Below are 228,260 nucleotides of genomic sequence, written 5' to 3' on the forward strand. Positions count from 1 at the left end.
CAGAAGTCGCGCGCTCGGCACCGACTCCGACCTGGCACGCGCCGAGCAGTGGGCAGCCGCCTGAAGCACCGAGCGACAACGTCATCCATCCATGAGGCCATCATGACCGCCACTGTTACCGAACGCCGCACCAAGGCACCTCACAAGCCGAACAAGCAAGCCGGCGCGCCTGTGCCTGCGCAAGCCGGATGGCATCGAGCCACCGTGCTTTCAGAGCCCGGGTCCGTGCAGGGGCTGCGCCTGCGCCTGAATGGAGAGGGCGTGCAGGAGATCAGCGCCCGCCAGGCTTTCAGCTGCCTGGTGGCTGTGCAGGCGGGCGACATCGTCGCGGGGCTGCTGGATGAACAGCGGCAATGCTGGGTGATGGCGGTGCTCGAGCGCAACGGCGCGCAGGACGTGGTGCTGCAAAGCCAGGGCAAGCTCGAACTGAGCGCGCCCACCATCAGCGCCAACGCACGGGAAGTGCTGCACATGGCCGCGCCGCAGGTGCGCCTGAGTTGCGAGCAAGCCGACGCAGTGGGCGAGCGCCTGAACCTGGTGGGCGGCACGGTCAAGGCAATTGGGGCCGCGCTGTCGACGCTGTTCGACCGCGTGCACCACCACAGCAAGCAATACATGCGCAGCACCGACGGCCTGGACCGCACCCAGGCCGGGCACATGGAGTTGCAGGCGCGCCAGCTGTTGCAGATCCACGGCGAGCACACGCTCGTCGAGGGCGAGCAACTGGTCAAGGCGCGAGGCGCGCAGATCCACTTCGGGTAGGAGTCCGACATGTTCGCCAACTGCCAGATGATGGGCACCGACATGGGCTTTCCCGACGTGTGCCTCACGCCCACGCCCGCGGGGCCGGTGCCCATTCCGTACCCCAACATTGCCATGGGGCCGATGGCCATTCCGAACTGCCCGACGATTCTTTTCATGTGCATGCCCGCGCACAACCTGGGAACCACCATTCCCATGACCAACGGCGACAACTCGGGCGTGAACATGGGCGTGGCCTCGGGCACGGTCATGGGGCCGTCGCGGCACGTGACCGGCGCGTTCACCGTGTTGCTCAACGGCATGCCGGCCACGCGCATGACCAGCGTGTCGCTGCAAAACAGCACCAACTGCCCCGGAGTGCGGCTCGTGCCGAGCCAGGCGCTGGTGCTTCTGCTGGCGCCCTAGGCGCACGGCCCGCCGGAAGAACGGCGGCGAGGTTCGGGAGGGGGAACGTAAAAAGGGATGGAAGCATGGCCGATCACACGTTCAGCATCCAGGGCGACTCGCCCATCGTCGACAAGCTCATGTTCTGGCGCATCGTGGGCCATGAGGTGCTGGCGCGCCCGTCGGCCTATGAACTCACCGTGCTGACCGACAACGAAAGCATCGAGCCCGCGGACGTGCTGGGCCGCGCTTTCGATGTGGCGATCGAGTTCGAAGATGCCGACGGCGGCACGCACAAGCGGCATTGTCAGGGGCACGCCGTGCGCTTCACGCGCGCCGGGCGCAGCGGGCGTTTCATCGAATACCGCATCAGCCTGCGCTCGTGGTTCTGGCTGCTGAGCAAGCGCGTCAATGCGCGCATCCTGCAGAACAAGCCGGTGCTGGATGTGATCGACGCCGTGCTGGACGACAGCCCGGTCGGGAGCCTGAAGAAGATCAAGTCGGCCGGCGTGGTCGGCCCCCATGCGCCCCATGGCTACTGCGTGCAATACCGCGAGAGCGACTACCAGTTCCTGTCGCGCCTGCTGGAAGAAGAGGGCATCTATTACTGGTTCGACGCGCATGACGCCCCCGGCACGCTGCACCTGTCGGACACCAGCACGCTGGCCCACGAGAAGCTTCCCGCCGCCGACACGCTGCACCACGTGGAGCGCGACGCATCGGAAGCGCGTGCCAACGAGATCACGCGCTGGATCAGCTCGCGGCAGTTCGAATCGGGCAAGTTTGCATCGCGCGACCGGGACTTCAAGGTCATCAGCAAGCAGCTGTTTGCGGACAAGGGCGACCCCGACACGCACGAGCTGTCGGACCTGGAGGTGTTCGAGTTTCCGGGCGGCTATGCCTCGGGCGACGACACCGACAACCTGGCGCAATTGCGGCTGGACGAGCTCATCGCCCGTCGGCAGCGCCACTGGGCACTGACCGGCTGGCCGGACGTGACCGCCGGGCGCAGCTTTGCGTTCAAGGGCGACCCCGAGGGCAAGCACGACGGCGACTACCTGATTGCGGCCTGCACCTTCGTTGCCAGCCACCCGGGCTACGAAGGCGCCGATGTTGCCGAGAACCCGCGCCCCATAGACGCCGTGCTGCACGACGCGCTGGTCGACGACCCCGTCAACACCGGGCTGCGCGAACTGGTGGGCGACCTGATTGCAGAGACGCCGGCACTGCGCGGCGGCCAGCGCGCGAGCAGCAGCTTTTTGCTGACGGTGGTTCCGCTGAACACCCCGTGGCGGCCGCCGCGCCTCACACCGCGCGTCACCATGCCCGGGCCCCAGAGCGCCATTGTCACGGGCCGCAGCGGCGAGCAGATATGGACCGAGGAGCACGGCCGCGTGAAGGTGCAGTTTCACTGGGATCGCTACGGCAAGAACGACGAGAACAGCTCATGCTGGGTGCGCGTGTCGCACCCTTGGGCCGGCAAGGGCTGGGGTGCGGTCAGCATTCCGCGCATCGGGCAGGAAGTGGTGGTCGACTTTCTGGACGGCGACCCCGACCAGCCCATCATCGTCGGGCGCTTCTACAACGGCGAATCGATGGCGCCCTTCGGCCTTCCGGCCGGCGCCGTGGTGAGCGGCATCAAGTCGAACACGCACAAGGGCAAGGGCTACAACGAGCTGTCGATGGACGACACCGCGGGCAAGGAGAAGGTGACCATCCACGGCCAGTACGACATGAACACCACGGTGGAGCACGACCAGACCACCACCGTGCACAACAACCGCACCGACGCGGTGGATGTCGACGACTCGGAAACCGTGGGCAGCAACCAGACCCAGAGCATCGGGGCCAACCAGACGATTTCAGTCGGCGCGAACCGCGAAGAGTCGGTGGGTGGCACCGAAACCATCACCATCGGCGGCCACCGGACCGAAACCGTGAACGGCGGCGAGACCGTGACCATCAACGGCGGGCGCAGCCATACCGTGAACGGCGTGCAGACCACCACCATTTCGGTGGCCGAGATGCATACGGTAGGGGCGGGGCGCATGCACAGCGTGGGCGCGGGCGAGGCCATCAACGTGGGTGGTGTGCAGGCCGTGACAGTGGGCGGAGCGCAGATCGTGAGCGTGGGCGGCCTGCAAAAGGTGAGCGTGGGTGCGCTGCAGTCCATCACCGTGGGTGGGCCGCACAAGCTCTCGGCCGCGGTGATCTCCGAGACATCGAAGGGGCCGATCAAGATCAAGGCCGGCGCCATCTGCATGGTCGAGGCGCCCACCATCATGCTCAAGGCGGGCGGCAGCAAGATCGTCATGAACGCCAGCGGCATCACCATCAAGGGCGCCAAGATCACCATCAAGGCCGACGGCACAGCATCGTTCAAGGCCGGGGGCTCGATCAAGATCAAGGGCTCCAACCTGGGGGAGGACTGAGCCGTGGAAGACCACACCGATCTCCAGAGCGCGCGCAGCCTGCTGCACAGCGTGGCCGCCTGGTCGAAGCTGTCGGGCCAGGGCGTGGCGGTGGCCGCCTTTGCCGGCTTCGATGCCGAGGGGCGCTTTCTTGTCACGCTGGGCGAGGGCATGGCGCCGGTGCAGGCGCTCTCGACTGTCGGCCTTGCGCTCGGCGATGCCGGCGCGGCCGTCGTCGTCGCCTTCGAGAAGGGCGAGGTGCGGCACCCGGTCATCGTCGGGCGCGTACAGCCGCTGCATGTCGCGGCACCGCCAGTGGCCATTGCGGCGCAGATGGACGCCAGCGTCGACGGCGAGCGCGTGGTGCTGCAGGCGCGCGAGCGCATCGAGCTGCGCTGCGGCGACGCCAGCATCGTGCTCACGCGCGCGGGCAAGGTGCTGATCAACGGCAACTACGTGCTCTCGCGCTCGCGCGGCGCCAACCGCGTGAAGGGTGCCTACGTGGGCATCAACTGAAAAAAGGCATGCGCCATGTGGCAGCTGGACAACCGTACGCCCTACGCCGCCGAACGCACTTGGGTGCGCGACCGCGACGGCGCGGAGATCTGGCTCGTGGCGGTGAAGTGCAGCTTCGACATTTCGCCGGACGGCGAGACCAGCGTCTCGCCCGAGCAGCCGCCCGTGGCGCAGGCGCCGGTCTTCATCGACGAGGCCGCGCCCCAGCCGAGCCTGCTCTATGAGATGGACCTGGTGCGCACCAAGCTGGCGACCGACGTGGTGCTGATCGGTCACGCGCATGCGCCAGGCGGCGTGCCCGTGACGCAGCTCGACGTGGGCCTGCGCGTCGGCCCCGTCGCCAAGCGCCTGCGCGTGACCGGCGACCGCGTGTGGCTCGGCGGTGCGCCGTCGGAGCCGGAGCCTTTCACCGCCATGCCGTTGGTGTGGGAGAGGGCGTATGGCGGCATCGACCCGTGGACGCGCGATGCGCCATTGCCGCAGTTCGATGTGCGCAACCCCGTGGGCACGGGCTTTGTGACGGAGGCTGCGCATGCGGAAGGCGTACGGCTGCCGAACATCGAGTATGCGGACCAGTGCGTGCGGACGTGGAGTGACAGGCCTGAGCCCGCGGGTTTCGGGCCGCTGTGCAACCACTGGCAGCCGCGCGCGGGGTTTGCGGGGACGTATGACGAAGCGTGGCAGCGCGACCGGTTGCCATTGTTGCCGGCGGACTTTGATGACCGGCACTACCAGTGCGCGCCTGGGGATCAGCAGGCGCCGCATTTCTTGCGCGGGAGTGAGCCGGTGGTGCTGATCAACCTGTGGCCGCGCGGCGAGGTGCTGCGCTTCGAATTGCCACGGACGGTGCTGGCTCTTGAAAGCTCTTTTGCCGACGGCAGCCGGAGACCACATGAGCGGCCTAAGTTGCACACCGTGATCGTCGAGCCGGGTCAGTCCAGGATTTCAATGGTGTGGCACAGCCCACTGCCGTGCCATTCCCTGGTCAACAAGCTTCAGAAAACGCGCATTGTGGAAAAGAGGCTGGTGCGGCTCGGCGCCGGTGCGCAGCAAGAGGTGCGACAGAATGCACGCGATTCGATGATCTTGCCGGCGCAGGCTGGAGCGGAGCCCGGGTCATGAGCCGCGGCCAACCGCCGCTGTATCTTTGTGCCTTCGGCGCGAGCACGCCGATCGGGCGGGACATGTGGGCGAGCGCCGCCGCAGCGCGCGCTGGTGTTTGCGGTTTCCGCGAACATCCGTTCATGGTAGATACGGCAGGCGAGCCGATGCGCATTGCGCCCGCGCCCTGGATCGACTTCGAGGTGGAAGGGGTGGAGCGCTACGCCGAGCTTTTGCTCCCCGCAGTGGACCAGGCGGTGGCTGCGTGGCACGGCGTCCCTGCGCGCATCGGCCTCGCGCTGGCGTTGCCGCCGCCGCGCCCGGGCCGGACGGCTTCGCTCGCGGGCGACCTGTTGGCCCGGATCGCGAACCGCTATCCGGGCCGCTTCGGCGCCGCGCGGACGGTTGAAGCGGGCCATGCGGGCGGGTACGTCGCGCTGGGCGCCGCTGTCGCCGATTGCGCCGCCGGGGAGATTGATGCATGCATGGTTTGCGCCGTCGATTCCTATCTGCAGCCAGAAACGCTGGACTGGATCGAGGGGTGCGACCTGCTGCATGGCGGCGGGCCGGAGAACAACGCATGGGGTTTTGTTCCGGGCGAGGCGGCAGGCGTGATGCTGGTGGGCGGCGCCGAGTTTCTGCAGCGGCACCGCATCGAACCCATGGCTGCCATCGAGGCCGTCGGCATCGGCTACGAAGACAAGGTGCTCGGCACCGACGATCCGATCACGGGCAAAGGGCTTTCGCAGGCGCTCAGGGGGCCCTTGGCCAGCTTGGGAGCGAAGCCTTCATCGACAACGTGGTGTGCGACATGAACGGCGAAGCCTGGCGCGCGGATGAATACGGTTTTGCTGCACTGCGAACGGGCGATCGTCTTCGCGCAGCGGGCGATTTTTCCGCGCCCGCCGACTGTTGGGGCGACGTCGGTGCGGCAGGCTTGCCGTTGCACATGGCCTTGGCGGCCATCGGCCATCTCAAGCACTACGACAAAGGGCCGCTGTCGATGGTGTGGGGCAGCTCCGCGGGAGGAGAGCGCGGTGCTGTAGTGTTGCGCGCGTTACCTTGGCGCACGCAGCCGGATGAAGGGTGAGCCATGCCGGTCAGCATCCAGGTCAATGGAACGACGCTGTCGTTGGTGCACAAGTTCAGCACCGGCCTCACCACCGCCACCATTCCCGACGTGTGCAAGACGCCGAGCCCGGGTGGACCCGTGCCTGTGCCATACCCCAATATCGCGAACTCGATCACCCTCTCCAACGGCACAAGCACCGTCAAGGGGGACAAAGCCATGGCCGCAAACAAAGGGTCGAAGTTCGCGCTATCCAACGGGGATAACGCCGGCGTGGCGGGCGGGGTGAAGTCGAGCACCTTCATGAAGGAGGCGACATGGATCCTCTACTCCTTCGACGTCAAGATGGACGGAAAGAACGCCAGCCGCCTGGGCGACAAGATGTTCCACAACTCGGAAAATGCAGCCAACCTCTCGGGCTGCATCAATCCGCCGATCGCCGTGCCGGACTTCGAGAAGATACTCAAGGACTGCATGGACAAGGCCTCCGACGATTGGGAGAGTGCCAACGGGCCGACGGACTACAAGAAGTTCTGCGCATCTTCGAGCCGGCGGCAGGCGCGCGGCGAAAAGATCGGCCAGGACGCCTCCGATTGCGTGGCCGCCGCAATGGCGGCGCAAGGCCGATCGAATGAAGTGGCCCTCGACCAATCGTTCCGCAACGTGCGCGGGGGCGGGCCGGGCGCGATACAGGCAGTCGGTTCACCGGGTCAGGTGGTGGCCAATACGGTGCGGCCCGACGTCGTATTGCATGCGCCCGGGCCCTTGTCGGCTGTTTCGGCGGCCCGCGCCGTTTACGACTTCAAGGCACCTTGTCCCCGGGTTCCAACAGCCCGAGTTGGTCGGGCAACCAGGGCGCCGACTACCTGGCGACCTTCCGAGTGGTGGCAAAACTGGTGTCGCCGCACAATGCGCTGATCGCAGGCAGCGCAAGCACTGCCTTGCGCGTCGCGGCGCGATTGCTCAGTATCCGGTTGCCCTTCCGATGAGGCATGAAGTCATGACAGCCTACGACTACATCGCGATCGATCTTGCCGACGGGAATGCCAACGTGCTGTTGCGCGATGGCATCGTGGCAACCTTTTTTCTGAGCGACGCGCACGCGGCGCACGCCGCTCTCGTCAAGTACGCCATGCAGACCTTTGCTGCGCGCTTCATGTCGGGAGGAGCGGTCTACTATCCGGATGACGATGTCTTCGGCGAAGCGAAGCCCGAAGAACTCGGCGCGCTGCTCGAGGCGCGCGTTGTGCTCCCTGCGCAAGCTCCCAGGTTCGCGCTTCTCGACAGTGCGCTAGACGCGCCACGCTTCTCAGCCGCCTATTGCGGCATGGACCGCGAGCACCTTGCGCAGTTCGGCTGGCCGCATGCAGCGTGCGGGCTGCGTTTCACCTTCTCGCTGGAAGCCATGGACGAGAACGGCCTCTTCGACCTTTGCGAATTCGCCGTCCGGTGTGCGCGTGCCTTGCCGATCGCCAGCGGGTATGTGGCGCCCGCCTTCATATGGCGGGAAGGCATCGACGAGAACGTTGCAATGAATGCCGTGGCGCGCTTGTGCAGGCGCTATCGCTGCCTGGATATTCCGGCGCTGATGGTGGACTGTTTCGAGAACGGTATGGGTGTTAAAGGGGCCTATTGGTGCAATTTTTTTGGGCCGTCGGCCATCGCACTTGCCGGCGGCGAGGCACGGCTGCTCGCGGCCCTGGCCGGCACCGATGCACAGGTAGAGCGACTGGCCGAGGAACGGCTGCAAGTGACCCTTGGCTCGTTGCCGATCGCCGGGGACGTGAACCGCCGTGAGGACCTCAGCTTGTACCGGTGGGTCTTCAGTCTTCTTGAAGCCGCGGTCTATCCGCGCACCGTGCCATACATAGAGTTCGACGAAGAGTCGATGCAGGCCTGGATAGGCCGTTTTTCCGGGGCTGCACCGTGAATGGGGCGACTCCGGGGCCGACGCTGGCGCATGTGCTCGCCGAGCACGCCGACGAAGCCTCCTTCCTCTGGCTCCAGCGCGCGAGCGCGGTCCACGCGCCCAACTATTCGCCCCAGCAATTCGCCGACCTTGACGAACGCCTCGCCGCCCACGTCGATGGCCTGCGCGTTGCCGGCGAGGATGGCTGGCAGCATGCGCTCGCATTGACGGACAACGAAGGCCCGGAAGATTTCTTCGTCGCCGCAGTGCTCGCCATCGAAGCAGTCGATGGTCGCTTTGACGATCTGGTCGAGCGCGCCAAGGACTTGCCCGAGGTCGTGCCTGGCTTGATCTCCGCCATCGGCTGGACGGAGCCGGATCGTCTCGGCGGGCGCGTGAAGACTTTGCTCGAAGACGCTTCGCCGCTGCGGCAAAAGCTCGGCGTTGCGGCTTGTGCGCTGCATCGGCGCGATCCGGGGGCGTTGCTCGGGCAACTGCTCGTGGATGCGCCCGACAGCGTGCGCATCCGCGCGCTGCGGGCGGCCGGCGAGCTGGGCCGAGCCGACCTGTTGCCGCAGGCGCAGGCGCTGCTCGGCGAGGTCAAGCCAGAGCTGCGCTTCTGGGCCGCATGGGCGGCAGTGCTGCTGGGCGACCGGGCGCAGGCGCTCGATGCGCTCGCGGCTTTTGCGCTGAGGAGCGGGCCGCGTCAGCCGCGCGCCTTCCAGCTGGCGCTGCAGGCCGTGGATGTGGTGCCGGGCCACGCGCTGCTGCTCGACAGCGGCGCGTTGCCCGAAGTGCAGCGCTTGCGCGTCATCGGTTCGGGCTTCATCGGCGACGCGCGCTACGTGCCCTGGCTGATCGAGCAGATGGCGCAGCCGGCCACGGCGCGCATTGCGGCCGAAGCGTTCGTCACCATCACCGGCGTGGATTTCAACCTGGAGCAGATGGAAACCATGCCGCCCGATGGCTTCGAAGACGGGCCGACCGACGACCCCGACGACGAGAACGTCGAGCTCCCCGAAGACATTGCCTTGCCCTGGCCGAGCATCGACAAGGTTCGCGCATGGTGGGGGAAGAACGGCGCGCGCTTTGCACCCGGGGTGCGGCTCTTCATGGGGCAGCCGGTTTCCGTTGAAGGTTGCACGAACGTGCTGCGCGAGGGTTTCCAGCGGCAGCGCGTGGCGGCCGCGCTGCACCTGTGCCTGCAGGAGCCGCGCGCGCCGCTGTTCGCCACCAGCGCGCCCGCCTGGCGGCAGCGGCGCTGGCTCGAAAGCGTGGCGTGAAACGCCACTGCAATAAAGGCATACCTCTTAAGGCGAGATTGCCAAGCGGCCCCCCGGAATGAATACTCCTTCTGAGTTTTTGGGCTCGTGCATGCGCGAGCCGTGTTCGGGCGCAGCCCCGGGGGCCGATTCATGATTCATATCGCTGTCATCACCCGGCAAGGCGCCCCGGCGGGGCAGGCCATTGCCGCCGATTTCGGCCCCAACGGGGGCACCATCGGACGTGCGGACACCAACACGCTGGTGCTCGACGATCCGGACCGCACGGTGTCGCGCGTGCATGCGCAGGTGCTGTGCCGCGACGGCCAGTATTTCGTGATCGACCGGGGCAGCAATCCGATGCAGTGCAACGGCGTGCCGCTCGGGTCGGGCAAGGAAGCGCCGCTGACCGACGGCACGCAGCTTGTGGTGGGCAGCTTCGAGTTGCGTGTGCGTGCAATGGCCGGCGCGGCTGCGCCTTCGCTGGCCGTGCCCAACACGGTGATGAAAGCGCCCGTGCCCGCGTCGGCGGCAGCGGCATCGAGCGACGATCCTTTTGCCGACCTGCTGGCGGGCCTTGCACCGCCGGCGGCACCGGCCGCTGCGGCCAGGGCATCGCCGCCCGCGGCTGCGGAGTCCGCGGATTCGTTGTTGTTTGCCGACCCGATGCAGAACGGATCGCGCAATGCCCAAGCCGCGCAGATCGACCCGTTCGCCAATCTGCTGGGACCTGAGGCTTCTTCGGCGCCCGCAGGCGGACTCGGCGCGCTCGACGACTTTTCCGACCTGGGCGCCCCGCCCGCGAGCGGCAAGGCCGCAGGCATCGACGAGCTGTTCGGCGGCATGGGCGGTGGAGGTGGCATCGGCGGCGATCCGCTCTCGCTGTCGCCGTTGGCGGACCCGCTGCTGCAACCCAACACGGCGTCCGATGCCGATCCGCTGGCGGCGCTGCAGCGTGCCGCGCCGGCCACGCCGGTACCGCGCGCCGACCATTTGCCCATCGATCAGTTCGGCTTCACCCCGCCGAAGGCGATCGATGCGCCGCGGCCGCAGCTGCCGCAGTTCGACGACATCACGGGCCAGCCGATCCGCATCAGCGGGCCGGAGGTTTCTGCGGGCGGACCGGCCGAACCGCCCGGGATGCCGGCGCCGCCCCCGCCACCTCCGGCGCCTCGGCCGCAATCGGTGCAACCACAGCCGCAGCCCATGCCGGCGCCGGTCGCCAAGGCGGCACCCGCATTGCAGCGCACCGCTTCCGACGACGAGCTGCTCGCCGCCTTCCTGCGAGGCCTCGGCAGCACGCACCAGGCGCCCGAGATGCTCACGCCGGGTCTGATGGAGCGCATCGGCACCATTCTTCGCAGCGCCACCGAGGGCACGCTGCAACTGCTGCTCACGCGCCAGGAGTTCAAGCGCGAGGTACGCGCCGAGGTCACGATGATCGCGTCGCAGGCCAACAACCCGCTCAAGTTTTCGCCCACCGCCGACGTTGCACTGGCTCACCTGCTGGGCCCGGGTGTGCGCGGCTTCATGCCGCCGGAGGCGGCCATGCGGGATGCCTTCAACGATCTGCGTGCGCACCAGTTCGGCGTGATGGTGGGCATGCGCGCGGCGCTGGCGCATGTCATTGCGCGCTTCGAACCCGACGAGCTCGAGAAGAAGATCAGCGCAAAGTCGGCGCTCGACGCGCTGTTCAGCGCCAACCGCAAGGCCAAGCTCTGGGACCAGTTCGTGGCGCTGTATGGCGGCATCGCGAGCGAGGCCGAGGACGATTTCCACAACCTCTTCGGCAAGGCCTTTCTCGAGGCCTACGAAGAACAGATGGCGCGCCTTAAGTCCGACGCCTGAACGTCGCCCCTCAAGCACAACAGCAACAGCACCAGCAAACGCGAGGCATCCGCTTGGAAATCGAAATCGTCACGCTGTCCAGACAGGGCGGCCGCAGCTACAACGAGGACGTGCACGGCCACTGGCATGACGAGCGCTATGTCGCCTGCCTGGTGGCCGATGGCGCCGGCGGGCACGGCGGCGGCGACGTGGCGGCGGCCACGGTGCGCAGCAGCGCGCTGGGCGGCTTCTCGGCCGCGCCGAGCCTGGACCAGGCGAGCCTGCGCGCGCTGGTCGAACAGGCCAACCGCGACGTGGTGGCGCGCCAGGCGGAAGGCGGCAAGCTCGCGGGCATGCGCTCGACCATCGTATTTGCGGCCATCGACCTGGAGAGCGAGGCGCTCGCCTGGGTGCACAGCGGCGACAGCCGGGCCTACCTGTTTCGCGGCGGTGCCATCGTGGCGCGAACCACCGACCACAGCCTGGTGCAGCAGATGGTGGCCGGCGGCATGCTCGACGAAGAAGGCGCGCGCCTGCATCCGCAGCGCAACATGCTGCTGTCCGCGCTGGGGTCGATCGAAGAGGCGCCGGACATCGCGGTGTCCGACCGCATGCGGCTGCTGCCCGGCGACGTGCTGCTGCTGTGCAGCGACGGCGTGTGGGAGCCGCTGGGCGACGAGTGCCTGATCGACACGCTGCATGCCTCGCGCACACCCAGCCAGTGGACCGAGCTGATCGACGCGAAGGTGAGGGCCAATGCCAAGCAGGGCCACGACAACTACACGGCGCTCACGCTGTGGGTGATCGGGGACGAGGGCGACGATGTGACGCGGCTGCTGCCGGAGAACGTCGCGCAGGCCGATTCCTGATCCTTTCCTTCCGTAGCGGGGAAAAAAAAAAGGCCCGAAGCTTTCGTCCATCCGGACGATCGCTTCGGGCCTTTGTCGATTTTTTGGAGTGCGACCTAGGAGTAGGCGTACTTGCTCGCCGTCTTCTTCACCCGCTTCAGGGCGTTGCGCAGCAGCGCCGGCATGTCCTCGCGGTTGGGCAGGTTGGTGTAGTTGTCGATCCCCTGTTCCTTGCAGCAGTTGGCGCAGCCGTTGTTGAGCAGGTCGAGCGCGTAGCGGGTCTTGCTGATCGTGCTGGACGAGCCGGGCTCCCGGAACGGATCGAAGATGCCGTCCGGCAGTACTTTTTGTCCGCGCGCGATCACCTGCGTCTGGAAGTGCGTGATGTGCTTCTGCGTGACCGGCCCGTAGTAGCCGTCCACGGCAATCACCTCGGTCTGGCCCGGAGGCGGGCCCATGTCGTGGTTGAAGCCGAGCAGCTCGTAGTAGAAGATCTTGAACAGCGCCTGCACCAGCATCACGTCTTCACGTGTGTTGGAACCGATCCGGCCCGCCGACCAGTCGATGTTGTAGGTGGTGAGCAGCGCGCCGCTGCGGCCGATGAGTGGGGTGCTGAATGCCATTGCATTGCTCCGGTGAGGACGCGTGGAAACCGCATCGGGCACTGGCGCGCCCGATGCCGTGCCCTGCGGGTCCGTCGTCCGTCAGCGAGTCTCGGTGGTTGCGACGTTCCAGCCGAACTTGACTTCGCCGCCGCCCGCGCCCTTGTCGTCCTGGGCCTTGTAGGCGAACTCGATGTCCTTGAACGAGCACGACACCTGTTCCTGCACGTCGCCGCCCTGCGCGCCGCCGGGGCCCACCATGGCGATGAAGACTTCCTTGAGCGTGACCTTCAGGTACTCCTGCTGGCCTTCGCCCGCCTTGCGGCAGGTCAGCACCATGTCCTTGAAATGCTTGCCGCTCACGCAGTTCTTGGCCAGCACCGGGGAAGCCTTGTCGTAGGTGTGCGTGAAGTGGAACTCGCCCGGCGTGGCCTTGCCCTTGCCCGAGCCGCCGCCGGAGCCTGCGCCCGACGCGTTGCTCACGTTCCAGGTCCACGACGAGATCTCGATCTCGTCCTTGTGGTCCTTGTGGGACGACTCGCCCTTGACGCCGTCGAGCTTGATGTGAAAGTCAGAAGACATGTTCCTACTCCTTGGGGCCCGTTTGCATTCGGGCGGTTGATGATCGAGATGAAGACAAGGGCTGCCGGCAGGTTGCCTTTGGGAGCGATGCGCGGCAGCTACTGAGAGAACGAAACGGAATCGGGAATTTCAATGAATTTCGAAAGACTTTTCAGCCGGCTCCCTTGGCCGTGGGCAGCTTGGAAACCAGCCGCAGCGAGACCGTGAGGCCTTCGAGCTGGTAGTGCGGGCGCAGGAAGAACTTGGAGGTGTAGTAGCCCGGGTTGCCCTCGACCTCTTCCACCACCACTTCGGCGGCCGCCAGCGGCTTTTGCGACTTCGTGATCTCCGACGAATTGGCCGGATCGCCGTCGACGTAGTTCATGATCCATTTGTTGAGCCAGCGCTGCATGTCCTCGCGCTCCTTGAAGCTGCCGACCTTGTCGCGCACGATGCACTTGAGGTAATGCGCAAAGCGGTTGCAGGCAAAGAGATAGGGCAGGCGGGCCGCCAGGTTGGCATTGGCGGTGGCGTCCGGGTCGTCGTACTCGGCGGGCTTGTTCAGCGACTGCGCGCCGATGAAGGCCGCAAAGTCGGAATTCTTGCGGTGGATCATCGACAGCAGCCCGGCCTTGGAGAGCTCGGCCTCGCGCCGGTCGCTGATCGCGATCTCGGTGGGGCACTTCTGGTCCACGCCGCCGTCGTCGCTCGGGAAGGTGTGCAGCGGCAGGTTTTCCACCGCGCCGCCCGACTCGATGCCGCGGATGCGCGAACCCCAGCCGTAGAGCTTGTACGAGCGGTTGATGTTGGTCGCCATGGCATAGGCCGCATTGGCCCAGGCGTACTTGCTGTGGTCGGCGCCGGCGGTGTCTTCCTCGAAGTCGAACTCCTCCACCGGATTGGTGTTGGCGCCATAGGGCGTGCGCGCCAGGAAGCGCGGCATGCACAGCCCCAGGTACTTGGAGTCGTCCGACTCGCGCAGGCTGCGCCAGCCGGCGTATTCGGGCGTGAGAAAGATCTTGGTCAGGTCGCGCGGGTTGGCGAGCTCCTGCCACGATTCCATCTGCATCAGGTTGGGGCTCGCGCCGGTGATGAAGGGCGCATGCGCGGAGGCGGCGATCTTGGCCATCTCGCCGAGCAGTTCCACATCCGGCGGGCTCTGGTCGAAGTGGTAGTCGCCGACGATGGCACCGAAGGGCTCGCCGCCGAACTGGCCGTACTCCTGTTCGTAGATCTTCTTGAACATCGGGCTCTGGTCCCACGCCGCGCCCTTGAACTTCTTCAGGTTCTTGGCCAGATCCTGCTTGGAGATGTCCATCACGCGGATCTTGAGGTTCTCGTCGGTCTCGGTGTTGTTCACCATGTAGTGCAGGCCGCGCCAAGCACTCTCGAGCTTCTGGTAGTCGGGGTGGTGAATGATCTTGTTGACCTGGTCCGTGAGCTTGGCGTCGATCGCGGCGATCATGGCCTGGATCGACTTGGTCACGTCCTTGCCGATCACGGTGCTGTTGGAGAGCGCCTGCTGCGCGAGCGTGAGCACCGCGGCTTCGACGGCGCTCTTGGCTTCGTCGCTGCGCGGCTTGAATTCCTTCTGCAGCAGCGACGAGAAGTCGCTCCCCGCATAGGCAACGTCTTTCAGTGCGCTCTGTTGTTCGAGTGCGTCGGCCATGGTGTTTCTCCTCGGAATCCGGTGTGTCTGTCGAAAGGGGTCAGGCGGCGGGCGCGCTGTCTTCGGGCTTCTTGCTGGCGGCCAGCGTCTGCAGCAGCGCAGGATCCTCGAGCACCTTGGCGAGCAGTTCTTCCGCGCCGCCCTTGCCGTCCATATACGTCACAAGGTTCGACAGCTGCGTGCGTGCCTCGAGCAGCTTGTTGAGCGCGCCGACTTTGCGGGCGACGGCGGCGGGGGAGAAGTCCTCCATGTTCTCGAAGGTGAGCTCGACCTTCAGGTCGCCTTCGCCGGTCAGCGAGTTCTCCACGGCAAAGGCGGCGCGCGGCTTCATGGCCTTCATGCGCGAGTCGAAGTTGTCGACGTCGAACTCCAGGAACTTGCGATCGGCCACCGGGGCGAGCGGATCGGCCGGCTTGCCGGACAGATCCGCCAGCACGCCCATGACGAATGGCAGCTGGATCTTCTTCTCGGCGCCGTAGAGTTCCACGTCGTATTCGATCTGCACGCGTGGCGCCCGGTTGCGGGCGATGAATTTCTGACTGCTCTTGGCCATGGCGATGCTCCTTGCGGGAATGAATGGGATGGGTCGGTGAACTGGTTGATAGGGAGGTGGCTGGCCTATTCGGACGGGCGCTTGCCCGTCACGTTTTCGATGGTGTCCATCGCGTTGGGCGCGAGGTTGGCCATGATCTCGAGGAAGCTCACGCCGATGAGCTTCTTGGCGCGATCGATCAGGAGGGGCGCGGGATTGCCGGGCTCTGCTTGCTCCAGGTAGCGGATCACGCGGTCGAGCATCTGCAGCGCATCCTGGCGGCTCTGGATCTCGCCGCGCATGGCTGCGGGGCGAGCGGCACCGGCGCCCGCATCTTGTTGCGCGGAGCCTTCGTCCGCGGCAGACGCGCCGCCCGCGTCTGCCGCGCCGGAGGCGGCCCCGCAGGCCTTGGCCAGCACGCGGCCGATGGTGCGCAATGCGCCGAGGTTGATGGCGTCGGAGCGGCCGGTGCGATCGAGCAGCAGCGCTTGCAGCTTCTCGACCAGCGCAGGCACTTCCATCGCGGCCTGCAGCCGCTCGGGCTGGTGCGCCTGGAGCGCCTCGAGGCCGCCCTGGATCTGCGACATCGAATAGGTGGCCTCGCCGCCCACGGCGTTCAGCGCGCCATGCGCAATGGCGATGTCGCGCACGCGGATCTGCCCCACGCCAGGCGCCATGCCCACCTGCGCGTCGTACAGATCGCGCAGCACCATGTTCTCGTCCCACAGCGGTGCCAGCGCATTGAGCCGCATGGTGGGGTCGTTGTCGTCGTCGGCATCGAGCGTTGGATGTATGCCGTCCCAGAACCGGTCGAACAGGCCTGTCAGCAATTGAAGGCCCGCATTGAAGCCGGGCACGCCTTGCAGCCGCGTGGCCGCGCGCAAGAGCAGCACCGCGGCACGCACGTCCTTGCTGCGGCGCAGGATGGCATCGGCCTGCTCGGCCACATCGCGCCACTCCGGCTCCACGGCTGGGATGACGGTGTCGCCGAACTGCTGCTCTGGCTTGCGCTCTGAAGCCGCGGCCAGCGCGGTAAAGGCCGCGTCGTACTCCAGATCGTCGCCGCATGGCGATGCCTCGCCGATGGGCGTGAGCAGGGCTTCGACAAGTTCGTTGGTCAGCATGTTGCCTGTTCGAGTTGGCTGGTGATAATCAAAGATGCAGCAGAACCGGTCAATGCAACGAAGGGAATAGCATGCGCACGCTGGGTACACGCCATTCGTCCTATGGACGCTCTCTCGCTGCGGTCTCGCGGCGCCTTGCACTGGCCTCCGGGCTGGTGTTGACGGGTGTGCTGCTCGCAGGCTGCGCACCCAAGCCCGTGGTCACGACGGTGTCGATCACGCTGGTTGCGGGTGCCGATGCCAACCCCGATGCGCGCGGCCGTGCTTCGCCGCTCACGGTGCGCGTGTATGCGTTGAAGTCGCCCGGCCCGTTCGAAGGCGCCGACTTCTTCTCGCTGTTCGAGAAAGACCAGGCCACGTTGGGCGCAGAGCTCGTGCAGCGCGAAGAGATGCTGCTGCGCCCCGGCGAGACCCGCAAGCTCGATCTCACCCTCCCGCCCGATGCCAAGGCCATCGGCGTGATGGCAGCGTTCCGTGACCTGGACCGTGCGCGCTGGCGCGAAGTGCGCCCGGTGCAAACCGGCAAGGCCCAGGCCATGACGGTGACCTTCGGCGCGCGCCAGATCCGCGTCGAGAGCAAGTAGCCGTTTCATGGCGGCGTGCTCGCGTTCGACGGGCGCCCAGGCCGCACGAGCGGTTGATCGGCGGGCAGGAAGCGCCCGAACAGGTCGGCCGTGAATGCGCCGCCGGCCGCGCCCGATGCGGCGGCCGTGAAATAGAGGCCGCGCCACCGCGGCCCGCGCGAACCGCGGCCATGGCTCTCGAACAAGGCATCGGCAACCTGGCGAAGTGCGGGTTGCAGAGCACGCATTGCCTCGATGAACTCATGGATCGCGAGCCGGCCCGATGCACCCGGCTGCTCTCGCAGCAGCGCCATGCGCAGTGCATGCAGTTGCTGCGCCATCGGGTCGAACAGGGCATCCAGCCGCGCGGCGGCCATGTCGTTGGCGGCGAGCGGCTCGACCAGCCGGTGGCCGACGGCTTGCGCCAGCACCTCGGGCGGCAACGCGCCGCGCAGCGTGGCATAGCCCGTCAATCGTTCGAGCCCGGTCACGACAAGATAGACGGGCAACTGCAGGCGCAGGGTGTCGCCGGCCTCGTCGAGCAGGCGCCGCATCCTGGCTGCCAGATGCTTCATGCTTGCGGTGTCCGTGCGCAGCAACTCGCTGGCTGCAACGCACACCGCCAGGCCGTTGAGCGGCAATCGCTCGCGCCGCTCGGCCAGCGCCAGCAGCGCCTGGAGCCAGAGGCCGCGCGTGTGCGGCTCGTTGGCCTTGTCGCTCACAGCGGCCGGGTGTAGTTCGATGGCGGCCATCGAACCCGTCAGCCACCAGCGCCAGTAGGGTTCGCCGAAGGGCTCGCTGTCCGGCGGCGCAAGGCGCTCGGCACCCGCAGCCGCGAGCAGCCCCGGCAGGTCGGCGGCCGCGTCGCCCAGGAAGAGAAACCACGGCACCGGTGCGTCGCGTGGCCGCGGCGGCTGGCGAAGGGCCTGCCGGGCGCGCGACATGGCTTCCCTGATGGCCGGGACGGCGGCTTCGTCGGCCTCGGCGGCCCAGGGGCCGAGCGCGTCGATGCGCCGCTGCAGCGCACGCCGGCGCGCACCGCGGCCCGCATCGCGAACCATCCCGTACAGCAGCGCGAAGCCCACCAGGCAGAGCGCAAGCAGGAGCCAGAAGAGATGCAAGGGCGAAAGAACGGCGGTCATGGCGATGGCGTCGCGGTTCTTCGCTGCGCTTCAGCGCGGGACGGTTTCCAGAAACACGAAGTCGGCCACCAGCCGTACGCTTCCCTTGCCGGCCGCAAGCGCTTCGCGCAGCCGCAGCAGATAGGCCGACGCGAGTTCGAAGGGCGGCCGGTCGGCAATGGCGGCGAGCGGCACGGGCGACGAGACCGCCGTGACCAGCACGCGGCCGAACGGCGGGCCCACGAGCCAGCTCGAGGGAATGTCGCGGCCCAGTTCGAGCCTTTCGCCCGCGCGCAGCCGTGTGGCCGACTGGCCGGCGTTGAGATGCATGACGGAACCGTCGGCGGTGTAGTAGTCGATCCACAGGTAGCTGTCGTGGCCCGGTGCCGACACCTGCACGCGCACGTTGTCGCCTTCGCGCAGCTCGCCGTTGGTGGCGGTGGGAACGTCCATTGCCAGTCCCAGGGCCTTCTCTCGGTTGCGCAGCTGGTAGGGCTTGAGGATTGCGAACACCTCGCAATGCGGCCACGCGCGCAGTTCGATGTCGAAGGTGGGCGACCCTGCGCCGGGTATTGCGGCCACTTCGCGCTCGACCCGGTCCAGGTCCGCGGGCAGCGAGACGAAGCCGCTCACGCGCAGGCTCCCGTCCTTGCGGGCGGTGGCGGCGAGATCGGCGCATGCGTAGCTTTGCAGATGCTGTTCGATGCGCCCGGCCAGGGGCGGCTCGGCGGTGGAGGGGCCGGCGAGCCACTGCCACCACAGAAGGTAGAGCAGGGGCAGCAGCAGCGTGAGCGAAGCCGTGGCGCGCAGTAGCGCTCGGTCGCGGCGTCGCGCGTCGTAGGGTCCCGGCGGATCGGCCACGCGATAGGGCTGGGGCGTGATGTGGTCCTGCATCAGACTGCCGAGCGCCAGCGGCTGGAGCCGCAATTGCCGGCTGTGCAGCTCCTTCAGCTTGCCGAGCTCGCCCTGGTCGCCATTCTCGAAGTAATACTGGCCCTTGAAGCCGTGCACCAGCGCATGCCAGTAGACCTCGCGCACTTCGTCGTCCTGCGCGGTCAGCGCTGAGAGATGGTGGAAGAACTCGCTGGCGGCGTTGTTCGAATTGAAGAGCTGCATCTGCAGCGGCGCGGCATCGCCTCCGGTACCGGGATGGCGCGCGAGGATCTCGTCGATCCAGGCCACCATGGCAAACGCGGCGGATTCGACCTGCCCAGCAGGCGTGCCCGATGCACCGGCGGCGGCACGCGCCTCGTCGAGAAGGCGGCGGGCTTGTTGCTGTGCAGCATCATGGGAAAGCGTGGCGCGGCCGCCGGCAACCGATGCCGCAATGGATGCATCAAGGGCGAGGCCGAACGAGACGAAGGCCGAAAAACTGTCGAGCAGGCGGGCCATGAACCGTGCCCCGCTCACTGCGCCTGCGTGGTGAAGGATGCCTTGCACCGGCGTCTGCAGCAATGGCGCATGCCTATGTCCCCGGTTCCTTCGAATGGGCGTTCATTCTTCCAAACGAGGCGCGGCGGGCGCCATATCGCTTGGGGTCTATGCCGTTCGTGGGTCGATGCGGTATTGCTGTGCGGGGCAATCGCCGGTATCTTCGGCTTCCGCTGAATTCAACGCACGCTGGGACACTGGGACACGCCATGAAAATTCTGATCGCCGACGACCACCGGCTCGTCATCGAGGCGGTCAAGGCCAAGCTGTCGGAGCTCGAACCCGGCATTGAATTCGTCCTGGCCATGAGCGTCGACGAATTGCTTGCCGGCGCCAACGACGAGCTCGATCTGGCCCTGATCGACCTCAACATGCCCGGCGCGGACGGCCAGGCCCACATCGACGAGATTCGCCGCCGCCACCCGGCCGTGCCGGTGATCGTGCTGTCCGGCTACGAAGACCCCGCCATCATGCGAAGCGCCCTCGAGCGCGGCGTGCTCGGCTTCATTCCCAAGGCCTATTCGCCCGAGGTGATGCTTTCGGCGGTGCGGCTGGTGCTGGCGGGCGGCGTGTATGTGCCGCCGATGATGCTGACGGCGCTGCCGCCGGGCATCGTGGCCGGCGTGGCACCGACGCAGAACGGCGACGCGCGCGCCGCGGGCGGATCAGCGGCAACGCTGGAGCACCTGCGCAGCGTGCTCACCGAGCGCCAGGTCGAGGTGCTGCAGCTGCTGTCGCAAGGCAAGCCCAACAAGCTCATCGGGCGTAGCCTGGGCATCAGCGAGGGCACGGTCAAGATTCACCTTGCCGCCATCTTCCGTGCGCTGAATGTGCGCAACCGCACCGAAGCGGTGGTGGCCGCGCAGGCCTTGACCGAAGCGCAAGCCTGAGTCTGCTTGCGCCGGCCGCAACGGCCATGCTCAGGAACAACTGAGCTTCATCGCCTCGATTCGTCCGCCAAAACCAAGCTTGCGCATGAGGCCGCCTTCGCGGCTGTTGGCCGGAAAGTTGACCGTGCGGTCCCTGAACATCGCGTGCTCATACACCTGCAGCGTTGCGCGCGGGCCGACGCTCACGCTGTCGATGTCGCGCTTGAGCTGCCTTGCGGTGCCCCGGTCCATGCTCTGGACCTCGGCGGGGCCCACCAGCGTGAGCATGTCGCCCTGGAAGTTGCGGCCGGTATAGAACTGCGCCCAGCAGCCCGAAGCCAGCGCCGGGTCTTCGATGCGCACCGGCACCAGCAGGATGGTCGGGTCGGGCCGGTTCTCGGCGGTGGCGGTCGATGGAGGCGTCGAGGTGTTGGCGCAGGCACCGAGCGCAACGACGCCGGCAATCATCAGGTAGCGAAGGTTCTTCATGGGATGGAAATTCAAGTGGAGAGCTCAGGTGAAGAGCGGAAAGACGCAGGCTACCGGCCTCGCCCGGCCCTTGCGTAGGAGCAGGCGCCAATCTCCCGTCGCCCTTGCTCGGAGCCTCGATGGACCAGGGTACCCACTGCTGATGAGCAATCTCCGTGAATGACTGCGCTCCGGATGCGCGCATTTCCTACGCGCAGCCAAGCCGCGGCTATCCACTCTGAAGCACGCGAGGAATCAGCCTTGCGTTCATCAACGTTTTTCATGAAGTGAAGAAAGCCATGGCCACGAGCAGCATCCTGGGAGGCGACTATCCGCCCGCGGAACCGAAGGGAACGGACGTCGACAGCCTTGGACCCAGCGACACGAGCGACAGCGGAAGCGATGTGCGCACCTCGCGCGAGCGTTCCGCCATTCCCGAAGATGCCGCCGAAGGCGCGGTTCCGGTGGCGCATGAAAGCAGCAGCGACGCCGAAGGAACCGGCGAGCGCGCATCGGCCGACGCACCGCCGGTGGAGCCCGACGCGGACATCTTGCCGGACCGTGTGGGCATCGTTCCTGGCAGCGCGGCCGACGTGGCCGCATCCATCGACCAGGAAGATGCCGGCATGCCGGACGAACTGGCCGACGAGGCGGGCGAGCCCGAAGACGAAGAAGACGGCGAAGACAGAGCCGCCTGAAGCGGGGTTGGGTGGATACGGCCATGACCATGCAACGCCAACTCGACTGCGCGCTCCAGAGCCTTCAGCAGCTTGCCTACGCCCGCATTGCGCGCGAGTTCGCCCGCGCCTGGCAGGCAAGGGCACATGCCCCCGATGAGGCCGAAGCACTCCTGGGCGAGGCTCACCGCCGCGTGCTGCACTGCGAGCAGGCGCTGGCTGAATTGCGCGTCGCGATCGACGATCCGCGCCAGATTGCCGAGATCAAGGTTGCCCGGGCGCTGTACCTGCGCATGCTGCTGGAAAGCGCTCCCACGCGGCTGCAATCGTGGAGCGACTGCGAGAGCCTCGACGACATGCCGAAGTCCCACCTGTTCGAATGGATTTCCTATGATTTCGAGCGGCTCGAACTGGCGGAACTGGAAGGCTCCATGACCGAAGAAGAAGCCGCCTCGTACACCCAGGCGATCGACACGGCGGCCAGGGTGCGCGATTGAACGGAGGGGTGTTCAACCCTCCCCAGCACGATCGCACCGTCCTGGATGTAGCGATCGAACTCGATCTTCGGTATGGCGGCGGTCAGCGACTGGCCGTTCTCGGTCCATGTGATGACGACGCTGTCGTCCGCCATCAGGATCTGGCAGTTGCCTTCCGGGATCTTCAGCTGCGGGCCGTCGCCCGCGCGAAATTCCATGGGGCCGACGACGCGTGCATCGATCTGGGTAGTGGAAGTCATGTGGGGCTCGCTGTTCATCTTCATCTATTGGGGCGCGGGCCGCGCATGCCGCTTGTCGCTGCCGCGCTGCTCCTTGGAAGGGTCGCCGTCGCGCGAAGGCGCAATGCCCCCGGCGTGGCGGTCGAGGGCGGACGCGAGGTTTGCGTGCGTGCGGCGGCGGGCCCCTTGTCCGAGCCCAGCGGGCCCTGGTCGATGGAGCCGCGAGGCTGGTCTGCCGGGCGCGCGCCCTGCGGTTCGGCTGAATCGCTGATGGGGGCGCACGTGTTCCCTTGGGGTTGCCGGTGGGCTGCGCGCCCGCTGCCGCCACCGAAAGCAGCAACGCGGCGGCAAGACCGTACTTCCGCAAAGGGCGAGGCGCGGAACGCGATACGTCGTTGGCCATGAATTGAATCCTCGAAAACTGAAGCCTCTTTTTTCGCGCGCAACACCACGGTGTGCTTGTAGGCAGGAACACCGTCCTTGCGCCGGTTGCGTGCCTGCGTGCCCGATGGCCGGGCGCTTGCGCCGAAGACGCGACGCTTTCCTACGCACGGCTGCACCGGCGCGTCGCACGGTGAAGCTTTTCGAAAGGACACAGCGTGACCAGATCCACGACCACGGACCGGCCCGCCACGCCGAATGAAGCAGCGAACTCGGCCGCGTACCGCAAGCCCACACCCGCGGAGAAAAGCATGAAGCGCGAAGCCAAAACGCCCGCGGAGAACGGCGATCCCGTCGGCCCCAACAACGGCCCCTCAATCACAGGCCAGCGCAAGCCGCCGACGCCGGGTGATGCCGGCGTGGGTGAAACCGACAACCACGGCAGCTCGCCCTACAGCCAGCCTGGCCGGCCCGAAAAACCGTTTCGCGAAGAGTGAATTGAAGCGGCATCGACGCCCCGAAGAACCCCTACAGGGGACGTCGGGCGAAGCCGACACGGATCCCGATGCGCGCGACCACCATTCGTCCTGGGACCAGCGCAATGCGACCGCCTTCGGGCATGCATGCGCGGCAATTTTCAACCCGCCTCTTCACGAGGCAAACGAAGGAGTCATTCCATGGCCAACTACACGAACACTGCTGAAACCGCGAACAGCGAAGACGTTGTCGAGGTGCTGAACGATCTGCTCGAGAACACGCGCGACGGCGAATACGGTTTCCGGGCCTGCGCGGAGGAAGTGGATTCTCCGCAACTGAAGCAGGTGTTCCAGAACCGCTCGGCGGAATGCGCCAAGGCAGCCGGCGAACTGGTTCAGCTCATCCGGCGCTTCGGCGGCTCGCCCGACGACGGCGGCACCGTGAGCGGTGCCATGCACCGCGGCTGGGTGCATGTGAAGGGCTCGGTCGGCGCGAACAGCGCGCTCTCGATGCTGGAGGAATGCGAGCGCGGTGAAGACGCCGCCGTGGCGCGCTATCGCAAGGCGCTGAAGGAAGACCTGCCCGCCGACGTGCGCGCGATCATCCAGCAGCAGGCCGAAGGGGCTCAGCGCAACCACGACCAGATCAAGCAGTTGCGCGACCAGATGCGCGCCAGCAAGTAAGAAGAAGTCACCTGCCCCCGGGCCGACGGGCGGATCGGCCGCCCGGGGCAGAATGGACGCCGTTGTTTTCACTCCGGCCGTCCGTTCTTGACCTCTCTCGATCTCGACCTCACCCGCTTCGACGCTGCCATCGTCGATCTCGATGGCACCATGGTCGACACCCTCGGCGACTTCGCGGTGTCGCTGAACCACATGCTCACTGATCTTTCGCTACCGCCGGTACCTCCGGCGGCAGTCGAAAAAATGGTGGGCAAGGGTTCGGAGCACCTGATCCTTTCCGCGCTCGCCCATGTGATGGACTCCGGCGGCGATGGCGCTTCGGAGGCCGGCGCGAATGCGCTGCGCGCGCGGGCAGAGGCGCTTTTCGATCGCGCCTGGGAGCGCTACCAGCACCATTACCTGGCCATCAACGGGCAGCACTCGGCGGTGTACCCCGGTGTGCCCGAGGGGCTCAAGGCGCTGCGCGTGCGCGGGCTGCGCCTGGCGTGCCTCACCAACAAACCCACCTCGTTCGCCAAGCCGTTGCTGGCTGCAAAAGGGCTCGACGGATTCTTCGAATTCGCGTTTGGCGGCGATGCCTTCGCGCGCAAGAAGCCGGACCCGCTGCCGCTGCTGAAGACCTGCGAGGCGCTGGGCACCGATCCCGCGCGCACGCTGATGGTCGGCGACTCGAGCAACGACGCGAGGGCCGCGCGTGCCGCCGGATGCCCGGTGGTGCTGGTGACCTACGGCTACAACCATGGCGAGCCGGTGCGCGGCGTGGATGCCGATGGCTTCGTGGATTCGCTGGCCGAACTGGGCCGCGCGGCCGTCTGAAAAGCGCGCGCGGCGCGTGCTCGCTTGGTTGCCGGGCTACTGCTTTCCTAGCAGCGCGTCCTTCAGCTTCCAGTCGGCCGGCACGGGACCGAGCCAGATGCGCAGCAGCGCATTGAAGAAAGCCTGTTCCTTGATCGGATCGGGCTGAGGCACGCCGCGCACAGTAATGAGCGTGCCGGTACCGGGCAGCCAGTCGATGGTGAAGGTGTCGCCGGCCTTGAGCTGCTTTTGGTCCGCGAACATCTGGCCCATGCGCAGCAGCCCCGGAATGAGGTTGACCATTTCGGTCTTGGGCGAGTTTTCTTCCACGCCCTTGGTAAAGAGCTTGCCGAGTTCATTGGCCTCGATGTCGCGCAGCATGGTGATGGCCACGCGCTTGGGGCCGGGCGCCGCCAGCGCCTCTTCGGGCGTGGAGACTTTCTTGCCCACGTAGAAGCCGGCGGTGTACACCTTGAAGACAGCCTTGTAGCGCACGCCCGCGCCGTTGAGCTGCAGGGTGGTGCCGCGCAGGGCGAGGGTGTCGTCCAGCTTCACGCCGGCCACGTCGACCTGTGCGGCCGAGGCGGTGGTTGCGATGGCGGCTGCGCAGGCAAGCACGGCAAAGCGGGAGAACGGCAGGAATGAAAGCGAAACAGCGGGCACGTGATCTCCTCGATTTGCGAACGGTCGTTCGAATGTATCTTTTCGTTTTACTCCTGCTTCTCCGGGGAACCCTGAAGGCGGCCATTGCGCGAGCTGGCGTTTTCGTGGGCTAAACTCCACGCTCCATGTTCGTTCATCACATCATTCAAACAGGTCAAGGCAGCCGGGGAGCCTGGCCCTGGCGTAGCCATACATCGCTGACTGTTTGATTGCACGGCGCACGCCGTGCGCCCGCGGTACCGGATCGCTGCAGACTCCGGACCACCAGTGAATGACCTTGCCACCGGCCAAGAAGCGCCGCGAGGCAACTGGAGAACGAATCCGTGATCACCGAACTTGAATTCAAGAGCCTCAGCGCCCAGGGCTACAACCGTATTCCGCTGATGGCCGAGGCTTTTGCCGACCTCGAGACCCCTCTTTCCCTCTATCTCAAGCTGGCCCATTCGCAGGGTGGCGGCAAGCACAGCTTTTTGCTCGAATCGGTGGTGGGCGGCGAGCGCTTCGGTCGCTACAGCTTCATCGGGCTGCCCGCACGCACGCTGCTGCGTGCCAGCGGTTTTGGTGCCGATGCAGTGACCGAGGTGGTGACCGACGGGCAGGTGGTCGAAACCGCTGCAGGCAATCCGCTGGACTTCATTGCCGAATACCAGAAGCGCTTCAAGGTGGCGCTGCGTCCGGGGCTTCCGCGTTTTTGCGGCGGTCTTGCGGGCTACTTTGGCTACGACACGGTGCGCCACATCGAACGCAAGCTCGAAAAAAGCTGCCCGCCCGATGCGCTGGGCTGCCCCGACATCCTGCTGCTGCAGTGCGAAGAGCTCGCTGTCATCGACAACCTCTCGGGCAAGCTGTACCTGATCGTCTATGCCGATCCGAAGCAGCCCGAGGCTTATGCGGCAGGCAAGCGCCGCCTGCGCGAGCTGAAGGAAAAACTGAAGTACTCGGTGAGCGCTCCCATCGTGAAGCCCACGCAGCCGCATCCGCCGGAGCGCAGCTTCGCCAAGGCCGACTACCTTGCTGCGGTGGAGCGCGCCAAGGACATGATTGCCGCCGGCGACTTCATGCAGGTGCAGGTGGGGCAGCGCATCAGCAAGCGGTACACCGAATCGCCGCTGTCGCTGTACCGCGCGCTGCGCTCGCTCAACCCGTCGCCCTACATGTATTACTACCACCTGGGCGACTTCCACGTGGTGGGCGCTTCGCCTGAAATTCTGGTGCGCCAGGAGAACACGGGCGAGGGCGAACAGAAGATCACCATCCGCCCGCTGGCCGGCACGCGTCCGCGCGGCGCCTCGCTGGAGCTCGACAAGGCGGCCGAGGAAGAGCTCATCAACGACCCGAAGGAGCGCGCCGAGCACGTGATGCTGATCGATTTGGCGCGCAACGACATCGGCCGCATCGCCAAGACCGGCACCGTGAAGGTGACCGAGGCCTTCGCAGTGGAGCGCTACAGCCACGTGATGCACATCGTGAGCAACGTCGAAGGCACGCTGAAGGACGGCATGACGGCCATCGACGTGCTCAAGGCCACGTTCCCGGCCGGCACGCTGACCGGCGCGCCCAAGGTGCACGCGATGGAACTCATCGACCAGCTCGAGCCCACCAAGCGCGGCCTCTACGGCGGCGCCTGCGGCTACATCAGCTATGCGGGCGACATGGATGTGGCCATTGCCATTCGCACCGGCATCGTGAAGGACCAGATGCTGCACGTGCAGGCTGCGGCCGGCGTGGTCGCCGACTCGGTGCCCGAGCTGGAATGGAAAGAAACTGAAGCCAAGGCGCGCGCACTGCTGCGCGCCGCCGAACTGGTCGAGGAGGGGCTGGAATGAGCAACGTGCCTGATATTCAAAACGACTTTTCGCACGAGATCATCGGCGCCGCAGTCGAGGTTCAGCGCGTGCTCGGCACGGGGCTGAGCGAAGACGCCTACGCCGCGGCATTGGCCATTGAACTCGCCGAGCGCGAGATCGGCTTTGCGCAGGGCGTGCCGCTGTCGGCCAGCTACAAGGGCCGTTCGCTCGGCGAGGTGTACCGCGCGGGCTTCGTGGTCGAGCAGTCGGTCATCGTGGAGCTCAAGGCTGTCGACGTGCTGACCGACCTGCACCGCGCGCAGGTACTCGCCGCGCTGCGTCTCTCAGGCCTCAAGCTGGGCCTTCTGATCAACTTCAACGTGTTCCCCGTCGTCAAGGGCGTGCACCGGATTGTGAGCAAGCCATGAAACTGCTGATGATCGACAACTACGATTCGTTCACCTACAACATCGTCCAGTACTTTGGCGAGCTGGGTGCGGATGTGCAGGTGCACCGCAACGACGAGATCACCGTGGCGCAGATCGGCGAGCTGATCGCTTCGGGCGTGACGCGGCTCGTGGTGTCGCCGGGGCCTTGCTCGCCGGCGGAAGCGGGCGTGTCGGTGGCGGCCATCGAGGCCTTCGCGGGCAAGCTGCCGATTCTTGGCGTATGCCTCGGGCACCAGGCCATCGGCGCAGCCTTCGGCGGCAAGATCATTCGCGCGCAACAGCTCATGCACGGCAAGACCAGCGAGATCACGACGACCCAGGAAGGCGTGTTCGCGGGTCTGCCGGAGAAGTTCATCGTCAACCGGTATCACTCGCTTTCCATCGAGCGCGAGAGCTGCCCGAAGGAATTGGCGATTACCGCATGGACCGACGACGGCGAGATCATGGGCGTGCGGCACACCGGGTTTGCGCATGACGTGCGCATCGAAGGCGTGCAGTTCCACCCTGAATCGATCCTCACCGAGCACGGCCACGCGATGCTCAAGAACTTTTGGATTGACCGCCATGACCGACCGCTCCTCCATCGTCGACCTGCGCAGCGACACCGTCACGCAACCTACCCCGGCAATGCGCCAGGCCATGATGGCGGCGCCGCTCGGCGACGACGTCTTCGGCACCGACCCGAGCGTGAATGCGCTGCAGGAAAAGATCGCCGCGCTGCTGGGCTTCGAGGCGGCGCTGTTCGTGCCGACCGGCACGCAGAGCAACCTGTGCGCCATTCTTTCGCACTGCGGGCGGGGCGACGAATACATCGTCGGCCAGCAGGCGCACTGCTACCGCTGGGAAGGCGGCGGCGCTGCGGTGTTCGGCAGCGTGCAGCCGCAGCCGCTCGACCATGCGCCCGACGGCACGCTGCCGCTCGCGCAGATCGAAGCCGCGATCAAGCCCGACGATGCGCACTTCGCGTGTACGCGGCTGCTGGCGTTGGAGAACACGCTGGGCGGCAAGCTGCTTCCCTTCGACTACGTTCAAGCCGCGACGGATCTTGCCAAGAGCAAGGGGTTGCAGCGGCATCTGGACGGCGCGCGTCTCTTCAATGCCGCGACAGCGCAGGCTGCGCTGAACAAGCGCAACGACATCCGGGCGGAAGCCCGCCGGATTGCGCAGTGCTTCGACAGCGTGTCGGTCTGCTTCAGCAAGGGCCTGGGCGCGCCGATCGGCTCGGCGCTGGTGGGGTCGCGCGAGTTCATTGCGCGGGCGCATCGCATCCGCAAGATGGCGGGCGGCGGCATGCGGCAGGCAGGGCTGCTCGCGGCGGCGGCATCGCACGCGCTCGACCATCACATCGACCGGCTGGCCAATGACCACGCGCTCGCGCAGCGCCTGGCGCAGGGGCTCGAAGGCATCGAAGGCCTGAAGGTCGAGGCGCCGCACACCAACATCGTGTTCGTCGACCTGACGGGTGTCGCGCAGGCGCGTTCTTCGGAACTGCTCGCTCACCTCAACCAGCAGGGCATTCTTGCGACGGGCCTCTATCGGCTGCGCTTCGTGACGCATCTCGATGTCGATGCGACGGGTGTGGACCGCGCCATTGCCGCCCTCCGCGGCTTCTTCAACGCCTGACACCAGGGAACCAAGGAGCCCGCGATGCCCGATCTTCCGCATCTGCTCGCTTTCATCGCCGCAGGCTGGCTGCTGAACCTGACCCCGGGGCCTGATGTGCTCTACATCGTGACGAATTCGCTGCGCTCGGGCGTGCGCGCCGGCATCGTGGGCGGGTTTGGCGTTCTCACCGGCTGCTTCGTTCATATCTTCGCGGCGGCGGTCGGCGTCGGCACGCTGCTGGCCACCTCGGCGGCCGCCTTCACGGTGCTCAAGTACGTGGGCGCGGCTTACCTGCTGTACCTCGGCGTGCGCATGGTGCTGTCGCGCGCCAAGCCGCCAGCCGATATTCAGGCGGCTGCCGCGGGCTCCGCCGAGCGCGGGCTCAGGGAGATCTTTCTCGGCGGCTTCTGGACCAATGTGCTGAACCCCAAGGTGGCCTTGTTCTTCCTGGCCTTCGTGCCGCAGTTCATCGCACCCGACGCAGACAACAAGAGCCTTTACTTCGTCATGCTGGGCGTGCTGTTCAATCTCAACTCCATTCCCATCGTTGTGGGATGGGCCGCATTCGCCGGCTGGATGGCGCGCAGAAGCGCCGTGCAGAAGGGCATGCACTGGCTCGATCGCGCGGCAGGCGTGCTGTTCATCGGCTTCGGCCTCAAGCTTGCATTCACGGACGCGCCGGCCGGTCGCGTCGGCCCCTGAAAACACCGAGGAGACTCTTCATGATCACCCCCAGGAAGCGCTGCAGCGCACCATCGAACACCGCGAGGTGTTTCACGACGAAATGCTGCACATCGTGCGGCTCATCATGAGCGGCGAGTGCTCGCCGGTGATGATGGCGGCACTGATCACGGGCCTGCGCGTCAAGAAGGAAACCATCGGCGAGATCACGGCCGCGGCGCAGGTGATGCGCGAGGTCTCCACCAAGGTGCCGGTGAAGGACACCACGCACCTGGTCGACATCGTCGGCACCGGCGGCGACGGCTCGCACACCTTCAACATCTCGACCTGCTCGATGTTCGTGGCGGCGGCCGCGGGCGCCAAAGTGAGCAAGCATGGCGGGCGCAGCGTGTCGAGCAAGTCGGGCAGCGCCGATGTGCTCGAATCGCTGGGCGTGAACATCAACCTGCAGCCGGAGCAGATTGCGCGCTCCATCGAAGAGGTGGGCATCGGCTTCATGTTTGCGCCCAACCACCATCCGGCCATGAAGAACGTGGCACCGGTGCGCAAGGAGCTCGGCATCAAGACGATCTTCAACATCCTGGGGCCGCTGACCAACCCGGCGGGCGCACCGAACATCCTGATGGGCGTGTTCCATCCGGACCTGGTGGGCATTCAGGTGCGCGCGCTGCAGCGGCTTGGCACCGAGCACGCCCTGGTGGTGTACGGCCGCGACGGCATGGACGAGATTTCGCTCGGCGCGGCCACCATGGTGGGCGAACTCAAGGACGGCGAAATTCGCGAGTACGAACTGCATCCTGAAGACTTCGGCTTTGCCATGTCGAGCAACCGCACGCTGCGCGTGGAAACGCCCGAGCAGTCGAAGGCCATGCTGCTGGGGGTGCTCGACAATCAGGCCGGTCCGGCGCTCGACATCGTGCTGCTGAACGCAGGCGCGGCCCTGTATGCCGCCAACGTGGCCGATTCGATGGCCGCCGGCATCGACCGCGCGCGCGAAGCCGTGGCCTCCGGCGCAGCGCGGAACAAGCTGGCCGAGCTGGTCAAGGCTTCCACATCGGTTTGAACAACGGCTAAAGACGAATACAGAACATGTCCGACATCCTCGACAAGATCATTGCGGTCAAGCGGCAGGAAATCGCTGCGGCGCAGAAGAAAAGCCCGCTCGAAGCCGTGCGGTTCGACGCCGAGAGCCGCGTGCTGACGCGTGATTTCGAAGGCGCTTTGCGCGCCAAGATCGCCGCCGGGCGGGCCGCGGTGATTGCCGAGGTCAAGAAGGCGAGCCCGAGCAAGGGCGTGCTGCGCGAAGAGTTCATTCCGGCTGACATTGCGCAGAGCTATGCGGAGGGCGATGGCGAAATCAGCGCCGCGTGCCTTTCGGTGCTGACCGACAAGCAGTTTTTCCAGGGCGGCGTCGACTATCTCAAGCAGGCGCGTGCCTCTTGCGACTTGCCGGTGCTGCGCAAGGATTTCATCGTCGACCCCTATCAGGTCTATGAATCGCGCGCGATGGGCGCCGACGCCATTCTCTTGATCGCGGCCTGCCTCGACGATGCGCAGATGAAGGACTACGAAGCCATTGCGCGCGGGCTGGGCATGGCGGTGCTGGTCGAGGTGCACGATGCAGCCGAGCTCGACCGCGCGCTCAAGCTCAAGACGCCGCTCATCGGTGTGAACAACCGCAACCTGCGCAATTTCGAGGTGTCGATCCAGGCCACCATCGACCTGCTGCCGCGGTTGCCGGCGGATCGGCTGGCCGTAACGGAGTCGGGCATTGCCACGCGTGAAGACGTCGCCACCTTGCGCGCGGCCGGCGTTCACGCCTTCCTGGTCGGCGAAGCGTTCATGCGCGCCAAGGAGCCGGGCGAGGCACTCGCCGCATTGTTCAGATGAGCCGGCCCGATCAGCTGTCGAGCAGCGATCCTGCCGACTGGCCGGTGGCGCCGGGCTGGCAGCCGCTGGTCGACGGATTCTTCGGCGGCATCGTCGGGCAGAAGCTGCTGGGCTTTTTGCGTGAGCGCCTCGACGCCGGTGCCGTGATCTTTCCGCCCCAGCCGCTGCGGGCGCTGGAACTGACGCCGCCCGACGACGTGCGCGTGGTGATCCTGGGCCAGGACCCGTACCACGGGCGTGGCCAGGCGGAGGGGCTGGCCTTTTCGGTAGCGCCCGGCGTGGCGCTGCCGCCGTCGCTGCGCAACATCTTCAAGGAGCTTCAGCGCGACCTCGGAACGCCCCCGCCGCCGTTTCCCAACCCGGGCGGCAGCCTGGTGAAGTGGGCGACCCACGGGGTGCTGCTGCTCAACACCTGCCTCACGGTGGAGGAGGGGCAGCCGGCCAGCCATTCGGGGCGCGGCTGGGAAGTGCTGACCGATGCAGTCATCCGGCATGTATCAGACGGTGCCAAACCTGTTGTTTTTATGCTGTGGGGCTCGCATGCGCAAAGCAAGCGCGCGTTGATCGACATCAACCGCCACAAGGTGCTGATGTCGAACCACCCCTCGCCGCTTTCCGCGATGCGCCCGCCGTTGCCTTTCATCGGCTGCGGGCATTTCGGCGAAGCGCGTGCCTGGAGGGAGGCGCGCCAGCAGGGCGGCTGATTTCGCGGATAATTCCCGCCAGTTCGCCTCGTGCAGTTCCTGCGTCTTATTGGTGCTGGAGGTTCTGTGAAGTCACAAAACCGTGCTATATTTCGAGGTTCGCCGGAGAGGTGGCCGAGTGGTTAATGGCAGCAGACTGTAAATCTGCCCTCTTACGAGTACGCTGGTTCGAATCCAGCCCTCTCCACCAGCGATGAATTTGGTTTCTAAGAGCGATTGGATCTAGCGCTTTGGGTGCCTTTGAGTGCCCCCGATGCGGGAGTAGTTCAATGGTAGAACCCCAGCCTTCCAAGCTGATGACGCGGGTTCGATTCCCGTCTCCCGCTCCAGAGACCCGATTCGACGCCGGAAGCGATTGGTTAGACAAAGCCCTTTTGGCTCAGTGGTAGAGCACTCCCTTGGTAAGGGAGAGGTCGCGGGTCCGATTCCCGCAAAGGGCACCAGTTTTTGGGGGTTGCAACAGCAGGTTTGCAACCCATCTGCATACGTTGAAATCGTTTTTTTCGGAGTCGAAAAATGGCAAAAGGTAAATTCACCCGCACCAAGCCGCACGTGAACGTGGGCACGATCGGTCACGTTGACCACGGCAAGACCACGCTGACGGCTGCGATCGCGACGGTGCTGTCGGCCAAGTTCGGCGGCGAAGCCAAGGCCTACGACCAGATCGACGCGGCGCCCGAAGAAAAGGCCCGCGGCATCACCATCAACACCGCCCACGTCGAGTACGAAACGGCCAACCGCCACTACGCCCACGTCGACTGCCCCGGCCACGCCGACTACGTCAAGAACATGATCACCGGCGCAGCCCAGATGGACGGCGCCATTCTCGTGTGCTCGGCCGCCGACGGCCCCATGCCCCAGACCCGCGAGCACATCCTGCTGGCGCGCCAGGTGGGTGTGGGCTACATCATCGTCTTCCTGAACAAGTGCGACATGGTCGACGACGCCGAACTGCTCGAGCTCGTCGAAATGGAAGTGCGCGAACTCCTCGACAAGTACGAGTTCCCTGGCGACGACACCCCCATCATCCACGGCTCGGCCAAGCTCGCCCTCGAAGGCGACAAGGGCAAGCTCGGTGAAGAAGCCATCATGAAGCTGGCCGAAGCCCTCGACACCTACATCCCGACGCCCGAGCGCGCCGTGGACGGCACCTTCCTGATGCCCGTCGAAGACGTGTTCTCGATCTCCGGCCGCGGCACCGTCGTGACCGGCGCCGTCGAGCGCGGCGTGATCAAGGTCGGCGAGGAAATCGAGATCGTCGGCATCCGCCCGACCGTCAAGACCACCTGCACCGGCGTGGAAATGTTCCGCAAGCTGCTGGACCAAGGTCAAGCGGGCGACAACGTCGGCGTGCTGCTGCGCGGCACCAAGCGCGAAGAAGTCGAGCGCGGCCAAGTGCTGTGCAAGCCCGGCTCCATCAAGCCGCACACGCACTTCACCGCCGAGGTGTACGTGCTGTCCAAGGACGAAGGTGGCCGTCACACGCCGTTCTTCAACAACTACCGTCCGCAGTTCTACTTCCGCACGACGGACGTGACCGGCGCGATCGAGCTGCCCAAGGACAAGGAAATGGTCATGCCTGGCGACAACGTCAGCATCACCGTGAAGCTGATCAACCCGATCGCGATGGAAGAAGGCCTGCGCTTCGCCATCCGTGAGGGCGGCCGCACCGTGGGTTCGGGCGTCGTGGCAAAGATCCTCGACATCTAAGCCGAGCGCAAAGAGTACCGGAGGGGTATAGCTCAATTGGCAGAGCGTCGGTCTCCAAAACCGAAGGTTGTAGGTTCGATTCCTACTGCCCCTGCCACCTAGGTGGCACCCCGAAAAAAGCCCATCGCAACCCGATGGGCTTCGGCGTCTCAAGAAGACGCATTGAATTGAAGGCCGGAAGGCCGCAGGAAATCAGCCAAACATGGCCACTTCTCAAATCGAAACCGTGAGCACGGGCGCCGACAAGGCCAAATTGGCTGTGTCGGTGCTGCTGGCAGTGGGCGCCATCGTGGCGTTCTATCTGCTCGCGCGCCAGGGCTCGCTGGTGCAATGGGCTGCGCTGCTGGTCGGCCTGGCCGCGGCTGTGGGCGCGTTCGGCAGTTCGGAGAATGGCCGCCAGTTGTGGGCTTTTGGCCGCGACTCGTGGCGCGAGGTCAAGAAGGTCGTCTGGCCGGCCCGCAAAGAAGCAATGCAGATGACGGCCTACGTGTTTGCCTTCGTGGCAGTCATGTCCGTCTTCCTCTGGCTCACCGACAAGACGCTCGAATGGGTGTTTTTCGACCTCATTCTGGGCTGGAGAAAATAAATGACTGACGACGCTGTTGAAACCACGCCGAGCAGCCCGGAAGAAGAAAACACCTCCGTGCTGGCTCCCGCCGCCAACCCTGATTTGCGTTGGTACGTGGTGCATGCCTATTCGGGCATGGAAAAGGCCGTCGAACGCAACATCACCGAGCGCATCAACCGCGCCGGCATGCAGGACAAGTTCGGCCGTATCCTGGTTCCGACCGAAGAAGTGGTCGAAATCAAGAACGGCCAGAAGCGCACCACCGAGCGCCGCTTCTTCCCGGGCTATGTGCTGGTCGAAATGATCATGGACGACGAGAGCTGGCACCTGGTGAAGCACACCAACAAGGTGACGGGTTTTGTCGGCGGCGCCAAGAACCGCCCGGCCCCGATCTCGCAGAAGGAGGTCGAGGACATCGTCAGCCAGATGCAGCAAGGCACCGAGAAGCCGCGCCACAAGGTCGAGTTCACCGTGGGTGAGTTCGTGCGCGTCAAGGAAGGCCCGTTCACCGACTTCAACGGCACCGTTGAAGACGTGAACTACGAAAAGAGCAAGGTCAGCGTGTCGGTCATGATTTTCGGCCGCGCGACGCCTGTGGAGCTCGAATTCGGCCAGGTCGAAAAGACCTGAGTCCCGCCGGTCTTCGGATCGGAACCATTTCCGGCTGCGCGTTGTCCGACTCGGCGCGCGGCCTTGATCGAAGAGTCGTTTAACCCCGGGGAGCCGAGGCGAGAGCCAAGGCGATATCACCCGCAAGGAGCAAAACATGGCGAAAAAAATCGTCGGCTTCGTCAAGCTGCAAGTGCCAGCTGGTAAGGCCAACCCATCACCACCCATCGGTCCCGCACTGGGCCAGCGTGGTTTGAACATCATGGAGTTCTGCAAGGCGTTCAATGCGCAAACGCAGAGCTACGAGCCGGGTCTGGCGCTGCCGGTGGTCATCACCGCGTTCGCCGACAAGAGCTTCACCTTCATCATCAAGTCGCCCCCGGCTGGCGTGCTGATCAAGAAGGCGATCAAGCTGGACAAGGGCTCGGCCCGTCCGCACACCGACAAGGTCGGCAAGATCACGCGCGCTCAGCTCGAAGAAATCGCCAAGACCAAGATGAAGGACCTGACGGCCGCCGATATGGACGCCGCGGTTCGCACCATCGCCGGTACTGCCCGCTCGATGGGCGTGAATGTGGAGGGCGTGTAAATGTCCAAGATCACCAAGAAGCAAAAAGCGCTCGCAGGCAAGGTCGACAGCAACAAGCTGTACCCGCTGGCTGACGCCATCGGCCTCGTGAAGGAAGCCGCCACCGCCAAGTTCGACGAATCGATCGACGTGGCCGTGCAGCTCGGCATCGACGCGAAGAAGTCTGACCAGGTCGTGCGTGGCGCCGTCGTGCTCCCCAACGGCACCGGCAAGACCAAGCGCGTGGCTGTGTTCGCCCAAGGCGCCAAGGCTGAAGAAGCCAAGGCCGCCGGCGCCGACATCGTCGGCATGGACGACCTCGCTGCAATGGTCAAGGCTGGCGACATGCCTTTCGACGTCGTGATTGCCGCCCCCGACGCGATGCGCGTGGTCGGTACGCTCGGCCAGATCCTCGGCCCGCGCGGCCTGATGCCCAACCCCAAGGTTGGCACCGTGACGCCGGACGTCGCCACGGCCGTGAAGAACGCCAAGGCTGGCCAGGTTCAGTTCCGCGTCGACAAGGCCGGTATCGTGCACGGCACGATCGGCCGCCGTTCGTTCGACACCGACAAGCTGCAGGGCAACCTCGCCGCGCTGATCGACGCTCTGGTCAAGGCCAAGCCGGCGACCAGCAAGGGCGTGTACCTGCGCAAGGTGGCTGTTTCGTCGACCATGGGTCTGGGTGTCCGCGTGGATACGCAAACCATCTCGGCGAGCTAAAGAGATTTGCCCGGCTCTGAAAAGAGCAGGGCGAATGTGGTGGGTCGCGGCAGCTTCGGTTGCCGCGAGCCATCCAAGACCGCTGGTGTGCAGGGCGCTGCACTTAATCGCCGGATCGATCCTTCCGGTATCCAGCGCAGATGGCGACCCCACTGCAAGGAATTTGATTTTTGTTCCTGACAGTTGGTCGCTGCATGAAGCGCGATCCGAGGCCCCGGCCGAAGGTCGCATTAAAAGGAGTAGACCTTGAGTCTGAATCGCAGTGAGAAAGAAGCGGTCATCAGTGATGTGACCAGCCTCGCCGCTAAAGCTCAAACGCTCGTGATGGCGGAATACCGTGGCATCACGGTTGCCGATATGACCAAACTGCGCACCGAAGCTCGCAGCAAGGGTGTGACTCTCAGCGTGTTGAAGAACACGCTGGCACGCCGTGCTGTTGCTGGTAGCGCATTCGAAGTCGTCGGTGACCAGATGACCGGTCCGCTGATCTACGGCTTTTCCGAAGACGCAGTGGCCGCCGCCAAGGTGGTGGCCGACTTCGCGAAGACCAACGACAAGTTGGTGATTCGCGGTGGCGCGTTTGGCGGCAAGGTCCTGGACGTCGAGGGCGTGAAGCAACTGGCCAACATCCCTTCCAAGGAAGTGCTGTTGTCGCAATTGCTGGGCTTGATGCAATCCCCGATCTCTCGTACCGCCCGCGTGCTCGCGGCGCTGGCCGAGAAGCGCGGTGGTGGCGAAGCTGCACCCGCCGATGCACCGGCAGAAGCGCAGGCCGCTTGAGCCTTGCGTTTGAAATATTCAACCCAATTGTTAGGAAACAAAAATGGCATTCGATAAAGACGCATTTCTGACCGCGCTCGACAGCATGACGGTCCTGGAACTCAACGACCTGGTGAAAGCCATCGAAGAGAAGTTCGGCGTGAGCGCCGCTGCAATGGCTGCCCCCGCCGGCGCTGGTGGTGGTGCTACCGCCGCTGCTGCCGAAGAGCAGACCGAGTTCAACGTCATGCTGATGGATGCAGGCGCGAACAAGGTTTCGGCCATCAAGGCCGTGCGCGAAATCACCGGCCTGGGCCTCAAGGAAGCCAAGGACCTGGTGGAAGCCGCTCCCAAGGCCGTCAAGGAAGGCCTGTCGAAGGCTGACGCTGAAGCCGCCAAGAAGAAGCTGGAAGAAGCTGGCGCCAAGGTGGAACTGAAGTAATTCAGACCCCCTAGAGGGCTGGAGGTGCCTGAAAAGGCCCTCCAGCCTTTGCCGCTTTCAGAGCGCACCCAAAAGACGCCGTCTCCATGCGTTTTTTGAGTGTCTTCTGACCCCGACTGCAGAAGACCCCTTGGTTCGGGCGATGTGCAACGCATCGCTGTCCGCCAACGGCTGGTAGTGGCCAGCCGCCAAGCAGTAGTGCCGCTCGGCATTGCTGACAAGTCGCTGAAGATCTCAAGCTCCGGAGCTCTCATGGCCCAATCGTCCGCGTACAGTTACACCGAACGCAAGCGCATCCGAAAAAGTTTCGGTAACCGCGACAGCGTCGTCGAAATCCCCTACCTGCTGCAGATGCAGAAAGACGCGTACACCGCGTTCCTGCAAGCCGGCATTCCGCCCAAACAACGCACCGTCGAAGGCCTGCAGGCCGCGTTCGACGCAGCCTTCCCGATCGTCTCGCACAATGGTTTTGTCGAGATGAAGTTCCTCGAGTACAACCTCGCGAAGCCGGCTTTCGACGTGCGCGAATGCCAGACCCGCGGTCTGACGTTCGCCTCGGCCGTGCGCGCCAAGGTGCAGCTCATCATCTATGACCGCGAGTCGTCGACGTCGCAGTCGAAGGTGGTCAAGGAAGTGAAGGAACAAGAGGTCTACATGGGCGAAGTGCCGCTCATGACCGAAAAGGGCTCGTTCATCATCAACGGCACCGAGCGCGTGATCGTCTCGCAGCTGCACCGTTCGCCCGGCGTGTTCTTCGAACACGACAAGGGCAAGACGCACAGCTCGGGCAAGCTGCTGTTCTCGGCCCGCGTGATTCCCTACCGCGGCTCGTGGCTCGACTTCGAGTTCGACCCGAAGGACATGCTGTACTTCCGCGTCGACCGTCGCCGCAAGATGCCCGTGACGATCCTGCTGAAGGCCATCGGCCTGAACCCGGAATCGATCCTCGCGAACTTCTTCGTGAACGACAACTTCCGCCTGATGGACAGCGGTGCGCAGATGGAATTCGTTCCCGAGCGCCTGCGCGGCGAAGTCGCGCGCTTCGACATCACCGACAAGTCGGGCAAGGTCGTGGTCGCCAAGGACAAGCGCGTGACCGCGCGCCACACGCGTGAACTCGAGCAGTCGGGCACCACGCACATCAGCGTGCCGGAAGACTTCCTGGTCGGCCGCGTCATCGCGCGCAACATCGTCGACGCCGATTCCGGCGAAATCCTGGCCAAGGCCAACGACGAGCTGACCGAAGCGCTGCTGAAGAAGCTGCGCACGGCCGGCGTGCAAGACATCCAGGTGATCTACACCAACGAACTCGACCAGGGCGCGTACATCTCGCAAACCCTGCGCATCGACGAAACGGTGGACGAGTTTGCAGCGCGCGTGGCCATCTACCGCATGATGCGCCCCGGCGAGCCGCCGACGGAAGACGCCGTGCAGGCGCTGTTTCAGCGCCTGTTCTACAACCCGGACACGTACGACCTGTCGCGCGTCGGCCGCATGAAGTTCAACGCCAAGGTCGGCCGCGACGAATCGACCGGCCCGATGGTGCTGACCAACGAAGACATCCTGGCCGTGGTCAAGATCCTCGTTGACCTGCGCAACGGCAACGGCGAAGTCGACGACATCGACCACCTGGGCAACCGCCGCGTGCGCTGCGTCGGCGAGCTGGCCGAAAACCAGTACCGCACCGGCCTCGCCCGTATCGAGAAGGCCGTGAAGGAACGTCTGGGCCAGGCCGAGCAAGAGCCGCTGATGCCGCACGACCTGATCAACAGCAAGCCGATCTCGGCCGCGCTGAAGGAATTCTTCGGTGCCTCGCAGCTGTCGCAGTTCATGGACCAGACGAACCCGCTGTCCGAAATCACCCACAAGCGCCGCGTGTCGGCCCTTGGCCCGGGTGGTCTGACGCGTGAACGTGCAGGCTTCGAAGTGCGCGACGTGCACGTGACCCATTACGGCCGCGTGTGCCCGATCGAAACGCCTGAAGGCCCGAACATCGGCCTGATCAACTCGCTGGCCCTGTACGCCCGTCTGAACGAATACGGCTTCATCGAGACGCCGTACCGCCGCGTGGTGGATGGCAAGGTCACGATGGATATCGACTACCTGTCGGCCATCGAAGAAGGCAAGTACGTCATTGCCCAGGCCAATGCGGTGCTGGATAAGGACGGCAAGCTGATCGGCGACCTGGTCTCCGCGCGTGAAGCCGGCGAATCGATCCTGGTGGGCGCAGAGCGCGTCCAGTACATGGACGTGTCGCCCGCGCAGATCGTGTCGGTGGCCGCCTCGCTCGTGCCGTTCCTCGAGCACGACGATGCGAACCGCGCGCTGATGGGCGCCAACATGCAGCGCCAGGCCGTGCCTGTGCTGCGCCCTGAAAAGCCGATCGTCGGTACCGGTATCGAGCGCGTTTCCGCGGTCGACTCGGGTACCGTGGTCACGGCCACCCGTGGCGGTATCGTCGATTACGTCGACGCGACCCGCATCGTGGTGCGCGTGAACGACGCCGAAGCGGCTGCAGGTGAAGTCGGTGTGGACATCTACAACCTGATCAAGTATCAGCGTTCGAACCAGAACACCAACATCCACCAGCGTCCGATCGTCAAGCGCGGCGACAAGATCGCCAAGGGCGACGTGGTGGCCGACGGCGCATCGACCGACCTCGGCGAACTGGCTCTCGGCCAGAACATGCTGATCGCGTTCATGCCCTGGAACGGCTACAACTTCGAAGACTCGATCCTGATCTCGGAACGCGTCGTCGCGGAAGACCGCTACACCTCGATCCACATCGAGGAACTGGTGGTGATGGCTCGCGACACCAAGCTGGGTGCCGAAGAAATCACGCGCGACATTCCGAACCTGGCCGAGCAGCAGCTCAACCGCCTCGACGAATCCGGCATCATCTATGTCGGCGCCGAAGTGCAGCCGGGCGACACGCTGGTGGGCAAGGTCACGCCGAAGGGCGAGACCACGCTCACGCCTGAAGAGAAGCTGCTTCGCGCCATCTTCGGCGAGAAGGCTTCCGACGTGAAAGACACCTCGCTGCGCGTGGACCAGGGCTCGCAAGGCACCGTGATCGACGTGCAGGTGTTCACCCGCGAAGGCATCACGCGCGACAAGCGCGCCCAGCAGATCATCGACGACGAGCTCAAGCGCTTCCGCCTCGACCTGAACGACCAGCTTCGCATCGTCGAAGCCGACGCGTTCGACCGTATCGAGAAGCTGCTGACCGGCAAGGTTGCCAACGGCGGCCCGAACAAGCTGGCCAAGGGCACCAAGCTCGACAAGGCTTACCTGTCATCGGTCGAGAAGTTCCACTGGTTCGACATCCGTCCGGCGGACGACGAAGTGGCAACGCAGCTCGAGTCGATCAAGAACTCGCTGGAGCAGACGCGCCACAGCTTCGACCTCGCGTTCGAAGAAAAGCGCAAGAAGCTCACGCAGGGCGACGAGCTGCCCGCGGGCGTGCTCAAGATGGTCAAGGTCTACCTGGCCGTCAAGCGCCGCCTGCAGCCCGGCGACAAGATGGCCGGCCGCCACGGCAACAAGGGTGTGGTGTCGAAGATCGTTCCGGTCGAAGACATGCCTCACATGGCCGACGGCACGCCGTGCGACATCTGCCTGAATCCGCTGGGCGTGCCTTCGCGGATGAACGTGGGCCAGGTGCTCGAAGTGCACCTGGGCTGGGCCGGCAAGGGCATCGGCCAGCGCATCGGCGACCTGCTGCAGCAAGAGGCCAAGGTGGCCGAGCTGCGCAAGTTCATGGAGCAGCTGTACAACGGCTCGGGCCGCAAGGAAGACCTGAGCAAGCTGAGCGACACCGACGTGCTCGAAATGGCAGCCAACCTGCAGAGCGGCGCGACCTTCGCCACGCCGGTGTTCGACGGCGCCTCGGAAGAAGAAATCCGCGGCATGCTGAAGCTCGCCTACCCGGACGACATCGCCAAGCTCAAGGGCCTGACCGACACCCGTACCCAGGCGTACCTGTTCGACGGCCGCACCGGCGACCAGTTCGAGCGTCCCGTCACCGTCGGCTACATGCACTTCCTGAAGCTGCATCACCTGGTGGACGACAAGATGCACGCCCGTTCGACCGGCCCGTACTCGCTCGTCACGCAGCAACCGCTGGGCGGCAAGGCGCAATTCGGCGGCCAGCGTTTCGGTGAAATGGAAGTGTGGGCGCTGGAAGCTTACGGCGCCGCCTACGTCCTGCAGGAAATGCTGACCGTGAAGTCCGACGACGTGCAAGGCCGTACCAAGGTGTACGAAAGCATCGTCAAGGGCGAACACACGATCGAAGCCGGCATGCCGGAGTCGTTCAACGTGCTGGTCAAGGAAATCCGTTCGCTGGGTCTCGACATCGAGCTCGAGCGTTCGTAATCAGAAGAGGGAAAGAGTCACATGAAATCGCTACTCGACCTGTTCAAGCAGTTCACACCCGATGAGCATTTCGATGCCATCAAGATCGGCATGGCTTCGCCCGAGAAGATCCGTTCGTGGTCTTTCGGCGAGGTGAAGAAGCCTGAGACGATCAACTACCGCACGTTCAAGCCCGAGCGCGACGGTCTCTTCTGCGCAAAGATCTTCGGCCCCATCAAGGACTACGAGTGCCTGTGCGGCAAGTACAAGCGCCTGAAGCACCGCGGCGTGATCTGCGAGAAGTGCGGCGTTGAAGTCACGCAGACCAAGGTGCGCCGCGAGCGCATGGGCCACATCGACCTGGCCGCGCCCTGCGCGCACATCTGGTTCCTGAAGTCGCTGCCGTCGCGTCTGGGCCTCGTGCTCGACATGACCCTGCGCGACATCGAACGCGTGCTGTACTTCGAAGCCTACGTGATCACCGACCCCGGCATGACCCCGCTGAAGAAGTTCGGCATCATGTCCGAGGACGACTATGACGCGAAGCGCAAGGAATACGGCGACGAGTTCGTCGCCAAGATGGGCGCCGAGGGCATCAAGGACCTGCTCGAGGGCATCGAACTCGACAGCGAGATCGAACGCCTGCGCGGCGATCTGACCGGCTCCGAAGTCAAGGTCAAGAAGAACTCCAAGCGCCTGAAGGTGCTCGAGGCCTTCCGCAAGTCGGGCATCAAGCCCGAGTGGATGGTGCTCGACGTGCTGCCCGTGCTGCCGCCGGACCTGCGTCCGCTGGTGCCGCTGGACGGCGGCCGTTTTGCGACCTCCGACCTGAACGACCTGTACCGCCGCGTCATCAACCGCAATTCGCGCCTGCGCCGCCTGCTGGAGCTCAAGGCTCCGGAAATCATCGCGCGCAACGAAAAGCGGATGCTGCAAGAAGCGGTCGATTCGCTGCTGGACAACGGCCGCCGCGGCAAGGCCATGACGGGCGCCAACAAGCGCGCGCTCAAGTCGCTCGCCGACATGATCAAGGGCAAGAGCGGCCGCTTCCGCCAGAATCTGCTGGGCAAGCGCGTCGACTACTCGGGCCGTTCGGTCATCGTGGTGGGCCCGACGCTCAAGCTGCACCAGTGCGGCCTGCCCAAGCTGATGGCGCTCGAGCTGTTCAAGCCTTTCATCTTCTCGCGCCTCGAAGCCATGGGCATCGCGACCACGATCAAGGCTGCCAAGAAGGAAGTCGAATCCGGCACGCCGGTGGTCTGGGACATCCTGGAAGAAGTGATCAAGGAACACCCGGTCATGCTGAACCGTGCGCCTACGCTGCACCGTTTGGGCATCCAGGCGTTCGAGCCGATCCTGATCGAAGGCAAGGCCATCCAGCTGCACCCGCTGGTTTGCGCGGCGTTCAACGCCGACTTCGACGGCGACCAGATGGCCGTTCACGTGCCACTGTCCGTGGAAGCGCAAATGGAAGCCCGCACGCTGATGCTGGCCTCCAACAACGTGCTGTTCCCGGCTTCGGGCGAACCGTCGATCGTTCCTTCGCAGGACGTGGTGCTGGGTCTGTACTACACGACCCGCGACCGCATCAACGGCAAGGGCGAGGGCCTGATCTTCTCCGACATCGGTGAAGTGCAGCGCGCGCTCGACGCCAACGAAGTCGAACTGACCGCCAAGGTTGCCGTGCGCATCACGGAGTACACCAAGGACAAGGAAACGGGTGAATTCACTCCTTCCACGTCGCTGGTGGACACCACCGTGGGCCGCGCACTGCTGTCCGAGATCCTGCCAAAGGGCCTGCCGTTCTCGAACATCAACAAGGCGCTGAAGAAGAAGGAAATCTCCAAGCTCATCAACGTCTCGTTCCGCAAGTGCGGCCTGAAAGAGACCGTCGTGTTCGCCGACAAGCTGCTGCAAAACGGCTTCCGCCTGGCAACCAAGGCCGGTATCTCGATCGCGATCGACGACATGCTGGTGCCTGCTGAAAAGCACGGCATCATCGAGCGTTCCGCCAAGGAAGTGAAAGAGATCGAGCAGCAGTACGTCTCGGGTCTGGTGACCTCCGGCGAGCGCTACAACAAGGTGGTGGACATCTGGGGCAAGGCCGGCGACGAAGTGTCGAAGGTCATGATGTCCAAGCTGTCCAAGCAGAAGGTCATCGACCGCCACGGCAAGGAAGTGGAGCAGGAGTCCTTCAACTCCATCTACATGATGGCCGACTCCGGCGCCCGCGGTTCCGCAGCGCAGATTCGCCAGGTGGCCGGTATGCGTGGCCTGATGGCCAAGCCGGACGGCTCGATCATCGAGACGCCCATTACCGCGAACTTCCGCGAAGGCCTGAACGTGCTGGAGTACTTCATCTCCACCCACGGTGCCCGTAAGGGTCTGGCCGACACGGCACTGAAGACCGCGAACTCGGGTTACCTGACCCGTCGTCTGGTCGATGTGACGCAAGACCTGGTGGTGACCGAGCAGGACTGCGGCACGCACGGCGGCTACCTGATGCGCGCCATCGTCGAAGGCGGTGAAGTCATCGAATCGCTGCGCGACCGTATCCTCGGCCGCTCGGCTGCGGACGACGTGCTGCATCCGGAAAACCGTTCGGTGCTGCTCAAGGCCGGCGAGATGTTCGACGAAGACAACATCGAACTCCTCGAAGCCGAGGGTGTCGACGAAGTCAAGGTCCGCACCGCGTTGACCTGCGAAACCCGCTTCGGCATCTGCGCGACCTGCTACGGCCGCGACCTGGGCCGCGGCGGCCTGATCAACATCGGCGAAGCCGTCGGTGTGATCGCGGCGCAGTCGATCGGCGAACCCGGCACGCAGCTCACGATGCGTACGTTCCACATCGGTGGCGCGGCGTCGCGTGCGGCAGTGGCCTCGAGCGTCGAAGCCAAGTCCAACGGCACGATCGGCTTCAACGCCACGATGCGCTACGTGACCAACAGCAAGAACGAGCTGGTGGTGATTGCACGTTCGGGCGAGATCGTCATTCATGACGAACACGGCCGCGAGCGCGAGCGCCACAAGGTGCCGTACGGTGCAACCCTGGCCGTCAAGGCCGACCAGCAGATCAAGGCCGGCCATGTGCTTGCCAACTGGGATCCGCTGACGCGCCCGATCATCACCGAGTTCGCCGGCAAGACGCAGTTCGAAAACGTCGAGGAAGGCCTCACGGTTGCGAAGCAGGTGGACGAAGTGACCGGTCTGTCGACCCTGGTCGTGATCGACCCGAAGCGCCGCGGCGCTGCCAAGGTCGTTCGCCCGCAGGTGAAGCTCATCGACGCCTCCGGCGCCGAAGTGAAGATCCCGGGTACCGACCACTCGGTGACGATCGGCTTCCCGATCGGCGCCCTGGTGCAGGTGCGTGACGGCCAGGACGTGGGCCCCGGCGAAGTGCTGGCGCGCATTCCGGTCGAAGGCCAGAAGACGCGCGACATTACCGGCGGTCTGCCGCGTGTTGCCGAGCTCTTCGAAGCCCGCTCGCCGAAGGACAAGGGCATGCTGGCCGAAATGACCGGTACCGTGTCGTTCGGCAAGGAGACCAAGGGCAAGATTCGCCTGCAGATCACCGATCCGGAAGGCACGGTCTGGGAAGACCTCGTGCCGAAGGAAAAGAACATCCTGGTGCACGAAGGCCAGGTGGTGAACAAGGGCGAAAGCGTGGTCGACGGTCCGGCGGACCCGCAGGACATCCTGCGCCTGCTGGGTTCGGAAGAACTCGCGCGCTACATCGTGGACGAAGTGCAGGACGTGTACCGCTTGCAAGGTGTGAAGATCAACGACAAGCACATCGAGGTGATCGTTCGCCAGATGCTGCGCCGCGTCGTGGTCGACAACATCGGCGACACGAGCTACATCTCCGGCGAACAGGTCGAACGCAGCGAAATGCTCAACACCAACGACGCCCTGCGCGCCGAAGGCAAGATCCCCGCGACGTTCACCAACCTGCTGCTGGGTATCACGAAGGCATCGCTCTCGACCGACTCGTTCATCTCTGCCGCTTCGTTCCAGGAAACGACGCGCGTGCTGACCGAAGCCGCGATCATGGGCAAGCGCGACGAACTGCGCGGCTTGAAGGAAAACGTCATCGTCGGCCGCCTGATTCCCGCAGGCACCGGCATGGCTTACCACCAGGCCCGCAAGGTCAAGGACCAGATGGACGAGGCCGAGCGCCGCGCCATCGCCGAATCGGAAGCTGCAGAGCTGGCCGGTTCGACCAGCGATGTCGACAGCACGGCCGACGCCAGCGAAGGCGCCGCGTCCGAATAAACGGCTAGCATCACCGGTCATGACCGGTATCCGACGCCCCCCGACCGCTTCCGGTTGGGGGGCGTTTTTCTTTGAGCTTTCCATGAGACGTTTTTGTCGATGAGCGTATTGCCCGACTCGCTGGCCGGCTGGATCGCCACCGCGGTGCTGTTGTTCTGGTTCGTGGGCGCCTACAACCGGCTGGTGCGCCTGCGCGCGGCCGTGCTCCAGGCCTATGCCACGCTCGACGCGGCGCTGCGAAAGCAGCTCGACTTCGTTCAGGCCAGCATCACGGCCACGGCGCAGAAGGACGCGCCGCCGGACAGCCTGTCTTCGTCGGTGGCGCCGCTGCAGGCCGCCACCACCCAGCTTGCCTCGGTACTCGGTGCAACCCGGCTGCGTCCGCTGGACCCGGGTGCCATGGCCGCGCTGGCCACGGCGCTGCAGGTGCTGATCAACGCATGGCAGCGCCAGCATCCGGACGCAGCGGTCACCGTGTTCGATGCGGACGGCACGCTCTCGCGGCCCGCGCCGCTGCTGTCGGCCGGAATCGGTGCGCGCTGAGGTCGCACTGCCCGGTGCGGTCGAGCCCATGGCATGGCCCGAGCCTTCGGCCTCGGCGGAAATTGCGCGCAGCCAGTTCAACGTGGCGGTAGGCCAGTACAACGCCGCAATCGTCCAGTTCCCGGCCTTGCTGGTGGCATGGTTGGTGCGTTTGCGTCCTGCCGCGCCTCTGCTCTGAGGCCGGCTGCGCGAAGTCGTATTTTTTTCTTAGAGCCTGTGCGGCGCTGTGCGTCACGCGGGCCCGTTACCATCGCCCCAACTTGCCAGAACTATCTTCCGATCATCCAGGCGGCAGCGCCCCGCTGCTGCAACCGCCGTTGTGGCGCCAACTGCAATTGACAGCGGTGGCGCTCGCGTCGATTCGCGCCGGCAGCTCGGGCACCGTCGCCTTCGAATCCGTGGAGCCCGCCATGCGCCCCGGCGTGCAGGCGCTCGGCTTTCAGGTGCTGCGCTGGCTCGGCCGCGCCGAAGCCCTACGCCGCCACCTGGCCAAGCGCACGCCGCCGCCGCTGCCCGACGCCTTGCTGTGCACCGCGCTGGCGCTGGCCTGGGATGCGCAGCATGCGCCGTACGAACCCTTCACCCTGGTCGACCAGGCCGTGGAGGCCGCCAAGCGCAACCCGGCCACGCGTGCGCAGGCGAGCTTCATCAACGCCTGCCTGCGCCGCTTTCTGCGGGAGCGCGACGAGCTCGTGGCTGCGACCGACCATGAGCCGGTGGCGCAGTGGAACCATCCGCGCTGGTGGATCGAGCGGCTCAAGCGCGACCATCCGCGCGACTGGCAGCGCGTGCTCACCGCCGACAACGCACACGCGCCGATGACCCTGCGCGTGAATGTGCAGAAGACCACCGTTCCTGCCTATCAGCTGGCGCTCGAAGCGATCGGCCTGGAGTCCGTTCGCGTAGGGGCGTCCGGCCTGCAACTGGCGCGTGCCCGGCCGGTGCAGCAACTGCCCGGCTTTGCCGACGGTGATTGCTCGGTGCAGGATGCCGCTGCGCAAATGGCGGCGCCGCTGTTGCTCGAAGGCCTGCTGCCCACCGACGGCACTGCGCCGCTGCGAGTGCTCGATGCCTGCGCCGCTCCGGGCGGCAAGACGGCCCACCTGCTCGAGGTGGGCGGCCCCGGCGCCATCGAGGTCACGGCTCTTGAGGTGGACCCTGTTCGCAGCCGCCGCATCGACGAGACCCTGAGCCGGCTTGGACTGACCGCTAAAGTAGTAGTGGCCGATGCCGCGCGCCCCTCCGCGTGGTGGGACGGCAGGCCCTTCGACGCCATCCTGCTCGATGCGCCCTGCACGGCCTCGGGCATTGTCCGGCGCCACCCCGACGTGCGCTGGCTGCGCCGCGAGAGCGACACGGGCCAGCTCGCGGTGCAGCAGGCCGCGCTGTTGGCGGCGCTCTGGCCCCTGGTTCGGCCCGGCGGCCGGCTGCTCTATTGCACCTGCTCGGTGTTCCGCGAAGAGGGTTCGCAACAAATCGATGCGTTTCTTGCGCACAACACCAACGCCCGATTGAAGGCATCGCCAGGCCATTTGCTCCCCCAAAGCGGGGCGAATGCCCGCGCCGTCCCGGACAATCCCTCAGGTGATCACGACGGCTTCTTCTACGCCCTGCTTGAAAAACGTCCCGGTTAAAACTTGGGGTCGGCGCGGCTTGGCGCAGATGGCGGCGCTGCTGCTGGCGGTGGTGATGGTCACGCTGCTGGGCTGGCTGCCCCTGACCGCCGCGGCGCAAGGGCGCAGCGGCCCTTCGGTCACCCAGATGCGCCTCGAGCAAGCGGACGACGGCGTCTACCTCACGGCGGCCGTGCAATTCGAGCTGCCCTCGCTGGTCGAAGAGGTGCTCGACAAGGGCATTGCGATCTACTTCGTGGCCGAGGCCGAGGTCTTTCAGGAGCGCTGGTACTGGACCGACCGCAAGGTCGCCCAGGTCACGCGCCATATGCGGCTTGCCTACCAGCCGCTCACGCGCCGCTGGCGGCTCAACGTGTCGCCGGTGCCGATCACCGGCACGGCCGGGTTCGGCGTTTCGCTGAACCAGAACTTCGACAGCCTTTCCGACGCCATGGACGCCGTCAAGCGCGTCGGCCGGCTGCGGCTGGGCGATGTGTCCGACATCGGCGACGAAGCGCAGCACCAAGTCGTGTTCCGCTTCCGGCTCGACACCTCGCAGCTGCCGCGCCCGTTCCAGATCGGCGTGGTCGGGCAGGCGGACTGGAACATCGTCGCCGAGCGCAGCGCCAAGCTGCCGCTGGAGAAGCAGCGGTGAGCACCAAACCGCGCAGCGGCGCAGCGGCCACACCCGCCGCTCGCCGCTCGCGCGCGGTCCGCTGGGCCGTGGGCGTGGGCGCCGCGCTGGTCACCGCCATTGGCCTGGTGCTGATGTTCCTGCTGGCCCAGGCCACCAACAACCGTGCGCTGTACGAGCGTTACTACGTGCGGCTCTTCGGCATCAACGTGGTGGTGGCGGTGCTGCTGGTGCTGGTCATCGGCTGGGTCGCTTTTCGCCTGCTGCGGCGGTTGCGCCAAGGCAAGTTCGGCAGCCGCCTTCTCATCAAGCTGGCCGCCATCTTCGCGCTGGTGGGCGTGGTGCCGGGTGCGCTGGTCTATGTGGTGTCTTATCAGTTCGTCGCGCGGTCGATCGAAAGCTGGTTCGATGTCAAGGTCGAGGGCGCGCTCGATGCCGGCCTCAATCTTGGCCGAGCCACGCTCGATTCGCTTTCCGACGACCTGGCCGCCAAGACCCGCGCGGCCAGCGCGCAGCTTGCACAAGTGCCCGATGCGAGCGCCGGCCTCGCCCTCGAGCGCATTCGCGACCAGCTGCAGGCCAGCGATGTGGTGCTCTGGACGGGCACCGGGCAGCTCATTGCAGGGGCAGGCACCTCGCGCTTTCAGCTGAACCCCGAGCGGCCGACCATCCAGCAATTGCGGCAAGTGCGCGCGGATCGGGCCATCGCCCATATCGAAGGTCTCGACGAAACCGCGGCGCCGGGTGCCAGCCTGCCGCCCGCCACGGTGCGCGCCATTGCCATGGTGCAACGCCCCGGGTTCGACTTCGACACTGCGCCGCGCTTTCTCCAGGTGACGCAGCCGCTGCCGCCGGCCGTGGTGGCCAATGCGCTTGCCGTGCAAGAGGCCAACCGCGAATACCAGGAGCGTGCCCTGGCTCGCGAGGGCTTGCGGCGCATGTACATCGGCACGCTCACGCTGAGCCTGTTCCTGGCCGTGTTCGGCGCCGTGTTGCTGGCGGTGCTGTTCGGCAACCAGTTGGCGCGGCCGCTGCTTGTGCTGGCGGAAGGCGTTCGCCAGGTGGCCGCCGGCGACTTGCGGCCGACCGCCGTGCTGCAAGGCAAGGACGAGCTTGGCGGCCTGACCCGCTCCTTCGCCGTCATGACCCAGCAGCTGGCCGATGCCCGCGGCGCGGTCGAAAAGACCATGGGCCAGCTCGACGCCGCCCGTGCCAACCTGCAGACCATTCTGGACAACCTGACTTCGGGCGTGATCGTGCTCGACGCCAAGGGCACCATCCTTTCGACCAACCCCGGCGCCACCCGCGTGCTGCGCGCGCCGCTGGCCGCCTACGAAGGGCAGCCCCTCGCGCAGGTGCCCGGCCTGGCCGACTTTGGCAACAGCGTGCAACAGCAGTTCGACGAATTCCAGGTCGAGCGCCTGCAGCACGGCCTCGACCACTGGCAGCATGCCTTCGAACTGCACGCCACCGGCACCGACCTGCCGCAGCAGGGCAGTGCCATCAACATCGTCGCCCGCGGCGCCGAGCTGCCCGGCGCCGCGCGGCTGCTGGTGTTCGACGACATCTCCGAAATCGTCTCGGCCCAGCGCGCACAAGCATGGGGCGAGGTCGCGCGCCGCCTGGCCCACGAAATCAAGAACCCGCTCACGCCCATCCAACTCTCCGCCGAACGGCTGGAGATGAAGCTATCGGGCAAGGTCGCGCCGCCCGAGCAGGCCGTGCTCGTCAAGTCGGTCAAGACCATCGTCGACCAGGTTGATGCAATGAAGCGGCTGGTCAATGAGTTCCGCGACTACGCCCGCCTGCCCGCGGCCGACCTCAAGCCCGTCGACCTGAACGCGCTGCTGACCGACGTGCTCCAGCTGTACAGCGCCGAGAACACGCCCATTGCGCTGCGCTCCGAGCTGGACGAGCGCTGCCCGCCCATTCGCGGCGATGCGCAGCAGATCCGCCAGGTCATTCACAACCTGCTGCAAAACGCCCAGGACGCCGCCGAGGCCGCCGCCAGTACCAGCGGCAGGGCAGGCGAGGTCGTCATTCGCACGCGCCTGGGCGATTCGGGCCAGCGCGTGCGCCTGACCGTGCAGGACAGCGGCCCCGGTTTTGCCGAGAACATTCTCAAGCGCGCCTTCGAGCCCTACGTCACCACGAAAACAAAAGGTACTGGTTTGGGGCTGGCCGTGGTCAAGAAGATCGCGGACGAGCACGGCGCCCGCATCGAGCTTTCCAACCGCGTTGTCGATGGGGCTGTAGCGGGGGCGCAAGTCTCGCTATCATTCGCGCTGGCAGGCGAGTCGCAAACAGCGGTCGCTCACACCGAAGATTCGAAGTCTTCCGCCGCCTGAGCGCGAAAGAAATCCATTGCGCTCAGTCGATGGATCGGCTGGCGGACCATACACACCATTGCAGACACCGGCGCATACAACAAGCAGCACTCATGGCAAACATTCTCGTGGTCGATGACGAGCTGGGCATTAGGGACCTGCTCTTCGAAATTCTCAATGACGAAGGCCACAACGTGGAGCTCGCGGAAAACGCCGCCGAAGCACGCGCAGCCCGGCAGCGCGCACGGCCCGATCTCGTGCTGCTCGACATCTGGATGCCCGACACCGACGGCGTCACGCTGCTCAAGGAATGGTCCACGGCCGGCCTGCTGAGCATGCCCGTCATCATGATGAGCGGCCACGCCACCATCGACACCGCAGTGGACGCCACCCGCATCGGCGCCTTCGCGTTCCTCGAAAAGCCCATCACCCTGCAAAAGCTGCTCAAGGCCGTGGAGCAGGGCCTCGCCCGCGAAAGCGCCCGGCGCGCGGCCGCCGGCGTCGTGCCGCCGGCCACGGGTGTCAACCCGGCGGCGGCCATCACCACCACAGGCGACAGCCTGCTGCTTGCCTCGCTGGCTTCAGTGCCCGTTCCCGATGCCGGCCCGCAGTCGACCCAGAGCTTCGACCTGGACCGCCCGTTGCGCGATGCACGCGACGGTTTCGAGAAGGCCTATTTCGAATTCCATCTGGCCATGGAGAACGGCTCCATGACCCGCGTTGCCGAGAAGACCGGGCTGGAACGCACCCATCTTTATCGCAAGCTCAAACAACTTGGCGTCGATCTTTCGAGAGGCCGCAGAAGCGCTGTATAATTTAAGGCTGCACACCAAGGCCCGGTAGCTCAGTTGGTAGAGCAGCGGATTGAAAATCCGCGTGTCGGTGGTTCGATTCCGCCCCAGGCCACCAATATTCAGCGCCCAACTGTTCTCAGTTGGGCGTTTTCGCTTCAGATCCCGCAGGACACGCGGGTTCGCACGCGTTCTGCCTGTACCAAGGGCTAAGTTGGCGCCCCCGGGACTTCACGAGCGCGCTGCGGGCATGCAACGGACTCTCGTACTTCGGCTTCCCTTTGTTCGCGGCCCTCACTTTGAACAGGTTGATCGGCTTGTGTCGCTCTCCTGACCTGCGCACTTCATGATCCGATCGCCATCCGTCTCAGTGCCGTGAACGACCAGAGTGCGCTGAAGAAGGCTGCCTGACCACCCGTGCATCTGATCGGCCCGTGGGGGCAGTCGTCCCTAATCTTGCTGTGTCACAAATGACATAATTCGATCTTCTCGATTTCGTGTCGGAGGATCGATGAATGCAGCCGAGCGTTTTGAATCGCTACCTTGATCACCTGAGCGAAGGAAGCGTACTGCTGCGCCAAGTGAGCAGTTCACTGATGGTTATAGCCCGGCTTGCTCCCGAGGCGACTGCCATATACCTGCGCAGGGTGCAGTAATCGACTCTGCCCAAGTAAAACAAACCGGCGGTCAGGTCGCCAACTTACTGCAATCGGTGGGAATCTACCATTTTGCAGCTATCGGTAATTTTTGGCCGATTTCCCCGAAATTTATTTCGCTATCCATCTAAAGTCGACCTCGGGGGCATGGTCACAGAGTCACCTCTGCCAGCGGGATTAGTTGAAAAAATACTGCTGCAAGGCGCAAATTGCATATTGATGCCAACATGTTTAATTTCAGTTCAATAAAATCGATCGAGTCTTTTGGGTTTGTAGGTCTTGATGTAAGCAAGGCTCGTCGTGCAGATCGGAGGCGTATTAAATGAACATTGATGGCGTCGAGCTCGCCGCATTGTTGCGCGGATCTTCCTCGCGGGGCGAGTTGTGGAAGAGATTCCTCTGCGCCCAGCGGGCTCGAGTGATGGCCGAAGTTGGGGTCTGGAAAGGCGATTTTGCGGCAGATGTATTGAGTGCTGCATCGCACGTCGAGACTTACTACATGATCGACCCGTGGGCAAACCTGCCGGATTGGAATAAGCCCTTCAATGTCAGGCCGGAGATTTTCGATGCAATTTACCGAGAGATGGATGCAAAGACGGCCTTTGCGGCTGACAAGCGGAGAATTTTGAGAGGGCGCACCAAGGAAGTCGTTGGTGAGATACCGGATGAGTCTCTCGATTTTGCATATATCGACGGGGACCACACCCTTCGTGGAATTACGATCGACCTGATCAAGATGTGGCCCAAAATAAGGCTTGGAGGTTTTATCGGTGGCGACGATTTTACGACCACGCCCTGGCAGCATGATGTGAGCTTTGAGCCGACGATGGTTTGTCCGTTCAGCGTCTACTTCGCCGAGGCGATGAACATGCCGATCACCGCGTTGGAGCATGGGCAATTTCTCATCCACAAGGATGAAGGTGCCGGCTTCTCTTTTAGTGACTCAACAGGGCTATATGGCGACCTGTCACTGAATAAATTTCCGCCTTCGGCAGCTATCAAAAATCTGTAAGTAGGATAATTCGGTGAATATTGATGATTGGTCTGATCAAGACAAGAGGAATGTTGGCAATTACTTGCAGTGGAACAGCTACCGCTCCGAGCGCCATAAACTTCTATATGTTGCAACGCCCAAGGTGGCGTGTACCACGCTCAAATGGTGGTTTGCCGCCTTGGAGGGTTATGCTGAAGAATTACGAAAGATAACCGATAGCAGTGAGACCGATCGCGATCTCATCGTTCATGATTCCCACAGAGTTGCACCACACGTAACGGGTTTAAGGCTGCAAGATCTTCGTGACGCACTTGAGTCAGACTCGTTTTTCCAGTTTGCCATAGTACGCAACCCCTACAAACGAATATTCTCGGCTTGGCAGTCCAAGCTCTTGCTGCGTGAGCCATTGCAGGCAAGGCCGTACATCGGCACCGATTTCTTTCATCACCCGATTGCCACTCCGACAGATGTTGCGAAGGCATTTGAAGGATTTTTAGAGCATCTTGCTGAGAACGAGGCGCCGTCCTATTGGGATCATCATTGGATGCCGCAAGCTGATTTGCTGCGCCCCGACTTGATTGAGTATTCGTGTCTAATAAAGATTGAGGAAAGTGAAGGGCTCACTGAGAGGCTTCGTGAATGGATGGGTACTTATATTCCCAGTCCATTTCAGGGGCGTCGCTCTAACGAGAGTTTGATTCCCTATGCGCCAGAGTTGATCACGCCGCGTAGCGCCGAATTAATTTGCGCACTGTACCGCCGCGACTTTGATGTATTTGGTTATGAAAAGCAGATTCCCTCAAGCAAAGAAGAATTTTCGGCAGAGCAATTCGATGTCGCTATCAAGGCAGTCAAGATCATTCGTGCGCGGCATCAGCGCCTCGGCGAGCGCAATGAGCAAATCGGAGAACTTAGCCAAGCGTTAGCTGAGCGTAATGGACAAATTGCGGGCCCCAACCACGGGCTGAACGAGCGAGACGGACAGATTTCTGCACTCAACCTTGCGCTAGCTGAGCGTGATGGACAGATTGCTGGACTTAACCAAGCGCTAGCTGAGCGTGATGGAAAAATCGCTGGGCTCAACCATGGGCTGGCTGAGCGAGACGGACAGATTGCTGGATGCAACCATGCACTAGCTGGGCGCGATGGAAAAATTGCCGAGTTCAAACATGCGCTTGCAGAGCGTCACGGACAGATTGCTCGTCTCAACAATACGCTCGCTGAGCGTGATGGACAAATTGCCGGGCTCAAGCATGCACTTGCAGAGCGTGACGCACAGATTTCCGGGCTCAACCATGCACTTGCAGAGCGTAATGCACAGATTTCCGGGCTCAACCACGCGCTAGCTGAGCGTGATGGAGAGATCAATTTTCAAAATGACAGGATTCACGGGCTATTGCAGTCTCGCTCGTGGAGGTTTACCAAGCCATTGAGACTCATTTCGAGCCAGGTAAGTGCTGGCATCAGGCCGCTGCGCACGGCCTTCAACCGCATTTCTGCGCGGACTCCGCTGATACGACAAACCAAGATACGCCGCATCCGCCTTAGCCCGCTGTTCGACCCAGACTTCTATGCTGAGAGAAATCCCGACGTTGTCGCTGCGGGGGTCGACCTCGCAAAACACTACAGTCTTTCAGGATGGAAAGAACGCAGAGACCCCTCGGCAAAATTTAGCACTGGCCACTATTTAGAAATCCATTCCGATGTCGCCGCAGCTGGCATCAATCCATTGCTGCATTACATCGAACATGGGAAAGCGGAGGGACGTCAGATCCGGGGCGCGGAAATTAATTCTTGGGCGCAGCCTGAGCAGGGTGACACTCTTCCCGCTGCGAATGGTGCCCTAGATGATCTGCCTCAAAGTGGCTTACGCGAAGCCGTTGAGGGAGCGGTGGCGCCGCCGCCTGCCAGTGAGCCAAGTCCCGATCAAGAACGCACCAACGCAGAGATTGAAGCGATTCGAAATTCCGGGCTCTTTGATGCTGCCTATTACCTTGCGATGTACCCGGATATCCAGCCGCCACCAGCGGATCCGATTCGCCATTATTGCGAGCGCGGCTGGTTTGAAGGACGCAACCCCTCGGACGATTTTGATACGCGTGGCTACCTAGACGCCTATAGCGACATCAAGAATGCACGCCTGAATCCATTTTGGCACTATGTGATGCATGGTCGATCTGAATCAAGACAGGCCACCCCCGACTCCAATAGTCGTTATGAAGATGACATTTATTTCGGCAAACTGACCTGCGACATCCGGCTGATCGCGTACTACGCCACTCCAGACTGGAGCGCTGTACAGCACGCCCGAAATGCTGTCAAAGGATCCGGGCAAGCGCTCCTACCCCACGAAGACCTGCGCTCGTATGCGGTGTCCGAGCCCGGCACGCTTGCCAAACAAGCATTGATGGCTCGGCGCCATGGTGTATCTGCGTGGTGTTTCACCTCGGATGCGGCACAAAGCCCAGCGCCCGGAGATCCGCTGCGCGAGTTTCTGTCGAATCATGAAATCGATATCGGATTCATTCTGGATATCGATCTGCGCTCACCGCTGGTTGATGAGCGGATTCACATTCTCTTGGAGAGTGCGCTAGCCGATGAGCGTTACCTGCGAATAGATGGGCGCCCAGTCTTGGTGATGACTCTACCTGACGACCATCATTGCGATGAGGTGCTGAATGCGTTCGATGCCCTTCTCCACCATATACCCACCGCATACCGAATAGCCAGATTCAGTGGGCTGCGGGGGCAAGCGTTCGGTGCTGCTATCCGGTTCAAGCTTGATGCAGTCCTAGATTTTCCGGTTTCTCCAATCCCAGGGGAGACCGGAGGTTTCCCGCCAATGCATAAGAACGGCGTCGATTTCGTTCCATATAGCGTCGTCGTATCCCAAGGCATCGCGCGTATGGGGATAAACGATGACCACGCAGTTCCGTGCTATCGGGCGGTAACACTCGGCCGCGACGACTCTCCGCTTAAACCTAACGCGTCTCTGCGGTATACCCGATACCACCCGAAGGAGTACCGCCGCTGGCTTGACGCCGCTATTGTCGATGCGAGGGTCAAGCATGCAAGCGATAAGCGATTGCTGTTTATCAACGCTTGGAACGATTGGAATCGAGGCGCTGTACTCGAGCCGGATAGGTTTGCCGGCTACAGCAAACTGAATGAGACCAGCAGGGCGCTGCTCGGCCTGCCTTTGGGCTTGGCCATGCCCAAGGTGTCCGTGATTGTCCCGAATTACAACCACGCGACGTATCTACAGCGACGCCTCGAGAGCATCTATCGTCAGACCTACGCAAATATCGAGGTGCTGCTGCTGGATGACTGCTCAACCGATCAAAGCCGTGACGTGCTCTCAGAATACGCGGACCGCTATCCGGACATCACGACACGATTGTTCAATCCAAAAAACTCCGGAGGCGTATTCCGTCAATGGGCGAAAGGCATTAAAGCCGCGACCGGGGATCTGATCTGGATTGCCGAAAGCGATGACTATTGCGACCAAGATTTTCTCGAAAAACTGGTCCGCTGCTTCGATGACGAAGCTGTGATGCTTGCATACTCGAAGAACGAATTCGTCCGCGCCGACGAGACAGTCATGCCTGATGAATTCAGGCGCCACGTCCGGGATCTGGATTGCCGAGACAAGTGGGAGCACTCGTATGTGAATACGGCGCACCAAGAGGTTTCCGAAGCGCTTGGAATCATCAATACCATTCCGAATGCAAGTGGTGCCGTTTTTCGACGCCCGGTAGATATGCCTCTGCTGGAAGACGAGAAATGGCTTTCGATGCGAGTCGTCGGCGACTGGGTCTTCTATTTGCACCAGCTACGCGGCGGGAAGATCGCCTACTCAGCCGAAACAACCAACTACTTTCGAAGATACGAAGGTAGCACGGCGGCAAGTACATACAAGAAAGAGACTTTTTATCGAGAGCTAAGTGTTGCTGCGCAGGCCGTGCAGTCTTTGTATGACACACCCAGCTCTGTAGTGGAGAAGTTCTGCAGCAAAGTTAAAGAATATTACGACTTTCATGGTGGTAATAGTGACGAGGAGTTTAGACGCTGGTGCAGCGAGAAAGAAATTTTGGAGGCGCGTCATTCTCGAACTCCAAATATTGCGGTCTCCACGATGGGGTTTTATCCAGGTGGGGCTGAAATACTTCCCATACGGATGGCTAATGAATTTAAACGACAGGGCTATTCAGTCGTTCTGCTAAGCGCTGACCATGGTCAGCGCGAGGATGGAATACGCAGGCTGCTGCGAAAGGATGTCCCCGTAATCGAAACAGCGGATGTCGAATTCACTAGACATCTAATCCATGATTTCGGAATCGAGGTCCTCAACTCTCATCAGTGGCATGTCCAGAAATACCCAGTACAGGTTCCTGATGTATTCGGGGAGCTCAAGGCCCATGTCGCTTCGCTGCACGGAATGATCGAATATGGCGACGCATTCGGCGTGACTATGGAGCAACTCCGAATCGCAAATGAGAACGTAACTACTTGGATATATACGGCCGATAAAAATTTGGGCCCATTCATCGAATATGGGCTTTATCAGAGCAATTTATCCCGGTTCGCTAAGCTCCCGAATGGCATGGAGCCCCCAGTGGTCAAACCGGTAAGTCGAGTGGAAATAGGAATCCCTGAGCATGCTTTTGTATTGTGCTGCGTAAGCAGAGCCATCCCTGACAAGGGATGGGCCGAGGCGATCGAAGCAGTCGCGCAGGCACGGAAAATCACCGGAAAGGACATTCATCTGATCCTCGTCGGCAACGGGCCGGTTTACGATGGTTACATTCAGTCGGGGGTTCCATCGTTTGTTTACCTCGCCGGCTTCAGTGAGAACTCAGTGGGCTTTTACGCGGCGGCTGACATGGGGATCATGTTGACGAAGTTCAGATCTGAAAGTTTTCCTTTGACGATCGTCGACTGCCTGTTCGCAGACAGGCCATACATCGCCACGGCAGTCGGTGAGATCAGAAACATGCTTACCACCGACCGCGGCCTCGCCGGGGACGTGATCGACTTGGACAACTGGGAGATTCCTGTTGACCTCGCGGCTCAGGTCATCGCAACCTACGCGACTGACACCGATGCCCTCAGATCGGCCAAAGAGGTTGTGCCTGAAGCTGCGAACAGATACAGGATTGATGTAGTCGTCAAACAATACGCATCGATATTTGAGCGCAATATTCAGGCTCACGGTAGCGATGCAGCGACGGCTCCTTGAACTCTCGGCGGACGCGCCGCGCTATCCCAGGCGGTTGCTTGCTAGCAGGGCTCGCCGAGCTTCTCCGGCGATACTGCCGCGTTCGGCGCCGACCTTGTGTTCGCAATTGACAAAAAATCTTACCGGCTTCCCCGACTCGCTCCGGCGTTTAAAAAACCTTAGGACTCAAAACGCTTGAGCCTCGATGTTGATTGCTCCAGTGGAGCGTGATTCTCTGGACGCTCGAAATCTAAACAGGACACTCTTTAGCCATGGACTCGAAATTATCTCCGCCAGCGGGACACCTTACTCATTTTGGCGCAAGCCAAAATTCATCGTTGAAATCGGTTTCTACTGGTGAGTTGTTTTCGGAGCTGATAAGCAGAACATCTTCCGATGTGAAGGCCACAACCGAAGAGGAAGCTTATCTCGCTCATCAGCTTTGCGGCAATCTCCGCAGGTTTTCAGACGTTCATCTGAACCGGCATTCCATCACTAACCTCAAGAATGTCTGCTCTGCATTCCTTCGCCCGAACATCAATCACAGACTTCCGATAAAAGATTCAACATGGGTTGAACTAGGATGCGGTTCGGTTAACCCTTGGTCGTTTTCGTTTCTTTTATTGGCGCTGGGGGCAAAGCGGGCAATCCCGATTGACCTTGACCCAGTCGGCGATCCGGGGCAGGCATGCCGTACCTTGGCTGAGATGGTGAAGACTCTTTTGGTGGATCCAGCTCTAATAATTGGAGCTGATTTGACAGGAGTATCGCAACAGGATATTTTGAATAACCTCCATGGGTTTGGGTTGAAAGAATTGAGCGATGGTTCAATGTCCGGGATAGTGGAATCACGCCTCGACTATCGTATAGAGTCCGTATATGCATTGACGGTGCCGCGCGAATCGGCCGACGTAGTAGTATCAAACGCTTTTTTTGAGCACGTTCCCGACGTGAATAGGGCAGTTGAATCTATTGCCAGAATCACCAAGCCAGGTGGATACGGGGTGCACATCATCGATACTATCGACCACTGGTTTTATGGGGATCCAGATTCAGGCCCGCTCGATTTCTTGAAGGTTGATCCGGCAGAGCCGCTTGTTAATGGATGCAATCGAGTGCGTCCGAAGGAGTTTCCCGCGATTTTTGAAAAACACGGATTTGAAGTCCTCCATGCCTCCTATGGCAATGTGGTGCCGCTTACCGAGGACGAGCGAAGGACATTCGCTCCACGTTGGTCATCGATGCCGCTGGAGGACTTGGCCTCTACGCTAATCAATATCGTAGTTCGATTGAAATGACGTGCGAAATCAACTTCACTGGCAAGCATTACGCCTAGTCAACATGTCGCAACGCTTCGTATTAATCTTCAGGATGAGGGCATGCTAGAACTTCAATTCCCTGTCGGGGGAGGCAGGCGTTGTCTGGTCCTAGGCGGGCGCGGTTTTATCGGGTCGCACTTGATTGCAGCCCTGCTAGGTCGCGGCTTTCGCGTCCGTTGCTTTGAAAGACCTCATGTCAAGCCAATAGGGGAAAGCTTCCTCGACAATCCTAATTTCGAGTTATATGAAGGTGACTTCACCAGTGAAACAGATGTGGCGGAGGCGCTGAGCGAATGCGATTTTTGTTACCACCTAGTATCGACCACGCTACCGAAGTCATCTAATTCCGATCCAATTTTTGATGTGGAGAGCAACGTGGTGGGCACGATTCGTCTGCTGAACCATGCGAAGAACCATCTCCAAAAGATAGTTTTCGTCTCTTCTGGTGGAACCGTTTATGGTCCTCCCGTTGAGGTTCCTATCCCCGAAACTCATCCCACGAATCCTGTATGTTCTTACGGAATTACTAAGTTGATGATCGAGAAGTATTTAGGGCTTTTTTACGATTTATATAATTTGGACTATACAGTTCTGCGTCTCGCCAATCCGTTTGGAGAGGGGCAGCGAACATTGGCGAGCCAAGGAGCGGTTGCTGTTTTCCTCGGCAAGGTGCTTCGCGGCGAACCCATCGAGATATGGGGTGATGGATCTGTAGTTCGCGACTACATCCACGTATCAGACGTGGTTGATGCGCTCTTGCTATCAATTGCTCCTTCGAACGGAGGCCATGTTTTCAACATCGGATCCGGTTGTGGACATAGTTTGAATGAGGTGCTTGCTACCATTGAGGAAGTAACCCAATGCAGAGCTGCCAGGCAGTATTCGGAAGCAAGAGTATTCGACGTCCCCGTAAATGTCTTGAATATCAGCGAAGCTCAGTATTCGCTTGGGTGGTCTCCCCAAGTAAGCTTTTTTGCGGGCATCGACCGCTTTGCAAGGTGGTTGGGGGAGAACAATGAGTTTCTTAAATCGTAGTCACTTCGGCGGGCGCCTCGCCGCTCCGATCAGTGATCCAACATGATGTTCAATAATTGTTCAGCATTCGATTGCTCTGGGGTGATCACAAGTGCCGGATGTTCTGGCCGCTCATACGGGCTGCTGATGCCCGTCATGTTGGGTAGTTGCCCGCTGCGTGCTTTCTTGTAAAGGCCCTTGGGGTCGCGTCTCTCGCACTCTTCGAGGGGCGTATCCACAAACACCTCGATGAAGTTGTTCGTGCCGATTAGTTGCCGGGCCATCTCGCGCTCAGCCCGGAACGGGCTGATAAACGCCGTGATCACGATAAGGCCTGCATCCAGCATCAGCTTGGCGACTTCGGCCACACGGCGGATGTTCTCCACACGGTCGGCATCGGTGAACCCCAAGTCTTTATTCAGGCCTTGCCGGACGTTGTCGCCATCGAGGATGTAGGTGCGCCTGCCCTGGGCATGGAGTTCTTTTTCCAGTGCGTTGGCGATGGTTGATTTTCCGGAGCCCGACAGCCCCGTGAACCAGACGACCTTGCCCTTGTGGCCGTTCAGTCGTTCTCGATCTTCGCGGGTGATGCTGAGCGCCTGTCTGTGCACATTCTGAGCTCGGCGCAGGTTGTGACGGATCAGGCCGGCGGCCACCGTGGCCTGGGTGAATTTGTCTACCAGGATGAAGCCGCCTAGCGTGGTGGACTGGGCGTAAGGTTCGAACACCAGCGGCTTGCTCAGCGCCAGGTTGGCCACTGCGATGTCATTCAGGGCCAATTGCTTGCACGACTCGTGCGCCTGAGAGTTCACATTTACTCGATATTTCAGGCTGGTGATGCTGGCACTGGCCCACTGATTGGCCAGTTTTAACTCGTAAGACCGGCCCATGTGTCCGGGTTCCTCGTGTATCCACACCAACGTGGCTTCAAACTGGTCGGTCGTCCCCAGGGGTTGAGCGGCGAGTGCAATGACATCGCCGCGCGAGGCATCCACTTCCCGGTCCGGCACCAGCGTCACGGCGTCCCCGGCCTGGGCCGTATTCAGGTCCCCATCGGCGGTGACGATTCGCGCCAGGGTGGCGGTCTGGCCGGATGAGGTGATCCGCAGCGTATCGCCGACGACCAGTCGACCCGAGGCGAGAGTGCCGCTGAACCCGCGAAAGCTCGCGTTCGGGCGGTTGACCCACTGCACGGGGAACACCGCTTTGCTGTTGCTTGGACTGTCGACGCTGAGGGTCTCCAGGCACCCGATCAGGGTCGGGCCCTGGTACCACGGCGTGTGCTCGGTGCGGCCGGTGATGTTGTCGCCCTTCAGCGCCGACAGTGGAATGGGCGTGACGCTCTCGAACCCGAGCGGTTTGGCCAGAGTGTCGAAAGCGGCCACGACGGCCTCGAACACCGCTTGGTCATAGCCCACCAAGTCCATCTTGTTGACGGCCAGCACCACCTGCTTGATTCCCAACAGCGACACCAGATAGGCGTGCCGCCGGGTTTGCGTCAGCACACCCTGGCGGGCATCGATCAATAGCACCGCCACATCGGCCGTGGAAGCACCGGTGACCATGTTGCGGGTGTGCTGCTCGTGCCCCGGTGTGTCGGCCACGATGAACTTGCGTCGAGGCGTGGCAAAGAAACGGTACGCCACGTCGATGGTGATGCCTTGCTCCCGCTCGGCAGCGAGGCCGTCGACCAGCAGAGCGAAGTCGATGTCCTGCCCCTGAGTGCCGTGCCGCTTGGAGTCGGCCCGCAATGCAGTGAGTTGGTCGTCAAACACCTGCTGTGATTCCCACAGCAGGCGGCCAATGAGCGTGCTCTTGCCGTCGTCCACGCTGCCACAGGTGATGAAGCGCAGTAAATCCTTCTGGGCTTGCCGGGCCATCCACTCCTGAACGGTTGCGGCTTTGCCAACGGTGTCATCGGGCTTTTGCGGGCGGCTGGTGGCTTTTTTAGGTTGGCGCATGGTTGTGTGGCCGGGGTGTTCATGCCGAGGTTTCGGCGACGGTATGGCCCTGATGGCTGAGGAGATGGCGTGTGAGCCGCTGGGCGTGCAAGCGCAGTTCAGGTACGGCAGTGGCTTCCCACATCAGCCCTTTGAGCAGAGGGCCGACGTACCACAGACCCTCGACGCGTTGTTGGTGGGCATTCTGTAGCTGAAGGTCTGGCATTACCATCAGACCCAGGCCATGGGCATCAGGCCGGATCAGCCCGTCCGCCAGCAACTGGGTCAGAAGCGGGTTGGCGTGGCGCTGGATGTCGGCGTTGGGCCCAACGCAGTTGATGACCGCACTGGCACTCAGGTGCGCGATATGACGATCGCCCCGGGTCCGATAAGCCACTTCGATGCCATCGGATTGTTTGCGTATCGTGGTGATCCGCCCTGCGATGACTTGGGCCCGACCCTCGGCCAACAGACGATCCAGCCGCTGGGCGGCCATGTGGGCCAACCGATGCCGGTGGACATCCCATTGGGCTTGCAGATGACGCAGAAACCGCCGCTGCTCGGCCACCGGCCACGATTGCCAGAGTTGAGGCGTGTGCGGGCGCAATTCGTTCAGGGCATCGCGCCAGTCGCCCCCTGTTCGGCCAACGCCTTCAGGTTCTGGCGCAAGGCCCGGGTGCAGGCACGAACCGTGGGTGGCACGTTGCGCAGGTACTCCGGGAACGCCTGTGGTGGCTTGGGGGCATGGTCGATAGCCGGTGTCGGTGCGGCAGCAGGCCGTGGCGAGACAGCAGGTAGATAGGCCGCCCGGGCCGTGACTGGGCCAGGCAGAACAAGGCATCCACTGCCGTGTGCCCTGTGCCCACGATCACCACCGCCTGGTCACTGGGCAAACGGTGCATGGCTGCAAAATCCCAGGGCTCGATCACGCACGCCCGTGCTTCTGGCTCCAGCGGGATCGGGAGCCTGGGCGCCTGGTGGCCGACGGCGAGCACTACCTGGTCAGCGCTCAGCTGTTGACCGCTGGCCAGCGTGATGTCCCATCCTGACCCGTTTGCCGCCCTCTTCAAGTTCACCGCTTTGTCGACCTGCTTTCGAAGCATTCCAGGGTGTGCTGCTTCCGTCTCGGTCCAGAGGTCTTCCAGGTACTGTCCGTACAGACGGCGTGAAACGAAGGAGCCCGAGGAGAGGGATGGGTCGATGCGCTGGCAGTAGGCCACGAAGTGGCCGGGCTCGTCGGCCAACGCGCTCATGTTCCCGGCGGGAACGTTGAGCAGCAGGTTGTCGTCGTCGAACCGATAAGCCAAGCCCCGACCCACGTCCGGGGTGGGGTTGACCAGAGTAATCCGAAGCGCGTGGGGTCTGCTGCCCCGCGCCAGATGAATGGCGGTCACCGCGCCACTGAAGCCACCACCGAGGATGACAACTTGCACAGGTTGGCCCATCAGAAGTAGCCCTCCTGCTTTTTCTTTTCCATGGAGCCGGCGCTGTCGCTGTCGATCCTGCGGCCCTGGCGTTCTGACTTGCGGGCGTGAATGATCTCCAGCAGGATGTCTTCCAGCGTTTCTGCCTCGGACTCCATTGCGCCCGTGAGCGGATAGCAGCCGAGGGTGCGGAAGCGCACCTTTTGATTTGAACTTCCTCGCCCGGCAGCAGGCGGCAGCGCTCGTCGTCCACCATCATGATCATCTCGGGACGAACCACCACCGGCCGTGGCTTGGAGAAGTACAGCGGCACCATGGGGATGTTCTCCTGGTAGATGTAATGCCAGATGTCGAGTTCGGTCCAGTTCGACAGCGGAAACACGCGAATGCTCTCGCCGGGGCCTTTTCGCGTGTTGTAGAGGTTCCAGAGCTCCGGGCGCTGATTCTTCGGGTCCCAGCGGTGGGTGGCGGTACGGAACGAGAACACCCTCTCCTTGGCGCGGGACTTCTCTTCGTCGCGTCGTGCACCGCCAAAGACGAAGTCGAACTTATAGTGATCCAGCGCCTGTTTCAGGCCCTCGGTCTTGGTGATATCGGTGTGCAGCGCCGATCCGTGGTCGAAGGGGTTGATATTTTTTTCGATTGCCTCGGGGTTGGTATGCACCAGCAGTTCCATGCCACTTTCGCGTGCCATGAAGTCCCGAAACAGGTACATCTCCTGAAACTTCCAGCGCGTGTCGATGTGCAGCAGCGGAAACGGCGGCGGTGAGGGGTAGAAGGCCTTGCGCGCCAGGTGCAGCATGACTCCGCTGTCCTTGCCGATGGAGTACATCATCACCGGGTTCTGCGCTTCGGCCACGGCTTCGCGCAGGATGTGGATGCTCTCGGCTTCCAGGCGCTTGAGGTGCGGGGAGGGTGCCAGATCGGGTTTGATGTTGCCGCTCAAACTCAACCCCGTGGGCAAGACGGGGCGGTAGGCATGAGAACAAAATTGGATGTCTGCGGTGCTTGGGATGTGGCGTAAGTACCCCACCAGCGGGCCGTGCGGAAACACGGCGATAGGCTTGCCGACGTGGTGTTGCAGCTCGGCCAGGGCTTGCTGAATGGCTGCATCGTTCAGGTTGGCCATGGGCACCCAGAAACGGGCTCCGCGAGCGTCGTTGGCGTGCAGGCAGGGCTGGCCACCAGGCAGGGGGTGCAACTGTGCAAACAGTACCCGCTCGCGCCCTTTGCGCGCGTGCTCGATGGCCCTGTCAAGCACCAGCCGATTGGGCGAGCGCTCGCGCTCGTCGAGCAGCAACTCGGGTGTCAATTCCTGCGGCAGCATGCCGAGTGCGTTCAGGCGCCGCTCGGCCGTGCGTTTCGTGTCCGCTTCACCCAGTGCTTGCAGGTGGGCGAAGGCGAGTTCGGTGTTCCAGACTTGGGAGCGATCCAGGCCCATGAGATCTTCTGAGGGGTCTGTCGCAGATTGTGGTTTTTTCATTCAATTTCCGCGTTTTACTGGAATGATACGATCCTTCGCGGTATAAAAGAGAAAATAATACGTAATGCGACAAATCAATCGTCAGGCTCTGGTCGAGCAGCTTCTTCCAATGGCCCGAGCCGCTGGGAGCGCCATCATGTCGGTCTACGATGGAAGTGGGGCAAACGTCCAGCACAAGGATGATGCGAGCCCAGTCACAGAGGCGGATCTGGCGGCGCATCGGGTACTGGGAACGCAGTTGACCCCCTGTTGCCTGATTGCCCAGTGGTTTCGGAAGAGGACTCGGCATCGCAGGTCTACCGCCGAAACACAGGGCGATTCTGGTTGGTCGACCCTCTCGATGGCACCAAGGAGTTCATTGCCGGTAACGGCGAGTTCACCGTCAACATCGCGCTGATTGAGGACGGACACAGCGTGCTCGGCGTGGTGTACGCACCCGCCATCGATGCGCTGTACTACGGTGGCGCTGGGTTGGGTGCATTTCGGTGTATCGGCGGTCAAACGACCGCCATCAAGGTGGCCGCTGCCCAGACAGGTCGCGCATGCCGGGTTGTAGCGAGCAAAAGTCATCTGAACGACGCAACGCGTTCGTTGATCGATTGCCTGGGTGAAGTGAGCCTGGTCCAGGCCGGCAGCTCGCTCAAGTTCTGTCGGGTCGCAGAGGGCGAGGCCGACATATACCCACGGCTGGCACCCACTTGCGAATGGGACACGGCGGCAGCACAGGCGGTACTGGAGGGGGCAGGTGGCGCAGTAGTGAATCTTCACGGGCTGCCCTTGCGGTACGGCAAAGCCGAAGTGCTCAATCCTTCCTTCATCGCCACCCGCAATACAGCACTCATGCCGGCAAGATCGAAATGAGCCCCCGGGTTTACGCCTAGACCCCGCACCCTCAAGTTCCGCCGCAGCACTGCCGATATACCGGGCAACCTGGCCTCCGCACCGGCGGCCGTCACGGAAAAGCACATGCGCAATTGGAAGATCGGTGCCCAGCTGGGCATGGCATTCGGGATCGTGTTGCTGTTGATGGCGACGGGGCTTGCCATTGGCATTGCGTGTCTGCACGACATCGCGGCCGGCGGCGGCATCGCCCCGGAGCTCGCAGGCCGTATCGAGTCGACTCGCAGCTTCATGCTCGGCTTCGGGTTCGCCGCGGTGGTGGTCGGCGTCGGCGGCAGCGTCTGGCTTTCGCGCAGCATCATGCAACCGTTGGGGGAAGCGATCTTCATCGCCGAGACGGTGGCCTCGGGCGACCTCAGCAAGGAATTCGAAACCGAGCGCGGCGGCGATTTCGGCCGGCTGCTGCGCGGCATGGGCGAAATGGAAGACACCCTGACCGACGTGGTGACGCGCATCAAGGCATCGACCGACTCGATTGTGGTGGCATCGGGGCAAATCACCGCGGGCAACCATGACCTGTCATCGCGCACCGAGCAGCAGGCGAGCTCACTCGAAGAGACGGCCGCATCGATGGAGGAGCTCACCTCTACCGTCAAGCAGAACGCCGACAACGCAAAGCAGGCCAACCAACTCGCGCTCTCGGCGTCGGAGGTTGCGGTCAAGGGCGGTGGCGTGGTCAACCAGGTGGTCGACACCATGGCGTCGATCAATGCTTCGTCGAAGAAGATCGTCGACATCATCGGCGTGATCGACGGCATCGCGTTCCAGACCAACATCCTCGCGCTCAATGCGGCCGTGGAAGCCGCGCGTGCCGGCGAGCAGGGCAGGGGCTTTGCGGTGGTCGCTTCCGAGGTGCGCAACCTTGCGCAGCGTTCGTCAGCGGCGGCCAGGGAGATCAAGGGCCTCATCGAAGACTCAGTGAGCAAGGTCGATGTGGGCAGCGCGCTGGTGGGCGAAGCCGGCAAGACGATGGAAGAGATCGTGGGCAGCGTGAAGCGCGTGACGGACATCGTCGGCGAGATCACGGCGGCGAGCCACGAGCAGGCCCAGGGCATCGAGCAAGTCAATCAGGCCGTTGCGCAGATGGACCAGGTGACTCAGCAGAACGCCGCACTGATCCAAGAGGCCGCGGCTGCAGCGCAATCGCTGCAGGAGCAGGCGGGCAACCTGTCGCAGGTGGTGGCCACCTTCAAGCTCGACGACGAGGACGACAAACCCGCCGTGGCGCCACCTGTGCTGGTGCGGCCTCTTGACCTGCCGGTGCGGCTGGTTCAGCTGGCCCGGCGCACAGCCGTTTGACGCGCCGCGCGCCACTGTTTTCTTTCAAGATGCAACGCTGCACTGCGCCTACGCGAATGTGGGCATCACCCTACAGAAGAACTCAGGCAAAAAAATAAGGTGACCTGTTGCAGGGCTGACGACGTCGAGCCCTCGCACAAAGGAAACCGAATGACTGTCGAGATGTTCCGAATGCCTGCGGCTGCCGGCGCGCCTGGAACACGCCCTTCAAAAATCCCTTTCGCAGGGGCGTAGCCTTGGACTCCGCATCCAGACCCGTGGAGCGGCGCGCGCTCCGTGTTCCGCTGCGTTCTTCTTCCGCCTCCATCACGTTGGAGGCGGACCTGAGCCTGCCCGCCGCATGCAGCGGCATCGTGCTGTTTGCGCACGGCAGCGGCAGCAGCCGCTTCAGCCCGCGCAACCGCCAGGTGGCTGAAAACCTCAACGCGGCAAAGTTGGCCACGCTGCTCGTCGACCTGCTCACGCCCGACGAAGAAGCCGAGGACGAACGCACGCGCGAGCTGCGTTTCGACATCGCCATGCTGGCGGATCGGCTGGTCGGCCTGACCGATTGGCTGCGCAGCCATGAGCAGACCGCCCGCTTGCGAATCGGCTACTTCGGTGCGAGCACCGGGGCCGGTGCCGCGCTGGTGGCAGCAGCGCAGCGGCCCGATTCGGTCGATGCAGTGGTGTCTCGCGGCGGCCGGCCGGACCTGGCCGGCGCGTCATTGGAGCGCGTGCGCGCACCCACGCTGCTGATCGTCGGCGGCAACGACGGGCCGGTGATCGATATGAACTGGCAGGCCGCTGCGGCGCTGCGCTGCGAGAAGCGGCTGTCCATCGTGCCGGGCGCGACGCATCTGTTCGAGGAGCCCGACGCGCTCGGCGCCGTTTCCACATTGGCTCGCGACTGGTTCAAGAGCCATCTCAACCAACCGAGGAATAACGCGAAGGAGTAACGCGAAATGAGCGGCAAGTCACCAGGGCATCAGAAGTGGCTCGATCACAAGGTACGCGAAGAGCCGGTTGAACAATCGATGGAGGTCGAAGTCGAAGGAGCCATCGTCGCCAGCTCGAAAAACGTCATCAAGGTTGTCGAAGACAAGTCGCCGGTGCGCTACTACTTTCCGCGCGCCGACGTCCGCATGGAGAAGCTGAAGCGCTCGCAGACCACCACCGAATGCCCCTTCAAGGGCCATGCGAGCTACTACAGCTTGAACCTGGGCGAGCGGCAACTCGACGATGCCGTGTGGGCGTACGAGGATCCGTACGACGAACACCAGGCGCTGAAAGAGCGCGTGGCGTTCTACGACGACAAGTATCCGGAGATTCATGTCCGCCCGAAGAGCTGAGCCGATGGGACAACGCTCCCGCTGTAGTTCAACGGACAGAATGCGGCCCTCCGAAGGCCGAGATCCAGGTTCGATTCCTGGCGGCGGGGCCACGCGCGTGCGGCAAGATTTGCCGCACGACCCGCAGCCGCGTCGGGCCAGGCGCGGCAATGCGCGCGGCTTTGTACTAGCGGTGGTTGTCCAGCACCACCAGCTTCGAAAGGCCGAACAGGTTGACCGGCTCCACGCTCAGCACCTGCCAGTCATGAGAAAGTATCTGCTCGTCGTATTTGAAGTCGGAGCGAAACCCCACGTGCTCGGCCGCGGAGCGAACCGCGCGCTCCAGAAGCCACCACAGCTTGCTGCCGCTGAAGTGGTTGAGCACCACGATGGTTCCGCCAGGCTTGCACACGCGGCGAATCTCGCGCACCAGTTCGGCCGGGCGCGGGGTCACGGAGAGCACGTAAGGCACGGTCACGCAGTCGAAAGTGCCATCGGCAAAACGCATGCGCTCGGCATTCATGTGTTCGATGCCGATGTGGTGCTGCGGCAGCCGGGCCGCGCGCTCACGCGCACGCTCGAGCATGTCGTGCGAAAGGTCGATGCCCACGATGTTGCATTCCGCGGGATACCCTGCCAGCGCCAGTCCCGTGCCCACACCCACTTCGAGCAGCGACCCCGGCTGCAGCATGCGAACGACCTCGGCCATGCGCTTGCGCCCGGGCTCCAGTACCTGGCCGAACAAGGTGTCGTACAGCGGCGCAAGCCGGTCGTAGGTGCGGGCAACGCCGGCCTCCGACACCGGTGCTTGCGGTTGCGAGCGATCGTCGTCACGCGTCGCGCCATGGTCACCGGGTCGTGCTCTGCTTTCCGTCATCTTTTTTCAGTTCCTGGGTCGGGCGGAGGGACCGCCGGGTTGGGCATCCGAGGCACGGGGCAAGCCGGGTGCCTGGCCGAAAGAGAAGGCGTCGCAAGAAGGACCAGGAGAGTCCGATTGCACGACGAGGTTTTCTCGACGACCCAGAATATCAACAAACCCCCGCCGCCTTCCTCATCTCCCCAATCCCGCAAGGGACGCATGGGCAGTGGATGCAAACGCACGCGACCGATATTCGCGAGCACGCTCGAACATGAGCTTTCAAGGAACGACATGACTTCTTCCCCTCTTGCAACGGACATGGCGAAGGCCTTCCGCGGATGAACGAGAAGCTCGACGCTCTTACCGACGCGACCCTGCTGGGGCTGCCCGTGCCCGACCTGGCGCTGGCCGTTGCAGCCGCCCTGGCGGCTTATCTTGCAATGCGGCTGGTGCTGCGCTATGTGATCGGCCGTACGCGGCAACTCGCGCAGCGCACGAGCAATCATGTCGACGACATGGTGGTCGAGGTGCTCGGCAGTACCAACCGCGTGTTCCTGCTGCTTGCGGCGGTGCTCGTCGGCGTGGGCATGCTCGACCTGACCGAGCGCTGGAACCAGCGCGTCGGTCAGCTGTGGTTCATCGCGCTGGCGCTGCAAACCGGGCTGTGGTTCACCAAGGCCATCAGCCTGGGGCTGCGCCGCTACGAGGCGCGCCATAGTTCGTCGGGCATGACGCAGGTCAGCGCGTCCGCGGTGCTCCTTTCATGGTCGCTGCGCACGCTGCTGTGGGCCGTGGTGCTGTTGGCGATGCTCTCGAACCTGGGCGTCAACATCACCGCGTTCGTGGCCAGCCTCGGCGTCGGCGGCATTGCGATCGCGCTGGCGGTGCAGAACATTCTTGGCGACCTGTTCGCATCGCTTTCGATTGCGGTCGACAAGCCGTTCGAGGTGGGCGACGCCATCGGCATTGGCGACCTCTCGGGCACGGTGCAGCACATCGGCCTCAAGACTACGCGCCTGCGCAGCCTGACGGGCGAGCAGATCGTCATCAGCAACACCGACCTGCTGAAGCAAATCGTGAAGAACTATCGCCGCATGGAAGAGCGCCGCATTGCGTTCAAGTTCGGCATGAGCTACCGCAGCGACCCTGAGAAGCTGGAGGCCATTCCCGGCATCGTGAAGCGGCTGATCGAATCGCGGCCCAAGCTGCGGTTGGACCGCGTGCACTTCCAGGCCTTCGGTGAAAGCTCGCTCGACTTCGAAGTGGTCTATTTCGTGACCACGCCGGACTACGGGCTCTACATGGACGAACAGCAGCGCCTCAACCTGCAGATGATGCGTGAGTTCGACGCGCTGGGCGTCGAGTTCGCCATTCCGACGCGCGGCGTGTATGTGATGTCGGACGGCGGTAATCCTGCCGAAGCCGCAGAGCGGTCTGCCCGCATCGACGAAGCTCCCCGGGCGCAGCGCTCCGCAAAGCAGCACTAGCCGCCCCGGGCCTCCAGGCTTTGGGCGACGGATGCCAGCAGATCGGCCGGATGCAGCATGGCCGCGCGCGCCTTTCGCGCGGTGTCGTATTGATGCAGCGCGGAACGCAGCCGCGGCTCTGTCGTGAGCGCGTTCCATACCGGTTCGAGAGAAGCGGGCGACGGCAGTTCGCCTGCAAGGAGCTGGTGCGCGAACGCGAGGCTTGCGGGCTCCCCAAGCAGAACGGCCTTGCTTGCCGTGCTCAGCACCGGCGGATGCGCTTCGGTCGGCGCCGAGCAGCAATAGATTACGTGCGGCGGCAAAGAGTCGCCGTCGGGCTGCAGCCTTCGCAGCGACGCGCCATGGATGCGCGCGACGCCATCTGCGGATGCAAAGGCGTAGGTCGCCTCCGGGCGTGCCTCCGCAAGTCGCCGCAGCCCACGCAGCAGGCGCGAAAAGTCCGCCGTGGCAGAAGCAGGGGAGGCCTTGATCTCTGCAAGAAGAACGAGTTCGTCGCCGTCACCCGCGCTGCTGCGCACAATCGCGGCGTCCCATTCTTCCTTGGCCTTGTTCGCCTCGCCCGGAAAAGCAGCAGGGTTCCGAAGGCTTTGCACGACGCGATAGCTCGCAACACCTTTTTCACGCTGATTCAGCGCATCCGCGATCTGGCGGAACGCCTGCACGCCGGTTTCCTCGGCAGCCTCACCGCGGCGTGCCGACGCGCGCCCCTTGGCGAGGGCGGCGTGGCTGCCGGCCATCGGCCCCTGGCGTTCGCACAGTGCCTGGTAGCGCTGCACAGCATCCAGGTGCAGCAAGCGGCTGCCGCGCACCAGCCGTTTCAGCGCAGGGTTGGAACGAATGGCCTCCAACGCGGGTTGCAAGTTTTGCTGTGCGGAGAGATTCCGGCCGAGCAAATGCTCGATGGCGTGCGCAAGCTCTTCCCACGAGTCTGCCGCCGCCAAACCGTGCAACCGCGCCAGTGCGTCGCGCACTTCATCGGCCGGCATCTGCCGCAACTTGCCCGGATGCGCGATGGCATTCGTGGCGGCCCTGATGGCGCGCTGGTCGGCCTCGCGCTGCCTGGACAGCTGCGCATGTTCACGAACCTCTGCATCCTGCGCCTGCATCACCAGTGCCTGGAAAGCCGGGTCCCCGCCTTCGGGCGCCAGCGCCTTGCGGATCAGCTGTGCCAGCGCCTCGGTAAAAAGCGGCCGGGCGGAAACCGGCGGCGGCACCTCAAGCTCCTCCTGCCCGATGCGAACGGCTTCGATCGCAAAGGCCAGGGCCGCATCCGTGCCGGTTGCCGCGGCTGAGACTGCATCCGCCGGCAAGGGCGGCATGCGGTACCTGCGCGGCGCGGCGCGCAGGGCGGCCAGAAGAAGGGTGTCGGAGTGCTGCAATTCGATTCAGGCTTTTTGCCGCAAGTTCGGGTGGAGCATCGCATGCCTGCAGAAGCCACGCCGCGGGCATGCGGTTTGCCGGTGAATCCGGCATGACGAAGAACACCGAACAGTGGCACCGCAAGCTCGACGAGCGGGCGGCAGAGCTCGAGTCCGAATTGAGGACCGCCAAGGCCGATGAAGCCGAGGCACCCACGCGAACCCCCATGTGCAAGTGCCGGACACGGTCGATGCAGCAGAGGAGCGCCTCCGCGGCGCGCTGCGAAGCGCTGAAATGGACCGCGACGTTGCCGAGCTCCGCGACATCGAGGCCGCCAGGAGCGGCTGCGCAATGGTGAGTTCGGTACCTGCGTGGACTGCGGCGCGCAGATTCCGGCCGGAAGGCTCAACGCCATGCCGGCCTCCGCCCGCTGCATCGAATGCCAGCAGCGCTACGAACGCACGCATCCGATCGAAATCCGCCTGCCGCCGGCGCTTTGAATCAAGGCGAGCGCGGGGGCAGGGCAAGACAAAGCAAAGAAGCGGCGCCCCGCAAGGGACGCCGCTTCGCGCTTCAGCTAAAGGCGTGCAACCGGCTCAATAATCCATGCCGCCCGCCGGCATGGCCTGGGGCCTTCTCGGCGGGCTTGGGCAGTTCCGCCACAGTCGCGTCCGTCGTGAGGATCAGGCCCGCGATCGATGCCGCGTTCTGCAGCGCGGTGCGCGTGACCTTGGTCGGGTCGACCACGCCGATCTGCACCAGGTCGCCGTACTCGCCGGTCGACGCGTCGTAGCCGTAGTTGCCCTTGCCCTCGAGCACCTTGGAGACGACCACCGAAGGTTCCACGCCCGCATTGGCAACGATGGCGCGCAGCGGTGCCTCGAGCGCGCGCAGTGCAATGCGAATGCCCGCGTCCTGGTCGGCATTGGCACCTTTCAGCTCGGTGATGGCCGCACGCGCGCGCAGCAACGCCACGCCGCCGCCGGGCACGATGCCTTCCTCGACAGCCGCGCGCGTCGCGTGCAGCGCATCGTCGACGCGGTCCTTCTTTTCCTTCATTTCCACTTCGGTGGCGGCACCGACGCGGATCACCGCCACGCCGCCCGCGAGCTTGGCCACGCGCTCCTGCAGCTTTTCGCGGTCGTAGTCGCTGGTGGCCTGCTCGATCTGCGCCTGGATCGACTTCACGCGCGCATCGATGAGCGCCTGGTCGCCCGCGCCGTCGATGATGATGGTGTTCTCCTTTTGCACTTCGACGCGCTTGGCGCGGCCCAGGTCTTCGAGCGTCGCCTTGTCGAGCTGCTTGCCGGTTTCTTCGGAGATCACCGTCGCGCCCGTGAGTACCGCAATGTCCTCGAGCATTGCCTTGCGGCGGTCGCCGAAGCCCGGCGCCTTGACAGCCGCCACCTTCAGCACGCCGCGCATGGAGTTGACCACCAGCGTGGCAAGCGCTTCGCCCTCGACCTCTTCGGCCACGATCAGGAGCGGCTTGCCGGCCTTTGCGGCGGCTTCGAGCACCGGCAGCAGTTCGCGGATGTTCGAGATCTTCTTGTCGTGCAGCAGCACCAGCGGATCGTCGAGGTGCGCCACCTGCTTCTCGGGGTCGTTGATGAAATAGGGGCTCAGGTAGCCGCGGTCGAACTGCATGCCCTCGACCACGTCGAGCTCGTTATCGAGCGACTTGCCGTCTTCCACCGTGATCACGCCTTCCTTGCCGACCTTCTCCATTGCGTCGGCAATGATCTTGCCGATGGCTTCGTCGGAGTTGGCCGAAAGCGCGGCCACCTGCGCGATCTCCTTGCCCGTGCAGATGGGCTTGGAGAGCTTGCGCAGCTCTTCGAGCACCGCGGCGGTGGCCTTGTCGATGCCGCGCTTCAGGTCCATCGGGTTCATGCCCGAGGCCACGTGCTTCATGCCCTCTTGCACGATGGCCTGCGCGAGCACGGTGGCGGTGGTGGTGCCGTCGCCCGCCACGTCGGCCGTCTTGGAGGCCACCTGTTTCACGATCTGCGCGCCCATGTTCTCGAACTTGTCGGCAAGCTCGATCTCCTTGGCCACCGACACGCCGTCCTTGGTGATGGTGGGTGCGCCGAAGCTGCGTTCGAGCAGCACGTTGCGGCCCTTGGGACCGAGCGTGACCTTCACCGCATCGGCAAGGATGTTGACGCCCGCGACGATGCGCTGGCGGGCGTTGTCATGGAACCTGACGTCCTTGGCAGTCATTTTTTCATCACTCCTTTCACAACGGGTTTCTGGACATCATCAGGCGACGCGCTTCAGGCCGCCGCGTTCGCTGGTGTCGACAACCGCGAGCACGTCGTCCTCGCGCATCACCAGCAGTTCCTCGTCTTCGACCTTGACCGTCTGCCCCGCGTACTTGGCAAAGAGCACCTGGTCGCCCGCCTTCAGGTGCAAGGGGCGCAGGGTGCCGTCCGCAAGCAGCTTCCCTTGGCCCACCGAGAGCACCTCGCCCTGTTCGGGCTTCTCCGCGGCCGAGTCGGGAATCACGATGCCGGAAGCCGTCTTGCGCTGCTGTTCGATCCGCTTGACGATCACCCGGTCGTACAGAGGATGAAGTTTCATGTTCAATCTCCTAAGCGATACAGGTCATCAAAAAAGTTGAACCGGCACCGAGAAATGCCGGCGCGCGAGAGCTATGGGCTGGCCGCCGCCGCTTCAAGAGGTTGCGGCGCAGATTTTTTGTGACGATTTTTTTCAGCCGCCACCAAGCAGGATGCGATCCGCACGGCCCAGCCGGTAGACGGTGCGGCGCGCCGCATCGTCGCCATGCAGCGGCTGGGGCATCACGGGGCAGGGCAGCGGGCGCCCGCCGCTCTCGTCGAGCGTGTCGTCGCCATCGTCTTGCACTTCGGCCCAGATGCCGCGCTTGCGCGGGCGGAACAGCCAGCGCAGGTAGCCCCGGTGCGCGGCAAGCCGCATCAGCTCCTCGCGGTCGGGCGCATCGGCCATGACGTGGCCGTTGTCGCTGTCGTCGTCTTCGTAGTAGCCAAAGGCGCGTCGGCCGTCGCTCACTTCGGTTGCAGGCGCGCCAAGCCGCCACCATGCCGGCCGCTCCAGCCGCTCGACGTCCCAGGCGCCGAGCTGCCACGCCGCCTCGAGCAGCGATTGCTCGAGTGCGTCGAACGCATCGAGCACGCCCTGGGGCATGTCGAACTGCGCCATCGACTGCGGCACCGGCCGCGCCGGAAGTTCGAGGCCCGGCAGATGCAGGGGCGTCTGCCGGAAGAAGCCGTGCCAGTGCAGGGAGAGCAACGCAGGCGCTTCTTCGCGGGCCACGGCGGTTACGGTCACCGCATACAGCGGCAGCCGCATCGCGTCGGACTGGTCGGCAACGGTTTCGAGAATGTTCATCAAGAGACCTCCAATGCAACGCAAAAAATCTAGAACAAGCCGGCGCCGGCTGCAAGCGGCGAATGCCGCAGGGGCGCTTTTGAATGCTCTTGAAATTAAAAACAGCCGCATCAAAATTACAGCTTGGAAGCCTCGCGCCTCCGTTTCTTCGCCCTCATTCCTTGTTCATTCATTTCCTCCGAGGAGACTGTCTTGACGATGAAGATCGCGCAGATCGCACCCCTCTACGAAGCCGTTCCGCCGCGGCTCTACGGCGGCACCGAACGGGTCGTCGCCCACCTGGCCAACGCGCTGGTCGACCAGGGACACGAAGTCACGCTGTTCGCTTCGGCGGACACCCAGACCCGGGCCCAGCTGGCCCCCATGCGCGCGCAGGCCCTGCGCCTGGACCCGGCGCCGCTGAAGTCCGACCTGGCCAGCCACCTGAGCATGCTTCACGAAGTGCGGCGACGAGCGCACCAGTTCGACGTGCTGCACTTCCACGTCGACCTGATGCACTTTCCGTTCTTCGAAGACATGGCGGGCCGCACGCTCACCACGCTTCATGGCCGGCTCGACATTGCCGATCTGCCCGGCGCCTACATGCGCTGGAGCCGCTATCCGCTGGTCTCCATCTCGCGCCACCAGCGAAAGCCGCTGCCTTTTGCCAACTGGTTCGCGACCATTCCCCACGGGCTGGACGAAACGCCCTATGCCTTCCAGCCCAAGCCTGACGGATACCTGGCTTTCCTGGGGCGCATCTCGCCCGAGAAGCGGCCCGACCGCGCCATCGAGATCGCGAAGAAAGCGGGGCTCCCGCTCAAGATCGCGGCCAAGGTCGATGCAGCCGATGCAAGCTACTTTGCGCAAAAGATCAAGCCGATGCTCGACCACCCACTCGTCGAATTCATCGGCGAGATCGGCGATGCCGACAAGGCCAAATTTCTTGGCGGTGCGCGCGCGCTGCTCTTTCCCATCGACTGGCCGGAGCCCTTTGGCCTGGTGATGATCGAGGCCATGGCTTGCGGCACGCCGGTGATCGGGTGGCGCTGCGGCTCGGTGCCCGAAGTGATCGAGCACGGCGTGAGCGGGCTCATCGTCGAAGACGAGTCAGAGGCGGTGGAGGCGGTGCGCGCCATCGGCAAGCTCGACCGGCGCCGCGTGCGCGAGGCGTTCGAAAGCAGGTTCTCCGCGCATGCGATGGCAAGTGCCTACGTCGAGCAATACAAGCGGCTGATCGGTGGCGGGGTGCTGCCGCCGCAAGACCATGTCTACCACGAGGCGGCCTGAGCGATGAGCGTTGAAGTGCCTGCTGTCGATCAGGCTGAGCCGGCCACCGAACGCGCGGTGCAGCACGCGTTCGTGCTCAAGGAAGGCGATACCTATTTTGTGATGGACGGCCACGGCGACGTGGGCGGCGGTGTGGACGGGCTCTTTCACGACGACACGCGCATGCTGTCGACATTCGTGCTGCGGCTCGACGGCGCGCGTCCGTCGCTGTTGTCCAGCGGGGTCAGCCAGGACAACGTTTTCTTCACCGCCAATCTCACCAACCGCCCGCTGCCGGTGCTCGGCTCGACATCGATGCCGCAAGGCGTGATCCATCTGGAGCGCAAGCGCTTTCTGTGGGGCGCGCGGCTGTTCGAGCGCATCCGCCTCGTCAACTACAGCGACCAGCCCGCGCAAGCGCCGCTCACGCTGCAGTTCGGCGCCGACTTTCGCGACATGTTCGAAGTGCGCGGCCAGCAGCGCGCACGGCGCGGCGAGATCGGCGCGCCCGAGGTGGGAACGCACGGCGTGGTGCTGCGCTATCAGGGGCTGGACACGGTCACGCGCCTGGCCTGCATCGATTTCTCTCAAGTTCCGCAGCGCCTCGATGCGGGCACCGCCGCATTCACCGTGCCGCTTGCGGCGCACGGCGAATGGACGCTCCACATCGAGGTGGGCACGGAGCCCGGCCAACCCAACGCGGAGCGGTTCCGCGAAGCCGGCGTGCTCGCGCGGTGGCGCATGCGCGCACGCCAGCGCCGCGGCTCACGCCTGCAGGCTTCGGGCCGCTTGTTCCAGGCCTGGCTCGACCGCTCGCGCGCCGACCTTGCGCTGCTCACGACCGACCTGCCCACGGGACCGTATCCCTACGCGGGCATTCCATGGTTCTCGACACCGTTCGGGCGCGACGCCATCGTCACGGCTTTCCAGACCCTGTGGATCGACCCGAGGCTGGCGCAAGGCGTGCTCGAATTTCTTGCGGCGCGGCAGGCGCACCAGACCTCGAGCTTTCGCGATGCCGAGCCCGGAAAAATCATGCACGAGACCCGCAAGGGCGAGATGGCCGCGGTCGACGAACTGCCCTTCGGCCAGTACTACGGCGGCGTCGACACCACGCCGCTTTTCGTGGCCTTGGCAGGAGCCTATGCGCGGCGCACGGCCGACCGCGCCACCATCGCGCACATCTGGCCCGCGCTGTGCGCTGCTTGCGAGTGGATGGAGCGCAACATGGCGCGCCACCCCGATGGCCTGCTGGCTTACCAGCGCGGTGAAGCCAGCGGCCTAGCCAACCAGGGATGGAAGGACAGCCACGACTCGATCTTCCACGCCGACGGCCGCACGCCCGAAGGGCCGATTGCGCTCGTCGAGGTGCAAGGCTATGTCTATGCGGCCTTTCTCGCGATGTCGTCCATGGCCGAGTGGCAGGGCGACGCCGGCGCCGCCCGTTGGCGCCAGCGTGCGGAGGCCATGCGCGAAGCGGTCGAAAGCCGCTTCTGGCTCGACGACCTGAAGTTCTACGCGCTGGCCATCGATGGCGCCAATCAGCCTTGCCGCGTGCGTGCATCCAATGCGGGGCATCTGCTCTTCACGGGCCTGCCGGGCGAAGAGAGAGGGCCCTGTCCGTCGGCCACCAACTGCTGTCGTCGGCCTTCGCATCGGGCTGGGGCATTCGCACCTTGCCTACCGAGGCGGTACGCTTCAACCCGATGTCGTATCACAACGGATCGGTGTGGCCGCACGATGTTGCGCTGTGCGCGGCCGGGCTTGCCCACTACGGCGAGCGAGACGGCGTGGTGCGCATCCTTGACAACCTGTTCGAGACGGCCTCGCACTTCGGCATGCGCTTGCCCGAACTGTTCTGCGGCTTCGACCGCCAGCCCGGCCAGTCACCCGTTGCCTACCCCGTGGCGTGCCTGCCGCAGGCGTGGGCGGCGGGGTCTGTGTTCATGCTGCTGCAAGCCTGCCTGGGCCTGCAGGTGGACGGCGTCCGGCGCGAGGTGAAGATCGTGCAGCCGCAGTTGCCCGCGGACATTGACCAGCTGCACGTGCAAGGGCTGCAGGTGGGGAGTGCGCGTGTCGACCTGCACTTTCAGCGGCTCGAAGAACGCATCGTTGTGGTCGCGCAATCGGCGCCCGGCACGCCCAAGGTCGACGTCAACCTGCAGCTTTAGCGGTGCGGCGCAAAGCGTGACATTTATGAGCGCACCGCGCGGCGCGCGTGACACTGATTGTCATGTGCAGAGGGTTTTTGCGGGCCCTGAGGCTTTTTTGCGCAGCGATCCGCAAGCGAGGCGAATAGAAAAGGGCTCATCTGCGAATTGGGCATGCATGTTGCGGTAGCAAGGTTTAACAAAACCTCAATACAACATGCATCAACCGGCCAGCGAAGACAACAACCTCCCCGACAACACCCTCGACAACTTCCTGGACCGCCGCATGTTCTGCATGGGCGCGATGAGTCTCGCGGCCCTTGGAACCGCCGCTTGTGGCGGAGGACGAGGCGGCAGCGGAGCGGGCAGCATCGGCCTGCTTGGCGGTGCGACGCAGGGCACCGCTGGTGCGGCACCCGGGCCCGCAACGGGCTCCGGCTCCGAAGACGTGCCGGCCCCGGCCCCTTCGCCCGCGCGAGCGAAGCCGTTCGTTCACCCCGGCCTGCTGCACACCGAGGCCGACTTCGAGCGCATGCGCCTCAAGGTCGCGGCCAACGCACAGCCCTGGCTCGCCGGATGGAATGCGCTCACATCCAATGGCCGCTCGCAGCTCGGTGCCACGCCGCGGCCGCTGGCCACGGTGATTCGGGGGGACGTCCCGGGCCAGAACTTCGCGCAGTTCTACATCGACGTCGCGCGCGCCTACCAGTTGGCGCTGCGCTGGAAGGTTTCGCAGGACACGCGCTATGCCGACCTGGCGATCAGGTTCCTCAACGAGTGGTCGTCCACGTTGACGGCGATCGAGGGCAACGCCGACCGCTTTCTTGCGGCAGGCATCTACGGCCAGCAGTTCGCAAACGCGGCCGAGATCATGCGCACCTATCCGGGCTGGGCGGCAAGTGACTTCGCGCGTTTCCAGAACATGATGCTGACGGTGTTCTATCCGCTCAACCACAGCTTCCTCGTCAACCACAACGGCTCCGAGATCACCAACTACTGGGCCAACTGGGACCAGTGCACGATTGGTGCCATCCTGGCAATCGGCGTGCTGTGCGACCGGCGCGACATCTACGACGAGGCCCTGAACTACTACAGGAGCGGCGCGGGCAACGGCGCCGGCTTGCAGGCGGTCTATCACATGCATCCCGGCTATCTGGGCCAGTGGCAGGAGAGCGGCCGCGACCAGGGCCACTGCACCCTGGGCATCGGCCTCGCAGGCGCGTTCTGCGAAATGGCGTGGAACCAGGGCGACGACATCTACGGCTATGAGAACAACCGCTTTCTGGCCGGTGCCGAGTACGTCGCCAAGTCCAATCTGCGCGACGGCGCGGGCGACTTCTACACCGTGCCTTTCGTCACCAACGTGAACCGGCAGGGAACGCAGTCCGTGCTGGCGACGGGCGGGCAGGGGCATCGGCGCGGCATCTGGGAGAGCGTGCACAACCACTATGCAAACCGTCTCGGCATTGCCACGCCCTACACCGCGCTGCAGGCCGAGCAGATGCGTCCGGAAACGGACGGCAACAACGGCGACCAGCTCGGCTTCGGAACCCTGACCTTCACGCGCGATCCGCTCACGGCGCTCGTGCGGCCGAGCGGGCTCACCGCGCGGGTGCGCGCCTCGCAAGTGGAGTTGTCGTGGTGGGGCAGCACCGGCGCGCTGAGCTACGCGGTCAGGCGCGCCTCCACCGCGGGCGGGCCCTACAGCACCACCGTGGCTTCAGGCATCACCGACACGCTGACCTTCACCGACACCACCGGCGTCGCGGGAGAGGTGTATTACTACGTCGTGGTTGCCGTGAACGCAGGGGGAGAGAGCGAGCCATCCGCCGAAGCGCGGGCCGCCCTCAAGCCCGAGCTGCTGATGCACCTCAGGTTCGACGAAGCGCAAGGAAACTCCGCCGCCGATGCGACGGGCCGTTTCGCTGCCAGCGAACTTGCCGGTGGCGCGGCTTGGACTGCGGGCCGCAACTCAGCAGGGGCTGTCGCCCTGGGCGGCACGGGCGCCTACATCAACCTGCCCACGGGCTTGGTGAAAGACGCGGCCGACTTTTCGATCGCATGCTGGGTGTACGTGGACAGCCTCTCGACGTGGTCGCGCGTCTTCGACTTCGGCTCCGGCACGCGCCGCTACATGATGCTCACGCCGCGCAGCAATGCCGGCACCGTGCGCTACGCGATCTCCAGGGTTCACGGCTACAACGAGCAGGTGATCGAAGGCGCGTCGCCGCTGCCGACCGGGCGCTGGGTGCACGTGGCCGTGACCCTGGCCGGCACGCTCGGCACGCTGTATGTCGATGGCGTGGCGGTCGGCAGCAACGCGCAGATGACGCTGGCGCCCTTCGAGTTGGGAGAGACCACGCAGAACTTTCTCGGACGCTCGCAGTATCCGAACGATCCGGCGCTGCGCGCCCAGCTGGACGATTTCCGGGTGTACCAGGGCGCGCTGGGTACCGCGGAAATCGCGGCGCTGCTCTAGCCCCCGGCTTCGAAGCCGGGCGCCTGGCTCATTTCCGAAGGCTTGTAGATCTTGTGCTGCGCGGTGGGCCCGCCGGCATCGGCCACCACCAGCAGGCGCCAGAGCGGCTCGCGCGTGGAGCACGCGTTTTCTTCGGGGGTGAGGCGGAAGTTCGGCGTTGCCGTGGAGGTGCCCTTCACGGTGACCCTGAGAAGCGTTGCGCCTTTCGCATTCGACACCTCGATGTCGTAGCCCAGCTTCTGGCCGGTCACGTCCTCGGCGTTGTAGCCGTAGCCCTTGAAGTGGCCCATGACATACGCCATTGCGGCAGCCTGGACCTCTTCCGCCGAAGCCGGCTTGGCCGCCTCGGGCTCCGCTTCTACAGCCGCCGGAACGCCGCCTCGCGCCTTGGCGGCCTGCATGTCGGCTTCATCGGGAACCCAGCCGCGCGGGCCGCGCACCAGCACCGCCAGCAGCTGCTCGGGCTCCCAGCTTGCTACGTGCCATTCGGCGTCGTCGCGCACGCGGGTAGACACCTTCGCGCTCTTGTTGCTTTCGAGTTCTGCAATCGCAACCCGGTTGGTCTGCACGACCGCGCGGAAGCCCTGGCCCGCGTCGAAGGTGCGCTTGAGCAATGCAAGGCGGTCTTTCGCGCGCTGGACCTGGTTGGGCGTTCGCGCGCCGCCGCCGGGGCGGTGCTGCGTGTCGAGCGATTCGAGATAGAACCAGCGCCCGTTCGCACCCACGTGCACATACTCCGCCCAGATGGTCGCAATGACGTTGTCGCCCGTGGCCATCCAGGCGTACTCGAAGGGCTTGTCGCGCGCGTCGAACACGCCCATCTTGGCGACGATTTCAACCGGACTGAGCCGCGGTCCTGACAGGCGCATCTCATCGATGACGGCGAGTACGCGGGGGTCGACTTCCTTGTCCATTCAGCGGGCTTCTGGCGAGTTTGGGGGGTGGGAGTATGCCGCATCATCACCGCCGAACAAGTCAGCCGGTGTTACCGCGTGCGGCTGCCGGCGGACAGGCGCTGGGCCAGCTTCTGCTCGCGGAACGCCGCGGTGACGAAATCGACAAAGGCGCGCGTCTTGCCCGGCAGCAGCTTCTGGCTCGCGAAGTACAGCGAGAGCGGGCCCAGGTCGCAGTGCCAGTCGGGCAGCAGCCGCTCCAACGCGCCGCTCTGCAGGTGTGGCGCGGCGTGCGGCACGGCGACGAGGCCGATTCCCAGGCCCAGCAGCGTTGCGCGGCAGAGCGCATCGGGGTCGTTGACCACCATCACCGGCTTTTGCGTGGCGGCCATTTCGCGTCCGGCGCCGTTGCGCATGACCGGCGTGCGAACGCGGCTGTGCAGCGGCGAGCGCAGGGCCACGCCTGCAAGGTCGGCAAGGCCGCCCGGGTCCTTCGGCCGGCGCTTGCCGCGCAGGAAGCCGGGCGATGCCACCGCAATCAGGTGGATGCGCCCCAGCTCGCGCGCCACCATGCCGGGCGGCAGATCGAACCCGCCGCCCACGGCTGCGTCGAAGCCGCCGGCAATCAGGTCCAGCGGACGGTTGTCGAAGAACCAGTCCGGAACGACCGCCGGATACTTTTCGAGAAAGCCGGGCATCAGCGGCAACAGGTAGTCCATGCCGAAGCCCGGCGCCGCGCTCAGCCTGAGCACCCCAGCCGGCTGCCCGGCATTCACGGTGATGTCCGCAATGGCGCCCTGGATGCTGTCGAGGCCGCCCTGCACCGATTGCAAGAACCGTTCGCCTGCCTCGCTGAGCGTAAGGCCGCGCGTGCTGCGCTGGAACAGGCGCACGCCCAGGTTGCGCTCCAGCTGGGCGACGTTGCGGCTGACTGCTGCGGGTGTGAGCGCGAGCCGGCGTGCCGCCGACGAAAAGCTGCCCGTCTCCGCGCTGCGCACGAAGGATTCAAGGTTGGCGAGGGTTTCCATTGCAGGGCATTTCAACAAATGCTTGAAACTAATTCAAGCCAGTCATGACTATTGCTATGGGGTGCGAATGCCTAGAGTTGAACCCAGCAAGACGAACTTGCGCACTTCAACCCAAGGAAAACCAAATGAAAATCGCCATCATCGGCGCCGGCGAAATCGGCTCCGCCATCGCTCGCCAACTTGCACGCAACGGCATCGACGCCGCCATTGCCAACAGCCGCGGCCCGCAAACGCTGCAGCCATTGGTCGACGAGCTGGGGCCCCGCATCAAGGCCGTCGAGCTCAAGGAAGCGGCCCAGGCCGACCTGGTGTTTGTCGCGGTCAACTGGAACCGCCTGCACTCCGCGCTGAAAGACCTGGGGCCGTGGAATGGCCGCATCCTCGTCGATGCCAACAATGCCGTCGAAGCGCCGTCGCTGACGCCGATCGACGTAGGCGGCCGCGCTTCCAACGAAGTGGTGGCCGAACTGGCGCCGGGCGCTCGCGTGGTCAAGGCCTTCAACCACCTGGCGGCTGCCGCGCTGGAAGCCGACCCGAAGGTCGCCGGCGGCCGCCGCGTGCTGTTCCTCTCGGGCAAGGACGCCGATGCCAAGAAGACCGTGAGCGAATTGATTGCCCGCCTGGGCTTCACCCCCATCGACCTGGGCGGCGTGAACGAAGGCCGCCTGGTTCAGTTTCCGGGCGGGCCGATGGCGATCCTGAACCTGGTGAACCTCGACGAGCCGCAGCCCGAGGCGGCCACCGAGCGTTAAACCGCGCCGTGCGCTTCCACGTAGAGCGCGTAGAGCGAATGGCTGCTCGTCATGTAGAGGCGGTTGCGCTTGGGGCCGCCGAACTCGAGGTTGGCGCACCGCTCCGGAAGGCGAATGAAGCCGATCGGCTTGCCTTGAGGGTTGAAGATCTTCACGCCGTCCATCTCTTCGGACTTGCCGAGCGGCAAATGCGCCTTCATGCCGCCGCCCACATCGGTGGGCTCCGGCGAGAAGGCGCCGCTGAAGCCCCAGCCGCACCAGAGGTTGCCGTCGCGGTCGACCCGAAAGCCGTCGAGCGCGCCCGGGCCGTCGGCGTCCACCAGCTTGGTCTTGTTCGACACGCTGGTGCCGTCGGCTGAAACGTCGTAGCTCCAGATGCTGCGGTTGGGCGTGCCCTTCCACTCGACCACGTAGAGTTTTTTCTCGTCCGGCGAGAACGCGAGTCCGTTCGGGTTCACCAGGTCGGTGATGACCGCTGTGAGCTTGCCGTCCTTGGCAATGCGGTAGACGTTGGTGGTCGCCTGTTCGGGCGTTGCCCTGGAACCTTCCCACTCGCCGTTGATGCCGAAGAGGGGATCGGTGAACCACACCGTGTCGTCCGACCTGACGACCACGTCGTTGGGCGCGTTGAGCTTCTTGCCCTCGTAGCTGTCGGCCAGCACCGTCATGCGGCCGTCTTTCTCGGTGCGCACCACGCGGCGGGTGACGGAGTGTTCGCAGGTAATCAGTCGGCCCTGGCGGTCGCGCGTGTTGCCGTTGGCAAAGTTGGCGTTCTGCTTGTGCACCGTGAACTTGCCGGTCTTCTCGTCGTACTTCATGAGCCGGTTGTTCGGAATGTCGCTGCACAGCAGGTAGCCGCCTTCAGGAAAGTACACCGGCCCTTCGGCCCACCGCATGCCGGTGCCAAGCTGCTCGACCGTGCTGCTGTAGATGCGGTACCTGGCAAAGCTCGGGTCCAGTATCAGCACGGAGGGGTCGGGGTAGCGCTGGTTGGGTTTGAAGTCGAAAGACTGCGCACCGGCCAGGCCGGCCAAGGCGGCGAGTCCCGACCCCGCGGCGGTCTTGATGAAGCGGCGGCGCGGCTGAAGGGGTTCGTTCTGCATCTGCAAATCTCCTTTTGTCGTTGTGAATCCGGCAAGCCCGCAGCTGCGCCAACGGTGGCAAGGCTGCATGGGCAGTGGCCGGCGCTCATCTTACGGAGGCGCCTGTTGCGGCGATCTGCTTGTGACGTTAAGGTCGGCCGCATGGACGCCCTCCTGCTCGCCCGAATCCAGTTCGGCTTCACGATCTCGTTCCACATCATCTTTCCGGCGCTCACCATCGGGTTGGCGAGCTACCTGGCCGTGCTCGAAGGCCTGTGGCTGCGCACCGGCCGCAAGGTGTACCTCGACCTGTACCAGTTCTGGATCAAGGTGTTTGCCGTGGCCTTCGGCATGGGCGTGGTGTCCGGCCTGGTCATGGCCTACCAGTTCGGCACCAACTGGAGCAACTTCTCCCGCTTTGCCGGCGGCGTGACCGGGCCGCTGCTGGCCTACGAGGTGCTGACCGCGTTCTTCCTTGAAGCAGGTTTTCTCGGCGTGATGCTGTTCGGGCGCGAACGCGTGGGGCCCGCGCTGCACTTCGTCTCGACGATTGCGGTGGCCGTCGGAACGCTGATCTCCGCCACCTGGATTCTTGCGTCCAACAGCTGGATGCAAACGCCGCAGGGCCACGAGATCATCGACGGGCGCGTGGTGCCGGTCGACTGGTTCATGGTGATCTTCAATCCGTCGTTCCCCTACCGGCTCGCGCACACCGTCACCGCCGCCTACCTGGCCACCGCGTTGATGGTCGGCGGTGCGGCCGCCTGGCACCTGCTGCGCGGCCACGACAACACGCGCGTGCGCACCATGCTGTCGATGGCGCTGTGGATGCTGCTGGCCGCCGCGCCTCTGCAGGCGGTCATCGGCGACCAGCACGGGCTGAACACGCTCGAGCACCAGCCGGCCAAGCTCGCGGCCATCGAAGGCCACTGGGAGCGCACGCCCGAGGGCGAAGGCGTTCCGCTGAAGCTCTTCGGCTGGCCCGACATGAAGGCCGAGGTCACGCGCTACGCGGTGGAGATTCCGCGCGCCGGCAGCCTGCTGCTGGCCCACAGCTGGAGCGGGCAGATACCCGCGCTGAAAGACTTCGCACCCGAAGACAGGCCCAACTCGACCATTGTGTTCTGGACCTTCCGTGCCATGGTCGGCATGGGCGTGCTGATGATTGCACTGGCCTTCTGGGGCTTGTGGCTGCGGCGGGGAGGGCGCCTCTACGCGAGGAAGAGCTTTCTGCGCTTTGCGGTGGCGATGTCTCCGGCCGGGCTGGTGGCCATCCTGGCCGGCTGGTACACCACCGAGATCGGCCGCCAGCCGTGGATCGTCTACGGTCTCATGCGCACGGCCGATGCCGTGTCGCCGCAGCATTCGACTTCGCAAGTGGGCTTCACGCTGGCGCTGTTCGTCGTCGTGTACCTGGTCGTGTTCGGCGCGGGCACGGCCTACGGGCTGCGCCTGATCGCCAAGGGGCCGGCCGGAGACGAAGCCGAACGTCCCGCGTGGGGCGGACCCGGTGAAACGCGAACGCCGATGCGCCCGCTCTCCGCCGCGCCCGAAGACGACCAGACCGATGACGCCGGTAGCCGCGCCGAAAGAGCCAAGGAGGGCGACCGCGATGGGCATTGATCTTCCCCTCATCTGGGCCGTCATCATCCTGTTCGGCATCATGATGTACGTGGTGATGGACGGCTTCGACCTGGGCATCGGCATCCTGTTTCCGTTCGTGCCGGCCAAGGAAGACCGCGATGTGCTGATGAACACCGTGGCGCCCGTGTGGGACGGCAACGAAACCTGGCTCGTACTCGGCGGCGCCGGGCTGCTGGCGGCGTTTCCGCTGGCCTATGCGGTCATCCTCAGCGCGTTCTACCTGCCCTTGATCCTGATGCTCGTGGGGCTGGTGTTCCGCGGCGTTGCCTTCGAGTTCCGCTTCAAGGCGCGTGCGGGCAAGCGCCGCTGGTGGGACCATGCCTTCATCGGCGGCTCGGTCACCGCGGCCTTCTTCCAGGGCGTGACGCTCGGCGCCTTTCTCAACGGCATGCCGGTAGCCGATGGCAACTACGCGGGCGGGCCGTTCGACTGGATCTCGCCGTTCTCGCTCTTCACCGGCGTGGCGCTGGTGGCGGCCTATGCGCTGCTGGGCGCCACCTGGCTCGTGATGAAGACCGAAGGCCGCCTGCAGATGCGTATGCGCAGCCTGGCAAGGCCGCTGGCCTGGCTCATGCTGGCCGTGATCATCGCCATCAGCATCTGGACGCCGCTCGCGCACGAGGCCATTGCCAGGCGCTGGTTCAGCTTTCCCAACCTGCTGTGGTTTGCGCCGGTGCCCACGCTGGTGGCCCTGGTCACATGGCGCCTGCTGCGCGACCTGGGCGGCGACGGGCACGCTTCGCCCTTCGTGCTCACGCTGGCGCTGCTGTTCCTGGGCTACACCGGGCTTGGCATCAGCCTGTGGCCCAACGTCATTCCACCGGACATCAGCATCTGGCAGGCGGCGGGTCCGCCGCAGAGCCTGGGCTTTGCGCTGGTCGGCGCCTTGCTGATCATCCCCGTCATCCTGATGTACACCGCATGGAGCTACTGGGTGTTCCGCGGCAAGGTGCGCCATGGCGATGGGTACCACTGACCCCGGCCCCGGCGGCCGCGGCAAATGGTTGCGCCGTTTCGGATGGCTGCTCGCCATCTGGCTGGCCAGCGTCGGCGTCCTCCTTATGGTGGCGCTGGTCTTCCGCTGGCTGATGCGGGCGGTAGGCCTCACTGCGCCGTGAGGCCTGCCGCAGGCTAGTGGTGCTGCGCGTGGGCTGCAGGTGCGGCTCGCCGGCGAATTTCGCTCTGCAGTGCACGCTGCCCTGCCGCCAGCGCGGCTTCGTAGGTGTCCGCCGGATCGAAGGCGTCGCGAAGCACCTTGGGGTTCGCTCCGTCCGTATCGGTTTCAAGCAGGCGCCAGACATAGGAGCCGAGGGCCGGCTCCTCGATGATGAGTTCGATAGGTTGTGTCATTGCTTCCAACTTGCACAAACCGGGGGCGAATGTCTGTAGGCCGAATTCGAATGCTGCGGGCCCTGCATCCGATTTGAACTCTTCAAGCGGACTGCCTGCCGTCGCTCGCCGCCCGAAGCCTCAACGCATTGCTAATGACCGACGCCGAGCTCAGGCTCATCGCCAGCGCCGCGATCATCGGCGAAAGCAGCCAGCCGGTGAACGGAAACAGCACGCCGGCCGCGAGGGGCACGCCCAGCGCGTTGTAGATGAACGCGAAGCCCAGGTTCTGCTTCATGTTGGCAATGGTCTTCTCGGAGACGATGCGCGCCTCTGCAATGCCTCGCAGGTCGCCCTTCACCAGCGTGACCTGCGCGCTGTTCATCGCAACGTCGGTGCCGGTGCCCATGGCGACGCCCACGTCGGCTTTGGCGAGCGCGGGCGCATCGTTGATGCCGTCTCCGGCCATGGCGACGATGCGGCCTTCGCGCTGCAGTTTGTCGACCAGCGCCAGCTTGTCGGCGGGCTTGACTTCCCCGTGCACCTCGTCGATGCCCAGCCTGGCTGCAACGGCGCGCGCGGTGGTCAGTCCGTCTCCGGTGGCCATGATCACGCGCATGCCCGATGCTTTGAGCGCTGCCAGCGCCTCCATGGTCGTGGCCTTGACGGGGTCGGACACCGCGAGCAGACCCATCGGCTGGCCGTCGGCGGCAAGGAACATGACGCTGGCACCTTCGGCGCGCAGGGCTTCGGCCTGCGGCTTGAGTGCGTCGACCGGCACGCGCAGCTGGTCCATCAGCGCGGTGTTGCCCAGCGCCAGCTTGCGGCCGCCGACGATGCCGCTCACGCCGATGCCGCTGCTGGACTCGAACTCGTCTGCCGCGGCCAACGCCAGGCCGCGTTCGCGAGCTGCCTCGACGATGGCGTGCGCCAGCGGATGCTCGCTCCCCTGGTCAAGGCTGGCGGCAAGGCGCAGCACGTCGTCTTCGGTGAAGCCGGGCAGGGCGACAGCACGCTCGAAGCGCGGCTTGCCTTCGGTCAGCGTGCCGGTTTTGTCGACGATGAGCGCGTCGACCTTGCGGAAGTTCTCGATGGCCGCCGCGTCGCGGAACAGCACACCCTGGGTGGCGGCCTTGCCGGTGGCCACCATGATCGACATTGGCGTGGCCAGGCCTAGCGCACAAGGGCAGGCAATGATGAGCACCGCCACCGCGTTGATGAGGCCGTGGGTCCAGCTTGGCGCTGGGCCGAAGAATCCCCACGCAAGAAAGGTCAGCAGCGCAATGCCGATGACGACCATGACGAAGTAGCCCGCCACCTGGTCGGCCATGCGCTGCATCGGCGCCCTGGAGCGCTGGGCCTGTGCCACCATTTGCACGATGCTCGCGAGCACGGTTTGCGAGCCGACTTTTTCCGACTGCATCACCAGCGCGCCGTTGGTGTTGAGCGTGGCGCCGATGAGCTTGTCGCCGACCCGCTTGGTCACCGGCAGCGGCTCGCCCGTGAGCATGGATTCGTCGACCGCGCTCGCACCCTCGACCACCACGCCATCCACCGGCACCTTTTCGCCGGGCCGCACGCGCAGCTTGTCGCCGACATGCACATGCGCGATGGGAACGTCTTCTTCAGTGCCGTCGGCACCGATGCGCCGTGCCGTCTTGGGGGCAAGGCCCAGCAGCGACTTGATGGCCGCGGAAGTCTGCGAGCGCGCCTTCAGCTCGAGAATCTGGCCGAGCAGGGTGAGCGAAATGATCACCGCCGCAGCCTCGAAGTACACCGCCACGCGGCCCATCGACATGAAGGATTCGGGAAAGGCGCGGGGCGCCACGGTGGCCACCACGCTGTAGACGAAGGCGGCAGCGGTGCCCAGGCCGATGAGCGTCCACATGTTCGGGCTGCGGTTGGCCACCGACTGCACCGCGCGCTCGAAGAAGGGCCATCCCGCCCACAGCACGATCGGCACGGAAAGCACCAATTCGATCCAGCTTTGCGTGGCCATCTCGAACCACTGCAGCCTGTGGCCCGCCATGGCGAGCACGGTGACTGCAATGGTGAGCGGCAGCGTCCAGAGAAACCGCCGCTTGAACTCGCGCAGTTCGGGATCTTCCTTCTCGTCTGCGTCGAGGCTCGGCATTTCCGGCTCCAGCGTCATGCCGCACTTGGGGCAATTGCCGGGGTGGTCCTGCCGTATTTTCGGGTGCATCGGGCAGGTGTAGATCGTGGGCGATCCGCCCGCCGCGCCGGGCTCGACGGCATTCACCGGCGCAGGGTGGCCGCCGTGATGGTGGTGCTGATGATGGTGGTCGTGTCCTGGGTTGGAACGCATGTCGTTCATTCGAATTCTCCAGCGGGAACCATGGGGCCGCAGCGCCGAAAGGGCGGCGCAGGCAGGCGAGGTTTGAGGGTCAGCCTCCGGTCAGGTAGGCGTCCAGACAATCGCGCCGGCCTCCGGCGGCTTCGGCGGATGGCCTGCTTGCGCAGTGGCCGCAGGTCATCGACTGGATCTCGAACTCATGCATGGCAACTCCTTGGTTGTTGAATAAGCGGAGTTCAGTTTCAGGGTTGACATGGTGGCAAGGTCAAGCCGGTTCTGCGTGCCTTTCGCTGGAGGGGCTGCGGCTCCTCTTACAACTTTCTTCCTCTGGAATCCTTGTCCATGTTCCCAGTTTCTCGCTGTCTCCTGAGCCTTGCGCTGCTCGCGGCTTCAACGGTCCACGCCCAGGCGCTGGACTACGACCATCAGGAAAACTGGAAGGCGGTTCACGACAGCGCCCAGTCGCCGATCGATATTCCCACCGGCGAAGCCAAGGCCGGCGATGCGCTCGAGCCGCAAGACATTCGCCTGAGCAACGCTCGTGCGGCGCTCGACGTCGTGGACAACGGCCATGCGGTGGAGGTCGAGGCGAAGGGGCCGGACGCCATGATTCGCGGGCGGCACTTCAAGCTGCTGCAGTTCCACTTCCATGCCGAGAGCGAACACACGGTGGACGGCAAGCACTTCCCGCTCGAGGGGCATTTCGTGTTCCGTGCCGCGGACGGCCGGCTTGCCGTGGTGGGCGTCATGTACCGCGAAGGTACGGCCAATCCGCTGGCGGCCAAGGTGCTGGCGGCACTCGAGAAGGAAGGCCATGGCGAGCTGTCCAAGGCCGATATTTCCGTTCTGCTGCCCAAGGACAAGGCCTACTACCACTACCTGGGTTCGCTGACCACGCCGCCGCTGACTGAAAACGTCGAGTGGTATGTGCTGCAGGCGCCGGTGTCGCTGTCTCCGGCGCAAATTTCGCAATTCCGCGCGCGCTATGCCCACAACAACCGGAAGCTGCAGGAGCTCAACGGGCGTCCGCTGATCCGCTTTCCGTCGGTGTCGCTGACCGCCAATCGCGCAGCCCCTGCCAGCCGCTGAACGCCAAGCCAAAAAAAGCCCCCGGTTCTTCGCAGAGCCGGGGGCTTTTTCAGCTTTGGCGCGGCCTTATCAAACGGCGGAAATCGAGGGCCGCGCCGCAGCCGCAGGAGCGCCGCCATGCGGCCCCGGCGGTGCGGTGACGATGGATGTGAGCGCAGGTTCGGCCGTGCGCAAAGCCGAAAGATCCGGGCGCGGGCGGCGCAGTTGCGCATCGGCTGCGAATGCCATTTCCATGGCGTGCGCGGCGCCCAGCACTTGGTGGTCGGCGCGAAAGCCGCCCACGATCTGCAGCCCGAACGGCATGCCCGCGTGATCGACGCCGCAGGGCAGCGAAAGTGCGGGATGCGTCGTCAGCGTGACGACATACGTCAACGCCAGCCAGCGGTAGTAGTTGGCCTGCTTCTCGCCGTTGATGGTGTCCGCATACAACTGCGTCCACGGGAACGGCGACACCGGCGTGGTGGGCGAGAGGATCAGGTCGTAGTCGGCAAAGGTCGCCTGGAAGCGCTTGATGAGCCGTGTCTGCTCGGCCTGCGCCCAGGCGCTGTCGAGCAGGCTCATCTGCGCGCCCATTTCATAGTTGGCGCGGGAGTTGGGTCCCAGGCTGGAAGGGTCGCGCTGGTAGGCCGCGTGCATGCCGGCCACGAAGGCTTCGGCGCGCAGCACGTCGAAGCAGCGGTGCGCCTCGCCCAGATCGAGCGTCACTTCGTCGCAAGACTTGAACAGGTGCCGCATGGCGCCGATCTTCCGCCGCATGGTGGCGCGGATGTTGTCGTCCACCGCGCAGACGCCGAAGTCTTCGGTCCATGCCACGCGAAGCCTGCTCAGGTCGACGTCCATGGGCTTCTGAAAAGACAGCGGATCGAGCGGGTAGCTCAACGGGTCGCCCGCATGCATGCCGGCGGAGGCGGCCATCTGCAGGCAGGCGTCCGCCACTGTGCGGCCCATCGGCCCGACGACGGAAATCGGCGTCCAGCCCAACAGCTTTCGCACGCTCGGCACGATGCCCGGCGATGGCCTGAAGCCCACCACGCCGCACTTGGCGGCCGGAATCCGCAGCGAGCCGCCGGTGTCGGAGCCGGTGCACACGGGCAGCATGTCGCACGCCAGCGCCGCCGCCGAGCCGCCGGAGGAGCCTCCCGCATTCAGGTTGGGGTTGAATGGGTTGCCGGTGGCACCCCACACCTCGTTGCGCGAATTGGCGCCGGCGCCCATCTCGGGAACGTTTGTCTTGCCCGCAACGATGGCACCCGCCTTTCGAAGGCGGGCCACCAGCTCGATGTCTTCCTCGGGCACGTGGTCGCGGAAGATCGCGGAGCCCCAGGTGGTGAGCAGGCCCTCGGTGGGCTCCAGGTCTTTCACGCCCAGCGGCAGGCCATGCAGCAGGCCGAGCGCATCGCCGCGCATCACGGCGGCTTCAGCGGCCCTGGCCTCGGCCCTCGCGCGGTCGAAGCTGGTGGCGGTCACGGCATTGACGAACGGGTTCACCCGCTCGATCTGCGCAATGCAAGCCTCTAGAAGCTCGACCGGCGAGACTGCCTTGCTGCCGATGAGCCGTCGCAGTTCGACGGCGGATTGTTCGATCAATTGGGTGTCCATCAATCAGCGGTGATGTTGGCGCGGGCGGCAACGGCGCGCATCAGCGGCAGTTCCTTGTTGATCAGCTCGCTCACGGCGGCGCCGTTGCTGAAGGCCGGCTCCAGGCCCTGCGCGGTCAGCTTGGCCCGGGTGTCGGCGTCGGCAACGGTGGCGGCAAGCGCCTTTTCGAGTTTGGCTTTCACATCGCCGGGCAGGCCCTTTGGGGGCCGACACGACCAGCCACGAGTCCATGTTGATGTCGGGGTAGCCGCTCTCGGCCATGGTGGGCACATCGGGCAACAGCGTGGAGCGCTTGGCGGTGGTCACCGCAATCGCCTTGATCTTGCCGTTCTTGAGCTGGGGAATGGCGGCGCTCACGGTGTCGACGCTGAACGGAACCTGGCCGCCCATCAGGTCGGTCATGGCTGGCGCGCTGCCCTTGTAGGGCACGTGCGTCATCTTCAGTCCGGCGGCGTTGAGGATGGTTTCTCCCGCGAACTGCGACGTGGTGCCGGTGCCGTACGAGGCGTACGAATATTTGCCGGGCGATGCCTTCACGTAGTCCACGAACTGCTTCACGGTCTTCACCGGCACCTCGCTGTTGGCCAGCAGGATGAGGCCGACGCGTCCGATCAGGCCAATCTGGTCGAAGCCCTTGATCGGGTCGTAGGGAAGATTCGAGCGGATGGCGGGGTTGACCGTGAACGTGGTGCCCGAGCTGACCAGCAGCGTGTAGCCGTCGGGCGTCGCCTTGGAAACGTAGCTTGCCCCGATCACGGTTCCGGCTCCGGCGCGGTTCTCGATGACCACCGATTGGCCGAGTTCCTTGGCCAGGCGCGCGGCAATCACGCGTGCGTTCACGTCGGTGGCGCCGCCCGGGGAAAGGGAACCACGAGCGTGACCGGGCGCGACGGAAACCCGGTTTCCGCGGCGGTGGTCCCCAGCGATGCAAGGCCAAGGCAGGACGTCAGCAGCAGGCTGGCCAATGCAGGGAGGCGTTTCATGAAGTACTCCTGGGGACGAGGTTGGGGGGACGGCGGATGCAATTCCATCCTAGGAGCCGGAACCCGCTGCCACAAGCGCAATGTTTAGAATTGTGGATTGCCGTTTCGGCAATCGAAACCGCTCTCTGCCCATCTCTGAACCGGAGAATTCCATGGCTCTCAACGCGTTGCAGGAGACCGCCGTGCGGTACTTTCTCGAGGTGGTGCGAACCGGCTCGGTGAAGGAGGCGGCGCTCAAGCTCAACGTGGCGCCGTCGGCAGTGAGCCGGCAGGTGGCCCGCCTGGAGCGCGAACTCGACACCCTGCTGTTCGACCGCCACGCGCGCGGCATGGTGCCCAACGCGGCCGGCGAGCTGCTGGCGGCGCATGCCAAGCGCATGCAGCAGGACATCGAGCGGGTTGCCAGCGACATCCAGGGCTTGCGCGGCCTGCGCAGCGGCCGCGTGCGCGTGGTGAGCACGGAGGGCTTTGCCTTCGACTTTCTTCCGACGCTGATTGCCCGCTTTCGAAGCAAGCACGAGGGCATCCGCTTTCACCTGGAGGTGTGCCCGCCGCACGACATACCCGGACGCATACGCGATGGCGAGGCCGACATTGGAATCACCTTGAGCACGGTGCCCGAGCCCGGCATCAAGATCGAGCTGCGCCACCCCAGCCCCATCCTCGCCGTGATGGCCAACGACCATCCGCTGGCGGCGCAGCGGCAGTTGTCCTTGCGCCAGGTGGTGGCCTACCCGCTGGGGCTGCCGCCGCAGGACAGCTCGATCAGGCAACTGCTCGACACCAGCTGCAGCCGGCAGGGGCTCCACTACGTGCAGGCCATGTCGAGCAACCATGCGAATGCGCTGGTGAGTTTTGCGGCCGCGGGGGGCGGCAGCATTGCGTTCTATGGAGAGTTGTCGATCCGCACGCAGCTGAAGTCGAAGGCGCTGGTTGCCATTGCGCTGAAGGACCGCGAAATGAACGAGCGCCACCTCGAAGTAGAGACCCTGGCGGGCCGATCGCTGCCCGACGCGGGCAAGGCATTCGTGCAATTCCTCACCGATGCCATCAAGGCAAGCGCCTGAACGCAAAGAAACCGGTTCCCGTGTGCGCTACACTCCGCGCCGCTTGCAGTGGCCTCAGCCGCTGCGCCGTCATTGGCAACATGACGAGAACAATCCAAAGGAAATTTTCAAGTGAACCGTATCGAACTGGTCGAAAAGATCGCCGCCGCCCACAACGTCAGCAAGGCAGAAGCCGCCCGTATCCTGGAAACCGTCACGGGTTCCATCGTCGCCGCAGTGAAGAAGGGCGACCCCGTCCAGCTCATCGGCTTCGGAACCTTCAAGCAAGTGGCTCGCGCCGCACGCACCGGCTTCAACCCGCAAGCCGGCGCCAAGATCAAGATCGCCGCACAGAAGGTGCCGAAGTTCGTGCCGGGCGCAGCATTCAAGGCCGCCATCGACCCCAAGGCTGCAAAGCGCAAGGCCGACAAGGCAGCCGCCAAGCCCGTCGCCAAGAAGGCAGCACCGGCCAAGAAGGCCGCCGCTCCCGCCAAGAAGGCCGCAAAGAAGTAAGACTTCAGCGAGCCATGGTTTGCGGCCGCAAGGCTGCTTCCATAAAAAGACGGCCCTTCGGGGCCGTTTTTTTATGCCTGCGGGGCACACGGGCCTCAGGCCAGCGTGCCGAGCCTCGCAAGAATGAGGTCGTACAGCGTCTGGGCGGCCACCGAGAGGCTTCCTTCGCGGCGCTGCACCAGGTAGATGGTCCGGGTGAGGCCGGGCAGCGGCAGGGGCCGCGTCACCAGCGTGTCGCGCCGGAAGTGGAACAAGGTGAGCTCCGGCACCACGCTGATGCCTATGCCGGCCTCGACCAGGCCCGTGACGGTGGCCAGGTGCTCGACCTCGAACACCGCGTTGAGCCGCAGCGGATGCAACGCCGCGTCGAGCGACTGGCGCACGCTGCTGTTGCGCGCCATCTGGATGAAGGGCCAGGGCGCGAGCTGCCTGGCCGTGAGCTTGGCGACGCCGGCCAGCGGGTGGTCCTTGCGGCAGACCAGGTGAAAGCGGTCTTCGCAGAGCTTGCGGCCGCGCAGGTCGCTGGCCGCAGCCGCATCGGCGCCGGTGGCCGCCAGCGCGAAGTCGGCCTGGTGGCCGCGCAGCTGGGCAATGCAGGCATCGGAAAGCGCATCGTGCAGCTCCACCGTGATGCCGGGCCACGCCTGCATGAACTCGGCGAGGATGGCCGGCAACCAGCCGGCCGCGAGCGAGGGCAGCGCCGCCACGCTCACGCGGCCCTTGCGCCGTTCGGAGTGGTCGGCAAGGTCGCCGATCGCATCCTGCATGTCGTCGAGCAGGCGCCGGGCCGAGGGTTCGAAGAGCCGCCCCTCTGGCGTGAGCTGCACGCTGCGCGTGTCCCGGTCGAAAAGGCGGGCGCCCAGCGTGTCTTCGAGCGTGCGGATCAGCGCGCTGAACGCGGGCTGCGACAAATGACAGGTCTGGGCGGCGCGCGTAAAGTTGCGCTGCTCGGCCAGTGCCATGAACGCGCGCAACTGGCGGCTGGAAAGGTCGGGCGCGGTCATCGATCTGGAATTTGAATAAGACGACCCGAAATCAGGGGTCTGCGGATGGTATCTCTGTGCCTTGCGCGCAACGAGTCGTCCCAACTTTCCTGTTCGCGGGTGACCGGAAAGCGGCGATTCTGTAAAAAACTTCTTACAGGAAGCACAATCGGCATCATGATCCGGGGCATGAAGACCGGCGAAGCAGCATCCGCTTGGCGACCTGCCCTCTGGGTTCGTGTCGCCGCTCTTGCTTTGGCTTTCGCGGCAATGAACAGCGCAGCGCAGCAATCCGCGCCCACGCGGCTGCGCGTGGTGGGCGGATTGGCCGGCCTGAACCAGTACGCCCTCCACGAAGAGCGCTTCTGGGGCAAGGATCTGGCCCGCCTGAGCGGCGGCAAGTACACCGCGAGCATCGTTCCGTTCAACCAGGCCGGCGTGCCCGGGCAGGAAATGCTCAATCTCATGAGGTTGGGCGTCATCCCGTTCGGCACCGCCTTGCTCAGCCAGATCAGCAACGAGTATCCGGAAATCGGCACGCCAGACATTGCCGGACTGAACCCCGACATGCCCTCCATGCGGCGGGTGATCGGCGCGTTCCGGCCTTATCTCGAAAAGACGCTGCGCGAGCGCCATGGCGTCGAGTTGCTGGCCGTGTATGTGTATCCGGCCCAGGTGATCTTCTGCAAGCAGCCCATGAAGCAGCTGTCCGACCTTTCGGGCCGGCGCGTGCGTGTCTCGGGCACCACCCAGGCCGACTTCGTGCGCGCCCTCGGCGGCGTGCCGGTGTCCACCGAGTTCGCCGAGCTCATGGCCAACATGAGCTCGTCCAATACCGAATGCGCCATCACCGGCGCGATGTCCGGCAACACGCTGGGCCTGCACAAGGTCACCAGTTCGCTCTACACGATGCCCATCAACTGGGGCGTCGCGGTATTCGGCGCCAACACGGACGCATGGAACGCCCTTCCAGCGGATTTGAAGACCCTGTTGAAATCCGAGCTGCCCAAGCTCGAGGCCGCAGTCTGGGAAGAATCGGAGCGCGACACCGGCAACGGCATTGCATGCAATACGGGCGCCGCCACCTGCGTGAAAGGTACCAAGGGCGCCATGGTCGAGGCACGTCCTTCCGCCACTGACGAACGCCGCCGGCGCGAAATATTCGCATCGAGCGTGCTGACTCGCTGGGTGCAGCGATGCGGAACCGTGTGCGCGGAGGTCTGGGACCAGACTGTCGGCCCGGTGGTGGGCATCAAGGCTCCCGTCGGGCAGTGAACAAGCTGCTGCCCCGCCGCATCACCGCCTTTATCTACGGCGTAGCGGCGCTGTTCCTGGCGGCCGTTCTCGCCATTGCCGCGTTCACGATGTGGCAGACCTACCAGAAGGCGATCTCCAACAACGAGAGCCAGGCCACGCGTTTCGTCGTCACCTCGGAAGCCGCGCTGAACCGGAGCCTGCTGGCCGTCGACATGCTGCTGGCGGGCATGGGCCAGTTCCTGCGGAACTCGAGCGAAGACACCGTGGCGGCCGACATCACGGCGCCCGAAACCGCGCAGTTGATCGAGACCATCGTTCGCCAGAGCCTTTTGGTCCGGTACGTGGCGATTCTCAATCCCGAGGGCGCGGTGGTCGCATCTTCCGACCGCCGCGGAGCGAAGCTCGCGCTGCAGCTGCCCCCGGGCTTCCTGAAGGAAATCCTGGGCCGGCCGGGGTCCATGCTCTCGGTCAGCGCGCCCACCGTGAGCCAGGCGACTTCGCAGCAGGTGCTGTATTTCGGGCGCGTGCTGCGGCTTGCGGACGGCGGCAAGATCGTGGCGGTTGCCGAAGTGCAGGTCTCCATGCTCACCACCATTCTTGCGCAGGGAGCGAACATCAGGGGCTCGAGGTCACGCTGGAGCGCGAGTCGGGGGCCTTGCTGGCCAGCATGCCGCCGCGCGACGACCTCGCCGGCCGCAGCATCAGGCCGGCCATGACGGACCAAACCAGCGACGGCCGCCCACACCGGATGGTCGCGCGGCTCAGCGGCCTGCCGGCCATCGTCGTCGCACGGCCCACGCTGCATAGAAACCTGCTGATCGTCGCCGGTATTCCGCTCCAGCTCGCACTCGAGGATTGGCGCAGGGAACGCAATTCCATCCTGATCGTCGCGCTGGCTTTCACGCTGATGATTCTTGCGGTCGCCTATTTCGCCCGCGCGCAGCTGTTGCGGCAATGGCGTGCCCGCGCCGACCTGGTCCGCTCCAAGGCCACGCTGGACCAGGCGCTCGAATCCATGGCGGACGGCTTCGTGCTGCTCGATCCAGAAGGCCGCGTGATCACCTGGAACCGCCGCTTCGTCGATTACTTTCCCTGGGCGGAAAAGCTGCTTGCGCCGCAGGCGCCGTTCCAGCCCATCGACGAACAGAATTCCCGCGGCCTGCACGCGCACAGCGAGCAGGAGCTCGTCCTGCCGGGCGGGCAGGTGATCGTTGCCGTCAAGAGCCCGACGCCGGACGGCGGCCTGGTGTGCATCTACCGCGACATCACCGAAAAGAAGCGCCACGTTTCCGACATTCTCGAAGGCAAGGCGCAGCTGCAGGCCACGCTCGATGCACTGCCGGACGTGCTGCTGGAGGCGGGCATCGACGGCCGTTGCTACCGTTTTCATTCACCGCGCCGGCCCAAGTCTTCGATCAAGGTGCGCGAGCCGGTCGGCAAGATGATGTCCGACCTGTTGCCGGCGAACGCCGCGGCCGAGGTGATGGTCGCGCTGCGCGATGCCTTCGAGTTCGGGTTTTCTTCGGGAAGGCAGTTCGAGACCCGGGTTCCCAAGGGCGTGGTGTGGTTCGAGATTTCGGTCTCGCGCAAGCTGGTGGGCGAAGGTGCGGACGCGCGGTTCATCGTCATCCTGCGGGACATCACCGAGAGCAAACTCGCCGCCCGCGAGATCGAGCACTTGGCCTTCTACGACAACCTGACCGGCCTTCCCAATCGGCAGCTGTTGCTGCACCGGCTGCAGGCCGCGGTCGACTCGAACGTGCGCCGCTCGCGGCACGGTTCACTGCTGTTCCTTGACCTGGACGATTTCAAGACGCTCAACGACGCGCTCGGCCACGCCACGGGCGACGCGTTGCTCAAGCAGGTTGCACTCCGGCTTCAGGCCAGCCTGAGCGAAGGCGGCACGGTCGCGCGGCTGGGTGGCGACGAATTCGTGGTGCTGATCGAAAACCTCAGCGAAGACCCTTCGGTTGCCGCAATGCAGACCAACGCGACCGGCGAAGCCATTCTGAGCGCGCTGGGCGAATCGTTCCAGCTCGAAGACCACGAGTACCACAGCACGTGCAGCATCGGCGCCGTGGTCTTCAGCACCGCCAACCAGTCGCTGGAAGACTTGCTCAAGCATGCGGGCATTGCCATGTACTACGCCAAGTCGGCGGGCGGCAATGCATTGCGTTTCTTCGAGACCGCAATGCAGACAGCCATCACGGCCCGCGCGACCTTGGAGAGCGAACTGCATGCGGCGCTGGCGGGCAATCAGTTCATCCTGCACTACCAGAGCCAAGTCACGTCCGAAGGCCATATCGCAGGCGCGGAGGTGCTCATTCGCTGGCACCATCCGGAGCGCGGAATGGTGCCGCCCGGAGGCTTCATCGAGTTGGCCGAGGAAACCGGGCTGATCGTGCCCATCGGCTTGTGGGTGCTCGAGACGGCCTGCGTGCAGCTCGAACGCTGGAGCCACGACCCGAGGCGCCGGCACCTGCAGCTGGCGGTCAACGTCAGCGCGCGCCAGTTCCGCACCGCCGATTTCGCGGATCGCGTTCGCGATGTGCTGCGCAGGACCGGCGCAGACCCGACAAGACTGAAGCTCGAGCTCACCGAGAGCCTGCTGCAGGACAAGATGACGGAAACGGTCAGCAAGATGCAGCTGCTCGCGTCGATGGGCGTCCGCTTCTCGATGGACGACTTCGGCACCGGCTACTCGTCGCTGTCGTACATGACGCAACTTCCGCTGGACCAGATCAAGGTCGACAAGTTCTTTGTGCAGAGCATCGGCACAGACCCGAAGGTCGAACTGATCATCCAGGCCATCATCGGCATGGCGCGCAACCTCGAGCTTGAAATCGTGGCGGAGGGCGTCGAAACGCAACAGCAGTTCGAGTTTCTGCAGATGCACGGAAAGATGCTTTGCCAGGGGTACCTGTTCAGCAAGCCAGTGCCGCTTGAAGAGTTCGAAGCGCAGCTGGACGTTGCCATGGCGGACTGAGCGCACACCGCGCCCCATCGGAGTCCACATACGATGCGTCTTCCGATTCCCGACCTGACGCGTTTCAGCTTGCGTTCCCGCCTCTCGGCGGGCGTTGTGGCCATCGTGTTCCTGACCACCATAGGCATTTCCGCCGCCGCGCTTTATTTCATGAAGCGCAACATGCAGGCGACCATCGCCGAGGAACACTTCGAGCGGATCTCGGCCATTGCCGACGCGGTGGACCAGAAATTCCTGAGCCGCCGCACCTTGCTCAAGACCTTCGGCGACAGCGTCGAGAGCCGCAATTTCACAGGCGCCGAAAGGCTGCAGGACCTTGTCATGCAGCACAAGTCGCTCAAGGAGGCCTTCGACAACGTGGCCTTCATCGATGCGCAGGGCGAGATCGTGGCCAACATGAACGGCGCGCAGCAGATCGGCAAGATCAACGTCAAGGACCGCGACTACTTCCAGAAGACAGTCGCGGGCAAGGCGGGCATGATCTCCCAGCCCTTCAAGAACCGCATCAGCGGGCTGGCGCAAGTTGCCATGACCGAACCCGTGCTGGACCGCGAGGGCAAGATCGCCTACCTCATCGTCGCCTTCATCACGCTCAGCGAGCACAACTTCCTGGGCGAGCTTGCCAACGTGAAATTCGGCAAGAGCGGGTACATGTTCATCGTCAACACCAGCGGCATCATCGTCGACCATCCCGACCGGTCCCGGCTGCTCCAGCACATCGACGCGGACGGTATACGCAACGCCGCCGCCGACCGCGCCATTGCCGGATTCGAGGGCGCAGCCGAAGGGGTGAACCGCAGGGGCGTGCATGCCCTTTATGCGTTCAAGCACATCCGCCAGACCAACTGGGTGCTGGGCGCGATGTATCCGCGCCAGGAAGCCTTTGCTAAGGCGGAGCAGATCGAGCGCTTTGCCTGGGCGGGGGCACTCCTGCTGACGCTGCTGGCCGGGGGCTCACCTTCATGAACGTGCGCTCGCAGCTCGCGCCGTTGTCGCGCCTGCGCGAACACATGCAGGTCTCGCGCGCGAACTCCGCCTACACGCCGCTGGAGGACGAGCCCGCCCGCGACGAAGTGGGCGATCTTTCGCAGACCTTCGACACGCTCATGCGGGAGCGCCGGGCGGCCCAGGAGCGCGTCAAGTTGAGTGAAAGATTCCTGCGCGATGTGACCGACAACCTGCCGGCCGTGGTCGCTTATTTCGACAGCAACCAGCGCTGCCTTTTCGCGAACAAGGCGGGGCTGCGGATGCAAGGCAGAACCCAGGCGGACATCGGCCGCATGACCATGCGGGAGTCGCTGCCGGACGCGGTCTACCGGCAACTGGCACCGCAGGTTGCCAAGGCGCTCCAGGGAACGCCCACGCGCACCGAAGGAACCTATGACCGCAAGGGCAAGGAAGGCTTCTTCGAATGCCACCTGTTGCCCGACGTTCGCGACGACGGCGTGGTGGGCTACTACGTGATGACCTTCGACATCACCGAGCGCAAGCACGCCGAGATGCGAAGCGCCGACAGCGAACGGCGCCTGCGCGGGCTCACCGACAACGTGCCGGCGCTCCTGACCGAACTCGATCTCGACGAGCGCGTGGTCTTCTGCAACGGCAGATACCTGGCGTGGCTCGGCATCGAGCCGGCATCGATGATGAACCGGCACATCCGCGAGACCGTGGGCGAGGCCCACTACGAGGTGCGCAAGCCGCTTCTGGCGCGTGCCTTCGCGGGCGAGGTGGTGTCGTTCGAACAGACGGCCCAGCTGCTGATCGGCGAGCGGACCCTGCAGACGACCTACTTGCCGCACCGGGACGCCGAGGGTTCAGTCGTCGGGTTGTATGTGCTTTCGCACGACGTCACCGACCTGAAGCAGAAGCAGAGGCAGCTCGATGTCCTTGCGCGGGAGGATGCGCTCACGGGCTTGCCCAACCGCCGTTCGTTCGAAGAACATGCGCGCGAGGCCATGGCCAGGTCGCGGCGCTCGGGAAAGCCGGTGTGCCTGCTGTTCCTGGACATCGACTACTTCAAGTCGATCAACGATTCGCTGGGCCACGCGGCCGGCGACGCGGTGCTCAGGGAGTTCGGCCGCCGGCTCAAGGAAAGCGTGCGCGAAACCGACATGCCGGCGCGCTACGCCGGCGACGAGTTCGTGATCCTTCTCGAGGGAGTCAATGGACTTGCAGAGGCTGGGATCGTCGCGGAGAAGGTGCTTGCCGCAATGCGGCCGGCGTTCCACCTCTCCAGCCGCACCCTGCAGGCGACCGCCAGCATCGGCGTCGCAATCGCGGAGGAAGACGAGGATCTGCCGTCCTTGTTCATGCGCGCCGACGCGGCCCTTTACGCGGCCAAGAAAGAGGGAAAGAACCGTTTCATGATGGCAGAGCCGCGGACCAGGGCTTCGGACAGCGCGCCATGGTCCCGCCAGGAACCTTCCAGCGCCTGACGCCGCCGCGGCTGGCCCGGCCGGGCGCAATCTGGTCCTTGTCCTACGCGAAAAGTACCTGTTGCTGCCCTAAATTGGCGGCACCTGCCGCATTGGCAGCCACGAGGTTCGGGCGCTGCAACCCGGGAGTTCGGCATCAGCCGCAAGAAAAGCGGGAGCCCGCATGCCGTTGCACCGATGCACGGCCACTGGAGGAAGAAGAGCAATGGCAGATCACGGCGGTGGGAGTGCACCTCTGAATCAACGCACTCTGGCCGACGCCGATTTCCGGCTGATGGTCGAGTCGGTCTCGGACTATTCCATCATCGTGCTGGACCCCGGGGGCATCGTCATCAGCTGGAACGATGGCGCGCGAAAGCTCAAGGGGTATGACGCCGCGGAAGCGATCGGGCGGCACTTTTCTCTTTTCTACCCGAGCGAGCTGCTGGAGCAGAACCAGCCCGACCGCGCGCTGGAAACCGTGCGCCAGGCAGGCCGCATGGAAGAAGAAGGCTGGCGGCTCCGCAAGGACGGCACGCGCTTCTGGGCCAGCGTGGTCATCACGCAAATCATCGGCGCCAATGGGGAAATCCGCGGCTTCTCGATGATCACCAGAGACCTCAGCGAGCGCCGCCGCCAGGACGAGATGCTGCGCATGAGCGAGGAGCGCTTCCGGCTGCTGGTCGAGGGCGTGAAGGACTATGCGATCTTCATGCTCGACCCCGGCGGCCACATCGTGAGCTGGAACCTGGGCGCGCAAAAGAACAAGGGCTACGAGGCGTCGGAGATCATCGGCCAGCACTTCTCGGTGTTCTATCCGCCCGAGATTGCCGCAATCGGCTGGCCCGAGCAGGAATTGCGCAACGCGCTGCGCGACGGACGCTTCGAGGACGAAGGCTGGCGCATCCGCAAGGACGGCAGCCGCTTCTGGGCCAGCGTGGTCATTACCGCGCTGCACGACGCCACCGGGCGGCACCGGGGCTTTGCCAAGGTCACGCGCGACCTGACCGAGCGGCGCCGCGTGACCGCGCTCGAAGACGAAGGGCGCCGCGTTACCAACTTCCTGGCAATGCTCGGGCACGAGCTGCGCAATCCGCTGGCGCCGATTTCGAATGCGCTCGAGCTGCTGAAGCGCGAGAAAACGGAATCGGCGGTCATCGCCCACACCCGCGACATCATCGGCCGGCAGCTCAGGCAGATGACGCGGCTGGTGGACGACCTGCTCGACGTGGGCCGCATCACGAGCGGCAAGATCCACCTGGAGAGCAAGCCGGTTCGCTTGCGCGACGCCATCGCCGAGGCCGCCGAGGCGGTGCGGCCGCTGATCGAGAGCAAGTCGCAGACGCTGCACCTGCAATATCAGGAGGCCGATCCCTGGATATCGGGAGACCGTGCGCGGCTCATCCAGATCGTCAGCAACCTGATTCACAACGCCGCGAAGTTCACCCACAACAGCGGCAACGTCCATGTCTCTCTCTCGCAGGTTGGCGAGGATGCCGACATCAGCGTGCGCGACGACGGCCCCGGCATACCGCCCAAGGACCTGCAGCGGATCTTCGACCTGTTCGTTCAGGGCGAGCAGAACATGGCAAGGTCGCAGGGCGGCCTGGGCCTGGGGCTCAGCCTCGTGCAGCAGTTGACGACGCTGCACGGCGGCCGGGTGAGTGCGTTCAGCACCGGCCGGCCGGGCGAAGGCAGCGAGTTCGTGGTGCAGTTCCAGACGACCCAGCCGCCGATTGCCACGCTGGAAGCCGAGCCGCGGCCCGTGGGCGAGCAGCGCGTGCTGGTGGTGGACGACAACGTGGACGCGGCCGAAACCATGGCGCTGCTGCTGGAGGCGCTGGGCTACAAGTCCAGCGTTGCGCATGGCGGCCTGCCAGCCATCGAGGCGGTGAAGGCGCAAGACCCCGACGTGGTGCTGCTGGACATCGGCCTGCCCGACCTGAACGGACATGAAGTCGCCAGGCGCCTGCGGGCCGAGATGATCAACCCGCCGCCGCTGATTGCCATTACCGGCTACGGCCAGGCCAGCGACCGGGACACCAGCCTCGAGGCGGGCTTTCGCGCGCACCTGACGAAGCCCGTGGACGTCGACAAGCTGACCGCGCTGCTCGAGCAACTGCTCGAGTCGCCCCGCGCCTAGGCCGGGAGCGGCGGCTCCACGGGCAGCGCCCGCTTGTGGGCGCTCTTGCGGTGCGTTGAAAGAATGATCTCGCGTGCCGCCGCGGACACCGGCTTGCCCTCGAGGAAATCGTCGATCTGCTCGTAGCTCACGCCGAACGCATCTTCGTCGGGCTTTTGCGGCACCAGCGATTCGAGGTCGGCGGTCGGCACCTTGAACACCAGCGCGTCGGGCGCGCCGAGCTGTTGTGCGAGCGCGCCGCGCCGCTTGTTTAGGCCGGTGAGCGGCGTCACGTCGGCTGCGCCGTCGCCGAACTTGGTGAAGAAGCCCATCAACGCCTCGGCCGCGTGGTCCGTGCCGATGACGATGCCGTCGTGCGCGCCGGCCACCGCGAACTGCGCAATCATGCGCTGGCGCGCCTTGATGTTGCCGAGCACGAAGTCTTCATGCGCCGCGTCGCGGAACACCAGATCGCCGGCCTTCAGCGCGGCGAGCATGCCGTCCGCCGCGGGCCGGATGTCGACGGTGAGGGTGCGGTCTGGATTGATTACCTCGAGCGAGCGCTGCGCCTCGGCCTCGTCCTTCTGCACGCCGTAGGGCAGCCGCATGGCAATGAAGGTGGCGTCCCGGCCTTCGGCGCGCAGCCGTTCCACCGCGCGTTGCGCAAGGCATCCGGCCACCAGCGAATCGACGCCGCCGCTGATGCCCAGCACCAGCGACTTCAGGCCCGTGCCGCGCAGGTAGCCGGCCAGAAAGCCGATGCGCCGCTCGACTTCGTGTGCGGCGTCGAACACCGGCGCCACGTGCAGCGCGGCAATGATCTCGCGCTGCAAAGCGTCCACGGGGGCAAGTTCATCTGCATTCATGACACGAACCTTTCTGTGCATTCATCGGGGCGAATTAAAAGTCCACCAGGCTCAGGCCAATGCTCAGCACGGTGCGCTTCCGGTTGTAGTCCACCAGCGTGTCGCCGTAGCCATGGAACAGCTGCGTGTGGAAACGCAGGTTGCTGGTGGTCGGGTCGCCGATGGCTTTCAGCCACTCGAGCCGCACCGAGCCGCGTCCGCTGTCGCGCAGGTTGTTGCGCACGGTGAGGGCCAGCGTGTTGTCGCGGTTGAAGTTCCAGCGGCCCGTGACCTCGGCGCGGCCGATGTAGCTGGAGATGTCGGGGTTGTCGTCCTTTGCCACGCTTTCCGACAGTCGTTGCCAGACGCGCCCGGTGATGCTGAAGCGGTCGTCGAGCTCGGCGCCGCCCATCAGGTAGACGCGGTTCCAGCTGCGCGACAGCGGCAGGCTCTGGCCGTTCGACTGGTGCACCAGGCCCACGCCCGCATAGCGCCAGCGCCAGCCACCGGGCAGCCTGAAGTCGAGCGGGTAGACATACATCATCTCGGGCTCGTGGTCGGTGGTGCGGAACGGCCGCGAGATCGAGCCGTTGAACAGCTGCCACGTCGACTGCTGCGAATACGCAAACCAGAGCGAGTCTTTCTTGATCGGGTCGTTCTGCGTGAGCAGGCCCTGCGCAATCTTGGTACGCACCGAAAGGCCGATGCGCATTTCATTGGCCTGGTAGTCCACCGGCGAGGCGGTGTGGCCTTCGGACGGCGACGTGGGCGTGTCGGGCTTGCTGGTGGCGGCCGAGGCCGACACGTTCAGCGGCCGGTAGCCGCGGAACACGAAGGTGCCGCAGTCGCTGCCGTTTTCCAGCTCCCAGAAGCGCGACAGCGCGGAATACTGCCGGTCGCGGCAGCCCTCGCTGGTGGCGACCGACACCACGCGCGTGGCCGGCACGGAACCGTCCACCGGCGGCGCCGGCTGGGTACTTGCCAACACCGGCGGCGCCACGGGCACCGACACCGAAGGCAGCGTCTGCTGCTGCGCCCAGCGGTCGAAGCAGGCCAGCCGGGCTTCGTTGCTGTTGCCCAGTGCAGCGCACTGCTGCCAGGTCAGTTGGGCATCGGCCAGCGGGCTGGAAGGTTTTTCCACCGCTTGTGCGCTGGCCAGCGACGACGCAAAGAGGCCGGGCGCCAGAAGGCTCGCGGCAAGGGTGGTGCGTAGATGGAGTGGATTCATTTCTCTGCGGTCCTTTCCGTCTTTTTCAGAGTGAAGGGATGTGTGGTTTCGTCGGCGGCGTTGCGCCAGGTGCCCCTGAACTCGCGCCCGCAGGAGTCCGGCTGCAGCGTGCCGGACCACACGCCGCTGATGCTGCGCCCGTCGAGCGATTCGTCGATGGCGAGCTGCCCCTCGTCGTCTACATCGCCCGCCAGCTGCGCGACCGATGCGTTGCCCGAAGGAGCACCTGCCGCACGCGTGATGGTGCCGCGCACGCCCACGTATTCGGGGTGCTTGCCAAGCACGACCGTGGCCGCGCCCGGAAGGCCGTCGAAGCGCGCCTGCCAGTTGCCGTACAGCGCTTCCACCGGCAGGTCGCGCGCGGTGGCGGGGCATCCGGGCGGTGCCGCGTTCCGAGCCCCCGGGGCCGGCGCATGCGGTGCAGAGCGCGGCCAGCGACAGCAGCAGGATTCGCGCCTTCATGACGCGGAGGCGGCCGCCGCCGCAGCCGCAGCACTGTCCTGGGCCTTGCGCGCGAACTCGGCACGCAGGGCCTTGAGCTTCTCGCGCGGGTCTTCGCGCGTGGTGGCCTTGTCCAGGCCCATTTCGGCGATGAAGCGGCTCGGTACGCAGGGCACCATCTCGCGGCCCTGCTTGCGCTTCTTGGTCCAGCTCACGGCCAGGCTGCGCTGCGCGCGCGTGATGCCCACGTACATGAGGCGGCGCTCTTCCTGCAGCCGCTGCAGTGTTTCGTCGCTCACCTTCAGCTGGCGGCCGTTGTCGTCCTCGAGCTTGAAGGGCAGCAGCCCCTCGGTCACGCCGATCAGCATCACGTGCGGCCACTCGAGGCCCTTGGAGGCATGCAGCGTAGAGAGCGTGACCACGTTCTGGTCCTGCTCGCGCTCGCTGATGGTCGAGAGCAGCGAGATGGTCTGCGCCACTTCGAGCAGGCTCTTGCGTTCGCTCTCGACGTTGTTGTCGGCGCCCGAGGCATCGTCGATCACGCCGCCGGCGCGCTGCGACATCCAGTCGACGAACTCCAGCACATTGGTCCAGCGCGCGGCCGCAGCCTGTTCGCTGTCCTCGCCGTCGTACAGGTGCTTCTCGTAGTCGATCTCCTTCAGCCATTCGAGCATGAAGGTGCGCGAATCTTCCGCGCCCATGGTGCGGCGCGCGCGGTATTCCAGGTCGTTGATGTAGCGGCCGAACTCGTGGATGCCCTCCAGCGTGCGCTTGGGCATCACGCTCGGCAGCGACGGGCTGAAGAGCGCTTCGAACAGGCTCAGCTTGTACTGGCTGGCAAAGGTGCCGAGGCTCGCGAGCGTGGTGTGGCCGATGCCGCGCTTGGGCGTGGTGATCGCGCGCAGGAACGCCGGGTCGTCGTCGTTGTTGACCCACAGGCGAAACCAGCCGCACAGGTCCTTGATTTCGGCGCGATCGAAAAAGCTCTGCCCGCCCGAGACCTTGTAGGGAATCTGTGCCTTGCGCAGCGCCTGCTCGAACACGCGCGCCTGGTGGTTGGCGCGGTAAAGAATGGCGAAGTCGCGAAACTCCTTGTACTGCTTGCCCTGCGCCGTGGCGTCGCCCGCGCGCAGGCTGATGATGCGCGCCACCGCGCGCTCGGCCTCGTGCGCCTCGGAGTCGGCATCGACGATGCGCACCGGCTCGCCTTCGCCCAGCTCGGAGAACAGCGTCTTCGGAAACAGCTTCGGGTTGGGGCCGATCACGTTGTTGGCCGCCCGCAGAATGGCGCTGGTGGAGCGGTAGTTCTGCTCCAGCTTGATGACCTTCAGGTCCGGATAGTCGACCGGCAGCTTGCGCAGGTTGTCCAGCGTGGCGCCGCGCCAGCCGTAGATCGACTGGTCGTCGTCGCCCACCGCGGTGAAGCGACCGCGTGCGCCGGCCAGCGCCTTCAGCACTTCATATTGGGTGGCGTTGGTGTCCTGGTATTCGTCCACCAGGATGTGGCCCAGCGTGTTTTGCCACTTGGTGCGCACCTCTTCGTAGTCGCGCAGCAGCTTGAGCGGCATGCCGATGAGGTCGTCGAAATCGACGCTCTGGTAGGCCGTGAGCCGCTCTTCGTAGCGCGCCATGATGCGCGCGGTGATGCGCTCGTTGTCGTCCACCGCCGCGGCCTCGGCCTGTGCGGCGTTCAGCCCCATGTTCTTCCACTTGCTGATGGTCCACTGCCAGATGCGCGCGGTGGCGGTGTCGGTGGTGCCGCCGGCGTCCTTCAATATCTTGGTGACGTCGTCGCTGTCCAGAATGCTGAAGGCCGGCTTCAGGCCCAGCACGGCGCCGTCTTCGCGCATCATGCGCACGCCCAGCGCGTGAAAGGTGCAGATCACCACATGCTTCGCGTCACGGCCGATCAACCCCTTGGCGCGCTCGCGCATTTCGCTCGCAGCCTTGTTGGTGAAGGTGATGGCCGCAATGCGCTTGGGCTCCAGGCCGGCCTGGATGAGGCGGCCGATCTTGTGCGTGATGACGCGCGTCTTGCCCGAGCCCGCGCCCGCGAGCACGAGGCAGGGGCCATGCAGGTAATTGACAGCTTCTTGTTGCGCGAGATTGAGACCGGAAGACATGAGGAGTGGGAACGGAAGGCCGCGAGGGAACGGGCAGGCGCAAAGCGGGCAATGATACGGGGCGCAGCTCTCGCGCAACCCCGCCGAAGTTCACCATGCGGGATGCAACGACAATCAGCCGGTGCTGCCTGTATTTCTCGTTACCTTTCCTTTCTTCGCGCTGATTGCCGCCGGCTATGGCGCGGCACGAGCACGCGTCCTGCCGCTGGACGCGATTCCCGGCCTCAACACCTTCGTGCTGTATTTCGCGCTGCCTTGCATGCTGTTGCGCTTCGGTGCCGGCACGCCGATCGGGCAACTGCTCGACGGCAGCGTTGCACTGGTCTGGGGCGTGAGCGCGCTGGCCGTGGTGGCGGGCACGGTCGTCTTCACCCGCAATGCGCGCATCGGCTGGAACGACGGCGCCTTCGGCGCGCTGGTGGCGGCGTTTCCGAACACCGGCTTCATGGGCGTGCCGCTTTTGGTGGCGCTGCTGGGTGCGCAGGCGGCGGGGCCGATGATCATCACCATCGCGTTCGACCTGGTCGTGACCTCGTCGCTGTGCATTGCCCTCTCGCGGCTCGACGGCACCGGCAGCGGCGCCGCGCATCACGGCCCGCGGCAGGCGGCGCGCCAGGCGCTGCGCGGCGTGCTGGTCAATCCGATGCCGTGGTCGATTCTGCTGGGCGTGCTGCTCTCGGCCGCGCGCTGGCGCCTGCCGGGGCCCGTGGAGCGCACCGTGGCCATGCTGGCCGATGCGGCTTCGCCAGTGGCGCTCTTCACCATTGGCGCGGTGCTGGCGCGGTCGGCGCTGCTCGCCCGCGAGCACGCGGCCAGCGCGGAAGTGGCCGCGGCCATGGGGGTGAAGTCGGCGCTTGCACGCAAGGCGCCGCTGGCCGACGTGCTGCCGGTGGTGGGCGTCAAGCTGCTCGTGCATCCGCTGCTGGTGTGGGCGCTGGGGCGGGGCGCCATTGCGCTCGGGCTGCCGCTCTCTTCTTCGGCGCTGGTGGTGATCGTGCTGGTGGCGGCGCTGCCGAGCGCCAGCAACGTGGCCATGCTGGCCGAGCGCTTCGGCGCCGACAGCGGCCGCATCGCACGCATCATTCTTTGGACGACGGTCGCAACCTTCTTCAGTTTTCCGTTGGCGGTGGGCCTGCTGCGCTGAGCCGGGGCGCTGAAAGGCGCGTCTGTTGAATCAGGGTGTCAGCACGCCGAGCTTGAACGGATCGGCGTCCGAAAGGCGCTCGCACTTGGTGAAGTCGCGGCCCTGGGTGCCGTCGCAATAGAACGCGTTGTAGATGTAGCCGAACAGCGTGGGGCTGGCCGTGAAGAGCACGCCGTGATCGGGCTGCCAGTTGTCCTTGACCGGCTCGGAGCCGAGTTCCGCAGCGCTGCCAGAGCCGGCGGCGGAGGCGGAGGCGGAAGCGGAGGCGGGCGAGAACTCGGCCAGCGTCTTGTGCACTTCGCCGCCGCGCCATCGCATGGCCAGTTCGGAGGCGGTGGGCCTGGCGGCCACCGGCAGCAGCACGCCGTTCACTTGGAAGCCGTCACCGAAGCGATGCGTCTTGCCGGCAAGAAAGGCGTAGGCGCAGGCGGCCAGGCACTGGCCGCGGATTTCGGTTTCCACCCCGCTCGAGCGAATGGCCTCGGCATAGGCGCCGGCTGCTTCGGCGGTGCCGCCGAACGAGTCCTCGAACACCACGGTGCGCACCGTGCCTTTGCCCAGGTGCTCGGTAAAGGCCTTGATAGCCGTGCCGTCGAGCATGCCCGACACCACCAGCCGGCTGCCCTGCAGTTCGAGTTCGGCCGCGGAGCATGCGCATGCAAAAAGAAGAGCCCAACCGAGAGATGAAGGCAGTTTCACGGCAACCCCTGGCGACCAGCATTCTTGCTTGACGCGCGAGGCCGGAACGGGCCCGCGCTGTAACAGCTTGAATAGCAGGCGGGCATGCAGTCAACCGCTTTTTCAGATTATTTCCGATTCGCGTGTAGGCCATAAGCCATAGCTATCGTTACCACTACAGATGAGTGCTTGTGTTTTCAAAACACTGCTAAAGTGTTTGCAAATCAAAGTATGTATGGGGGCACTATGGCAATACTTGTTCGTATTCTGCTGTGGCTGGCCTGGGTCGCCAGCGTGGGCTGGTTGTGGCATGCCGACACCCTCGGCACCGCCACCTCGCTCGCGTTGGGCGCCTTGAGCCTGGTGGTGTTCGCATGGCCCGGAAGCATCGCTCGGCGGCGCAGCAGCGAGCTGCGCTACGTCGACATGGGCAAGGAGCCCGCGGGCCTGCACCACTGACAAAGGCCGGCCTCGGTAAAAGGCCGCTGCCTCAAATGCTGTGCGGGTCGACGTCGACCAGCCAGCGGATCACGCCCTTGCCCTCGGGCGTGCGCCGCAACGCGTGCAGCAGCGGCTGCCAGGCTGCCAGCAGGCGCTGCAGCGCGGCGCGCGACGGGCTTTCGATCAGCATCTGCGCCCGTTCCACATTGGCCACGCGCTGAATGGCCAGCGGCACTGCGGGGTAGCGCAGCACGCGGTCGGCGCCTTCGAGTGCATCGGCCGCGGTGCTCGCCGCATTCAAGAAGGCCTGCGCGGCTTCCTGCGAGCGCGCATCGGCGCGCAGCAATGCCTGGAATGCAAACGGCGGCATGCCGGCCGCGGCGCGCTCTTCGAGCTGCTGCCGCGCGAAAGCGGCGTAGTCGTGCCTTCGCAGCGCGGCAAAGAGCGGATGCTGCGCATGGTGCGTCTGGATCCACATCTCGGCCGTGGCGCCTTGCGCTGCCAGGTACGCGGCGTCGCGCCCCGCGCGTCCGGCCGATTGCATCAGCAGGCTGAACAGCCGCTCGGGCGCGCGAAAGTCGCTGGAGAACAGCGCGCCGTCGGGGTTCACGGCGGCCACCAGCGTGATGCGCCGGAAGTCGTGCCCCTTGGCAATCATCTGCGTGCCGACCAGCACGTCGACCTCGCCCGAGTGCACCGACGCGAGCTGCGATTCGAGTGCGCCCTGCTTCTTGGTGCTGTCGGCATCGATGCGCGCAATGCGCACCGCGTTGCCGTCGGGCCGCTTCACGCTGGCGAACAGCTCGGCCAGGTGCTCTTCGAGCCGCTCGGTGCCGCGGCCCACCGGCGCGATGTCGGGGTTGCCGCACGCCGGGCAGGCGCGCGGCACGCGCTCGGTAAAGCCGCAGTGGTGGCAGCGCAGCGTGCGATCGATCTTGTGGAACACGCGGTAGGCGCTGCAGTGCGGGCATTCGCTCTTCCAGCCGCAATCGGCGCAGGCCAGCACCGGCGCATAGCCGCGGCGGTTCAAGAACACCATGCTCTGTTCGCCGCGCGCAATGCGCTGGCCGATGGCGTCGAGCAGCGCGGCCGAGAGCACGGTCTTGGGCGGCTGCAGGTTCATGTCGACCAGCCGCACGGCGGGCAGCTCGCCGGCGCCGATGCGCGAGGGCATGGCCAACCGCACGTAGCGCCCGCCCGGGTCTTCGCCCTCGGCGGGGCGGCTCTGGTGCCAGCTCTCGAGCGACGGCGTGGCCGAACCGAGGATGACTTTCGCGCCCTCGCGCTGGCCGCGCCACACGGCGAGGTCGCGCGCCGAATACCGTGCGCCTTCCTGCTGCTTGTAGCTGGGGTCGTGCTCTTCGTCGACCACGATGAGCCTGAGCCCCGGCATCGACGCGAACACCGCCATGCGCGTGCCCAGCACGATGCGCGCGGCCCCGCTGTGCGCCGCAAGCCAGCTTGCGAGCCGCTGCGGGTTGGTCATGCCGCTGTGCAGCGACACCACCGCGTCGTCCCCGAAGCGTGCCTTGAAGCGGGCTTCGAGCTGCGGCGTGAGGTTGATCTCGGGCACCATCACCAGCGCCTGCGCGCCGGCGTCGCGCGCGAGCAGGTCGGCCACGCAGCGCAGGTACACCTCGGTCTTGCCGCTGCCGGTGCTGCCAACCAGCAGGAAGGTGCCTGTCTCGGCCTCGATGCGCGCGAGGGCTGCGGTTTGCTCCGGGCTGAGCGCGATCAGGTTGGCGGCTTCGGCGGTCTCGGCCACCGGCCCGGTGGTGGTCTTGCGCTTGAGGCGGCGTGCCAGTTGCGTGCCGGTCAGGTCGCGCAACTGCGGCGGCAGGGCCGCGAGCGCGATCTCGCCGATCGAGCGCTGGTAGTACCGCGCGGCAAAGGCGACGAGATCGCGCCAGGCTTCGCCGAGCGGCGCGAGCGCATCGAGCGCCGCACCCACGGGCTTGAGCGCCATGTCGGGCTCGGCGCCCTCCAGCGAGCTGGGGTCGTTCCAGACCACGCCCAGCACTTCGCGCCGGCCCAGCGGCACCCGTGCCAGCGTGCCGGGGGCGAGCGGCGCCGCGCTGGCGTAGCTCAGCAGATCGCCAAGCGCCGCGTGCGCCGGCGTTTGAACGGCGATGTCGAGCCGCCAAGCCATCGCGGCGGGCGTGTTCGCCGGCGCTGCCGGGGTTTCCGGGGCAGGGCTGCTGGCGGTGGAAATGGGCGTCTCTGTTGGCAAGGTTTGTTAATGCGACTTTGAGCAAAATCACTTAAGTCGTTGATTTTCCTGTGCTTTGAAGCTCATCCAGAGATTCTGTGGATAACTTTGTTGACAACAGGGCTCGACACGCCGCGGAGCCTTGAAAATCAAGCGTCTGACTGGATTGCCCTCAAAAAAGCAAAGTTCAAATCCTATATAAATCAACCACTTACGCACGCTACTTGTTTAGGAGCAAAGAGGGGCCCGCCTCAGATAATCTTGCGCAGTGCAGCACGTGTTTTGTGCATAAGTCGGGCCTCCTACACCGTTTTTACGCTTGACAAACGGCTGCGAACTGCTTTTCAGGGAAAACCAGTTCGCCGACGCGCGCAGGCCCGTCGGGTAACAGTTTCAACCGCGCAGCGCGCGGGATTGTGCGTGCACCGCCTGCACCAGCGCTGCCACGTGGTCCGGCGGGGTGAACTGGCTGATGCCGTGGCCCAGGTTGAAGATGTGGGTCGGCCCCTTGGCCGAGCCGGCGTGCGGCTTGCCGAAGGCCTGGAGCACCTTGGCCACCTCGGCCTCGATCTGCGCCGGGGGCGCGAACAGCACGTTGGGGTCGATGTTGCCCTGCAGGGCCTTGGCCTTGTCGTCATTGCCTTCGCCGACCAGGCGGCGCGCGGACGCAAGGCTCACGGTCCAGTCGACGCCGAGCACTTCGCAGTCGAGCTCGCGCATGGCTTCGAGCCACAAGCCGCCGCCCTTGGTGAACACGATGCGCGGCACGGGCTGCCCATCGGCGCCATTGCGCTTCAGGCCGGCCAGCACGCGTGCGGTGTAGGCAAGGCTGAATTCCTGGAATGCGCCATCGGCGAGCACGCCGCCCCAGCTGTCGAACACCATCACGGCCTGCGCGCCGGCGTCGATCTGCGCATTGAGGTAGGTGGCCACGGAGTCGGCGTTGACCGCGAGCAGGCGGTGCATGAGGTCGGGGCGGCTGTAGAGCATGCTCTTCACGAGCCGGTAGTCGCTGGAGCCTGCGCCCTCGACCATGTAGCAGGCGAGGGTCCAGGGGCTGCCCGAAAAGCCGATGAGGGGCACGCGGCCATCGAGGGCCTTGCGGATCGACGCCACGGCATCGAACACGTAGCGCAGCTTGGCCATGTCGGGCACTTCAAGCGCGGCAACGGCGGCCTCGTCGCGCACAGGCCGTGCAAAGCGCGGGCCTTCGCCGGCCTCGAACGAAAGGCCAAGGCCCATGGCGTCGGGCACGGTGAGGATGTCGGAGAAAAGAATGGCGGCATCGAGCGGATAGCGCTCGAGCGGCTGCAGGGTGACTTCGGTGGCGTAGTCGGTGTTGGTCGCCAGCCCCATGAAGCTGCCGGCCTTGGCGCGGGTGGCCACGTACTCGGGCAGGTAGCGACCGGCCTGGCGCATGAGCCAGACGGGGGTATGGTCAGTGGCCTGGCGCCAGCAGGCCCGCAGGAAAGTGTCGTTTTGCAATGGGGCGAAAGGCATTGCCCGATTGTCGCAGGGGAGGGGACTTTGCTTTTGCTGCTTGTGGGGGCTGTTTGTTCGGGGCTGCTGTTCAGGGCGCGTGCACAGGCCACCGGGTACTCCCCTCCGCGAATGTCCCCCGCCTTCGGCTCCTCCTTTATTTCGCTGCGGGGAGCACCCGATGCCCTGTGCACACCGGGCGCTGCGATTGTTCCGCTCGATCAACCACCGCTCTGTGCAACGCTCACGTCGATGGGGTGCCTTGCGCAGCGAAATAAAGGAGGAGGCCGCAGGCCGGGGGACATTCGCGGAGCAAGGTACCCCGTCGGCGGTGCGCGCCCTGAACCGACAAGCGCAAGAACCAGAATTCAGACCACCGGCACCCGCACCGAATCCGCAGGATTCACCTGGCGCCGATACAGCAACAACGTGGCGACCAGCCCGCAGACGGCCGCCGCGGTCATCCACAAACCCGGTGCGCCCTTGTCGCCCGTCATCTCGATCAGGCCCGTGGCAATGGCCGGCGTGAATCCGCCGAACAGCGCGGTGGCCAGGCTGTAGGCCAGCGAGAAGCCGGCGGTTCGCACGTTGACCGGCATCACCTCGGTGAGCGCCACCACCATCGCGCCGTTGTAGCTCGCGTAGAGGAACGACAGCCACAGTTCCACTTCGAGCATGCGCGCGAAGCTCGGCGCGCCTACCAGCCACTTGAGCGAGGGGTACGCGGTCAGGATGGTCAGCGCCGTGAACAGGATCAATAGCGGCTTGCGGCCCACGCGGTCCGAGAGCGCGCCCATGATCGGCAGCCAGATGAAGTTGGAGATGGCCACGCACAGCGTGACGACCAGCGCATCGGTCGTGCTCAGGTGCAGCACCGACTTGCCAAAGGTCGGCGTATAGACCGTGATCAGGTAGAACGACACCGTGGTCATCGACACCAGCATCATTCCCGCGACCACCAGGCCCCAGTTGGCGATCATCGACTGGAAGATTTCGCGCGCATCTGGGCGGTGCTTGCGTGCCATGAACTCCTCGGTCTCTTGCAGCGAGCGGCGAATGACGAACAGCACCGGCACGATCAGGCAGCCGACGAAGAACGGAATGCGCCAGTAGAAGTCGCCGATTTGCTGCGAGGTGAAGGTCACATTCAGCCAATAGCCGAGCGCTGCCGCCACGATGATTGCCACCTGCTGGCTGGCCGACTGCCAGCTCACGTAAAAGCCCTTGCGCCCCGGCGTTGCCATTTCTGACAGGTAGACCGAGACACCGCCCAGCTCCACGCCGGCCGAGAAGCCCTGCAGCAGCCGGCCGACCAGCACCAGCAGCGGCGCCGCGAAGCCGATGGTCGCGTAGGCCGGCACGCAGGCGATGAGCAGGGTGCCCAGCGCCATCAGCGCGAGCGTGACGATCAGGCCCTTGCGGCGGCCGACGCGGTCGACGTAGGCGCCAAGAAAAATCGCGCCCAGCGGCCGCATCAGGAAGCCCGCGCCGAAGGTCATGAAGGTCAGCATCAGCGATGCGAACTCGTCGCCCGCCGGGAAGAAGGCCTTCGAGATCTGCGTGGCGTAGAAGCCGAACAGGAAGAAGTCGAACATCTCCATGAAATTGCCGCCCGTCACGCGCAGGACGGTGGCGAATTTCGAGGAGGAGGAGGACGTCGAAGCAGCGGCGGCGGCGGCGGTGCCTGGAGCGGCGCGGGCGGCCGGGCCCGGTTGCGCGGCGGTGTGCGCAGGATTCATTTCGTTGTCCCCTTGGGCGAAGTAGTTCGCCCAAGGGTAGGCCGGGGTTCCCGACCGCTGCCTGACCAGTGCGGTCAGGTACCTGTCACTGCCGGCTTTTACTTCAGGTCTTTTTCAGGTCTTGTATTTGACCGAGCAGCCGTACGGCCGCGTCGAGGCTGCCGAGATCGGCTTGCCGCCGAAAGCTTCGCCGAGCGCCTGGTTCACGTAGTTGGTCGCGCTCTTGATGTCGTCGGGCCGGGCCGAGGCAATGCTGTCGATGCCGCCCGCGTACACCAGCACGCCCTTGGGGTCGATGATGAAGATGTGCGGCGTGGTGCGCGCGCCGTAGGCCTGGCCGATCACGCCGTCTTCGTCCATCAGCACCGCGGTGGGCGCGGCCTTTTGCGACTTCATCCATGCGTCGAGCGCGGCGGGCTGCAGGTAGTCGCTGGCTGCGCGCTCGGTGGAGTTGACCGACAGCCACACCACGCCCTTGGCCGTGGCCGACTTTTGCGTGGCGGGCATGTTGCCGCTGTTGTAGTGCTTGCGCACGAACGGGCAGCCCGGGTTGGTCCACTCGAGCACCACGAACTTGCCGGCAAAGTCGGAGAGCTTGTGCTTGGCGCCGCTGGTGTCCACGGCAACGAAATCGGGCGCCTGCTGGCCCACGGCAGGCGCTGCAAAGGCGTTGTTGCCCATCAGGAAGGTGGCGCCGAGCGCCACGGCCGCGGCCACGACGGCGCGGCGCGAGGCGCGGGTGAGGGCGGCGCGGGCGTGGCGCGCGGCACGAATGGAACGCGAGTCGGACGATGGCGAAAGTGACATGGCCAGCTTGAACTCCAAATAAAAAAACAAACAACGGCGACAGCTTAGGCCGCTTTTCTCAAGTGCATGTGACAACCCATGTCACGCCGGGGGTCAAAGCGCGGCCAGCGCTGCGCGAACCTCGTCCTTGCCCAGGATTTCGGTCAGTACGACCGGCGGCTTGCCGGGCGCCTGCAGCACATACAGCGGCACGCCGCTGCGCCCGAGCGAGGTCAGCGCCGCGGTAATTGCGGGGTCGCGGCGCGTCCAGTCGGCGCGCAGCATCGCGACCTTCTTGCCGTCGAAGTCGGCCAGCACCTCGGCATCGGCCAGCGTGGCTTTCTTGTTGTACTGGCAGGTCACGCACCAAGCGGCCGTGAAGTCGATGAACACCGGCTGCCCCGCGCCCGTGAGCTCGGCTACGCGTTCGGCCGACCAGGGCTGCCAGCGCTGGCCGGTGCTCATTGGAGGAGGACGCGAGCTTGGCCGGCTCCACCGTCTGCAGCACGTTGCGCCCGATGGCCGCGGTGAGCACCGCGGTAAAGGCGACCAGCACCGTGGCAATGACCAGCCGCGTGCGGCCGCGCAGCGTCAGCGCCCAGACGATGGCGGCCATGCACACCAGCAGCGCGAGCAGCGTGCCCGCGCCGTCGATGCCGCTTTGCTGCCCCAGCACCCAGACCAGCCACGCCACGGTCGCGAACATCGGAAACGCCAGCAGCCGGCGCAGCGTGTTCATCCACGGTCCGGGCTTGGGCAGCAGCCGCGCAATGGCCGGAACGAAGCCCGCCACCAGGTAGGGCAGCGCCAGCCCGAGGCCCAACGCCGCGAACAGCAGCAGGGCCTGCGCGGCGGGGAGGCCGATGGCAAAGCCGAGCGAAACGCCCATGAACGGCGCGGTGCAGGGCGAAGCGATCACCACCGCCAGCACGCCGGAAAGAAAGTCGTTGGCGATCGGGTGCTTGGCCTGGGCGGAACACACCGACAGCGGTGCCGCGCGGCCGAACTCGAAAACGCCCGCAAGGTTGAGGCCGATGAGCGTGAACAGCGCCGCCAGCGCCGCCACCACGGCCGGCGATTGCAGCTGGAAGCCCCAGCCGAGCTGGGCCCCCGCCGCGCGCAGCGCGAGCATGGCGCCGCCCAGCGCGAGAAACGAGAGCATCACGCCGCCCGTGTAGGCCAGGCCCGCCGTGCGGTGGGCGCTGCGGTTGCCCGCCTGCCGCGCGAAGCCCAGCACCTTGATGGCCAGGATGGGAAACACGCAGGGCATGAGGTTGAGCAGCAGGCCGCCGAGCACGGCGCCCAGCAGCGCGACGACAAAAGTGCCGGCGGGCTGGGCCGGCAAGTCCGCGGGCGGCGCGGGGGCGGCAGCCGCATTCGCCGCATTGGCGGCAAGCGCGGCCTGCAGCGCGGGCGAAACCTCGGCGCGCGGCGCGGTGGTCGGCCAAGTGCCGCTGACCGGCGCCTCGGTACGCCAGGCCACCGGCTGGCCGGGCTGCCGGTCGCCTTCGGCCAGCGTCACCACCAGCGGCAAGGTGGTGGGGCTGGCGCTGCGCTGGTCGGCCAGCGGCAAGGTGGCGGTCCAGGTGCCGCCCTGCCAGCTTTGCGTCCAGTCCTTGCCCGAGACCGCCGCGGTGCGGATCAGTTCGGGCGTTTCGGGGAAGAAGCCAAGGGTCTTGCCCTGCGCGGCCGCGGGCAGGTCTTCGAGCCGCACCTGCAGGTTGTTGCCGCTGACTTCCACGGTGCCCGGCTTGTCGAGCGGCTGCGGCTGTGCGGCCTGGGCCGCGTCGAACTCGGCCTTGTGCAGCGCGGTCGAGCCCTGCAGCGGCAGGGCCAGCGTGAACTCGCCTTCCTCGGGAATGCATTCCTTGCGGCACACCAGCCATGTGGCCTTCAGGCGGATGTCGAGGCCCGAGGCGCCTGTGCCCAGCGCCAGCGGCGGCTTGAAATTGCTCGACACCTCGAGCGGCACCGGCAGCAGCACCGTGCCCTCGTAGCCGTAGTTGGCCAGGTTGCCGATCGGGATCTTCTTCGGCACCGGCCAGGCGATCTCGCCGGCGGCGACGCCCGCCGGGAGCGTCCAGTTCAACTCGGTCGGCAAGCCGGAATCGCCGGCGTTCTTCCAGTAGGTGTGCCACTCGGGCTGATGGGTGATCTGCAGCCCGACCCAGACCGGTGCGCCCGGGGACACGCCGTTGGGCGCATGCGCGACCAGTTCGGCGCGCACGTGGGGGGTGGTGACGACAGCACCTGGCTTGGAGGCCAATTGCGCTGCGGCCGGCATGCAGGCTGCGGCGGTTGCTACCAGAAACGTAGCTAAATGAAAGCGGGAGAGGATCATGCCGATCAGTCGGAGCGGGCGGGCGGTGCGAAGTTCCGGGCAGTATGGGCGCTCAAGCGGCCCAGCCCAGCACCACGCGGCGGCTGTTGGCGCTCTTTTTCTCGATCTTGGTGACCATCACCGCGCCAATCTCGGCAGTGTTTGCAACATGCGTGCCGCCGCAAGGCTGAAAGTCGATCTGCGCCTCGCCCTCACCGCCGATGCGAATGGTGCGCACCGTGCCCGTGCCGCGCGGCGGCTGCACGCTCATGCTCTTCACCAGCGCCGGGTTGGCGTCGAGCTCTTCGTCGGTGATGGCGCCCACGGTCAGCGGATGGGCCGCTCGCACCAGCCGCGCGAGGCCGGCGGTCAGCGCTTCCTTGTCGAGCGGGTCGGTCATGTGGAAGTCGATGCGCGCGTAGTCGGGCGTGATCGAGCAGCCGTTCACGGGCACCGGCACCAGGTGGCACAGCAGGTGGCTGGCGGTGTGAAAGCGCATCAGCCGGTGGCGGCGCTCCCAGTCGAGGCGCGCGGTGACTGTATCGCCCGGCTTCAAGGCAGCCAGCAGTTCGGCCTGTTCGGGCGCGGGCACGTGAACGAATTCGCTGGTGGCCTGGCCTTCTTCATTCTTGGCCTTGCGGGTGTCGGCGATGACGACTTCCCGGCCGTCCGCCAGCGCCAGCACGCCCGCGTCGCCGGCCTGTCCGCCGCCGAGCGGATAGAACACGGTACGGTCCAGCACGATGCCGGAGTCGTCGATGCGCAGGATGCGGGCTTCGCAGGCGCGCAGGTACGCGTCGGCGCGGAACAGGTCGTCGGTCATGCGGCGATGGTAGCGGCGATGCGTGAATGAGGTGCGCCCACGCCAAAAAGCGCCCATGACCGACAGTCCCCGCGGGTGCCGTCCGCATGATCTGTCCGGATGCGGCCTGGTTGCCGCAAACAACCAAGGAGAGCGAATGAAGGTCCCTGGCATCGCCGTTTCCTCGCTGGCCTCCAAGGCCACTGTGACCGCAGCAGTCGCCGCCGCGCTGGCGCTGGCCGGCTGCGGTGAAACCGCCAAGGTGGCGCCCGAAGCCACCGTCGGGCCGCGCCCGCAGTTGGCCGAGCCCAACAAGACGCTGATTCCCACCGTCAACGTGGCCACCGCCGTGGGCTGGGCCGATGCCGCCGCCCCGAAGCCCGCCACGGGCTTGCGCGTGCAGGCGCTGGCGCGCGGGCTGGACCATCCGCGCTGGGTGTACACCCTGCCCAACGGCGACGTGCTGGTGGCCGAAAGCAACAAGCCCCCAAACCGGAAGGCGCCGACAGCAACAGCGGCCCCATGGGCAAGATCCGCAAATGGGTCATGGACAAGGTCATGAGCCGTGCCGGTGCCGGCGTGCCCAGCCCCAACCGCATCACGCTGCTGCGCGATGCCGACGGAGACGGCGCCGCCGAAGTGAAGCAGGTGTTCCTGTCGAACCTGAGCTCGCCGTTCGGCATGGCGCTGGTCGGCAATGAGCTTTTCATTGCCAACGCCGATGCGCTGGTCAAGGTGCCGTACACCGAAGGCCAGACCGCGGCGAGCGCTGCGCCCACAGTGGTGACGCCGCTGCCCGCGGGCATCAACCACCACTGGACCAAGAACGTGATTGCCAATGCGGAGGGCACCAAGCTCTACGTGACCGTGGGCTCCAACAGCAACATCGGCGAGAACGGGCTGGCGGCCGAAGAAGGGCGTGCCGCCATCTGGGAGGTGGACGTGAAAAGCGGCGAGAAGCGCCTGTTTGCGAGCGGCCTGCGCAACCCCAACGGCCTGGCCTGGCACCCGGAGACCAAGGAGCTCTGGACCGTGGTCAACGAGCGCGACGAGATCGGCAGCGACCTGGTGCCCGACTACCTTACCTCGGTGAAGGACGGCGCCTTCTACGGCTGGCCCTGGAGCTATTTCGGCAACCATGTGGATGCGCGCGTCACGCCGCCGAACCCGCAGATGGTCGCCAAGGCCGTCGCGCCCGACTACGCCCTGGGCTCCCATGTCGCGCCGCTCGGCCTGGTCTTTTCGGACGGCCGCGGCATGCCGCCGCAATTTGCGAGCGGTGCCTTCATCGGCGAGCACGGCTCGTGGAACCGCAAGCCGAAGTCGGGCTACAAGGTGGTGTTCGTGCCCTTCACCGGCGGCAAGCCGAGCGGGCCTCCGGTCGATGTGCTGACCGGTTTTCTCTCGGCGGACGAAAAGGCGCAAGGCCGGCCCGTGGGCGTGGCGCTCGACAAGAGTGGCGCCCTGCTGGTGGCCGACGATGTGGGCAACGTGGTCTGGCGCGTGTCGGCCGCGAAGTAGCGGCCGGCGCCGTTCGTGCTCATCGGCGTTGCTGCGGCGGCCGGCCGATGCGGTAGAGCCGGTGCCGGCGCAGCGCATGCCCCTCGGGCAGCGCAGGGTGGTCGAAGGCGCCGGCCACGTCTTCATGCATGCCGATGCGCTCCATCACTGCGGCCGACCGAAGGTTGCCGACGGCGGTGAATGCCACGATCTCGTCGAAGCCGAGCCGTTCGAAACCGATCTGCAGCGCGCCGCGCGCAGCCTCGCTCGCAAACCCCTGGCGCCACCACTTTCTGCCGAAGCGCCAGCCGATCTCCACGCAGGGTGAGAAGGGCAGCGCCGCCAGCGGCACGTTCAGGCCCGTGAAGCCGGCGAATTCGCCCGAGTCCTTGTGCTCGACGGCCCAGAAGCCCCAGCCGTTCTCGTCGATGCGAGCCTGGAGGCGCTCGGCCAGTGCATCGCTGTCGGCCCGCGTGGGAAGCGGCAGCAGAAATGCCATGACTTCCGGGTCGGACGCGAGCGCGGCAAAGGGCGCGAGATCGCTCTCGCGCCACTGCCGCAGCCGAAGGCGCGGGGTTTCGAATTCGATCAGGGGCGGGGTCATGCTGTCGGCCATGCGGCCGATTGTGCTCAGAACCCCGCGAGCACCACCTTGCCCTGCGCGGTGCCGCTTTCGATCAGCGCATGCGCCTTGCGGAGGTTGGCCGCGTTGATGGTGCCGAAGCTCGCGTTCGCCGTGGTGCGGATGCGGCCCGCGTCGACCAACGCCGCCACCTCGGCCAGCAGCGCGCCCTGCTCGGCGATGTCCGGTGTTTCGAAGCGCGAACGCGTGAACATCATTTCCCAGTGCAGCGAGATGCACTTGGTCTTGAGCGGCATCGCGTCGAGCGTCGGCAAGTCGTCGATCACCGCCAGCTGGCCCTGGGGCTTGAGGCTTTCGATGATCTGCGCGTAGTGCTGGCCGGTTTGCGTGAGGCTGGCGACCATGTCGACTTCGCCGATGCCCGCGGCCTTGAGCTCGGTTGCAAGCGGCTTCGAATGGTCGATGACCGCGTGCGCGCCCAGTGCCAGGCACCACGCCCGCGTCTCGGCGCGCGAAGCCGTGGCCACCACGCGCAGTTGCGTGAGCTGGCGCGCGAGCTGGATCAGGATCGAACCGACGCCGCCGGCGCCGCCGGTGACGAGCAGCGTCTGCCCGGCGCCGCCGCCCTTCGGCACCTTGAGGCGATCGAACAGCAGTTCGTAGGCGGTGATGGTGGTCAGCGGCAACGCGGCAGCCTGTGCGTCGTCGAGGCTCTTGGGTGCAAGGGCCGCAATGCGCTCGTCGACGGCGTGCAGTTCCGCATTGGTGCCGGGCCGGACGATCGAACCGGCGTAGTACACGCGGTCGCCGACCTTGAAATTCTTCACCCCGGCGCCGATGGCCTCGACCGTGCCCGCGGCGTCCCAGCCCAGCACCTTGGCGTGGCCGGCTTCGGGCGCCATGTTCTTGCGCACCTTGGTGTCGACCGGATTGACCGAGACGGCCTTGACGCGCACCAGCAGGTCGCGCGGGCCGACCGCGGGCGTGGGCAATTCGATGTCCTGCAGCGACTCGGGGTTGTCGATGGCAAGGGATTGGTAGTAACCGATGGCTTTCATGTCGAAGGACCTTTCTTGAACGATGGCTCGACTGTAGGATGGCAAATGGAAATTGATAAGACGGCCTGTTGAAGCAACACCTTCAAATGAAAATTGAAAATATCTCGGACCTGCAGGTGCTGGTGCAGACCGCGCGCGGCGGCACCCTGACGGCAGCCGCCCATGCGCTGGGCATGACGCCCGCTGCCGCCAGCGCCACGCTCAAGCGGCTGGAAACACAGCTGGGCGCGCGGCTGTTCGAGCGATCGACCCGCGCCATGCGCCTGACATCCCAGGGCCAGACGCTGCTCGACTACGCCGTTCGCGCCTTCGAGCTGCTGGACGAGGGCGAATCGCTGGTCACGGCCGACCGTGGTGAGCTCGTTGGCACCTTGCGTGTGGCGGCTCCCTCGGACCTTACGCGCAGCACGCTGCTGCCCTGGTTCGACGAGTTCCTGGCGCTGCACCCGGGCGTGCAGCTGTCGCTTTCGGTCGGCGACCGGCTGCTCGACGTGACCCGCGACGAGGTCGACGTGGCGCTGCGCTACGGTGCGCTGGCCGATTCACGGCTTGTGGCGCGACCCTTTGCGCTCACCAACCCGCTGCTCACCGCATCGCCCGGCTACCTGCGCCGCCATGCCGCGCCCAAGACGCCGCATGACCTGCTGCACCACAACTGCCTGACCTTCGACCGCGGCGGGCGCCGCCACCGCACCTGGCGTTTTGCACAGAACGGGCAATGGACCGAAGTGCGCGTGAAGGGCGACCGCAGCGTGGACGACGCCTCGCTCGCGCGCGAGTGGGCTGTGGCCGGGCGGGGCATCGTGCTGAAGTCGGCGCTCGACGTGCGGGACGACCTGCGCAAGGGCACGCTGGTGCGCCTGCTGCCCGAGTGGGAGACCGAGCCCTATCCGCTGCACGCACTGCTGCCGAGCGGGCGCTTTGTGCCGGCGCGCGTGCGGGCGCTGGTGGATTTTCTGGCTGCCAAGTTCGACGCGCTCGCGCCGATGCCCGGCTAGATCATCGGCGTGACGGCGCCGTCCATCGCCACGATGGCGCCGGTGATGTAGCTCGCCTTCGGCGACGCGAGGAACACGACCGCGTTCGCAATTTCTTCGGGCGCCGCAATGCGCCCGAGCGGCAGCCTTGCCTTGGCGCGCTGCAGCGCCTCATCGCTGCCGATGCCTTGCAGCTTTGCGTCCGCCTTCAGGCCCTCCTGCAGCCGTTCGGTCAGCGTGAGGCCCGGGTTCACCGCATTCACACGCACGCCCTTGGCCGCATAGGCCGAAGCCATGCCGGCACTCACCAGCATGAGCGCCGCATTGGCCGCACCGCCCGCCATGTGGACGGGGCTCGCCACCTTGCCGCCCTGGCCGATCACGTTGACGATGGCGCCGCTCCCGCGCTGGCCCATTCGCTTGACCACCGGATCGATCATGTGGATGTAGGTGAAGTACTTGGCGTCCATGGCGTCGTGCCAGGCGGCGGCATTCAGCTCGTCCGGCGGCGTGCGGCGTGCAGCACCGGCGGAATTGACCAGCACGTCGACCGGGCCGAAGGCCTGCTCGGCGGCGTCGAGCGCGGCCACGGCACCGGCGGGGTCCTTGAGGTCGGCGGCATGCACAGAGACACGGCCTTCGGCCTGTGCGAACGACTCGACCAGCGTCTTGCGCCCCTGCTCCAGGTTCTGCAGGTCGCGCGACACAAGGCTCACGCGCGCGCCCTCGCGCAAGAAGCCCAGCGCGCAGGCCAGGCCGATGCCCTTGCTGCCGCCGGTGATGAGAACGTGCCGGTCCTGGAGCTGGAGATCCATGTGAGAGTCCTTGACTTGAATCGTGAATAGAGAAAGAAGGCCACGCGGCGCGGGGTCGCGTGGATTGAATCACCGCTCTAAGATCGGCGGATGAATGCATCCTCGGTATCCCTGCCCCGCTACTGGTCTCAACTGACGACGCGCGACTTTGCCGCGCTCGATGTGGCAGCCACCGTGGCGGTGCTGCCGCTCGGCGCAACCGAGCAACACGGGCCGCACCTGCCCTTGGGCGTGGACACCGTGCTGGCCGACGGCATCGTTGCCGCGTCGCTGCCGCTGCTGCCGGCCGATCTTCCGGTGCTGTTCTTGCCAACGCAGCAGATCGGCCTGAGCCCCGAGCACGCGCGCTTTGCGGGCACGCTCACGCTGTCGGCCGAAACCGTGATCCGCATGTGGAAGGAAATCGGCGCCGGCGTGGCGCGCGCCGGCGTGAAGAAGCTGGTGCTGTTCAACGCGCACGGCGGCCATGTGGGCGCTATGGACATCGTGGCGCGCGAGCTGCGCGCGGAACACGGCCTCATCGTCTACAGCGTGAGCTGGTTCAACCTTCCGCTGGGCGATGCGGGCGCGCAGTTCGGCGCCGGCGAGCATCGCTTCGGCGTGCATGCGGGCGATATCGAAACCTCGATGATGCTGGCGCTTGCGCCGCAGCAGGTGCGCATGGACGAGGCGAAGAACTTCCGCTCCACCTCCGAGCAGCGCGCAGCGGACTATGCGATTCTCGGCAACGGCAAGAGCGCGAAGCTCGGCTGGGCCATGGAGGACTACAACCCGCAAGGCGCGGCGGGCAATGCGGCCGCGGCGACTGCTGCGCGCGGGCAGGCTGTTGTCGATGCGGCTGCGGAGCAGTTGGCGTTGTTGTTGGCTGAGGTGTCTCGGCTGCCGTTGGATACGGCCAATACTGGGCCGCTGCCTTAGTCATTGGTTCGCTTGCTTGGCTGCCTTGTTCAGGGCGGCGCACCCGCCGACGGGGTACCTTTCTCCGCGAATGTCCCCCGGCCTGCGGCCTCCTCCTTTATTTCGCTGCGCAAGGCACCCCGCCAGCGGGTGCGTATTCAGAGCGGTCGTCGATCAGCGATACACCAGCAGCGTGCCCAAGTGCACAGGGCATCGGGTGCTCCCCGCAGCGAAATAAAGGAGGAGGGGCGCAGCCCCGGGGGACATTCGCGGAGGGGGAGTACCCGGTGGCCTTTGCACGCGCCCTGAACAACAGCGCCCCCACACACGCAACCTAAACCGCACCTCCTAGGCCTTCGCGCCACCCCGCCCCAGCACCCCCGCGAACATCTCCGAATCGACATTGCCACCGCTCACGCTGATGCCGACCGTCTTGCCGCGCCAGCGCTCCTGCTGCTGCAACGCCCCCGCGAGCGCCGCAGCGCCCGCGCCCTCTGCGACGTTGTGCGTGTCGCTGAAGAGAATGCGCATGGCCTCGGCAACCTCGTCGTCGGTGACGGTGATCACGTCGTCGGCCTCGCGCAGAATCACCTCCACCGACTCGGCCACCGGTGTGCGGCAGGCCATGCCGTCGGCGAGCCGAGTGCTGACGGGAGACTCGATGGGCTTCCCCGCGCGGAAGGAGTCGCGGTAGGCCGTGGCATGGGCTGAGACCACGCCGATGAGCCTGGTCGACACGCCGCAATGCGCCCGCGCCGCAGCCGCTGCGGCAAAGCCGGAACCGAGGCCGATTGGCACGAAGAGCACGTCGGGCGGGGCGTTCTTCAGTGCGCTGAAGAATTCGACATACGCAGTAGACACGCCGCGCACCAGCTCGCGGTGAAAAGATGGGACCCGATGCATGCCGTCTCGCTCGGCAAGCATGGCGGCATGCTCCGCCGCCGCCTGAAAGTCTTCGCCATGCTCGACCAGCTGTACGCCCAGCGCGCGCATTGCGGCGTTTTTCTCGAGCGAGTTGCCGTGCGGCACCACGATGGTGGCTGCGAGGCCGTGGCGCCGCGCCGCAAAGCCGACCGACTGGCCGTGGTTTCCGCGCGTGGCGCTGATGGCATGGCGCACGTCGGGCTGCTCGCGCGCCAGGGTTTCGAAGTAGGTCAGCCCGCCGCGAATCTTGAAGGCGCCGGCTGGCGTATGGTTTTCATGTTTGGCCCATACCGTGGCGCCGAGGCGTTGCGCGAGCAGCGGCCATGCGTACTGCGGCGTGGGCGGCATGGCGGCGCCGACGGTGCGCTGCGCGGATTCGATTTCTTCGCGGGTGAATCTCACGAGCTGCCTTTATTTGCGTTCCGTCAGCGCGACCCGCACCGCCAGCGCCGCCAGCACGCTGCCCATGATGTAGCGCTGCGCGCGCAGCCAGCCGGCACTTTGCGACAGCACGGCCGTGATGCTCGCAGCGCCCAGGATCATGACGGTGTTGACTGCCGCGCTGCTGGCGATTTGCGCGACGCCCAGCTGCATGCTCTGCAGCAGCACCGAGCCGCGCTCGGGGTGGATGAACTGCGGAAAGAACGACAGGTAGAACATCGCGACCTTGGGGTTCAGCAGGTTGGTGAGAAAGCCCATGCGGAACAACTTGCCGGGCCGGTCGGCCGGCAGCGCGCGTGCCTCGAACGGCGCATTGCCGCCGGGCTTGACCGCCTGCCATGCAAGCCACAGCAGATAGGCCGCGCCGGCGAGGCGAATGGCGTCGAATGCGAGCGGCACGGCCAGCAGCAGTGCGGTGAGCCCGAGCGCTGCGGCAAACAGGTGCACCAGAAACGCCAGCAGAACGCCGCCGAGCGAGATGAGCCCCGCGCGGCGCCCCTGGATGAGCGTGCGCGACACGCAATAGATCATGTTCGGCCCAGGCGTGAGCGCGAGCAACACAGCGGCGAGCCCAAACCAGGCGATTTCGGTCAAGGTCAGCATGACGGTCAGAGTCCTTCGGATTGAGCGTGACCGGGCCGCGCGGCGTGTCGAGCACGGCGACGAGGTTGGGCGCGCCGGGCTGCACGGCCATGCCGGCCATGCCGATGGTGGACAGCGCTGCGGCCAGGTCGGCCGCGCGCGGGTGGGTGGCCTGCAGCGATCGCAGCGCCAGGCCGGAGGCGGGCATGGCATCGGTCGGATGGACCGGGCCCCACTGGATCAGCGTGGGCAGCGCGCCGTAGAAGAGCCGCTGGCCGTCGTCGCGCACGGTGATCTGCCATTCGAGCCGGCCGGCGGGTGTGTCGCGCGAGGCTTCGAGCAGGTGGCCGCGATCGATGTGCGCGCGCTCGTCGTGCGCCAGCGCCTGCAGCGTCGCATGCGCATTGGGCACCCGCGCAACGAAGTGAACCAGCCGCGGTCCGCGCCGCACGAGGCCTGCCTGCAGCACGGCATCGTCCAGGTCGAACCAGCGGCGCGTGCCGGGGCGCGAAGGCCGCTTGCCGGGTTCGATGGCAATGATTTCCAGGTACGCCTGCGGAAACGCCTCGCTCGCGATGTTCAGCAGCCGGTTGTGCGTGCCCATCAGCGGATGCGCGCCGCCGGGGCCGGGCGTCACGCCCAGGATGGCTTCGCACCACGCCACGCCTTCGGCCAGCGAGGCGGCGGCGATCACCAGGTGGTCGAGTTGCGCGGTCATGGTGCCTTGCCCCTACAACGTGACCTGGCCGTCGATGCAGGTCACGGCATCGCCGCCGACCCACACCACGCCGTCGCTGTCGCGCTCGATGTACACGCGCCCGGCGCGGCCGAGGCACTGGCCCTGTGCGGCCACGTAGCGCGCGGGCATGTGCCCGTCGGCAATCAGCCATTCGGCAAGGCCGGCGTTGAGGCTGCCGGTGACGGGGTCTTCTTCGACGCCGATGGGCGCTGCGAAAGCGCGCACCTCCAGGTCGATCTTCTGGCCGTCGCCTTCTGCGGCCTGAGCCTTGCCGCCGAAGGCGCGCGCCTCGCGGTTCGAACGGCCGATGAGCATCGACGAGCCCTCTGCCGCGGGCACGCCAGCCACGCCGGCCTTGACGCCCAGCTCCTTGAGCAAGCGATGGTCGGGCACGAGCCGCAGCACGGTGTCCGCATCGCTGAGCAGCAGGCCGAACCAGACCGGCCCGTTGTCCAGCACCTGCGCCGCAACGATCTGCTGCGCCTTCAGGCCCAGCGCGCCCGCCACCTTGGCCAGCAGCGTGGGGCTGGGCGCACTGCGCTTGAGCGGCGGGGCCGAGAAAGCCAGGCGCTCGCCTTCGAGGCGCAGCGGCACGAGGCCGGCTGCGCACTGCTGCACCACACGGCCCGCCGCCTTGGGCTTGCCGCCGGCCTGCAGCCAGGCATGGCAGCTGCCGATGGTCGGGTGGCCCGCGAAAGGCAGCTCGCCGTCCGGCGTGAAGATACGCACGCGGTAGTCGGCCGCGGGCTCGGTCGGCGGCAGCAGGAAGGTGGTTTCCGACAGGTTGGTCCACTGCGCAAAGCGCTGCATGGCGGCGTCGTCCAGGCCGGAGCCGTCGAGCACCACGGCAAGCGGATTGCCGAGGTAGGGCGTTGCGGTGAAGACGTCGACTTGTTTGAACGGGCGGGGTTTCATGGTGTCATTCGAGCGGGAGGTCGAGCACGCCGCGCGTGCCCGGACGGGAGAGGAGTTCGCCGTACCAGCGTTCGAGGTTCGGCCAGCTGGGGCGCTGGTATTCGGCCGGCGGCAGGCCGAACCAGCGGTGCGCTTCGCAGCCGATGGGGATGTCGGCCATGGTGAAGCGGTCGCCGGCCATGAAGGGCTGGCGTGCAAGGTGCGCGTCGAGCATCGCGAACAGGGCTTCGCTCGCGCGCACCGACGCTGCGATGAGCGCGGGTTCGCGCTCGGCCGGCACTGTACGCACCCATTGCACGAAGGCGTCGCGGCTGGCGCGGTTGAGCGTGGTCTGCTGCCAGTCCATCCAGCGTTCGGCGTCGAAGCGCGCGGGCAGGTCGCTCGGGTAGAACTTGCCGTGCGAATGCTTGGCGCACAGGTAGCGCACGATCACGTTCGATTCCCAGAGCGTGACGCGCTCGCTGCCTTCGCCGTCGTCGATGGTGGGCACCATCGCATTCGGGTTGAGCGCCAGGTATTCAGGCGTTTGCACCACGCCGAAACGGCCGCCGGCTTCGGTGCGTTGAAAGTCGAGCCCGAGTTCTTGCGCGCACCAGACGACTTTGCGCACGTTGATCGAACTGATGCGGCCCCAGATGTTGAGCATGGTGTTCAGCTTCCTTGAGCAGGTGTGGCGGACAGGGCAGAAGGCATGGAAGGACGGTCGAGCAGCAGCAGGCGAATTGCCAGGCCGACCATCACCAGCGCCAGCAGGCCGCGCTGGAATCTTTCAGCCCCCGGGCGGCGCTGCAGCCAGCGGCCCACTTGCCCGCTGCATGCGCCGAGCAGCGTGTTGAACGCGAGCGCGGCAGCCGAGAGCATGACGCCGAGCTGCACCAGTTGCAAGGGCACGCTGCCGCGCGCCGGGTCGACGAACTGCGGCAGGAACACCATGAAGAACAGCAGCGCCTTCGGATTGACCAGGTTGTTGAAAAAGGCCATGCGCACGATGCGCCCGAAGGCGGAGGGCTGCGCGCGTGTGCCGCCGGGCAATCCGCCGTTGCTGCTGCGCAGCGATTGCACCGCCAGCCACAGCAGGTACAGCGCGCCCGCATAGCGCAGCAGTTCGAAGGAAGGAGGCCATGCCGCCACCAGCGCGGTGACGCCGGTGGCGGCAAAAAGCGTGTGCACCAGGTCGGCCGACGAAATGCCGAGCGCCGCCGCAAACCCGCCGCGCGGCCCGTGCGCCACGCCGTGCGAGAGCACGAAGGCCATGTTCGGCCCGGGCGACAGGAACAGCGCGAGAACGGCGAGGAGGAATAACGCGAGCGTGGCGAGGCTGATCATGGTGTGAACGGCAATGCGTCTTCAGGCCGTCGCGGTTGCCGCAACCTGCGGGAGGTACGGCTCGATGTTGCGCATGGCCCGTGCCACGTAGTCGTCCTTCTCGCCCACCGGCGCGACATAGTGCAACGCACTCTTCGCAGCCTCGACGCCTTCGCTGCGCGCGATGAGCCAAGCCGCGAGGTACGGCGCCGACAGGCATCCGCCGGCGGTGGCCACATTGCCGCTCGCGAAGAAGGGCTGGTTGAGCACCTCGACGCCGGCCTCCTGCACCCACGGCTTGGTCGTGAGGTCGGTGCATGCGGGCACCGCACCCAGCAGGCCCAGCTTGGCGAGCAGCAGGGTGCCCGAGCATTGCGCGCCGATCAGCTGCCGCTTGGCGTCGAGCCGGCGCAGCACGCTCATGATGGCGGGGTCGCCTGCAATCTCTCGCGTGCGAATGCCGCTGCCGACGAGCACTGCCTCGGCCTCGGCGGCGGCCTCGAGCGTGGAGCTCGCATGCACGGTCACGCCGTTCATCGACGTGACCGTGGCGCTGGGCGCGGACAGGGTCACGCGCCAGCCCGGCTTCTTGATGCGGTTGAGCACGCCGAGCGCCACCAGCGAATCGAGTTCGTTGAAGCCGTCGAAGGTCAGTATCGCAATGTGCATGGTGGTACCTCTCTGTATGGCGCGTATGGCGGCTCAGACCGGTTCGGGCGCGAGCTTGCGTTCGGCCGCTAGCGCCAGTTCTTCGCGCAGCGTCAGGGCCAGCGCGGCGATGGCGACATCGATCTCTTCGACGCTGGCCGTGACGAACGACAGGCGCAGCGTGCGCGGGTCGCCCTGGCCCGCGTAGAACGGCGCGCCCGGAACGAAGGCCACGTTGCGCTCGACCGCCTTGGGCAGCAGCGCCACGGTGTCGATGCCCTCGGGCATGCGCGCCCACAGGAACATGCCGCCCTTGGGTGCGTTGAACTTCACGTCCAGGCCGGCCATCTCGCGCGTGAGCGCGGCGATCATCGCGTCGCGCTGGCGCTTGTAGAGCGCGCGGATCGTGGGCACGTGGCTGTCGAGGAAGTTGTCTTTCATCACCGCCGAAACCATGCGCTGCGTGAAGATGGGCGTGTGCAGGTCGACCGCCTGCTTGGCTTGCAGCAGCTTGGGATAGATGGCCTTTGGCGCGACCAGGAAGCCCAGGCGCAGGCCGGGCGCGAGCACCTTGGAGAACGAGCCCAGGTAGATGCAGCCTTCAGGGTTGCGCGCGGTCAGCGGCAGCGGCGGCGCTTCGTCGAACCACAGTTCGCCGTAGGGGTTGTCCTCGACGATCGGCAGGCCCGCAGCAGCGGCCGCGGCGGAGACTGCGGCGCGGCGCTCTTCGGTCATGGTGCGGCCGGTGGGGTTCTGGAAGTTGGGCAGCAGGTAGATGAAGCGGGCATCCTTCGCCTTGGCCACCAGGTCTTCGACGATCACGCCGTCGTCATCGCTGGCCACGCTCACGGGTTCAGGCTCCATCGGACCGAAAGCCTGCAGCGCGCCAAGGTAGGTGGGGGTTTCGACCAGCACCTTGCTGCCCGGGTCGAGCAGCACCTTGGCGACAAGGTCCAGGCCCTGCTGCGAGCCGGTGGTGATGAGCACTTGTGCGGGATCGACGTTCCACGGCAGCATGTCGGCCACGGCCTGGCGCAGCGGCGCATAGCCTTCGCTCGCGGCGTATTGCAGGGCCGCCTGGCCGTCCTTGTGCAGCAGCTCGGCGCAGGCGTCGGCAAAGGCCTGGATGGGAAAGGTCTTGGGCGAGGGCAGGCCGCCGGCCAGGCTGATGATGCCGGGGCGCTCGGTGACCTTGAGGATTTCGCGCAGCACCGACGGGTTCATCTTGGCGGCGCGGGCGGCGAGTTTCCAGTTCATGGGTTCTTCTTTCAGGCGGGTGAGGTGAGGGGCGAATGTCAGGATTGTTCGGCGCGCGCTGAACGCGGCGAAACGGCAGGAGCGGGCTGCGGCTGGGAGAGGCGCTTGCCGAGCACCACGGTGCAGACCACCGCGCCGGCAAAGCCGAGGGTAACCACATCGAGCGGCTCGCCCAGCAACGGAATGGAGGCCAGTATCGACAAGAAGGGCTGCAGCAGCTGGGTCTGGCTCACACGCAGCGCGCCGCCCATCGCAAGGCCGCGGTACCAGGCGAAGAAGCCGATCCACATCGAGAACACGCCGACATAGACGAAGCCCGCCCAGGCCGTGGTGACGATGGGTTCCTGCGGCCACAAGGCAAATGTGGCCGGCAGGGTGACCGGCAGCGCCATCACGCACACCCAGCAGATCACGCGCTCCGCGCCGAGCGACGGCGTGACCTGCGCGCCGTAGATGTAGCCGAACGAGGCCGCAATCACCGCGCCGACCAGCAGCAGGTCGGCCCATTCGAAACCGAAGCCGTGGCCGTTCTGGCTCGCGCGCAGCAGCGAGAACAGCACGACCAGCACGCTGCCTGCAACGGCGCAGAGCCAGAAGCCGAGCCGCGCGCGCTGGTGCAGCACCAGGGCGGCGACCGCGGCGGTCACCAGCGGCAGCAGCGCGGTGACCACGGCCGCATGGCTGGCCGTGACCACGCGCAAGGCATAGCCCAGCAGCAGCGGATAGCCGATCACATTGCCGAGCACCGCCATGCCGAGCGGCTTCCATTGGTGCGGCGCGGGCCGAGGCGATCGCGTGGCGACCAGGAAGATCGTCGAGAGAACACCGGCCAATGCGGCGCGGCCCAGCGTGACGAACCAGGGCGAAAGCTGCGGCGCGTCTTGCGTGCCGGTGGCCAGCCGCGTCATCGGCAGGGTGACGGCGAAAAGCGCCACGCCGATCACGCCCAGCCACATGCCCAGGGTTTCTTCCTTGACGTTGAACCTGCTGCTCATACGCTCAGCATCCACCAGGCCGTGAGCACCAGCACCATCCCCATCGCGCGGTTGAACCACAGGAGGCGCTTGCCTTTGGACAGCCATTCGCGCAGCAGCGCGCCGACCAGTGCATAAGTGAAGTTGCTGATGAAGGCGTAGATCAGCATCACCGGGGCGACGATGGCGAAGCGCCCGAGCGCATTGGGCTGCCCCGCAATCCAGCCGGCCACCAGCGTGAGCGCGAGCAGCCACGCCTTGATGTTGACGAACTGCAGCATCACGCCCTGTCCGAAGCCGATGTGGAGGCTGGCGCTGTCTGCGCGGCCGAGCGTGGCGCTGCCGCTCAGCTTGTAGGCAAGCCACAGCAGGTAACCCACGCCGAGCGCCTTGATGGCCAGGCGCAGCGATGGCACAGCCACCACCAGGGCCCCGATGCCGGCCGCGCACAGCACCAGCAGCAGCGTCCAGCCCACGGGAACCGCGACCACGAAGCGCATGGCGCGCGGCAAGCCGCCGTTGGCGGCCAGGGCGGTGGAGAGCGTGGTGTTGGGACCGGGCGAGAAACTCATCGCCGTGGCCAGCACCAGCAGCGCGGTGAATTCTTGCCAGTTCATTGCATACACTCTAAACTTTGGGACCATTACAGTTCCAATACAGTTGATCGAACATATTCGAAAACTGTATTGGCCTGCCACTCGACACAGAAGCGCAAGGCCGATGCTGACACGAACCTCCACCCAGTCGCTCACAGGGCAATTGGCCGACCGGCTGGCAGAGCGCATTCGCACCCGGCTGCTGCCGCCCGGCGCGCGCCTGCCCTCGGTGCGCGAATGCGCGCGCCAGCAGGGCGTGAGCCCCTATACGGTGGTGGCAGCTTACGACCAACTGCTGGCGCAGGGCCTGGTCGAGGCGCGCCGGCAGCGCGGCTTCTATGTGCGCGATGCGGCGCCCGCCCCGGAGGGACGCCCGCCCAATGCGGCGCCCATGGTCGCGCAGATGATGGCCTCGCGTGTACCGGCCGACGCGAGTTCGCTCATCCGCAGCATGTTTCATCGGCCGAGCGACAAGCCGCAGCCGGGCATGGGGGTGTTTCCGCCGGACTGGATGTCGTCGACTTTCATGCCGACCGCGGTGCGCCGCATGACCAATACAGCCGCGCTGCAGGAGCTGTCGCTCCAGTACGGTGAACCGTCTGGCGATGCCGCGCTGCGCCGCAGCCTGTCGAACAAGCTCGTGGGCATCAATGTGCCGGCGGCGCCCGACCAGATCGTGACGACGGTCGGCGCCACGCATGCGCTGGACATCGTGAGCCGCACGCTGCTGCGCGCGGGCGATCCGGTCATGGTGGAGGAGCCTGGTTGGGCGCTCGAATTCGCGCGGCTCGAGGCGCTGGGCATGCGCATCCTGCCGGTGCCGCGCCGCGCCGACGGACCCGACCTGGAAGTGATGGCGCAGTACTGCGCGCTGCACAGCCCCAAGCTCTTCGTGAGCGTGAGCGTGCTGCACAACCCGACCGGCTACAGCCTGACGCCGGGCAGCGCGCACCGCGTGCTGAAGCTGGCCAACGAGCACGACTTTCACATCGTCGAGGACGACACCTACAGCCACCTCGCGCCCGAGCACGCCACGCGGCTCAGCGCGCTCGACGGGCTGCAGCGCACCATCTACGTGAGCGGGTTCGCAAAGATCCTCGCGCCCAACTGGCGCATCGGGTTCCTGGCCGCTTCGCCGGAGCTGAAGGAGCGGCTGCTCGAAACCAAGCTGCTGGCCACGCTGACCACGCCCACGCTGTTCGAGCGGGCGCTGTCGTGGTGCATCGACCAGGGGCAACTGCGCCGGCATGCCGATCGCATACGCATCCGGCTCGACGGCGCGCGCAGCCGCGCGGTCAAGCTGGCCATGGCGCACGGCTGCACCTTTGCCTCGGAGCCTGCGGGCCTGTTCGGCTGGGTGGATACTGGCGTGGACACCGACGCGCTCACGCAGCGCATGCTCGACCAGGGCTACCTGCTCGCGCCAGGTTCGCTGTTCCATGCGCGCAGGCCGCCGAGCACGATGATGCGCATCAACTTCGCGACCTCGCAGGACGCCGCATTCTGGAAAGTGTTCAGCAAGGTTCGCGCGGAGCTGTGACAGTCCCGGGCAGGTAAACGCGAGGGCCTCAGGCCCAAATCGCCGGTGCGTTGGAGTAAGCTGGCATCACAAGAAAACCCAACCCGGAGACCCCTGCATGAGCAACGCCAGCCAGCCTTTTGACTTCAGTCAATTCGTCCCCGGATTCGACTTTCTGAAGAATCTCGCAGGCGGTGCCGCCGCCGGATCGGGCGCTGCCACGAGCGCCGTGCCCGGTTTGCCGAGCCTTGCGAGCTGGGTGGCGCCCACGCTCAGCGTGGAAGAGGTCGACAAGCGCATCCAGGAGCTCAAGACAGTGCAATATTGGCTCGAGCAGAACGGCCATGCGCTCAAGGCCACCATCCAGGCGCTCGAGGTGCAGAAGATGACACTTTCGACCTTGCGCGGCATGAACGTGCGGATGGAAGATATCGCGAGCGCGTTCACCAAGCAGGCGGCTCCGGCTGCGCCGGTTGCTGCCCCGCCGGCGGAGCCTGAGCCACAAGTCGAGGCGGAGGAGGAAACGCCGGCACCCGCCAAAAAAGCCCGCAGCAAGCCGGCCTCGGCTGCTTCCGCATCGGGCGGCGACGGTGGCGTGATCGATCCGATGCAATGGTGGGGTTCGCTGACCGAGCAGTTCCAGCAGATTGCGACGTCGGCCCTGCACGACGCGGCTCAGCTCAAGGTGCCCGCACCGGCCGCCGCTCCCGCAGCTTCAAAGCCGGCCGCAAGGAAGGCGACAGCAACCGCCGCCAAAAAGAAGGCGCCGACCGCCGCGCGAAAGCGAACGACCGGACGGCGCTGACGTCATACATACACACATCTTGAAGAGAACGGGTTGGCACGCATCATGAAGTTGTTTCCCTCCGGTCACGCCACCCATCCGCAATGGCGCATGGCGGCCGGCCTTGTGCTGGCCCAGTTGCGCGCCCAGATGGCGCTGCCCGACTACGCGTCGGCGCCGACGCTCGGGCTGCTCTACATCACCGACCACTACGCGTCCGATGCGCAAGACATCCTCGACCACCTGAGCGCCGAGCTTCCGGAGGTGACCGACTGGTCCGGCACCGTCGGCATCGGCGTGTCGGCCAACAATGCCGAATACTTCGACGAGCCCGGCCTGAGCCTGATGCTCTGCGCGCTGCCGAGCGACCAATATCGTGTGTTCTCCGGCGTGGCTCCACTGGGCAACTCGGAAATGAGCGGTTTCGAGGCGCATACGGCGCTGGTGCATGCGGACCCGGCCACCCCCGATCTCACCGAATTGATCGGCGAGATGGCGGGCCGCACCGACACCGGCTATCTGTTCGGCGGCCTCTCGTCAGGCCGTGCGGGCGCCTTGCAGTTTGCGGTCGGCGGCAACGGAAACATCCGCGGCCACGGCGCTGCGGGCGGCGTGTTCTCGGGTGGCTTGTCGGGCGTGGTGTTCGGCGAGGGCGTGCGGCTGGTGTCGCGCGTTACGCAAGGCTGCCAGCCGCTGCGCTCCGGCGCGGGGCGCGAGCGCGAGATCACCGAGGCCGACGGCAACCTGCTGCTCAAGCTCGATGGCGAGCCCGCACTCGACGTGCTGCTGGCCGACCTGCAGGTGTCACTTGAGCGCCCGCAGGAAGCCATCGACGCCGTGCGCGCCACCCTGGTGGGCCTGGCGGATGCGGGCAGCGACGGCATCCGCCGCACCGGCGACCTGGGCGCCGACGTGCTGGTGCGCCACATCATCGGGCTGGACCCGACGCGGCGCGGCATCGCCATTGCCGACGTGGCCGAGGCCGGCATGCGCCTGACCTTTTGTCGGCGCAATGCACAGGCCGCACGCGCCGACCTGATGCGCATCTGCGCGGAAATCCGCGAAGAACTGGAGCCCGAAGAACAGACCCTGGCCACCGCGCGCGCGGTGGCGGCCGGGGAGGCCGAAGCAGCGCCGCACCCGGCGCGCCGCATCGCGGGTGCCGTGTACGTGAGCTGCTCGGGGCGCGGCGGGCCACACTTCGGCGCACCGGGCGCCGAGTTGCAGATCGTGCGGCACGCGCTGGGCGACGTGCCGCTGGTCGGTTTCTTTGCGGCGGGGGAGATTGCCCGGCACCACTTGTATGGGTATACGGGGGTGTTGACGGTGTTTACCGGCAACGACTGACCGCCGCCACGGCCAGATCAGGCCGGCTGGAGCAGGCGCGCTGCTGGCGTAGGCATGCCGGCAAACGCAAAATCGACTTCGGGTGCAAGCCCGCTCACGATCCGCGCCACCGACTTGCCCGAGCCGCACGCATGCGTCCAGCCGAGCGTGCCGTGCCCGGTGTTCAGGTACAGGTTGGGCAGCTTCGTCTTGCCGATCAAAGGCACATTGCTCGGCGTCGCGGGGCGCAGGCCGGTCCAGAACTGCGCCTGCGTGGTGTCGCCGGCGCCGGGGAAGAGCTGTTCAACGCGCCGCACGATCGCTTCGCAGCGCACGCGGTTCAAGTCGCGGTCGTAGCCATTGAGCTCGGCCGTGCCGGCAATGCGCAGGCGGTCGCCGGAGGCCGACGTATAGCGCGAGAACACCAGCTTGAACTCGTCGTCGGTCAGCGAAACCTGGTGCGCCTTCGTCGCGTCTTTGACTGGCAGCGTGACCGAATAGCCTTTGGCCGGATAGATCGGCAGGCGAATGCCCAGCGGCGCGGCATACAGCGGACTCAATGAGCCCATCGCAAGCACGAAGGCGTCGCCGCGAATGCGTTGGAAGCGGCCTTCGCTGTCGGTAGCTTCCACGTGGTCGATGCTGCCGCCCGCTTCGCGCAGCGCAGTCACCGTGTGGCTCATGAGGAACTTCACGCCGGCTGCTGTCGCAAGGCGTGCCATTTCGCGTGCGAAGAGGTTGGCGTCGCCGGATTCGTCTTCTGCCGTGTAAGTGGCGCCGGCCAATTGCGAACGGATGTGGGCCAGGGCGGGCTCGATCTTCACTGCCTCATCCGCGGAGATGACTTGCCGTTCGCAGCCGAGTGCGCGCATCTGCTCGGCGGGCGCAAGAGCGCTGTCGAACTCTTTCTGCGTCGTATAGAAGTGCAGGATGCCTTGCGTGCGCTGGTCGTAGGCGATGCCGGTGTCGCGCCGCAATTGCTGCAGCACTTCGCGGCTGTAGGTGCCCAGGCGCACGATCTGCTCGATGTTGTGCTTCGTGCGGCCGGGGGTGCATTCGCGCAGGAACTGCAAGCCCCAGAGCCATTGGCGCATGTCCGCGCGAATGCGAAAGAGCAGCGGGGCGTCTTCCTTGCCCAACCACTGCAGCACCTTGAGCGGTGCGCTCGGATTGGCCCAGGGTTCGGCATGGCTGACGGAGATCTGCCCGCCGTTGGCAAAACTGGTCTCGGCGGCGGGGGTGGCCTGCCGGTCGATGACGGTTACTTCGTGGCCGAGTTGCTGGAGGTAGTAAGCCGAGGTCACGCCGAGCAAGCCGGCGCCAAGAACGATCACGCGCATTTCAAGTACCTTTGAGGTTGAAGCGCTTGAACCGCGGGCGAGGTTGCTATCGAATAAATAGCAAACAACCGGACGACCACCGTCACAAGTTGCCGCTCCCCCTGTCCTCGGTACCTGAGAGATTCACCCGCTGCGCCCGCAACGGGTTTGCTCCTTCGGTGCATCACGCAAGGTGATGGCTCTCCAGACGGCGTGTCAGTTGGTGCAGTACATGCCACGAAACTCTTTGAAAGAACTTCAACGGTTTCGTTCGGCCGACCTGAGCGTTTATGGGAGTTTGCGCCTTCGGTGGAGTAGTAAAAAGAACTACTCGCTCTCCTGCATTAACGCCATTGTAGGCTGGGACCGCGAAGAGCCGACCATGGATTTTTGACAATTCGACCAATGGGATAATTGTCATTGATTCGAAACTTCGGGGAGACTCATGATCCTGGTAACCGGCGGCGCGGGCTTCATTGGCGCCAACTTCGTACTCGACTGGCTGGCGCAGAGCAACGAGTCCATCGTGAATCTCGACAAGCTGACCTATGCGGGCAACCTCGAGACGCTCGGCTCGCTCAACGGCAACCCGAACCACATCTTCGTGCAGGGCGACATCGGCGACAGCGCTTTGGTCGATCGCCTGTTGGCCGAGCACAAGCCACGCGCTATCGTGAATTTTGCCGCGGAATCGCACGTGGATCGCTCTATCCATGGCCCCGAAGACTTCGTGCAAACCAACGTGCTCGGCACCTTTCGCCTGCTCGAGTCGGTGCGCGGCTACTGGAGCGCACTGCCGGCTGAGCAAAAGTCTGCCTTCCGCTTCCTTCACGTGTCGACCGACGAGGTCTACGGCTCGCTCTCCAAGACCGACCCCGCCTTTACCGAAGAGAACAAGTACGAGCCCAACAGCCCCTACTCAGCCAGCAAGGCCGCCAGCGACCATCTCGTGCGCGCCTGGCACCACACCTACGGCCTGCCGGTGGTCACCACCAACTGCTCCAACAACTACGGGCCGTTCCACTTCCCCGAGAAGCTCATCCCCTGATGATCGTCAACGCCCTGGCTGGCAAGCCCTTGCCGGTGTACGGCGACGGCATGCAGGTGCGCGACTGGCTCTATGTGAAGGACCACTGCAGCGCCATTCGCCGCGTGCTCGAGGCCGGCAAGCTCGGCGAGACGTACAACGTCGGTGGCTGGAACGAGAAGCCCAACATCGAGATCGTGAACACCGTGTGCGCGCTGCTCGACGAACTGCGCCCGCGCGCCGATGGCAAACCGTACAAGGAACAGATCAGCTACGTTACCGACCGCCCCGGCCACGACCGGCGCTACGCGATCGATGCACGCAAGCTGGAGCGTGAGCTGGGCTGGAAGCCCGCCGAAACCTTCGACACCGGCATCCGCAAGACCGTCGAGTGGTACCTCGCGAACGCCGAATGGGTGCGCAACGTGCAAAGCGGCGCGTACCGCGCATGGGTCGAGAAGCAATACGACGCCGCACCCGCGGCCAAGGCCACCGCATGAAGCTGCTGCTGCTGGGCAAGGGCGGACAGGTCGGCTGGGAGTTGCAGCGCAGCCTCGCGCCGCTGGGCGAACTGGTGGCGCTCGATTTCGACAGCACCGACTTCAACGCCGACTTCAGCCGTCCCGACCAGTTGGCCGAGACTGTGCTCAAGGTGCGGCCTGACGTGATCGTCAATGCCGCGGCTCACACGGCCGTGGACAAAGCCGAGAGCGAGCCCGACTTCGCGCGCAAGCTCAACGCCACTTCGCCCGGCGTGGTGGCCGAAGCCGCCGGGCAGATCGGTGCACTCATGGTGCATTACTCCACCGACTACGTGTTCGATGGCAGCGGCAGCAAGCCTTGGCAAGAAGACGATGCCACCGGCCCACTCAGTGTGTATGGCCGCACCAAGCTCGAAGGCGAACAGTTGGTGGCCAAGCACTGCGCCAAGCACCTGATCTTTCGCACCAGCTGGGTGTTTGCCGCGCGCGGCGGCAACTTCGCCAAGACCATGTTGCGGCTTGCCAAGGAGCGCGACAAGCTGACCGTCATCGACGACCAATTTGGCGCCCCGACAGGTGCCGAACTGCTGGCCGATGTCACGGCGCATGCGATTCGTGCCACTTTGCAAGACCCTTCCAAAGCCGGCCTGTATCACGCGGTGGCCGGCGGCGAGACCACCTGGTGCGGCTATGCACGCTTTGTGCTTGAGCAGGCGCGCCAAGCCGGCGTAGAGCTCAAGGCCGGCCCCGAACAGGTCGAAGCCGTACCCACGAGTGCCTTCCCCACGCCCGCTACGCGGCCGGCCAATTCGCGCCTCGATACGCGCAAGCTGCAATCCACCTTTGGCCTGGTGCTGCCGCACTGGCAACAAGGCGTCGCCCGCATGCTGCGCGAGACCCTTTGAACGCGCGTTGCCTAGTAAGCAGAGAAAGCAAGAAAGAAATACAACGATGACCACGAAGACCACGCAACGCAAGGGCATCATCCTGGCCGGCGGCTCGGGCACCCGGCTGCATCCCGCCACGCTCGCGCTCAGCAAACAGCTGTTGCCGGTGTACGACAAGCCGATGATCTATTACCCGCTCAGCACGCTGATGCTCGGCGGCATGCGCGACATCCTGATCATCAGCACGCCGCAGGACACCCCGCGCTTCCAGCAGCTGCTGGGCGACGGCAGCCAATGGGGCATCAACTTGCAGTACGCGGTGCAGCCCAGTCCCGACGGGCTCGCGCAGGCCTTCATCATCGGCGACAAGTTCGTCGGCAATTCGCCGAGCGCGCTGGTGCTGGGCGACAACATCTTCTATGGCCACGACTTTGCGCACCTGCTGGCCGATGCCGATGCGAAATCGGCGGGCGCCACGGTGTTCGCCTATCACGTGCACGACCCAGAGCGCTACGGCGTTGTGGCCTTTGATGCACAAGGCAAGGCCAGCAGCATCGAAGAAAAACCGGCCAAGCCCAAGAGCAGCTACGCCGTGACGGGCCTTTATTTCTACGACAACCAGGTCGTCGACATCGCCAAGGCCGTGAAGCCCAGCGCGCGCGGCGAGCTGGAAATTACCGCGGTCAACCAGGCCTACCTGGACCTCGATCAACTCAACGTGCAGATCATGCAGCGCGGCTATGCGTGGCTGGATACCGGCACGCACGAGAGCTTGCTCGAAGCAGGGCAGTTCATCGCAACGCTCGAGCATCGGCAGGGGCTGAAAATCGCGTGCCCTGAAGAGATCGCCTGGCGCAATGGGTTCATCGACCGGGAGCAGTTGGCAAAGCTCGCAGCGCCATTGCAGAAAAATGGCTACGGCAAATATCTGAATCATCTGCTGGCCGAGGAGGTGCGCTCATGAAGGCGACGCCAACCGCGATCCCCGAGGTGCTGATCATCGAACCCAAGGTGTTTGGCGATGCGCGAGGCTTCTTCTATGAAAGCTTCAACAGCAAGGCATTCGACGAGGCGGTCGGGCGGCATATAGAGTTCGTGCAGGACAACCATTCGCGCTCTGCCAAAGGCGTGCTGCGGGGGCTGCATTACCAGATCCAGCAGCCGCAAGGAAAGCTGGTGCGTGTGGTGCGAGGCGCCGTGTTTGACGTGGCCGTGGATATTCGCAAGTCATCGCCGACCTTCGGTAAATGGGTGGGCGAGGAGCTCAGCGAGGACAACCACAAGCAGCTATGGATCCCGGCAGGATTCGCGCACGGTTTTCTGGTGCTGAGCGAAACGGCCGAGTTTTTGTACAAGACTACGGACTACTACGCGCCGGCGCACGAGCGATGCATTGTCTGGAATGACACCGTCTTGAATATCCAATGGCCAGACCTTGAGATCGCGCCGAAGCTATCGATAAAAGACGAGGCAGGTTCTGTCTTCGCCAGCGCAGAAGTATTCAATTGACAGCTGACCAACATTCGACGCGGATCGAGCTACAGATTCCTGAATACTTTGGGTTGGCCGATAGCCGAAGCCAGTCCGCCTGCTGCGACCGTTAATTCTTGTGCTCGGACGCAGGCGTGGCCATTGTTTCTGTCGGCCAACCCGTCAGAGATGCTCTGGCAGGTCCGCTTGTAGGCGGTGAGAACATCTTGGTTCCGAACATGCTCGCTGTGGTCAGCGAGAAGCGCAGGAAAGCCGTTGCTGGCTTGATGCGCGCGAGCGTTTTGCAAGCAAATCAGAGAAAGTCTCGCTTCTTTGAGCCCGGTCCGACACAGACGCTTTCTGCGAGCGACGCTTTGGCTGAGCGGCGCATCAATAAATAACCATATGGCACGCAGCACACTCGCAACACTCTATTCCACTCATCAAGGCAAGCTCTCGGACAAATGGTCGAGCTATATCTCTATCTATGAGCGACTGTTTTCGGAGCTGAAAATTAAGCCCTTGCGAATTCTGGAGATCGGTATTCAGAACGGCGGGTCTCTGGAAATCTGGGCCGAGTATTTTCCGCACGCCACGTATATCGTTGGATGCGACATCAACGAGGCATGCCGAGAGCTGACTTACGATGACCACCGCATACATGTCGTTGTGGGTGACGCAAACACTGATCAGGTCGAGGACGCTGTCGTTTCTTATTCACAAAAATTCGATCTCGTCATCGATGACGGCTCGCACCGGTCCAGTGACATCATCCGTTCCTTCGAGCGCTACTTTTCGCGCCTTGAGGACGGAGGCTTGTTCGTCGTCGAGGATCTGCATTGCTCTTATTGGGCCGAATTTGAGGGCGGCTTGTTCAGTCCGACGTCCTCAGTGGCATTTTTCAAGCGGCTTGCAGATGTCGTCAACCATGAGCACTGGGGCGTTCCCGACGCGCGGACCGCGCTACTCGAATCGTTCGCCAAAACCTACGGCGTTGCATTCGACGAAAAGGTGCTTGCCCATATCCACGCGGTCGAGTTTTTGAACTCGGTTTGTGTGATTCGCAAGAAGATGCCGGCCGATAACCGACTTGGTACGCGTGTGATTTCGGGGCAGGGAGTGATCGTGGATGCGGGCCCCCTCGCATTGCGCGGCTCTGGTCCGCCGCAGTTCGACCAATCAGGAAATGCCTGGTCGAAGCTTAAGCCCCTGCCGGAAGATGAACTTGCGGGCTTGCGTGTTTCGGCGCGAGACCTCGAAGCAGCTCTGGCGGTACGCACCGCTGAGTTGCGCGACGCCCGCAAGGCGGCTCTCTACGCAGATATTCGATCCAATGTTGTGCAGAGTCACGTCCATCAACTGCGGGGAAGGTTGAGCGAGGGCGCAAGGGAGGCGCAGCAGCTCTTTGAGGCGCTTCAAACCCTTCGCACGCATACGAGCACGCTTGAGAGCGTGTTGAACCTCCGTCAGTCGCAAGTTGACGAAATATTTAAATCCACGAGTTGGCGCGTCACCAAGCCTCTTCGCTGGGTTGGTCTTCAAAAGAGGCGGGTCGCTCGTGCAGCCAAGCTGCTGCCGGCGCTCTCTCAACGTGCCGGTGGGTTCTCGAATTTGGCCCGCCGGGGTGTTCAGGTGCTGAGCCAGTCTGGTCTGCGCGGCCTGCGCAACTCCATTCGCGCCGTTGAAGAGGAAGAACTCGGGTTGAAGAGCTCGCCAGCACCCGACACGTTCACTTCGGGAACTGATCCATTCGAGGATATTGCTCGCCAGATCTACGCCAGTCAGCAAGCGGAGCTTGCCCCTCGCGAGATCCTTGAATCCATCAGCAGATTCGAACAAAAGCCGATGATCTCCGTGATCATGCCGGTCTATAAAACTCCAGTGCAATGGTTGGCTCGCGCCATCGAGTCGCTGCAAGAGCAGTTCTATGACAACTGGGAGCTGTGTGCCGTGGACGATTGTTCGCCGACGGCCGATCAACGAAAAGTCCTTGAGCAATATGCAAGGAACGATCCTCGCGTGCGCTATCGCGTGCTCGAGAGGAACAGCGGCATCGCTGCGGCGTCCAATGCCGGACTCGAGATGGCACAGGGCAAATTCATCGCATTGCTGGATCACGACGATGAACTGCCGGGAGACGCGCTCTTCTGGGTCGTGGATGCCATCAACAAGAACCCGCGTGTCGACTTCATCTACACCGACGAATGCAAGATAGACGATACATCGGAGCGCCGACTTTCCGATTTCATATTCAAACCGGATTGGTCGCCGGAGATCTTGTTCAACTCCATGTTGACCGGGCATTTGACGGTCTACAAGAAGGACGCAGTCGATGCGCTGGGAGGCTTCCGAAGCCAATTTAACTTCTCGCAGGATTACGATCTTGCCTTGCGCATGGCCGAAGTAGCTCGAGAGATCGTGCACGTTGAGCGGGTGCTCTATCTCTGGCGCTCGATTCCGGGCTCTGCGGCAAGCGGCGGAAAGGATTTTGCACGCGAGTCCAACATTGCAGCGCTGGACGATGCGCTTGTCCGGCGTGGCATCCAAGGAAAGGCGAAACCTCTTCCCCACGTCAATTATGTCGAGGTCGCGGTGCCGAAGACCGTCAAGGTGTCTATCGTCATTCCTTCGGATTCATTCAAGAACCTCAAACTTGCGTTGAATGCGATCTTGGGGAAAACCGACTATCCAAACTACGAAGTGGTGGTCGTCTGCAATGGGCCGCTGGCCGAACAGCTCGAAGACGAATTCCGCAGTTCGCCACATATTGTCTTTCTGCCCTACAACAAGAAGTACAACTTCTCCGACAAGTGCAATGAAGGCGCGCGCGCCGCCACTGGAGAGATCGTGGTTTTTTACAACGACGATGTATTTCCCGCCCAATCCGACTGGATCGAAAAGCTCATCGAGTACCTTTCGATATCGGGTGTCGGAGGTGTTTCGCCTAAGTTGCTCCACGAGGACGAGACCATTCAATATGCGGGCATGATCTCGGGGACGCCAGGTCTTTGCGGTACTGCATACAACAATCTCCCTAGAGAAGCGACCGACTCATTCCTGTCCATGCACAAGTACGTGCGCAATGTGTCCATCCTGTCGGGCGCGTGCTGCGCGCTCAAGACTGAAGTGTTTTGGCGCATCGGCGGTTTTGATCCAATCAACACGCCCGATGGCCACTCGGACATGGATCTGAGCTACAAGCTGCTGGATGCGGGGTATCGCTGCGTCTACACGCCGCATGCTGTTCTGTATCACATCGGGAATCATTCCTGGGGTGCAAAGGCTGTCAAATACAAGGCGGACATCTACGCGTTAAAGCGATGGGGGCGTACCTTTCGAAAGATCCGAATTTCACGGATTCGATGAAGAAGGTGCTTTACCGCGATTTTCGGTTCGACTACAAGATTTTTGCGTCGCATATCGATGCAAGTGCCACCTACACGGGACCCGACGTCCTGTTCGTGTCGCACGAGCTTTCGCTGACCGGCGCCCCGCGCATGCTTTTGTGCGCAGCGGTCGCGGTGCTGCGAAGTGGGGGTTTTCCCGTCGTAGTGGCACCTGAAGATGGTCCAATGCGAAGGGAGTTGGAGCAGGCGGGCGTGGTGGTGATTGTGGATGAATCACTTTGCGAAGGGCATTTCCTGTTCGAGCGTTTCGCAAGGAATTTTGATGCGGTGGTGGTGAATACGATGGCTGTGAGCGCTGTCGTCCGCCAAGTTGAAGCCATCGACGATCTCGACGTGATCTGGTGGCTGCACGAAGGGCAGGCGCTTCAAGCAGCATTGGAAGCAGAGCCGGGAATCGACAGAACGCGCGTGCGGCTGCTTTGTGTCAGCGAATACGCTCGCGGTTACCTGCCGGCCGATTTTCGAGCCGATGTGCTCTATAACGGAATTCCGGATCGCAGCGGCGAGGTTCAAAAAAGCCTTTAGCGGACCGCTGCACCTTTGTGCTTGCGGGAACGATAGAGCATCGCAAAGGACAGGACTTGTTCGTTGACGCCATTCTTCTGCTGCCAGAGGATGTGCGTGCTTCCTGCCAGTTCCTGTTGACTGGCAAGCTCTCCGAGCAAAATCTGCCTTTCTGGTCAAGTGTGCGCGAGCGAATGGGAACTGTGCCGGAGATCGAATATCTAGGCCTGTTGAGCCATGGCGAATTGCTTGGTTTGCTGGCTGGCGTCGATGCTGTTGTCTGCTGCTCTCGTGACGAGGCCTTTTCGCTCGTGGTCGTTGAAGCTGCGATGCTGGCTAAGCCGTCAATCATCAATCCGAACGTCGGTGTCGCAGAGATACTGGAGCACAAGAAATCCTGCCTTCTCTTTGAGGCAGAGAATGCAGTTTCATTGGCCGAACAAATGCTGACCGTTTTCCATGATCGAGCCCGAATGTCCGATCTCGGGCTTGAAGCGCGCAAGGTCTATGAAGAAAGATTCACTATCGATCGCTTCTCGGAAGAGTTTCTTCGACTCGTGAGATAAAACTTCATTGAGCAAACAACCGGACCACACTGGCCTTGGCACGCCAGCGAAAGTAAATCGCAACTCCTTCTCGGCGCCGACGTAGCAGAATCTTCAAAACGACGTGCTTTGGGCATTCCGCCGAAGATCGGCATCCACCATCATCTGGCAGAGCTGTTCGAGCGTGGTGGCAGGCGCCCACCCAAGTTTAGCCTTGGCCTTGGCGGGATTGCCGATCAGAAGCTCCACCTCGGCCGGGCGATGGAATTTCGGATTGATGCGCATCACGGTCTTGCTCGTCGCCGTTTCGACCGCAGACTCTGCTTCGCCGGAGCCCCTGAACTCGATCGCCATCCCAGCGGCCTTGAACGCCATACGGACGAAGTCACGCACAGTTTCTGTGCGGTTTGTTGCCAGCACGTAGGTATCGGGTTCCTCCGCCTGCAGCATGCGCCACATTCCTTCGACATACTCTTTCGCGAAGCCCCAATCGCGCTTGGCGTCAAGATTGCCGAGCTCCAGTACGTCCATCTTGCCCAGCTTGATTTTTGCGACGCCATCGGTGATCTTGCGGGTCACGAATTCCCGGCCACGCAAGGGGCTCTCGTGATTGAAAAGAATGCCGCTGCAACCGAAGATGCCGTAGCTCTCCCGGTAGTTGATGGTCATCCAGTGCGCATAGAGCTTTGCGACACCGTAGGGGCTCCGAGGATAAAAAGGCGTTTCCTCGACTTGGGGAATGGCTTGCACCTTGCCGAACATCTCCGACGTGGAAGCTTGATAGAAGCGGATTTTCGGATTGACCAGACGAATGGCTTCGAGGAGGTGCAGCGCGCCTACGCCCGTGATCTGCGCGGTGGCCACGGGCTGATTGAAACTGACGCCCACGAAACTCTGTGCAGCAAGGTTATAGACCTCGTCCGGCGCGGCGTCGCGAATCAGTGTGATTGAGCTGCCCAGGTCGGTAAGGTCGTACTCGACAAGATGCAGATCGGGGTTTTTTTGAATGCCGAGTTCCTCGATGCGCCAGAAGTTGACGGAACTGGTGCGGCGGTAAGTGCCGTAGACGACGTACCCTTTGGCAAGCAACAGTTCAGCCAAATAGGCGCCGTCTTGACCCGTAATGCCCGTAACCACCGCATGTTTCTTCATGGAAGCCCCTAATTAGAAAAGCGCACAAAGTTCTGCGGCGGAAAGAATTCGCCGCGGCACCACGATTCTGCCAAATCGGCAAATCGAAAGTGCGCAATTCTTTCTTCCAATTAGGAGAGAAGAGCGATGTGCTACGCCCTGGGTCGTCTCACAGCGCCTTCATGGCGCTTCAGGACGAGAACCCAGGGGCGAGCGGTGCCAGCCCAGCGGGCTCAGATCACATCTCGAGCTGCGACAGATCGGCCTCTTCGAGTCGGCCATGGCTGAGCTTGAGAACCATGTTGCACTCCTTGGCGATCAGCGTCGGCGAATGAGAGGCAAGTACCAGAATGCCGGACTTCGAAACCACGTCTCGCATGCGCTTCTCCGCTTTCTCGGTGAAGTCGGCATCACCGACGGAGAGCCATTCGTCCATGAGAAGGATGTCTGCTTCCACGCTGGTGGAGATCGAAAAGGCAAGCCGCATCATCATGCCGGTCGAATAGGTGCGGACCGGCATGTCGACGTACTGCCCAAGTCCGCTGAACTCGCAGATTTCAGGCGTCAGTCGGTCGATTTCCTTCTTGCTCAGCCCCATGACGAGGCCGCGCAGCATGATGTTCTCGATGCCCGTTGCATCGGGCTCGATGCCCAGGGACGGATCAATCAGGCTCGATACGGTGCCTTCGCGCCGGAACTCGCCGGCGGAAGGCTCGTAGACGCCCGCCAACGTGCGTAGCAGGGTCGATTTGCCCGCGCCGTTGTGCCCGATCAGCCCCAGCCGGTCGCCGCTTTTCAACTCGAGGTTGATGTCGCTCAGTGCCTGAACGACTGTGACGCCGGTTTCCTTCCCAAACCTGCCGCCGGTGACGGACGCCGCCAGTGTCTTTTTCAAGGATGCCGCTCCCGCGCCGTAGATCGGGAAATTAACAGCAACGTTTTTTAGTGAAATGGAAGCCATGTATCAGAGCCAGTAGACGACACGTCGACGGTATTTCGAGAACAGGAGCGTGGAGGCGACGAGCGTCAAAGCCGTCCACCCCAGAATCCCCCACCAACTGTGAGAAGTGGCGACTCCTCCCATCAATGGAGTCCGCAGCAAGTCGAGCATTTGGGCAAACGGATTCCAGAGGATGTACTTGGCGCGGTCAGGCAGACTCTCAGGGAGCCAGAACACAGGCGTCAGAAACATCAGCATCTGCATCACGCTGCTGACGATCTGCGTCACGTCTCGAAAGCGGGTGCAGACGAGGCCGAGCAGCAGTCCAAGCGCATGGGCATTGATGATGGCAATAACCATTGCTGGAATGATCAGCAGCGCAGACGCTGAAAGAGAGATTCCCGCCCAAAGCGCAACTGGAACGTAGAGGACGATCTGGTGTGCAAATTGAATCAGATTTCTGGCGATGCTCCGCCAGACGAACAAGCTGATCGGAAAATAGCCCTGCTTGAGGTAATTGGAAGAGCCCACAAAGGCATTGCACGACTCCGTCACCACACTGGAGAAAAAGCCCCAGAAGATGATTCCCAGTGCAAGGTGGGGAAAGAACTTGGAGAGTTCTGTACCAAACAGGGAGCTATAAAGGGGGCCCATGCCGCCGATCATCGCCCCCATGCTCAACGTGAGCCATAGAGGGCCAAGCATCGAGCGACGGTAGCGCAGCACAATGTCGAACCACGCAAGCGTCCACCAGATGTCTGTACGGCGGGTGCCTTCCCACCAATCAGCCCAGGCATTCCGATGTAAATTGGAGTGAATTTGGCTCATACGCTTCCGAAAGTGTCTGCCAGGCCGGCGATATAGTCGCCACCGAGATATTCGTCACACTGGATTGCGATGAGCACCAGTTCTTCGTTGCCGATGTTGGTCAAACGTTGTTTCTCTTCAATGGGTATGGCGCAATATTGCCAGACGCGGCTTTATTCCTGGCACCGTCGGTTTGCAAAGGCGCCGCATGCGCCAACAGTCCAGTGCTCTGCGCTGTGCGGCCAGTGGTGATCGAGCGATTTTACGGGTAGCTCTCGGGTGCTTCTTGGCATGGCAGCTGCAAGTCCTGCCACTTGCCTTGAAGAGTTCCGAAGATAATCGTCCGCCGCCCGCGTGCCTGGTAGGGTGATTCCCTCTCCGGCCTCGCTTACCTGTTCCAGTATTCCCCACAAGCCCGACTCCGCTTCTTCGGGCACGCAATATGAAATCTTTTGATCGGCTCGGTCTTGGCTTGGACGCACTTTGGCGAGGTTCAGGGTGGTAAGGCGCATGCAGCGGGCCTGGAAGTTGTTCCAGAAGTCAGGTTGGCGCGGTATTCGATGGGAGTTGCGCCGGCGCCTCGGCGGCTACAACGATTATTCCAAGTGGGTGCGGCGCTACGACACTCTCACGCCTGAACTGCGCGAAAAGATCTCGCAGCGTGTGTCGGCGATGAAAGACCGCCCGCTGATCTCCGTGCTGATGCCGACCTACAACCCCAACCCGGCGTGGCTGCGCGAAGCCATCGAGTCGGTTCGCGGGCAGGTCTACCCGCATTGGGAGCTGTGCATTGCCGACGACGCTTCGCCTTCGGCCGAGGTGCGAGAGGTACTCAAGTCGTACAGCGAGACAGATCCCCGCATCAAAGTGGTGTTCCGGGCTGAAAACGGCCATATCTCCGCGGCATCGAACAGCGCGCTGGAACTGGCCGTGGGACCCTGGGTGGCGCTCATGGACCACGACGACCTGCTGCCGGCCCATGCATTGTTCTGGGTGGCCGATTGCATTGCCGAGCACCCTGGCGTGCAGCTGATCTACTCGGACGAGGACAAGGTCGACGAAGGCGGCCATCGCTTCGGGCCGTATTTCAAGTCGGACTGGAACGTTGATCTCTTTCGCTCGCAGAACATGTTCAGCCACCTCGGCGTGCTGTCCACCGAACTCATGCGCTCGGTTGGCGGTTTTCGCGCGGGGCTCGAAGGTTCGCAGGACTGGGACTTGGTACTGCGCTGCATGGAGCGCGTGGAGCCCGAGCAGATTCAACACATCCCCGCGTCCTTTATCACTGGCGGGTGCATGCCGAAAGCACGGCCCGTTCGATGACGGCCAAGCCCTATGCGGCTATCGCGGGCGAGCGGGCACTGAATGAGCACTTTGTGCGCACGGGTGTGCGCGCCACTGCCGAGCATCTGGATTTCGGCTACCGGGTGCATTACGCCTTGCCTGATGTCTTGCCCCTGGTTTCGTTGATCATTCCAACGCGCGACGCGCTGCCTCGGGTGCGCCAGTGCGTCGGCTCCATCTTGCAGAAGACAAGTTACTCGCGCTACGAGATCATCATCGTCGACAACGGTTCCGACGACCCTGCGACGCTGGCCTGGTTGAAGGCCGTTGCCGCGGACCACCCGAACATTCGGGTGCTGCGCGACGACCGGAGTTCCAGCTATCCAGCGCTGAACAACGGTGCGGCAGCCATCGCGCAAGGCGATGTGATCGCACTGCTCAACCACGACATCGAAGTCATTTCGCCCGACTGGCTGAGCGAGATGGTGAGCCTCGCACTGCAGCCTGGCGTCGGCGCTGTCGGCGCGCGGCTCTGGTATCCGGACAAGACGCTTCAGCACGCGGGTCTGATCCTGGACGCGAAGGACATCGCAACCCATCCGCATCGCGGAATGCCCGCGGGAAGACCCGGCTACGGCGGACGCGCCGCGCTGATCCAATCTTTCTCGGCCGTCTCAGCCGAATGTATGGTGATCCAGAAAAGACACTACGAACAGGTCGGCGGATTCGATGAGGTGCATCCGAAGGAGTTTTTCAGCGACATAGACTTCTGTCTCCGTTTGCGCGCTTCGGGCTTGCGCAACCTGTGGACGCCACATGCGGAGCTGTTCCTTCACCCACCGGCTATTTACCCCACGAATGCCTCCCAGCAGGGAAAGCGCCAATTCCAGGAAGATGCCGCCTACATGCAGCAACGCTGGGGCGAGTTGCTGAAGAACGACCCCGCCTACAGCCCAAACCTCATGCTCGCTCGCGAAGACTTCAGCTACGCGTGGCCGCCGCGCCTGGCGCCGGTTTGAAGATGCCGGGTATTTCAGTCGCGCTTTGCACGCGCAATGGCGCCCGCTTTGTGGCGGCGCAGGTGCGCAGCATCTGCACGCAAGACAGGCCGCCGAGCCAGATCGTGCTTTCCGACGATGGCTCGACGGATGAGACCATTGCCACGGTGCGCAGCACCCTGGCCGCTGCGGCGCTGCCGAAAGCGTCGAGCTCGTCGTTTTCCAGAATTCGCCGGCATTGGGGGTCACGCGCAATTTCGAGCAGGCGGTGTGGGCATGCACCCACGAGCTCATCGCGCTCAGCGACCAGGACGACGTGTGGCACCCCGGTCGGCTGGCCCGCATGGCGGCCCGCTTCGAGGCGGCACCCGAGCTGCTGCTGTTGCACACCGATGCCCGCCTGGTCGACGCCGAGCTCGCGCCGCTGGGCACTTCGCTCTTTCACGCACTGGAAGTGCGCCCCGCCGAGCTGGCCGCCATTGCGAACGGAAACGCCTTCGACGTCCTGCTGCGGCGCAATCTGGTCACCGGTGCCACCACCATGTTTCGCAAGGAACTGCTTGAATTCGCGTTGCCGTTCCCCGAGGGCTGGGTGCACGACGAGTGGCTCGGCGCGGTGGCCGCGGCCACCGGCCGTGTCGATGTGCTGGCGGAGCCGCTCATCGACTACCGGCAACATGCAAGCAACCAGATCGGCGCGCGCCGGCCGACGCTCTCCGCAAAGATCGGCAAGGCCTTCGTCGAGCGCGGCGACAAGCACTGGGCGCGGCTGCGCAGGGCAGAGGCGCTGCTGGACCGGTTGAGCTCCCTCGGCGCGAAGGTGCAACCGAAGTACGTCGAGGCCCAGCGCGCCAAGGTGGCGCACCAGCGCTTCAGGGCCGAGTTGCCCCGCTCGAGGCTTGCGCGCCTCGGTCCGGTGATGCTGGAGGCCGCTCGCGGCCGCTATGACCGCTTCGGGCGCGGCTGGCACGCGGTGGCGCAGGACCTGCTCGAGCACGGGTAGCTCGCCGCGCGAGGCCTGGCTTAGCGGGTGCCCGCCTTCAGGCGCCTGTAGCGCCAGAAGGCGCCCGAAGTCCACACCTTCAGCAAGCTGGTCACGTGCCAGTACAGGTGCTTCTTGCTGCTGCGGCTGGCGCGCTGGGCCTCGTGGCGCGCCAGCAGGTCTTCTCCGACCTGCAGCTTCCAGCCCGCGAGTTGAGTCCGGGCGCAAATATCGAAGTCTTCGCCGTACATGAAGAAGCGCTCGTCGAAGCCGCCGAGTTGGCGGTAGGCGCTGCTGCGAAACAGCATGAACAGGCCCGGAATCCAGGCTGGCACCGCCGGGCGTTCATAGCCCGGCCTCCGGCGGGTCACGATTTCGAGCGGCGTGATGATCTCGCGATGCTGCTCGGGCGTGCTCTTGCCCGGCTCCAGGATGCGCGGCGTCAGCAGGCCGGCGTCAGGCGCGGCCTGTGCAATCAGCGGCGCCAGCACGTCGCCGTCGAAGCGGATGTCCGGGTTGAGCACCAGGAACCACGGCGTTTCGCAGTGCTGGAATGCCTGGTTGTGGTTGGCGCCAAAGCCCTTGGGCTGGGCGTTTTCGATGCGCTCGACCGGAAAGCTCCATTCCTGGCCCGCCAGCACATCGGGTTCGGGGATGTTCAGCGTGAGCACGACCTTGGCGGTCGATGCACCGCTGAAGCGGTCCAACTGCTCGAGCAGCGGCCTTATCAGCGCAAGCTGACCGTGGCTGACGATCGAAACGGTGATGGGGGGAAGGGAGGGGGAGGGCGCTGGCATGGTCTAATTTCGCTCGGGAATTCTAGAGTTCCCCAACACCCACACATGATTGCTCTGATCGTCATCAGTTTTTTTGCCTCTGCCTTCGCGGTGCAGCTGTTCATGCGCCGGGCGCGACGGCATGCGCGGCTCTATGGCACGGACATGCCCCAGCGCTTCCACAAGGGCCACGTGCCGCGCCTTGGCGGCGCCGGAATCATGTTCGGGATGGGCGTGGCCTGGCTGGCGGCCGGCATCACCGGAACCGATCCGTTCAACGTGTCGTGGCCGGTCAAGACCTCGATGCTCACGCTGCTGTGCATTGCACCGGCCGTCATCGCCGGCATCGTCGAGGACGTGACGCAGAACGTGAGGGTGCGCTACCGGCTGGGGCTCACCATCGGCTCCGCCTTGCTAGCCTGCTGGATGCTCGGGCTCAGCCTGTCGCGCACCGGCGTCGAGGCTGTCGACGGCTGGCTGGCGCTGGTTCCCTATGGCGCCGTGCTCTTCGCGGCGCTCGCCATCGGCGGGCTGCCGCATGCCTTCAACATCATCGACGGCTACAACGGGTTGGCCGGCACCGTGGCCGTGCTGGTCTGCCTTGCCATTTCGCACGTGGCGCTGCAGGTGGGCGACCGCCAGCTCGCGGCAATGATGGTCTGCCTGGTCGGCGCCACCGTCGGCTTTTTGATCTGGAACTACCCGCGCGGCAAGATATTTGCCGGCGACGGCGGCGCCTATGTGTGGGGCATGGTGATCGCCGTGGCCTGCGTCACGCTCGTGCAGCGGCACCGCGTCGTCTCGCCGTGGTTTCCGATGCTGCTGCTGATCTACCCGGTCTGGGAGACGCTGTTTTCCATCTACCGCAAGCTCGCGCGCGGGCAGTCGCCCGGCACGGCCGACGCGCTGCACTTTCACCAGTTGATCTTTCGTCGCATCGTGCGGGTGGCGTTCGCGGACGACGAGGCCCGCCAATTGCTCGCCCGCAACAACAGGACCTCTCCCTACCTTTGGATGTTCGCAGCGCTGTCGGTGGTGCCGGCCGTGCTGTTCTGGAACAACACCATCGTGCTGATGCTGTTTTGCCTGCTGTTCGTCACGACCTATGTGGGTGCGTACCTGATGATCGTGCGATTCAAGGTGCCGCGCTGGCTGCGCCCGTGACAGCGCGCAAGACGGCCCGCTTGTTGCGACAATTTCCTCTATTCATCGTCCTCACCGTTTTGGAGCCTGCCCGCCCATGACCGACCCCGTCCTCAACATTCCCCCGCGCGACAAGGCCGAGATCCTGGCCCAGGCGCTGCCGTACATCCGCAAGTTCCACGGCAAGACCATCGTCATCAAGTACGGCGGCAACGCCATGACCGATCCGGCCCTGCAGGCCGACTTCGCGGAAGACGTGGTGCTGCTCAAGCTGGTGGGCATGAACCCGGTGGTGGTGCACGGCGGCGGCCCGCAGATCGAGGCGGCGCTCAACCGCCTGGGCAAGAAGGGCAGCTTCATCCAGGGCATGCGCGTGACCGACGCCGAGACCATGGAGGTCGTCGAATGGGTGCTGGCCGGCGAAGTGCAGCAGGACATCGTGGGCCTCATCAACCAGGCCGGCGGCAAGGCCGTGGGCCTGACCGGCCGCGACGGCGGCATGATCCGCGCGCAAAAGCTCAAGATGGCCGACCGCGCCGACCCCAACCTGCACCACGACGTGGGCCAGGTCGGCGACATCGTCTCCATCGACCCCAGCGTGGTCAAGGCGCTGCAGGACGACGCCTTCATTCCGGTGGTCAGCCCCATCGGCTTCGGCGAGGAGAACGAGAGCTACAACATCAATGCCGACGTCGTCGCCGGCAAGCTCGCCACCGTGCTCAAGGCCGAGAAGCTCATGCTCCTGACCAACACGCCCGGCGTGCTCGACAAGGACGGCAAGCTGCTCACCAACCTGAGCGCGCGCGAAATCGACGACCTGTTTGCGGACGGCACTATCTCGGGCGGCATGCTGCCCAAGATCGAAGGCGCGCTCGACGCAGCCAAGAGCGGCGTGAATGCGGTGCACATCATCGACGGGCGCGTGCCGCACGCCATGCTGCTCGAAATCCTGACCGACCAGGCCTACGGCACGATGATTCGCGCGCGCTGAGCCAATGAATCTCCGCGGGCTGGGCTCAGCCCTCATACCCGTTCGGATTGCCCTGCTGCCAGCGCCAGCTGTCCGCACACATCTGATCGAGCCCGCGATGCGCTTGCCACCCCAGCGTGGCCTGCGCAAGCGAGGGGTCGCCCCAGTACGCGGGTACATCGCCAGCCCGGCGCGGACCGATTTCGCAAGGGATCGATCGCCCGCTCGCGCGTTCGAACGCATGCACGACCTCCAGCACTGAAGCGCCGCGGCCGGTGCCGAGGTTGAGCGTGACGAGGCCTGGATGGGCCTCCGCATGCCGTAGGGCTGCCACGTGTCCCTCGGCCAGGTCCATCACATGCACATAGTCGCGCACACCGGTGCCGTCGGGCGTGGGATAGTCGTTGCCGTGGATCACCAGCTTGTCTCTCTGCCCCACGGCCACCTGGCACACGAAGGGCATGAGGTTGTTCGGCTTGCCTTGCGGGTGCTCTCCGATGAGCCCGCTTTCATGTGCGCCGACCGGATTGAAGTAACGCAGCAGTGCAATGCGCCAACCCGGTTCGGCGCGGTACAAATCGGTGAGTGCTTCTTCGACCATGTGCTTCGATCGCCCATAGGGGCTGGCCGGCCTGCAGGGCGCGTCTTCCGGAATGGGTGAATGGTCGGGCTCGCCGTACACCGTCGCGGACGACGAAAAAATCAGGGTTCGCACGCCCGCCTGCTGCATGGCCGAAGCAAGCACGAAGCTGCCGTGCACGTTGTTGTCGTAATAGGCGAGCGGGTCGGCCACCGAGTCGCCGACGGCCTTGAGGCCGGCAAAGTGAATCACGGCCGAGAAACGTTCGCTCCCAAGCACGCGGTCTAGCAGGGCCCTGTCGCGCACGTCGCCTTCGATCAGCCGCGGTGCGCTGCCCGTGATCTGGCGCAAGCGTTCCAGCACGCGCACATCGCTGTTGCCCAGGTTGTCCAGGATCACCGGCACATAGCCGGCCGCGGCCAACGCCACGCAGGTATGGCTGCCAATGAAACCCGCCCCTCCGGTCACCAGTACGCTGTTGGCCATGAAAAACTCTTTACTTTGTCAGGGAACTTGATTCTGTACGAGCTTTCCCGCCCCGTTTGCGCGCGCTCACTGCGCAGCCCTGTGCGAGAATCAATTGATTACATCTTTGCACGCGCTCCCATGCAGAACGAAGAGACAAGCTATCCCGGCGTAGAAACTCCAACCGAGCCGCTGGCAGCCGCCGCCCCCGTGCGAAAGCGCCCCAAGCCAGGGGAAAGGCGCGTGCAAATTTTGCAGGCGCTGGCCGCCATGCTGGAACAGCCCGGCGCCGAGCGGGTGACCACCGCGGCATTGGCCGCGCGGCTGGACGTGAGCGAGGCCGCGCTTTACCGTCACTTCGCGAGCAAGGCGCAAATGTTCGAAGGCCTCATCGATTTCATCGAGCAGAGCGTCTTCACCCTGGTCAACCAGATCCTCGAGCGCGAAGGTGCCACCGGCGCGCAGCAGGCCGCAAGAATCCTCACGCTGCTGGTGCAGTTTGCCGAGCGCAACCCGGGCATGACGCGTGTCATGGTGGGCGACGCACTGGTGTTCGAGAACGAGCGGCTCCAGCAGCGCATGAACCAGTTCTTCGACAAGATCGAAGCCACGCTGCGCCAGGTGCTGCGCGGCACGGCCGCCGCTGACGGTTCTGCAACCCCCACGGTCGACGCGCAGGTGCGCGCCGCCGCGCTCACGGCCTTCGTGGTCGGCCAGCTGCAGCGCTTCACGCGCTCGGGCTTCCGCCGCGCGCCGTCGGAACATCTCGAAGCCACGATCGCGCTGATCGTCTAGCGGTAGCAGGGCCGGCGCGCCGCCGGTCGCGGAGAGATCGCCTCCTGAAATCGCCTCCTATCGAGGCGATAGTTGAATATGACGTGACGCCGTCATATACATTGACAAAATACATGGGCTCCACAACACACGAGGAAAGCCCATAAATGACCGACTCCCGCAAGCTCACCACCGAAAACGGCGCGCCCGTCGAGAACAACCAGCAGTCGCAGACGGCTGGCGTCAACGGCCCTGTGCTGATGCAGGACCACAACCTCATCGAGAAGCTTGCGCGCTTCGACCGTGAGCGCATTCCGGAGCGTGTGGTGCATGCGCGCGGGTCGGGCGCCTTCGGCATCTTCGAAGTCACGGCCGACGTGTCGAAATGGACCAAGGCCAAGTTTCTCGGCCAGGTGGGCAAGAAGACCGAAGTGCTGGCCCGTTTCTCGACCGTGGCGCTCGAGCTCGGCTCGGCCGACACCGTGCGCGACCCGCGGGGCTTTGCGCTCAAGTTCTATACCGAAGAAGGCAACTACGACCTCGTCGGCAACAACACGCCCGTCTTCTTCATTCGCGACCCGCTCAAGTTTCCCGACTTCATCCACTCGCAGAAGCGCGACCCCTACAGCCACGTGCAGGAGCCCAACAACGCCTGGGACTTCTTCTCGCATTCGCCCGAAGCCACCCATCAGTTCACCTGGCTCTTCGGCGACCGCGGCATTCCGAAGAGCTACCGCCACATGGACGGCTTCGGCTCGCACACCTTCCAGTGGGTGAACGCCAAGGGCGAGGCCTTCTGGGTCAAGTACCACTTCAAGACCAACCAGGGCATCGAGACCTTCGTGGCCGAAGAGGCGCAGCGCGTGGGCGGCGAAAACCCCAACCACCACCACCTCGACCTGCTGCATTCCATCGAGCGCGGCGAGTTCCCGAGCTGGAAGGTGCAGGTGCAGATCATGCCGGTGGCGGAAGCGCAGACCTACCGCTTCAACCCCTTCGACCTGACCAAGGTCTGGTCGCACAAGGACTATCCGAAGATCGACATCGGCATCCTCACGCTCAACCGCAATCCCGACAACTACTTTGCCGAGATCGAGCAGGCCGCGTTCAACCCCGCCAACTTCGTGCCCGGCATCGGCCCGTCGCCCGACAAGATGCTGCAAGGCCGCCTGTTCAGCTACGGCGACACGCAGCGCTACCGCCTGGGTATCAACCACACGCAACTGCCGGTGAACCGACCCCATGCGACCACGGCCCAGAACTACGGCCGCGACGGCGCGATGCGTGGCGACGGCAACGGCGGCCGCGGCCCGAACTACGAGCCCAACAGCTTCAGCAACGCGCCCAAGCAGACCAACGAGCCGGTGTATGCGCCGCTCGAGATCCACGGCTGGACCGGCAGCCACCAGTGGCAGCAGCACCCCGAGGACACCGACTTCGTCCAGGCCGGCGACCTTTATCGCCTGATGGACGAAGCAGCCAAGGAGCGGCTGGTGAACAGCATCGCGGGCGGGCTGGGCGCCGTGACGCGGCAGGACATCATCGACCGCTCGATCGGCTACTTCCGCCAGGCCGACGCCGACTACGGCGCGCGGCTCGAAAAAGCCGTGAAGGCCGTGCAGGCGAAGATCAAGGGCGAGGAAGTGAGCGTCCAGGTCGGCAAGCCGGCGCACGACACAAGCCGGAGCTGATCCGCCGCAGCCCATGGGTATCCCAGGGTACCCATGGCGCCGCATGGGTCCGGATGGCGCACTCGACTTGCCCGGGTGCGAGGCGTACGATCAGCGCCCCCTTGCCGCTGAGTCGCGGCGACAAGCCTGTGTGTTCGTGTAGCTTCTGAACGGAGGTTCGTATGAGCTATCACCTGGAAGGTCGCCTGCTCGAGGTTTGCAACTGCAATGTCCTGTGTCCCTGCTGGATCGGCGAGGACCCCGACAACGGCACCTGCGACACCATCGTCGCATGGCGCATCGACAAGGGAACCATCGACGGCATCGACGTCGGCGGCAACACCATCGCAGCCGTGGCGCATGTGCCCGGAAACATCCTCGAAGGCAACTGGACGGCGGCGATCTTCGTCGACGACAACGCCTCCAAGGAGCAGGAAGAAGCGCTGCTCAAGGTCTACACCGGGCAAGCCGGCGGGCCGATCGCCGACCTGGCCCAGCTCATCGGCGAGGTCGTGTCGGTCGAGCGGGCGCCCATCCGCTTCACGGTGAACGAAGGCAAGGGCGAGCTGGAGATCGGTACCGACTACTACGCCGAACTCGAGCCCTACCGCGGCGCAACCGGCGGACAGACCACGCTGTCCGACACCGTGTTTTCCACGGTGCCGGGCGCGCCGGTGTTCGTCGGCAAGGCGCCCACTTACCGGTCGAAGAACCACGCCCTCGGCATCGACCTCGACATCAAGAACCACAACGCGCTGCAGAGCACCTTCGTCTTTGATTCATGAGCGCCACGCCGGGCAATGCCGTCCGGCACCGCCGCGTGTTCCTGCCGGTTCTTGCCGCACTCGCCACGCTCGCGTGGCTGGCGTTGTGGGCCTGGGCACGCAGCCCTTACGGACGCTACCTCGAACATGGCGACTGGACCGTCTCCGGCCCGGCCGCCTTCCTGTGCCAGGTCGTCCCGGCCGGCGGCGTGGTCGTGCCTGCCGTGCTCTACGCCGCGGCGTGGATCCTCATGACGGCCGCCATGATGCTGCCGACCACGCTGCCGCTGTTCAACGCCTTCGACCGACTGACCGCCGGGCGGGCCGACCATGCACGCCTGCTCACCATGCTGGGGCTCGGCTACATGGCGGTGTGGGGCGCCTTCGGCCTGCTGGCGCACGGGCTCCACAGCGCGGTGCTGGCACTGCTGGCCAGTGCGCCCACGCTGGCCTGGCATGGCTGGGTCATCGGCGCCGCGACCATTGCGCTGGCCGGCGCTTTCCAGTTCAGCCGCCTCAAGCACCAGTGCCTGGAGAAGTGCCGCACGCCGCTGAGCTTTGTCATCGAGCACTGGCGCGGCCATGCGCAAGCTCGCCAGGCATTCATGCTGGGCATGCACCATGGCCTCTTCTGCGTCGGCTGCTGCTGGGCGCTCATGCTGCTGATGTTCGCGCTCGGCACCGGCAGCCTTGGCTGGATGCTGCTGCTGGCCGTGGTCATGGCACTGGAGAAGAACGTTTCCTGGGGCCATCGGCTGAGCGCGCCGCTCGGGTTCGCGCTGCTGGGATGGGCCGTCTTCATGGTGGCGTCCCATGTCTGAAGTTGTGTCCGAGGCGCGCCGCGGCCCGTCCACCCTGCAGACTATCGCCTTGACGGCGGTGGCCATGGTCGCGTTCGCGGCCAACTCGCTGTTGTGCAGGCTCGCACTGCAGCGGCAGGGCATCGACCCGGCCAGCTTCGGCAGCATCCGGCTGGTTTCCGGCGCAATCACGCTCCTGCTTGTCGTGCAGCTGAGGTCGCGCCCGCCTTCGGCCGCGCAGGCCGACTGGCTCGCTGCCGCCATGTTGTTTGCCTATGTGGCTTTCTTTTCTTTTGCTTACCTGAGCCTTTCCGCAGGCACGGGCGCGCTGATACTGTTCGGCGCGGTTCAACTCACGATGCTTGGCGCGGGCCTGGGTTCGGGCGAGCGCTTCGGACCGATCGCATGGCTCGGTTTCCTGCTGGCGGCGGGCGGGCTCGTCTACCTGGTGCTGCCCGGCGTTGCCGCGCCGCCGCTCCTGGGTGCCGTGATGATGGCCGTCGCCGGCGTGGCGTGGGGCGTGTATTCGCTTCGCGGCCGTGGCGTGGCCGACCCGCTGGCTGCCACGTCACGCAACTTCTTGCGGGCCGTGCCGCTGGCCCTGGCGCTCAGCGTGATTTTTGTGGCGCGCGCCCATGCGGACGCGACCGGCATCGCGCTTGCCGTGGCCTCCGGCGCGCTGACCTCGGGCCTTGGCTATGTGGTCTGGTATGCGGCGCTGGCCCGTCTTTCGGCCATGCAGGCGGCCACCGTGCAGCTGTCGGTGCCGCTCCTGGCGGCATTCGGCGGGGTGCTGCTGCTGTCGGAAGCGATCACGCCGCGGCTCGCGGCCGCCTCGGTGGCCATTCTGGGCGGCATTGCGATCGTGCTGAGCCAGAAGTCGCGCAACGCGCGCCGCTAGAGGCGCAAGTCTTTATGCGACGGTCACGTCCACCTTGGCCCCGGCCGCGACGATTTCCCCCACGTCGCATCGTCCAGCCAGATGCCGTCGCGCTCCCGCGCCACGCGCGCGGCGCGTTCCGGTTCGCCGGCGATCTGCACCTGGTCGAAGCCCGTACCCGGCGGGCTCTGGCGCAGCCATTCGACGAACGCCGTCGCTTCCTGTGCAAAGCTGGCCTGGGTTCCCAGCTTGGCAGGGTCGATCAGTATCGTCAGCATGCCATTGAGCACCGTGCGGGCGGTATCGGCCGGGCGGTGCCAGGTTCCTCCGCCGGTGAGTGCACCGCCCAGCAGCTCGCAGGCCATCGCCATGCCGTAACCCTTGTGCTCGCCGAAAGTCATGAGCGCGCCGAACAGGCCGTTGGCTTGCGGCACCACCACCACCCCGGGGTCGTTGGTCGGCGCGCCGCGCTCGTCGATCAGGTAGCCGTCGGGCACCCGTTCGCCCTTGTTGTGGGCGACGCGCATCTTGCCCTGCGCGACGCGGCTGGTCGCGAAGTCGAGCAGGAAGGGCTCGGCCCCCGCCAGCGGAATGCCGATGCAGCACGGATTGGTGCCGAAGCGTCCGTCCCCGCCGCCCCACGGCGCCACCACGGGCCGTGACAGCACGTTGACGAAGTGCATCGAGACCAAGCCTTCGGCCGTCGCCATTTCGGCGAAGTGCCCGATGCGGCCCAGGTGGTGCGCGTTCGCGAGCGTGAAGATGCAGCTGCCGTGCTGCTTCGCACGTGCGATGCCGAGTTCCGTCGCCTGCACTCCGACGATCTGCCCGTAGCCATGCTGGCCGTCGAGCGCGAGCATCGTGCCGATGTCGGCATTGACCTTGACCGACGCGTTGGGCACGAGCCCGCCCTCGGCTACCGCATCCACATAGCGCGGCAGCATGCCCACGCCATGCGAATCATGGCCGCTCAGGTTGGCGAGCACCAGGTTGGCCGCCACCTGTTCGGCTTCGGCCAGCGTGCTGCCGGCGGCTGTCAAGATTTGCGCGCATTGCGATCGCAACGTAGCGGCGGGAAGGGTCTTGGGCATCAGTTGACTCCATGGGTTTGATCAAGGGCCGCGCAGCAAGGCCCGTTCGTGAAACACCGCGGAACCGGCTTGCCGGGCCGCTGGTGTTGCCCCCGGTAGGGGGAGGGAGAAGCGACACGAAGTGCGCGCAGCCTGGGGGCGAGCTACATGACTGCGCCGACTTGCCACGGCACGAATTCGTTCTGGCCGTAGCCGTGTTTCTCACTTTTCGATGGTTCGCCGGATGCAGTGGCCAAGACCAGTTCAAAGATGCGCTGGCCCATTTCCTGGATCGACGACGTGCCGTCCACGATCTCGCCGCAGTTGATGTCCATGTCCTCTTCCTGCCGCTGCCACAGCGCCGAGTTGGTCGCGAGCTTGAGCGAAGGCGAGGGCGCGCACCCGTACGCCGAGCCGCGCCCGGTCGTGAAGCAGATGATGTTCGCGCCGCCTGCCACTTGCCCGGTGGCGCTCACCGGGTCGTAGCCCGGCGTGTCCATGTAGACGAAGCCATGTGCCGTCACCGGCTCGGCATATTCGTACACCGCTTCGAGGTTGCTGGTGCCGCCCTTGGCCACCGCGCCGAGCGACTTTTCGAGAATCGTCGTGAGGCCGCCTGCCTTGTTACCCGGCGAAGGGTTGTTGTTCATCTCGCCTTCGTTGATCTGGGTGTAATGCTCCCACCACTTGATCCGGTCCACCAGCTTCTGGCCCACTTCGCGCTTCACGGCGCGTCGCGTGAGCAGATGCTCGGCGCCATAGACCTCGGGCGTTTCGCTCAAGATGGCCGTGCCGCCATGCGCTACCAGCAGGTCGACCGCCGCACCCAGCGCCGGGTTGGCGCTGATGCCCGAATAGCCGTCGGAGCCGCCGCACTGCAGGCCGATGGTGATGTGCGCGGCGCTGCACGGCTCGCGCTTCACCGCGTTGGCGCGCGGCAGCATCTCGTTGATGAGCGCAATGCCTTTCTCCACCGTCTTGCGCGTGCCGCCGGTGTCCTGGATGTTGAAGGTGCGAAAGTTCTCGCCCTCCGCCAGGTGGCCGGTCGCGAGCCAGGCGTTGATCTGGTTCGCCTCGCAGCCCAGGCCCACCACCAGCACGCCCGCAAAGTTGGGGTGCGTGGCATAGCCCGTGAGCGTGCGCTCCAGGATCTGCATGCCCATGCCCTGCGTGTCCATGCCGCAGCCCGTGCCGTGCGTGAGCGCCACGATGCCGTCGACGTTCGGGTAGTCCGCCAGCGCAGCCGGATTGGTCTTGCGCGAAAAGTGGTCGGCAATGGCGCGCGCCGCGGTGGCCGAGCAGTTCACGCTCGTCAGCACGCCGATGTAGTTGCGCGTGGCCACGCGGCCGTCCGCCCGCCTGATGCCCATGAAGGTGGCCTCGCGCTTTGCGGGGGCCGGCTTCACGTCGGCGCCAAAGGCGTAGTCGCGCTCGAAGTCGCCCTTGTCCGGGCCCATGTCGAGATTGTGCGTGTGCACGTGCTCGCCGGCGGCAATGGGCTTGCTCGCAAAGCCGATGATCTGGTTGTAGCGGCGCACCGGCTCGCCCGCGGCAATGGCGTGCGTCGCCACCTTGTGGCCGGCAGGAATGAGGCCGCGCATGGCGAAGTCTTCGACCTTGGCGCCGCCGACCAGCTGGCTGCGCGCGATCACGACATCGTCGGCCGGATGGAGGCGAATGAAGGGATTCATCGTGGAACTCGTGTTGTGTGGGACAGAAGAACATTTTGGGCAACCACAGTACCAATGAAGGCACATAGGTAATCACGACCAGCGCCAGCAGCAGCGGAATGAGCCACGGCAAGATCGCCATCGTCGTGCGCTCGAAGCTCAGCCCCGCCACGCGCGCCAGCACGAACAGCACCATGCCCATCGGCGGGTGCAGCAGGCCGATCATCAGGTTCAGCACCATCACCAGGCCGAAGTGGATCGGGTCGACGCCCAGCTGCGTGGCAATCGGCAGCAAGATGGGAACCAGAATGGTGATGGCGGCGGTGGGCTCCAGGAAGCAGCCCACGAACAGCATCAGCAGGTTGGCCAGCAGCAGGAACACCCAGGCTTCCTTGGTGAAGCCCAGCACCCAGCTGGCGATGTCGGTGGTCACGCCGGTGGCGGTCAGCATCCAGCCGAAGATGGAGGCCGCGGCCACGATGAACAGCACGGTCGACGTGGTCTCGATGGTGTCGAGGCAGACCTTGACGAACATCTTCCAGGACAGCGTCTTGTACCAGGCAAAACCAAGGATCATGGCCCATACGCAGGCGGCAATCGCACCTTCGGTGGGGGTGAACAGGCCCGTGCTCATGCCGCCGATCAGCAGCACCGGCGTCATGATCGGCAGCAGCGCCTCGAACTTGAAGATCCGGTCGAGCACGAAGAGCGATGCCAGGCCCGCAAACACGGTGAGCTGCGGCGGCGTGCCCAGCTTCGAAACCAGCAGCCACATCAGGAGCGGCCAGCCGATCACCACGGCCAGTTCGCACATGGCCTTGAAGAAACGCGTGCTCGAGAACTTGACGTCGCCGCCCCAGCCGTTGCGGTGGGCAAAGTAGGCCACCGTGAGCATCATCAGAATGGCCAGCAGCGCACCCGGCAAGATGCCTGCAAGGAACAGCGCACCCACCGACACGTTGGCCATCATCCCGTAGATCACGAACGGCAGGCTCGGCGGAATGATCGGGCCCAGCGTGGCCGAAGCCGCGGTCACGCCGACCGCGAACTCGGTCGAGTAGCCGTGCTCTTTCATGGCCTTGATTTCGATGGTGCCCAGGCCCGCCGCGTCGGCAATGGCCGTGCCGCTCATGCCCGCAAAGATCACCGAGCCGAGCACGTTCACATGGCCCAGGCCCCCTTTGAGCCAACCCACCAGCGCCAGCGCGAAGTTGTAGATGCGGGTGGTAATGCCCGCGTTGTTCATCAGGTTGCCGGCCAGGATGAAGAAAGGCACCGCCAGCAGCGGAAAGCTGTCGATCCCGCTCACCATGCGGTGGATGACAACGAACGGCGGCAGGCTGCCGCTCACGAGGATGTAGGCCAGCGAGGCGCCGGCCATGGCCACGGCCACCGGAATGCCGCCCGCCATGAAGATCAGGAAGAATATTTTCAGCATGCAGTGTTCTCGTCGGGCTCAGTGGTCGGCAAGGGTGGACTCGGGTCGTTCGAGCACGCTGTAGCCGCGCTTCCAGTGAGTGCGCGCCACCTGGATCGAGCGCCAGGTCATCGCGATGAAGCCGAACAGGCACAGCGCGTAGACGATGTTCATCGGCGCATCGACGATGGTCATGCGCGTGTTGTTGCCGATCTTCAGCATCATCTGCACCGTCATGATCACGGCCGCAATGAAGAAGGCCGTGCGCAGCACGTCGACCGCGCGAGACATCCATCGGCCCATGGCCGCGGGCATGTGGCGGTAGAAGAAATCGACCTGGATCTGGTTGTTCTTCGCGACGCCGATTGCGGCGCCGATGAAGACCACCGCAATCAGCATGTAGCGTGCCACTTCCTCGGTCCACGCGGCCGAATCGTTCATCACGTAGCGCGTGACGAACTGGTAGAACACCGTGAGCCCAAGCATCCAGAAGATCGCGAGCGAGATCCAGCCTTCGGCGATGGTGTGGGAAAGGTCGACGACCTCGTCTTCCGCGTGGAAGTGGCCCTCGTCATCAATGATTTTCTTGTCGTCAGTCAATGCAATCTCCTGGTCGGCTCCAGCGGCAAGCAAAGCGAAGCCCCTTCGGGAGACACCGCGGAACCGGCTTTGCCGGGCCGCTGGTGTCGCCCCCTGGAGGGGGAGGCGGCTACACGAAGTGAGCCGCTTCGGGGGTGTTACTTGATTGCCGTGATGCGGTCGTAGTCCTGCTGGCGATAGCCGTGGTCCGTGGGCTTGGTGTTCTTCAGCACCGCTTCGCGGAACGCGGCCTTGTCCACCGTGATCACGTTGTTGCCCTTCTTCTTGAACTCTTCGACCAGGCGGGCTTCCGAAGCAATGATGTCGCGGCCGGTCTTTTCAGCGGCTTCCTGCATCACCTCGGTGAAGATCTTCTTCTCGTCGGCCGAGAGCTTGCCCCACAGCTGGCCGGAGGTCACCGTCAGCAGCGAGTCGACGATGTGGCCCGTGAGAGAGATGTTCTTCTGCACCTCGAAGAACTTCTTGGCCTCGATGGTCGGCAGCGGGTTTTCCTGCGCATCGACCGTGTTGTTCTGCAGCGCGAGGTAGACCTCGGCAAAGGCGATGGGCGTGGCGTTGGCGCCCAGCGCCTTGGGGAACGCCAGGTACGCCGGCGCGTCAGGCACGCGAATCTTCAGGCCCTTCATGTCCTCCGGCTTGGTCACCGGCTTGGCGGCACTCGAGGTGACATGGCGCGCGCCGTAGTAGTTGAGCGCCGTGATGTGGTTGCCGCTCTTGTCGTCGTAGCCCTTGGCAAGCTCCTTGAACACATCGCTCTTGGCGTACTTCAGCAGATGCTCCGCATCGCGGAAGATGAACGGAAAGTAGGTCACGGCCAGCGGCTTGTAGGTGTTGCCCGCAAAGCTCGCGCCGGTCAGAACGATGTCGACCGTGCCGAGCGTCATGCCCTGGTTGATGTCCGCTTCCTTGCCGAGGCTCGATGCCGGGAACACCTGGATGTCGTACTTGCCGTTGGTGCGCTTCTTGATTTCTTCGGCGGCCCAGACGGAGTACTTGTGGAACGGCTCGGAGGTTTCGTACACGTGCGCCCACTTGAGCTTGGTCTGCGCACCGGCCATGCCGGCGGTGCCCAGCGCGGTGGCTGCCAGGGTGCAGGCGGCGATGGCTTTCAGGGTGTTGCGTTTGCTGCTGTTCATCGGTTTGTCTCCGTTGTAGTGGCTGAAAGAAAATGCTGCTGGCGATTCAGGAAGTTTTTGCGCGGCGCCAGCTCGCGCTGAATCTCTGGTGCGAGTTGTCCATGTGGATGTGCATTGCGGCGCGCGCGCCCTCGGCGTCGTGCGCGGCCACCGCGTCGCGAATGGCCTCGTGCTCTGCAATGGCCGAACGCCAGGAGGGCACCGTCTCGAAGTACCCACCCAGCCGCGTGAAGATCGGCCCGTTGCGCGAATCCCAGAAGCTCTGCACCGTTTCCACCAGCACGGCATTGCCGCTGGCCGAGACGATGGCCACGTGGAACGCGCGGTCGCCGTCCAGCGGCAGCACTTCGCGGTCGGCAAGCTCGCGCATCAGCTCGATGGCGCGGCTCATGGCGTCGATGTCCTTGCGCTTGCCGATGGTGGCCGCAATGGCGGCGGTTTCGCCTTCGATCACACGGCGCGCGCGAATCAGCTCCAGCGGCCCCCATTCCGTGGGCGCTACCGGCTTGCTTGCGCGGTGCGAGCGGTCGAGCACATACACGCCCGAGCCCGTGCGAACCTCGACCCAACCTTCGACCTCAAGCGCAATCAGCGCCTCGCGCACCGAAGGCCGGCTCACGCCGAGCTGCTTGGCCAGGTCGCGTTCGGCCGGCAGCCGCGCGCCCACCGCGAATTCGCCGTCGCCGATCAGCCCGCGGAGCTGGTCGGCAATCTGGCGGTACAAGCGCTGGGGTTCGACGGTCTGTAGCGGCACGAGGGGCTTGCTGTTAAGGGTTGTCCTGAATTGGACAAGTGGTAAGGCCAATTCAGAATACGATCCGCACCGCGCCATTGCCATCAGGCCAAACCCTGAACGGCCGGTCCCCATCTTTCAAGGAGACATGCATGAGACTCAAGGGCAAGACCGTGCTCGTGACGGCAGCCGGACAGGGCATTGGCCACGCGAGCGTGCTCGCCATGGCCGCCGAAGGCGCACAGGTCTGGGCGACTGACGTGAACGAGAAGCTGCTCGAACGCTACGCCGGCGTGGCCAACGTTCGCACCGCCAGGCTCGACGTGCTCGACAAGGACGCCATCGGCGCCTTCTTCAAGAGTCTCCCCGCGCTCGACGTGCTGTTCAACTGTGCGGGCGTGGTGCACAACGGCACCGCCCTCGACGCTTCCGACAAGGACTTGGAGTTCGCGTTCAACCTGAACGTGCGCGCGCAGTTCTGGACGATTCAGGCCGCGCTGCCCGGCATGCTGGCCGCAGGAAGCGGCAGCATCATCAACATGGCGAGCGTGTGCTCCAGCATGAAGGGGCTGCCCAACCGCTTTGTCTACGGCACCACCAAGGCCGCGGTGCTCGGCCTCACCAAGAGCGTGGCGGCCGACTTCGTGGCGCGCGGCATCCGCTGCAATGCGGTGTGCCCCGGCACGGTCGATACACCGTCGCTCGGCGAACGCATCAACGCCAACGAAGACCCGGACGCCGCCCGCAAGGCCTTCATCGCCCGCCAGCCCATGGGACGGCTCGCGCAAGCCGAGGAAATCGCACCCGTGGTGGTGTTCCTGGCCAGCGACGAATCGGTGTTTGCAACAGGCCAGGCCTTCACGGTAGACGGCGGCATCACCATATGAACCAGCTCGACTTCGCCGGCCGCCATGCAGTGGTGACTGGCGGCGCGGCGGGCTTGGGCTACGGCATCGCCGAACGGCTGATCGCATCGGGCGGCAGCGTCACGCTGTGGGACCGCGACGAGGCTGCGGCCACCAAGGCCGCCGCTGCGCTCGGCCCCAAGGCCTTCGCGGTGAAGGTCGATGTGGCGCAGCAGCCTTCGGTGGCAGCCGCTGTCACAGCCACGCTGATGCACTCGCCGCGCATCGATGCGCTGGTCAACAGCGCCGGCATCACCGGCCCCAACACCAAGCTCTGGGACTATCCGGTGGACGATTGGCGGCAGGTGATGGAGGTCAACATCAACGGCGTCTTTCTCTGCTGCCGCGAAGTGGTCGCGCAAATGCGCAAGCAGGGCTACGGCCGCATCGTCAACATCGCCTCGGTGGCGGGCAAGGAGGGCAACCCCAACGCCAGCGCCTACAGTGCGAGCAAGGCCGCCGTCATTGCGCTCACCAAGTCGCTGGGCAAGGAGCTGGCCGACACCGGCATTCGCGTCAACTGCGTGACGCCCGCGGCGGTGAAGACCGCCATCTTCGACCAGATGACACCGGAGCACATCGCGTTCATGCTCTCGAAAATTCCGATGGGCCGCTTCGGCACGGTGGAAGAAGTGGCCGCGATGGTCGGCTGGCTCTGCACCGAAGATTGCTCGTTTTCCACCGGCGCCGTGTTCGATCTCTCCGGCGGCCGATCCACTTATTAATCAGTCTCCCCCAAGAAAGGACAACATGAAACTCGTTCGCTATGGCAACCCCGGCAAGGAAAAGCCCGGCCTCATCGACGACGAAGGCCGCCTGCGCGACCTGAGCGCGGTGGTCAAGGACATCGGGCCCGAGCAACTCGGCGACGCCGCGATTGCCAAGCTGCGCAAGCAGAAGATCGACAAGCTGCCGCTGGTCAAGGGCAAGCCGCGTTTCGGCAGCCCCGTGGCCAACGTCGGAAAGTTCATTGCCATCGGCCTGAACTACGCCGACCACGCGGCCGAGTCGGGCCTGCCGATTCCCGCGGAACCGGTGGTCTTCATGAAGGCGACCAGCTGCATCCAGGGCCCGAACGATCCGGTCATGCTGCCCAAGAACTCGGTCAAGAGCGATTGGGAAGTGGAGCTTGGCGTGGTCATCGGCACGCGCGCGCGCTATGTCTCGCAAAAGGACGCGCTCAACTTCGTGGCCGGCTACTGCACCATCAACGACGTGAGCGAGCGCGAGTTCCAGATCGAGCGCGGCGGCACCTGGGACAAGGGCAAGGGCTGCGACACCTTCGGCCCCATCGGCCCCTGGCTCGTGACGCGCGACGAAGTGCCCAACCCGCAAAAGCTGTCGATGTGGCTCGACCTCAACGGCAAGCGCATGCAGACCGGCAGCACCAAGACCATGATCTTCAGCATCGCGAAGATCGTGAGCTACCTGAGCCAGTTCATGACGCTCCTGCCCGGAGACGTGATCACCACCGGCACGCCGCCCGGCGTGGGCCTGGGCATGAAGCCGCCGCTCTACCTGAAGAAGGGCGACGTGATGACGCTCGGCATCGAAGGCCTGGGCGAGCAGCGCCAGGAAGTGGTGCCTTTCAAGCTCTAAGCAAACAGGCAAGCAAGCAGAGGCGTGGTGGGCGGAGGCCTGCCGCGCCTTTTTTATTTGCGCTGCCTGGCATGCTCAGCGCAGTACCCGAATCAACTCGTCGTACACCAGCCGCACGCGCGCCGGCACCGGCGCACGCTGCGGCCGGTAGACGTTGATCGGCCATGGCTCCGGTGCGTCGGCCTCCAGCACGGCCACCAGCGCGCCCGTTTGCAGCCAGGGTTCGGCCAGCGGCGCTATGAGCTGGCCGAAGCCCACGCCGGCCAGCACGGCGGCGCATTCGGCGTCGATGTCGTCGGTCACGAAGGCCGGCGACGTCACCGTGACGATCCGCCGCTTGCTGAACGCCCACGGCCACGGACGGCCCGAGCTCAGGTCGATCAGCGCGGTAAGCGGCAGTTCCGAAAGCGCATCGAGGCTCTGCGGGGCGCCGACTTTTGCGATGAGCGCCGGCGCCCCCACCACATGCAGCGGCATCTTCCCGACAGTGCGGGCCACAAAGCGCGCGTCGCGCATCGGCCCCACGCGAATGCCGATGTCGATCTGCTCGTCGACCACGTCGGCATGCTGCTCGGACAGGCGCAGGTCGAGCACCAGCCCTGGGTGCGCTGCCAGCAGCGGAGCGAGCGCCTGTGGAATGAGCCGCGCATACATGTGCGGCGCCGTGACCCGCACCGTGCCCGCGTGGCGGGACAGCGTGCGCCGGTCGATCTGGTGGAACAGCTCGTCGACGCCGCCTACCGCCACGCGGGCGCGCTCCGCAAGCTGCCGGCCGAAATCGGTGAGCTGCACGCCGCGCGTGCTGCGGTGGAACAGCGGCTCGCCCAGTTCTTCTTCGAGCTCGCGCACCGCGCGCGTCACCACTTGGGGCGAGACCGACAGGCGCACCGCAGCCTCGCGGAAGTTGGCGGCATCCGCGGCGGTGCAGAACACGCGCAGGGCTTCGAGGCGGTTGGCCATGGTGGTGCTTTCAGGAGGGGCAGTAGAAAGAGTATTCCATTTTCAGGAATTCTGAAGTCGCAAGAATTTCATTTACGGGAACGCGTGGATTTTCCACACTGCATGCACTTCTTGTTCCTCAACACACCCGAAAGGAACCTCCATGACATCCGTTCAAGACAACATCCGCGGCAAGGTTGCCATCGTCACCGGCGCGAGCAGCGGGCTCGGCGAATCGACTGCCCGCCACCTGGCCGCGCGCGGCGCCAAGGTGGTGCTCGCAGCGCGCCGCACCGACCGGCTCGACAAGGTGGTGGCCGAAATCCGCGAGGCGGGCGGCGAAGCCATTGCCGTCGCCACCGACGTGGCCCGGCGCGCCGACCTGGAAAAGCTCGCGGCCGCAACGGTCGAAGCCTTCGGCCGCATCGACGTGCTGGTCAACAACGCGGGCGTGATGCCGCTGTCGCCCATCGACAAGCTCAAGGTCGACGAGTGGGACCGCACCATCGACGTCAACATCAAGGGCGTGCTCTACGGCATTGCCGCGGTGCTGCCGCGCATGCAGGCCCAGGGCAGCGGCCACATCGTCAACGTCGCGTCCATCGCTGGGCTGAAGGTGTTCACGCCCATCGGCACCGTGTACAGCGCAACCAAGCATGCGGTGCGCGCCATCTCCGAAGGGCTGCGCGTGGAAATGGGCAACAGCGGCGTGCGCGTGACCATCGTGTCGCCGGGCGCGATCGATTCGGAACTGAAGTTCGGCAGCAGCGATGCCGAGAGCGCCGCCGGCGTGCAGGCCTTCTACGAGGCCAACCAGATCCCGGCCGACTCCGTGGCCCGCGCCGTGGTCTATGCGGTGGAGCAGCCTGCGGACGTGGACATCAATGAGGTGGTGCTGCGGCCGGTTGCGCAGGAGTTCTGATCCGGGGCGGGGCGGCAGCGACCCCGCTTCGCACCAATTAACCTTCAGCACCGGAAGGACATTGACAGCCAAAAGTGCAAAGCCCCTGCAAAATAGAACGACCGTTCGTTTTATTCGGAGCTTCCACGATGTCTGTCAATGCCGTTCCCGCCAAGCCGGTCCGTGCCGCCCAGAAGGGCCAGCAGACCAAGGCCGTCATCGTCGACGCGGCGCTGGCGCTGGCGGCGCAGATCGGGCTCGAGGGCTTGTCGATCGGCGCCGTGGCCGAGATCACCAAGATGAGCAAGTCGGGCGTGTTCGCCCACTTCGGCTCGCGCGAGGAGCTGCAGATCTCGGTGGTTCGCGAGTACCACGCGCGGTTCGAACAAGAGGTGTTTTTTCCCGCCCTCGAGGCGCCGCGCGGCCTGCCGCGCCTGCGCGCCATGTTCGCCAACTGGATGAAGCGCACCTCGGCCGAGATCGACTCGGGCTGCATCTACATCAGCGGCGCTTCCGAATTCGACGACCGCCCCGGCCCGGTGCGCGATGCGCTCGTGGAGTCGGTCAGCATCTGGCAGGCGGCCGTTCTGCGCGCCATCGTGCAAGCAAAGAGCGAAGGCCATCTGCGCGCCGACGCCGACGAGCGCCAGGTTGCGTTCGAAATCCATGGCCTGATCCTCGCGCTGCATTACGAAGCGCGCTTCCTGCAGGTGCCCGGCTCCATCGGCCGCGCCAACATCGGCTTCGACAACATCCTGGCGCGCAGCGCCACGCCCGATGCCCCGGCGACCGAAGCTGCTGTTGCTGCGCCGGCCGGCCGCCGTCTCAAGCCCGTGCGCTGAGCTCGCGGCCCCGTTTTCTTTTCGCTTTCCCTTTTTCTTTTTATCTAGCTTCGACCAGGAGAGTTCCGGATGCCTACCTACAACCCACCCGTACGCGACATGCAGTTCGTGCTGCACGAAATGCTCAACGTCGCCGAAGAACTCAAGGCGCTTCCGGTTCATGCGGAAACCGATGCCGACACCATCAACGCGGTGATCGAGGAAGCCGGCAAGTTCGCCTCCGAGGTGACCTTTCCGCTGAACATCAGCGGCGACGAAGAAGGCTGCAAGCTCGACAAGACCACGCACGAGGTGAAGACGCCCAAGGGCTTCAAGGACGCCTACGCCAGGTACGTCGAAGGCGGCTGGCCCGCGCTGTCGTGCGACCCGGCCTTCGGCGGACAGGGCCTGCCGTTCGTGGTGAACCAGTGCCTGTTCGAAATGCTCAACAGCGCGAACCAGGCCTGGACCATGTACCCCGGCCTCTCGCACGGCGCGTATGAGGCGCTGGCAGCCCACGGCACCGACGAGCAGAAGAAGACCTACCTGCCCAAGCTCACGAGCGGCGAGTGGACCGGCACCATGTGCCTGACCGAACCCCATTGCGGCACCGACCTGGGCCTGTTGCGCACCAAGGCCGAACCGCAGCCCGACGGCACCTACCGCATCACCGGCAGCAAGATCTTCATCTCGGCCGGCGAGCACGACATGACGGACAACATCATTCACTTGGTGCTGGCCCGCCTGCCCGATGCGCCCAAGGGCAGCAAGGGCATCAGCCTGTTCGTGGTGCCGAAGTTCAAGGTCAAGGCCGACGGCTCGCTCGGCGAGCGCAACCCGATCTTCTGCGCCGGCCTCGAGCACAAGATGGGCATCCATGGCAATGCCACGGCGCAGATCGTGATCGAAGGCGCCATCGGCACGCTGGTGGGCGAGCCCAACAAGGGTCTGGCCGCGATGTTCGTGATGATGAATGCCGCACGCCTGGGCGTGGGCAACCAGTCGCTCGGCCTGACGGAAGTGGCTTACCAGAATGCACTGGCCTACGCCAAGGACCGCACGCAGATGCGCTCGCTCTCCGGCGTGAAGGCCAAGGACAAGGAAGCCGACCCCATTATCGTGCACCCCGACGTGCGCAAGATGCTGCTCACGGCCAAGGCGTATGCCGAAGGCGGCCGCGCGCTGCAGATCTTCTGCACGCTGCTGCTCGACAAGGAGCACCACCACCCCGACGAGAAGGTGCGCAAGGACTCGGGTGAACTGGTGGCGCTGCTCACGCCCATCGTCAAGGCCTTTATCACCGACAACGGCCACATTGCGACCAATTCGTGCATGCAGGTGTTCGGCGGCCACGGCTTCATCAAGGAATGGGGCATGGAGCAGTTCGTGCGGGACAACCGCATCAACATGATCTATGAAGGCACCAACACCATCCAGTCACTCGACCTGCTGGGCCGCAAGGTGCTGGGCAACAACGGCGCGTCGCTGAAGAAGTTCGGCAAGCTCGTGGCCAAGCTGGTCGAAGAAGAAGGCGTGAACGAGAAGATGGCCGAGTTCATCAACCCCATCGCAGGCCTGGGCGACCAGCTCACCAAGTTCACGACCGAAATCGGCTTCAAGGGCTTCCAGAACCCCGACGAAGTGGGCGCCGCCGCGGTGGACTACCTGCGCGTGGCCGGCCACTTCGTGTTCGGCTACCTGTTCGCCCGGATGGCACAGGTGGCCCTGCGCGAGATTGCAGCCGGCAACACCGATCCGTTCTACGTGGCCAAGCTGCAGACGGCGCGCTTCTACTTTGCCAAGCTGTTCCCCGAGACGGCCACGCTGATGCGCACCGCACGCGCCGGCAGCAAAGTGTTGATGGATACCGAAGCGGCGCTGGCATAAAGCCGCAGCCTTTCTTCATCGCTCAACCGGCATTGCCCATGAAATCGACGCTTGCAGCCATCTTTCTCGCCGCCATTTCTGTCACAGCCATGGCCCAGAGCACCCCGGTGGGACTGTGGCGCAATGTCGACGACAAGACCGGCGAGGCCAAGGCCGAGATCCGCATCGGCGAATCCAACGGCGCGCTCATCGGCCGCATCGAGAAGTCGCTCCGGAAGGACGCCAAGCCCGATGCCATCTGCGACGAATGCAGCGACGATCGCAAGGGCAAGCCCATCACGGGCCTCGACATCATCCGCGGCGGCAAGAAGGCCGAAGGCAAGGAGGTCTGGGAAGGCGGAAAGATCCTCGACCCCGAGAACGGCAAGGAATACCGCGCGAGCTTCACGCCCATCGACGGCGGCAAGAAGCTCGAAGTGCGCGGCTACCTGGGCCCCTTCTGGCGCACCCAGACCTGGAATCGTGTCCAGTAAACCGTCGCGTTTTCAATCCAAAAAATACCAATCAACATGTCCCGATTTCAAGTGAAGAAAGTCGCCGTGCTCGGCGCCGGCGTGATGGGCGCGCAGATTGCGGCCCACCTCGTCAACGTGCGCGTGCCTGTCGTGCTGTTCGACCTGGCGGCCAAGGAGGGCCCCAAGAACGGCATCGTCTCGCGCGCCATCGACAACCTCAAGAAGCTCAAGCCCGCGCCGCTCGGCGACGTGGCCGATGCGGTGCTCATTGAGCAAGCCAACTACGAAGACGACCTGGCCAAGCTCGGCGAGTGCGACCTCATCATCGAGGCCATTGCCGAGCGCATGGACTGGAAACTCGACCTGTACAAGAAGATCGCGCCGCACGTGGCCAAGCATTCGATCCTGGCCTCGAACACCTCGGGCCTTTCGATCACCAAGCTGAGCGAAGCGCTGCCCGAAGCCCTGAAGCCGCGCTTCTGCGGCATCCACTTCTTCAACCCGCCGCGCTACATGTTCCTGGTGGAACTGATCAACACGCCCACCACCGAACCGAAGGTGCTCGACGACCTCGAGGCTTTCGTCACCAGCACGCTGGGCAAGGGCGTGGTGCGCGCGCACGACACACCCAACTTCATCGCCAACCGTGTCGGCATTGCCGGCATGCTGGCCACGCTGAAAGAAGTCGAAAAGTTCGGTCTCACGCCCGACGTGGTGGACGACCTCACCGGCAAGAAGCTGGGCCGCGCAAGCTCGGGCACCTTCCGCACGGCCGACGTCGTGGGCCTGGACACCATGGCCCACGTCGTGAAGACGCTGCAGGACAACCTGAACGCCGAAACCGATCCGTTCTACGCCAATTTCTCGACGCCGCCGGTGCTCGCCAAGCTGCTCGAGATGGGCAACCTCGGCCAGAAGACCAAGGCCGGCTTCTTCAAGAAGGTTGGCCGCGACATCCTGCGCTTCGACCTCCAGAGCGGCGAGTACGTGCCCGCAGGTGCCAAGGCCGACGAGGTGTATGGCCGCATGCTCAAGAAGCCCGCGGGCGAGCGACTGAAGCTGCTGCGCGAGAGCGAAGGGCCGCAGGGCCAGTTCCTCTGGGCCATTCTGCGCGACAGTTTTCACTATGCCGCCGTGCATCTGGCCAGCATTGCCGAGAGCGCGCGCGACATCGACTTTGCGATGCGTTGGGGCTTCGGCATGAAGCAGGGCCCGTTCGAGCTCTGGCAAGAGGCCGGTTGGGCGCAGGTTGCCAAGTGGGTGCAGGAAGACATCGATTCCGGCAAGGCGCTGAGCACGGCACCGCTGCCCAAGTGGGTGTTCGAAGGCCCGGTGGCCGAGGCTGGCGGCGTGCATACGCCCGAAGGCTCGTGGAGCGCGTCGCAGAACAATTTCGTGCCGCAGCGCAAGCTGCCGGTGCATGACCGCCAGCTCTTCCCCGAGAGCGTGCTCGGCGCGAACGCGGCCGATGCCAACACCGCAGGCACCACGATCAGCGACGAAGGCGATGTGCGCGTGTGGACGCTGGACGGTGAAGTGCTCATCGCCAGCATCCATTCGAAGATGCACGCCATCAGCCCCGACGTGGCCGAGGCGCTGGGCGCGGCAGTCGACTTGGCCGAGGCCGAATACAAGGGCTTGGTGATCTGGTCTCCCGACGAGATGTTCTCGGTCGGCGCCGATCTGCAGGCAATGCTGCCGGCCTTCGTGGTCGCGGGCATCGGCGCGGTCGAAGGCGCGGAGGAAGAGCTGCAGAACGTGATGCTCAAGATCCGCTACGCCAACGTGCCGGTGGTCTCCGCCGTGCGCGGCATGGCGCTGGGCGGCGGCTGCGAGCTGGCCGTGTACTCGTCGAAGCGCGTGGCGGCGATGGAAAGCTATATCGGCCTGGTCGAAGTGGGTGTCGGTCTGATCCCCGGCGCAGGCGGCCTGACCTACATCGCACGTCGTGCGGCCGAGAACGCAGCGGCCTCCACGGGATCCGACCTCCTGCCGTTCCTCACCGAAGGTTTCACCGCCGCGGCCATGGCCAAGGTCGGCACCGGCGCGCTCGATTCGAAGAAGCTCGGCTACCTGCTCGACAGTGACGTCATCGTGCCGAACAAGGACGAGCTGCTGTACGTGGCGCTGCAGCAGGCCAAGGCGATGGCCGACGCCGGCTACCGCCCGCCGCTGCGCCGCACCTTCCGCGTAGCGGCCGCAGCGGCGCCGCGACAATCAAGGGCCAGCTGGTGAACATGCGAGACGGCGGCTTCATCAGCGCGCACGATTTCCACATTGCCAGCCTGATCGCGAACGTGGTCACCGGCGGTGACGTGGACGCGGGCTCGCTCGTGACGGAGGAATACCTGATGGCGCTCGAACGCAAGGCGTTCTGCTCGCTGATCGTGCATCCGAAGACGCAGGAGCGGATCATGGGGATGCTGAGTACGGGGAAGCCGGTGCGGAACTGATCTGGCAAGGACCATGAGCGAAGACCTCGACACCTCCGGTCCCCTCTCCCGCTTGCGGGAGAGGGCTAGGTGAGGGCACGCAGCCTTCGAGAAGCCCCGACGGACGCCGAGTCCCTGCTCTGGTACCACCTGCGCGACCGCCGCCTCGCCAACTACAAGTTCCGCCGTCAACGCTCAATCGGCCCCTACTTCGCAGACTTCGCATGCCTCGAAGCGAAGCTGGTCGTTGAGCTGGACGGCGGGCAGCATGTGGAAGCGGCCAGCTATGACGAGAACCGGACTCGCTTCATCGAAGCCCAGGGCTATCGCGTTCTCAGGTTCTGGAACAACGAAGTGCTGACGCAGACGGATGCCGTTCGCGAGCGGATTCTGCAGGCGCTGCAGGAAGACAACCCTCACCCCAGCCCTCTCCCGCTCGCGGGAGAGGGAGCAAGACAACAGTCGACCATCGTCGCATCGGGCGAATGAGCAAGACAAGACACAAGGACTGAAGAGAAGCCATGAAACAAATCCAAGACGCCTACATCGTCTCCGCCACCCGCACCCCCATTGGCAAGTCGCACCGCGGCTACTTCCGCAACTACCGCCCCGACGACCTGCTCGCGACCACCCTCAAGGCCGCACTCGCAGCGGTGCCCGGCCTCGACCCCAAGGCCATCGAAGACATCATCTGCGGCTGCGCGATTCCCGAATCGCAGCAGGGGCTGAACGTCGCACGAATCGGCGCGGTGCTGGCCGGCCTGCCGACCAGCATCGGCGGCATCACCGTGAACCGGTTCTGCGCTTCGGGCCTCTCTGCCGTGCAGATGGCGGCCGACCGCATCCGTGTCGGCGAGGCGGACGTGATGATCGCCGCCGGTGTCGAGAGCATGAGCATGGTGCCGATGATGGGCAACTCGCCGTCGCTGTCGCCCTCGATCTTCGAGCGCGAAGGCGACGTGGGCATTGCCTACGGCATGGGCCTCACGGCCGAAAAGGTTGCGCAGCAGTGGAAGGTGAGCCGCGAGGCACAGGACGAGTTCGCGCTCGCCTCGCACCAGAAGGCACTGGCCGCGCAGAAGGCCGGCAAGTTCGCGGACGAGATCACGCCGATCGAAGTGACCGACCGTGCGCCGAACCTGGAGACCGGAGAGTCGATCGCCAAGACGCGCACGGTGAACCTCGACGAAGGTGCGCGCCCCGACACCAGTCTCGAAGGCCTGGCCAAGCTGCGTACCGTGTTCGCCGCGCGCGGCACGGTGACGGCCGGCAACAGCTCGCAGACTTCCGACGGCGCGGGCGCACTCATCCTCGCAAGCGAGAAGGCCGTGAAGCAATACGGCCTCACGCCGCTTGCCCGCTTCGTGAGCTTTGCAAGCAAGGGCGTGCCGCCGCACATCATGGGCATCGGGCCGATCGAGGCGATTCCGGCGGCGCTGCGCTATGCAGGGCTCAAGCACGAGGACATCGACTGGTTCGAACTGAATGAGGCGTTCGCCGCGCAATCGCTCGCAGTCATCAACACGCTGGGGCTCGATCCGAGCAAGGTCAACCCGATGGGCGGCGCGATCGCTCTCGGCCACCCGCTCGGCGCGACGGGCGCGATTCGCGCGGCGACCGTGGTGCACGCACTGCGGCGCGAAAACCTGAAGTACGGCATGGTCACGATGTGCGTAGGAATGGGGCAGGGCGCAGCCGGCATCTTCGAACGCGTGTAGAGCGGCTACTGCGCGGGCGATCTGCGGCGTTGCGGGGCCCGTCGGGAAATCCTCACGACCCTGAAGGTCGCTCCGGTTTCCCGCCACCCGCGCCTTGCATCTCATCCCGCTCGCTACGCCGCGGGGCGGTGATCGATCAACGAGAAGGAGACAAGCGATGCAGGCACAACAACTACTGGTCGACAACGGCGTGCAGGTGGCCGTGCGCCGCTACGAGCCCGTCGGCCAACCCCGTGCCAGCATCGTCATCGGCGGTGCCATGGGCGTGCGCCAGTCGTTCTACGAGCCCTTTGCGCAGTGGCTTGCGCAGCAGGGCCTTCAGGTGTGGACCTTCGACTATCGCGGCTCGGGCGATTCCCGCAACGGCGCCTCGCTGAGCGGCTTCGAGGCTGATTTGTTCGACTGGGCGCACGACTACGAAGCCGTGATCGACGCCGCAAAGGCGGCAATGCCGGAGCAGCCGCTCTATCTTCTTGGCCACAGCCTCGGCGCGCAACTGCCGGGCTTCTTGCAGCGCCCGGAGCAGGTAGACGGCCTCGTCAGCATCGCGGCCGGCAGCGGCTACTGGCGCGAGAACGCGCCCAGGCTCAAGCGCAGCATTCTCTATTTCTGGTTTGTGCTGGTGCCGCTGGTCACGCGGCTGTGCGGCTACTTTCCGGGCCGCAAGCTCAAGAAGGTGGGCGACCTGCCGCGCGGGGTCATCCTGCAATGGCGCCGCTGGTGCCTTCATCCGCGCTACAGCGTGGGCGCCGAAGGCGAGAGCGCCTTGCAGAGCTACGGGCGCGTGCGCTTTCCGGTGCTTGCGCTGTCGATAACGGACGATGAACTCATGACGCTGGCCGGCACCGAGAGCCTGGTGAGTTTCTATGCGGGCGCGCCGCGTGCCGTCGAGCGCATTGCACCCGCCGACGTGCAGGCGCGGCGCATCGGCCACTTCGGCTTCTTCCGCGAACAGTTCAAGAGCAGCCTCTGGCCGAGCACCATCGACAAGCTGCACCGCCTGGCCGCACTTACCGCGGTGCAGCAACCCGGCGTCCCGCACACGACTGCATAACGCCACGCATCGGAGGCACACTGCAAATCACCATGAGTACGCATTCCTTCGACAAAGCCCTGGCGCTGCAGCACAGCGACATTCGCGCCGGTCATTTCACCGGCGCCACCAGCCCCGACTACTGGAACATGGTCGGACCCTTCGGCGGCGCCACGGCGGCCATTGCGCTGCAGTCGGTGCTGCGGCACCCCGACTTGCTGGGCACACCGCTCGCATTGACCGTCAACTTTGCGGCGGCGCTCGAGGCCGGCCCCTTCGACGTTCAGGCGACGCCGGTGCGCACCAACCGCTCGACGCAACACTGGACCGTGCAGATCACCCAGCCGGGAGCGAACGGCGCGCCGAACATGACGACCACGGCGACGGTGGTCACGGCCGCACGGCGCGAAACCTGGGGCGAAAGCGACATGCCCATGCCCGAGGCGCCGCCGCCAGAGGCGGTCAAGCGCTTCAGCATCGGCCCGGCCGGTGTGGCGTGGCTGGACCGCTACGAGATGCGCCCAATCAGCGGCGGCATTCCCGCGAAGTGGGACGGCGGCCTTCAGCACAGCGAAAGCCGGCTCTGGCTGCGTGATGCCGAGGAGCGGCCGCTCGACTTCTGCTCGCTCGCCGCGATGAGCGACATGTTCTATCCGCGCGTGTGGCTGCGCCGCGCCAAGCATGTGCCGGCGGGCACCGTGTCGATCACCACCTACTTCCATGCCGGGCCGGAGCAACTGTCGGCGGTCGGCTCAGGCTACCTGCTGGGCCGCGCGGTGGGGCAGCAGTTCTTCAACGGCTTTTTCGACCAGGCGGCGCATCTGTGGAGCGAGAAGGGCTTGCTGCTCGCCACGTCGAACCAGATCGTCTACTACAAGGAATAGCGAGAGAACGCCCATGCAAAAGACCGCACTCATCGTTGGAGCCGGCGACGCCACCGGCGGCGCCATTGCCCGCCGCTTCGCGCGCGAAGGCTATGCCGCCTGCGTGACGCGCCGCAGCCTCGACAAGCTGCAGCCGCTGGTTGAGCAGATCGAAGCCGATGGCGGCCGCGCCCATGCGTTCGGCTGCGATGCTCGCAAGGAAGAAGAAGTGGTCGCCTTGGTCGAACAGATCGAATCGACCATCGGCCCCATCGAGGTGATGGTGTTCAACATCGGTGCCAACGTGCCCGAGAGCATCCTGACAGAAACCGCGCGCAAGTATTTCAAGGTATGGGAGATGGCCTGCTTCTCGGGCTTTCTCAACGGGCGCGAGGTGGCAAAGCGCATGGTGGCGCGCGAACTCCCGAAAGGCAGGCATCGCGGCACGATCATCTTCACAGGCGCCACAGCGTCGCTACGTGGTGCCGCGAACTTCGGCGCCTTCTCGGGCGCGAAGATGGCTTTGCGCGCGCTGGCCCAGTCGATGGCCCGCGAGCTAGGTTCTCAGGGCATTCACGTAGCGCATGTGGTGGTCGACGGCGCCATCGACACCGAGTTCATCCGCACCAATTTTCCAGAGCGTTATGCGCTGAAGGAAAGCGATGGCATCCTGAACCCTGAGCACATTGCGGACAGTTATTGGATGCTGCATTCGCAGCCGCGCGACGCTTGGACGCATGAGCTTGATTTGCGGCCGTGGTCGGAGAAGTTCTGAGATGCTGGTTCGCTGGGTTATACGTTCGTTGGTTCGTTCAGGGGCGCCCCCGCCGACGGGGTACCTTGCTCCGCGAATGTCCCCCGGCCTGCGGCCTCCTCCTTTATTTCGCTGCGCAAGGCACCCCATCGACGTGCGCGTTATGAGCAGTGGTCGTTGATCGGCCGCACACCAACAGCGTGCCCCAGTGCACAGGGCATCGGGTGCTCCGCGCAGCGAAATAAAGGAGGAGGGGCGCAGCCCCGGGGGACATTCGCGGAGGGGGAGTACCCGGTGGCCTTTGCACACGCCCTGAACAGCAGCGCCCTGAACAGCAGCGCCCTGAACAGCAGCGCCCCGAACAGCAGCGCCCCGAACAACAGCCCCAAGAACAAGAGCCCTGAACAAGCGCACCCCCAAGGAGACCCAAATGAAAAAATCCGTAGACTTCTATTTCGACTTCGGCAGCCCCGCCGCCTACCTGGCCGCCACCCAGCTGCCGCACGTCTGCGCCGACACCGGCGCCGAGCTCGTCTGGAAGCCCATGCTCCTGGGCGGCGTGTTTCAGGCCACCGGCAACCGGTCTCCGGCCGAAGTGGTGCCCAAGGCGCCGTACATGACCATCGACCTGCAGCGCTTTGCCAAACGGTACGGCGTGCCCTTTGTGCACAACCCGCACTTTCCAATCAACACGCTGCTGCTCATGCGCGGGGCCACCGGCATCCAGATGAAGGAGCCGGAGCGCTTCGGCGCTTACGTCGACGCCATTTTTCACGCCATGTGGGTCGAACCCAAGAACATGAATGACCCGGCCGTCGTCGGCGCCGTGCTTCAAAATGCGGGCTTCGACGCCACTGCCTTGCTCGCGCTGGCCGGTTCGCAGGAGGTGAAAGATCGCCTGAAAGCCGTCACGCAAGAAGCCGTGGAGCGCGGCGTGTTCGGCGCGCCCACCATGTTCGTCGGCGACCAGATGTTCTGGGGCCAGGACCGCCTGGATTTTGTGCGAGAAGCCCTCGACGCCTGAGCGCGGCGTCACCCGTTTTTATTCAAGGACCATTCCCATGAGCGACATTCTCGTCCACACCGAAGCCGGTGTGATGACCGTTACCTTCAACCGCGTCGACAAGAAAAACTCCATCACCAGCGGCATGTACGCCGAACTGGCCGATGCACTGGCCACGGCCGAGGGCGACGCGGCCGTGCGCTGCGTGCTGATCCAGGGCGCCCCCACCATTTTCAGCGCCGGCAACGACATCGGCGACTTCTTGAATGCCCCGCCCGCCGGCAAGGACTCGCCGGTGTTCCGCTTTTTGCGCGGCATCGCGACCTTTCCCAAGCCCATCGTCGCGTCCGTTTGCGGCCCGGCCGTCGGCATCGGCACCACCATGCTGTTCCACTGCGACCTCGTCTACGCCGGTGACAACGCGGCTTTCTCGATGCCTTTCGTGAACCTCGGCCTGTGCCCCGAGGCCGCCTCCAGCCTGCTCGTGCCGCAGATGCTGGGCTACCACCGCGCGGCCGAGGCGCTGCTGCTGGGTGAGCCTTTCATGGCCGAGGCAGCACTCGAAGTGGGCCTGGTCAACCGCATCGTGCCGCCGACCGAAGCCAACGCCATCGCCCAGGTGCAGGCCCGCAAGCTGGCGGCCAAGCCGCTGAGTGCCCTTGTCGAAACCAAGCGCCTGCTGAAGAAGGCGCAGATGCCCGCCGTGCTCGAACGCATGGACGAAGAGGGCGCGAGCTTCGGCCGCATGCTGCGGGAACCGGCTGCGCGCGAAGCCTTCGGCGCTTTCATGGAAAAGCGCAAGCCGGATTTTTCGAAGGTCTGAGGGCGATCGGCCCCTTGCGCCGATTACTTTTCGATCGGGCGAGGGCGGCCGTTGTCGTCGATGGCCACGTAGGTGAACGTGGCCTGCGTCACCTTGATGTACTCGCCCTGCGCCCGAAAACGCTCGGCAAACACCTCCACCGTCACCGTGACCGAGGTGCGTCCGATGCGCACCAGCTTCGAATAGAACGAGAGAATGTCGCCCAGCCGCACCGGCTGCTTGAAGATGAACTCGTTCACCGCCACCGTGGCCTGGCGGCCCTTGGCGTAGCGTGCCGGAATGACCGAGCCGGCCAGGTCGCACTGCGCCATGACCCAGCCGCCGAAGATGTCGCCGTTGGCGTTGCAGTCCGCCGGCATCGGAATGACCTTGAGCACCAGCTCCATGTCGGTGGGCAGGCTTTTGAGGGTGGCGGCAGCGTCGGTGCTGGAAGTGTCGGACATGGGCACAATCTGAGGCAGAACAAGCAACCACGATTGTCCCTCATGCGCCGCAGCGGCGAAGCCCTACCTCCATCGTCCCATCCCGTCGCCGGGCACCCCCCGGCGCGCAGCGACCGCTCCGACTGGGCCACGCTGCGCCGGCTTTTTCCCTACCTCTGGCGGTACAAGTGGCGGGTGATCGCTGCGCTTGCCTTCATGGTGGGGGCCAAGGTGGCCAACGTCGGCGTGCCGGTGCTGCTCAAGAACCTCATCGACACAATGACGCCCAAGCCCGACATGGCGCAGGCGCTCCTGATCGTGCCCATCGGGCTTTTGCTGGCCTACGGGCTGCTGCGGTTCTCGACCGCGCTCTTCGGCGAGCTGCGCGAGCTCATCTTCGCCAAGGCCACCGAAGGCACAGCCCGGCAGATTGCGCTGGAGGTGTTCGGTCACCTGCATTCGCTGAGCCTGCGCTTCCACCTGGAGCGCCAGACCGGCGGCATGACGCGCGACATCGAGCGCGGCACGCGCGGGGTGCACTCGCTCATCTCGATGTCGCTCTACAGCATCGTGCCGACCATCATCGAGCTGGTCCTGGTGCTCACCATCCTGGGCGTGAAGTTCGACTCGCTCTTCGTCTGGATCACGGCCGCGGCGCTGGTGCTGTACATCACGTTCACGGTCACCGTGACCGAGTGGCGCACCCAGTTCCGCAAGACCATGAACGAGCTCGACTCCATGGCCCAGAGCCGCGCGGTCGATTCGCTGCTGAACTACGAAACCGTCAAGTATTTCAACAACGAGGAGTTCGAGGCGAAGCGCTACGACGCCAGCCTGGACCGCTACCGCAAGGCCGCCATCAAGAGCCAGCGCACGCTGAGCATGCTCAACATCGGGCAGCAGATGATCATCGCCGTGAGCTTGGTGCTGATGCTGTGGCGCGCCACCTCGGGCGTGGTCGAAGGGCGCATGACGCTGGGCGACCTCGTGATGGTCAACGCCTTCATGATCCAGCTCTACATTCCGCTCAATTTCCTGGGCGTGATCTACCGCGAGATCAAGCAGAGCCTGACCGACCTCGACAAGATGTTCGTGCTGATGGAAAAAGAGCGCGAGGTGCGCGACGCGCCCGGCGCGCAACCGCTCGCGGGCGTCGACTCCACCATCCGCTTCGAAGACGTCAGCTTCGCCTACGAACCTGCGCGCCCCATCCTGAAGCACGTGAGCTTCGAGATCCCGGCCGGCAAGACCGTGGCCGTGGTCGGCCCCTCGGGCTCCGGCAAGTCAACCCTCGCACGCCTTCTCTACCGCTTCTACGACGTGCAGCAGGGCCGCATCACCATCGGCGGGCAAGACATCCGCGAGGTGCAGCAATCGAGCGTGCGCCGCGCCATCGGCATCGTGCCGCAGGACACGGTGCTGTTCAACGACACGGTCGAATACAACATTGCCTACGGTCGGCCGGGCGCAACCCGCGAAGAGGTGGAAGCCGCGGCGCGCGCGGCGCGCATCCACGACTTCATCTCGGCCACACCTCTGGGCTACGAAACCACGGTCGGCGAGCGCGGCCTCAAGCTTTCGGGCGGAGAAAAGCAGCGCGTGGCCATTGCGCGCACGCTGCTCAAGAACCCGCCCATCGTGATCTTCGACGAGGCCACCTCGGCGCTCGATTCAGCCAACGAGCGCGCCATCCAGTCCGAGCTCAAGAGCGCGGCGCAGGACAAGACCACGCTGGTCATTGCGCACCGCCTGTCGACGGTGGTCGATGCGCACGAGATCCTGGTGCTCGAAGCGGGCGTGATCGTCGAGCGCGGCACGCATGCCGAGTTGCTGGCCAGGCAGGGCCGCTATGCGCAGATGTGGGCTTTGCAGAAGAGCGAAGCAGCGCCTCTGTTATAGGCTCGCCCCCAGGCTCCGCGCACTTCGTGTCGCTTCTCCCACCCCCTACCGGGGGCAACACCAGCGGCCCGGCAAAGCCGGTTCCGCGGTGTTCCACTGAAAGAAATTGCGAGTTCACTTTTTTTGATACCGATTAGGAGTTCAGACGTGCCGACCAAGATTCCCCTGCTGGTGCTCAACAGCCTCTCGAGTGCCCACCAGGCCCAGATTGCCGAAATCTACGACGTGACCTACGCCTTCGACCCCGCCGCACGCGCCGCGGCTGTTGCCGAGCACGGCAAGAAGTTTCGCGCGGTGCTGACCATCGGCGTCATCGGCATCACGCCCGAAGAAATTGCGGCCATGCCGGCACTTGAACTCGTCTGCTGCATGGGCGCAGGCTACGAAGGCGTGCCGCTCGACGTGACCCGGGCGCGCGGCATCGTCACAGCCAACGGCGCGGGCACCAATGACGACTGCGTGGCCGACCATGCCTTCGGCCTGCTGATCAGCATCGTTCGCGGGTTTCGCCAGCTCGACCGGCTGTGCCGCGAGGGCGTGTGGCGCGAGGCCATTCCGCAGCCGCCGAACGTGTCGGGCAAGAAGCTCGGCATCCTTGGGCTGGGCACCATCGGCCAGAAGATCTCCAAGCGCGCGGCCGCGTTCGACATGGAAGTGGGCTATCACAACCGCAAGCCGCGCGAAGGCGCAACGCAGCGCTACTTCGACGACCTGAAGTCTCTCGCCACGTGGGCCGACTTCCTGGTGCTCGCCGCGCCCGGCGGGCCGGCCACGCGCCACCTGGTGAATGCCGAGGTGCTCGACGCGCTCGGGCCGCAGGGCTTCCTGGTCAGCATCGGCCGCGGCAGCGTGGTCGATACCGAGGCGCTGGCCGCGGCGCTGCGCGAGAACCGCATTGCGGGTGCAGGGCTCGATGTGTACGAAAGCGAACCCAAGCGGCCCGAGCCGCTGGTGGGCCTGGACAATGTGCTGCTCACGCCGCACATGGCGGGCTGGTCGCCGGAAGCGACACAGAAGTCGGTCGACCATTTCCTTGCGAATGCCGAAGGGCACTTTGCAGGACGCGGAGTATTGACCCCGGTCTGATGCCTTGCCCCTTCCCCTCTGGGGGAAGGTTGGGATGGGGGCGGGCAGGGCGCCCAGTGGATGCGCCGCTTGCCCCCACCCCAGCCCTCCCCAAGAGGGGGAGGGAGTCAAGCCAAGACTGAAGGGCGGTGTGCACCCCATCCGCACGCCCGCTCATACACATTCCCCAGCCGCAGCACGCCCAGATCCGCATGGATCGGCCCGGCCAGCTGCAGGCCCATCGGCAACCCGCCCTCGCCGAATCCCGCGCGCACATTCAGCGTCGGCAACCCGGCCAGGGTGAACGGCGTCACGATTTCCATCCAGCGGTGGTACGTGTCGCTCGGCACGCCGGCCACTTCAGCAGGCCAGTGCAGCTCGGCGTCGAAAGGGAACACCTGCGCCGATGGTGCCAGCACGAAGTCGAAGCGCTCGAACAGCCTGAGGAACGCGCGGTACACGTTCGAGCGATAGACCGAAGCCTGGTACAGCGACGCCGCATCCAGGTGGCGGCTCTGCTCTATTTCCCACTGCGCCTCGGGCTTGAGCTGGGCAAACAGCTTCGGGTCGCTCAGGTACGCGCCGAGCTTGCCGCCGACCAGCAGCTGCCGCAGGCGCAGCCAGGCGCTCCAGTTGTGCTCGCGCGGCACATCGAGCGTGCAGGGCTCGACCTCGCAGCCGATGGCGCGAAAGGTGTCGAGCGCGCGCTCGCCCAGTTCGCGGATGCCCGGCGCCAGCGGCAGATCGGGCCAGATGCTGCCGAGCCAGCCCACGCGCAGGCCCTCCACGTTGTCGTCGAGCCGCAGTGCATCGGGCGCGGGCAGGGCCTGCGGCGACGACAGCGGCACGCGCGTGTCGAAGCCCGCCTGCACCGCCAGCAGCCGCGCGGTGTCTTCCACGTTGCGGGCCATCGGCCCTTCGGTGCCCAGTTGCTGAAAGAACAGCTCCTGCTCGGGATCGCCGGGCACGCGGCCGCGCGAAGGCCGCATGCCGATCACGTTGTTGAAGGCGGCCGGGTTGCGCAGCGAGCCCATCATGTCGCTGCCGTCGGCCACCGGCAGCATGCCCAGGGCCAGCGCCACCGCGGCGCCGCCGCTGCTGCCGCCGGCGCTGCGGTCGGGCGCATAGGCGTTGCGGGTAATGCCGAACACCGTGTTGTAGGTGTTCGAGCCCAGGCCGAACTCCGGCGTGTTGGTCTTCCCGATCACGACGGCACCGGACTCCCGCATGCGCGCTACGTGCAGGCTGTCGGTGCGCGCTGGGGTGCGCGGCGAAAGCGGCGAGCCCATGGAGGTCGGCAGGCCGGCTGCGTGGCTCAAGTCCTTCACCGCCAGCGGAAAGCCGTGCATCCAGCCGCGCCGCTCGCCGCGCGCCAGTTCGGCGTCGCGCTCACCGGCTTCGGCCAGCAGGGCTTCGGGTTCGCGCAGCGAAACAATGGCGTTGAAGCGCGGGTTGAGCGCCTCGATGCGCGCCAGCGACGCTTGCATCACCTCGCGGCAGGACACCTTTCGGCTCCCGATCAGGTGCGACAGTTCGGTGGCGGTCAGTTCGGGCAGGTCGGCAAAAGACATGGCGAGTGCGGGAAAAGGAGGGGGCGCCCAGTATGGCGCGGCGCTCGCATAATCGCCGCGTATGGAAACAAAGTGGCTAGAAGACTTCATCAGCCTGGCGGAAACGCGCAGCTTCAGCCGCTCGGCCCAATTGAGGCATGTCACGCAGCCGGCTTTTTCGCGGCGCATCCAGGCGCTGGAGGGCTGGGCCGGCACCGACCTGGTCGACCGGAGCTCCTACCCCACGCGCCTCACGCCCGCGGGCCAGACGCTCTACAGCCAGGCCATCGAAATGCTGCAATCGCTGCAGAGCACCCGCGCCATGCTGCGCGGCCATTCGGCGGCGGGGCAGGACGTGATCGAGATTGCCGTCCCGCACACGCTGGCCTTCACCTTCTTCCCCTCCTGGGTGACCAGCCTGCGCGAGCACTTCGGGCCCATCAAGAGCCGGCTCATCGCGCTCAACGTGCACGACGCCGTGCTGCGGCTGGTCGAAGGCAGCTGCGACCTGCTCATTGCCTATCACCACCCCTCGCAGCCGCTGCAGCTGGACGCCAACAAGTACGAGATGGTCAGCCTGGGCGAGGAAACCGTGGCGCCCTGGGTCAAGGCCGATGCCGAGGGCGCACCGCGCTTCCGCCTGCCCGGAAGGCCCGGCCAGCCGCTGCCCTACCTGGGCTACGCGCCCGGCGCCTACCTGGGGCGGGTGGTCGACCAACTGCTCAAGGAATCGGGTACCGCCATCCACCTCGACCGGGTCTATGAAACCGACATGGCAGAGGGCCTGAAGGTCATGGCGCTAGAAGGCCACGGCATCGCCTTTCTGCCGCAGAGCGCGGTTCGCAAGGAAATCAAGGCGCGCAAGCTGGTAAGCGCGCTGCCGCCCGAGATCGACAGCCTGGAGGCGACGATGGAAATCCGCGCCTACCGCGAGCGGCCGAGCGCCCCCATCCCCGTCAAGAGCGGCGCCGGCCGTTCCGCCAAGGCCGCGGCGGGCTTGGAAAGCCTGCAGCCCAAGCGCACGGCCGATGCGCTCTGGTCATACCTGGTCGGCGCCCAGCCGACGCGCCGAGATGGTTGACGCCTGGAATTTGTGCGCTGCACAATCTATAAATGCCGCGCATGAGGCTCCCCGCAAACGGCATTGGCGTTGCGGGCGGGCCGCCACTACAGTCGCGGCAGCTTTCAGATCGCTGTCACAGCAAGTCTTCCGGCACGCGCCACCCGCGTGCTTTTTTTTAGCCGAGGAACCTGTATGAGCCCCAATTTCAGGACCGAACACGACTTCCTCGGCGAAAAGCAGATTCCTGCCCTCGCCTACTGGGGCGTGCACACCGCGCGTGCGGTCGAGAACTTTGCGATCTCCGGCACCCGCGTGTCGGCCATGCCCGACCTGGTGCGCGCCCTGGCGCTGGTAAAGAAGGCCGCCACGCGCGCCAATGCCGACCTGGGCGCCATCGACCGCGACCGCGCCGCCGCCATCATCCTGGCCTGCGACGACCTCATCGAAGGCAAGCTGCTCGACGAATTCGTGGTCGACGTGATCCAGGGCGGCGCCGGCACCTCGACCAACATGAACGCCAACGAGGTGATCTGCAACCTCGCGCTTGAGAAGCTCGGCCATGAAAAAGGCCGGTACGACGTGCTGCACCCCAACGACCACGTCAACGCCTCGCAGAGCACCAACGACGTCTATCCCACGGCGGTGCGGCTGGCGCTGTGGTTTGCCATCGACAAGCTGCTCGAATCCATGGCGGCGCTGCGCAAGAGCTTCGAAGCCAAGGCGCTCGAGTTCAAGGACATTCTCAAGATCGGCCGCACCCAGTTGCAGGACGCCGTGCCCATGACGCTGGGGCAGGAGTTCCTGACCTACGCCATCATGATCGGGGAAGACGAGGCCCGGCTTGGCGAGGCGCGTGCGCTCATCGAGGAAATCAACCTCGGCGCCACGGCCATCGGCACCGGCATCAACGCGCCGCACGGCTATGCCAACCTGGCCTGCCAGTACCTGGCCGAGCAAAGCGGCGTGCCGCTGAAGCAGGCGGCCAACCTGATCGAAGCCACGCAGGACACCGGCGCCTTCGTGCAGCTTTCGGGCGTGCTCAAGCGCGTGGCCACCAAGCTCAGCAAGACCTGCAACGACCTGCGGCTGCTGTCCAGCGGCCCGCAGGCCGGCTTCGGCGAAATCAGGCTGCCGGCGCGCCAGGCCGGCTCGTCGATCATGCCGGGCAAGGTCAACCCGGTGATCCCGGAAGTCATGAACCAGGTGGCTTTCGAGGTCATCGGCAACGACATCACGGTCACCATGGCGTCGGAGGCCGGCCAGCTGCAGCTCAACGCCTTCGAGCCCATCATGGGGTGGAGCCTGTTCAAGAGCATCCGGCACCTGAGCAATGCCTGCATCACGCTGCGGCAGAACTGCGTCGAAGGCATCGAGGCGAACCGCGAGTTCCTGGCCAAGCGAGTGCGGGAATCGGTCACGCTGGTTACCGCGCTCAACCCCCTCATCGGCTACGAAAAGGCGGCGCTCATCGCCAAGACCGCGCTGGCCACCGGCGGGCCCATCGACCTGGTGGCCGAATCGCTGGGCATCATGACGCGCGCCGAGATGGACGCGCTGCTCGTGCCCGAAAATCTGACCCAGCCCGTTCGCCTGTCCGCACCGGTGCCGCCGGCTGCCGAGCCCTCGGGCACAAAGGCTGCTTAGTGAAAGTCGGACAATGCCAATGGGTAGCCCTGCACCACGACGGCACCGCGATGCGCGGCGCCGGTGCAAGCGTCATCGAGAATGCACCGGGTTGGCCCGGGTATTCCCCATGACCTGAATGTCTAAAATTTAGTTGTATCTGTATCTTCCAGTCACCTCAGGAGTTTTCCGTATGAAAAAGCAAGTATTGGCATTGGCAATCGCAGCCGTGGCTGCCGGCAGCGCGTTTGCACAGGCCAATGACACCCTGGCCAAGATCAAGGCCTCGGGCACCATCACCGAAGGCGTGCGGGAATCTTCCGGCCTTTCGTACACGCTGGGCAACGGCCAGTACACCGGTTTCCACTACGACGTCTGCGCCAACATCATTCGCGACATCCAGAAGCACCTCGGCCTGGCCAAGCTTGAAACCAAGTACCAGCCCGTGACCTCGCAAAACCGCGTGCCCCTGGTGCAAAACGGCACCGTCGACCTGGAGTGCGGCTCCACCACCAACAACGCCACGCGCCAGAAGGACGTGTCGTTTGCCGTGACCACCTACGTCGAGGAAGTGCGCATTGCTGTCAAGGCCAACTCGGGCATCAACAGCATCAAGGACCTGAACGGCAAGACCGTGGCCACCACCACCGGCACCACGTCGGTGCAAACGCTGCGCAAGAACGAGCGCGCCGGCGGCATCGACTTCAAGGAACTGTATGGCAAGGACCACTCCGACAGCTTCCTGCTGCTCGAATCGGGCCGCGCCGACGCCTTCGTGATGGACGGTTCCATCCTGGCCTCGAACATCGCCAAGTCCAAGTCGCCTGCCGAATACAAGATCGTGGGCGAAGTGCTCAGCGTCGAGCCCATCGCCATCATGATCCGCAAGGACGACGCCGCCTTCAAGAAGGTGGTGGACGACAGCATCAAGGCGCAGATCAAGAACGGCGAACTCGCCAAGCTCTGGGACAAGTGGTTCCTGAAGCCGATTCCCCCGGCAAACGTCACGGTGAACCTGCCCCTGTCCGACGCCACCAAGTCGGCCTGGGCCAATCCGAACGACAAGCCGATGGAAGAGTACGCCGCGAAGAAGTAATCGCTACGAAGGTCATCCGCGCAACGCCCGCCGCCCCCGGCGGGCGTTTGTTTTCGCAGGCAACGCAATGCGGCGCGCAGGCATGGCCTCTGCAAGCTGGCAGTCTGGAAATCTGAAAGAAGGAGAGTCCCCGATGGGATCAAACTGGGATTGGCAGGTCTTCTTGCAAGACCCGGGCGGGAAGTACCCGACCTACTGGGAGTGGATGCTGTCCGCATGGGGCTGGACCGTGTCGGTGGCCCTGCTGGCGCTCATCGTCGCGCTGGTGCTGGGTTCGCTGATCGGCATCATCCGCACCTTGCCGAACAGCCCCTGGCTCGTGCGCTTGGGCAATGCCTGGGTCGAGCTGTTCCGCAACATTCCGCTCTTGGTGCAGATCTTTCTCTGGTACCACGTCATTCCGGCGCTGATTCCGGTCATGAAGGGCGTGCCGAGCTTCGTGCTGGTGGTGCTGGCGCTGGGCTTCTTTACCTCGGCGCGTATTGCCGAGCAGGTGCGCTCGGGCATCCAGGCGCTGCCCAAGGGCCAGCGCTACGCGGGCATGGCGGTGGGCTTTACCACGCCGCAGTACTACCGCTACGTGATCTTGCCGATGGCCTACCGCATCATCATTCCGCCGCTCACGAGCGAAACGATGAACATCTTCAAGAACTCGTCGGTGGCGTTTGCCGTGTCGGTGACCGAACTCACGATGTTCGCCATGCAGGCGCAGGAAGAAACCTCGCGCGGCATCGAGGTGTACCTTGCGGTGACCGGGCTCTACGTGATCTCGGCCTTTGCGATCAACCGCATCATGGCCTTCATCGAGAAGAAGACGCGCGTGCCGGGCTTCATTGTCTCGGCGAGCGGCGGCGGGGGACACTGACATGATGAATCTCGACCTGTCGTTCTACAACTGGGACGTCATCAGCAACTTCGTCGTCAAGGGCTTCTACTTCAGCATCATGCTGACGATCGTGGCCACCATCGGCGGCGTGCTCTTCGGTACCGTGCTGGCGCTCATGCGGCTCTCGGGCAAGAAGTGGCTCGATGCGCCGGCGGCCATCTACGTCAACGGCATGCGCAGCATTCCGCTGGTGATGGTGATCCTGTGGTTCTTCCTCTTGGTGCCGGCCTCGTTCTACGCGGCCTTCGGCTCCATCGGCTCGAACTACCGCTCGGAAATCTCGGCCGTGATCACCTTCATCGCGTTCGAGGCGGCCTACTTCAGCGAGATCATGCGCGCGGGCATCCAGTCGATTCCGCGCGGGCAGGTGAATGCGGGCCAGGCGGTCGGCATGACCTACGGGCAGAACATGCGCCTGATCGTGCTGCCGCAGGCCTTCCGCAACATGCTGCCGGTGCTGCTCACGCAGACCATCATCCTGTTCCAGGACACCTCGCTGGTGTATGCCATCGGCGCCTACGACATGCTCAAGGGCTTCGAGACCGCGGGCAAGAACTTCGGCCGCCCGATCGAGGCCTACCTGCTCGCGGCCGTCGTTTACTTCATCATGTGCTATGCCTTGTCGTGGCTCGTCAAGCGCCTCCACAAGAAGATTGCCATCATTCGCTGAGTGGCTGAACCGGAGAAAGAAATGTCCGAAAAAATGATTGAAATCAAGAACGTCTCCAAGTGGTATGGCCCGGTGCAGGTGCTCAACGATTGTTCGGTGAGCATCTCCAAGGGCGACGTGGTGGTGGTGTGCGGGCCCTCGGGCTCGGGCAAGTCCACCCTCATCAAGACCGTGAACGCGCTCGAACCCTTCCAGAAGGGCGAGATCACCGTCAACGGCATTCCGCTGCACGACCCCAAGACCAACCTGCCCAAGCTGCGCTCCAAAGTCGGCATGGTGTTCCAGCACTTCGAGCTGTTCCCGCACCTGTCGGTCACCGAGAATCTCACGATCGCCCAGATCAAGGTGCTCGGCCGCAGCCCCGAAGAAGCCAAGACCCGCGGCCTGAAGATGCTCGACCGCGTGGGCCTGATGGCGCACAAGGACAAGTTCCCGGGCCAGCTCTCGGGCGGCCAGCAGCAGCGCGTGGCGATTGCCCGCGCGCTCAGCATGGACCCGATCGTGATGCTGTTCGACGAACCCACTTCGGCGCTCGACCCCGAAATGGTCGGCGAAGTGCTCGACGTGATGGTGAGCCTGGCCAGGGACGGCATGACCATGATGGTGGTGACGCACGAAATGGCCTTCGCCCGCAAGGTGGCCAGCCGCGTGATCTTCATCGACGTGGGCGGCAAGATCCTGGAAGACTGCCCGAAGGACGAGTTCTTCAGCCACCCGGAAAACCGCCAGCCGCGCACCAAGGATTTCCTCAACAAGATCCTGCAGCACTGATCGATTCGCTGCCGCACACAAAGCAAAAAGCCACGCTGTTCGCAGCGTGGCTTTTTATTGGGCCGGGGCTCTCTCAGGGTAGTCGCGCAATGTGTTCGGTCAGCAGGTCGAAAAAGCCCTGCGCATCGCCATCGGCGATCCAGTTCGCGTTGGCGGGGCGGTTCAGGCTGCGGTACCAATCGGCCGCTGTCTGGCCGAAACCCATGCCGTCGCGGCTGTCGACCTCGACGTTGACCAGCCTGCCCCTGAAGAGCGAAGGCTGCAGCAAATAGGCGATCACGGTCGCGTCATGCACCGGCCCGCCGGGCATGTCGTAGTGCCGCATTTCCTGCGGCGCATAGGCGCCCAGGATGTCGGCCACGATGGCGCCGGACCGGTTGCCGATGCCGCGAAGCCGCGCGATGCGTTCGTCGCTCGTGAGAATCTTGTGCGTCACGTCCAGCGGCAGCATGGTCGTCGGCACACCGCTTTTCAGCACGGCCTCCGCCGCATGCGGATCGGCAAATACATTGAACTCGGCGGTCGGCGTGATGTTGCCGCCGTTGAAATGCGCGCCGGCCATGAGCACCAGTTCGCGCAAGCCGCGCACGATGTCGGGGGCTTGCGCGAGCGCCAACGCAAGGTTGGTTTGCGGGCCGAGCATGGCAAGCGTCACGCTTTTCTCCGGCGCCGCGCGCAGCGTGCGAATGAGGTAGTCGACCGCGTGCCCTTCAGCCAACGGCGTGGCCGGCTCATGAACCTCGACGCCGGTGATGCCTTCTCGGCCGTGGATGTTGGCCGCGTAGATTGGCGCGCGCTGCAGCGGGCGCTCCGCGCCGGCATACACCGGAACATCTGGCCGGCCGGCCCATTCGCAGGCGAGGCGCGCGTTGCGCGAGGTCTTGGCCAGCGGAACATTGCCGGCCACCGTGGTCAGCGCCTGGAGCTTCAGCGCTTCAGGCGCCGCCATGGCGAACAGCAGCGCGATCACGTCGTCCGCGCCGGGGTCCGTGTCGATGATCAGGGTGTGCATCGCGACATTGTCGCGGCGCCACCCTGAATTGAAGACGGTACTGTCTTCCTGCCGGGTTACTTCTTGCGTGCCGCGATGGCTTTCTCGGCCTTCGCCACAAGATCGGCACCCACGGTGCCCTTCCACTTTTCGTACACCGGCCGCGTGGCCTTCACGAATGCTTCGCGCTCGGCGGGCGAGAGCTGGGTCACGGTCACGCCCATGCCGGCAATGTCCTTCAGCACCGGCTTGTCGGCTTCGACCAAGCCCTTGCGTGCAATGGCAATCTCTTGCTGGCCCGCATCGATGGCGGCCTGGCGCACGATGGCCTGGTCCGCCGGCGTCCACGAAGCCCAGATTTCCTTGTTGACCACGAAGACCAGCGGATCGGCAACATAGCCCCAGGCGGTGACAAACTTCTGGCCCACGTTCTGCATCTTGAGCACGGTGAACAGGAAGAGCGGGTTCTCCTGCCCGTCGACCGCGCCGCTGGCGAGCGCGGGCTGGGCATCGGCCCAGCTCATCTGCGTGGGGTTGGCGCCCAGCGCGGTGAACATGTCGGAATAAATCGGCGAGCCGACGACGCGAATCTTCATGCCCTTCAAGTCTTCGGGCGACTTGATCGGCTTCTTGGAGTTGGTGATTTCGCGGTAGCCGTTCTCACCCCAGGCAAGGGGCACCACACCGGCCTTGTCGAGGGTCTTGAACATGTCCTTGCCAACCTCGCCCTGCGTGAGCGCGTCGATGGCCGCGTAGTCGGGCATCAGGAAGGGCATGGAGAAGAGGTTGAGCTGCTTCACTTGCGGCGACCAGTTGATGGTCGAGCCCACGGCCATGTCGATGACGCCCTGGCGCAGCGCGCTGAACTCGCGGGTCTGGTCACCCTGGATGAGCGAGACGCCGGGGTACAGCTTGATGTTGATGCGGCCTTGGGTACGCTCTTTCACGAGGTCGGCCCAGATCTTCCCGGCCTGGCCCCACGGTGTGGGCGGGCCCAGCACGAGCGACATCTTGTATTCGGGCTTGTAGGCGGCCTGCGCCATGGCGCCGGTCGAGAACATGCCCAGGGCTGTGGCGACGGCGGCAAGGCCCAAGAGGGCGCGGCGGAATTTCATGAGAGGTCTCCTTGTTTTCTGAACACAACTAAGCAGGGGATTTTTTCGGGAACGGTTGGGTGTTGCGGGGCTGCTGTTCAGGGCTTGTGCAAAGGCCACCGGGTACTCCCCTCCGCGAATGTCCCCGGGGCTGCGCCCCTCCTCCTTTATTTCGCTGCGTGGAGCACCCGATGCCCTGTGCACCTGGGCACGCTCTGGGTGTACGGCTGATCAACGACTGCTCTGGATCACGCGCACGTCGATGGGGTGCCTTGCGCAGCGAAATAAAGGAGGAGGCCGCAGGCCGGGGGACATTCGCGGAGCAAGGTACCCCGTCGGCGGGTGCGCACCCCGAACAAGGCCCTAACCGAACATCACGAAGCAAAGAGAAGCAGAGTCCCATCTCAATACCCCAGCTTCCGCGGCAGCCAAAGCGCGAGCTCAGGAAACGCGATCACCAGCACCATCACCAGGAACATCGAGAACAGCATCCAGCCCACCCACCGAACGGTTTCTTCCATGCGCACCTTGGCAATACGGCATGACACCATCAGGTTGACCGCGAGCGGCGGCGTGAACTGCCCTAATGCCACCTTGAGCGTGAGGATGACGCCGAACCACACCGGGTCCCACTTGTAGTACTGCACGATCGGCAGCAACAACGGCACGAAGATCAGGAAGATCGACACGCCGTCCAGGAACATGCCGACCGTGATCAAGAGCAGGATCAGCAACGCCAGGATGCCATATTCGCCCAGGCCCGAATTCACGATGGCGCGCGTTACGGGGTCGATGATGCCCAGCGTCGAGAGCGAGTACGCGAAGATGCCCGCGAGCGATACCACCAGCAGGATCACCGCCGAGAGCTCGCCCGACTCGCGCAAGATCACGAACAGGTCGCGCACCTTGATCGTCCGGTGCACGCACATGCCCACGAACAGGCCGTAGAACACCGCCACCACCGCTGCTTCGGTCGGTGTGAACCAGCCCGCGCGCATGCCGCCCAAAATGAGCACCGGCGCCGCTAGGCCCCAGATCGCTTCGCGAAAACTCTTCCAGAACGGGGGGCGCGGCAACGTCGATTCGAGCGCGCCCATCTTGTGCTGGCGGGCCAGCAGCACCGCCGGAATCATCAGCGCCAGGCCGGCCATCACGCCCGGGATCATGCCTGCGGCGAACAGCGCCGGCACCGAGGCACCCGGCACCAGCACCGAATACACGATGAACGCGACCGAAGGCGGAATCAGGATGTCGGTGGCCGCCGCGGCGCCCACCACGCTGGCCGAGAAGGCGGCCGGGTAGCCCGCGCGCGACATGGCCGCGATCATCACCGCGCCCACGGCGGCGGCATTGGCCGGGCCGGAGCCGGAGATGCCGCCGAGGAACATGGCCACCGCAATGGCCACCAGCGGCAGCATGCCGGGGCCGCGGCCGACGATGGCGACCGCAAAGTTCACCAGCCGCAGCGCCACGCCCGAGCGATCGAAGATGGAGCCGACCAGCACGAACATCGGAATAGCCAGCAGCGGGTACTTGCCCAGGCCGGCATAGAAATTCTGCGGCACGGCCAGCAAGCCGAACCACTGCGCGTCGCTGTTGGCCAGCGCAATACAGGCGGCACCGGCCAGGCCGAGTGCGGCGCCAATGGGCACGCCCACCAGCATCATCGCGACGAAGGCGACGAAGAGCAGGGTGGCGATCACGATGCGTCGCCTTTGTCGTTCCTGCTTTGCTCGTCGGTGTACTCCTTGCGGCCGCGGCGGATCATCAGGCCCACGGCGCGCAGCGCGATGGCAAAGGACACGATCGGCAGCCACATCGAATACCACCAGGCCGGCAGCCCGATGCCGGGCGTGGTCTCGTCGAAGCGGTAGTCGTCCCACACCATGCGGATGCTGAGCGCGCCGATCAGCGTGAACAGAATGGCGATCATCAGCGCGCCGAACTGCGCCAGGCGTTTGCGCCGCGCCATCGAGCCGCTCTCCGAGAAGTATTCGATGCGGATGTGCCGGTCGCGCGCCACGGCGGCCGAGCCGGCCACCAGCGCCAGCATGATCATCAGGAAAACCGAGAACTCTTCGGTCCATGCGAACGAGGAGTCGGTGAAGTAGCGCACCAGCACGTTGGCAAAGGTGATCAGCGCCAGCGCGCCCATGATGATGACGGTGAGCCAGTCCTCGATGGCGAGCGGCACCTTGGTGGGCTCGTCGGCAGCTTCGATGTCTGGGGGAAGGGGGCTGGCGGCGTCCAGCAAGGGGCCGGACTCGTTGGGAGTGGTCATCGAGAGGGAGGGGGAAAGCAGCTATGGATGGTAACGATCCATGTCCATCCGTTCATCGGGGTTTTCCTAAGCTGCGGCCCCATTTCCGCCCCCTCCGGCCCTCTTGAAACGGGCTACTCGAGCTTGGCGCCCGAATCCTTGATCAGGCGCTCCCAGATCGGGCTTTCCTTCTTGTACACGGCGGTAAACGCCTCGGGCGAGCTCTCCTTCAGGTCGAAGCCCATGGCTGCCACACGGGCCTGCACATCGGGCTGGCGCGTGGCCTTGCCCACTTCCTCGGCAATGCGCTGCATGATCGGCTTGGGCGTGCCGGCCGGCATGGCAATGGCGAGCCAGCCGGCCACGCGGTAGGCCTCGTCGTCCAGGCCCTGCTCGGCCAGCGTCGGCACGTCGGGCAGCGTGGCCATCCGGCGCTCGCCGCTCACGCCAACGGCCTTGAGCTTGCCGGCCTCGATGTGCGGCTTGGCCACCAGTGCGCTGGCAAAGGCCATCTGGATCTGGCCGCCGATCAGGTCTTGCAGCATCGGCGCCTCGCCCTTGTAGGCCACGTGGTTCATCTCGGCCTTCTGCGTAAGGCTCATGTGCGCGCCGGCCAGGTGCGGATACGCGCCCACGCCGTACGAGCCGTAGGCCACCTTGCCCTTGTTGGCGGCCACGTACTTCAGGAGCTCCGGCCCGTTCTTCACCGGCACGCTGGGGTGCACCACCAGCACCAGCGGAGCCGTGGCAATCTGGTAGACCAGCGTGAGGTCGCGCTGCGTGTCGTAGGGCAGCTTCTGATAAAGGAACTGGTTGGTCAGCAGCGAATTGCTCAGCGCCAGCACCAGGGTGTAGCCATCGGGCGGTGCCTTGGCCACGGCATCGGTGCCGATGATGCCGGCGGCGCCGGGCTTGTTGTCGATGATGACCGGCTGGCCCAGCCCGGCGGCCATCTTCTCGCCGATGATGCGCGCCAGCACGTCGGTGGCGCCGCCCGGGGCAAAGGGCACCACCATGCGGATCGGCTTGGCCGGATAGGTCTGCGCCCAGCCGGCGGTGGTGGCCGTGAGCGCGAGCGATGCAATGGCAAGGCCGTGCAGGGCTCGGCGGGTGGTGGTGAATGTGGCGTTGTTCATATTCTCGATGTCTCCGATGGTTGATTTGTTTTTTATGCGCTTGCCGCCAGCCACATCGTGCCGGCTAGCCGGTAAGCACCCGGGTCTTGAAAGGCAAGGGCGCCAGCGCCGCTTCGATCCGCTGCAGCAGCGGCGCCGCGAGCGTGCCCGCGGCGGCTGCTTCGATGCGCACCTCCACCAGGCTTTCGCCCTCATTGCGCACGCTCGGCCGGGCGGCTTCCGTCACGCCGAGCTCGTTGCAGATCTGCGCCACCGCGGCCGCCACCACGCGGCTCGCCGCCATGGCGCGCAGCTCGGGTTTGTAGATCTTGCCGACGTTGGTCATCGGCATGTTCTCGATGACGATCACCGATTTGGGCTTGGCCGGTGCCTCGTCGACGCGCGCGGCGGTGAAGGCCAGCAGTTCATCTTCCGTTGCCGATGCGCCCGGCACCAGCGTTGCGAACACCACCGGCAGTTCGCCCGCATACGCATCGGGCGCACCCACCGCCGCGCACAGCTGCACCGCCGGATGCGCGCCCAGCGCGTCCTCGATCACCTTGGGGTCGATGTTGTGGCCGCTGCGGATGATCAGGTCCTTCGAGCGGCCGCTCAGGTTGAGCCGCCCTTCGCCATCGATCCAGCCCAGGTCGCCGGTCGCAAGCCAGCCGTCGGCCGTGAAGGCCTTCGCGTTGTCCGCCGGATCGACAAAGCCAGAGAACAGGTTGGGCGACTTGAACAGCACCATGCCCTGCTCGCCCGGCGGCAGGTCGCGGTCGCTGGCGTTGCCGCTTTCGTCGAGCGCCACGATGCGCATCTGCATATACGGCAGCGGAAAGCCGACGCAGCCCGCCGGCCCGTCGACGCCGGGCGGCGTGATGGTGGAGATCCCGGCCATTTCGGTCATGCCCAGGCTCTCGTGCACATGCAGCCCGAACAGCCGCTCGAAGCGCGCGGCCAGCTCCGGCGAGAGCACGGCGGCGCCCGTGCGGCAGTAGCCGATCGATGAAATGTCGGCGCCGTCCAGCGGCACATTCGCCAATGCGGCTAGCACCGTGGGCACGGCCGAGAGCGAGGTCGGCCGGTACTTCTCGACCAGCTTCCAGTAGTTGGCGAGCACCTCCCTGTTGCGCAGCAGCGAGGTGGTCGGAATGATCACCTCCACCCCGGCCGAGAGCGACGCCAGCGAAGCCGGCAGCACGCCCGCCACGTGGAACAGCGGATAGCCGTTGATCGAGATGCCTTGCTCGTTCATGCCCGCGACCTGCACGCTGGCCCAGGCGGTGAACACCTGCGCGCCGTGGCTGTGGCGCGCGAGCTTGGGCGCGCCGGTGGTGCCGCCGGTATGAAAGTAGGCGGCGATGTCGGTGGGTGCGATGTCTCGGCTGCTCACGAGGTGGTCTGAAGGCTGCGCGGCGCGCAGCGCGTCGAAATCGGCGACGCCGTCGGGCAATGCGCCCGCGGCGCCCGGCGCCTCGTCGTGCGGCGCCACGCGCAGCACGGTGGTGAGTGTCGGCACCTGGCTGCGCAGTCGCATGGCCTTCGACCACATGCCCGATTCGCTGTCCGAGCCGTAGGCAATCAGCACCTTGGCGCGGCCGGCAGTCATCAGCGCCACCAGCTTCTCGTCGGTGAGCAGCGGGTTGAGCGGCTGCACGATGCCCGCCGCTTCTCCGCCCCACAGGGCAAGGTGGTACTCGAGGCAGCCCGGCAGCAGCACCGCCACCGCGTCCTCGGGGCCCATCCCCAGCGCATGCAGCATGTTCGCGGTCTGGTGGATGCCCGCGAGCAAGTCGGCGTACGACCAGCGGATCGGCTCGTCGGCCGGGTTGCCGGTGCGAAGAAAGGTGAGCGCGGTCTTGCCGCCGAAGGCCGCGCCCGCGTTGCGAAAGATCTCGTAGGTGCTGCGCACCGTCAGCGCCTCCTCGAGCGGAGTTTCCTCGAGCCTGCGGATATCGGCCAGGCTGCGCACCGGAAACTGGGGGCGGAACGGCTCGCCGGCCATCTTGGTCTTCTTGCTGTCTGCCATGCGTGTCTCCTGATGTTGTCTCTTTGCCGGCCGCGTGCGAAGCGCTGTTTTACTGGTTCGTGATCTTGTTGTCGCGAATGACCTTGCCCCAGCGCTCGAAATCCTGGCGCATGCGCGTGCCCGTTTGCTCGGGCGTGCCGTAGGCCGCGAAGGAGCCGACGCTTTCGAGCTTGTCCTGCACGTCCTTGTCGGCCAGCGCGTTCTTCAGCTCGGCGCTCATGCGGTCGACCACGTCCTTGGGCGTGCCCGCGGGCGCCAGCAGGCCGCCCCAAGAGGTCGCATCGAAGCCCGGGAAGCCCTGTTCGGCCACCGTCTTCACGTCGGGCAGCAGGCTCACGCGCTTGCCCGAGCCGACCGCAATCGCGCGCAGCGTGCCGGCGCGGATGTGCGGCATCACCGCCACCAGGTCCGAGAACATGGCCGGCACCTGCCCGCCGATCAGGTCGGTCACGGCCGGCGCGCTGCCGCGGTAGGGCACGTGCTGCATGTCGAACTTGCCGATGTTCTTGAGTTGCTCGGTCGTCAGGTGGCCGAAACTGCCTGCGCCCGCCGTCGTGTAGTTGAGCTTGCCGCCTTCGGCCTTGGCCTTGGCAATCAGCCCTTGCAGGTCGTTCACGCCGGGCAGCGCCTTCGGATTGACCACCATGACGATCGGCAAGTCATAGACGACGCCCACAGGCGTGAAGCTCTTGAAGATGTCGTAGGGCGTGGGGCCGTACAGGTGCGCGGCCAGCAGCGTGGGCGTGGCCAGCATCACGAAGGTGTAGCCGTCGGGCGCGGCCTTGGCGGCAGCCGCCGCGCCGATGGTGCCCGAGGCGCCGCTGCGGTTGTCGATGAGGATGTTCTGCTTCAGGCCCTGCGACATCTTCTGCGCCACGATGCGCGTGGCCACGTCGGTCGGGCCGCCGGGTGGAAAAGGCACGACCACGGTGATCGGCTTGGCGGGCCAGGCTTGCGCGAAGGCGGCGCCTGCCACCAGCGGAAGCGCCAGGGCGATGAGCGCGCGGCGTGCGGGATTGCGAAGGGAGCGGGAAAAAGGAAACGCCATGACTTCTTCAGGGAATCAATGAGGAGAAGGAAAGAGCGCCGTCAGAGAACGCCGTTCGATTTAAGTTGCGCGAGCTTGTCGTCCGAAAGGCCGAGCAGCGACTGCAGCACCTCGTGCGTGGCTTCGCCCAGTTGCGGCGGCGCGCTGCGCACCGGCAGCCGCTCGCCGTCGAAGCGGTAGGGCGGTGCCAGCACGTTGACCTTGCCGGCCACGGGATGCGGTTGTTCGGTGACAAGGCCCGCGTCGGTCGCGCGCTTGGAGTTGAGCGCTTCGAGCAGGCCCAGCACCTCGCCGCACGGAATGCCCGATTGCGTGAGCTTGGCCAGCAGGTCGGCGCGCTGGCGCTTGGCCAATTCGGCATGCAGCTCAGGCAGCAGCACCGCGCGGTTTGCCGAACGCAGGATGTTGGTCTTGAAGCGTTCGTCCGCCGCAAGGTCGGGGCGCTCGAGCACGTCGGTGCAGAAGCGAGAGAACTGCGCGTTGTTGCCCACGGTAATGACCAGCGGGCCGTCCGCCGCGTCGAACACGCCGTAGGGCACGATCGACGGATGCGAGTTGCCGTAGCGCGGCGGGTCTTCGCCCATCAGCAGTGCTTCGAGGCCGTAGTAGGCGGTGATCATCAGGCCGCAGTCGAACAGCGCCATTTCCACGTGGCGGCCCTTGCCGGTCTTTTCGCGCTGGTACAGCGCGGCCAGCACGGCCTGTGCCGAGTACATGCCGGTGAACAGGTCGACCACCGCCACGCCGAACTTCAGCGGCGGCTGGTTGGCTTCGCCGTTCAGCGCCATCAGGCCCGCCTCGCCCTGCACCACCAGGTCGTACCCCGGGCGCGCGGCCTCGGGGCCGGTGCGGTCATAACCCGAGATCGAGCAGTAGATGAGCTTCGGGTTTTCCTTGCTCAGCTGTTCATAGCCGAGGCCGAGCTTGTCGATGCCGCCGAACTTGAAGTTCTGGATGACCACGTCGCACTGCCTGGCAAGGTCGCGCGCAATCTGCTGGCCTTCGGGCGTCTGCAGGTCGAGCGTGATCGAGCGCTTGTTGCGGTTCACGCTGTTGAAGTAGGCCGTCTCGGTGTTGCCGACACGCAGGCCCCAGTCGCGCGTGTCGTCGCCGCGGCCCGGGTGCTCGACCTTGATGACTTCGGCGCCCATGTCGGCCAGCACCATGCCGCACCAGGGGCCCGCAAGGATGCGGGACAGATCGAGAACGCGCACGCCGGCAAGCGGCAGCGAGGAATTCAGCATGGGCATGAGAGCAACTCCCTTGAAACGAGAAAGCCCCGCAGCGTGTGCGAGGCGTGATGTGGGGTGAATGCGGCCGGCAGCGTCAGGAAGCGTTCGGCTTCTGCCGGCGCAGCGCCGCGAAATCCGCCGTGCGCTTGCCGAGAAAGGCGCCAATGCCCTCGGCCGCTTCGGCATCGGCCTGCGACTCGACCATGTACACGGCCTCGGCCTCGAGCTGTTCCTCGAGCGTGGCGCGGTGCGCCTGGCGGCACAGCGTCTTGATGCGCGCGCTTGCGCGCTGCGGGCCGTTGGCCACCTTGGCGGCGAGTGCAACGGCCTCGGCCAGTGCGGCGCCCTTGTCGGTGAGCCGGTTGACCGCGCCCAGCGCGTGGAGGCGTTCGGCTGTCATGCGGTCGCCGGTCAGGCACATTTCGGTCAGCACCTGGCGCGAGACGAACTCCGACAGAAAAGCCGTGGCGCCGCCGTCCGGCGTGAGGCCGACCTTGACGTAGGCCACGGTGTAGAACGCGTCGCGCGCCGACACCAGCATGTCGCAGGCCAGCGCCATCGACAGGCCCGCGCCCGCCGCACCGCCTTCCACGGCGGCGATGACGGGCTTGCCGCAATCGCGAATGGCGCGGATCAGGTTGTTCAGGCCTTCGAGCTTTTCGCGGCGTTCCGAAGCAGGCAGTTCGCGGCGCTTGGCCAGCAGGTTCAGGTCGCCGCCCGAGCAGAAGAAGTCGCCCGCGCCGGTGAAGACGATGGCGCCGACTTCCGGATCGGCTTGCGCGTCGGCGAGCGCGGCGCTCAGCTCCGCATACAGCGTCGGCGTGATCGCGTTGCGCGCGCCCGGGTTGCTGTTGGTCAGGATGCGGACGGCACCCTGCTGGCTGATGAGAACGGTCTTGTCGCTCATTGCACGGTCTCCTTGCCGAGCGCGATGTAGCGCTGCAGATGATGGTCTTCGTCGCCGAGCTGGTGGTCGATCATCACGAGCCGCTTGGCATAGTGCGGCAGCGGCAGCTCCCAGGTCATGCCGATGCCGCCGTGCATCTGGATGCTTTCTTCCGCCACCAGCGCGCCGATGCGGCCGATGCTGAACTTGGCGGCCGAGAGCGCACGCTCGCGCGCCACGCGGTCCGCACCGTCGATGGCCGCTGCCGCATTGATCACCGCCGAGCGCGCCTGCTCGATCTCGAGCAGCAGGTCGGCCATGCGGTGCTGCAGTGCCTGAAAGCTGCCGATCAACGTGCCGAACTGCTTGCGCGTGCGCAGGTAATCGAGCGTGGCGGTCTTGGCGGCTTCCATGGCGCCCACGGCTTCGGCACACAGCGCGAGCACGCCGCGGCCGATGGCGCGCTCCAGCGTGGCGTGGCCCTGGCCTTCGGTGCCCAGCAGTGCATCGGCACCCAGCTTCACGCCGTCGAATGCGAGTTCGGCCACGCGGCCGCCGTCGATGGCGGGGCAGCCGCGCACCGTGAGGCCCGGCGTCTTTGCGGGCACCAGAAACAGCGAGATGCCGGCCTCGTCGTTCACGCCGCCCGATGTGCGGGCGGAAACCAGGAACAGGTCGGCCTGCTCGCCGTGCGGCACGACCGCCTTGGCACCGCTCAGCACCCAGCCGCTGCCGCTGCGCTCGGCGCGGGTGGCCACGTGCGTGCGCTCATAGTGCGCGCCGGCTTCGTCGTGTGCAAAGGCGGTAACGATGGCGCCGTTGATGATGTCGCCGAGCTTTTCTTTCTGCGCAGCGTTGCCTGCGGCGCTGAGCGCTTCGCCGACCATCACTGCGCCCAGCAGCGGCTCGACGACGAGCCCGCGGCCCAGTGCCTCGAAGACCACGGCAATGTCGAAGCCGCCGCCGCCAAAGCCGCCATCGGCCTCGCTGAACAGCGCGCCGATCACGCCCAGTTCTGCGAACTGCTGAAAGATCTCCTTGCTGAACCCGTGTTCGGACTTTGCGATGCGGTCGCGCGCATCGAAGGCGTACTGCTCGGCGATGAAGCGGTTCAGGCTGTCGGCGAGCATGCGCCGGTCTTCGGTGTGTTCGAAGTTCATGTGCGTGTCTCCTTTACAGCCCGAGGATCATCTTGGAGATGATGTTCTTCTGGATTTCATTGGAGCCGCCGAAGATCGACAGCTTGCGGTTGTTGAAGTAGCGCGCGGCCGCGGCCGATGCGTAGGCCGGGCCGAAGGTTTCGCCGTTGAAGCCGTCGTGTAGCGCTTCCTCGATGAAGGGCCGGCCGTACACGCCCATCGCACGGCGTGCGAGCGACGAAATTTCTTGCCGGATCTCGGTGCCGCGAATCTTCAGCATCGAGCTCTCCGCACCCGGCACGCCGCCACCCGCCACCGCCGCGATCACGCGCAGGTTCGTCGTCTTCATGTTCTCCAGGTCGATCTCGACACGCGCCATGCGCGCCGCGAAGGCCGGGTCTTCCGCCAGCGGCTTGCCGTTCTTCGTCTGCGTGGCCGCAATGCCCTTGAGCTGTTCCAGCGCGGCCACCGAGAAGCCCACGCCCGCGATGTTGGTGCGCTCGTAGGTCAAGAGGTACTTGGCGCAGGTCCAGCCCTTGTTCTCTTCACCGACAAGGTTTTCGGCCGGCACGCGCACGTCGGAGAAGAACACCTCGTTCACTTCATGCTCGCCGTCGAGCGTGATGATCGGGCGCACTTCCACGCCGGGCGAGGTCATGTCGATCAGCAGGAAGCTGATGCCTTCCTGCTTCTTTGCCTCGCGGTTGGTGCGCACCAGGCAGAAGATCATGTTGGCGTGCTGGCCCAGCGTGGTCCAGGTCTTCTGGCCGTTCACGATGTAGTGGTCGCCCTGGGCGTCGATGCCGCGCACGGCCGAGGTTTTCACCGCCGCCAGGTCGGAGCCCGCGCCGGGCTCCGAATAGCCCTGGCACCACCAGTCGGAGCCGTCGAGGATGCGCGGCAGCCAGTGGCGCTTTTGCGCCTCGTTGCCGTACTTGATAAGCACCGGCCCCAGCATGTTCACGCCAAAGGGCACGATGCGCGGCGCAAAGGCCAGCGCGCATTCGTGCTCGAAGATGAACTTTTCGACCGCCGTCCAGCCCGGCCCGCCGTATTGCTCGGGCCAGTGGTTGGCGAGCCAGCCGCGCGCGTTGAGGATGGCGTGCCATTCCTCCATGTCGGCCTTGGCGAGGATCTTGCCGCTGCTCACCTTCGCCGAGAGGCGCGCGGGCAGCTTGTCGGCCAGGAAGGCGCGCACTTCCGCGCGGAAGGCTTCTTCTTCGGGGGTGAAGTTCAGGTCCATGGCGTCGCTTCTTTCAGAAAGGGGGTCAGGCGTGGTTGAGGCTGTCGAAGTTCGCGCCGCTTTCGACCAGCTCCACCAGCAGCGGCGAGGGCTGCCAGAACAACGGGTCTTCCTTCGCAAACTCGCGAATGTCGGCCAGCACCTTCGGCAGGCCCACGGTGTCGGCGTACTTCATCGGGCCGCCGCGGTGGCGCGGAAAGCCGTAGCCGTAGAGAAAGGTCACGTCCACATCGAGCGGGCGCAGCGCAATGCGCTGGTGCACGACGTTGGCACCCTCGTTGATCATCGCGGCCATGTAGCGGCGCATGATTTCTTCTTCGGTGAAGGCGCGCGGCTCGATGCCGGCGCGCTCGCGCTCGGCATCGATGATGGCCAGCACCTCGGGGTCGGGCACGCCGGTGCGCGCGCCTTCGGGGTACAGGTAGTAGCCGCGCTGCGTCTTCTGGCCGAACCAGCCGCGCTCGCAGATGCGGTCGGCAATCTGCACGTAGCGCGCCTTCGGGTTGCGCGTGGCCGACTTGCGCTTGCGCGTGGCCCAGCCGATGTCGCCGCCCGCCAGGTCGGACACCTGGAACGGCCCCATCGGGTAGCCGAAGTTGCGCACCGCCTCATCGATCTGGTAGGGCGAGGCGCCGTCTTCCATCATGTGGTCGGCCGCCTGGCGGTACACGGCGAGGATGCGGTTGCCGATGAAGCCGTCGCACACGCCCGCGCGCACGGGCACCTTCTTGAGTTTCTTCGCAAGCTCGAAGCCCGTGGCCACCACGTCGGCGCTCACCTTGGCGGGCACCACGATCTCCAGCAGCTTCATGATGTTGGCCGGCGAGAAGAAGTGCAGGCCCACCACGTCCTGCGGGCGCGAGATGCTGGCCGCGATCTCGTCGATGTCGAGGTACGAGGTGTTGGTGGCCAGCACCGCGCCGGGCTTGCACACGCGGTCGAGTTCGGCGAACACCGCCTTCTTCACGCCCATGTCTTCGAACACCGCTTCAACCACGATGTCGGCCTGTGCGAGCGCGTCGTAAGAGGTGGAGCCCGAGAAGCGCGCCATCACGGAGGCCTTGGCTTCGGGCGTCATGCGGCCCTTGCCGATCAGGCCGTCGTACACCTTTTCGACATGCTGGCGGCCGCGCGCAAGGCTGGGCTCGTCGCGTTCGATCATGGTCACGGGCAGGCCCGCGTCGAGCATCGCCACCGCGATGCCCGCACCCATGGTGCCGCCGCCGATGATGCCGGCCGATTCGATCGCGCGCGGCTTGGCGGCCTTGGTTTCGGGCGCCTTCAGCACTTCGCGCTCGGCGAAGAAGGCGTGGATGAGGCCGGCGCGCTGCGGGCTGTCGATGCACTGCAGGAACAGCTTGCGCTCCAGCGCCATGCCTTCGTCGAAGGGCAGCGTGAGCGCGGCTTCGACCGCTTCGATGATCTTCATCGGCGAGAAGAGCCCGCGGCTCTTCTTGGCGGTGTCGGCGCGCGCTGCTTCCAATGCGGCGCGGCTGCCGTCGGCATCGGCCAGGCCGGCGGCCTCGCGCGTGCGGCGCACCGGTGCCTTGGCGGCGGCGAGTTCCTGCGCATAGGCCAGGCCTTCGGCGCGCGCGTCGGCCTGGGTGCCCAGGCGGTCGACCAGCCCGAGCGACAACGCTTCCTTCGCACCCGCGTGGCGGCCGCTGAGCATCAGCTCGAGCGCGGGCTTCACGCCGATAAGGCGCGGCGCGCGCTGAGTACCGCCGGAACCGGGCAAGAGGCCAAGCTGCACTTCGGGCAGGCCCAGCTTGGCCGAAGGCGCGGCAATGCGGTAGTGCGTCGACAGCGCCACTTCAAGCCCGCCGCCCAATGCCGCGCCGTGGATGGCGGCAATCACAGGCTTCGTGCAGTTCTCGATCTTCAGGCACACCTCGGGCAGCGAGGGCGGCTGCGGCGTCTTGCCGAACTCGCGGATGTCCGCGCCCGCGATGAAGTTGCGGCCCGCACCGAAGATCAGCACCGCGGCGGCCGCGCTGTCGGCCTCCGCCGCCTCGATGGCGGCCACCAGGCCGCGGCGCACATCCACGCCCAAGGCGTTGACCGGCGGGTTGTCGATGGTCACCACGAACACGCCGCCCGGATGTGGGGCGCGCTCGAAGCTGACGGGGTTGGAAGAAGACGCGGGAAGGCTGGAGTCGGTGATGGCCATGTCTTGTCTCTCTTGTCTCTTGCGGGTTCCAGGGTGAACCCGGCATTCTTTGCCCGATGCGCGGCTTTGACAATTGCATAGAGGGTTGACAGACTGTCAAAGGATTTTTGACACAATCCGGTGCATGGACCTCCAATCGCTGACCTTGCTGGTGGAAATCCTCGATGCGGGCAACCTGAGCGCGGCGGCACGCCGCCTCAAGATGAGCCGTGCCAACGTCAGCTACCACCTGAACCAGCTGGAACGCTCGGTCGGCGCCCAGCTGGTGCGGCGCACCACCCGCCGCGCCGAGCCCACCGAGATCGGCCTGCGCCTCTACCAGCATGGCGTCGCCATCCAGACCGAACTGCTGGCCGCAAAAGAATCCGTCACCACGCTGGGCGAGGGCTTGCAGGGCCGCGTGCGGCTCAGCGTGCCCAGCGGCTACGGCCAGCTGGTCATGGCCGACTGGCTGATCGACTTCAAGCGCCAGTACCCCGGCATCGTGCTGGACGTGGTGTTCGAAAACCGCATCGAAGACCTGCTGCGCGACGAGGTCGACATTGCGATCCGCGTGGTGCCCGAGCCCCCGCAGAACCTGGTGGCGCGGGAGCTGGGGCCGGTGCGCTACGTGGCCTGCGCCTCGCGCGACTATGCGCAGAAGCATCCGCTGCCGGTGCAGCTGGACGAGCTGCAGGGCGCGCCGGTGGTCACCGCCGCGGTCATCGGCCGGGAACTGCGCGTGTCGGCCTACCAGGGTGAGACCCGGCGCGAGGTGATCCTCGAGCCGACGCTGATTTCAGAAAACTTTCTGTTCCTGCGCCAAGCCATCCTCGCGGGCCTGGGCATCGGCCTCGTGCCCGACTACGTGGTGCAGGACGACGTGCGCCGTGGCGAGGTGGTGACCACGCTGGACGACTGGCGCCTGAGCATTTTCGGCACGCAGATGTTCATGCTCTACATGCCGAACCGGCAGCACACGCGGGCGATCCGCACCTTCATCGACTTCATCCTGGAGCGGGTGCGGCCGCCCGCCACGGACCCGGCCGATCAGTCGCAGCGGTAGGTGACTTCGCCGACGACCGGCGCGCGTGAGCGCTTGGGGTCGAGATAGCGCATCGGAGCGCCGAAATTGCGGCAGTAGGCCTCTGCGTCCTGCGGACTGGGCGACTTGAACACGCCGTCGCCGAGCCAGGTGACACGGGGCGCGGGCCGCGCGGCGCATCCGGCGAGGACGAGGGTCGCGAGGGGCAGGGCGAAAAAAGCGGAGAGAGCAGGTGAGCGGCGCATCGGAAAGCGCATCGCTGCGCACGGGTGAAGAAGAGAGCCCGCGACTTTAGCGGGTGAAAAGCTTGGGCGCTTTCCCCGCTCTTCAAGACATACGGCCTTCAAAGCTGTATATTCATACAGTATTTTAAGTGCCCAGTTTCCCGTGGACCTCCAGCGCAAACTCGCCATCCTCGCGGACGCCGCCAAGTACGACGCCTCGTGCGCGTCCAGCGGCTCGCAGCCGCGCGACTCGCTCGGCGGCCGCGGCATCGGCTCGACCGAGGGCGCTGGCATCTGCCACAGCTTCGCGCCGGACGGGCGCTGCATCTCGCTGCTGAAGGTGCTGCTTACCAACCACTGCCAGTACGACTGCCTCTACTGCGTCAATCGCGCATCGAGCAACGTGCCGCGCGCGCGCTTTCGCGTCGACGAGGTGGTGCAGCTCACGCTCGACTTCTACCGCCGCAACTGCATCGAGGGGCTGTTCCTGTCCAGCGGCATCGTCAAGTCGCCGGACCACACGATGGAGCAGGTGGTCGAGGTGGCGCGCACGCTGCGCGAAGACCACGACTTTCGCGGCTACGTCCACCTGAAGACAATTCCCGATGCGAGCGACGAGCTCATTGCGCGCGCCGGCCGCTATGCAGACCGCCTGAGCATCAACGTCGAGATGCCGACCACCGAGGGCCTGCAGGCGCTCGCCCCCGAGAAGGACGAAAGCGCCATCCGCCGATCGATGGCGCGGCTGCGCCTGCGCATCGACGACACGCGCGAAGAGGCGCGCCGCGTGGTGCCGATTCGCGCGCTGCCCGGCGCGGCGCCCGCCGCCGCAAAGCCGCCGCCCTTTGCGCCCGCCGGCCAGAGCACGCAGATGATCGTGGGCGCCGATGCCACCGACGACCGGCAGATCCTCGCCTCGAGCGCCACCCTCTACGGCGCCTACAAGCTCAAGCGCGTGTACTACTCCGCCTTCAGCCCCATACCCGACGCCGCCCGCGCGCTGCCGCTGGTGGCACCGCCGCTGATGCGCGAGCACCGGCTCTACCAGGCCGACTGGCTCATGCGCTTCTACGGCTTCGGGCACGAGGAAATAGTGGCCGAGCCCAATGGCCTGCTGCGGCTCGACGTCGATCCCAAGCTGGCCTGGGCGCTCGCGCATGCCGACCGCTTTCCGGTCGACCTGAACCATGCGCCGCGCGAAATGCTGCTTCGCGTGCCGGGGCTCGGCGTGAAAGCCGTCGAGCGGCTGCTGCAGGCGCGGCGCGTGCGCCGGGTGCGCGCGGACGACCTGCGGCGGTTGCACGTGCCGGCGCGCAAGGTGCTGCCGTTTGTCGTCGCGGACGGGCACCGGCCGTCGCGCGGGGCGCCCATGCCTTCGCCGGAGCCGCAGCGCGCGGCGCAAGCCTCGCTGTTCTGAGCCGAGTCATTTGCCATGCACGTGCGGCTCGACGACCCGGTCGATCTCGACGCCTTTCGCCGCCATGCGCGGCAGCTGCTTGCCGCGGGCGTGCCGCCGGGCCGCGTCGAATGGAACGCGGCGCAGGCCGCTGGCGATGCCGCAGATCTGTTCGGCGCTGGGAGCAAAGCCGCGCCGCCGGCGGCGCTTGCTACCGCCGCAGAACGGCAGCCCGTGCCCGCATGGTTCGTCGAATTGTGCGGCGACGTCATCCTGCACCGCGACCCGCAGCGCCTTGCTTTGCTGTACCGGCTGCTGTGGCGCCTTTCGCACGAGCCCGCGTTGCGGCACGATCCGCTCGATGCCGACCTGATGCAGGCCCGGCAGATGGCCAAGGCCGTGCACCGCGACATCCACAAGATGCGCGCCTTCGTGCGCTTCACCCGCGTGCTGGGCGACGACGGCCTGGAGCGCCACGTGGCGTGGTTCGAGCCCGAGCACCGCATCGTCGAGGCCAACGCGCCGTTCTTTGCGCGGCGCTTCGCGCAGATGCGCTGGGCCATCCTCACGCCCGAGCGCTGTGTCGAATGGAACGGCCAGGCGCTTGCCTTCCAGGGCGGCGCCGACCGCCGCGAGAAGCCGCCGCCCGATGCCGGCGAGCAACTCTGGCTCACCTACTACGAACACATCTTCAACCCGGCGCGGCTCAAGCTCGCGATGATGCGGCGCGAAATGCCGCGCCGCTACTGGCACAACCTGCCCGAGGCCGCGCTCATCCAGCCGCTGGCCGAAGCGGCCACGGCGCGCAGCCAGTCGATGATCGAGGCGTCGCCCACCGCGCCGCGCCGCATCCGCGCGCCCGTCGCGCTGCACCTGCGGCCGGCGGCGGGCGTGGCGCCGGCTGACTTGGGCGAGCTGCGCGCGGCGGCGCACGCTTGCCGCGATTGCCCCATCGGCGCGCTCGCCACGCAGGCCGTGTGCGGCGAAGGCCCGCTCGGCGCCACGCATATGCTGGTCGGCGAACAACCCGGCGACCAGGAAGACCTGGCGGGCCGCCCTTTCGTCGGGCCCGCGGGCCAGCTGCTCGATCGCGCAATGGCGCAGCTGGGCTGGGCGCGCGACACCGTGTACCTGGCCAACGCCGTCAAGCACTTCAAGTACGAGCTGCGCGGCAAGCGCCGCATCCACAAGACCGCGGGCCAGCGCGAGGCCGAAGCCTGCGCGCACTGGCTCGACAGCGAGATTTCGCTGGTGCGCCCGCAGGGGCTGGTGGCGCTGGGTGCGACGGCTGCGCGCACGCTGCTGGGGCGGCCGGTGGCGGTGCAGGCCGAGCGCGGTGCGTGGCTGCACGAGCGCGGCGATGGCCGGCCCGTGTTCGTCACCCTGCATCCGTCCGCGTTGCTGCGCTTGCCGGACACTGAGCGCGGCGAAGCCTTCGGCCATTGGCTGGCCGATCTTGCGTTGGCGCGCGGCACGCTTTCTGCTGCAATGGCCGCATGAACGAACAAGCTTCCGGCGGAACCGCCTTGCGGGTCGCGCCGCTCACGCCACAAGCCTTTGCGCCTTTCGGCACCGTGATCGAGGCGCCCGCCGCGGGTGGCCGCGACATCAACGGCGGCAACGCAAGGCGCTTCGACCTGCTCGACAACCTGCAGCTCGATGCCGCCGGCGGCCGGCCGATGCTTGCGCTGTTCCGCGCCGCGGCGCGCGGCTTTCCACACGCAGTGGCCGAGATGGAGCGCCATGCGCTCGGCAGCCAGACCTTCGTGCCGCTGGGCGAGCGGCGCTTCGTGATCGTGGTCGCGCGTGCGGGCGAAGCACCGGCCGCGGCCGGCGAGCTCGCGGCCTTTGTCACCGACGGGCGGCAAGGCGTGGTGCTCGCGCCCGGCACCTGGCACCACGCGCTGCTGGCAGTGGATGCGGGCGACTTCGTGGTCATCGAGCGTGCCGCTGGCGCTGTCGATTGCGACCTGTGCACGCTCCTGGCGCCGGCGGTCGTCGACTGGAAGGGTTAGCTAGGCGCTCTTGCCGGCCGGTTTTTTGGTGGCGAGGCTTTTTGCCACCCGCACGGCCTCCCTGGCCAATTCGGCCAACGCCTCGTGGTCTTCGATGACGTCGATGGGCACCTCGAAATACTTCCGCACCTGGACCCGCCGGGCCTTCGTGTCGTAGGCAAAGCACTGGCTGCCCAGCTTCTCGTACTTGGGCCGGGTGGTGTCGTCCACCACGAAATACACGGTGCTGCCCATGATCATCGCGAACTGCGTGGCATCGGCCACGAGCCCCGTTCCGCCGAAAAAGCGGGTCCTGGCGATGCGAGGGATTGCAGAGAGCCGGTCCACGATGAAATCGGCGAACTGCGGCGAGGCTTCCGACATGGTGTGCTGGCGCCGGGCGCCGGATGAAAAGAGCGCAGTGTCGCCGACGCCGGCGAAGCTGCGCCGCGCAGGGTCAGCCCGCGGCGATGCGCTGGGCGAGTTGGATCAACGAGCGGTCCGAGCCTGCCGGCCCGAGCAGCGAGATGCCCAGCGGCGCGCCGTCGCGCGACGCCAGCGGCATCGACAGCTGCGGAAAGCCGCTGAGTCCTGCAATGCACAGCATCCGGATCGCGCGGTTGCGGTAGTCCTCCAGCCCGGCCTCGCTCTCGCTGCGCAGCGGCGCAATGTCGGGCATGGTCGGCATCAGCAGCACGCCGTCGGTGCCCAGCAGCGCAGCCAGGTGCGCGCGAAACGCGGTGCGAAAGACGCGCGCGGCCACCACCTGCGCGTCGGTCACGTCGCGCGACCATGCAAAGCGCTCGGCCACGCCCGGGCCCAGCGGCGGCGCATAGCGCTCGATGAGCGGGCCATCGGTAAGCCAGGCCTCGCGCGACTGCAGGTAGCGAAAGTTCCAGTACATCGCGTCGAACGATTCCATTGCCACCGTCGTGCCCTGTGCGGGTCCGAGCAGGCCTTGTACACGGTCGATCACGCCTTGCAGCGCCTTCGTCGCGGCGGGCGCGGCCAGGCCCCACACGTCGTCGGGCCCTAGCAGGCGCACGCGTTCGGGCAGCGCCGGTGTGTCGGCGCCCAGCAGCACGTCGGCCACGCGCGCAAAGGTGCCGATGTCGCGCGCGAACCAGCCGCAGGTGTCGAAGCTCGGCGCAAGGTCGAGTGCGCCCTCCAGGCTCACGCGGCCATGCGTCGGGCGCAGGCCGTACAGGCCGCAATGGTTGGCCGGCGCGCGCACCGAGCCGCCGGTGTCGGTGCCGAGCGCAAAGTCGCAAAGGCTCGACGACACCGCCGAGGCCGATCCGGACGAAGAGCCGCCCGTGATGCGGTCCTTGGCGGCGCCGTTGATCGGCGCGCCGAAATGCGCGTTGTTGCCGTTCATCGAGAACGCGAGTTCGTCGGTCACCGTCTTGCCCGTGAAGCGCGCGCCGGCATCGAGCAGCTTCTGCACGGTGGGCGCGGTGCGGCTCTTGATGCCCGACATCGCCAGCACGATGGGGCTGCCGCCGCCGGTGGGGTAGCCGGCCACGTCGAACAGGTCCTTGGCCGCAAAGCTCAGGTCCGCGAGCGGGCCGGTGGGCGCATGCGGCACCGGCGCGTCGGGATAGGGAACGAAGGCGTGGGCGGGGTCGTGCAAGGGCATGGTGCGTAGGTAGGAGTTGTGCAGTGCGGGTCAGGCGACCAGCGTGGGCGCAATGGCTGCTGCGGCCTCGGTGTGGATGCAGCGCGCGCGGTGGTTGGGTGCGAGCTCGACCACCGGCGGCTGCGCGGCGCGGCAGGCATCGGTGGCAAGTGCGCAGCGTTCGGCAAAGGCGCAGCCCGGCGGCAGCGCGGAGAGATCGGGCGGCGCGCCGCCGATGGTTTCGAGCCGCGCGCCGCGCGCCAGCGCCCCGTGCGCACGGCTCTTGAGCAGCGCGATGGTGTAGGGGTGGCGCGGCGAGCGGATCAGCTCGCGCGCCGTGCCTTCCTCGACGATGCGGCCCGCATACATCACGGCAATGCGGTCGGCCACCTCCACTGCGGCACCGATGTCGTGCGTGACGAAGATCACCGACAGGCCCAGGTCGCGCTGCAGTTCGCGCAGCAGCAGAAGGATCTGGATCTGCACCGTGGCGTCGAGCGCGGTGGTCGGCTCGTCGGCCAGCAGCAGCTGGGGCTTGCAGGCCAGTGCGAGCGCGATCATCGCGCGCTGCCGCATGCCGCCCGACATCTCGTGCGGGTAAGCGGCCAGGCGCCGCTCGGGGCTGGGAATGCGCACGCGCTCGAACAGCGCGAGCGCACGCTGGTGTGCCTCGGCCGCGGTCACTTTCTTCTCGTGCCGGCGAATCGACTCGACGATTTGCGCGCCGACCGAATACACCGGGTCGAGCGCGAGCAGCGGTTCCTGGAAGATCATCGAAGCGACCTTGCCGCGGAAATCGTCGAGTTCGCGCGCCGGCATTGCAAGCACGTCGCGCCCGGCCACCTGCACCCGCCCGCCCATGCGCGTGCGGCGCTCCGGGTGCAGGCGCAGCAGCGTGCGCATGGTCACGCTCTTGCCGGAGCCGGATTCGCCGATCAGCGCGACCACTTCGCCGCGCTGCACTTCCAGGCTCACGCCGCTCACCGCATGCACGGGCTTGCGGCCTCCGCTGAAGGTGACGCTGAGGTCGCGCAGGCGGACCATCGGCTCGCCGACAGGGATGGCGTTGCTGCTGTCGCTCATGCTGCCTGCCTCATCGGCGTTTGTGCCATCGGGTGCCCGCTGCCAGGCTCGAGAACAAGGCAGCTCGCCGCATGCAACGAACCCGTGGCGACGGGCTCGGGCACGACCTGGCTGCACACCGGCGCGGCCAGCGCGCAGCGCGGATGAAAGCGGCATCCCGAGGGCGGGTTGATCGGGTTCGGCGGATCGCCAGCCAACGCTGCTTCCATGGTGCGGTTGTCGGGGTCCATGGAGGGCATCGACGAGAGCAGGGCGCGGGTGTAGGGATGCGCGGGGGCATCGTAGAGCGCATCGGCCGGCCCGATCTCGGCCACCTGGCCGAGGTACATGACCATGACGCGGTCGCTCACGTAGCGCACCACGTTGAGGTCATGGCTGATGAAAAGATAGGTGAGGCCAAACTCGGCCTTGAGGTCGAGCAGCAGGTTGATGACCTGTGCTTCCACCGACTTGTCGAGCGCCGACACGGCCTCGTCCAGAATTACCATGCGCGGCTGCAGCGCAAGCGCGCGCGCAATGTTGACGCGCTGGCGCTGTCCACCCGAAAGCTCATGCGGATACCGTTCGGCAAAGCGCTGGGGCTCCAGGCCCACGCGCGCGAGAAGATCGCGCGCACGCGCCACAGATTCGCGCCGGCTCACGCCATGCACTTGCGGACCGAAGGCAACCGAGTCTTCGATGGTGAGGCGCGGGTTGAGCGAGGCGTAGCTGTCCTGAAACACCATCTGCACCTGGCGTCGAAACTCCTTGAGCGGAAGTTCGCGGCCACCGACTTCGCGGCCATCAAAAATAACCTCGCCCCGGGTCGGTGCAATGAGCTGCATCAGCAGCCGAGCCGTTGTCGACTTGCCGCAGCCCGACTCGCCGACCACACCCAGCGTTTCACCTTTAAGGACTTCGAAGTCGACGCCGTCTACTGCACGTACCACCCCGCCGCCACGACCCAGAGGGTCTTTCTTGAGTGGGAAGTGCTTGACGAGGCCTGTGATGGTGAGCAGTGGTTGTGCGGGGCCGCCTATGTCTTTCAGTGCGTCCATGTTGCCGTGCTCCTTTGTTTTTTGCGCCGCTGTTCAGGGCGTGTGCAAAGGCCACCGGGTACTCCCCTCCGCGAATGTCCCCCGCCTTCGGCTCCTCCTTTATTTCGCTGCGGGGAGCACCCGATGCCCTGTGCACTGGTGCACGCTCGTGGTGTACCGCTGATCAACCACCGCTCTTTGCAACGCACCCGCTGGCGGGGTGCCTTGCGCAGCGAAATAAAGGAGGAGGCCGCAGGCCGGGGGACATTCGCGGAGAAAGGTACCCCGTCGGCGGGTGAGCGCCCTGAAGACGGCCCGCGACAAACAAAACAAGCAAAAGAACAAGCACCCATCTTCATCCCTTGTTGTCCATCGCCGACCGCAGCCCGTCGGACAAAAGATTGAAAGAGATCGAGGTGATGAAGATCATCGCCCCAGGCAGCGCAGCAACCCAAGGTTGCACATAGATCGCAGTGCGCAGCGTGTTGAGCATCAGCCCCCACTCCGGCTCCGGCGGCTTCACGCCCAAGCCCAGGAACGACAGGCCCGAGGCCAGGATCATCGACACCGCGATCAGGCTCGTGGCGTACACGAAGATCGGACCGAGCACATTGCCCAGCACATGCACCCGCACGATGGTGAACGGGTTCGCGCCCGAGGCGCGCGCCGCCTCCACATAGTCGCGCGTGCGCACCTGCGTCGTCACGCTTTCGGCCACGCGCGCAATTTGCGGAATGAACACGATGGTGAGCGAGATCAACGAATTGACCACGCCCGCGCCCAGCGTGCCCGACAGCGCAATGGCCAGCAGCACCGAGGGAAACGCGTAGAACACGTCGATGGTGCGCATGATCAGCGTGTTGGTCAGGCCGCCAGCGTAGCCCGCTACGATGCCGATCACCGTGCCGAGCACGAAGGCGCAGATCACCGGCGTGATGCCGATGAACAGCGACAGCCGCGCGCCGACGATCAGGCGCGACAGCATGTCGCGGCCCAGCTCGTCGCTTCCCAGTGGCAGGCCCTCGGTGCCGATGGGCTTGAGCCGCTTGAGCATCGACGATGCGTAAGGGTCGGCCGGCGCGAGCCAGGGGCCGAACACGGCCAGGCCTATGAGCAGCAGCACCATCAAGGCGGCGCCCATGGCGACCGGATCGCGCGTGAAGCGCAGCAGCGCCGAGGTCCAGTAGCCGCGTGAGCGCTGCATCGGCAGCGGCTTTACATCGGCGGCTGCAGCAGGGGAGGGGATGGGAAGTGCGCTCATGGTGGTCAGGCCCGCGCAATCCGCGGGTCGAGCATGGTTTGCAGCACGTCGACCAGCAGGTTCAGCAACACGAAGAACAGCGCCAGCACCAGGATGGTTCCTTGCAGCAGCGGCAGGTCGCGCTGGAAGATGGCGGAGTTCAATAGAAAGCCGGTGCCGGGCCAGGAGAACACGGTCTCGATCAGGATCGAGCCGCCGAGCAGGTAGCCCAGCTGCAGGCCCATCACGGCCAGCGCCGTGGGCGCCGCGTTCTTCACCATATGGCGGAACACGCCGAAGTGCGTGAGGCCCTTCGCGCGCAGGCCGACAATGAATTCCTGATCCAGGATGTCGGCCACCAGCGCGCGCACCGTGCGCGCGATGATGCCCATGGGAATCACCGACATGGTGAGGGCCGGCAGGATGAGGAACTGCACATGCTCCCAGTCCCACGCCCAGTCGCTGGAGCCGCCCGGTCCCGCGCCCGTGGCCGGCAGCCACATGAGCTGCGACGAGAACACGATCACCATCACCATGCCCAGCCAGTAGTGCGGCACGCTCACGCCCAGCACCGACAGCATCGAGGCGAAGCGGTCGATCCACGAGTTGCGAAAGTACCCGGCCACAAAGCCGAACAGGCAGCCCAGCACAAAGCCGATGAACGTGGCCACCACCGCGAGCCGCAGCGTGTTGCCCACGGCGGTGAACACCTCGCCCGCCACGGGCCGGTTGCTCGCGATCGAAACGCCCAGGTCGCCGTGCAGCGCCCGCCAGATCCACATCGCGAACTGCTCGGGCAGCGAACGGTTGAAGCCGTAGAGCTCGCGCAGCTGCGCCTGCAGGTCGGCTGATGCGTCGGGCGGAAGAATCGACACCAGCGGATCGCCGGGCGCGATGTGCACGAGCAGAAAGCACACCAGCGCCACGCCGATCATGATCGGCACGGCGTAGACCACGCGGCGCAGCAGATAGGCCAGCATCAGTCCATCGTCATGGTTGCGATGTCGATGAACCAGCTCTTGGGCTGCACCACGTTCTTCACCTTGGCCGACATTGCGCGCGGGCCGACGTCATGCGCAATCCAGACGAACGGCGCGTCGTCGACGATGTGCGCATGCAGCTTGGCGAGCGCGCCGTCGCGTGCCTTGTCGTCGAAGCTGGTGCGCGCATCGGCCACCAGCTTGTCGACCTCGGCGTTGCCGTAGTAGCCCCAGTTGTTGGACACCGGCGGGAAGGTCTTGGTGCTCACGAAGCGCACCATCGCGAAGAAGGGGTCCATCGCCGCGAAGCTCACATTGGTCGCGTTGGCGCCGTTGGCCGACGGGTCCTTCACGCCCTTGCGCCAGTTGGTGAAGAGCGTGTTCCATTCGATCACGTCGAACTCGACGTCGAAGAAGCACTGCTTGAGCGACTGCTGCGCAAATTCGTTCATGGGCAGCGGCTGCATCTGGCCCGAGCCCGAGGCGGAGATCTGCACCTTCACCTTGATCGGCTTGGCGGCCGAGTAGCCGGCCTGCGTCATCAGCGCCTGGGCGGCCTTCACGTCGTACTTGATGTCGAACTTCGGGTTGCCCCACCACGGATGGCCGGGCGGCACGGTGCCCTTGGGCTCGGCCATCATGCCGCCGAGCAGCTGCTTCATGCCGCCGCGGTCGATGCACAGGTTGGCGGCCTGGCGCACGCGCTTGTCGAGCCAGGGCGAGCCTTCGGCGAACGAAAGCTGCCACGGCCACACGTGCGGCTGCGCGTTGGAGTAGATCTTGAAGCCGCGCTGCGTGATCTGCGGCATGGCGTCGGGCGCGGGCGCTTCGATCCAGTCGACCTGGCCGCCCAGCAGCGCGGCGGTGCGCGCATTGGCTTCGGGCATCGGCAGCATCACGACCTTGTCGATCTTGGGTACGCGCTTGGCGTCCCAGTAGGTCTTGTTGGCGGCCAGCTCCAGCCGCTCGCGGGCCACGAAGCGCGTAACCTTGAACGGGCCCGAGCCAGCGGGGTCGGCGGCAAAGGCGGTCCACGCGGCCTTGGACTTGTCGGCGGGCGTGGCGCCGGCCGCGGCGTCGAACTTCTTCTGCCACTGCGCGGGCGAGGCCATGAACAGGTTCGTCAGGTTGATCGGCAGGAAGGCGTCGGGCTCGCTGGTGGTGAGCTCGACCGTCATGTCGTCGACCTTGCGCGCGGTGCGCAGCGTCGGCATGCGCGAGGCGGTCACGCCCACCTGGCTGGGGTCGAACTGCGGGGCGTCCTTGTCGAGCACCTTCTGCACGTTCCACACCACGGCGTCGGCATTGAAGGCCGAGCCGTCATGGAACTTGACGCCGGGGCGCAGCTTGAAGACCCATTTGGTCTTGTCCTTGGCGTCGACGGCCCATGAACTGGCCAGCGCCGGAATCAGCACGCTCGGCGCATCGGCCTTCGACAGGTCCCACTGCGTGAGCGAGTCGTAGATGGGAATGCCGGTGAAGCGGTTGCCCTCGAAGCCCTGGTCGGGCTGGCCCAGGGTGCGCGGAATGTCGGCCGCCGTCATCGCGATGCGCAGCGTTTTCTCCTGGGCCAGGGCCGGCGTTGCAAGGGCCAGGGTGGCAAGCGCCGCGCAGGCGGCCAGGGGTTTCAGGATCAAGGCGGGAACAGCACGCTTCACATGGAACTCCTAGGGATGAAAAAGCAAAAGGTGTCGAACCGGTGGTGAAGCACGACGTGTGCCAGCCGCGGTCTTCAGGGCCAGGCCCAGGCGATCTCGCGGCGGGCGCAGCGCAGGTCCATCTCGTATTCCATGTCGACGATGGGCGGGCGCGCGAGGTGCCAGGTCAGGCCGGTTGTCAGGGCGCCGCGCTGCACGATTTCGTCGAACACCAGGGCGCCGATGTCGTGCGTGGTGTAGGCCTGCACGGCCGATGCATCGCTCCAGCCGAAGCCCAGCGCCGCGAGCCGGCGCTCCATCTCGGTCATCACGTAGGCCAGCTTGTCGCGCATGCCTTCGGTGCTGGTGTCGCCAAGGCGGACCATCACGTCGCGGTAGCTCGCGTGGCCGTCGGGCGCCTCTCCGCCGCCGGACACCACGAAGCTCGGCGGGCCGGCGGCGTCGTCTGCCGGCACCGTGTACGAGAAGGCCTGGAACGCCGGCGTGGCGGGTGCGCCCAAGCGCGGGCAGACGTTGGTGCGGGCGACCGGGTTGCGCTCGCCGCGCACGATGCCCCAGCTTTCGAGCGTGCCGGCATAGAGCCGGTTGAAGTCATGAAAGCCGCGCTCGGAAAACGGCGCCAGCGAGCGCAGTTCGCAGCCGCACAGCGCCGCAAGCGGCCGGCCGATGGCGGCCAGGTGGTTGGCGATGGCATCGAACCCGTCGGCCAGCGGCACCGCCTTCTGGAAGCGCACCCGCTCGATCGCGAACCCCGGCTGTGCGGCCACACCGGCCGAATACTGGAACACGCCTTTCACGTAGCGGTAGCCGCCCTCGGGAAAATCCACCACCTCAGTCACAGTCTTCATGCAGCCTCTCCAAGTCAGCGCTCAATGTAGGGAGCGCCGGCTCCGGCGGGAAGGCTGATTCCGGCACGCCGCTGTTGCCGGAATCAGAACAGGCGGGTGCGCCGCCACCGTAGCGGCGCATGCTGGCCGACAGCGTTTCGAGCAGCGCGCGCGCAGCCGGGGAGAGCCGGTGGGCGGGCATGGTGAGCAGACTGGTTGCCGTGGCCGCAAAGTCGCGCTCCTGCAGCGGCACCGCGCAAAGGTCGCCGCTCGACACCTCGTGCAGCGCGGCATAGCGCGGCAAGAAGGTGGCCAGGTCGCTGTTGCGCACCACGCCCTTGGCCATGTCCAGCGTGCTGGTCTCGATGGCGAGCTCCAGCGCAACCTGCGTCTGGCCGGCAATGCGGTCCACCAGGTGGCGGATCTGGAACGAGCGGTCGGGCAGCGCCACGCGCTGGCCCGCCAGCTCCTGGAAAGACACGCTGCGCCGCCGCGCGAGCGCATGCGTGGGCGCCA

General features: G+C 65.2%; 200 protein-coding genes, 6 tRNA genes, 14 pseudogenes and 2 riboswitches (2 of these 222 only partly in view). Of the genes and pseudogenes, 132 read left to right on the forward strand and 88 right to left on the reverse strand.

The genetic code is table 11. The features are described 5' to 3' along the window. The 13 genes from M0765_RS11465 to M0765_RS11530 all read left to right on the forward strand — a co-directional run. Positions 1-64, forward strand: partial view of a pentapeptide repeat-containing protein gene (locus tag M0765_RS11465; protein ID WP_258503793.1) — the end only. Its footprint begins 989 nt before the window's first position; only the last 64 of its 1,053 coding nucleotides appear in the window; its start codon lies beyond the left edge, outside the window; it ends in the stop codon at positions 62-64. A 38-nt stretch (positions 65-102) separates the two neighbouring features. Then, a complete protein-coding gene (locus M0765_RS11470) occupies positions 103-762 on the forward strand; it encodes a DUF3540 domain-containing protein (protein WP_258503794.1) in 660 nt (219 codons plus the stop codon). Positions 763-771: 9 nt separating this feature from the next. After that, positions 772-1,167 (forward strand): DUF4150 domain-containing protein, encoded by a 396-nt coding sequence (locus tag M0765_RS11475; RefSeq protein WP_157611791.1) that lies wholly within the window; start codon positions 772-774, stop codon positions 1,165-1,167. Between the two features lie 65 nt (positions 1,168-1,232). Beyond that, positions 1,233-3,578, forward strand: coding sequence for a type VI secretion system Vgr family protein (locus M0765_RS11480; protein WP_258503795.1), 2,346 nt, complete (start codon positions 1,233-1,235; stop codon positions 3,576-3,578). Positions 3,579-3,581: 3 nt separating this feature from the next. Then, positions 3,582-4,073 carry a DUF6484 domain-containing protein gene (locus M0765_RS11485; RefSeq protein WP_258503796.1) on the forward strand — a complete coding sequence of 164 codons (492 nt, stop codon included), beginning with the start codon at positions 3,582-3,584 and terminating at the stop codon, positions 4,071-4,073. A 15-nt stretch (positions 4,074-4,088) separates the two neighbouring features. Further along, positions 4,089-5,195, forward strand: coding sequence for a DUF2169 family type VI secretion system accessory protein (locus M0765_RS11490; RefSeq protein WP_258503797.1), 1,107 nt, complete (start codon positions 4,089-4,091; stop codon positions 5,193-5,195). After that, positions 5,192-5,989 (forward strand): beta-ketoacyl synthase N-terminal-like domain-containing protein, encoded by a 798-nt coding sequence (locus tag M0765_RS11495; protein ID WP_258503798.1) that lies wholly within the window; start codon positions 5,192-5,194, stop codon positions 5,987-5,989. The genes M0765_RS11490 and M0765_RS11495 overlap by 4 nt, the downstream gene beginning before the upstream one ends. Beyond that, the gene (locus M0765_RS11500) at positions 5,986-6,264 is read left to right on the forward strand and encodes a hypothetical protein (protein ID WP_258503799.1); all 279 of its coding nucleotides are present in this window, start codon (positions 5,986-5,988) and stop codon (positions 6,262-6,264) included. The genes M0765_RS11495 and M0765_RS11500 overlap by 4 nt, the downstream gene beginning before the upstream one ends. 3 nt (positions 6,265-6,267) lie before the next feature. After that, on the forward strand, positions 6,268-7,161 hold the full coding sequence (locus tag M0765_RS11505; RefSeq protein WP_258503800.1) for a DUF4150 domain-containing protein: 894 nt from the start codon (positions 6,268-6,270) through the stop codon (positions 7,159-7,161). Positions 7,162-7,243: 82 nt separating this feature from the next. Further along, entirely contained in the window at positions 7,244-8,173 is a 930-nt protein-coding gene (locus tag M0765_RS11510) for a DUF3396 domain-containing protein (RefSeq protein ID WP_258503801.1), read from the forward strand. Beyond that, positions 8,170-9,435 carry a TIGR02270 family protein gene (locus tag M0765_RS11515; RefSeq protein ID WP_258503802.1) on the forward strand — a complete coding sequence of 422 codons (1,266 nt, stop codon included), beginning with the start codon at positions 8,170-8,172 and terminating at the stop codon, positions 9,433-9,435. Before M0765_RS11510 ends, M0765_RS11515 begins: the two co-directional genes overlap by 4 nt. 132 nt (positions 9,436-9,567) lie before the next feature. Further along, a complete protein-coding gene (gene tagH, locus M0765_RS29015; RefSeq protein WP_274708780.1) occupies positions 9,568-11,262 on the forward strand; it encodes a type VI secretion system-associated FHA domain protein TagH in 1,695 nt (564 codons plus the stop codon). Between the two features lie 53 nt (positions 11,263-11,315). Then, positions 11,316-12,110: a PP2C family protein-serine/threonine phosphatase gene (locus M0765_RS11530; protein WP_258503803.1), complete on the forward strand. Its 795-nt coding sequence runs from the start codon at positions 11,316-11,318 to the stop codon at positions 12,108-12,110. Positions 12,111-12,205: 95 nt separating this feature from the next. Here the strand turns inward: M0765_RS11530 and M0765_RS11535 are convergent, their stop codons facing one another. From M0765_RS11535 to tssA, 5 genes are all read right to left on the reverse strand, one after another. Further along, complete coding sequence (locus M0765_RS11535) at positions 12,206-12,712, reverse strand: peptidoglycan-binding domain-containing protein (RefSeq protein ID WP_258503804.1); 507 nt, start codon at positions 12,710-12,712, stop codon at positions 12,206-12,208. An 81-nt stretch (positions 12,713-12,793) separates the two neighbouring features. After that, entirely contained in the window at positions 12,794-13,273 is a 480-nt protein-coding gene (locus tag M0765_RS11540; RefSeq protein WP_028258624.1) for an Hcp family type VI secretion system effector, read from the reverse strand. Between the two features lie 151 nt (positions 13,274-13,424). After that, positions 13,425-14,921 (reverse strand): type VI secretion system contractile sheath large subunit, encoded by a 1,497-nt coding sequence (tssC, locus tag M0765_RS11545; protein WP_258503805.1) that lies wholly within the window; start codon positions 14,919-14,921, stop codon positions 13,425-13,427. Positions 14,922-14,961: 40 nt separating this feature from the next. Continuing rightward, positions 14,962-15,474: a type VI secretion system contractile sheath small subunit gene (gene tssB / locus M0765_RS11550; protein WP_157611805.1), complete on the reverse strand. Its 513-nt coding sequence runs from the start codon at positions 15,472-15,474 to the stop codon at positions 14,962-14,964. A gap of 65 nt (positions 15,475-15,539) precedes the next feature. Further along, entirely contained in the window at positions 15,540-16,577 is a 1,038-nt protein-coding gene (tssA, locus tag M0765_RS11555) for a type VI secretion system protein TssA (protein WP_258503806.1), read from the reverse strand. A 71-nt stretch (positions 16,578-16,648) separates the two neighbouring features. Between tssA and tssJ the strand changes: the two genes are divergently transcribed. Continuing rightward, positions 16,649-17,161 carry a type VI secretion system lipoprotein TssJ gene (gene tssJ / locus M0765_RS11560; RefSeq protein WP_258503807.1) on the forward strand — a complete coding sequence of 171 codons (513 nt, stop codon included), beginning with the start codon at positions 16,649-16,651 and terminating at the stop codon, positions 17,159-17,161. A 5-nt stretch (positions 17,162-17,166) separates the two neighbouring features. Here tssJ and M0765_RS11565 read toward each other — a convergent pair whose 3' ends face one another. Both M0765_RS11565 and M0765_RS11570 read right to left on the reverse strand, forming a co-directional pair. After that, positions 17,167-18,282 (reverse strand): type VI secretion system protein, encoded by a 1,116-nt coding sequence (locus tag M0765_RS11565; protein WP_258503808.1) that lies wholly within the window; start codon positions 18,280-18,282, stop codon positions 17,167-17,169. 30 nt (positions 18,283-18,312) lie between these two features. Then, on the reverse strand, positions 18,313-19,716 hold the full coding sequence (locus tag M0765_RS11570) for a DotU family type IV/VI secretion system protein (protein WP_258503809.1): 1,404 nt from the start codon (positions 19,714-19,716) through the stop codon (positions 18,313-18,315). A 185-nt stretch (positions 19,717-19,901) separates the two neighbouring features. Here M0765_RS11570 and M0765_RS11575 point away from each other — a divergent pair, with 185 nt between their 5' ends. Then, positions 19,902-20,582: a response regulator gene (locus M0765_RS11575; protein WP_258503810.1), complete on the forward strand. Its 681-nt coding sequence runs from the start codon at positions 19,902-19,904 to the stop codon at positions 20,580-20,582. 30 nt (positions 20,583-20,612) lie between these two features. Here M0765_RS11575 and M0765_RS11580 read toward each other — a convergent pair whose 3' ends face one another. Then, positions 20,613-21,050 carry a beta/gamma crystallin domain-containing protein gene (locus tag M0765_RS11580; RefSeq protein WP_258503811.1) on the reverse strand — a complete coding sequence of 146 codons (438 nt, stop codon included), beginning with the start codon at positions 21,048-21,050 and terminating at the stop codon, positions 20,613-20,615. A gap of 278 nt (positions 21,051-21,328) precedes the next feature. On the opposite strand from M0765_RS11580, the gene M0765_RS11585 reads away from it, so the two are divergent. After that, a complete protein-coding gene (locus M0765_RS11585; protein ID WP_258503812.1) occupies positions 21,329-21,727 on the forward strand; it encodes a hypothetical protein in 399 nt (132 codons plus the stop codon). A 23-nt stretch (positions 21,728-21,750) separates the two neighbouring features. Continuing rightward, positions 21,751-22,203: a hypothetical protein gene (locus tag M0765_RS11590; RefSeq protein ID WP_258503813.1), complete on the forward strand. Its 453-nt coding sequence runs from the start codon at positions 21,751-21,753 to the stop codon at positions 22,201-22,203. Here M0765_RS11590 and M0765_RS11595 read toward each other — a convergent pair. Next, a complete protein-coding gene (locus M0765_RS11595; protein ID WP_258503814.1) occupies positions 22,095-22,442 on the reverse strand; it encodes a hypothetical protein in 348 nt (115 codons plus the stop codon). The two genes, M0765_RS11590 and M0765_RS11595, sit on opposite strands and share 109 nt — an antisense overlap. A 578-nt stretch (positions 22,443-23,020) precedes the next feature. Here M0765_RS11595 and M0765_RS11600 point away from each other — a divergent pair. The 3 genes from M0765_RS11600 (at position 23,021) to gph (ending at position 24,778) form a co-directional block, all read left to right on the forward strand. Then, positions 23,021-23,299 (forward strand): hypothetical protein, encoded by a 279-nt coding sequence (locus M0765_RS11600; protein ID WP_258503815.1) that lies wholly within the window; start codon positions 23,021-23,023, stop codon positions 23,297-23,299. A 180-nt stretch (positions 23,300-23,479) separates the two neighbouring features. Then, positions 23,480-23,962, forward strand: a complete 483-nt coding sequence (locus M0765_RS11605; protein WP_258503816.1) for a ferritin-like domain-containing protein — start codon at positions 23,480-23,482, stop codon at positions 23,960-23,962. An 87-nt stretch (positions 23,963-24,049) separates the two neighbouring features. After that, entirely contained in the window at positions 24,050-24,778 is a 729-nt protein-coding gene (gene gph / locus M0765_RS11610) for a phosphoglycolate phosphatase (RefSeq protein ID WP_258503817.1), read from the forward strand. A gap of 36 nt (positions 24,779-24,814) precedes the next feature. Here gph and M0765_RS11615 read toward each other — a convergent pair whose 3' ends face one another. Continuing rightward, the gene (locus M0765_RS11615; protein WP_258503818.1) at positions 24,815-25,420 is read right to left on the reverse strand and encodes a chalcone isomerase family protein; all 606 of its coding nucleotides are present in this window, start codon (positions 25,418-25,420) and stop codon (positions 24,815-24,817) included. 323 nt (positions 25,421-25,743) lie between these two features. On the opposite strand from M0765_RS11615, the gene trpE reads away from it, so the two are divergent. From trpE to M0765_RS11775, 32 genes and pseudogenes are all read left to right on the forward strand, one after another. After that, positions 25,744-27,246: an anthranilate synthase component I gene (trpE, locus tag M0765_RS11620; protein WP_258503819.1), complete on the forward strand. Its 1,503-nt coding sequence runs from the start codon at positions 25,744-25,746 to the stop codon at positions 27,244-27,246. Continuing rightward, complete coding sequence (locus M0765_RS11625; protein WP_258503820.1) at positions 27,243-27,635, forward strand: GxxExxY protein; 393 nt, start codon at positions 27,243-27,245, stop codon at positions 27,633-27,635. The genes trpE and M0765_RS11625 overlap by 4 nt, the downstream gene beginning before the upstream one ends. After that, positions 27,632-28,207 (forward strand): annotated as a pseudogene (locus M0765_RS11630) (aminodeoxychorismate/anthranilate synthase component II); the annotation flags it as partial. The gene M0765_RS11625 and the pseudogene M0765_RS11630, both read left to right, overlap by 4 nt. Positions 28,208-28,220: 13 nt before the next feature. Further along, positions 28,221-29,279, forward strand: a complete 1,059-nt coding sequence (gene ltaE / locus M0765_RS11635; RefSeq protein ID WP_258503821.1) for a low-specificity L-threonine aldolase — start codon at positions 28,221-28,223, stop codon at positions 29,277-29,279. Between the two features lie 24 nt (positions 29,280-29,303). Continuing rightward, on the forward strand, positions 29,304-29,963 hold the full coding sequence (locus M0765_RS11640; RefSeq protein WP_258503822.1) for a LysE family translocator: 660 nt from the start codon (positions 29,304-29,306) through the stop codon (positions 29,961-29,963). Positions 29,964-30,003: 40 nt separating this feature from the next. Then, entirely contained in the window at positions 30,004-31,005 is a 1,002-nt protein-coding gene (trpD, locus tag M0765_RS11645; RefSeq protein WP_258508231.1) for an anthranilate phosphoribosyltransferase, read from the forward strand. Between the two features lie 26 nt (positions 31,006-31,031). Then, positions 31,032-31,832: an indole-3-glycerol phosphate synthase TrpC gene (trpC, locus tag M0765_RS11650; protein WP_258503823.1), complete on the forward strand. Its 801-nt coding sequence runs from the start codon at positions 31,032-31,034 to the stop codon at positions 31,830-31,832. Next, the gene (locus tag M0765_RS11655) at positions 31,829-32,536 is read left to right on the forward strand and encodes a uracil-DNA glycosylase (RefSeq protein WP_258503824.1); all 708 of its coding nucleotides are present in this window, start codon (positions 31,829-31,831) and stop codon (positions 32,534-32,536) included. The genes trpC and M0765_RS11655 overlap by 4 nt, the downstream gene beginning before the upstream one ends. Positions 32,537-32,640: 104 nt before the next feature. Continuing rightward, a tRNA-Tyr gene (locus M0765_RS11660) sits at positions 32,641-32,726 on the forward strand. 65 nt (positions 32,727-32,791) lie between these two features. Then, a tRNA-Gly gene (locus tag M0765_RS11665) sits at positions 32,792-32,865 on the forward strand. Between the two features lie 39 nt (positions 32,866-32,904). Continuing rightward, positions 32,905-32,979 (forward strand) — tRNA-Thr (locus M0765_RS11670). A 73-nt stretch (positions 32,980-33,052) separates the two neighbouring features. Beyond that, the gene (gene tuf, locus M0765_RS11675) at positions 33,053-34,246 is read left to right on the forward strand and encodes an elongation factor Tu (protein ID WP_012745744.1); all 1,194 of its coding nucleotides are present in this window, start codon (positions 33,053-33,055) and stop codon (positions 34,244-34,246) included. 21 nt (positions 34,247-34,267) lie between these two features. Then, positions 34,268-34,343 (forward strand) — tRNA-Trp (locus tag M0765_RS11680). 105 nt (positions 34,344-34,448) lie between these two features. After that, positions 34,449-34,832, forward strand: coding sequence for a preprotein translocase subunit SecE (gene secE / locus M0765_RS11685; RefSeq protein WP_126749933.1), 384 nt, complete (start codon positions 34,449-34,451; stop codon positions 34,830-34,832). Next, complete coding sequence (gene nusG / locus M0765_RS11690) at positions 34,833-35,444, forward strand: transcription termination/antitermination protein NusG (protein WP_126749934.1); 612 nt, start codon at positions 34,833-34,835, stop codon at positions 35,442-35,444. Positions 35,445-35,580: 136 nt separating this feature from the next. Next, the gene (gene rplK / locus M0765_RS11695) at positions 35,581-36,012 is read left to right on the forward strand and encodes a 50S ribosomal protein L11 (RefSeq protein ID WP_028258525.1); all 432 of its coding nucleotides are present in this window, start codon (positions 35,581-35,583) and stop codon (positions 36,010-36,012) included. Further along, positions 36,013-36,711, forward strand: a complete 699-nt coding sequence (gene rplA, locus M0765_RS11700; RefSeq protein WP_258503825.1) for a 50S ribosomal protein L1 — start codon at positions 36,013-36,015, stop codon at positions 36,709-36,711. It abuts the gene before it with no gap. 246 nt (positions 36,712-36,957) lie between these two features. Beyond that, complete coding sequence (gene rplJ, locus M0765_RS11705) at positions 36,958-37,491, forward strand: 50S ribosomal protein L10 (RefSeq protein ID WP_126749936.1); 534 nt, start codon at positions 36,958-36,960, stop codon at positions 37,489-37,491. A 43-nt stretch (positions 37,492-37,534) separates the two neighbouring features. Beyond that, on the forward strand, positions 37,535-37,912 hold the full coding sequence (rplL, locus tag M0765_RS11710; protein ID WP_258503826.1) for a 50S ribosomal protein L7/L12: 378 nt from the start codon (positions 37,535-37,537) through the stop codon (positions 37,910-37,912). 252 nt (positions 37,913-38,164) lie between these two features. Beyond that, positions 38,165-42,289 carry a DNA-directed RNA polymerase subunit beta gene (rpoB, locus tag M0765_RS11715; RefSeq protein WP_126749938.1) on the forward strand — a complete coding sequence of 1,375 codons (4,125 nt, stop codon included), beginning with the start codon at positions 38,165-38,167 and terminating at the stop codon, positions 42,287-42,289. Between the two features lie 21 nt (positions 42,290-42,310). Then, positions 42,311-46,540: a DNA-directed RNA polymerase subunit beta' gene (gene rpoC, locus M0765_RS11720; RefSeq protein ID WP_258503827.1), complete on the forward strand. Its 4,230-nt coding sequence runs from the start codon at positions 42,311-42,313 to the stop codon at positions 46,538-46,540. A gap of 99 nt (positions 46,541-46,639) precedes the next feature. Further along, a complete protein-coding gene (locus tag M0765_RS11725) occupies positions 46,640-47,083 on the forward strand; it encodes a lema family protein (protein WP_258503828.1) in 444 nt (147 codons plus the stop codon). Then, a complete protein-coding gene (locus M0765_RS11730) occupies positions 47,073-47,261 on the forward strand; it encodes a LemA family protein (RefSeq protein WP_258503829.1) in 189 nt (62 codons plus the stop codon). Before M0765_RS11725 ends, M0765_RS11730 begins: the two co-directional genes overlap by 11 nt. Before the next feature lie 127 nt (positions 47,262-47,388). Then, positions 47,389-48,717 (forward strand): 16S rRNA (cytosine(967)-C(5))-methyltransferase RsmB, encoded by a 1,329-nt coding sequence (rsmB, locus tag M0765_RS11735; RefSeq protein ID WP_258508232.1) that lies wholly within the window; start codon positions 47,389-47,391, stop codon positions 48,715-48,717. 28 nt (positions 48,718-48,745) lie between these two features. Continuing rightward, positions 48,746-49,351, forward strand: coding sequence for a DUF4390 domain-containing protein (locus tag M0765_RS11740; protein WP_258503830.1), 606 nt, complete (start codon positions 48,746-48,748; stop codon positions 49,349-49,351). After that, positions 49,348-51,678 (forward strand): sensor histidine kinase, encoded by a 2,331-nt coding sequence (locus M0765_RS11745; protein WP_258503831.1) that lies wholly within the window; start codon positions 49,348-49,350, stop codon positions 51,676-51,678. Before M0765_RS11740 ends, M0765_RS11745 begins: the two co-directional genes overlap by 4 nt. 92 nt (positions 51,679-51,770) lie before the next feature. Continuing rightward, positions 51,771-52,472, forward strand: a complete 702-nt coding sequence (locus M0765_RS11750; protein WP_157611832.1) for a response regulator — start codon at positions 51,771-51,773, stop codon at positions 52,470-52,472. Between the two features lie 18 nt (positions 52,473-52,490). After that, positions 52,491-52,566, forward strand: a tRNA-Phe gene (locus M0765_RS11755). 860 nt (positions 52,567-53,426) lie between these two features. After that, positions 53,427-54,116, forward strand: a complete 690-nt coding sequence (locus M0765_RS11760; protein WP_258503832.1) for a class I SAM-dependent methyltransferase — start codon at positions 53,427-53,429, stop codon at positions 54,114-54,116. Positions 54,117-54,129: 13 nt separating this feature from the next. Next, positions 54,130-59,337 (forward strand): glycosyltransferase, encoded by a 5,208-nt coding sequence (locus M0765_RS11765; RefSeq protein ID WP_258503833.1) that lies wholly within the window; start codon positions 54,130-54,132, stop codon positions 59,335-59,337. Positions 59,338-59,588: 251 nt separating this feature from the next. Further along, entirely contained in the window at positions 59,589-60,614 is a 1,026-nt protein-coding gene (locus tag M0765_RS11770; protein ID WP_258503834.1) for a class I SAM-dependent methyltransferase, read from the forward strand. A gap of 81 nt (positions 60,615-60,695) precedes the next feature. Then, positions 60,696-61,670: an NAD-dependent epimerase/dehydratase family protein gene (locus M0765_RS11775; protein WP_258503835.1), complete on the forward strand. Its 975-nt coding sequence runs from the start codon at positions 60,696-60,698 to the stop codon at positions 61,668-61,670. Between the two features lie 29 nt (positions 61,671-61,699). Here M0765_RS11775 and cysN read toward each other — a convergent pair whose 3' ends face one another. From cysN to cysD, 4 genes and pseudogenes are all read right to left on the reverse strand, one after another. Beyond that, a complete protein-coding gene (cysN, locus tag M0765_RS11780; protein WP_258503836.1) occupies positions 61,700-63,610 on the reverse strand; it encodes a sulfate adenylyltransferase subunit CysN in 1,911 nt (636 codons plus the stop codon). A gap of 19 nt (positions 63,611-63,629) precedes the next feature. Beyond that, a complete protein-coding gene (locus tag M0765_RS11785) occupies positions 63,630-64,085 on the reverse strand; it encodes a hypothetical protein (RefSeq protein WP_258503837.1) in 456 nt (151 codons plus the stop codon). Between the two features lie 157 nt (positions 64,086-64,242). Then, the gene (locus tag M0765_RS11790; RefSeq protein ID WP_258503838.1) at positions 64,243-65,034 is read right to left on the reverse strand and encodes an FAD/NAD(P)-binding protein; all 792 of its coding nucleotides are present in this window, start codon (positions 65,032-65,034) and stop codon (positions 64,243-64,245) included. Continuing rightward, positions 65,034-65,935, reverse strand: a pseudogene (gene cysD, locus M0765_RS11795) (sulfate adenylyltransferase subunit CysD). Before cysD ends, M0765_RS11790 begins: the two are co-directional and overlap by 1 nt. An 825-nt stretch (positions 65,936-66,760) precedes the next feature. Here cysD and M0765_RS11800 point away from each other — a divergent pair. From M0765_RS11800 to M0765_RS11820, 5 genes are all read left to right on the forward strand, one after another. Then, positions 66,761-67,357, forward strand: a complete 597-nt coding sequence (locus M0765_RS11800; RefSeq protein ID WP_258503839.1) for a 3'(2'),5'-bisphosphate nucleotidase CysQ family protein — start codon at positions 66,761-66,763, stop codon at positions 67,355-67,357. A 105-nt stretch (positions 67,358-67,462) separates the two neighbouring features. Beyond that, positions 67,463-68,695, forward strand: coding sequence for a methyl-accepting chemotaxis protein (locus tag M0765_RS11805; RefSeq protein ID WP_258503840.1), 1,233 nt, complete (start codon positions 67,463-67,465; stop codon positions 68,693-68,695). Positions 68,696-68,952: 257 nt separating this feature from the next. Continuing rightward, positions 68,953-69,633, forward strand: a complete 681-nt coding sequence (locus M0765_RS11810) for a dienelactone hydrolase family protein (protein WP_446751595.1) — start codon at positions 68,953-68,955, stop codon at positions 69,631-69,633. A gap of 6 nt (positions 69,634-69,639) precedes the next feature. Beyond that, the gene (locus M0765_RS11815) at positions 69,640-70,026 is read left to right on the forward strand and encodes a DUF427 domain-containing protein (RefSeq protein WP_258503842.1); all 387 of its coding nucleotides are present in this window, start codon (positions 69,640-69,642) and stop codon (positions 70,024-70,026) included. 17 nt (positions 70,027-70,043) lie between these two features. Then, a tRNA-Arg gene (locus tag M0765_RS11820) sits at positions 70,044-70,118 on the forward strand. 74 nt (positions 70,119-70,192) lie between these two features. On the opposite strand, the gene M0765_RS11825 is transcribed toward M0765_RS11820, so the two are convergent. Then, complete coding sequence (locus tag M0765_RS11825; RefSeq protein ID WP_258503843.1) at positions 70,193-70,882, reverse strand: class I SAM-dependent methyltransferase; 690 nt, start codon at positions 70,880-70,882, stop codon at positions 70,193-70,195. Positions 70,883-71,202: 320 nt separating this feature from the next. On the opposite strand from M0765_RS11825, the gene M0765_RS11830 reads away from it, so the two are divergent. Then, positions 71,203-72,351 (forward strand): mechanosensitive ion channel family protein, encoded by a 1,149-nt coding sequence (locus M0765_RS11830; protein WP_258503844.1) that lies wholly within the window; start codon positions 71,203-71,205, stop codon positions 72,349-72,351. Here the strand turns inward: M0765_RS11830 and M0765_RS11835 are convergent. After that, entirely contained in the window at positions 72,348-73,322 is a 975-nt protein-coding gene (locus M0765_RS11835; RefSeq protein WP_258503845.1) for a hypothetical protein, read from the reverse strand. The genes M0765_RS11830 and M0765_RS11835 overlap by 4 nt on opposite strands. On the opposite strand from M0765_RS11835, the gene M0765_RS11840 reads away from it, so the two are divergent. After that, positions 73,296-73,643: a hypothetical protein gene (locus tag M0765_RS11840; RefSeq protein WP_258503846.1), complete on the forward strand. Its 348-nt coding sequence runs from the start codon at positions 73,296-73,298 to the stop codon at positions 73,641-73,643. The two genes, M0765_RS11835 and M0765_RS11840, sit on opposite strands and share 27 nt — an antisense overlap. Positions 73,644-74,081: 438 nt before the next feature. Beyond that, positions 74,082-74,210, forward strand: a complete 129-nt coding sequence (locus tag M0765_RS11845; protein WP_258503847.1) for a TraR/DksA C4-type zinc finger protein — start codon at positions 74,082-74,084, stop codon at positions 74,208-74,210. 73 nt (positions 74,211-74,283) lie between these two features. Here the strand turns inward: M0765_RS11845 and groL are convergent, their stop codons facing one another. The 3 genes from groL to M0765_RS11860 all read right to left on the reverse strand — a co-directional run bounded on the left by groL (position 74,284) and on the right by M0765_RS11860 (position 77,082). Then, positions 74,284-75,933, reverse strand: a complete 1,650-nt coding sequence (gene groL / locus M0765_RS11850; protein WP_258503848.1) for a chaperonin GroEL — start codon at positions 75,931-75,933, stop codon at positions 74,284-74,286. Between the two features lie 39 nt (positions 75,934-75,972). Beyond that, entirely contained in the window at positions 75,973-76,293 is a 321-nt protein-coding gene (locus M0765_RS11855) for a co-chaperone GroES (RefSeq protein ID WP_258503849.1), read from the reverse strand. A 132-nt stretch (positions 76,294-76,425) separates the two neighbouring features. Next, positions 76,426-77,082: a diguanylate cyclase gene (locus M0765_RS11860; RefSeq protein WP_258503850.1), complete on the reverse strand. Its 657-nt coding sequence runs from the start codon at positions 77,080-77,082 to the stop codon at positions 76,426-76,428. A 198-nt stretch (positions 77,083-77,280) separates the two neighbouring features. On the opposite strand from M0765_RS11860, the gene M0765_RS11865 reads away from it, so the two are divergent. The 5 genes and pseudogenes from M0765_RS11865 (at position 77,281) to M0765_RS11880 (ending at position 82,959) form a co-directional block, all read left to right on the forward strand. Then, on the forward strand, positions 77,281-78,351 hold the full coding sequence (locus tag M0765_RS11865; protein WP_258508233.1) for a glycosyltransferase family 4 protein: 1,071 nt from the start codon (positions 77,281-77,283) through the stop codon (positions 78,349-78,351). A gap of 102 nt (positions 78,352-78,453) precedes the next feature. Then, positions 78,454-79,836 (forward strand): annotated as a pseudogene (locus M0765_RS11870) (amylo-alpha-1,6-glucosidase); the annotation flags it as partial. Next, positions 79,749-80,102 (forward strand): annotated as a pseudogene (locus M0765_RS29420) (hypothetical protein); the annotation flags it as partial. The pseudogenes M0765_RS11870 and M0765_RS29420, both read left to right, overlap by 88 nt. Before the next feature lie 174 nt (positions 80,103-80,276). Continuing rightward, positions 80,277-80,501 (forward strand): hypothetical protein, encoded by a 225-nt coding sequence (locus M0765_RS11875; protein ID WP_258503852.1) that lies wholly within the window; start codon positions 80,277-80,279, stop codon positions 80,499-80,501. A gap of 196 nt (positions 80,502-80,697) precedes the next feature. Further along, positions 80,698-82,959: a LamG-like jellyroll fold domain-containing protein gene (locus M0765_RS11880; RefSeq protein ID WP_258503853.1), complete on the forward strand. Its 2,262-nt coding sequence runs from the start codon at positions 80,698-80,700 to the stop codon at positions 82,957-82,959. Here M0765_RS11880 and M0765_RS11885 read toward each other — a convergent pair. Together M0765_RS11885 and M0765_RS11890 are read right to left on the reverse strand one after the other, a co-directional pair. Continuing rightward, positions 82,956-83,873 (reverse strand): DUF3883 domain-containing protein, encoded by a 918-nt coding sequence (locus M0765_RS11885; RefSeq protein WP_258503854.1) that lies wholly within the window; start codon positions 83,871-83,873, stop codon positions 82,956-82,958. The genes M0765_RS11880 and M0765_RS11885 overlap by 4 nt on opposite strands. 71 nt (positions 83,874-83,944) lie before the next feature. Further along, positions 83,945-84,880 carry a LysR family transcriptional regulator gene (locus M0765_RS11890; protein ID WP_258503855.1) on the reverse strand — a complete coding sequence of 312 codons (936 nt, stop codon included), beginning with the start codon at positions 84,878-84,880 and terminating at the stop codon, positions 83,945-83,947. Positions 84,881-85,005: 125 nt separating this feature from the next. Here M0765_RS11890 and M0765_RS11895 point away from each other — a divergent pair, with 125 nt between their 5' ends. Then, positions 85,006-85,632 carry an NADPH-dependent F420 reductase gene (locus M0765_RS11895; RefSeq protein ID WP_258503856.1) on the forward strand — a complete coding sequence of 209 codons (627 nt, stop codon included), beginning with the start codon at positions 85,006-85,008 and terminating at the stop codon, positions 85,630-85,632. Here M0765_RS11895 and M0765_RS11900 read toward each other — a convergent pair. Further along, positions 85,629-86,735 (reverse strand): SMP-30/gluconolactonase/LRE family protein, encoded by a 1,107-nt coding sequence (locus M0765_RS11900; protein ID WP_258503857.1) that lies wholly within the window; start codon positions 86,733-86,735, stop codon positions 85,629-85,631. The two genes, M0765_RS11895 and M0765_RS11900, sit on opposite strands and share 4 nt — an antisense overlap. A gap of 141 nt (positions 86,736-86,876) precedes the next feature. Here M0765_RS11900 and M0765_RS11905 point away from each other — a divergent pair, with 141 nt between their 5' ends. Genes M0765_RS11905 through M0765_RS11915 form a run of 3 tightly spaced genes read left to right on the forward strand, consistent with a single transcriptional unit; the run spans position 86,877 to position 89,476 of the window. Beyond that, positions 86,877-88,337 carry a cytochrome ubiquinol oxidase subunit I gene (locus M0765_RS11905; protein ID WP_258503858.1) on the forward strand — a complete coding sequence of 487 codons (1,461 nt, stop codon included), beginning with the start codon at positions 86,877-86,879 and terminating at the stop codon, positions 88,335-88,337. Further along, complete coding sequence (gene cydB, locus M0765_RS11910; RefSeq protein WP_258503859.1) at positions 88,327-89,334, forward strand: cytochrome d ubiquinol oxidase subunit II; 1,008 nt, start codon at positions 88,327-88,329, stop codon at positions 89,332-89,334. The genes M0765_RS11905 and cydB overlap by 11 nt, the downstream gene beginning before the upstream one ends. Beyond that, complete coding sequence (locus M0765_RS11915) at positions 89,315-89,476, forward strand: DUF2474 domain-containing protein (protein ID WP_446751549.1); 162 nt, start codon at positions 89,315-89,317, stop codon at positions 89,474-89,476. The genes cydB and M0765_RS11915 overlap by 20 nt, the downstream gene beginning before the upstream one ends. Before the next feature lie 13 nt (positions 89,477-89,489). On the opposite strand, the gene M0765_RS11920 is transcribed toward M0765_RS11915, so the two are convergent. Together M0765_RS11920 and M0765_RS11925 are read right to left on the reverse strand one after the other, a co-directional pair. Further along, positions 89,490-89,708 (reverse strand): hypothetical protein, encoded by a 219-nt coding sequence (locus M0765_RS11920; RefSeq protein WP_258503860.1) that lies wholly within the window; start codon positions 89,706-89,708, stop codon positions 89,490-89,492. An 82-nt stretch (positions 89,709-89,790) separates the two neighbouring features. Then, the gene (locus tag M0765_RS11925; protein WP_258503861.1) at positions 89,791-92,022 is read right to left on the reverse strand and encodes a copper-transporting P-type ATPase; all 2,232 of its coding nucleotides are present in this window, start codon (positions 92,020-92,022) and stop codon (positions 89,791-89,793) included. 321 nt (positions 92,023-92,343) lie between these two features. On the opposite strand from M0765_RS11925, the gene M0765_RS11930 reads away from it, so the two are divergent. Then, the gene (locus M0765_RS11930; protein WP_258503862.1) at positions 92,344-93,090 is read left to right on the forward strand and encodes a carbonic anhydrase; all 747 of its coding nucleotides are present in this window, start codon (positions 92,344-92,346) and stop codon (positions 93,088-93,090) included. A 69-nt stretch (positions 93,091-93,159) separates the two neighbouring features. On the opposite strand, the gene M0765_RS11935 is transcribed toward M0765_RS11930, so the two are convergent. Both M0765_RS11935 and M0765_RS11940 read right to left on the reverse strand, forming a co-directional pair. Further along, positions 93,160-94,689, reverse strand: a complete 1,530-nt coding sequence (locus M0765_RS11935; RefSeq protein WP_258503863.1) for an amidase — start codon at positions 94,687-94,689, stop codon at positions 93,160-93,162. After that, positions 94,689-95,672: pseudogene (locus M0765_RS11940) on the reverse strand (Bug family tripartite tricarboxylate transporter substrate binding protein). The gene M0765_RS11935 and the pseudogene M0765_RS11940 overlap by 1 nt, the downstream one beginning before the upstream one ends. A gap of 152 nt (positions 95,673-95,824) precedes the next feature. Here M0765_RS11940 and M0765_RS11945 point away from each other — a divergent pair. Together M0765_RS11945 and M0765_RS11950 are read left to right on the forward strand one after the other, a co-directional pair. After that, positions 95,825-96,739, forward strand: coding sequence for a LysR family transcriptional regulator (locus M0765_RS11945; RefSeq protein ID WP_258503864.1), 915 nt, complete (start codon positions 95,825-95,827; stop codon positions 96,737-96,739). 111 nt (positions 96,740-96,850) lie between these two features. Beyond that, positions 96,851-97,231, forward strand: a complete 381-nt coding sequence (locus M0765_RS11950; RefSeq protein WP_126747720.1) for an HU family DNA-binding protein — start codon at positions 96,851-96,853, stop codon at positions 97,229-97,231. Between the two features lie 95 nt (positions 97,232-97,326). On the opposite strand, the gene M0765_RS11955 is transcribed toward M0765_RS11950, so the two are convergent. Continuing rightward, on the reverse strand, positions 97,327-98,235 hold the full coding sequence (locus tag M0765_RS11955; RefSeq protein ID WP_258503865.1) for a LysR family transcriptional regulator: 909 nt from the start codon (positions 98,233-98,235) through the stop codon (positions 97,327-97,329). A 156-nt stretch (positions 98,236-98,391) separates the two neighbouring features. Between M0765_RS11955 and M0765_RS11960 the strand changes: the two genes are divergently transcribed. The 6 genes from M0765_RS11960 (at position 98,392) to M0765_RS11985 (ending at position 107,014) form a co-directional block, all read left to right on the forward strand. Continuing rightward, a complete protein-coding gene (locus M0765_RS11960) occupies positions 98,392-99,489 on the forward strand; it encodes a TRAP transporter substrate-binding protein (protein ID WP_443303533.1) in 1,098 nt (365 codons plus the stop codon). Then, positions 99,486-100,187 carry a PDC sensor domain-containing protein gene (locus M0765_RS11965; protein WP_258503867.1) on the forward strand — a complete coding sequence of 234 codons (702 nt, stop codon included), beginning with the start codon at positions 99,486-99,488 and terminating at the stop codon, positions 100,185-100,187. Before M0765_RS11960 ends, M0765_RS11965 begins: the two co-directional genes overlap by 4 nt. Beyond that, positions 100,184-102,457, forward strand: a complete 2,274-nt coding sequence (locus M0765_RS11970) for a putative bifunctional diguanylate cyclase/phosphodiesterase (protein ID WP_258503868.1) — start codon at positions 100,184-100,186, stop codon at positions 102,455-102,457. Before M0765_RS11965 ends, M0765_RS11970 begins: the two co-directional genes overlap by 4 nt. A 33-nt stretch (positions 102,458-102,490) precedes the next feature. Continuing rightward, the gene (locus M0765_RS11975) at positions 102,491-103,423 is read left to right on the forward strand and encodes a cache domain-containing protein (protein ID WP_258503869.1); all 933 of its coding nucleotides are present in this window, start codon (positions 102,491-102,493) and stop codon (positions 103,421-103,423) included. After that, positions 103,420-104,892 (forward strand): diguanylate cyclase domain-containing protein, encoded by a 1,473-nt coding sequence (locus M0765_RS11980; RefSeq protein WP_258503870.1) that lies wholly within the window; start codon positions 103,420-103,422, stop codon positions 104,890-104,892. The genes M0765_RS11975 and M0765_RS11980 overlap by 4 nt, the downstream gene beginning before the upstream one ends. A gap of 205 nt (positions 104,893-105,097) precedes the next feature. Then, positions 105,098-107,014, forward strand: a complete 1,917-nt coding sequence (locus tag M0765_RS11985; RefSeq protein WP_258503871.1) for a PAS domain-containing hybrid sensor histidine kinase/response regulator — start codon at positions 105,098-105,100, stop codon at positions 107,012-107,014. On the opposite strand, the gene nadE is transcribed toward M0765_RS11985, so the two are convergent. The 4 genes from nadE to M0765_RS12005 form a co-directional block, all read right to left on the reverse strand. Further along, positions 107,011-107,859, reverse strand: a complete 849-nt coding sequence (gene nadE, locus M0765_RS11990; RefSeq protein ID WP_258503872.1) for an ammonia-dependent NAD(+) synthetase — start codon at positions 107,857-107,859, stop codon at positions 107,011-107,013. The two genes, M0765_RS11985 and nadE, sit on opposite strands and share 4 nt — an antisense overlap. A gap of 34 nt (positions 107,860-107,893) precedes the next feature. Beyond that, positions 107,894-109,066: a phospholipase A gene (locus tag M0765_RS11995; RefSeq protein ID WP_258503873.1), complete on the reverse strand. Its 1,173-nt coding sequence runs from the start codon at positions 109,064-109,066 to the stop codon at positions 107,894-107,896. Next, positions 109,063-109,413: a hypothetical protein gene (locus tag M0765_RS12000; RefSeq protein WP_258503874.1), complete on the reverse strand. Its 351-nt coding sequence runs from the start codon at positions 109,411-109,413 to the stop codon at positions 109,063-109,065. The genes M0765_RS11995 and M0765_RS12000 overlap by 4 nt, the downstream gene beginning before the upstream one ends. 111 nt (positions 109,414-109,524) lie before the next feature. Beyond that, positions 109,525-111,630: an ATP-dependent helicase gene (locus M0765_RS12005; protein ID WP_258503875.1), complete on the reverse strand. Its 2,106-nt coding sequence runs from the start codon at positions 111,628-111,630 to the stop codon at positions 109,525-109,527. Positions 111,631-111,751: 121 nt separating this feature from the next. Here M0765_RS12005 and M0765_RS12010 point away from each other — a divergent pair, with 121 nt between their 5' ends. Further along, on the forward strand, positions 111,752-112,774 hold the full coding sequence (locus tag M0765_RS12010) for an AEC family transporter (RefSeq protein ID WP_258503876.1): 1,023 nt from the start codon (positions 111,752-111,754) through the stop codon (positions 112,772-112,774). A gap of 30 nt (positions 112,775-112,804) precedes the next feature. Here the strand turns inward: M0765_RS12010 and M0765_RS12015 are convergent, their stop codons facing one another. Further along, on the reverse strand, positions 112,805-113,374 hold the full coding sequence (locus M0765_RS12015; RefSeq protein WP_274708949.1) for a hypothetical protein: 570 nt from the start codon (positions 113,372-113,374) through the stop codon (positions 112,805-112,807). Between the two features lie 324 nt (positions 113,375-113,698). Between M0765_RS12015 and M0765_RS12020 the strand changes: the two genes are divergently transcribed. Continuing rightward, positions 113,699-113,911, forward strand: a complete 213-nt coding sequence (locus tag M0765_RS12020) for a hypothetical protein (protein ID WP_157611880.1) — start codon at positions 113,699-113,701, stop codon at positions 113,909-113,911. 31 nt (positions 113,912-113,942) lie between these two features. On the opposite strand, the gene M0765_RS12025 is transcribed toward M0765_RS12020, so the two are convergent. From M0765_RS12025 to M0765_RS12050, 6 genes and pseudogenes are all read right to left on the reverse strand, one after another. Continuing rightward, a complete protein-coding gene (locus tag M0765_RS12025) occupies positions 113,943-116,042 on the reverse strand; it encodes a primosomal protein N' (protein WP_258503878.1) in 2,100 nt (699 codons plus the stop codon). Between the two features lie 453 nt (positions 116,043-116,495). Next, positions 116,496-117,602, reverse strand: coding sequence for a uroporphyrinogen decarboxylase (hemE, locus tag M0765_RS12030; protein WP_258503879.1), 1,107 nt, complete (start codon positions 117,600-117,602; stop codon positions 116,496-116,498). A gap of 347 nt (positions 117,603-117,949) precedes the next feature. Continuing rightward, on the reverse strand, positions 117,950-119,320 hold the full coding sequence (gene tcuC, locus M0765_RS12035; RefSeq protein WP_258503880.1) for an MFS transporter: 1,371 nt from the start codon (positions 119,318-119,320) through the stop codon (positions 117,950-117,952). Between the two features lie 114 nt (positions 119,321-119,434). After that, complete coding sequence (locus tag M0765_RS12040; RefSeq protein WP_258503881.1) at positions 119,435-120,127, reverse strand: redoxin domain-containing protein; 693 nt, start codon at positions 120,125-120,127, stop codon at positions 119,435-119,437. 93 nt (positions 120,128-120,220) lie between these two features. Continuing rightward, positions 120,221-122,390: pseudogene (locus M0765_RS12045) on the reverse strand (protein-disulfide reductase DsbD family protein). Positions 122,391-122,499: 109 nt separating this feature from the next. After that, a complete protein-coding gene (locus tag M0765_RS12050) occupies positions 122,500-123,249 on the reverse strand; it encodes an alanyl-tRNA editing protein (protein WP_258503882.1) in 750 nt (249 codons plus the stop codon). A gap of 136 nt (positions 123,250-123,385) precedes the next feature. Here M0765_RS12050 and M0765_RS12055 point away from each other — a divergent pair. Beyond that, positions 123,386-124,749: pseudogene (locus tag M0765_RS12055) on the forward strand (PQQ-dependent sugar dehydrogenase). Positions 124,750-124,768: 19 nt separating this feature from the next. Here the strand turns inward: M0765_RS12055 and M0765_RS12060 are convergent. After that, complete coding sequence (locus M0765_RS12060) at positions 124,769-125,332, reverse strand: GNAT family N-acetyltransferase (protein WP_258508237.1); 564 nt, start codon at positions 125,330-125,332, stop codon at positions 124,769-124,771. Between the two features lie 26 nt (positions 125,333-125,358). Next, the gene (locus M0765_RS12065) at positions 125,359-126,369 is read right to left on the reverse strand and encodes a zinc-binding alcohol dehydrogenase family protein (protein ID WP_258503883.1); all 1,011 of its coding nucleotides are present in this window, start codon (positions 126,367-126,369) and stop codon (positions 125,359-125,361) included. 86 nt (positions 126,370-126,455) lie between these two features. Here M0765_RS12065 and M0765_RS12070 point away from each other — a divergent pair, with 86 nt between their 5' ends. Continuing rightward, a complete protein-coding gene (locus M0765_RS12070) occupies positions 126,456-127,367 on the forward strand; it encodes a LysR family transcriptional regulator (protein WP_258503884.1) in 912 nt (303 codons plus the stop codon). Here the strand turns inward: M0765_RS12070 and M0765_RS12075 are convergent. Continuing rightward, entirely contained in the window at positions 127,364-128,161 is a 798-nt protein-coding gene (locus tag M0765_RS12075; RefSeq protein WP_258503885.1) for an SDR family oxidoreductase, read from the reverse strand. The genes M0765_RS12070 and M0765_RS12075 overlap by 4 nt on opposite strands. A 90-nt stretch (positions 128,162-128,251) precedes the next feature. On the opposite strand from M0765_RS12075, the gene M0765_RS12080 reads away from it, so the two are divergent. Then, positions 128,252-129,079: a creatininase family protein gene (locus M0765_RS12080; protein WP_258503886.1), complete on the forward strand. Its 828-nt coding sequence runs from the start codon at positions 128,252-128,254 to the stop codon at positions 129,077-129,079. Positions 129,080-129,406: 327 nt separating this feature from the next. Here M0765_RS12080 and M0765_RS12085 read toward each other — a convergent pair whose 3' ends face one another. From M0765_RS12085 to M0765_RS12130, 10 genes and pseudogenes are all read right to left on the reverse strand, one after another. Further along, on the reverse strand, positions 129,407-130,384 hold the full coding sequence (locus M0765_RS12085; RefSeq protein WP_258503887.1) for a threonine dehydratase: 978 nt from the start codon (positions 130,382-130,384) through the stop codon (positions 129,407-129,409). A gap of 9 nt (positions 130,385-130,393) precedes the next feature. Next, entirely contained in the window at positions 130,394-131,026 is a 633-nt protein-coding gene (locus tag M0765_RS12090) for a LysE family translocator (RefSeq protein ID WP_258503888.1), read from the reverse strand. A 22-nt stretch (positions 131,027-131,048) separates the two neighbouring features. Beyond that, positions 131,049-131,723: pseudogene (locus M0765_RS12095) on the reverse strand (VOC family protein); the annotation flags it as partial. A gap of 12 nt (positions 131,724-131,735) precedes the next feature. Then, positions 131,736-132,659, reverse strand: coding sequence for a PhzF family phenazine biosynthesis protein (locus M0765_RS12100; protein WP_258503889.1), 924 nt, complete (start codon positions 132,657-132,659; stop codon positions 131,736-131,738). Positions 132,660-132,663: 4 nt separating this feature from the next. Then, a complete protein-coding gene (locus M0765_RS12105) occupies positions 132,664-133,305 on the reverse strand; it encodes a glutathione S-transferase family protein (protein ID WP_258503890.1) in 642 nt (213 codons plus the stop codon). A 5-nt stretch (positions 133,306-133,310) separates the two neighbouring features. Next, positions 133,311-133,985 (reverse strand): LysE family translocator, encoded by a 675-nt coding sequence (locus tag M0765_RS12110; RefSeq protein WP_258503891.1) that lies wholly within the window; start codon positions 133,983-133,985, stop codon positions 133,311-133,313. Positions 133,986-134,006: 21 nt separating this feature from the next. Beyond that, complete coding sequence (locus M0765_RS12115) at positions 134,007-134,633, reverse strand: DJ-1/PfpI family protein (RefSeq protein ID WP_258503892.1); 627 nt, start codon at positions 134,631-134,633, stop codon at positions 134,007-134,009. Positions 134,634-134,666: 33 nt separating this feature from the next. Then, the gene (locus M0765_RS12120; protein ID WP_258503893.1) at positions 134,667-135,869 is read right to left on the reverse strand and encodes an aminotransferase-like domain-containing protein; all 1,203 of its coding nucleotides are present in this window, start codon (positions 135,867-135,869) and stop codon (positions 134,667-134,669) included. Between the two features lie 38 nt (positions 135,870-135,907). Beyond that, a complete protein-coding gene (locus M0765_RS12125) occupies positions 135,908-136,864 on the reverse strand; it encodes a DMT family transporter (protein WP_258503894.1) in 957 nt (318 codons plus the stop codon). Then, entirely contained in the window at positions 136,861-137,460 is a 600-nt protein-coding gene (locus M0765_RS12130) for a LysE family translocator (RefSeq protein ID WP_258503895.1), read from the reverse strand. The genes M0765_RS12125 and M0765_RS12130 overlap by 4 nt, the downstream gene beginning before the upstream one ends. 103 nt (positions 137,461-137,563) lie before the next feature. Here M0765_RS12130 and M0765_RS12135 point away from each other — a divergent pair, with 103 nt between their 5' ends. The 3 genes from M0765_RS12135 (at position 137,564) to M0765_RS12145 (ending at position 141,089) form a co-directional block, all read left to right on the forward strand. After that, positions 137,564-138,979 (forward strand): aminotransferase-like domain-containing protein, encoded by a 1,416-nt coding sequence (locus M0765_RS12135; protein WP_258503896.1) that lies wholly within the window; start codon positions 137,564-137,566, stop codon positions 138,977-138,979. 97 nt (positions 138,980-139,076) lie between these two features. Further along, complete coding sequence (locus tag M0765_RS12140) at positions 139,077-139,763, forward strand: PhaM family polyhydroxyalkanoate granule multifunctional regulatory protein (protein WP_258503897.1); 687 nt, start codon at positions 139,077-139,079, stop codon at positions 139,761-139,763. A 45-nt stretch (positions 139,764-139,808) separates the two neighbouring features. Beyond that, positions 139,809-141,089, forward strand: a complete 1,281-nt coding sequence (locus tag M0765_RS12145; protein ID WP_258503898.1) for an FIST signal transduction protein — start codon at positions 139,809-139,811, stop codon at positions 141,087-141,089. A 17-nt stretch (positions 141,090-141,106) separates the two neighbouring features. Here the strand turns inward: M0765_RS12145 and M0765_RS12150 are convergent, their stop codons facing one another. Continuing rightward, positions 141,107-142,408: a D-amino acid dehydrogenase gene (locus M0765_RS12150; RefSeq protein ID WP_258503899.1), complete on the reverse strand. Its 1,302-nt coding sequence runs from the start codon at positions 142,406-142,408 to the stop codon at positions 141,107-141,109. Positions 142,409-142,499: 91 nt separating this feature from the next. Continuing rightward, a riboswitch (glycine riboswitch) is annotated at positions 142,500-142,605 on the reverse strand. A 34-nt stretch (positions 142,606-142,639) separates the two neighbouring features. After that, positions 142,640-142,739: riboswitch (glycine riboswitch) on the reverse strand. 93 nt (positions 142,740-142,832) lie between these two features. Here M0765_RS12150 and rfbB point away from each other — a divergent pair. From rfbB to M0765_RS12190, 8 genes and pseudogenes are all read left to right on the forward strand, one after another. Next, positions 142,833-143,914: pseudogene (rfbB, locus tag M0765_RS12155) on the forward strand (dTDP-glucose 4,6-dehydratase). Continuing rightward, positions 143,911-144,801, forward strand: a complete 891-nt coding sequence (gene rfbD, locus M0765_RS12160; protein ID WP_258503900.1) for a dTDP-4-dehydrorhamnose reductase — start codon at positions 143,911-143,913, stop codon at positions 144,799-144,801. Before rfbB ends, rfbD begins: the two are co-directional and overlap by 4 nt. A gap of 46 nt (positions 144,802-144,847) precedes the next feature. Next, on the forward strand, positions 144,848-145,747 hold the full coding sequence (gene rfbA / locus M0765_RS12165) for a glucose-1-phosphate thymidylyltransferase RfbA (protein ID WP_258503901.1): 900 nt from the start codon (positions 144,848-144,850) through the stop codon (positions 145,745-145,747). Further along, entirely contained in the window at positions 145,744-146,292 is a 549-nt protein-coding gene (rfbC, locus tag M0765_RS12170) for a dTDP-4-dehydrorhamnose 3,5-epimerase (RefSeq protein ID WP_258503902.1), read from the forward strand. Before rfbA ends, rfbC begins: the two co-directional genes overlap by 4 nt. Positions 146,293-146,408: 116 nt before the next feature. Continuing rightward, entirely contained in the window at positions 146,409-146,654 is a 246-nt protein-coding gene (locus M0765_RS12175; protein ID WP_258503903.1) for a hypothetical protein, read from the forward strand. A 4-nt stretch (positions 146,655-146,658) separates the two neighbouring features. Beyond that, positions 146,659-149,619 (forward strand): glycosyltransferase, encoded by a 2,961-nt coding sequence (locus tag M0765_RS12180; RefSeq protein WP_258503904.1) that lies wholly within the window; start codon positions 146,659-146,661, stop codon positions 149,617-149,619. Beyond that, the gene (locus M0765_RS12185; RefSeq protein ID WP_258503905.1) at positions 149,616-150,185 is read left to right on the forward strand and encodes a hypothetical protein; all 570 of its coding nucleotides are present in this window, start codon (positions 149,616-149,618) and stop codon (positions 150,183-150,185) included. The genes M0765_RS12180 and M0765_RS12185 overlap by 4 nt, the downstream gene beginning before the upstream one ends. A 14-nt stretch (positions 150,186-150,199) precedes the next feature. After that, positions 150,200-150,730, forward strand: a pseudogene (locus tag M0765_RS12190) (glycosyltransferase family 4 protein); the annotation flags it as partial. Positions 150,731-150,823: 93 nt separating this feature from the next. On the opposite strand, the gene gmd reads toward M0765_RS12190, so the two are convergent. The 3 genes from gmd to M0765_RS12205 form a co-directional block, all read right to left on the reverse strand. Then, positions 150,824-151,861, reverse strand: a complete 1,038-nt coding sequence (gene gmd, locus M0765_RS12195) for a GDP-mannose 4,6-dehydratase (protein ID WP_258503907.1) — start codon at positions 151,859-151,861, stop codon at positions 150,824-150,826. Between the two features lie 217 nt (positions 151,862-152,078). Next, positions 152,079-152,801: an ABC transporter ATP-binding protein gene (locus M0765_RS12200; RefSeq protein WP_258503908.1), complete on the reverse strand. Its 723-nt coding sequence runs from the start codon at positions 152,799-152,801 to the stop codon at positions 152,079-152,081. Between the two features lie 3 nt (positions 152,802-152,804). Then, positions 152,805-153,608: an ABC transporter permease gene (locus M0765_RS12205; RefSeq protein ID WP_258503909.1), complete on the reverse strand. Its 804-nt coding sequence runs from the start codon at positions 153,606-153,608 to the stop codon at positions 152,805-152,807. A 546-nt stretch (positions 153,609-154,154) separates the two neighbouring features. Here M0765_RS12205 and M0765_RS12210 point away from each other — a divergent pair. The 4 genes and pseudogenes from M0765_RS12210 (at position 154,155) to M0765_RS12220 (ending at position 156,872) form a co-directional block, all read left to right on the forward strand. Further along, positions 154,155-154,910, forward strand: a complete 756-nt coding sequence (locus M0765_RS12210) for a glycosyltransferase family 2 protein (protein WP_258503910.1) — start codon at positions 154,155-154,157, stop codon at positions 154,908-154,910. Then, positions 154,907-155,890 carry a glycosyltransferase family 2 protein gene (locus tag M0765_RS12215; protein WP_258503911.1) on the forward strand — a complete coding sequence of 328 codons (984 nt, stop codon included), beginning with the start codon at positions 154,907-154,909 and terminating at the stop codon, positions 155,888-155,890. The genes M0765_RS12210 and M0765_RS12215 overlap by 4 nt, the downstream gene beginning before the upstream one ends. Before the next feature lie 2 nt (positions 155,891-155,892). Continuing rightward, positions 155,893-156,084, forward strand: a pseudogene (locus M0765_RS29425) (glycosyltransferase); the annotation flags it as partial. A gap of 23 nt (positions 156,085-156,107) precedes the next feature. Continuing rightward, positions 156,108-156,872, forward strand: coding sequence for a glycosyltransferase family 2 protein (locus tag M0765_RS12220; RefSeq protein WP_258503912.1), 765 nt, complete (start codon positions 156,108-156,110; stop codon positions 156,870-156,872). Between the two features lie 20 nt (positions 156,873-156,892). Here M0765_RS12220 and M0765_RS12225 read toward each other — a convergent pair whose 3' ends face one another. Beyond that, entirely contained in the window at positions 156,893-157,648 is a 756-nt protein-coding gene (locus tag M0765_RS12225; protein ID WP_258503913.1) for a glycosyltransferase family 2 protein, read from the reverse strand. Positions 157,649-157,693: 45 nt separating this feature from the next. On the opposite strand from M0765_RS12225, the gene M0765_RS12230 reads away from it, so the two are divergent. Both M0765_RS12230 and argB read left to right on the forward strand, forming a co-directional pair. Then, on the forward strand, positions 157,694-158,791 hold the full coding sequence (locus M0765_RS12230; protein WP_258503914.1) for a glycosyltransferase family 4 protein: 1,098 nt from the start codon (positions 157,694-157,696) through the stop codon (positions 158,789-158,791). A 76-nt stretch (positions 158,792-158,867) separates the two neighbouring features. Continuing rightward, positions 158,868-159,761 (forward strand): acetylglutamate kinase, encoded by an 894-nt coding sequence (gene argB, locus M0765_RS12235; RefSeq protein WP_124959799.1) that lies wholly within the window; start codon positions 158,868-158,870, stop codon positions 159,759-159,761. A 25-nt stretch (positions 159,762-159,786) separates the two neighbouring features. Here argB and galE read toward each other — a convergent pair whose 3' ends face one another. Continuing rightward, entirely contained in the window at positions 159,787-160,806 is a 1,020-nt protein-coding gene (galE, locus tag M0765_RS12240) for a UDP-glucose 4-epimerase GalE (protein WP_258503915.1), read from the reverse strand. A gap of 120 nt (positions 160,807-160,926) precedes the next feature. Between galE and slmA the strand changes: the two genes are divergently transcribed. The 5 genes from slmA to M0765_RS12265 all read left to right on the forward strand — a co-directional run bounded on the left by slmA (position 160,927) and on the right by M0765_RS12265 (position 165,694). Continuing rightward, positions 160,927-161,580 (forward strand): nucleoid occlusion factor SlmA, encoded by a 654-nt coding sequence (gene slmA, locus M0765_RS12245; protein ID WP_258503916.1) that lies wholly within the window; start codon positions 160,927-160,929, stop codon positions 161,578-161,580. Between the two features lie 146 nt (positions 161,581-161,726). Beyond that, positions 161,727-163,250: a catalase gene (locus tag M0765_RS12250; protein ID WP_258503917.1), complete on the forward strand. Its 1,524-nt coding sequence runs from the start codon at positions 161,727-161,729 to the stop codon at positions 163,248-163,250. Between the two features lie 161 nt (positions 163,251-163,411). Continuing rightward, positions 163,412-164,014 (forward strand): DUF1326 domain-containing protein, encoded by a 603-nt coding sequence (locus M0765_RS12255; protein WP_258503918.1) that lies wholly within the window; start codon positions 163,412-163,414, stop codon positions 164,012-164,014. After that, complete coding sequence (locus tag M0765_RS12260; RefSeq protein ID WP_258503919.1) at positions 164,011-164,814, forward strand: DUF2182 domain-containing protein; 804 nt, start codon at positions 164,011-164,013, stop codon at positions 164,812-164,814. Before M0765_RS12255 ends, M0765_RS12260 begins: the two co-directional genes overlap by 4 nt. After that, positions 164,807-165,694, forward strand: coding sequence for a DMT family transporter (locus tag M0765_RS12265; RefSeq protein ID WP_258503920.1), 888 nt, complete (start codon positions 164,807-164,809; stop codon positions 165,692-165,694). Before M0765_RS12260 ends, M0765_RS12265 begins: the two co-directional genes overlap by 8 nt. A 12-nt stretch (positions 165,695-165,706) precedes the next feature. Here M0765_RS12265 and M0765_RS12270 read toward each other — a convergent pair. The 6 genes and pseudogenes from M0765_RS12270 to M0765_RS12295 form a co-directional block, all read right to left on the reverse strand. Next, positions 165,707-166,764: pseudogene (locus M0765_RS12270) on the reverse strand (malate/lactate/ureidoglycolate dehydrogenase). Between the two features lie 143 nt (positions 166,765-166,907). After that, positions 166,908-168,434, reverse strand: coding sequence for a UxaA family hydrolase (locus M0765_RS12275; protein WP_258503921.1), 1,527 nt, complete (start codon positions 168,432-168,434; stop codon positions 166,908-166,910). A gap of 25 nt (positions 168,435-168,459) precedes the next feature. Continuing rightward, a pseudogene (locus M0765_RS12280) lies at positions 168,460-169,851 on the reverse strand (TRAP transporter large permease); the annotation flags it as partial. Positions 169,852-169,869: 18 nt separating this feature from the next. Next, the gene (locus tag M0765_RS12285) at positions 169,870-170,430 is read right to left on the reverse strand and encodes a TRAP transporter small permease (RefSeq protein ID WP_258503922.1); all 561 of its coding nucleotides are present in this window, start codon (positions 170,428-170,430) and stop codon (positions 169,870-169,872) included. 137 nt (positions 170,431-170,567) lie between these two features. Continuing rightward, positions 170,568-171,566 (reverse strand): sialic acid TRAP transporter substrate-binding protein SiaP, encoded by a 999-nt coding sequence (locus M0765_RS12290; protein ID WP_157611938.1) that lies wholly within the window; start codon positions 171,564-171,566, stop codon positions 170,568-170,570. A 46-nt stretch (positions 171,567-171,612) separates the two neighbouring features. Further along, positions 171,613-172,320 (reverse strand): FadR/GntR family transcriptional regulator, encoded by a 708-nt coding sequence (locus M0765_RS12295; protein WP_258503923.1) that lies wholly within the window; start codon positions 172,318-172,320, stop codon positions 171,613-171,615. A gap of 131 nt (positions 172,321-172,451) precedes the next feature. Between M0765_RS12295 and M0765_RS12300 the strand changes: the two genes are divergently transcribed. From M0765_RS12300 to M0765_RS12310, 3 genes are read left to right on the forward strand one after another with little or no spacing between them, the layout of a single operon-like run. Continuing rightward, positions 172,452-173,186, forward strand: coding sequence for an SDR family oxidoreductase (locus M0765_RS12300; protein WP_157611940.1), 735 nt, complete (start codon positions 172,452-172,454; stop codon positions 173,184-173,186). Beyond that, the gene (locus M0765_RS12305; protein ID WP_258503924.1) at positions 173,183-173,929 is read left to right on the forward strand and encodes an SDR family NAD(P)-dependent oxidoreductase; all 747 of its coding nucleotides are present in this window, start codon (positions 173,183-173,185) and stop codon (positions 173,927-173,929) included. The genes M0765_RS12300 and M0765_RS12305 overlap by 4 nt, the downstream gene beginning before the upstream one ends. Before the next feature lie 25 nt (positions 173,930-173,954). Next, a complete protein-coding gene (locus tag M0765_RS12310; RefSeq protein ID WP_258503925.1) occupies positions 173,955-174,803 on the forward strand; it encodes a fumarylacetoacetate hydrolase family protein in 849 nt (282 codons plus the stop codon). Between the two features lie 75 nt (positions 174,804-174,878). On the opposite strand, the gene M0765_RS12315 is transcribed toward M0765_RS12310, so the two are convergent. Next, complete coding sequence (locus tag M0765_RS12315) at positions 174,879-175,763, reverse strand: LysR family transcriptional regulator (protein ID WP_258503926.1); 885 nt, start codon at positions 175,761-175,763, stop codon at positions 174,879-174,881. A gap of 142 nt (positions 175,764-175,905) precedes the next feature. Between M0765_RS12315 and M0765_RS12320 the strand changes: the two genes are divergently transcribed. The 12 genes and pseudogenes from M0765_RS12320 to M0765_RS12375 all read left to right on the forward strand — a co-directional run bounded on the left by M0765_RS12320 (position 175,906) and on the right by M0765_RS12375 (position 188,432). Further along, positions 175,906-176,664: an SDR family oxidoreductase gene (locus M0765_RS12320; protein ID WP_258503927.1), complete on the forward strand. Its 759-nt coding sequence runs from the start codon at positions 175,906-175,908 to the stop codon at positions 176,662-176,664. A 128-nt stretch (positions 176,665-176,792) separates the two neighbouring features. After that, positions 176,793-177,485 carry a TetR/AcrR family transcriptional regulator gene (locus M0765_RS12325; RefSeq protein WP_258503928.1) on the forward strand — a complete coding sequence of 231 codons (693 nt, stop codon included), beginning with the start codon at positions 176,793-176,795 and terminating at the stop codon, positions 177,483-177,485. 69 nt (positions 177,486-177,554) lie between these two features. Then, positions 177,555-179,351: an acyl-CoA dehydrogenase C-terminal domain-containing protein gene (locus M0765_RS12330; RefSeq protein ID WP_258503929.1), complete on the forward strand. Its 1,797-nt coding sequence runs from the start codon at positions 177,555-177,557 to the stop codon at positions 179,349-179,351. 38 nt (positions 179,352-179,389) lie between these two features. Beyond that, complete coding sequence (locus M0765_RS12335; protein ID WP_258503930.1) at positions 179,390-179,824, forward strand: DUF2147 domain-containing protein; 435 nt, start codon at positions 179,390-179,392, stop codon at positions 179,822-179,824. Between the two features lie 36 nt (positions 179,825-179,860). Next, positions 179,861-182,259, forward strand: a pseudogene (locus M0765_RS12340) (3-hydroxyacyl-CoA dehydrogenase/enoyl-CoA hydratase family protein). A 69-nt stretch (positions 182,260-182,328) separates the two neighbouring features. Continuing rightward, positions 182,329-182,727 carry an endonuclease domain-containing protein gene (locus M0765_RS12345; RefSeq protein ID WP_258503931.1) on the forward strand — a complete coding sequence of 133 codons (399 nt, stop codon included), beginning with the start codon at positions 182,329-182,331 and terminating at the stop codon, positions 182,725-182,727. Positions 182,728-182,759: 32 nt separating this feature from the next. Then, a complete protein-coding gene (locus M0765_RS12350) occupies positions 182,760-183,956 on the forward strand; it encodes an acetyl-CoA C-acyltransferase (protein WP_157611950.1) in 1,197 nt (398 codons plus the stop codon). 157 nt (positions 183,957-184,113) lie between these two features. Further along, complete coding sequence (locus M0765_RS12355; RefSeq protein WP_258503932.1) at positions 184,114-185,010, forward strand: alpha/beta hydrolase family protein; 897 nt, start codon at positions 184,114-184,116, stop codon at positions 185,008-185,010. Between the two features lie 32 nt (positions 185,011-185,042). Beyond that, the gene (locus M0765_RS12360) at positions 185,043-185,873 is read left to right on the forward strand and encodes a thioesterase family protein (protein WP_258503933.1); all 831 of its coding nucleotides are present in this window, start codon (positions 185,043-185,045) and stop codon (positions 185,871-185,873) included. A 13-nt stretch (positions 185,874-185,886) separates the two neighbouring features. Beyond that, a complete protein-coding gene (locus M0765_RS12365; protein ID WP_258503934.1) occupies positions 185,887-186,627 on the forward strand; it encodes an SDR family oxidoreductase in 741 nt (246 codons plus the stop codon). A 409-nt stretch (positions 186,628-187,036) separates the two neighbouring features. Beyond that, positions 187,037-187,630 carry a 2-hydroxychromene-2-carboxylate isomerase gene (locus M0765_RS12370; RefSeq protein ID WP_258503935.1) on the forward strand — a complete coding sequence of 198 codons (594 nt, stop codon included), beginning with the start codon at positions 187,037-187,039 and terminating at the stop codon, positions 187,628-187,630. A gap of 37 nt (positions 187,631-187,667) precedes the next feature. Continuing rightward, positions 187,668-188,432 carry an enoyl-CoA hydratase gene (locus M0765_RS12375; RefSeq protein WP_258503936.1) on the forward strand — a complete coding sequence of 255 codons (765 nt, stop codon included), beginning with the start codon at positions 187,668-187,670 and terminating at the stop codon, positions 188,430-188,432. Positions 188,433-188,455: 23 nt separating this feature from the next. On the opposite strand, the gene M0765_RS12380 is transcribed toward M0765_RS12375, so the two are convergent. Further along, positions 188,456-188,875 (reverse strand): acyl-CoA thioesterase, encoded by a 420-nt coding sequence (locus tag M0765_RS12380; RefSeq protein ID WP_157611956.1) that lies wholly within the window; start codon positions 188,873-188,875, stop codon positions 188,456-188,458. Positions 188,876-188,917: 42 nt separating this feature from the next. Here M0765_RS12380 and M0765_RS12385 point away from each other — a divergent pair, with 42 nt between their 5' ends. Both M0765_RS12385 and M0765_RS12390 read left to right on the forward strand, forming a co-directional pair. Then, on the forward strand, positions 188,918-190,753 hold the full coding sequence (locus tag M0765_RS12385) for an ABCB family ABC transporter ATP-binding protein/permease (protein WP_258508238.1): 1,836 nt from the start codon (positions 188,918-188,920) through the stop codon (positions 190,751-190,753). Positions 190,754-190,900: 147 nt separating this feature from the next. Further along, the gene (locus M0765_RS12390; protein ID WP_258503937.1) at positions 190,901-191,839 is read left to right on the forward strand and encodes a 2-hydroxyacid dehydrogenase; all 939 of its coding nucleotides are present in this window, start codon (positions 190,901-190,903) and stop codon (positions 191,837-191,839) included. Between the two features lie 107 nt (positions 191,840-191,946). Here M0765_RS12390 and M0765_RS12395 read toward each other — a convergent pair whose 3' ends face one another. Continuing rightward, a complete protein-coding gene (locus M0765_RS12395) occupies positions 191,947-193,389 on the reverse strand; it encodes an amidase (protein WP_258503938.1) in 1,443 nt (480 codons plus the stop codon). Between the two features lie 61 nt (positions 193,390-193,450). On the opposite strand from M0765_RS12395, the gene M0765_RS12400 reads away from it, so the two are divergent. From M0765_RS12400 to M0765_RS12425, 6 genes are all read left to right on the forward strand, one after another. Further along, entirely contained in the window at positions 193,451-194,449 is a 999-nt protein-coding gene (locus M0765_RS12400; protein WP_258503939.1) for a LysR substrate-binding domain-containing protein, read from the forward strand. 174 nt (positions 194,450-194,623) lie between these two features. Beyond that, complete coding sequence (locus M0765_RS12405) at positions 194,624-196,075, forward strand: aspartate ammonia-lyase (RefSeq protein ID WP_258503940.1); 1,452 nt, start codon at positions 194,624-194,626, stop codon at positions 196,073-196,075. A gap of 172 nt (positions 196,076-196,247) precedes the next feature. Then, positions 196,248-197,150 carry an amino acid ABC transporter substrate-binding protein gene (locus M0765_RS12410; protein WP_258503941.1) on the forward strand — a complete coding sequence of 301 codons (903 nt, stop codon included), beginning with the start codon at positions 196,248-196,250 and terminating at the stop codon, positions 197,148-197,150. A gap of 133 nt (positions 197,151-197,283) precedes the next feature. After that, positions 197,284-198,015, forward strand: coding sequence for an amino acid ABC transporter permease (locus M0765_RS12415; protein ID WP_258503942.1), 732 nt, complete (start codon positions 197,284-197,286; stop codon positions 198,013-198,015). 1 nt (position 198,016) lies between these two features. Then, positions 198,017-198,706 (forward strand): amino acid ABC transporter permease, encoded by a 690-nt coding sequence (locus M0765_RS12420; RefSeq protein ID WP_258503943.1) that lies wholly within the window; start codon positions 198,017-198,019, stop codon positions 198,704-198,706. Positions 198,707-198,739: 33 nt separating this feature from the next. Continuing rightward, the gene (locus M0765_RS12425; protein ID WP_258508239.1) at positions 198,740-199,477 is read left to right on the forward strand and encodes an amino acid ABC transporter ATP-binding protein; all 738 of its coding nucleotides are present in this window, start codon (positions 198,740-198,742) and stop codon (positions 199,475-199,477) included. A 73-nt stretch (positions 199,478-199,550) separates the two neighbouring features. Here the strand turns inward: M0765_RS12425 and M0765_RS12430 are convergent, their stop codons facing one another. The 12 genes from M0765_RS12430 to M0765_RS12485 form a co-directional block, all read right to left on the reverse strand. Beyond that, positions 199,551-200,489 carry a nucleoside hydrolase gene (locus M0765_RS12430; RefSeq protein WP_258503944.1) on the reverse strand — a complete coding sequence of 313 codons (939 nt, stop codon included), beginning with the start codon at positions 200,487-200,489 and terminating at the stop codon, positions 199,551-199,553. A 56-nt stretch (positions 200,490-200,545) separates the two neighbouring features. Continuing rightward, entirely contained in the window at positions 200,546-201,583 is a 1,038-nt protein-coding gene (locus M0765_RS12435) for a DctP family TRAP transporter solute-binding subunit (RefSeq protein ID WP_258503945.1), read from the reverse strand. Positions 201,584-201,966: 383 nt separating this feature from the next. Then, positions 201,967-203,265, reverse strand: a complete 1,299-nt coding sequence (locus tag M0765_RS12440) for a TRAP transporter large permease (protein ID WP_126747581.1) — start codon at positions 203,263-203,265, stop codon at positions 201,967-201,969. Then, positions 203,262-203,843 carry a TRAP transporter small permease gene (locus M0765_RS12445; RefSeq protein WP_258503946.1) on the reverse strand — a complete coding sequence of 194 codons (582 nt, stop codon included), beginning with the start codon at positions 203,841-203,843 and terminating at the stop codon, positions 203,262-203,264. Before M0765_RS12445 ends, M0765_RS12440 begins: the two co-directional genes overlap by 4 nt. 113 nt (positions 203,844-203,956) lie before the next feature. Further along, positions 203,957-204,958, reverse strand: a complete 1,002-nt coding sequence (locus tag M0765_RS12450; protein WP_258503947.1) for a Bug family tripartite tricarboxylate transporter substrate binding protein — start codon at positions 204,956-204,958, stop codon at positions 203,957-203,959. A 64-nt stretch (positions 204,959-205,022) separates the two neighbouring features. After that, on the reverse strand, positions 205,023-206,966 hold the full coding sequence (locus M0765_RS12455; protein ID WP_258503948.1) for an acyl-CoA synthetase: 1,944 nt from the start codon (positions 206,964-206,966) through the stop codon (positions 205,023-205,025). A gap of 49 nt (positions 206,967-207,015) precedes the next feature. Continuing rightward, entirely contained in the window at positions 207,016-208,014 is a 999-nt protein-coding gene (locus tag M0765_RS12460) for a Bug family tripartite tricarboxylate transporter substrate binding protein (RefSeq protein ID WP_258503949.1), read from the reverse strand. Between the two features lie 41 nt (positions 208,015-208,055). Further along, entirely contained in the window at positions 208,056-209,264 is a 1,209-nt protein-coding gene (locus M0765_RS12465) for a CaiB/BaiF CoA transferase family protein (RefSeq protein WP_258503950.1), read from the reverse strand. 76 nt (positions 209,265-209,340) lie between these two features. Then, the gene (locus M0765_RS12470) at positions 209,341-210,153 is read right to left on the reverse strand and encodes an oxepin-CoA hydrolase, alternative type (RefSeq protein ID WP_258503951.1); all 813 of its coding nucleotides are present in this window, start codon (positions 210,151-210,153) and stop codon (positions 209,341-209,343) included. Next, positions 210,150-211,292 carry an acyl-CoA dehydrogenase family protein gene (locus tag M0765_RS12475; RefSeq protein ID WP_258503952.1) on the reverse strand — a complete coding sequence of 381 codons (1,143 nt, stop codon included), beginning with the start codon at positions 211,290-211,292 and terminating at the stop codon, positions 210,150-210,152. Before M0765_RS12475 ends, M0765_RS12470 begins: the two co-directional genes overlap by 4 nt. A 13-nt stretch (positions 211,293-211,305) precedes the next feature. Continuing rightward, entirely contained in the window at positions 211,306-212,514 is a 1,209-nt protein-coding gene (locus M0765_RS12480; RefSeq protein ID WP_258503953.1) for an acyl-CoA dehydrogenase family protein, read from the reverse strand. 25 nt (positions 212,515-212,539) lie between these two features. Beyond that, positions 212,540-214,684 (reverse strand): 3-hydroxyacyl-CoA dehydrogenase NAD-binding domain-containing protein, encoded by a 2,145-nt coding sequence (locus M0765_RS12485; protein ID WP_258503954.1) that lies wholly within the window; start codon positions 214,682-214,684, stop codon positions 212,540-212,542. 124 nt (positions 214,685-214,808) lie between these two features. On the opposite strand from M0765_RS12485, the gene M0765_RS12490 reads away from it, so the two are divergent. Beyond that, positions 214,809-215,729 (forward strand): LysR family transcriptional regulator, encoded by a 921-nt coding sequence (locus tag M0765_RS12490; RefSeq protein WP_258503955.1) that lies wholly within the window; start codon positions 214,809-214,811, stop codon positions 215,727-215,729. On the opposite strand, the gene M0765_RS12495 is transcribed toward M0765_RS12490, so the two are convergent. Beyond that, positions 215,714-215,965 (reverse strand): hypothetical protein, encoded by a 252-nt coding sequence (locus tag M0765_RS12495; protein ID WP_258503956.1) that lies wholly within the window; start codon positions 215,963-215,965, stop codon positions 215,714-215,716. The two genes, M0765_RS12490 and M0765_RS12495, sit on opposite strands and share 16 nt — an antisense overlap. A gap of 130 nt (positions 215,966-216,095) precedes the next feature. Here M0765_RS12495 and M0765_RS12500 point away from each other — a divergent pair, with 130 nt between their 5' ends. Genes M0765_RS12500 through M0765_RS12510 form a run of 3 tightly spaced genes read left to right on the forward strand, consistent with a single transcriptional unit; the run spans position 216,096 to position 219,343 of the window. After that, positions 216,096-217,349: a putative DNA modification/repair radical SAM protein gene (locus tag M0765_RS12500; protein ID WP_258503957.1), complete on the forward strand. Its 1,254-nt coding sequence runs from the start codon at positions 216,096-216,098 to the stop codon at positions 217,347-217,349. Between the two features lie 15 nt (positions 217,350-217,364). Continuing rightward, a complete protein-coding gene (locus M0765_RS12505) occupies positions 217,365-218,828 on the forward strand; it encodes a UdgX family uracil-DNA binding protein (RefSeq protein ID WP_258503958.1) in 1,464 nt (487 codons plus the stop codon). Then, positions 218,825-219,343: an ureidoglycolate lyase gene (locus M0765_RS12510; protein WP_258503959.1), complete on the forward strand. Its 519-nt coding sequence runs from the start codon at positions 218,825-218,827 to the stop codon at positions 219,341-219,343. The genes M0765_RS12505 and M0765_RS12510 overlap by 4 nt, the downstream gene beginning before the upstream one ends. Here M0765_RS12510 and M0765_RS12515 read toward each other — a convergent pair whose 3' ends face one another. The 9 genes from M0765_RS12515 to M0765_RS12555 form a co-directional block, all read right to left on the reverse strand. Continuing rightward, positions 219,344-219,706 carry a TfoX/Sxy family protein gene (locus M0765_RS12515; protein WP_258503960.1) on the reverse strand — a complete coding sequence of 121 codons (363 nt, stop codon included), beginning with the start codon at positions 219,704-219,706 and terminating at the stop codon, positions 219,344-219,346. It lies immediately after the preceding gene. A 73-nt stretch (positions 219,707-219,779) separates the two neighbouring features. Next, positions 219,780-220,961: an amidase gene (locus tag M0765_RS12520; protein WP_258503961.1), complete on the reverse strand. Its 1,182-nt coding sequence runs from the start codon at positions 220,959-220,961 to the stop codon at positions 219,780-219,782. A gap of 30 nt (positions 220,962-220,991) precedes the next feature. Next, complete coding sequence (locus tag M0765_RS12525) at positions 220,992-221,984, reverse strand: ABC transporter ATP-binding protein (protein WP_258508240.1); 993 nt, start codon at positions 221,982-221,984, stop codon at positions 220,992-220,994. A gap of 35 nt (positions 221,985-222,019) precedes the next feature. Continuing rightward, positions 222,020-223,060, reverse strand: coding sequence for an ABC transporter ATP-binding protein (locus M0765_RS12530; RefSeq protein ID WP_258503962.1), 1,041 nt, complete (start codon positions 223,058-223,060; stop codon positions 222,020-222,022). Positions 223,061-223,394: 334 nt separating this feature from the next. Further along, positions 223,395-224,300 carry an ABC transporter permease gene (locus tag M0765_RS12535; RefSeq protein ID WP_258503963.1) on the reverse strand — a complete coding sequence of 302 codons (906 nt, stop codon included), beginning with the start codon at positions 224,298-224,300 and terminating at the stop codon, positions 223,395-223,397. A gap of 5 nt (positions 224,301-224,305) precedes the next feature. Continuing rightward, positions 224,306-225,259, reverse strand: a complete 954-nt coding sequence (locus M0765_RS12540) for an ABC transporter permease (protein ID WP_258503964.1) — start codon at positions 225,257-225,259, stop codon at positions 224,306-224,308. Further along, a complete protein-coding gene (locus M0765_RS12545) occupies positions 225,259-226,917 on the reverse strand; it encodes an ABC transporter substrate-binding protein (protein WP_258503965.1) in 1,659 nt (552 codons plus the stop codon). Before M0765_RS12545 ends, M0765_RS12540 begins: the two co-directional genes overlap by 1 nt. Positions 226,918-226,991: 74 nt before the next feature. Next, positions 226,992-227,765, reverse strand: a complete 774-nt coding sequence (gene cnbZ, locus M0765_RS12550; RefSeq protein ID WP_258503966.1) for a 2-amino-5-chloromuconate deaminase CnbZ — start codon at positions 227,763-227,765, stop codon at positions 226,992-226,994. Next, positions 227,749-228,260: the 3' portion of a LysR family transcriptional regulator gene (locus tag M0765_RS12555; RefSeq protein WP_258503967.1), read on the reverse strand. Its footprint extends 505 nt past the window's final position; the window shows 512 of its 1,017 coding nt (coding positions 506-1,017); the start codon falls outside the window, past its right edge — the gene reads right to left on this strand; its stop codon occupies positions 227,749-227,751. Before M0765_RS12555 ends, cnbZ begins: the two co-directional genes overlap by 17 nt.

The organism is Variovorax sp. S12S4 (genome assembly GCF_023195515.1).
In the GTDB taxonomy this organism is placed as follows: domain Bacteria; phylum Pseudomonadota; class Gammaproteobacteria; order Burkholderiales; family Burkholderiaceae_C; genus Variovorax.

What these genes read in the sequence shown, in the direction of transcription:
- M0765_RS12495 (WP_258503956.1), bottom strand. Translation starts at nt 215,965, where the DNA reads ATGCGCTTTCCGATGCGCCGCTCACCTGCTCTCTCCGCTTTTTTCGCC.
- M0765_RS11590 (WP_258503813.1), top strand. Translation starts at nt 21,751, where the DNA reads ATGACCATGCAACGCCAACTCGACTGCGCGCTCCAGAGCCTTCAGCAG.
- rfbA (WP_258503901.1), top strand. Translation starts at nt 144,848, where the DNA reads ATGACCACGAAGACCACGCAACGCAAGGGCATCATCCTGGCCGGCGGC.
- M0765_RS12365 (WP_258503934.1), top strand. Translation starts at nt 185,887, where the DNA reads ATGCAAAAGACCGCACTCATCGTTGGAGCCGGCGACGCCACCGGCGGC.
- M0765_RS12505 (WP_258503958.1), top strand. Translation starts at nt 217,365, where the DNA reads ATGCACGTGCGGCTCGACGACCCGGTCGATCTCGACGCCTTTCGCCGC.
- nusG (WP_126749934.1), top strand. Translation starts at nt 34,833, where the DNA reads ATGACTGACGACGCTGTTGAAACCACGCCGAGCAGCCCGGAAGAAGAA.
- M0765_RS11640 (WP_258503822.1), top strand. Translation starts at nt 29,304, where the DNA reads ATGCCCGATCTTCCGCATCTGCTCGCTTTCATCGCCGCAGGCTGGCTG.
- M0765_RS12215 (WP_258503911.1), top strand. Translation starts at nt 154,907, where the DNA reads ATGACGGCCAAGCCCTATGCGGCTATCGCGGGCGAGCGGGCACTGAAT.
- M0765_RS12415 (WP_258503942.1), top strand. Translation starts at nt 197,284, where the DNA reads ATGGGATCAAACTGGGATTGGCAGGTCTTCTTGCAAGACCCGGGCGGG.
- tuf (WP_012745744.1), top strand. Translation starts at nt 33,053, where the DNA reads ATGGCAAAAGGTAAATTCACCCGCACCAAGCCGCACGTGAACGTGGGC.
- M0765_RS11750 (WP_157611832.1), top strand. Translation starts at nt 51,771, where the DNA reads ATGGCAAACATTCTCGTGGTCGATGACGAGCTGGGCATTAGGGACCTG.
- M0765_RS11785 (WP_258503837.1), bottom strand. Translation starts at nt 64,085, where the DNA reads ATGGCCGCCCAGCGGCTGGATCGTCTGTTGGCCGAGGGTCGGGCCCAA.
- M0765_RS11655 (WP_258503824.1), top strand. Translation starts at nt 31,829, where the DNA reads ATGAGCCGGCCCGATCAGCTGTCGAGCAGCGATCCTGCCGACTGGCCG.
- M0765_RS12490 (WP_258503955.1), top strand. Translation starts at nt 214,809, where the DNA reads ATGGACCTCCAATCGCTGACCTTGCTGGTGGAAATCCTCGATGCGGGC.
- M0765_RS11900 (WP_258503857.1), bottom strand. Translation starts at nt 86,735, where the DNA reads ATGCAGAACGAACCCCTTCAGCCGCGCCGCCGCTTCATCAAGACCGCC.
- M0765_RS12100 (WP_258503889.1), bottom strand. Translation starts at nt 132,659, where the DNA reads ATGAAACCCCGCCCGTTCAAACAAGTCGACGTCTTCACCGCAACGCCC.
- M0765_RS12310 (WP_258503925.1), top strand. Translation starts at nt 173,955, where the DNA reads ATGAAACTCGTTCGCTATGGCAACCCCGGCAAGGAAAAGCCCGGCCTC.
- rplA (WP_258503825.1), top strand. Translation starts at nt 36,013, where the DNA reads ATGTCCAAGATCACCAAGAAGCAAAAAGCGCTCGCAGGCAAGGTCGAC.
- M0765_RS11960 (WP_443303533.1), top strand. Translation starts at nt 98,392, where the DNA reads ATGATCCGGGGCATGAAGACCGGCGAAGCAGCATCCGCTTGGCGACCT.
- M0765_RS12460 (WP_258503949.1), bottom strand. Translation starts at nt 208,014, where the DNA reads ATGGCGTTTCCTTTTTCCCGCTCCCTTCGCAATCCCGCACGCCGCGCG.
- M0765_RS11920 (WP_258503860.1), bottom strand. Translation starts at nt 89,708, where the DNA reads ATGACACAACCTATCGAACTCATCATCGAGGAGCCGGCCCTCGGCTCC.
- M0765_RS12050 (WP_258503882.1), bottom strand. Translation starts at nt 123,249, where the DNA reads ATGACCGACGACCTGTTCCGCGCCGACGCGTACCTGCGCGCCTGCGAA.
- M0765_RS12420 (WP_258503943.1), top strand. Translation starts at nt 198,017, where the DNA reads ATGATGAATCTCGACCTGTCGTTCTACAACTGGGACGTCATCAGCAAC.
- galE (WP_258503915.1), bottom strand. Translation starts at nt 160,806, where the DNA reads ATGGCCAACAGCGTACTGGTGACCGGAGGGGCGGGTTTCATTGGCAGC.
- tssA (WP_258503806.1), bottom strand. Translation starts at nt 16,577, where the DNA reads ATGCTGACCAACGAACTTGTCGAAGCCCTGCTCACGCCCATCGGCGAG.
- M0765_RS11575 (WP_258503810.1), top strand. Translation starts at nt 19,902, where the DNA reads ATGAAAATTCTGATCGCCGACGACCACCGGCTCGTCATCGAGGCGGTC.
- M0765_RS11725 (WP_258503828.1), top strand. Translation starts at nt 46,640, where the DNA reads ATGAGCGTATTGCCCGACTCGCTGGCCGGCTGGATCGCCACCGCGGTG.
- M0765_RS11890 (WP_258503855.1), bottom strand. Translation starts at nt 84,880, where the DNA reads ATGGAAACCCTCGCCAACCTTGAATCCTTCGTGCGCAGCGCGGAGACG.
- M0765_RS12025 (WP_258503878.1), bottom strand. Translation starts at nt 116,042, where the DNA reads ATGGCTTGGCGGCTCGACATCGCCGTTCAAACGCCGGCGCACGCGGCG.
- M0765_RS11805 (WP_258503840.1), top strand. Translation starts at nt 67,463, where the DNA reads ATGCGCAATTGGAAGATCGGTGCCCAGCTGGGCATGGCATTCGGGATC.
- cysN (WP_258503836.1), bottom strand. Translation starts at nt 63,610, where the DNA reads ATGCGCCAACCTAAAAAAGCCACCAGCCGCCCGCAAAAGCCCGATGAC.
- M0765_RS11905 (WP_258503858.1), top strand. Translation starts at nt 86,877, where the DNA reads ATGGACGCCCTCCTGCTCGCCCGAATCCAGTTCGGCTTCACGATCTCG.
- M0765_RS11470 (WP_258503794.1), top strand. Translation starts at nt 103, where the DNA reads ATGACCGCCACTGTTACCGAACGCCGCACCAAGGCACCTCACAAGCCG.
- M0765_RS12355 (WP_258503932.1), top strand. Translation starts at nt 184,114, where the DNA reads ATGCAGGCACAACAACTACTGGTCGACAACGGCGTGCAGGTGGCCGTG.
- M0765_RS11595 (WP_258503814.1), bottom strand. Translation starts at nt 22,442, where the DNA reads ATGACTTCCACTACCCAGATCGATGCACGCGTCGTCGGCCCCATGGAA.
- M0765_RS11855 (WP_258503849.1), bottom strand. Translation starts at nt 76,293, where the DNA reads ATGAAACTTCATCCTCTGTACGACCGGGTGATCGTCAAGCGGATCGAA.
- rplK (WP_028258525.1), top strand. Translation starts at nt 35,581, where the DNA reads ATGGCGAAAAAAATCGTCGGCTTCGTCAAGCTGCAAGTGCCAGCTGGT.
- M0765_RS11790 (WP_258503838.1), bottom strand. Translation starts at nt 65,034, where the DNA reads ATGGGCCAACCTGTGCAAGTTGTCATCCTCGGTGGTGGCTTCAGTGGC.
- cnbZ (WP_258503966.1), bottom strand. Translation starts at nt 227,765, where the DNA reads ATGAAGACTGTGACTGAGGTGGTGGATTTTCCCGAGGGCGGCTACCGC.
- M0765_RS11980 (WP_258503870.1), top strand. Translation starts at nt 103,420, where the DNA reads ATGAACGTGCGCTCGCAGCTCGCGCCGTTGTCGCGCCTGCGCGAACAC.
- tssB (WP_157611805.1), bottom strand. Translation starts at nt 15,474, where the DNA reads ATGGCCAAGAGCAGTCAGAAATTCATCGCCCGCAACCGGGCGCCACGC.
- M0765_RS11510 (WP_258503801.1), top strand. Translation starts at nt 7,244, where the DNA reads ATGACAGCCTACGACTACATCGCGATCGATCTTGCCGACGGGAATGCC.
- M0765_RS12400 (WP_258503939.1), top strand. Translation starts at nt 193,451, where the DNA reads ATGGAAACAAAGTGGCTAGAAGACTTCATCAGCCTGGCGGAAACGCGC.
- M0765_RS12350 (WP_157611950.1), top strand. Translation starts at nt 182,760, where the DNA reads ATGAAACAAATCCAAGACGCCTACATCGTCTCCGCCACCCGCACCCCC.
- rfbD (WP_258503900.1), top strand. Translation starts at nt 143,911, where the DNA reads ATGAAGCTGCTGCTGCTGGGCAAGGGCGGACAGGTCGGCTGGGAGTTG.
- M0765_RS12225 (WP_258503913.1), bottom strand. Translation starts at nt 157,648, where the DNA reads ATGCCAGCGCCCTCCCCCTCCCTTCCCCCCATCACCGTTTCGATCGTC.
- M0765_RS11815 (WP_258503842.1), top strand. Translation starts at nt 69,640, where the DNA reads ATGAGCGGCAAGTCACCAGGGCATCAGAAGTGGCTCGATCACAAGGTA.
- M0765_RS11760 (WP_258503832.1), top strand. Translation starts at nt 53,427, where the DNA reads ATGAACATTGATGGCGTCGAGCTCGCCGCATTGTTGCGCGGATCTTCC.
- M0765_RS12335 (WP_258503930.1), top strand. Translation starts at nt 179,390, where the DNA reads ATGAAATCGACGCTTGCAGCCATCTTTCTCGCCGCCATTTCTGTCACA.
- trpC (WP_258503823.1), top strand. Translation starts at nt 31,032, where the DNA reads ATGTCCGACATCCTCGACAAGATCATTGCGGTCAAGCGGCAGGAAATC.
- M0765_RS12410 (WP_258503941.1), top strand. Translation starts at nt 196,248, where the DNA reads ATGAAAAAGCAAGTATTGGCATTGGCAATCGCAGCCGTGGCTGCCGGC.
- M0765_RS11490 (WP_258503797.1), top strand. Translation starts at nt 4,089, where the DNA reads ATGTGGCAGCTGGACAACCGTACGCCCTACGCCGCCGAACGCACTTGG.
- M0765_RS12455 (WP_258503948.1), bottom strand. Translation starts at nt 206,966, where the DNA reads ATGGCAGACAGCAAGAAGACCAAGATGGCCGGCGAGCCGTTCCGCCCC.
- M0765_RS12070 (WP_258503884.1), top strand. Translation starts at nt 126,456, where the DNA reads ATGAAAATTGAAAATATCTCGGACCTGCAGGTGCTGGTGCAGACCGCG.
- M0765_RS12450 (WP_258503947.1), bottom strand. Translation starts at nt 204,958, where the DNA reads ATGAACAACGCCACATTCACCACCACCCGCCGAGCCCTGCACGGCCTT.
- M0765_RS12090 (WP_258503888.1), bottom strand. Translation starts at nt 131,026, where the DNA reads ATGCTGACCTTGACCGAAATCGCCTGGTTTGGGCTCGCCGCTGTGTTG.
- M0765_RS11580 (WP_258503811.1), bottom strand. Translation starts at nt 21,050, where the DNA reads ATGAAGAACCTTCGCTACCTGATGATTGCCGGCGTCGTTGCGCTCGGT.
- M0765_RS12265 (WP_258503920.1), top strand. Translation starts at nt 164,807, where the DNA reads ATGTCTGAAGTTGTGTCCGAGGCGCGCCGCGGCCCGTCCACCCTGCAG.
- M0765_RS12065 (WP_258503883.1), bottom strand. Translation starts at nt 126,369, where the DNA reads ATGAAAGCCATCGGTTACTACCAATCCCTTGCCATCGACAACCCCGAG.
- M0765_RS12120 (WP_258503893.1), bottom strand. Translation starts at nt 135,869, where the DNA reads ATGAACTGGAAACTCGCCGCCCGCGCCGCCAAGATGAACCCGTCGGTG.
- tssJ (WP_258503807.1), top strand. Translation starts at nt 16,649, where the DNA reads ATGCGCACGCTGGGTACACGCCATTCGTCCTATGGACGCTCTCTCGCT.
- M0765_RS12485 (WP_258503954.1), bottom strand. Translation starts at nt 214,684, where the DNA reads ATGGCCATCACCGACTCCAGCCTTCCCGCGTCTTCTTCCAACCCCGTC.
- M0765_RS12475 (WP_258503952.1), bottom strand. Translation starts at nt 211,292, where the DNA reads ATGAACTTCGAACACACCGAAGACCGGCGCATGCTCGCCGACAGCCTG.
- M0765_RS12040 (WP_258503881.1), bottom strand. Translation starts at nt 120,127, where the DNA reads ATGTCACTTTCGCCATCGTCCGACTCGCGTTCCATTCGTGCCGCGCGC.
- M0765_RS12380 (WP_157611956.1), bottom strand. Translation starts at nt 188,875, where the DNA reads ATGTCCGACACTTCCAGCACCGACGCTGCCGCCACCCTCAAAAGCCTG.
- M0765_RS12305 (WP_258503924.1), top strand. Translation starts at nt 173,183, where the DNA reads ATGAACCAGCTCGACTTCGCCGGCCGCCATGCAGTGGTGACTGGCGGC.
- M0765_RS11945 (WP_258503864.1), top strand. Translation starts at nt 95,825, where the DNA reads ATGGCTCTCAACGCGTTGCAGGAGACCGCCGTGCGGTACTTTCTCGAG.
- M0765_RS12250 (WP_258503917.1), top strand. Translation starts at nt 161,727, where the DNA reads ATGACCGACTCCCGCAAGCTCACCACCGAAAACGGCGCGCCCGTCGAG.
- ltaE (WP_258503821.1), top strand. Translation starts at nt 28,221, where the DNA reads ATGACCGACCGCTCCTCCATCGTCGACCTGCGCAGCGACACCGTCACG.
- M0765_RS11925 (WP_258503861.1), bottom strand. Translation starts at nt 92,022, where the DNA reads ATGAACGACATGCGTTCCAACCCAGGACACGACCACCATCATCAGCAC.
- M0765_RS12205 (WP_258503909.1), bottom strand. Translation starts at nt 153,608, where the DNA reads ATGAGCCAAATTCACTCCAATTTACATCGGAATGCCTGGGCTGATTGG.
- M0765_RS12180 (WP_258503904.1), top strand. Translation starts at nt 146,659, where the DNA reads ATGGCACGCAGCACACTCGCAACACTCTATTCCACTCATCAAGGCAAG.
- cydB (WP_258503859.1), top strand. Translation starts at nt 88,327, where the DNA reads ATGGGCATTGATCTTCCCCTCATCTGGGCCGTCATCATCCTGTTCGGC.
- M0765_RS12200 (WP_258503908.1), bottom strand. Translation starts at nt 152,801, where the DNA reads ATGGCTTCCATTTCACTAAAAAACGTTGCTGTTAATTTCCCGATCTAC.
- M0765_RS12290 (WP_157611938.1), bottom strand. Translation starts at nt 171,566, where the DNA reads ATGAACAGCAGCAAACGCAACACCCTGAAAGCCATCGCCGCCTGCACC.
- M0765_RS11480 (WP_258503795.1), top strand. Translation starts at nt 1,233, where the DNA reads ATGGCCGATCACACGTTCAGCATCCAGGGCGACTCGCCCATCGTCGAC.
- M0765_RS12330 (WP_258503929.1), top strand. Translation starts at nt 177,555, where the DNA reads ATGCCTACCTACAACCCACCCGTACGCGACATGCAGTTCGTGCTGCAC.
- M0765_RS11970 (WP_258503868.1), top strand. Translation starts at nt 100,184, where the DNA reads ATGACGGACCAAACCAGCGACGGCCGCCCACACCGGATGGTCGCGCGG.
- M0765_RS12145 (WP_258503898.1), top strand. Translation starts at nt 139,809, where the DNA reads ATGAAGTTGTTTCCCTCCGGTCACGCCACCCATCCGCAATGGCGCATG.
- groL (WP_258503848.1), bottom strand. Translation starts at nt 75,933, where the DNA reads ATGACTGCCAAGGACGTCAGGTTCCATGACAACGCCCGCCAGCGCATC.
- M0765_RS11865 (WP_258508233.1), top strand. Translation starts at nt 77,281, where the DNA reads ATGAAGATCGCGCAGATCGCACCCCTCTACGAAGCCGTTCCGCCGCGG.
- M0765_RS12515 (WP_258503960.1), bottom strand. Translation starts at nt 219,706, where the DNA reads ATGTCGGAAGCCTCGCCGCAGTTCGCCGATTTCATCGTGGACCGGCTC.
- M0765_RS12185 (WP_258503905.1), top strand. Translation starts at nt 149,616, where the DNA reads ATGAAGAAGGTGCTTTACCGCGATTTTCGGTTCGACTACAAGATTTTT.
- M0765_RS12445 (WP_258503946.1), bottom strand. Translation starts at nt 203,843, where the DNA reads ATGACCACTCCCAACGAGTCCGGCCCCTTGCTGGACGCCGCCAGCCCC.
- M0765_RS12075 (WP_258503885.1), bottom strand. Translation starts at nt 128,161, where the DNA reads ATGGATCTCCAGCTCCAGGACCGGCACGTTCTCATCACCGGCGGCAGC.
- M0765_RS12435 (WP_258503945.1), bottom strand. Translation starts at nt 201,583, where the DNA reads ATGAAATTCCGCCGCGCCCTCTTGGGCCTTGCCGCCGTCGCCACAGCC.
- M0765_RS12275 (WP_258503921.1), bottom strand. Translation starts at nt 168,434, where the DNA reads ATGAATCCCTTCATTCGCCTCCATCCGGCCGACGATGTCGTGATCGCG.
- M0765_RS11540 (WP_028258624.1), bottom strand. Translation starts at nt 13,273, where the DNA reads ATGTCTTCTGACTTTCACATCAAGCTCGACGGCGTCAAGGGCGAGTCG.
- rpoC (WP_258503827.1), top strand. Translation starts at nt 42,311, where the DNA reads ATGAAATCGCTACTCGACCTGTTCAAGCAGTTCACACCCGATGAGCAT.
- M0765_RS12315 (WP_258503926.1), bottom strand. Translation starts at nt 175,763, where the DNA reads ATGGCCAACCGCCTCGAAGCCCTGCGCGTGTTCTGCACCGCCGCGGAT.
- tcuC (WP_258503880.1), bottom strand. Translation starts at nt 119,320, where the DNA reads ATGAATCCTGCGCACACCGCCGCGCAACCGGGCCCGGCCGCCCGCGCC.
- M0765_RS11535 (WP_258503804.1), bottom strand. Translation starts at nt 12,712, where the DNA reads ATGGCATTCAGCACCCCACTCATCGGCCGCAGCGGCGCGCTGCTCACC.
- M0765_RS12520 (WP_258503961.1), bottom strand. Translation starts at nt 220,961, where the DNA reads ATGCCCTTGCACGACCCCGCCCACGCCTTCGTTCCCTATCCCGACGCG.
- M0765_RS12425 (WP_258508239.1), top strand. Translation starts at nt 198,740, where the DNA reads ATGATTGAAATCAAGAACGTCTCCAAGTGGTATGGCCCGGTGCAGGTG.
- M0765_RS11880 (WP_258503853.1), top strand. Translation starts at nt 80,698, where the DNA reads ATGCATCAACCGGCCAGCGAAGACAACAACCTCCCCGACAACACCCTC.
- gmd (WP_258503907.1), bottom strand. Translation starts at nt 151,861, where the DNA reads ATGAAGAAACATGCGGTGGTTACGGGCATTACGGGTCAAGACGGCGCC.
- M0765_RS12015 (WP_274708949.1), bottom strand. Translation starts at nt 113,374, where the DNA reads ATGCTCGACGGCACGGCTATCAAGGCCTTTACCGAGCACCTGGGCAAA.
- M0765_RS12325 (WP_258503928.1), top strand. Translation starts at nt 176,793, where the DNA reads ATGTCTGTCAATGCCGTTCCCGCCAAGCCGGTCCGTGCCGCCCAGAAG.
- M0765_RS12370 (WP_258503935.1), top strand. Translation starts at nt 187,037, where the DNA reads ATGAAAAAATCCGTAGACTTCTATTTCGACTTCGGCAGCCCCGCCGCC.
- argB (WP_124959799.1), top strand. Translation starts at nt 158,868, where the DNA reads ATGACCGACCCCGTCCTCAACATTCCCCCGCGCGACAAGGCCGAGATC.
- M0765_RS11625 (WP_258503820.1), top strand. Translation starts at nt 27,243, where the DNA reads ATGAGCAACGTGCCTGATATTCAAAACGACTTTTCGCACGAGATCATC.
- M0765_RS11985 (WP_258503871.1), top strand. Translation starts at nt 105,098, where the DNA reads ATGGCAGATCACGGCGGTGGGAGTGCACCTCTGAATCAACGCACTCTG.
- M0765_RS12525 (WP_258508240.1), bottom strand. Translation starts at nt 221,984, where the DNA reads ATGGTCCGCCTGCGCGACCTCAGCGTCACCTTCAGCGGAGGCCGCAAG.
- M0765_RS12020 (WP_157611880.1), top strand. Translation starts at nt 113,699, where the DNA reads ATGGCAATACTTGTTCGTATTCTGCTGTGGCTGGCCTGGGTCGCCAGC.
- M0765_RS12125 (WP_258503894.1), bottom strand. Translation starts at nt 136,864, where the DNA reads ATGAGCAGCAGGTTCAACGTCAAGGAAGAAACCCTGGGCATGTGGCTG.
- M0765_RS12080 (WP_258503886.1), top strand. Translation starts at nt 128,252, where the DNA reads ATGAATGCATCCTCGGTATCCCTGCCCCGCTACTGGTCTCAACTGACG.
- M0765_RS11875 (WP_258503852.1), top strand. Translation starts at nt 80,277, where the DNA reads ATGCTGCTGCAAGCCTGCCTGGGCCTGCAGGTGGACGGCGTCCGGCGC.
- tagH (WP_274708780.1), top strand. Translation starts at nt 9,568, where the DNA reads ATGATTCATATCGCTGTCATCACCCGGCAAGGCGCCCCGGCGGGGCAG.
- M0765_RS12110 (WP_258503891.1), bottom strand. Translation starts at nt 133,985, where the DNA reads ATGATCAGCCTCGCCACGCTCGCGTTATTCCTCCTCGCCGTTCTCGCG.
- M0765_RS11895 (WP_258503856.1), top strand. Translation starts at nt 85,006, where the DNA reads ATGAAAATCGCCATCATCGGCGCCGGCGAAATCGGCTCCGCCATCGCT.
- M0765_RS12255 (WP_258503918.1), top strand. Translation starts at nt 163,412, where the DNA reads ATGAGCTATCACCTGGAAGGTCGCCTGCTCGAGGTTTGCAACTGCAAT.
- M0765_RS12430 (WP_258503944.1), bottom strand. Translation starts at nt 200,489, where the DNA reads ATGCACACCCTGATCATCGACACGGACCCCGGCGCGGACGACGTGATC.
- M0765_RS11995 (WP_258503873.1), bottom strand. Translation starts at nt 109,066, where the DNA reads ATGAATCCACTCCATCTACGCACCACCCTTGCCGCGAGCCTTCTGGCG.
- M0765_RS12535 (WP_258503963.1), bottom strand. Translation starts at nt 224,300, where the DNA reads ATGAGCGCACTTCCCATCCCCTCCCCTGCTGCAGCCGCCGATGTAAAG.
- M0765_RS12480 (WP_258503953.1), bottom strand. Translation starts at nt 212,514, where the DNA reads ATGGACCTGAACTTCACCCCCGAAGAAGAAGCCTTCCGCGCGGAAGTG.
- tssC (WP_258503805.1), bottom strand. Translation starts at nt 14,921, where the DNA reads ATGGCCGACGCACTCGAACAACAGAGCGCACTGAAAGACGTTGCCTAT.
- M0765_RS12540 (WP_258503964.1), bottom strand. Translation starts at nt 225,259, where the DNA reads ATGCTGGCCTATCTGCTGCGCCGCGTGGTCTACGCCGTGCCGATCATG.
- M0765_RS12375 (WP_258503936.1), top strand. Translation starts at nt 187,668, where the DNA reads ATGAGCGACATTCTCGTCCACACCGAAGCCGGTGTGATGACCGTTACC.
- M0765_RS12360 (WP_258503933.1), top strand. Translation starts at nt 185,043, where the DNA reads ATGAGTACGCATTCCTTCGACAAAGCCCTGGCGCTGCAGCACAGCGAC.
- M0765_RS11930 (WP_258503862.1), top strand. Translation starts at nt 92,344, where the DNA reads ATGTTCCCAGTTTCTCGCTGTCTCCTGAGCCTTGCGCTGCTCGCGGCT.
- M0765_RS12060 (WP_258508237.1), bottom strand. Translation starts at nt 125,332, where the DNA reads ATGACCCCGCCCCTGATCGAATTCGAAACCCCGCGCCTTCGGCTGCGG.
- M0765_RS11500 (WP_258503799.1), top strand. Translation starts at nt 5,986, where the DNA reads ATGAACGGCGAAGCCTGGCGCGCGGATGAATACGGTTTTGCTGCACTG.
- nadE (WP_258503872.1), bottom strand. Translation starts at nt 107,859, where the DNA reads ATGAATGCAGATGAACTTGCCCCCGTGGACGCTTTGCAGCGCGAGATC.
- M0765_RS11505 (WP_258503800.1), top strand. Translation starts at nt 6,268, where the DNA reads ATGCCGGTCAGCATCCAGGTCAATGGAACGACGCTGTCGTTGGTGCAC.
- M0765_RS11825 (WP_258503843.1), bottom strand. Translation starts at nt 70,882, where the DNA reads ATGACGGAAAGCAGAGCACGACCCGGTGACCATGGCGCGACGCGTGAC.
- slmA (WP_258503916.1), top strand. Translation starts at nt 160,927, where the DNA reads ATGCAGAACGAAGAGACAAGCTATCCCGGCGTAGAAACTCCAACCGAG.
- M0765_RS11860 (WP_258503850.1), bottom strand. Translation starts at nt 77,082, where the DNA reads ATGAACATTCTCGAAACCGTTGCCGACCAGTCCGACGCGATGCGGCTG.
- M0765_RS12105 (WP_258503890.1), bottom strand. Translation starts at nt 133,305, where the DNA reads ATGCTCAACATCTGGGGCCGCATCAGTTCGATCAACGTGCGCAAAGTC.
- M0765_RS11475 (WP_157611791.1), top strand. Translation starts at nt 772, where the DNA reads ATGTTCGCCAACTGCCAGATGATGGGCACCGACATGGGCTTTCCCGAC.
- M0765_RS11975 (WP_258503869.1), top strand. Translation starts at nt 102,491, where the DNA reads ATGCGTCTTCCGATTCCCGACCTGACGCGTTTCAGCTTGCGTTCCCGC.
- M0765_RS11775 (WP_258503835.1), top strand. Translation starts at nt 60,696, where the DNA reads ATGCTAGAACTTCAATTCCCTGTCGGGGGAGGCAGGCGTTGTCTGGTC.
- M0765_RS12405 (WP_258503940.1), top strand. Translation starts at nt 194,624, where the DNA reads ATGAGCCCCAATTTCAGGACCGAACACGACTTCCTCGGCGAAAAGCAG.
- M0765_RS11565 (WP_258503808.1), bottom strand. Translation starts at nt 18,282, where the DNA reads ATGACCGCCGTTCTTTCGCCCTTGCATCTCTTCTGGCTCCTGCTTGCG.
- M0765_RS12320 (WP_258503927.1), top strand. Translation starts at nt 175,906, where the DNA reads ATGACATCCGTTCAAGACAACATCCGCGGCAAGGTTGCCATCGTCACC.
- M0765_RS12510 (WP_258503959.1), top strand. Translation starts at nt 218,825, where the DNA reads ATGAACGAACAAGCTTCCGGCGGAACCGCCTTGCGGGTCGCGCCGCTC.
- M0765_RS12135 (WP_258503896.1), top strand. Translation starts at nt 137,564, where the DNA reads ATGCTGACACGAACCTCCACCCAGTCGCTCACAGGGCAATTGGCCGAC.
- M0765_RS12385 (WP_258508238.1), top strand. Translation starts at nt 188,918, where the DNA reads ATGCGCCGCAGCGGCGAAGCCCTACCTCCATCGTCCCATCCCGTCGCC.
- M0765_RS12395 (WP_258503938.1), bottom strand. Translation starts at nt 193,389, where the DNA reads ATGTCTTTTGCCGACCTGCCCGAACTGACCGCCACCGAACTGTCGCAC.
- M0765_RS11770 (WP_258503834.1), top strand. Translation starts at nt 59,589, where the DNA reads ATGGACTCGAAATTATCTCCGCCAGCGGGACACCTTACTCATTTTGGC.
- M0765_RS12150 (WP_258503899.1), bottom strand. Translation starts at nt 142,408, where the DNA reads ATGCGCGTGATCGTTCTTGGCGCCGGCTTGCTCGGCGTGACCTCGGCT.
- M0765_RS12300 (WP_157611940.1), top strand. Translation starts at nt 172,452, where the DNA reads ATGAGACTCAAGGGCAAGACCGTGCTCGTGACGGCAGCCGGACAGGGC.
- M0765_RS12005 (WP_258503875.1), bottom strand. Translation starts at nt 111,630, where the DNA reads ATGTCTTCCGGTCTCAATCTCGCGCAACAAGAAGCTGTCAATTACCTG.
- M0765_RS11955 (WP_258503865.1), bottom strand. Translation starts at nt 98,235, where the DNA reads ATGACCGCGCCCGACCTTTCCAGCCGCCAGTTGCGCGCGTTCATGGCA.
- M0765_RS12465 (WP_258503950.1), bottom strand. Translation starts at nt 209,264, where the DNA reads ATGCCCATGCTGAATTCCTCGCTGCCGCTTGCCGGCGTGCGCGTTCTC.
- rfbC (WP_258503902.1), top strand. Translation starts at nt 145,744, where the DNA reads ATGAAGGCGACGCCAACCGCGATCCCCGAGGTGCTGATCATCGAACCC.
- M0765_RS12470 (WP_258503951.1), bottom strand. Translation starts at nt 210,153, where the DNA reads ATGAGCGACAAGACCGTTCTCATCAGCCAGCAGGGTGCCGTCCGCATC.
- hemE (WP_258503879.1), bottom strand. Translation starts at nt 117,602, where the DNA reads ATGCCTTTCGCCCCATTGCAAAACGACACTTTCCTGCGGGCCTGCTGG.
- M0765_RS12230 (WP_258503914.1), top strand. Translation starts at nt 157,694, where the DNA reads ATGATTGCTCTGATCGTCATCAGTTTTTTTGCCTCTGCCTTCGCGGTG.
- M0765_RS11915 (WP_446751549.1), top strand. Translation starts at nt 89,315, where the DNA reads ATGGCGATGGGTACCACTGACCCCGGCCCCGGCGGCCGCGGCAAATGG.
- M0765_RS11585 (WP_258503812.1), top strand. Translation starts at nt 21,329, where the DNA reads ATGGCCACGAGCAGCATCCTGGGAGGCGACTATCCGCCCGCGGAACCG.
- M0765_RS12130 (WP_258503895.1), bottom strand. Translation starts at nt 137,460, where the DNA reads ATGAACTGGCAAGAATTCACCGCGCTGCTGGTGCTGGCCACGGCGATG.
- M0765_RS11830 (WP_258503844.1), top strand. Translation starts at nt 71,203, where the DNA reads ATGAACGAGAAGCTCGACGCTCTTACCGACGCGACCCTGCTGGGGCTG.
- M0765_RS12140 (WP_258503897.1), top strand. Translation starts at nt 139,077, where the DNA reads ATGAGCAACGCCAGCCAGCCTTTTGACTTCAGTCAATTCGTCCCCGGA.
- M0765_RS11740 (WP_258503830.1), top strand. Translation starts at nt 48,746, where the DNA reads ATGGCGGCGCTGCTGCTGGCGGTGGTGATGGTCACGCTGCTGGGCTGG.
- M0765_RS11495 (WP_258503798.1), top strand. Translation starts at nt 5,192, where the DNA reads ATGAGCCGCGGCCAACCGCCGCTGTATCTTTGTGCCTTCGGCGCGAGC.
- M0765_RS11885 (WP_258503854.1), bottom strand. Translation starts at nt 83,873, where the DNA reads ATGGACAAGGAAGTCGACCCCCGCGTACTCGCCGTCATCGATGAGATG.
- M0765_RS12260 (WP_258503919.1), top strand. Translation starts at nt 164,011, where the DNA reads ATGAGCGCCACGCCGGGCAATGCCGTCCGGCACCGCCGCGTGTTCCTG.
- M0765_RS12115 (WP_258503892.1), bottom strand. Translation starts at nt 134,633, where the DNA reads ATGCACATTGCGATACTGACCTTCGACGGCTTCAACGAACTCGATTCG.
- M0765_RS11605 (WP_258503816.1), top strand. Translation starts at nt 23,480, where the DNA reads ATGGCCAACTACACGAACACTGCTGAAACCGCGAACAGCGAAGACGTT.
- secE (WP_126749933.1), top strand. Translation starts at nt 34,449, where the DNA reads ATGGCCACTTCTCAAATCGAAACCGTGAGCACGGGCGCCGACAAGGCC.
- M0765_RS11935 (WP_258503863.1), bottom strand. Translation starts at nt 94,689, where the DNA reads ATGGACACCCAATTGATCGAACAATCCGCCGTCGAACTGCGACGGCTC.
- rplL (WP_258503826.1), top strand. Translation starts at nt 37,535, where the DNA reads ATGGCATTCGATAAAGACGCATTTCTGACCGCGCTCGACAGCATGACG.
- rpoB (WP_126749938.1), top strand. Translation starts at nt 38,165, where the DNA reads ATGGCCCAATCGTCCGCGTACAGTTACACCGAACGCAAGCGCATCCGA.
- M0765_RS12530 (WP_258503962.1), bottom strand. Translation starts at nt 223,060, where the DNA reads ATGGACGCACTGAAAGACATAGGCGGCCCCGCACAACCACTGCTCACC.